Annotated in this window: 201 protein-coding genes and 4 pseudogenes (1 of these 205 cut by a window edge); 104 read left to right on the top strand and 101 right to left on the bottom strand. The window is 65.6% G+C overall.

What is annotated here, in order from left to right; translation table 11 throughout:
• From NDI79_RS13070 to NDI79_RS13055, 4 genes are all read right to left on the bottom strand, one after another.
• Positions 1–689, bottom strand: the 5' portion of a protein-coding gene (locus NDI79_RS13070; RefSeq protein WP_310928950.1) for a pyridoxal phosphate-dependent decarboxylase family protein. Its footprint begins 799 nt before the window's first position; the window shows 689 of its 1,488 coding nt (coding positions 1–689); its start codon is at positions 687–689; the stop codon falls past the left edge of the window.
• On the bottom strand, positions 686–2,056 hold the full coding sequence (locus NDI79_RS13065) for a diaminobutyrate--2-oxoglutarate transaminase (protein WP_310928949.1): 1,371 nt from the start codon (positions 2,054–2,056) through the stop codon (positions 686–688). The genes NDI79_RS13070 and NDI79_RS13065 overlap by 4 nt, the downstream gene beginning before the upstream one ends.
• 305 nt (positions 2,057–2,361) lie before the next feature.
• Entirely contained in the window at positions 2,362–3,081 is a 720-nt protein-coding gene (locus NDI79_RS13060; protein WP_310928948.1) for an SOUL family heme-binding protein, read from the bottom strand.
• 206 nt (positions 3,082–3,287) lie between these two features.
• A complete protein-coding gene (locus NDI79_RS13055; RefSeq protein ID WP_310928947.1) occupies positions 3,288–4,538 on the bottom strand; it encodes a Zn-dependent hydrolase in 1,251 nt (416 codons plus the stop codon).
• 247 nt (positions 4,539–4,785) lie between these two features.
• On the opposite strand from NDI79_RS13055, the gene NDI79_RS13050 reads away from it, so the two are divergent.
• Together NDI79_RS13050 and NDI79_RS13045 are read left to right on the top strand one after the other, a co-directional pair.
• On the top strand, positions 4,786–5,313 hold the full coding sequence (locus NDI79_RS13050) for a SprT-like domain-containing protein (RefSeq protein WP_310929297.1): 528 nt from the start codon (positions 4,786–4,788) through the stop codon (positions 5,311–5,313).
• A 112-nt stretch (positions 5,314–5,425) separates the two neighbouring features.
• Positions 5,426–6,403 carry a calcium/sodium antiporter gene (locus tag NDI79_RS13045; RefSeq protein WP_310928946.1) on the top strand — a complete coding sequence of 326 codons (978 nt, stop codon included), beginning with the start codon at positions 5,426–5,428 and terminating at the stop codon, positions 6,401–6,403.
• Between the two features lie 21 nt (positions 6,404–6,424).
• On the opposite strand, the gene NDI79_RS13040 is transcribed toward NDI79_RS13045, so the two are convergent.
• The 5 genes from NDI79_RS13040 to NDI79_RS13020 all read right to left on the bottom strand — a co-directional run bounded on the left by NDI79_RS13040 (position 6,425) and on the right by NDI79_RS13020 (position 15,682).
• A complete protein-coding gene (locus NDI79_RS13040) occupies positions 6,425–9,637 on the bottom strand; it encodes a S8 family serine peptidase (protein WP_310928945.1) in 3,213 nt (1,070 codons plus the stop codon).
• The gene (locus NDI79_RS13035) at positions 9,637–9,888 is read right to left on the bottom strand and encodes a hypothetical protein (protein ID WP_310928944.1); all 252 of its coding nucleotides are present in this window, start codon (positions 9,886–9,888) and stop codon (positions 9,637–9,639) included. Before NDI79_RS13035 ends, NDI79_RS13040 begins: the two co-directional genes overlap by 1 nt.
• Positions 9,889–10,277: 389 nt before the next feature.
• Positions 10,278–13,115 carry a PAS domain S-box protein gene (locus NDI79_RS13030; protein ID WP_310928943.1) on the bottom strand — a complete coding sequence of 946 codons (2,838 nt, stop codon included), beginning with the start codon at positions 13,113–13,115 and terminating at the stop codon, positions 10,278–10,280.
• A 174-nt stretch (positions 13,116–13,289) separates the two neighbouring features.
• A complete protein-coding gene (locus NDI79_RS13025; RefSeq protein ID WP_310928941.1) occupies positions 13,290–14,072 on the bottom strand; it encodes an SDR family NAD(P)-dependent oxidoreductase in 783 nt (260 codons plus the stop codon).
• Between the two features lie 68 nt (positions 14,073–14,140).
• Positions 14,141–15,682 (bottom strand): helix-turn-helix transcriptional regulator, encoded by a 1,542-nt coding sequence (locus tag NDI79_RS13020; protein ID WP_425499601.1) that lies wholly within the window; start codon positions 15,680–15,682, stop codon positions 14,141–14,143.
• An 878-nt stretch (positions 15,683–16,560) separates the two neighbouring features.
• Between NDI79_RS13020 and NDI79_RS13015 the strand changes: the two genes are divergently transcribed.
• Positions 16,561–16,962, top strand: a complete 402-nt coding sequence (locus tag NDI79_RS13015; protein WP_310928939.1) for a hypothetical protein — start codon at positions 16,561–16,563, stop codon at positions 16,960–16,962.
• A 136-nt stretch (positions 16,963–17,098) separates the two neighbouring features.
• On the opposite strand, the gene NDI79_RS13010 is transcribed toward NDI79_RS13015, so the two are convergent.
• From NDI79_RS13010 to NDI79_RS12995, 4 genes are all read right to left on the bottom strand, one after another.
• Positions 17,099–17,944 carry an aldo/keto reductase gene (locus NDI79_RS13010; RefSeq protein WP_310928938.1) on the bottom strand — a complete coding sequence of 282 codons (846 nt, stop codon included), beginning with the start codon at positions 17,942–17,944 and terminating at the stop codon, positions 17,099–17,101.
• 260 nt (positions 17,945–18,204) lie between these two features.
• Entirely contained in the window at positions 18,205–20,826 is a 2,622-nt protein-coding gene (locus NDI79_RS13005) for an extracellular solute-binding protein (protein ID WP_310928937.1), read from the bottom strand.
• Between the two features lie 110 nt (positions 20,827–20,936).
• Positions 20,937–21,725: an SDR family NAD(P)-dependent oxidoreductase gene (locus NDI79_RS13000; RefSeq protein ID WP_310928936.1), complete on the bottom strand. Its 789-nt coding sequence runs from the start codon at positions 21,723–21,725 to the stop codon at positions 20,937–20,939.
• Positions 21,726–21,841: 116 nt separating this feature from the next.
• Positions 21,842–23,056, bottom strand: a complete 1,215-nt coding sequence (locus NDI79_RS12995; protein ID WP_310928935.1) for an acyl-CoA dehydrogenase family protein — start codon at positions 23,054–23,056, stop codon at positions 21,842–21,844.
• 73 nt (positions 23,057–23,129) lie between these two features.
• Between NDI79_RS12995 and NDI79_RS12990 the strand changes: the two genes are divergently transcribed.
• Complete coding sequence (locus NDI79_RS12990) at positions 23,130–24,218, top strand: phosphotransferase family protein (protein ID WP_310928934.1); 1,089 nt, start codon at positions 23,130–23,132, stop codon at positions 24,216–24,218.
• 33 nt (positions 24,219–24,251) lie between these two features.
• On the opposite strand, the gene NDI79_RS12985 is transcribed toward NDI79_RS12990, so the two are convergent.
• Positions 24,252–25,025: an SDR family NAD(P)-dependent oxidoreductase gene (locus NDI79_RS12985; protein WP_310928933.1), complete on the bottom strand. Its 774-nt coding sequence runs from the start codon at positions 25,023–25,025 to the stop codon at positions 24,252–24,254.
• A 109-nt stretch (positions 25,026–25,134) separates the two neighbouring features.
• On the bottom strand, positions 25,135–25,872 hold the full coding sequence (locus NDI79_RS12980) for a hypothetical protein (RefSeq protein ID WP_310928932.1): 738 nt from the start codon (positions 25,870–25,872) through the stop codon (positions 25,135–25,137).
• Between the two features lie 142 nt (positions 25,873–26,014).
• On the opposite strand from NDI79_RS12980, the gene NDI79_RS12975 reads away from it, so the two are divergent.
• A complete protein-coding gene (locus tag NDI79_RS12975) occupies positions 26,015–26,818 on the top strand; it encodes an ABC transporter ATP-binding protein (RefSeq protein WP_310928931.1) in 804 nt (267 codons plus the stop codon).
• Positions 26,811–28,526: a TetR family transcriptional regulator gene (locus tag NDI79_RS12970; protein WP_310928930.1), complete on the top strand. Its 1,716-nt coding sequence runs from the start codon at positions 26,811–26,813 to the stop codon at positions 28,524–28,526. Before NDI79_RS12975 ends, NDI79_RS12970 begins: the two co-directional genes overlap by 8 nt.
• Positions 28,527–28,564: 38 nt before the next feature.
• On the opposite strand, the gene NDI79_RS12965 is transcribed toward NDI79_RS12970, so the two are convergent.
• The 3 genes from NDI79_RS12965 to NDI79_RS12955 form a co-directional block, all read right to left on the bottom strand.
• Positions 28,565–29,086: a winged helix-turn-helix domain-containing protein gene (locus NDI79_RS12965; protein WP_310929296.1), complete on the bottom strand. Its 522-nt coding sequence runs from the start codon at positions 29,084–29,086 to the stop codon at positions 28,565–28,567.
• Positions 29,087–29,158: 72 nt separating this feature from the next.
• A complete protein-coding gene (locus tag NDI79_RS12960) occupies positions 29,159–30,298 on the bottom strand; it encodes an acyl-CoA dehydrogenase family protein (protein ID WP_310928929.1) in 1,140 nt (379 codons plus the stop codon).
• Positions 30,295–31,899, bottom strand: coding sequence for a long-chain-fatty-acid--CoA ligase (locus tag NDI79_RS12955; protein WP_310928928.1), 1,605 nt, complete (start codon positions 31,897–31,899; stop codon positions 30,295–30,297). Before NDI79_RS12955 ends, NDI79_RS12960 begins: the two co-directional genes overlap by 4 nt.
• 139 nt (positions 31,900–32,038) lie before the next feature.
• On the opposite strand from NDI79_RS12955, the gene NDI79_RS12950 reads away from it, so the two are divergent.
• The 3 genes from NDI79_RS12950 (at position 32,039) to NDI79_RS12940 (ending at position 34,611) form a co-directional block, all read left to right on the top strand.
• Positions 32,039–33,070, top strand: coding sequence for an NAD(P)-dependent alcohol dehydrogenase (locus NDI79_RS12950; protein ID WP_310928927.1), 1,032 nt, complete (start codon positions 32,039–32,041; stop codon positions 33,068–33,070).
• A 152-nt stretch (positions 33,071–33,222) separates the two neighbouring features.
• Positions 33,223–33,405, top strand: coding sequence for a hypothetical protein (locus NDI79_RS12945; protein WP_310928926.1), 183 nt, complete (start codon positions 33,223–33,225; stop codon positions 33,403–33,405).
• An 81-nt stretch (positions 33,406–33,486) separates the two neighbouring features.
• On the top strand, positions 33,487–34,611 hold the full coding sequence (locus NDI79_RS12940; protein ID WP_310928925.1) for an aminotransferase class V-fold PLP-dependent enzyme: 1,125 nt from the start codon (positions 33,487–33,489) through the stop codon (positions 34,609–34,611).
• 4 nt (positions 34,612–34,615) lie between these two features.
• On the opposite strand, the gene NDI79_RS12935 is transcribed toward NDI79_RS12940, so the two are convergent.
• Positions 34,616–34,765 carry a DUF7563 family protein gene (locus NDI79_RS12935; RefSeq protein ID WP_310928924.1) on the bottom strand — a complete coding sequence of 50 codons (150 nt, stop codon included), beginning with the start codon at positions 34,763–34,765 and terminating at the stop codon, positions 34,616–34,618.
• A gap of 207 nt (positions 34,766–34,972) precedes the next feature.
• On the opposite strand from NDI79_RS12935, the gene msrA reads away from it, so the two are divergent.
• Entirely contained in the window at positions 34,973–35,518 is a 546-nt protein-coding gene (msrA, locus tag NDI79_RS12930; RefSeq protein WP_310928923.1) for a peptide-methionine (S)-S-oxide reductase MsrA, read from the top strand.
• A gap of 39 nt (positions 35,519–35,557) precedes the next feature.
• Here msrA and NDI79_RS12925 read toward each other — a convergent pair whose 3' ends face one another.
• The 4 genes from NDI79_RS12925 to NDI79_RS12910 form a co-directional block, all read right to left on the bottom strand.
• Positions 35,558–36,679 carry an MFS transporter gene (locus NDI79_RS12925; RefSeq protein ID WP_310929295.1) on the bottom strand — a complete coding sequence of 374 codons (1,122 nt, stop codon included), beginning with the start codon at positions 36,677–36,679 and terminating at the stop codon, positions 35,558–35,560.
• A gap of 169 nt (positions 36,680–36,848) precedes the next feature.
• Entirely contained in the window at positions 36,849–37,646 is a 798-nt protein-coding gene (locus tag NDI79_RS12920; RefSeq protein ID WP_310928922.1) for an SDR family oxidoreductase, read from the bottom strand.
• Between the two features lie 109 nt (positions 37,647–37,755).
• A complete protein-coding gene (locus NDI79_RS12915) occupies positions 37,756–38,037 on the bottom strand; it encodes a DUF8036 family membrane protein (RefSeq protein ID WP_310928921.1) in 282 nt (93 codons plus the stop codon).
• 63 nt (positions 38,038–38,100) lie between these two features.
• The gene (locus tag NDI79_RS12910) at positions 38,101–38,379 is read right to left on the bottom strand and encodes an ArsR/SmtB family transcription factor (RefSeq protein ID WP_310928920.1); all 279 of its coding nucleotides are present in this window, start codon (positions 38,377–38,379) and stop codon (positions 38,101–38,103) included.
• Between the two features lie 243 nt (positions 38,380–38,622).
• Here NDI79_RS12910 and NDI79_RS12905 point away from each other — a divergent pair.
• The 4 genes and pseudogenes from NDI79_RS12905 to NDI79_RS12890 all read left to right on the top strand — a co-directional run.
• Positions 38,623–39,459, top strand: a pseudogene (locus tag NDI79_RS12905) (DUF4397 domain-containing protein); the annotation flags it as partial.
• 162 nt (positions 39,460–39,621) lie between these two features.
• Positions 39,622–39,801, top strand: a complete 180-nt coding sequence (locus NDI79_RS12900) for a hypothetical protein (RefSeq protein WP_310928918.1) — start codon at positions 39,622–39,624, stop codon at positions 39,799–39,801.
• A 157-nt stretch (positions 39,802–39,958) separates the two neighbouring features.
• Positions 39,959–40,561, top strand: a complete 603-nt coding sequence (locus NDI79_RS12895) for a TetR/AcrR family transcriptional regulator (RefSeq protein ID WP_310928917.1) — start codon at positions 39,959–39,961, stop codon at positions 40,559–40,561.
• Positions 40,558–42,030, top strand: coding sequence for an MATE family efflux transporter (locus NDI79_RS12890; RefSeq protein ID WP_310928916.1), 1,473 nt, complete (start codon positions 40,558–40,560; stop codon positions 42,028–42,030). Before NDI79_RS12895 ends, NDI79_RS12890 begins: the two co-directional genes overlap by 4 nt.
• A gap of 11 nt (positions 42,031–42,041) precedes the next feature.
• Here NDI79_RS12890 and NDI79_RS12885 read toward each other — a convergent pair whose 3' ends face one another.
• Positions 42,042–42,293, bottom strand: coding sequence for a MoaD/ThiS family protein (locus NDI79_RS12885; protein ID WP_310928915.1), 252 nt, complete (start codon positions 42,291–42,293; stop codon positions 42,042–42,044).
• Positions 42,294–42,376: 83 nt separating this feature from the next.
• Positions 42,377–42,805 (bottom strand): luciferase domain-containing protein, encoded by a 429-nt coding sequence (locus NDI79_RS12880; protein WP_310928914.1) that lies wholly within the window; start codon positions 42,803–42,805, stop codon positions 42,377–42,379.
• A gap of 139 nt (positions 42,806–42,944) precedes the next feature.
• Here NDI79_RS12880 and NDI79_RS12875 point away from each other — a divergent pair, with 139 nt between their 5' ends.
• The 3 genes from NDI79_RS12875 (at position 42,945) to NDI79_RS12865 (ending at position 47,008) form a co-directional block, all read left to right on the top strand.
• Complete coding sequence (locus NDI79_RS12875; RefSeq protein ID WP_310928913.1) at positions 42,945–44,030, top strand: site-2 protease family protein; 1,086 nt, start codon at positions 42,945–42,947, stop codon at positions 44,028–44,030.
• A gap of 96 nt (positions 44,031–44,126) precedes the next feature.
• On the top strand, positions 44,127–44,801 hold the full coding sequence (locus tag NDI79_RS12870; RefSeq protein ID WP_310928912.1) for an MBL fold metallo-hydrolase: 675 nt from the start codon (positions 44,127–44,129) through the stop codon (positions 44,799–44,801).
• Positions 44,802–45,013: 212 nt separating this feature from the next.
• Positions 45,014–47,008, top strand: a complete 1,995-nt coding sequence (locus NDI79_RS12865) for a choice-of-anchor I family protein (RefSeq protein WP_310928911.1) — start codon at positions 45,014–45,016, stop codon at positions 47,006–47,008.
• A 154-nt stretch (positions 47,009–47,162) separates the two neighbouring features.
• On the opposite strand, the gene NDI79_RS12860 is transcribed toward NDI79_RS12865, so the two are convergent.
• On the bottom strand, positions 47,163–47,402 hold the full coding sequence (locus NDI79_RS12860) for a DUF7120 family protein (RefSeq protein WP_310925402.1): 240 nt from the start codon (positions 47,400–47,402) through the stop codon (positions 47,163–47,165).
• Positions 47,403–47,478: 76 nt separating this feature from the next.
• On the bottom strand, positions 47,479–48,009 hold the full coding sequence (locus NDI79_RS12855) for a hypothetical protein (protein ID WP_310928910.1): 531 nt from the start codon (positions 48,007–48,009) through the stop codon (positions 47,479–47,481).
• Positions 48,010–48,221: 212 nt separating this feature from the next.
• On the opposite strand from NDI79_RS12855, the gene NDI79_RS12850 reads away from it, so the two are divergent.
• The gene (locus tag NDI79_RS12850; protein ID WP_310928909.1) at positions 48,222–49,640 is read left to right on the top strand and encodes an amidohydrolase; all 1,419 of its coding nucleotides are present in this window, start codon (positions 48,222–48,224) and stop codon (positions 49,638–49,640) included.
• Here the strand turns inward: NDI79_RS12850 and NDI79_RS12845 are convergent.
• Positions 49,583–50,374, bottom strand: a complete 792-nt coding sequence (locus NDI79_RS12845; RefSeq protein ID WP_310928908.1) for a class I SAM-dependent methyltransferase — start codon at positions 50,372–50,374, stop codon at positions 49,583–49,585. The two genes, NDI79_RS12850 and NDI79_RS12845, sit on opposite strands and share 58 nt — an antisense overlap.
• A gap of 762 nt (positions 50,375–51,136) precedes the next feature.
• Positions 51,137–52,774, bottom strand: coding sequence for a BCCT family transporter (locus NDI79_RS12840; protein WP_310928907.1), 1,638 nt, complete (start codon positions 52,772–52,774; stop codon positions 51,137–51,139).
• A 343-nt stretch (positions 52,775–53,117) separates the two neighbouring features.
• Between NDI79_RS12840 and NDI79_RS12835 the strand changes: the two genes are divergently transcribed.
• The 3 genes from NDI79_RS12835 (at position 53,118) to NDI79_RS12825 (ending at position 55,659) form a co-directional block, all read left to right on the top strand.
• Positions 53,118–53,771, top strand: coding sequence for a DUF8102 family protein (locus NDI79_RS12835; RefSeq protein WP_310928906.1), 654 nt, complete (start codon positions 53,118–53,120; stop codon positions 53,769–53,771).
• Between the two features lie 111 nt (positions 53,772–53,882).
• The gene (locus NDI79_RS12830; RefSeq protein ID WP_310928904.1) at positions 53,883–54,269 is read left to right on the top strand and encodes a Rid family detoxifying hydrolase; all 387 of its coding nucleotides are present in this window, start codon (positions 53,883–53,885) and stop codon (positions 54,267–54,269) included.
• Between the two features lies 1 nt (position 54,270).
• The gene (locus tag NDI79_RS12825; protein ID WP_310928902.1) at positions 54,271–55,659 is read left to right on the top strand and encodes an NAD-dependent succinate-semialdehyde dehydrogenase; all 1,389 of its coding nucleotides are present in this window, start codon (positions 54,271–54,273) and stop codon (positions 55,657–55,659) included.
• A gap of 5 nt (positions 55,660–55,664) precedes the next feature.
• On the opposite strand, the gene NDI79_RS12820 is transcribed toward NDI79_RS12825, so the two are convergent.
• Positions 55,665–57,044 (bottom strand): aspartate aminotransferase family protein, encoded by a 1,380-nt coding sequence (locus NDI79_RS12820; RefSeq protein WP_310928900.1) that lies wholly within the window; start codon positions 57,042–57,044, stop codon positions 55,665–55,667.
• Positions 57,045–57,182: 138 nt separating this feature from the next.
• On the opposite strand from NDI79_RS12820, the gene NDI79_RS12815 reads away from it, so the two are divergent.
• Together NDI79_RS12815 and gdhB (NDI79_RS12810) are read left to right on the top strand one after the other, a co-directional pair.
• The gene (locus NDI79_RS12815) at positions 57,183–58,361 is read left to right on the top strand and encodes a M24 family metallopeptidase (protein ID WP_310928899.1); all 1,179 of its coding nucleotides are present in this window, start codon (positions 57,183–57,185) and stop codon (positions 58,359–58,361) included.
• Positions 58,362–58,529: 168 nt separating this feature from the next.
• Entirely contained in the window at positions 58,530–59,807 is a 1,278-nt protein-coding gene (gdhB, locus tag NDI79_RS12810) for a glutamate dehydrogenase GdhB (RefSeq protein WP_310928898.1), read from the top strand.
• A 45-nt stretch (positions 59,808–59,852) separates the two neighbouring features.
• Here gdhB (NDI79_RS12810) and NDI79_RS12805 read toward each other — a convergent pair whose 3' ends face one another.
• Positions 59,853–60,824 (bottom strand): D-2-hydroxyacid dehydrogenase, encoded by a 972-nt coding sequence (locus tag NDI79_RS12805; RefSeq protein ID WP_310928897.1) that lies wholly within the window; start codon positions 60,822–60,824, stop codon positions 59,853–59,855.
• A gap of 105 nt (positions 60,825–60,929) precedes the next feature.
• Here NDI79_RS12805 and NDI79_RS12800 point away from each other — a divergent pair, with 105 nt between their 5' ends.
• The 3 genes from NDI79_RS12800 to NDI79_RS12790 all read left to right on the top strand — a co-directional run bounded on the left by NDI79_RS12800 (position 60,930) and on the right by NDI79_RS12790 (position 65,615).
• Entirely contained in the window at positions 60,930–62,282 is a 1,353-nt protein-coding gene (locus NDI79_RS12800; RefSeq protein ID WP_310928895.1) for an amidohydrolase, read from the top strand.
• Entirely contained in the window at positions 62,272–63,543 is a 1,272-nt protein-coding gene (ilvA, locus tag NDI79_RS12795; protein WP_310928893.1) for a threonine ammonia-lyase, read from the top strand. The genes NDI79_RS12800 and ilvA overlap by 11 nt, the downstream gene beginning before the upstream one ends.
• 98 nt (positions 63,544–63,641) lie before the next feature.
• Complete coding sequence (locus NDI79_RS12790) at positions 63,642–65,615, top strand: CocE/NonD family hydrolase (protein WP_310928890.1); 1,974 nt, start codon at positions 63,642–63,644, stop codon at positions 65,613–65,615.
• A gap of 56 nt (positions 65,616–65,671) precedes the next feature.
• Here the strand turns inward: NDI79_RS12790 and NDI79_RS12785 are convergent, their stop codons facing one another.
• Positions 65,672–67,042, bottom strand: a complete 1,371-nt coding sequence (locus NDI79_RS12785; RefSeq protein WP_310928889.1) for an aminotransferase class III-fold pyridoxal phosphate-dependent enzyme — start codon at positions 67,040–67,042, stop codon at positions 65,672–65,674.
• A gap of 491 nt (positions 67,043–67,533) precedes the next feature.
• Between NDI79_RS12785 and NDI79_RS12780 the strand changes: the two genes are divergently transcribed.
• The 3 genes from NDI79_RS12780 (at position 67,534) to NDI79_RS12770 (ending at position 70,096) form a co-directional block, all read left to right on the top strand.
• Positions 67,534–68,337, top strand: coding sequence for an N-acyl homoserine lactonase family protein (locus tag NDI79_RS12780; RefSeq protein WP_310928888.1), 804 nt, complete (start codon positions 67,534–67,536; stop codon positions 68,335–68,337).
• On the top strand, positions 68,337–69,656 hold the full coding sequence (locus tag NDI79_RS12775; RefSeq protein ID WP_310928887.1) for a hydroxyacid-oxoacid transhydrogenase: 1,320 nt from the start codon (positions 68,337–68,339) through the stop codon (positions 69,654–69,656). Before NDI79_RS12780 ends, NDI79_RS12775 begins: the two co-directional genes overlap by 1 nt.
• Before the next feature lie 98 nt (positions 69,657–69,754).
• A complete protein-coding gene (locus NDI79_RS12770) occupies positions 69,755–70,096 on the top strand; it encodes a DUF8113 family protein (RefSeq protein WP_310928886.1) in 342 nt (113 codons plus the stop codon).
• Between the two features lie 6 nt (positions 70,097–70,102).
• Here the strand turns inward: NDI79_RS12770 and NDI79_RS12765 are convergent, their stop codons facing one another.
• The 6 genes from NDI79_RS12765 to NDI79_RS12740 all read right to left on the bottom strand — a co-directional run bounded on the left by NDI79_RS12765 (position 70,103) and on the right by NDI79_RS12740 (position 76,513).
• Entirely contained in the window at positions 70,103–71,002 is a 900-nt protein-coding gene (locus tag NDI79_RS12765) for a universal stress protein (protein WP_310928885.1), read from the bottom strand.
• A 104-nt stretch (positions 71,003–71,106) separates the two neighbouring features.
• The gene (locus NDI79_RS12760; protein WP_310928884.1) at positions 71,107–71,991 is read right to left on the bottom strand and encodes an aldo/keto reductase; all 885 of its coding nucleotides are present in this window, start codon (positions 71,989–71,991) and stop codon (positions 71,107–71,109) included.
• Positions 71,992–72,438: 447 nt separating this feature from the next.
• Entirely contained in the window at positions 72,439–73,209 is a 771-nt protein-coding gene (locus tag NDI79_RS12755; RefSeq protein ID WP_310928883.1) for an IclR family transcriptional regulator, read from the bottom strand.
• Between the two features lie 837 nt (positions 73,210–74,046).
• Positions 74,047–74,484 carry a polyprenyl synthetase family protein gene (locus NDI79_RS12750; RefSeq protein ID WP_310928882.1) on the bottom strand — a complete coding sequence of 146 codons (438 nt, stop codon included), beginning with the start codon at positions 74,482–74,484 and terminating at the stop codon, positions 74,047–74,049.
• Between the two features lie 2 nt (positions 74,485–74,486).
• The gene (locus tag NDI79_RS12745; RefSeq protein ID WP_310928880.1) at positions 74,487–75,923 is read right to left on the bottom strand and encodes an MATE family efflux transporter; all 1,437 of its coding nucleotides are present in this window, start codon (positions 75,921–75,923) and stop codon (positions 74,487–74,489) included.
• Positions 75,923–76,513, bottom strand: coding sequence for a TetR/AcrR family transcriptional regulator (locus tag NDI79_RS12740; RefSeq protein ID WP_310928879.1), 591 nt, complete (start codon positions 76,511–76,513; stop codon positions 75,923–75,925). The genes NDI79_RS12745 and NDI79_RS12740 overlap by 1 nt, the downstream gene beginning before the upstream one ends.
• Before the next feature lie 176 nt (positions 76,514–76,689).
• On the opposite strand from NDI79_RS12740, the gene NDI79_RS12735 reads away from it, so the two are divergent.
• The 5 genes from NDI79_RS12735 (at position 76,690) to NDI79_RS12715 (ending at position 81,999) form a co-directional block, all read left to right on the top strand.
• Complete coding sequence (locus NDI79_RS12735; protein WP_310928878.1) at positions 76,690–77,292, top strand: TetR/AcrR family transcriptional regulator; 603 nt, start codon at positions 76,690–76,692, stop codon at positions 77,290–77,292.
• Between the two features lie 105 nt (positions 77,293–77,397).
• A complete protein-coding gene (gene solA / locus NDI79_RS12730; RefSeq protein WP_310928877.1) occupies positions 77,398–78,540 on the top strand; it encodes an N-methyl-L-tryptophan oxidase in 1,143 nt (380 codons plus the stop codon).
• A 69-nt stretch (positions 78,541–78,609) separates the two neighbouring features.
• Positions 78,610–79,260: a hypothetical protein gene (locus NDI79_RS12725; RefSeq protein ID WP_310928876.1), complete on the top strand. Its 651-nt coding sequence runs from the start codon at positions 78,610–78,612 to the stop codon at positions 79,258–79,260.
• A gap of 516 nt (positions 79,261–79,776) precedes the next feature.
• Complete coding sequence (locus tag NDI79_RS12720) at positions 79,777–81,573, top strand: BCCT family transporter (RefSeq protein WP_310928875.1); 1,797 nt, start codon at positions 79,777–79,779, stop codon at positions 81,571–81,573.
• 264 nt (positions 81,574–81,837) lie between these two features.
• A complete protein-coding gene (locus NDI79_RS12715) occupies positions 81,838–81,999 on the top strand; it encodes a hypothetical protein (protein WP_310928874.1) in 162 nt (53 codons plus the stop codon).
• Between the two features lie 36 nt (positions 82,000–82,035).
• Here NDI79_RS12715 and NDI79_RS12710 read toward each other — a convergent pair whose 3' ends face one another.
• The 9 genes from NDI79_RS12710 to NDI79_RS12670 all read right to left on the bottom strand — a co-directional run bounded on the left by NDI79_RS12710 (position 82,036) and on the right by NDI79_RS12670 (position 93,451).
• Positions 82,036–82,479: a universal stress protein gene (locus tag NDI79_RS12710; protein ID WP_310928873.1), complete on the bottom strand. Its 444-nt coding sequence runs from the start codon at positions 82,477–82,479 to the stop codon at positions 82,036–82,038.
• Between the two features lie 266 nt (positions 82,480–82,745).
• On the bottom strand, positions 82,746–84,002 hold the full coding sequence (locus NDI79_RS12705) for an ABC transporter substrate-binding protein (RefSeq protein ID WP_310928871.1): 1,257 nt from the start codon (positions 84,000–84,002) through the stop codon (positions 82,746–82,748).
• A 131-nt stretch (positions 84,003–84,133) separates the two neighbouring features.
• Positions 84,134–85,687, bottom strand: coding sequence for a CARDB domain-containing protein (locus NDI79_RS12700; protein ID WP_310928870.1), 1,554 nt, complete (start codon positions 85,685–85,687; stop codon positions 84,134–84,136).
• The gene (locus NDI79_RS12695; protein WP_310928869.1) at positions 85,684–87,546 is read right to left on the bottom strand and encodes a DNRLRE domain-containing protein; all 1,863 of its coding nucleotides are present in this window, start codon (positions 87,544–87,546) and stop codon (positions 85,684–85,686) included. The genes NDI79_RS12700 and NDI79_RS12695 overlap by 4 nt, the downstream gene beginning before the upstream one ends.
• 483 nt (positions 87,547–88,029) lie before the next feature.
• Positions 88,030–89,154 carry an ABC transporter ATP-binding protein gene (locus tag NDI79_RS12690; protein WP_310928868.1) on the bottom strand — a complete coding sequence of 375 codons (1,125 nt, stop codon included), beginning with the start codon at positions 89,152–89,154 and terminating at the stop codon, positions 88,030–88,032.
• Between the two features lie 15 nt (positions 89,155–89,169).
• On the bottom strand, positions 89,170–90,024 hold the full coding sequence (locus tag NDI79_RS12685) for a carbohydrate ABC transporter permease (RefSeq protein ID WP_310928866.1): 855 nt from the start codon (positions 90,022–90,024) through the stop codon (positions 89,170–89,172).
• On the bottom strand, positions 90,021–90,983 hold the full coding sequence (locus NDI79_RS12680) for a carbohydrate ABC transporter permease (protein WP_310928865.1): 963 nt from the start codon (positions 90,981–90,983) through the stop codon (positions 90,021–90,023). Before NDI79_RS12680 ends, NDI79_RS12685 begins: the two co-directional genes overlap by 4 nt.
• 8 nt (positions 90,984–90,991) lie before the next feature.
• On the bottom strand, positions 90,992–92,407 hold the full coding sequence (locus NDI79_RS12675; protein WP_310928863.1) for an ABC transporter substrate-binding protein: 1,416 nt from the start codon (positions 92,405–92,407) through the stop codon (positions 90,992–90,994).
• A gap of 201 nt (positions 92,408–92,608) precedes the next feature.
• A complete protein-coding gene (locus NDI79_RS12670) occupies positions 92,609–93,451 on the bottom strand; it encodes a hypothetical protein (protein ID WP_310928862.1) in 843 nt (280 codons plus the stop codon).
• A gap of 462 nt (positions 93,452–93,913) precedes the next feature.
• Here NDI79_RS12670 and NDI79_RS12665 point away from each other — a divergent pair, with 462 nt between their 5' ends.
• On the top strand, positions 93,914–94,651 hold the full coding sequence (locus tag NDI79_RS12665; RefSeq protein WP_310928860.1) for a twin-arginine translocation signal domain-containing protein: 738 nt from the start codon (positions 93,914–93,916) through the stop codon (positions 94,649–94,651).
• A 139-nt stretch (positions 94,652–94,790) separates the two neighbouring features.
• Here NDI79_RS12665 and NDI79_RS12660 read toward each other — a convergent pair whose 3' ends face one another.
• The 4 genes from NDI79_RS12660 to NDI79_RS12645 are packed head-to-tail and all read right to left on the bottom strand — an operon-like array spanning position 94,791 to position 97,343.
• On the bottom strand, positions 94,791–95,588 hold the full coding sequence (locus NDI79_RS12660) for an energy-coupling factor ABC transporter ATP-binding protein (protein ID WP_310928859.1): 798 nt from the start codon (positions 95,586–95,588) through the stop codon (positions 94,791–94,793).
• Positions 95,576–96,400 (bottom strand): cobalt ECF transporter T component CbiQ, encoded by an 825-nt coding sequence (gene cbiQ, locus NDI79_RS12655; protein WP_310928857.1) that lies wholly within the window; start codon positions 96,398–96,400, stop codon positions 95,576–95,578. Before cbiQ ends, NDI79_RS12660 begins: the two co-directional genes overlap by 13 nt.
• Positions 96,397–96,657, bottom strand: a complete 261-nt coding sequence (locus tag NDI79_RS12650) for a PDGLE domain-containing protein (protein ID WP_425499612.1) — start codon at positions 96,655–96,657, stop codon at positions 96,397–96,399. Before NDI79_RS12650 ends, cbiQ begins: the two co-directional genes overlap by 4 nt.
• A gap of 35 nt (positions 96,658–96,692) precedes the next feature.
• Positions 96,693–97,343 (bottom strand): energy-coupling factor ABC transporter permease, encoded by a 651-nt coding sequence (locus tag NDI79_RS12645; RefSeq protein ID WP_310928855.1) that lies wholly within the window; start codon positions 97,341–97,343, stop codon positions 96,693–96,695.
• Positions 97,344–97,453: 110 nt separating this feature from the next.
• On the opposite strand from NDI79_RS12645, the gene NDI79_RS12640 reads away from it, so the two are divergent.
• Positions 97,454–97,870 carry a CopG family ribbon-helix-helix protein gene (locus tag NDI79_RS12640; RefSeq protein ID WP_310928854.1) on the top strand — a complete coding sequence of 139 codons (417 nt, stop codon included), beginning with the start codon at positions 97,454–97,456 and terminating at the stop codon, positions 97,868–97,870.
• 39 nt (positions 97,871–97,909) lie between these two features.
• Here NDI79_RS12640 and NDI79_RS12635 read toward each other — a convergent pair whose 3' ends face one another.
• Both NDI79_RS12635 and NDI79_RS12630 read right to left on the bottom strand, forming a co-directional pair.
• On the bottom strand, positions 97,910–98,320 hold the full coding sequence (locus NDI79_RS12635) for an EamA family transporter (RefSeq protein WP_310928853.1): 411 nt from the start codon (positions 98,318–98,320) through the stop codon (positions 97,910–97,912).
• A 155-nt stretch (positions 98,321–98,475) separates the two neighbouring features.
• On the bottom strand, positions 98,476–99,477 hold the full coding sequence (locus NDI79_RS12630) for an LLM class flavin-dependent oxidoreductase (RefSeq protein ID WP_310928852.1): 1,002 nt from the start codon (positions 99,475–99,477) through the stop codon (positions 98,476–98,478).
• Between the two features lie 220 nt (positions 99,478–99,697).
• Between NDI79_RS12630 and NDI79_RS12625 the strand changes: the two genes are divergently transcribed.
• Both NDI79_RS12625 and NDI79_RS12620 read left to right on the top strand, forming a co-directional pair.
• Positions 99,698–102,637 carry an ABC transporter permease gene (locus NDI79_RS12625; RefSeq protein WP_310928851.1) on the top strand — a complete coding sequence of 980 codons (2,940 nt, stop codon included), beginning with the start codon at positions 99,698–99,700 and terminating at the stop codon, positions 102,635–102,637.
• Positions 102,638–104,287, top strand: a complete 1,650-nt coding sequence (locus tag NDI79_RS12620) for a hypothetical protein (protein ID WP_310928850.1) — start codon at positions 102,638–102,640, stop codon at positions 104,285–104,287.
• 74 nt (positions 104,288–104,361) lie between these two features.
• On the opposite strand, the gene NDI79_RS12615 is transcribed toward NDI79_RS12620, so the two are convergent.
• Positions 104,362–104,628: a hypothetical protein gene (locus NDI79_RS12615; RefSeq protein WP_310928849.1), complete on the bottom strand. Its 267-nt coding sequence runs from the start codon at positions 104,626–104,628 to the stop codon at positions 104,362–104,364.
• A gap of 123 nt (positions 104,629–104,751) precedes the next feature.
• On the opposite strand from NDI79_RS12615, the gene NDI79_RS12610 reads away from it, so the two are divergent.
• The 5 genes from NDI79_RS12610 (at position 104,752) to NDI79_RS12590 (ending at position 111,374) form a co-directional block, all read left to right on the top strand.
• Positions 104,752–105,615, top strand: a complete 864-nt coding sequence (locus NDI79_RS12610) for a DUF5518 domain-containing protein (protein ID WP_310928848.1) — start codon at positions 104,752–104,754, stop codon at positions 105,613–105,615.
• A 222-nt stretch (positions 105,616–105,837) separates the two neighbouring features.
• Complete coding sequence (locus NDI79_RS12605; protein WP_310928847.1) at positions 105,838–106,842, top strand: phosphatase PAP2 family protein; 1,005 nt, start codon at positions 105,838–105,840, stop codon at positions 106,840–106,842.
• Positions 106,843–106,952: 110 nt separating this feature from the next.
• Positions 106,953–107,651 carry an ABC transporter ATP-binding protein gene (locus NDI79_RS12600; RefSeq protein WP_310928846.1) on the top strand — a complete coding sequence of 233 codons (699 nt, stop codon included), beginning with the start codon at positions 106,953–106,955 and terminating at the stop codon, positions 107,649–107,651.
• A 78-nt stretch (positions 107,652–107,729) separates the two neighbouring features.
• Positions 107,730–110,828, top strand: coding sequence for an FtsX-like permease family protein (locus NDI79_RS12595; protein ID WP_310928844.1), 3,099 nt, complete (start codon positions 107,730–107,732; stop codon positions 110,826–110,828).
• Between the two features lie 417 nt (positions 110,829–111,245).
• Positions 111,246–111,374: a hypothetical protein gene (locus tag NDI79_RS12590; RefSeq protein WP_310928843.1), complete on the top strand. Its 129-nt coding sequence runs from the start codon at positions 111,246–111,248 to the stop codon at positions 111,372–111,374.
• Between the two features lie 107 nt (positions 111,375–111,481).
• Here NDI79_RS12590 and NDI79_RS12585 read toward each other — a convergent pair whose 3' ends face one another.
• Both NDI79_RS12585 and NDI79_RS12580 read right to left on the bottom strand, forming a co-directional pair.
• A complete protein-coding gene (locus tag NDI79_RS12585; protein ID WP_310928842.1) occupies positions 111,482–112,879 on the bottom strand; it encodes a hypothetical protein in 1,398 nt (465 codons plus the stop codon).
• Positions 112,880–113,193: 314 nt separating this feature from the next.
• Complete coding sequence (locus tag NDI79_RS12580) at positions 113,194–113,385, bottom strand: hypothetical protein (RefSeq protein ID WP_310928841.1); 192 nt, start codon at positions 113,383–113,385, stop codon at positions 113,194–113,196.
• A gap of 159 nt (positions 113,386–113,544) precedes the next feature.
• On the opposite strand from NDI79_RS12580, the gene NDI79_RS12575 reads away from it, so the two are divergent.
• Positions 113,545–114,459 carry an NAD-dependent epimerase/dehydratase family protein gene (locus tag NDI79_RS12575; RefSeq protein ID WP_310928840.1) on the top strand — a complete coding sequence of 305 codons (915 nt, stop codon included), beginning with the start codon at positions 113,545–113,547 and terminating at the stop codon, positions 114,457–114,459.
• Positions 114,460–114,664: 205 nt separating this feature from the next.
• Positions 114,665–116,080 carry a PAS domain-containing protein gene (locus NDI79_RS12570; RefSeq protein ID WP_310928839.1) on the top strand — a complete coding sequence of 472 codons (1,416 nt, stop codon included), beginning with the start codon at positions 114,665–114,667 and terminating at the stop codon, positions 116,078–116,080.
• Between the two features lie 78 nt (positions 116,081–116,158).
• On the opposite strand, the gene NDI79_RS12565 is transcribed toward NDI79_RS12570, so the two are convergent.
• Complete coding sequence (locus NDI79_RS12565; protein WP_310928838.1) at positions 116,159–116,869, bottom strand: hypothetical protein; 711 nt, start codon at positions 116,867–116,869, stop codon at positions 116,159–116,161.
• 569 nt (positions 116,870–117,438) lie between these two features.
• Positions 117,439–119,421 carry a PGF-pre-PGF domain-containing protein gene (locus NDI79_RS12560; RefSeq protein WP_310928837.1) on the bottom strand — a complete coding sequence of 661 codons (1,983 nt, stop codon included), beginning with the start codon at positions 119,419–119,421 and terminating at the stop codon, positions 117,439–117,441.
• A 277-nt stretch (positions 119,422–119,698) separates the two neighbouring features.
• On the opposite strand from NDI79_RS12560, the gene NDI79_RS12555 reads away from it, so the two are divergent.
• Entirely contained in the window at positions 119,699–120,643 is a 945-nt protein-coding gene (locus NDI79_RS12555) for a D-2-hydroxyacid dehydrogenase (protein ID WP_310928836.1), read from the top strand.
• A gap of 165 nt (positions 120,644–120,808) precedes the next feature.
• On the opposite strand, the gene NDI79_RS12550 is transcribed toward NDI79_RS12555, so the two are convergent.
• Complete coding sequence (locus NDI79_RS12550) at positions 120,809–120,946, bottom strand: hypothetical protein (RefSeq protein WP_310928835.1); 138 nt, start codon at positions 120,944–120,946, stop codon at positions 120,809–120,811.
• A gap of 706 nt (positions 120,947–121,652) precedes the next feature.
• Here NDI79_RS12550 and NDI79_RS12545 point away from each other — a divergent pair.
• The 4 genes from NDI79_RS12545 to NDI79_RS12530 all read left to right on the top strand — a co-directional run bounded on the left by NDI79_RS12545 (position 121,653) and on the right by NDI79_RS12530 (position 125,105).
• Positions 121,653–122,258 (top strand): hypothetical protein, encoded by a 606-nt coding sequence (locus NDI79_RS12545; RefSeq protein ID WP_310928834.1) that lies wholly within the window; start codon positions 121,653–121,655, stop codon positions 122,256–122,258.
• Entirely contained in the window at positions 122,255–122,917 is a 663-nt protein-coding gene (locus NDI79_RS12540; protein ID WP_310928833.1) for a DUF2238 domain-containing protein, read from the top strand. The genes NDI79_RS12545 and NDI79_RS12540 overlap by 4 nt, the downstream gene beginning before the upstream one ends.
• A 728-nt stretch (positions 122,918–123,645) precedes the next feature.
• Positions 123,646–123,924, top strand: coding sequence for a DUF8108 domain-containing protein (locus NDI79_RS12535; protein ID WP_310928832.1), 279 nt, complete (start codon positions 123,646–123,648; stop codon positions 123,922–123,924).
• 56 nt (positions 123,925–123,980) lie between these two features.
• Entirely contained in the window at positions 123,981–125,105 is a 1,125-nt protein-coding gene (locus NDI79_RS12530; protein ID WP_310928831.1) for a PQQ-binding-like beta-propeller repeat protein, read from the top strand.
• A gap of 146 nt (positions 125,106–125,251) precedes the next feature.
• Here the strand turns inward: NDI79_RS12530 and NDI79_RS12525 are convergent, their stop codons facing one another.
• From NDI79_RS12525 to NDI79_RS12510, 4 genes are all read right to left on the bottom strand, one after another.
• Positions 125,252–125,629, bottom strand: a complete 378-nt coding sequence (locus NDI79_RS12525) for a hypothetical protein (RefSeq protein WP_310928830.1) — start codon at positions 125,627–125,629, stop codon at positions 125,252–125,254.
• A gap of 139 nt (positions 125,630–125,768) precedes the next feature.
• Positions 125,769–127,361, bottom strand: coding sequence for a COG1361 S-layer family protein (locus NDI79_RS12520; RefSeq protein ID WP_310928829.1), 1,593 nt, complete (start codon positions 127,359–127,361; stop codon positions 125,769–125,771).
• The gene (locus NDI79_RS12515) at positions 127,358–128,143 is read right to left on the bottom strand and encodes an ABC transporter permease subunit (RefSeq protein WP_310928827.1); all 786 of its coding nucleotides are present in this window, start codon (positions 128,141–128,143) and stop codon (positions 127,358–127,360) included. Before NDI79_RS12515 ends, NDI79_RS12520 begins: the two co-directional genes overlap by 4 nt.
• Positions 128,136–129,086, bottom strand: a complete 951-nt coding sequence (locus tag NDI79_RS12510) for an ABC transporter ATP-binding protein (RefSeq protein ID WP_310928826.1) — start codon at positions 129,084–129,086, stop codon at positions 128,136–128,138. The genes NDI79_RS12515 and NDI79_RS12510 overlap by 8 nt, the downstream gene beginning before the upstream one ends.
• A 152-nt stretch (positions 129,087–129,238) precedes the next feature.
• Here NDI79_RS12510 and NDI79_RS12505 point away from each other — a divergent pair.
• Positions 129,239–129,766: pseudogene (locus NDI79_RS12505) on the top strand (SDR family NAD(P)-dependent oxidoreductase); the annotation flags it as partial.
• Positions 129,767–130,233: 467 nt separating this feature from the next.
• Here NDI79_RS12505 and NDI79_RS12500 read toward each other — a convergent pair.
• The 4 genes from NDI79_RS12500 to NDI79_RS12485 form a co-directional block, all read right to left on the bottom strand.
• Positions 130,234–131,382 (bottom strand): ABC transporter ATP-binding protein, encoded by a 1,149-nt coding sequence (locus tag NDI79_RS12500; protein WP_310928825.1) that lies wholly within the window; start codon positions 131,380–131,382, stop codon positions 130,234–130,236.
• A 133-nt stretch (positions 131,383–131,515) separates the two neighbouring features.
• Positions 131,516–132,379: a carbohydrate ABC transporter permease gene (locus tag NDI79_RS12495; RefSeq protein WP_310928824.1), complete on the bottom strand. Its 864-nt coding sequence runs from the start codon at positions 132,377–132,379 to the stop codon at positions 131,516–131,518.
• Entirely contained in the window at positions 132,376–133,311 is a 936-nt protein-coding gene (locus tag NDI79_RS12490) for a carbohydrate ABC transporter permease (RefSeq protein WP_310928823.1), read from the bottom strand. Before NDI79_RS12490 ends, NDI79_RS12495 begins: the two co-directional genes overlap by 4 nt.
• Positions 133,312–133,371: 60 nt before the next feature.
• Positions 133,372–134,889 (bottom strand): ABC transporter substrate-binding protein, encoded by a 1,518-nt coding sequence (locus NDI79_RS12485; protein ID WP_310928822.1) that lies wholly within the window; start codon positions 134,887–134,889, stop codon positions 133,372–133,374.
• Positions 134,890–135,115: 226 nt separating this feature from the next.
• Between NDI79_RS12485 and NDI79_RS12480 the strand changes: the two genes are divergently transcribed.
• A complete protein-coding gene (locus NDI79_RS12480) occupies positions 135,116–136,180 on the top strand; it encodes an Ldh family oxidoreductase (RefSeq protein WP_310928821.1) in 1,065 nt (354 codons plus the stop codon).
• Here the strand turns inward: NDI79_RS12480 and NDI79_RS12475 are convergent, their stop codons facing one another.
• Both NDI79_RS12475 and NDI79_RS12470 read right to left on the bottom strand, forming a co-directional pair.
• The gene (locus NDI79_RS12475) at positions 136,181–136,945 is read right to left on the bottom strand and encodes an SDR family NAD(P)-dependent oxidoreductase (RefSeq protein WP_310928819.1); all 765 of its coding nucleotides are present in this window, start codon (positions 136,943–136,945) and stop codon (positions 136,181–136,183) included. It lies immediately after the preceding gene.
• Positions 136,946–137,008: 63 nt separating this feature from the next.
• Positions 137,009–137,443: a PPC domain-containing DNA-binding protein gene (locus NDI79_RS12470; RefSeq protein ID WP_310928818.1), complete on the bottom strand. Its 435-nt coding sequence runs from the start codon at positions 137,441–137,443 to the stop codon at positions 137,009–137,011.
• 218 nt (positions 137,444–137,661) lie between these two features.
• Here NDI79_RS12470 and NDI79_RS12465 point away from each other — a divergent pair, with 218 nt between their 5' ends.
• On the top strand, positions 137,662–138,534 hold the full coding sequence (locus NDI79_RS12465) for a fumarylacetoacetate hydrolase family protein (RefSeq protein ID WP_310928817.1): 873 nt from the start codon (positions 137,662–137,664) through the stop codon (positions 138,532–138,534).
• Positions 138,535–139,049: 515 nt separating this feature from the next.
• Positions 139,050–139,814, top strand: coding sequence for an IclR family transcriptional regulator (locus tag NDI79_RS12460; protein WP_310928816.1), 765 nt, complete (start codon positions 139,050–139,052; stop codon positions 139,812–139,814).
• Between the two features lie 74 nt (positions 139,815–139,888).
• Here the strand turns inward: NDI79_RS12460 and NDI79_RS12455 are convergent, their stop codons facing one another.
• Positions 139,889–140,929, bottom strand: coding sequence for a mannonate dehydratase (locus NDI79_RS12455; protein ID WP_310928815.1), 1,041 nt, complete (start codon positions 140,927–140,929; stop codon positions 139,889–139,891).
• A gap of 53 nt (positions 140,930–140,982) precedes the next feature.
• Complete coding sequence (locus tag NDI79_RS12450; protein WP_310928814.1) at positions 140,983–141,957, bottom strand: mannonate dehydratase; 975 nt, start codon at positions 141,955–141,957, stop codon at positions 140,983–140,985.
• A 331-nt stretch (positions 141,958–142,288) separates the two neighbouring features.
• Here NDI79_RS12450 and NDI79_RS12445 point away from each other — a divergent pair, with 331 nt between their 5' ends.
• From NDI79_RS12445 to NDI79_RS12435, 3 genes are all read left to right on the top strand, one after another.
• Positions 142,289–142,597 carry a hypothetical protein gene (locus NDI79_RS12445; RefSeq protein ID WP_310928813.1) on the top strand — a complete coding sequence of 103 codons (309 nt, stop codon included), beginning with the start codon at positions 142,289–142,291 and terminating at the stop codon, positions 142,595–142,597.
• 280 nt (positions 142,598–142,877) lie between these two features.
• Positions 142,878–143,942, top strand: a complete 1,065-nt coding sequence (locus NDI79_RS12440; protein WP_310928812.1) for a saccharopine dehydrogenase family protein — start codon at positions 142,878–142,880, stop codon at positions 143,940–143,942.
• Between the two features lie 226 nt (positions 143,943–144,168).
• The gene (locus NDI79_RS12435; protein WP_310928811.1) at positions 144,169–145,200 is read left to right on the top strand and encodes a sodium:calcium antiporter; all 1,032 of its coding nucleotides are present in this window, start codon (positions 144,169–144,171) and stop codon (positions 145,198–145,200) included.
• Between the two features lie 984 nt (positions 145,201–146,184).
• Here the strand turns inward: NDI79_RS12435 and NDI79_RS12430 are convergent.
• Entirely contained in the window at positions 146,185–146,319 is a 135-nt protein-coding gene (locus tag NDI79_RS12430; RefSeq protein ID WP_007543265.1) for a hypothetical protein, read from the bottom strand.
• Positions 146,320–146,377: 58 nt separating this feature from the next.
• Here NDI79_RS12430 and NDI79_RS12425 point away from each other — a divergent pair, with 58 nt between their 5' ends.
• The 6 genes and pseudogenes from NDI79_RS12425 (at position 146,378) to NDI79_RS12400 (ending at position 150,804) form a co-directional block, all read left to right on the top strand.
• On the top strand, positions 146,378–147,673 hold the full coding sequence (locus tag NDI79_RS12425) for an RNA-guided endonuclease TnpB family protein (RefSeq protein ID WP_310928810.1): 1,296 nt from the start codon (positions 146,378–146,380) through the stop codon (positions 147,671–147,673).
• A gap of 112 nt (positions 147,674–147,785) precedes the next feature.
• A complete protein-coding gene (locus NDI79_RS12420) occupies positions 147,786–148,826 on the top strand; it encodes a metal ABC transporter substrate-binding protein (protein ID WP_310929294.1) in 1,041 nt (346 codons plus the stop codon).
• A gap of 7 nt (positions 148,827–148,833) precedes the next feature.
• Positions 148,834–148,983 (top strand): annotated as a pseudogene (locus NDI79_RS12415) (ABC transporter ATP-binding protein); the annotation flags it as partial.
• 66 nt (positions 148,984–149,049) lie between these two features.
• Positions 149,050–149,205: a hypothetical protein gene (locus NDI79_RS12410; RefSeq protein WP_310928808.1), complete on the top strand. Its 156-nt coding sequence runs from the start codon at positions 149,050–149,052 to the stop codon at positions 149,203–149,205.
• 96 nt (positions 149,206–149,301) lie between these two features.
• Entirely contained in the window at positions 149,302–149,508 is a 207-nt protein-coding gene (locus NDI79_RS12405) for a cold-shock protein (RefSeq protein WP_188879173.1), read from the top strand.
• Positions 149,509–149,793: 285 nt separating this feature from the next.
• Positions 149,794–150,804, top strand: coding sequence for a DUF7972 family membrane protein (locus NDI79_RS12400; protein ID WP_310928807.1), 1,011 nt, complete (start codon positions 149,794–149,796; stop codon positions 150,802–150,804).
• A gap of 76 nt (positions 150,805–150,880) precedes the next feature.
• Here NDI79_RS12400 and NDI79_RS12395 read toward each other — a convergent pair whose 3' ends face one another.
• Both NDI79_RS12395 and NDI79_RS12390 read right to left on the bottom strand, forming a co-directional pair.
• Entirely contained in the window at positions 150,881–152,707 is a 1,827-nt protein-coding gene (locus NDI79_RS12395; RefSeq protein ID WP_310928806.1) for a glycoside hydrolase family 13 protein, read from the bottom strand.
• A 41-nt stretch (positions 152,708–152,748) separates the two neighbouring features.
• Positions 152,749–154,509: a glycoside hydrolase family 13 protein gene (locus tag NDI79_RS12390; protein ID WP_310928805.1), complete on the bottom strand. Its 1,761-nt coding sequence runs from the start codon at positions 154,507–154,509 to the stop codon at positions 152,749–152,751.
• 251 nt (positions 154,510–154,760) lie between these two features.
• Here NDI79_RS12390 and NDI79_RS12385 point away from each other — a divergent pair, with 251 nt between their 5' ends.
• The 10 genes from NDI79_RS12385 (at position 154,761) to NDI79_RS23585 (ending at position 164,339) form a co-directional block, all read left to right on the top strand.
• A complete protein-coding gene (locus NDI79_RS12385) occupies positions 154,761–156,638 on the top strand; it encodes an ABC transporter substrate-binding protein (RefSeq protein WP_310928804.1) in 1,878 nt (625 codons plus the stop codon).
• Positions 156,639–156,650: 12 nt separating this feature from the next.
• The gene (locus tag NDI79_RS12380) at positions 156,651–157,661 is read left to right on the top strand and encodes an ABC transporter permease (protein ID WP_310928803.1); all 1,011 of its coding nucleotides are present in this window, start codon (positions 156,651–156,653) and stop codon (positions 157,659–157,661) included.
• A 55-nt stretch (positions 157,662–157,716) separates the two neighbouring features.
• On the top strand, positions 157,717–158,823 hold the full coding sequence (locus NDI79_RS12375; protein WP_425499611.1) for an ABC transporter permease: 1,107 nt from the start codon (positions 157,717–157,719) through the stop codon (positions 158,821–158,823).
• A gap of 1 nt (position 158,824) precedes the next feature.
• Positions 158,825–159,877 carry an ABC transporter ATP-binding protein gene (locus NDI79_RS12370; RefSeq protein WP_310928801.1) on the top strand — a complete coding sequence of 351 codons (1,053 nt, stop codon included), beginning with the start codon at positions 158,825–158,827 and terminating at the stop codon, positions 159,875–159,877.
• Positions 159,874–161,016 (top strand): oligopeptide/dipeptide ABC transporter ATP-binding protein, encoded by a 1,143-nt coding sequence (locus NDI79_RS12365; RefSeq protein WP_310928800.1) that lies wholly within the window; start codon positions 159,874–159,876, stop codon positions 161,014–161,016. Before NDI79_RS12370 ends, NDI79_RS12365 begins: the two co-directional genes overlap by 4 nt.
• A 33-nt stretch (positions 161,017–161,049) precedes the next feature.
• Entirely contained in the window at positions 161,050–161,250 is a 201-nt protein-coding gene (locus NDI79_RS12360) for a hypothetical protein (protein WP_310928799.1), read from the top strand.
• Positions 161,251–161,286: 36 nt separating this feature from the next.
• Positions 161,287–161,742, top strand: a complete 456-nt coding sequence (locus tag NDI79_RS12355) for a universal stress protein (RefSeq protein WP_310928798.1) — start codon at positions 161,287–161,289, stop codon at positions 161,740–161,742.
• A 79-nt stretch (positions 161,743–161,821) separates the two neighbouring features.
• A complete protein-coding gene (locus NDI79_RS12350) occupies positions 161,822–162,880 on the top strand; it encodes a TrmB family transcriptional regulator (protein WP_310928797.1) in 1,059 nt (352 codons plus the stop codon).
• A 184-nt stretch (positions 162,881–163,064) separates the two neighbouring features.
• Positions 163,065–163,736: a glycerophosphodiester phosphodiesterase gene (locus NDI79_RS12345; protein ID WP_310928796.1), complete on the top strand. Its 672-nt coding sequence runs from the start codon at positions 163,065–163,067 to the stop codon at positions 163,734–163,736.
• A gap of 393 nt (positions 163,737–164,129) precedes the next feature.
• Positions 164,130–164,339 carry a helix-turn-helix domain-containing protein gene (locus NDI79_RS23585; RefSeq protein ID WP_425499600.1) on the top strand — a complete coding sequence of 70 codons (210 nt, stop codon included), beginning with the start codon at positions 164,130–164,132 and terminating at the stop codon, positions 164,337–164,339.
• A 12-nt stretch (positions 164,340–164,351) separates the two neighbouring features.
• On the opposite strand, the gene NDI79_RS12340 is transcribed toward NDI79_RS23585, so the two are convergent.
• Positions 164,352–164,537: a hypothetical protein gene (locus NDI79_RS12340; protein ID WP_310928795.1), complete on the bottom strand. Its 186-nt coding sequence runs from the start codon at positions 164,535–164,537 to the stop codon at positions 164,352–164,354.
• 386 nt (positions 164,538–164,923) lie between these two features.
• Here NDI79_RS12340 and NDI79_RS12335 point away from each other — a divergent pair, with 386 nt between their 5' ends.
• On the top strand, positions 164,924–165,592 hold the full coding sequence (locus tag NDI79_RS12335; protein WP_310928794.1) for a helix-turn-helix domain-containing protein: 669 nt from the start codon (positions 164,924–164,926) through the stop codon (positions 165,590–165,592).
• Between the two features lie 54 nt (positions 165,593–165,646).
• On the top strand, positions 165,647–166,222 hold the full coding sequence (locus tag NDI79_RS12330) for a helix-turn-helix domain-containing protein (RefSeq protein WP_310928793.1): 576 nt from the start codon (positions 165,647–165,649) through the stop codon (positions 166,220–166,222).
• A gap of 95 nt (positions 166,223–166,317) precedes the next feature.
• Here NDI79_RS12330 and NDI79_RS12325 read toward each other — a convergent pair whose 3' ends face one another.
• Entirely contained in the window at positions 166,318–167,619 is a 1,302-nt protein-coding gene (locus NDI79_RS12325) for an RNA-guided endonuclease InsQ/TnpB family protein (RefSeq protein ID WP_310928792.1), read from the bottom strand.
• Between the two features lie 462 nt (positions 167,620–168,081).
• Here NDI79_RS12325 and NDI79_RS12320 point away from each other — a divergent pair, with 462 nt between their 5' ends.
• From NDI79_RS12320 to gdhB (NDI79_RS12305), 4 genes are all read left to right on the top strand, one after another.
• Entirely contained in the window at positions 168,082–168,261 is a 180-nt protein-coding gene (locus NDI79_RS12320) for a hypothetical protein (protein WP_310928791.1), read from the top strand.
• A 481-nt stretch (positions 168,262–168,742) separates the two neighbouring features.
• Complete coding sequence (locus NDI79_RS12315; RefSeq protein ID WP_310928790.1) at positions 168,743–171,601, top strand: bacterio-opsin activator domain-containing protein; 2,859 nt, start codon at positions 168,743–168,745, stop codon at positions 171,599–171,601.
• A gap of 137 nt (positions 171,602–171,738) precedes the next feature.
• Positions 171,739–171,882: a rubrerythrin-like domain-containing protein gene (locus NDI79_RS12310; RefSeq protein WP_310928789.1), complete on the top strand. Its 144-nt coding sequence runs from the start codon at positions 171,739–171,741 to the stop codon at positions 171,880–171,882.
• Positions 171,883–171,884: 2 nt separating this feature from the next.
• Positions 171,885–173,186, top strand: a complete 1,302-nt coding sequence (gene gdhB / locus NDI79_RS12305; RefSeq protein WP_310928788.1) for a glutamate dehydrogenase GdhB — start codon at positions 171,885–171,887, stop codon at positions 173,184–173,186.
• A 1,054-nt stretch (positions 173,187–174,240) separates the two neighbouring features.
• On the opposite strand, the gene NDI79_RS12300 is transcribed toward gdhB (NDI79_RS12305), so the two are convergent.
• A complete protein-coding gene (locus NDI79_RS12300; protein ID WP_310928787.1) occupies positions 174,241–175,008 on the bottom strand; it encodes an IclR family transcriptional regulator in 768 nt (255 codons plus the stop codon).
• Positions 175,009–175,349: 341 nt separating this feature from the next.
• Complete coding sequence (locus NDI79_RS12295; RefSeq protein ID WP_310928786.1) at positions 175,350–176,204, bottom strand: beta-keto acid cleavage family enzyme; 855 nt, start codon at positions 176,202–176,204, stop codon at positions 175,350–175,352.
• 176 nt (positions 176,205–176,380) lie between these two features.
• Between NDI79_RS12295 and NDI79_RS12290 the strand changes: the two genes are divergently transcribed.
• From NDI79_RS12290 to NDI79_RS12275, 4 genes are all read left to right on the top strand, one after another.
• Positions 176,381–177,157, top strand: a complete 777-nt coding sequence (locus tag NDI79_RS12290; protein ID WP_310928785.1) for an SDR family NAD(P)-dependent oxidoreductase — start codon at positions 176,381–176,383, stop codon at positions 177,155–177,157.
• 124 nt (positions 177,158–177,281) lie between these two features.
• Positions 177,282–178,607, top strand: coding sequence for a substrate-binding domain-containing protein (locus NDI79_RS12285; RefSeq protein ID WP_310928784.1), 1,326 nt, complete (start codon positions 177,282–177,284; stop codon positions 178,605–178,607).
• A gap of 17 nt (positions 178,608–178,624) precedes the next feature.
• On the top strand, positions 178,625–180,199 hold the full coding sequence (locus tag NDI79_RS12280) for a sugar ABC transporter ATP-binding protein (RefSeq protein WP_310928783.1): 1,575 nt from the start codon (positions 178,625–178,627) through the stop codon (positions 180,197–180,199).
• Positions 180,200–180,290: 91 nt separating this feature from the next.
• Positions 180,291–181,193 carry an ABC transporter permease gene (locus NDI79_RS12275; RefSeq protein WP_425499610.1) on the top strand — a complete coding sequence of 301 codons (903 nt, stop codon included), beginning with the start codon at positions 180,291–180,293 and terminating at the stop codon, positions 181,191–181,193.
• A gap of 324 nt (positions 181,194–181,517) precedes the next feature.
• On the opposite strand, the gene NDI79_RS12270 is transcribed toward NDI79_RS12275, so the two are convergent.
• Positions 181,518–182,273: an SDR family NAD(P)-dependent oxidoreductase gene (locus NDI79_RS12270; RefSeq protein WP_310928781.1), complete on the bottom strand. Its 756-nt coding sequence runs from the start codon at positions 182,271–182,273 to the stop codon at positions 181,518–181,520.
• A gap of 233 nt (positions 182,274–182,506) precedes the next feature.
• On the opposite strand from NDI79_RS12270, the gene NDI79_RS12265 reads away from it, so the two are divergent.
• Together NDI79_RS12265 and NDI79_RS12260 are read left to right on the top strand one after the other, a co-directional pair.
• Positions 182,507–183,577 (top strand): amidohydrolase family protein, encoded by a 1,071-nt coding sequence (locus NDI79_RS12265; protein WP_310928780.1) that lies wholly within the window; start codon positions 182,507–182,509, stop codon positions 183,575–183,577.
• A 2-nt stretch (positions 183,578–183,579) separates the two neighbouring features.
• The gene (locus NDI79_RS12260; RefSeq protein WP_310928779.1) at positions 183,580–184,023 is read left to right on the top strand and encodes a metal-sulfur cluster assembly factor; all 444 of its coding nucleotides are present in this window, start codon (positions 183,580–183,582) and stop codon (positions 184,021–184,023) included.
• 138 nt (positions 184,024–184,161) lie between these two features.
• On the opposite strand, the gene NDI79_RS12255 is transcribed toward NDI79_RS12260, so the two are convergent.
• The 4 genes from NDI79_RS12255 to NDI79_RS12240 form a co-directional block, all read right to left on the bottom strand.
• On the bottom strand, positions 184,162–186,156 hold the full coding sequence (locus tag NDI79_RS12255; RefSeq protein ID WP_310928778.1) for an AMP-binding protein: 1,995 nt from the start codon (positions 186,154–186,156) through the stop codon (positions 184,162–184,164).
• Between the two features lie 112 nt (positions 186,157–186,268).
• Positions 186,269–186,769, bottom strand: coding sequence for a gamma carbonic anhydrase family protein (locus NDI79_RS12250; RefSeq protein ID WP_310928777.1), 501 nt, complete (start codon positions 186,767–186,769; stop codon positions 186,269–186,271).
• A gap of 101 nt (positions 186,770–186,870) precedes the next feature.
• Positions 186,871–187,254: a Zn-ribbon domain-containing OB-fold protein gene (locus NDI79_RS12245; RefSeq protein WP_310928776.1), complete on the bottom strand. Its 384-nt coding sequence runs from the start codon at positions 187,252–187,254 to the stop codon at positions 186,871–186,873.
• On the bottom strand, positions 187,254–188,420 hold the full coding sequence (locus NDI79_RS12240; protein WP_310928775.1) for a thiolase C-terminal domain-containing protein: 1,167 nt from the start codon (positions 188,418–188,420) through the stop codon (positions 187,254–187,256). Before NDI79_RS12240 ends, NDI79_RS12245 begins: the two co-directional genes overlap by 1 nt.
• A gap of 220 nt (positions 188,421–188,640) precedes the next feature.
• Between NDI79_RS12240 and NDI79_RS12235 the strand changes: the two genes are divergently transcribed.
• The 3 genes from NDI79_RS12235 to NDI79_RS12225 all read left to right on the top strand — a co-directional run bounded on the left by NDI79_RS12235 (position 188,641) and on the right by NDI79_RS12225 (position 192,237).
• Positions 188,641–189,036: a universal stress protein gene (locus NDI79_RS12235; RefSeq protein ID WP_310928774.1), complete on the top strand. Its 396-nt coding sequence runs from the start codon at positions 188,641–188,643 to the stop codon at positions 189,034–189,036.
• Positions 189,037–189,219: 183 nt separating this feature from the next.
• Positions 189,220–190,677: an aldehyde dehydrogenase family protein gene (locus tag NDI79_RS12230; RefSeq protein ID WP_310928773.1), complete on the top strand. Its 1,458-nt coding sequence runs from the start codon at positions 189,220–189,222 to the stop codon at positions 190,675–190,677.
• Between the two features lie 516 nt (positions 190,678–191,193).
• Positions 191,194–192,237 (top strand): YihY/virulence factor BrkB family protein, encoded by a 1,044-nt coding sequence (locus tag NDI79_RS12225; protein ID WP_310928772.1) that lies wholly within the window; start codon positions 191,194–191,196, stop codon positions 192,235–192,237.
• A gap of 439 nt (positions 192,238–192,676) precedes the next feature.
• Here NDI79_RS12225 and NDI79_RS12220 read toward each other — a convergent pair whose 3' ends face one another.
• Together NDI79_RS12220 and NDI79_RS12215 are read right to left on the bottom strand one after the other, a co-directional pair.
• Positions 192,677–195,130, bottom strand: coding sequence for a glycoside hydrolase family 3 N-terminal domain-containing protein (locus NDI79_RS12220; RefSeq protein ID WP_310928771.1), 2,454 nt, complete (start codon positions 195,128–195,130; stop codon positions 192,677–192,679).
• Positions 195,131–195,150: 20 nt separating this feature from the next.
• Complete coding sequence (locus NDI79_RS12215; RefSeq protein WP_310928770.1) at positions 195,151–195,612, bottom strand: DUF6141 family protein; 462 nt, start codon at positions 195,610–195,612, stop codon at positions 195,151–195,153.
• Positions 195,613–195,900: 288 nt separating this feature from the next.
• Between NDI79_RS12215 and trkA the strand changes: the two genes are divergently transcribed.
• From trkA to NDI79_RS12195, 4 genes are all read left to right on the top strand, one after another.
• Entirely contained in the window at positions 195,901–197,238 is a 1,338-nt protein-coding gene (gene trkA / locus NDI79_RS12210) for a Trk system potassium transporter TrkA (protein ID WP_310928769.1), read from the top strand.
• Positions 197,235–198,731: a TrkH family potassium uptake protein gene (locus NDI79_RS12205; protein WP_310928768.1), complete on the top strand. Its 1,497-nt coding sequence runs from the start codon at positions 197,235–197,237 to the stop codon at positions 198,729–198,731. The genes trkA and NDI79_RS12205 overlap by 4 nt, the downstream gene beginning before the upstream one ends.
• A gap of 306 nt (positions 198,732–199,037) precedes the next feature.
• A complete protein-coding gene (locus NDI79_RS12200; RefSeq protein ID WP_310928767.1) occupies positions 199,038–199,709 on the top strand; it encodes a sensor domain-containing protein in 672 nt (223 codons plus the stop codon).
• A gap of 20 nt (positions 199,710–199,729) precedes the next feature.
• Positions 199,730–199,963: a hypothetical protein gene (locus NDI79_RS12195; protein ID WP_310928766.1), complete on the top strand. Its 234-nt coding sequence runs from the start codon at positions 199,730–199,732 to the stop codon at positions 199,961–199,963.
• Between the two features lies 1 nt (position 199,964).
• Here the strand turns inward: NDI79_RS12195 and NDI79_RS12190 are convergent, their stop codons facing one another.
• The gene (locus NDI79_RS12190; RefSeq protein WP_310928765.1) at positions 199,965–201,494 is read right to left on the bottom strand and encodes a hypothetical protein; all 1,530 of its coding nucleotides are present in this window, start codon (positions 201,492–201,494) and stop codon (positions 199,965–199,967) included.
• A gap of 80 nt (positions 201,495–201,574) precedes the next feature.
• On the bottom strand, positions 201,575–202,405 hold the full coding sequence (locus NDI79_RS12185) for an ABC transporter ATP-binding protein (RefSeq protein ID WP_310928764.1): 831 nt from the start codon (positions 202,403–202,405) through the stop codon (positions 201,575–201,577).
• Positions 202,406–203,150: 745 nt separating this feature from the next.
• Here NDI79_RS12185 and NDI79_RS12180 point away from each other — a divergent pair.
• Positions 203,151–203,909 carry an IclR family transcriptional regulator gene (locus tag NDI79_RS12180; protein ID WP_310928763.1) on the top strand — a complete coding sequence of 253 codons (759 nt, stop codon included), beginning with the start codon at positions 203,151–203,153 and terminating at the stop codon, positions 203,907–203,909.
• 116 nt (positions 203,910–204,025) lie between these two features.
• On the top strand, positions 204,026–204,175 hold the full coding sequence (locus tag NDI79_RS12175; RefSeq protein ID WP_310928762.1) for a hypothetical protein: 150 nt from the start codon (positions 204,026–204,028) through the stop codon (positions 204,173–204,175).
• Here NDI79_RS12175 and NDI79_RS12170 read toward each other — a convergent pair.
• Positions 204,163–205,773, bottom strand: coding sequence for a class I adenylate-forming enzyme family protein (locus NDI79_RS12170; RefSeq protein ID WP_310928761.1), 1,611 nt, complete (start codon positions 205,771–205,773; stop codon positions 204,163–204,165). The genes NDI79_RS12175 and NDI79_RS12170 overlap by 13 nt on opposite strands.
• Before the next feature lie 106 nt (positions 205,774–205,879).
• Between NDI79_RS12170 and NDI79_RS12165 the strand changes: the two genes are divergently transcribed.
• Positions 205,880–206,266, top strand: coding sequence for a VOC family protein (locus NDI79_RS12165; RefSeq protein WP_310928760.1), 387 nt, complete (start codon positions 205,880–205,882; stop codon positions 206,264–206,266).
• Between the two features lie 7 nt (positions 206,267–206,273).
• Here the strand turns inward: NDI79_RS12165 and NDI79_RS12160 are convergent, their stop codons facing one another.
• Positions 206,274–206,885 carry a UbiX family flavin prenyltransferase gene (locus NDI79_RS12160; protein ID WP_310928759.1) on the bottom strand — a complete coding sequence of 204 codons (612 nt, stop codon included), beginning with the start codon at positions 206,883–206,885 and terminating at the stop codon, positions 206,274–206,276.
• 37 nt (positions 206,886–206,922) lie between these two features.
• A complete protein-coding gene (locus NDI79_RS12155) occupies positions 206,923–208,389 on the bottom strand; it encodes a UbiD family decarboxylase (RefSeq protein WP_310928758.1) in 1,467 nt (488 codons plus the stop codon).
• 87 nt (positions 208,390–208,476) lie between these two features.
• Here NDI79_RS12155 and NDI79_RS12150 point away from each other — a divergent pair, with 87 nt between their 5' ends.
• On the top strand, positions 208,477–209,487 hold the full coding sequence (locus NDI79_RS12150) for an amidohydrolase family protein (protein WP_310928757.1): 1,011 nt from the start codon (positions 208,477–208,479) through the stop codon (positions 209,485–209,487).
• Positions 209,488–209,495: 8 nt separating this feature from the next.
• On the opposite strand, the gene NDI79_RS12145 is transcribed toward NDI79_RS12150, so the two are convergent.
• The 4 genes from NDI79_RS12145 to NDI79_RS12130 all read right to left on the bottom strand — a co-directional run bounded on the left by NDI79_RS12145 (position 209,496) and on the right by NDI79_RS12130 (position 214,087).
• On the bottom strand, positions 209,496–211,019 hold the full coding sequence (locus NDI79_RS12145; protein WP_310928756.1) for an acetate--CoA ligase family protein: 1,524 nt from the start codon (positions 211,017–211,019) through the stop codon (positions 209,496–209,498).
• On the bottom strand, positions 211,016–212,056 hold the full coding sequence (locus tag NDI79_RS12140) for an alcohol dehydrogenase catalytic domain-containing protein (protein ID WP_310928755.1): 1,041 nt from the start codon (positions 212,054–212,056) through the stop codon (positions 211,016–211,018). The genes NDI79_RS12145 and NDI79_RS12140 overlap by 4 nt, the downstream gene beginning before the upstream one ends.
• A 151-nt stretch (positions 212,057–212,207) precedes the next feature.
• Positions 212,208–213,056 carry a creatininase family protein gene (locus NDI79_RS12135; RefSeq protein WP_310928754.1) on the bottom strand — a complete coding sequence of 283 codons (849 nt, stop codon included), beginning with the start codon at positions 213,054–213,056 and terminating at the stop codon, positions 212,208–212,210.
• Positions 213,057–213,121: 65 nt separating this feature from the next.
• On the bottom strand, positions 213,122–214,087 hold the full coding sequence (locus NDI79_RS12130; RefSeq protein WP_310928753.1) for a PLP-dependent cysteine synthase family protein: 966 nt from the start codon (positions 214,085–214,087) through the stop codon (positions 213,122–213,124).
• 339 nt (positions 214,088–214,426) lie between these two features.
• On the opposite strand from NDI79_RS12130, the gene NDI79_RS12125 reads away from it, so the two are divergent.
• The 5 genes from NDI79_RS12125 (at position 214,427) to NDI79_RS12105 (ending at position 220,649) form a co-directional block, all read left to right on the top strand.
• Positions 214,427–215,419 carry a tripartite tricarboxylate transporter substrate-binding protein gene (locus NDI79_RS12125; protein WP_310928752.1) on the top strand — a complete coding sequence of 331 codons (993 nt, stop codon included), beginning with the start codon at positions 214,427–214,429 and terminating at the stop codon, positions 215,417–215,419.
• 29 nt (positions 215,420–215,448) lie between these two features.
• A complete protein-coding gene (locus NDI79_RS12120) occupies positions 215,449–216,081 on the top strand; it encodes a tripartite tricarboxylate transporter TctB family protein (protein WP_310928751.1) in 633 nt (210 codons plus the stop codon).
• The gene (locus NDI79_RS12115; protein WP_310928750.1) at positions 216,081–217,568 is read left to right on the top strand and encodes a tripartite tricarboxylate transporter permease; all 1,488 of its coding nucleotides are present in this window, start codon (positions 216,081–216,083) and stop codon (positions 217,566–217,568) included. Before NDI79_RS12120 ends, NDI79_RS12115 begins: the two co-directional genes overlap by 1 nt.
• A 128-nt stretch (positions 217,569–217,696) precedes the next feature.
• Positions 217,697–218,281 (top strand): (2Fe-2S)-binding protein, encoded by a 585-nt coding sequence (locus NDI79_RS12110; protein WP_310928749.1) that lies wholly within the window; start codon positions 217,697–217,699, stop codon positions 218,279–218,281.
• Complete coding sequence (locus NDI79_RS12105; RefSeq protein WP_310928748.1) at positions 218,274–220,649, top strand: xanthine dehydrogenase family protein molybdopterin-binding subunit; 2,376 nt, start codon at positions 218,274–218,276, stop codon at positions 220,647–220,649. Before NDI79_RS12110 ends, NDI79_RS12105 begins: the two co-directional genes overlap by 8 nt.
• A gap of 851 nt (positions 220,650–221,500) precedes the next feature.
• Here NDI79_RS12105 and NDI79_RS12100 read toward each other — a convergent pair.
• On the bottom strand, positions 221,501–222,754 hold the full coding sequence (locus NDI79_RS12100) for an RNA-guided endonuclease InsQ/TnpB family protein (RefSeq protein ID WP_310928747.1): 1,254 nt from the start codon (positions 222,752–222,754) through the stop codon (positions 221,501–221,503).
• Between the two features lie 376 nt (positions 222,755–223,130).
• Positions 223,131–223,889 carry a potassium channel family protein gene (locus tag NDI79_RS12095; protein ID WP_310928746.1) on the bottom strand — a complete coding sequence of 253 codons (759 nt, stop codon included), beginning with the start codon at positions 223,887–223,889 and terminating at the stop codon, positions 223,131–223,133.
• A 464-nt stretch (positions 223,890–224,353) separates the two neighbouring features.
• Between NDI79_RS12095 and NDI79_RS12090 the strand changes: the two genes are divergently transcribed.
• Entirely contained in the window at positions 224,354–225,337 is a 984-nt protein-coding gene (locus NDI79_RS12090; RefSeq protein WP_310928745.1) for a formate/nitrite transporter family protein, read from the top strand.
• A 728-nt stretch (positions 225,338–226,065) separates the two neighbouring features.
• Here the strand turns inward: NDI79_RS12090 and NDI79_RS12085 are convergent.
• The 4 genes from NDI79_RS12085 to NDI79_RS12070 form a co-directional block, all read right to left on the bottom strand.
• Positions 226,066–226,326, bottom strand: coding sequence for a hypothetical protein (locus NDI79_RS12085; protein WP_310929307.1), 261 nt, complete (start codon positions 226,324–226,326; stop codon positions 226,066–226,068).
• Positions 226,248–226,724 (bottom strand): nucleotidyltransferase domain-containing protein, encoded by a 477-nt coding sequence (locus NDI79_RS12080; RefSeq protein WP_310928744.1) that lies wholly within the window; start codon positions 226,722–226,724, stop codon positions 226,248–226,250. Before NDI79_RS12080 ends, NDI79_RS12085 begins: the two co-directional genes overlap by 79 nt.
• A 294-nt stretch (positions 226,725–227,018) precedes the next feature.
• Positions 227,019–227,411, bottom strand: a complete 393-nt coding sequence (locus tag NDI79_RS12075) for a DUF5684 domain-containing protein (RefSeq protein WP_310928743.1) — start codon at positions 227,409–227,411, stop codon at positions 227,019–227,021.
• 114 nt (positions 227,412–227,525) lie between these two features.
• Complete coding sequence (locus NDI79_RS12070) at positions 227,526–228,233, bottom strand: hypothetical protein (RefSeq protein ID WP_310928742.1); 708 nt, start codon at positions 228,231–228,233, stop codon at positions 227,526–227,528.
• Positions 228,234–228,394: 161 nt separating this feature from the next.
• On the opposite strand from NDI79_RS12070, the gene NDI79_RS12065 reads away from it, so the two are divergent.
• Together NDI79_RS12065 and NDI79_RS12060 are read left to right on the top strand one after the other, a co-directional pair.
• Positions 228,395–228,556: a hypothetical protein gene (locus NDI79_RS12065; protein ID WP_310928741.1), complete on the top strand. Its 162-nt coding sequence runs from the start codon at positions 228,395–228,397 to the stop codon at positions 228,554–228,556.
• A gap of 497 nt (positions 228,557–229,053) precedes the next feature.
• Positions 229,054–229,344: a DUF7526 family protein gene (locus NDI79_RS12060; protein ID WP_310928740.1), complete on the top strand. Its 291-nt coding sequence runs from the start codon at positions 229,054–229,056 to the stop codon at positions 229,342–229,344.
• A 231-nt stretch (positions 229,345–229,575) separates the two neighbouring features.
• Here NDI79_RS12060 and NDI79_RS12055 read toward each other — a convergent pair.
• Positions 229,576–229,690, bottom strand: a pseudogene (locus tag NDI79_RS12055) (IS630 family transposase); the annotation flags it as partial.

The following is a 229,690-nucleotide window of genomic DNA, read 5'->3' as shown; positions in this document are numbered from 1 at the left end:
GCGTCGAGGGCGTCGACGTCCATCCGGTACGCCTCGTCGGTCGGCACCGAGACGACGGCGCCCTCGCCGAGTCCGAGGTGGTGGGCGGCCTGCGCGGCGGTGAAGTGCGCCTCCGCCGAGCAGAGGATTCGCAGCGAGTCGGCCCCGGCCGGGAGCCCCTCGGCCTGCGCGTCCCGGTCGAATCGCCGCCCGCAGCAGCGGTCCCGCGCGAGCAGCAGCGCTTGAAAGTTCGACTGCGTCCCCCCGGCGGTGAACACGCCGTCGGCCCCGTCGGGCAGGTCGAACAGGTCGCAGAGGGCGTCGACCAGTCGCTCTTCGAGCACCGTCGCGGCGGGCGCCTGGTCGAACGAGTCCAGCGACTGGTTCGCCGCGGTCAGCATCGCCTCGGCGGCGAGACCCGGAATCATCGGCGGACACTGGAGATGGGCCGCACAGCGCGGGTTCGACGTGGCCACCGAGTGAGAGAGCACTCGCTCGGCCGCCTCGTCCATCGCCGCGTTGAGGCCGGCGCCCTCCTCGGGAAGCACCGGCTCTTCGAACAGGTCGCGGAGCGCCGCGGGCGAGGCGCCGGTGTAGGGGTTCTCCCCGTCCGCCACGGTGTCGAGGACGGCCTTCGTCGCCCGCCGCATCGACTCGCGGTAGGCCGCGTCGCCCGACTCGGTGCCGAGAAAGAGGTCCTCTCCGCTCATGCCGTCACCCCCGTCCTCGCCTCCTCCCCGTCGACGGCGGCCGCGACGGCCTCGTCGAATATCGACGCCACGTCGTCTATCTGGCCGTCCGAGACGGTCAGCGGCGGGAGGAACCGGGCCGTCGCGCTCTCGCGCCCGCCGAGTTCGACGACGAGTCCGCGGTCGAAACACGCCGCGCGGACGGCCGACGCGAGGTCGCCGTCCGGGGGTCGGGGTCCGGGGCCGCGCCACTCGCCGTCGGGGTTCACGAACTCGACGCCGAGCATCAGACCGCGGCCGCGCACGTCGCCGACGGCGTCGAACCGCTCTGCCGTCGATTCGAGGTGTCCGCGCAGGCGTCGCCCTGCCTCCGCGGCCCTGTCGGCCAAGTCGTGCTCCAGCACGTAGTCGATGGTCGCCTCGCCGGCCGCCATCGCCAGTTGGTTGCCGCGGAACGTGCCCGCGTGGGCGCCCGGTTCCCACGCGTCCAGCGACTCGTCGTAGACGACGACGGCGAGGGGGAGGCCGCCGCCGACGGCCTTCGAGAGCGTCACCGCGTCGGGCGTGATTCCGGCGTGCTCGAAGGCGTACGTCTCGCCCGTCCGACCGAGCCCGGTCTGAATCTCGTCCAGAATCAAGGGCACGTCGTGCTCGCGCGTGATGCGACGCATCTCGCGGAGCCACTCGTTCGGCGCGGGCACCGCGCCGCCCTCGCCCTGCACGGGTTCGAGAATCATTCCCGCGGGCTCCCCGACGCCGCTGTCGGGGTCGCAGAGGAGGTTCTCGACGTACTCGCTGGCGAGTCGGTGTCCCTCCTCGCCGCCGCCGAACGGGGGACGGTAGTCGTACGGGTAGGGCAGGTGGTGGACGTGCCCCGGCAGGCCGCCGACCGGTTCCTTGACCTCCGCGGCGCCCATCAGCGAGAGCGCGCCGCTCGTCATCCCGTGGTAGGCGCCGCCGAAGCCGAGAATACTTCGATTGCCCGTCGCCGTCCGGACGAGTTTCAGCGCCGCCTCGACGGCGTCGGTGCCGGCGGGGCTACAGAACTGCACCTTTGCCCGCGAGGCGAACTCGCCGGGGAGGCTCTCGAACAGCGAGTCCACGAACCGCTCCTTCGCGGGCGTGGAGATATCGAGCGTGTGGAGCGGTCGGTCCGCCTCCAAGACGCGTTCCATCGCGTCCACCGCATGGGGGTGATTGTGCCCGAGTGCGAGCGTTCCGGCGCCCGCGAGGCAGTCGTAGTACTCGTCTCCGTCCATGTCGACGACGGTGAATCCGCGCGCCTCGCGGATTGCGAACGGGAGGTGGCGGGGGTACGTTCGGGCATTCGACTCGCGGTCCGTCTGCTGGGAGAGAACGGCGTCGTTGCCGGCGTTCTCGTAGGTCACGGCGCATCACTCTCGGAGGGGTCCGGACCGGCGGCGCGGCGCGTCCGAACGGGGGTGCTCTGTGACTGCATGCGGATTTAGGCTAGCCTAAAAGTACGTAAGTCCACCGGATTTTAGGCAGACCTAAAATCTAAGGGGATGCGGTTCGATTCGGGAGACGACGGTACGAGCGGCTCACGGCCTCGAATCCCGTTCCGAGCGTCGCCACTGTCTGAACGGATTCGACATCCGGGAGGGCCGGTTCGCGGGGCTCACCGAGGGCGCCACCCGATAGTTTAGGTCGACCTAAAATAACTGTTCGGGTTCTACGACGCGTCGGGAACGGCATCGCCGTCCACCTCGACGGCCACCTCGTTGCGCCGCATGAACGGCGGCGTGTACGGGTCGTTGTACTGCAGGAGCGTCGCTTCGCCGCGCGGTTCGACGCCCTCCCGTTCGAGCGTCGCGCGGAGCGACTCCTCGGCGTTCGCCGCTCGACGGTCCGTCGCCCGCCACGAGAACCGCTTTACGGCCACCGTCCGCGGCCCTTCGACGACGAGGCGGACGTCGGAGTCCGTCGGCATCGGGGCCGTCTCCAGCGTGTACCCCGCGGGAAGGAAGAACGCCATCGTGACGCCGTCGCCGTCCTCGTCGGTGCGGACCGGAGCGGTCATCGAGACGCTCGCCCCGTTCTCCGTCCGGACGGGCGTCGTCATCGACACCGACTCGCCGTCGCGCCTGCCGCGCGACCCGTCCGCGCTCTCGTCCGACCGAACCGGGGCGGTCATCGACACGTCCTCGGAACCCTCGTTCGCGCCGGAGATGTAGTCGAACAGCCGACGGAACGCCGTCTCGCCGTCGGGAGCCGTCGTCTCGACGAGAACCGTCCGCGGGTAGCGCCGCAGTTCGACGGTCCCGTCGCCGACGAACCGGAGCGTCTCGTACGGGACGCGTTCGGCCGACCGAGCGCTGTAGACGCCCCATCCGACCCACGCCGCGAGTGCCGTTCCGACGCCGCCGAGGAGGAGCTTCGTTCGTGTGCGCATACCACATAGAGGCGTTCCGAGGACAAAACTCCCTCTCTCCCCCTTCCCCCCGCACCCCCCATCCCCCGCTCACCCACTGTCGCCGCCGCCGCTCGCACCGCCGCTCGCACCGCCCTCGGTCCCTCGGCCGTCGCGCCCTCTCCGCCCTCGCCCGCCGGGTTTGTCGGCGGGCGGCGGTTCGAAGCGCGCGACGCCGGGGGTGGTCCTCACTCGTTCGCCAACCGACGAATCCCGCCGGCCAGCGCCCGCGTCGCGTCGGCGCAGTCGTCCCAGTCGGTCCACTCGCGGGGGTTGTGCGAGATGCCGTCTTCGGAGGGCGAGAACAGCATCGCGGCGTCGGTGGCGTCCGCGACGTGCATCGTGTCGTGCGCCGCGCCGGAGATGAGGTCGGTCGATTCGAGGTCGAAGTCGCCGGCGCCCGCGCGGATCGCGTCCTGACATCGCTCGGCGAGGGGCGTCGGCGCCACGTCGAGGTCCACCTCGAACGTCGTCTCGACGCCGCGTTCGTCTTCGAGTCGCTTCAACGTCGACTTCACGCGGTCGGTGATTCGGTCTATCGAGGCGGCCTCCACGTCGCGGATGTCGACGGTCAGGTCCACCTTCCCGGCGATGACGTTCGGGGCGTTCGGCGAGACGTTCAGTTTTCCGACCGTGCCGACCGCCGACTCGCTGTCCGTCTCGACGATTTCTCCGGCCTCCGACTCCACGTCGAGGACGAGTTCGCTCGCGGCCGCCATCGCGTCCGTCCGCTCCGGCATCGGCGTCGTGCCGGCGTGGTTCGCCTCGCCGACGATTTCCACCTCGCAGTGGAAGATGCCCGTCACGTCCGTGACGACGCCGACCGGAATCCCGGCGTCTTCGAGGCGGGTGCCCTGCTCGACGTGGAGTTCGAGCCACGAGTCCCACGCGCTCGCGTCCACGACGCCCTCGCCGTCGTAGCCTATCGAGGCGAGCGCCGACTCCAGCGTCGTCCCCTCGTCGTCGGTGAGGGCGAGGGCGTCCTCGACGGAGAGCGACCCTGCCGCGACGGACGACCCGAGCATCCCGCCGGCGAAGCGCTGTCCCTCCTCCTCGGTGAAACAGACCACCTCGACGGGGCGAGCGAGTTCGGTGCCCGCCTCCCGCATCGCGCGTACGGCTTCGAGGGCGGCGTACGTTCCCAGCGGACCGTCGAAGATGCCGCCCTCGGGCACCGAGTCGAGGTGGCTGCCCGCGGCGACCGGCGCCGCGTCCGGGTCGGCCGACCCGGGCGTCCACCGCCCGACGACGTTGCCCACGCGGTCCACGCGCACGTCCAGACCGGCGTCTTCGAGACGCGAGACGAACCGGTCGCGCGCCTCCCGGTTCGCCTCCGTCCCCGTCAGGACGGTCCGACCCCGTCCCTCCTCGCTCTCGACCCGTCCGAACTCGGCGTTCGCTTCGATGTCCTCGCGCAGTCGCTCCCGTGAGACGTTCATGGGTGCGATGCAGTGCCAACGGTTATCAATTGACTGCCTCCGGCGACGCGTGCGGGGACCGGCAGGAGGGGGGGCGGAGCAGGGGAGAAGAGGAGACGGCCGTGAGCGACGGAGCGTCGGCCCGACCCGAACGGATTTGCCCCCTCGGCCGAAGAGGCGGACAGTGGGTTCGAACTACGAGGGTTCCGCGGATGAGGACGCGGCGGGCGGGAACGGCGAGTCGGACCGGTCGGACTCCTTCGAGTCGGTGACGACGCACCGCGAACTCGTCGAGTGGTCGGCCGCCTACTGCGGACGGGCCGCCGAGGCGTTCGGCTTCGACGTCGACCTCTCGCGCGTCGAGTGGGAGGTGTCGACGCGGGCGAAGCGACGCGCCGCGGCGGTCAAGCGACCGTCGGTGGACGGCGCGGTCGTCGGCGAGCCGAAATCGTGGGACGGCGCGGTGCCGGACTGCACCGTCTCGCTCACGTGGGCCGCCTTCGAGTCGTTCTCCCGGACGGAGTGGACGGCGACGCTCAGACACGAGTTGGTCCACGTCGAGCAGTTTCAGCGGTTCGGGACGACCGACCACGGCGACCGGTTCGAACGTCGCGCGGCGGCCGTCGACGCGCCGGTTCGCGTCCGGCGGTTCGCGGACCCGGCGTACGTCCTCTCCTGTACCGAGTGCGGAGAGGCCGTCGCCCGCCGCTACCGCGACTGCAAACTGGTCCGAAGGTGCGAGGAGTACGTCTCCTCCTGCTGTTCGGCCCCGCTGGTGCTCGATGAACGGACGTGATTCGACCGTTCGATTGATTGGCGTCCAGACGGAACCGACGAGCGAATCAGTCAAGATGGCCGCGGCGCGGTCGAGCGTTCCGCGGGGCGAGATGCGGATTTACCTCAGATAGATGGTAGGAAGCGGACCGGCAGTACAGGTCGGAATCGTCGTCGCGACAGTCGTCGGTTTGTGGGTCGGCGCCCGCCTGCTGGTGGACTCGGTCGTCCGGTTGGCTCGACGGGTCGGGCTCTCGGAACTGACTATTGGACTAACGGTCGTCGCGGCGGGGACGTCCGCCCCGGAACTCGTCGTCACGTCCGACGCGGCGCTCAAGGGACTCGGCGACATCGCGGTCGGCAACATCGTCGGCTCGAACATCTACAACTTGGCGTTCGTGCTCGGCGTGGTCTCGATGCTCCGCGTCGTCCCCATCGAACGCTCGCTCGTGCGCCGCGACGGAGTCGCGCTCCTCGCCAGCAGCGTCGTCGGCGCGTACGCCGTCTTCGACCTGACGGTGACCCGACTCGAAGGTGTCGTCCTCCTCGGTCTCTTCGCGGCGTACACCGGGTTCCTACTCCGGAGCGGTATGGGGGCCGAATCCGAATCGAAATCCGATTCCGACGCCGTCGGCGCGCCCGCCGAGGGGGAAACGAGCTTTCGCGCGCGGGACGTCGCCGCCCTCGTCGGCGGGTTGGCGCTGGTGCTCGTGAGCGGCGACCTGATGGTGGGCGCCGCCTCGTCGCTCGCCCGCGGCGCCGGCATCTCCGAGTGGGTCATCGGCGGGACCATCGTCGCCGCCGGCACGTCGACGCCCGAGTTCGCCGTCTCGCTGGTGGCGATTCGGCGCGGTCGACTCGGCGTCAGCGTCGGTAACATCGTCGGCTCGAACATCTTCAACTTCCTCGGCATCATGGGGCTCGCCGCCGCGATTCGGCCGCTGGCGCTGAGCGGGGGCGTCCGGTCGAGCGTCGCGTGGTTGCTGGTCGTCTGCGCCGGTCTGGTCGCGGCGCTCTGGACGGGACGTCGACTCTCGCGCCCGGAGGGGGGAGTGTTCGTCGCCTCGGAAGTCGTCCGGTGGGTCGTCGGCCTCCTCGGCGGGGGCCGGTAGTTCGAGCGGTCCGGTCGCGCTTCAGCTCCGTCGCGCGAGCAGCGCCGCGGCCGCCGCCAACGCGACGGCGGCGGTCACCGGCGAGAACCCGGGCACGCCCGTTCCGGTGACCGCGGCCGGCGTCTCCGTCGCGTCGTCTTCCGCCGCCGGCGTCCGCTCGGGCGGTTCGGTCGCCGTCGCGGTCCGAGACGTCCGTTCGGTCGCTTTCTCGGTCGTCGGCTCGGCCGCCGGTTCGGTCGCGTGCGGCACCGCCTCGTTCGGCGTCTGCGTTCGCGGCGTCGGCGTCTCCGTCACGCTCGGCCCGGGCGTCGGCGTCGGAGTCGGTACCGGCGTCGGCGTCGGCGCGGGTGTCGGGGCCGGCGCTCCGCCGCCCGAACCACCGCCACCGCCGCCGCCGCCCGAGGAGCCGCCGGACTCCGAGGACTCGCCGGACCCGCTCTCGGGAGCGGGTTCTGGTTCCGGGACCGACGCGGTCCCGTCGAGACTGACGTTCAGCGTCCCGACTTCCGCCGTTCGCACGGTCAGCGTCGCCGCGTGGTCGCCCGATTCGTTCGGCGCGTAGCGCACACGAACGCCGAGTGTCGCGCGCGGCCGCACCGTCTCGTTGTTCGGCGCGTCCACCAGCGAGAACTGGGCCGCGTCGGGCCCCGAGAGGTTCGCGGCGACGACGGTGAGGTTCGCCCGACCGACGTTCCTCACGTCCGCGTCCGCCGTCGCGGCGTCGTCCACATCCGCGGTCACGGAGAGCGTCTCCGTCGCGTCGACGGCCGGATAGCCGACGGCGTAGACGCCGTAGGTGCCGCTCTCCGACGCCTCGAAAGTCACCGTGTTCGCGGCGGTGTCGACGGTGGCGTTCGTCTCGGTCCACGTCCCGTTCGCGTCCGTCCACACGGCGGCGGTGGACTCGTTCGCGTGCGACTCGTCGTACCGGAGCGTCACCGTCGCGTTCGACGACGCGAGCGTCAGGTTCGGCGCGGCCGACAGTCGACCGCGGTTCGGCGGCGCGCGCGTATCGTCCACGGAGAGACCGACGTTCTCGCCGGCGAGGTCGAACGACGGCGCGTCGCCCGTCGAGACGTTCGTCAGCGTCACCGCGGAGACGTTCGACACCGACAGCGCCGCGTCCGTCGTCGCCGCGACGTTCGTCAGTTCGAGCGTCCGGAGGTCCGCCACCGCGACGCCGACGGGTCCGCCGGTCACGGTCAGGTCGCGGACCGAGAGGTTCGACGCGTTCGCGGTGGTGGCGAACGCGACGCCTCCGCCGGCGGCGAACGGGCGGCCCTCGCCGTCGACGGTGACGTTCGCGGCGTCGACGACGAGCGACGAGGGAACCGCGCTGCCGCCGGTGTCGAGTCGGTAGTCGCCGTCGTGCGTCAGGCGGCCGTCCGGCGGCAGGTCGTACGTTCCGAGGCCGGCGACGGCCGCGGCGGCGTCCACTTTCCCGTAGCCCGTCTCGTTGTCCGGCCCGTCCCCGATGGGACGGGCGTGCGCCGTCAGATTCGCTTTCAGTTGCGCGGGCGTGAGCCGGCGGTTCGCGTCGAGGAGCGTGGCCAGGACGCCCGCGGCGTGCGGCGCCGACGCCGACGTGCCGCGGAAGTTCCCGTAGACGCTCGACCGGACGTTGTCGGCGGCGACGACGTCCGGTTTGATTCGACCGTCGACGGTCGGCCCGCGCGAGGAGTACGACTCCAGTCCGCCGGTCTCCTGGTCGTAGGCGCCGACGGTGACGACGTTCGGATTCGTCGCCGGATTGGTGAGACTCCCCGCGTCGACGCCGCCGTTTCGGAACGTCGCCCGGCCGCCGAGGAAGACGTCGAACCGGACGGGCCGGGTGGCGTTCGCCTCCCGTATCGCCAGGTAGTACGTGTCGTGCGCTGAGAAGTCGAGCGTCGAGCGCTCCGTGGGGTTCGCCGAGGCCCCCGTACAGTTCTCGTCGTACGGCGTCGCGTTCGCCACGTCCGGGTCGGTGTACAGGCAGACGTCGTAGTCCTCAGTCCCGTCCTCCCAGTCGTTCCACTGCGCCCACATCCGCTCGGTCCCCGACCCCTCGATTTCGAGGGACTCCGTCCCGTCCTCGAAGTTCATCAGGCCGTCGCCGTCGGTGTCGTTCCACGTTCCGCCCCAGTGGTGCCCGCCGGCGGAGTTGCCGGCCGAGACGACCCACGAGGTGCCGTTCGCCGCGCTGGCGTTTATGACGCGGTCCATCTCGGAAGTGCCGTCGAGGGGGCCGAGGTTGTACCACCCGAGCGACATCGACACCACGTCGGCGTCGGTTTCGGCTTCCAACCAGTCGACCGCCCGGTAGAGGTCCCAGTCGGTGCTGATGCGCACGAGGACGAGCGACGCGTTCGGCGCCGTCTCGGCGACGAGTTCGGCCGTCGCCGTGCCGTGCTCGCCGTACCCGCTGTCGCCGTCGAGTCCGTTCCCCGTGAAGTCCTTCGCGGCGACGACCCGGTCGGTCAGCGCCGGGTTGTCGAGGTCGAACCGGTCGACATCGACGACGGCGACGGTGACGTTCTCGCCGCCGTAGCCGCGGGCGTGCAGGGATTCCAGCCTCGCCGTCCGGACCGCCTCCGTCGTCCCGTCGGTACCGGCGAACGAAACGGGCCGCGCCGGTTCCCGCACGTACGAGACGGACGGTTCGGCGGCCAGAGCCAGTATCTCCTCGCGCGTCGCCGTCGCGCCGACGTACCGACCGTGCGCCGCGGCGTCGCGGCCGAGCACCCGCGCGACCGCCTCGCGTCCCGACGCGACCCGCTTCCCGTCGAGTTCCACGACGACGGCGTACTCCGTCGACTCCTCGCTCGACGCCGAGGCGTCGAACCCCCGCGCGGCGACGGCGCTCCCGCCGTCCGCGTCCCCGGTCCCGGCCCCGGAGAGCAGTTCGGGGGCGACCTTCGCTCGAACCGCCGCATCCGCCCCGGCGTCTCGCCCGGCGGTCTCGGTCCGCGTCGCCGTCGACGCTTCGGTGGCCGTCTCCGCTTCCGTCCTGGTCGGCGTCGCCTCCGCGAGCGTCGCCGATTCGGTTTCGGTCTCAGCTTCGGCCGGCGTCGCAGTTCGGGTCGGCGTCGCGGTTTCGGCCGCCGTCGCGGTTCCAGTCTCGGACGTCTCGGTCCCCACCGCCGTCGTCGCGTCCGCGTCGCTCTCGTCGAGCGCCGAGACGACCGGCGCGGCGACCCCTGAGAGGACGACGAACAGCGCTACGAGGACGGTACACGCCCCGCGAGCGGACACTAGCGCCTCCCGCAGTCGGCCCCACCGGGCGGACCCGCGGGTCGCCCGTCGCGGCGCGAGCGAACTCCGCTGCCCGCCGCGCGGCCGCCACCGCGGACCGTCGGCGGCGCCGTCTCTCCCCCTGTTCCCCCCGTCTTTCCCGACGTACCGACGCCGCCGTCCGCGTCTCCCCCGAGACGCGCGGACGGGCCCGCGGTGCGGGCCGCGGCGGCGTCGATGACGAATCGACGTCGGGTCGAGTCGTCTGACACGTCCGACCGTTCTACCCGGGAGAGAATATCTCTTTTGGAAGAATTTAGTGTGGAGATTACATTGCTTAAGAAGTGATTTAGAGCGCGACCGGACCGGTTCCTCGATGTCGATGACCGCGAGTCGGCGTCGACGGAGCGCGGCCCCGCAGCAGTCCGGCGCTTCGCTGCCGCCGACCCGACCGGGTTTCCGCGTCGCTCCGCATCGGCCGGCTAAGCCCGTCCTACCGTCGACTAACCGCCGAGTAACTATGCCCTGACGAGGCGTCGTTTCGGTCGCTCCTCGGAATCCAGTCCCGTTCTCGGTCTGCCAGGAGCGAACATGGGTTGGTGGACGGCGGTTCCCACCCCGCCGAACCACTTACTGTATCTCCGACCGTCGCCCTCGCAGTCTACTCTCGGAGCGACCGCTCTCGGTTCGCCGTCCCGTCCCCCCCGCCGCCGTCGGTCCGAACCTCGAAACGCGCGCCGCCGCTCTCGCTCTCGCCGACGGTCACGCTCCACCCGTGCGCGTGGGCGATGGTGCGAACGATACCGAGGCCGAGACCCGTGCCCTCGGGGTTCGTCGAGACGCCGGGGTCGAATACCTCCCCTCTGTCCGCCTCGGGAATGCCGGAGCCGTCGTCCTCGACGAAGAAGCCGCCGTCGTCCAGACGGCCGACGCGGACCGCGACGGCGCCGTCCCCGGAGTCGGTTCCGTGGCCCGTCGCCCCGTGTTCCACGGCGTCGTCGGGCGTCGCCCGACTGCTCGTGGAACCGTGTTCCACGCAGTTCCGAAACAGGTTCTCGAACAGTTGTCTCGCGCGCCCCTCGTGCGCCTCGATGGTCCCGAGTCCGTCGGGGGTTTCCAGCGTGGCGTCGCTCCCCGCCGTCGCCGTCTCCCAGGCGTCCCGCACGACGCTCCCGAGGAGGACCGTTTCGAGTTCCTCGACCGGCTGGCCGTTCCGCGCGAGGTCGAGCATGTCCTCGATGATGCGGCGCATCCGCCGGTGAGCGCCCTCGATGCGCTCCAGTCGCTCGGCCATCGCGCCGTCGTCGTCGGCGTGGTTCGCCCGCAGCAGCTCCGTCTGCCCCGACGCGAGATTCAGGGGGTTCCGCAGGTCGTGGCTCACGACGCTCGCGACCTGTTCGAGTTGCTCGTTCTGGTACTCCAACTCGCGCTCCCGGCGCCGGAGCAACTGCTCGCGCTGGACGCGTTCGAGCGCGGCGCCCGCGTTCGACGCGAGCAGACGGGTGAGCGAGACGCGCGAGTCGTTCAACTCGTCGGGCTCCCACGACCCGGCCATCAGGACGCCCTCGTCGCCGATGGGGAAGATGACCTCACTCTGTATCTCGGTGTCGGGGTTCAGCGCGTCGGGGTCCTCACTCACGTCGCCGAGCACCTCTCCCTCGCCGCTCTCCAGCACCCGCCACGCGATGCCCTCTCCGCGCGGTATCACCTGTTCTTCGACCGTCTCCGCGGCCGCGTCCGACAGCGCCCGGGTGACGAGGGCGTCGCGGTCCTCGTCGTAGAACGCGACGCCGGCCAGCGGGTAGCCGAGGATGTTCTCCGCAGCGTCGCTCACCACCCGGGCCACGTCGTCGTGCGTCGTCGCCGCCGTCAGCTCCCGGGTCGCGCTGTGGAGAGCGCTCAGACGCTCCTGGTACCGCGCCTGCTCCGTCACGTCGGTCACCACGACGACGACGCCCCGAGTCGCCTCCACCTCCGCCTTCGGTCCCGCCTCCGCGCCCCCGGACTCCGCAGGCGCCTCTTCGTGGAGCGGCGAGAGGTCGACTTCGATGCGCTCGATGCCGGACGGGAGGCTCGCGGGAAGCCGGTGTCGCTCGTGCTCTCGCTCCCCGTCGAGTATCCGGTCGACGCTCGCCGCGACCCGCTCGACCCCGTCGTCGTCGAGGACGCCGGCGTCGCGGAGGGCCGAGAGGCGACGACCGACGAGTTCCTCGGCGGGCACGTCCGTCCACGTCTCGACGACGCGGTTGACGAACGAGAGGCGGCGGTCCGTCCCGACGATGCACGCCCCCTGTCGGATGTTCTGCACGAGGCTCTCGTACCGGCGGAGTCGCCGTTCGTACTCCAACCGCTCGGTCACGTCGCGCGAGTTGACGACGATGCCGTCGATGCTCTCGACGGGGTCGGCGCGGGCGACCGCCTCCAACCACACCCACGACCCGTCCGCGTGCCGAGCGCGGAACCGCATCGTTTCGACGGTCGACCCCGCCGACTCCGACAGGTGTTCGAACGTCGCCCGCACCCGCGTCTCGTCCTCGGGGTGTACGAACGAACGGACCTCCCGCCCGGCGGCGTCCTCGGGGTCGATACCCAGAATCCGCTCGCTCGACGGGCTCTGATACCGGATCACTCCGTCGCGGTCGACGGTCGTCACGAGGTCGGTCGAGCGCTCGATGAGGGCTTGGAACCGTTCTTCGGCACGCTCCTCGTCGCTCATCTCGCGGACGGTGCCGAGCGTCGCCGGTTCGCCCTCGTACCGTATTCGCTGCGCGTCGAACGAGCAGCGCACTGCCTCGCCGTCTTTCCGGACGATTCGAGCCGTGTAGCGCGACGTGACGTTCCCCTCGCCGCTCTCGCGTCGCTCGGCGATGCGGCGGACCCGCGCTTCGTCGTCCGGGTGGAGGAGGTCCCAGACCTCCTTCTCGCGCAGTTCCGACTCCTCGTAGCCGGTCAGTTCCCGGACCCGGCGGTTGACGAACCGAAACCGGTCGCCCTGGTAGACGTAGATGGCGTCGTGGGTTCGTTCGACGACGGTGCGGTACAGCGTTTCGCTCTCGCGGAGTCGCCGCTCGGTCCGGTAGTGCTCGACGGCGTTGCGGATGCGGTTCGCCAGCAGTTCGTACTGCTCGCCGCGCGCCCGCTTCTGGATGTAGTCGGTGACGCCCGCCGAGATGGCTTCGCTCGCCACCTCCTCGCTCCCGCGACTGGTCAGGAGGACGAACGGGAGTCGCTCGCGACGCTCCCGGACGCGTCTGAGGAGTTCGATTCCCGTCGTCTCCCCCATCTCGTAGTCGCTGACGACGCAGTCGACGGCCGCCGCGCGCCCGCCGGACTCGTCGCCCTCGCCGTCGCCCTCCTCGGTCGCCAGACGGTCGAGGACCGCGGCCGGGTCCGTTTCGGTGACGACCTCGAACCCGCCCCGCCGCTCCAAGTGCGTCGCCACCAGTTCGACGAACGCGGAGTCGTCGTCGACGTGCAACACGCGAACCGTCTCGGTCATTGAAGCGAATTGACCAGTGAAGTATTTATGAGTTGTCACCACACCGCAAAGTTCGTCGGCGGCGAATCTTCGTCCCCGCCTCCCGAACGCGCTCGTTCGAGCCGCTCGCGTGGACGACTTCGGCCGGAACACCACCGTGTCCGCTGTTATTCGCCGCCGCGCGCCACCGAGGGCTCAGTCCACGTGTCCGCCGCCGTCGACCCAGACCGTCTCGCCGGTGACGTAGGAGGCGTTCTCGCTGGCGAGGTAGAGGTACGCGCTCGCCAACTCCTCGGGGTCGGCCGCGCGGTGCGGCAGACCGGGCGTCTCGCCCTCCGGTTCCATCTCTTCGGCCTCCTCGGCCCACCCCTCGCGTATCTCGGTGGCGACGGGACCGGGGGCCACGGCGTTCACTCGGACGTTCTCCGGGGCGAGTTCGAGGGCGGCGCTCCGCGTCACCATCCGAATCGCACCCTTCGACGCCGCGTAGTGCGAGTGGTCCCACGCCGCGCGCCCCTGCGTGTCCGAGGAGGTGTTGATGACGACGCCCTCGACGCCGCGGTCGATCATGTCGTTCGCCGCGTACTGCGTCCCGAAGAACGCCCCGCGCGCGTTGACGCCGTACACGTCGTCGAACTCTTCCGGCGTCACGTCTCTGAACCGGGTCTTCGTGTAGAGGCCCGCGTTGTTCACCATCACGTCCACGCCGCCGTACTCGCGGGCGTGGTCGACGAGGGCCTCCAGTTCGGTCGGGTCCGACACGTCGCACTCGACGTAGTCGGCCTCGCCGCCCCGTTCGCGTACCTCCTCGTGGGTCGGTAACTCGGCGTCGGGGTCTTTCGGTTCGCTTCGCAGGTCAGCGTTCACGACCGTCGCGCCCGCCTCGCCGAACGCGAGTGCGACCGCTCGACCGATGCCGGAACTACCGCCGGTGACGACCACCGTCTCCTCGGAGAAATCAGCCTCGATTCGTCCCATATCCGCCGTACGGGCGGGGCGTTGAAGATACGTGTGGCTGTGGCAGTTCGCGGCGACCCCGGCGTCGGCTACGAGGGTTTCTCGAACGGCGACCGGGCGCCGTCCGGTTCGTTGCCGGGGAGGGTGATGAGGTTCCGCCGACCGAGCGATATCTTCGTGATTCGACCTTCGTCGGCCATCGACGAGAGGACGCGGCTGACCGTCGCCTTCGACCACCCGGTCTCGGAGACGATGGCACTCTGCTCCAGTCGGCCGCCCGCGGTTTCGAGGATGGCGATCACCTCGTCCTCGCGGGTGAGCGGTTCGTCGTACTGCTCGGGTTCTCCGCGGTCGGCCGCGGGTTCCGCGCCGTTCGGAACCTCCGCTCCCGCCGGTTCGACCCCCGACTCGACGCCCGCCTCCGGCGTCTCGGAACCGGTCGACGAGTCGGCAGTGACCGCGGCGGCCCCCCCGCTTCCGTCGCCGTCGTCCGACTCCGTCGCGGACGCGCCGCCGCCGCGGCGACGCCACCAGAGGTAGCCGCCGCCCGCGGCGAGGACCGCGGTGCCGACCAACGCGATGCCCGCGCCCGACGAGACGGGCGCCTCCGGTTCGGGCGCCTCGCCCGGGTCGCTCCCGTTCTCTACCTCCACGCGGTCGCTCGTCCCGTCCTCGTCGGTGTCGGCGCTGTTGGGGTCGGTCCCGTGGACGTTCACCTCGGCGCCGTCGTTGAGACCGTCGCCGTCGGTGTCGGCCTTGTTCGGGTTCGTCTCGTACGTCTGCACCTCCGCCGCGTCGTCCAAGTTGTCCTCGTCGGTATCGGCCTTGTTCGGGTTCGTCTCGTAGGTGTTGATCTCCTCGCCGTCGCTGAGACCGTCGCCGTCGGTGTCGGCCTTGTTCGGGTTCGTCCCGTACGTGTTGACCTCCTCGCCGTCGTCGAGTCCGTCCCCGTCGCTGTCGGCTTCGGAGGGCGACGTGGAGTACTGGTTTATCTCGGGACCGTCGGCGAGTCCATCGCCGTCGGTGTCCGATTTCGTCGGATTCGTCTCGTACGTCCGTATCTCGGCGGTGTCGTCGAGTCCGTCGCCGTCGGTGTCGGCGCTGGTCGGGTCGGTCCCGTGCGTGTTCACCTCGGCGCCGTCGTCGAGTCCGTCGTCGTCGGTGTCGGCGTTCTTGAACTCGGTCTCGCCCGAGACCTCCTCCGCGTTGGAGAGGCCGTCGCCGTCCACGTCGCCGTCCTCCGTCATGACGAACACCGCGCTCTCGACGAGCGTTCGCTGCCCGTCCGTCCCGTTGACGAAGACCGTCTGCGCTCCGGTGACCCCCTCTGGCCAGTTCTGCACCGATATCGTCAGGTTCGTCGCGCCGTTCGCGGGCACGCACGTGACGGTACGGTTCCCGTCGGCGGACCCGACGCAGACCGACGAAGAGGAGGGAAGCGGTCGGTCGGTCTGAACGCGGATATCGGTCTGCGACGACTGCCAGACGTAGGCGGTACCGTCTATCGTCGTGACGGATTGAGACGTGACTGTCGCCCCGGGGGCGGCCGCGGCCGGCGCGCCGACTACCCCGAGGAGGACCACCGCGGCCGCGGCGAACGAGAGCACAGAACGAAGCGCGGGTGAAGACATCTTTCGGTTCCTGTCGTACGTACTGTCGTGGCGTTCGACTGAAAAACTTACTGGATACTGTTGGAATATCAGTATAATGTGATGCTAAATCGGTCGTACGAAGCTGAAGTTCGCTATCTTAGTCACGTGTGGCGAGCAGAAATTGCTCGCTATGCGGGCGCTCTGCGCTCGTTCGAGCGGTATTTCGCTACAGGTCGCCGGCGTAGTTGAAACAGTTATTATTTCTAATCGGTTAAGGGCGGCGTGTCCCGCGGAACAGTCCTGAAACAGTGGAAGTGACCGTAACGAGTGTCACCCACTTTATCCGTGGCCGTTGTCGTACCTATCGATGGCAGCGTAAGGACGCTCATCGCCGCGTCGCGGCCGCATCACCCGCCGCCGCTCAGACGCGCACCGAGGGTCCGAGCCATCGTCAGTCGACACAGCGCGCGGTTCCGGACGACCACTGCCGGTCTGGAGGACCCCACTCCGGGCACCGGCCCGAACTCCCGTCCCGCCGTCCCCACGACGGCATCCCCATCCCGCATCCCCGGGAGTTCACCCCCGTCGCATCCCCAGCGACTCACTGTGTTTGTCCGATTCCCGCATCAGCCCACGTCCGCGCGACGTCACATCCCCATCGACGTTCCACGCGCGGTCGCGCTCGGTGCCCGGACGACCGTCCGGCGCGGCGCGCCCCCGACTGCTAGCCGGGCTCCCCACCCCGGCGTTTTCCTTTCGGATCGCGAACTCGACAGCGATTGCTCCGCGTCTTGAGGGACTGTCTCACGGTTTGTAGCGACCTAAGCGCGCCTGTTTCGCCCTCTTGCACTCGAAACGGTGAAACCGCTCGCAACGGGCGCCGGGGCCTTTATTCCTCGCCGCCGTCGGCCGATTCGATGGTAGATAGAAAGATCGTGGCTGCCGGACTCGTCGCGGCGCTCATGCTACTCGCAGGGTGCTCGGGTTCCGGCGGCGCGGGCGAAGCGGGTACAGGTACGGAAGTTACGACCTCGGCGAGCGAGGAGACGACGGCCGAGATGGAAGCCACCGAGGAGGACTCCATGATGGAGGAGACCGAAGAGGAGTCCACGATGGAGGAGACCGAGGAAGAGTCCATGATGGAGGAAACCGAAGAAGACTCCATGATGAACGAGACCGAAGAGGACTCCATGATGAACGAATCCGAGGAGAACTCCTCCGTGGAGAACGAGACGATGGAAGAGACGGACATCCCCGAGGAGAACGAGACGATCAACGTCGAGAACGAGACCGACACCGAAACCGAAGCGTCGGCCTGAACGGCGCTCTCGACTCGGTCCTCCGCTGACACCATCGAACGCACGCGCGTGCCGTCCCCGCGTTCGATGTTCCGCGGTACGCCGCACGAACGACTTTTTCCGCCGACCGACGCCCGACAGCGACGGCGTCGACTCGTTACTCGTCCAGCCGAGACATCTCCTCGTCCGTCAGGTCGAGGTGCGTCGCGCCGACGTTCTGCTTCAGGTGCTCGACGTCGGCCGTCCCGGGGATGGGCAGCGTCACCGGCGAGTGTTCGAGCAACCACGCCAGCATCACCTGGTACTCCGTCGCGTCGCGTTCCGAGGCCACGTCCGCGAGGGCGTCGGACTTCTCGTCGACGTCGCCCGCCGCGAGCGGCGACCACGGGATGAACCCGATGTCGTAGTCCTCGCAGGCCGCCAGCACGTCGTCGTCGTCTCGGTGACCGAGGTTGAAGCGGTTCTGCACCGTCGCGATGTCGACGATGTCCCGCGCCGTCTCCAACTGCTCGACGCTGACGTTGCTGAGCCCGACGTGTTCGATGACGCCTTCGTCTTTCAGTTCGGCCAGCGCCGTCACCGACTCCTCGAAGTCGACGTCCGGGTCGGGTCGGTGGTACTGGTAGAGGTCTATCGTCTCGACGCCGAGACGGTCCAGACTGCAGAGGTGCGCGTTGCGGAGGTGGTCGGGGTCCCCGCGGGGGAGCCAATCGCCGTCGCGGTTGCGGAGGAGGCCGCCCTTCGTCGCCACCACGAGGTCCTCCGGGTACGGCGCGAGGGCTTCGCGGATGAGGCGTTCGCTCACGCCCGGCCCGTAGGAGTCCGCGGTGTCGACGAAGTCGATGCCGAGGTTCACGGCCGTCTGGAGGACGTGCTCGGCGTCGGCCTCGTCGTCGGGGCGGCCGATGATGTCCTCGCCGGTGAGTCGCATCGCGCCGAACCCGAGTCGGTGGACCGTCAGTTCGCCGCCGATATCGAACGTGTCGCTCTCGTTTTGGAGCATCCTCTCGGCCGACGGACGGGAGGGTGGTAAACGGTGTGGCCCTGCGACCGGTTCACACGAATTCGCCGTCGAGAGGGCTCCTCCGCGTCAGACACGCGGCGGACACCGACACAAGACTTTTATTCAATCTCACGTACGTGTTGGTACGGTGAACGAGCGGCGGTACGCGGGCGCGACGGGTAGGGGTACTTGACGCGCACGCCGCTGCCGCTCACTCCTACTTTCATGAAATCGACCCGGGAGCGACGGCGCCGTCCGCGCTACCGACTCTCGCCGTCGCTCCGAGCGCCGGGTCCGGACCGAGCCTCGGCCCCGGCGTACTCCGAGAGGCGGTACGTGACCTGCTCGTCCATCTCGCGGAGCGTCCGCTCCACCTCGCGCCCCGCGACCAGTTCGGAGACGCCCTCGGAGACGATGCTCCGAACCGTGCTGAACGGGCCGATGCGGGCGCCGCGCGTCGCCGGACTGTCGCGCGTCTCGTTCAGTTGCTCGAAGGCGACGGCGAAGGCGGGGTGCTCGTCGAACCACCCCTCGCGCCGGAGCATCCGTTCGGCGTCGGCGTGCACCGGGAAGTAGCCCGTCCGCTGGTGCCACCGCCGCTGCTGCTCGGGTTCGGTCAGCCACGCGAGGAAGCGGCCGGCGGCCTCCTGCTCTCGGGCGGGGGCGTCCTCGGCGACCCACAGCGAGGCGCCGCCGACGACCACGCCCTCGCGTTCGCCCGGCGCGGGGAACTTCCCGACGGCGGCCGTGAAGCCGCGTTCCTCGGCGCCCTCCACGACCGAGAGCGTGGTCGAACTCGAATCGACGAGCATCGCGGCGTCGCCGTCGAGGAACGCCTCCCGCGCCTTCCCGCGCGCCTCGATGCCGGCGTCGAACAGCAGTCCGCTCCGCGCGAGGTCGGCCCACCACCGCAGAACGCGCTCGCCGGTGTCGCTCGTCAGGTTCGACGTCGTCGCCCGCCCGGACCGCCCGTTCTCCGCGTCCACGAGCGTCCGGCCCGCCGCCGCGAACCACTGTTCGAGGAACCAGCCGTAGTTCGCCCACGTCGCCCCGTAGTCGGCGACGCCGCGTTCGACCACCCGTTCGGCGGCCGCCGTCAGTTCGTCGAACGTCTCCGGCGGGTTCTCGGGGTCCAGCCCCGCCCGCTCGAACGCCTCGGCGTTGTAGTACAACACCGGGTTGGAGCTGTTGAACGGCATCGACCACAGCGTTCCGTCGTCGCGGTAGTAGTTGGCGATGGCCGGGACGAGGTCGTCGGTCGACGCCTCCGAGGGAAGCACCGACTCGACGGGCGTGAAGACGCCGCTGTCGAGCGCACGCTGCGTTCCGACCTCGAACACCTGCGCCACCGTCGGCGGCGACCCCGACCGCGCGGCGGCCATCGTCGCCTCGAACGCTCCCCGATAGCTTCCCTTCGGCGACATCTCCACGCGCACGTCCGGGTTCGACTCGTTGAACTCCGCCGCGAACTCCTCTAAGAGGATGGCTTTCGACCCCGACATCCCGTGCCAGAAGTCGACGGCGGTCCGGCTCGTCGCCGCCGTCGTCGCCGTCGCTCCGTCGAGGTCGTAGCCGTCCAGCGTCGCCCGCAGCACGTCGGCCTGCTCGGCCAGCGCGTTGACGCTCGTCATCGCCTCCGACAGCGAGGTGGTCTGCCGCCGGGCCGAACTCGCCACCGTCGTCGCCCCCGCCGCCGTCTCCTCGCTGATGGCGCCCACCTCGTCGGTCTGCCCGACGACCTCTTGGGCCGTCGCCGCCTGCGAGTCGGTCGCGTCGCTTATCTCGCGGACGCTGGCGTTCGTCTCCGTCACGTCCTCGACGATGCGGTCCAGCGACCCCAGCGCCTCCTCGATGGTTCCGCTCTCGGCGGCGACGCGCTCTCTGGCCTCGCCGATGCCCTCGACCGTCTCGGCCGACTGCGCGCGTATCTCGTCGATGGCCGCCTCGATGTCCTCGGTCGCCTCGGCCGTCTCCTCGGCCAACGTCTTCACCTCCTCGGCGACGACGGCGAACCCGGCGCCCGCCTCGTCGGCGCGGGCGGCCTCGATGGAGGCGTTCAGCGCGAGGATGTTCGTCTGGTCGGCGATGTCGGATATCCGCGTCACGACGCCCGTTATCTCGTCGATGAGGCCGTTCAGCGACTCCACCTGCGAGACGGTCCGCCGGGTCTGCTCGTCGATGGCGTCGAGGCCGTCGATGGCCTCCTCGGCGGCGTCCCGCGTCCGCCGTCCGCGCGCCGCGGCGTCGTCCGTCGCGGCGGCTATCTCGTCGGCCGAGGAGGCCACCTCCTCCACCGTGGCCGAGAGGTCGCGCATCTCGTCGGCGACGGCGCCGATGCTCTCGCTCTGCTCGGTCGCCCCCCGCGCGATGTCGTCGACGGACTCCGCCACGGTCCGACTCGCCTCCCTGCCGTCCGCGACGGACCCGGCGACGCGCTCCGTCGACGCCGCGACCTGCTCCGTGAACACGTCGACGCCGGCCATCGCCTCGTGCCACTCGGCGAACAGGCGGTTCAGCGACTCGGCCAACGGCGCCATCTCGGGGTCCTCGGGGACGTCCACGCGGACGCTCAGGTCGCCGTCGGCGCAGCGGTCCACCGCCGCGACGAACCCCTCTACGAGGTCGGTCCGCGACCGCCGGTCGACGCCGTTCGATCCGCTCGTACCGTCGTCATCGGCCGCGGTGTCGGCTACGCCGCCGGGACCCGCGGCGTCGATGGACCCCTCCGAGAAGTCCTCGGCGTCGCGCCCGGCGACTGGGGAACCGAAATCGGAATCAGAATTGGAAGCGGAGGATTCGCCGCCCGTTCGCTCGAAGACCAGTTCGGCGAGTCTCGCTCGCAGCGACGGTGCGGGACCGTCCGCCGCCCTGTGTTCTCTCATCTGAGAGACATTCTCCGGAGGTACGACTTAACGGTTGAGGACCGATTCTCGATACTGAAAAAGGGAGCCGCGCCGGTCAGTCGCGCGTCGACCCGTGTCCGCCGCCTCCGCTACACCTCGGGCGTCTCCATCACCTGCGGGACGCCCTGCGCGACGACCGTCTCGCCGACGACGTACGACGAGGCGGGCGCGGCGAGGAACTGCGCGATGTCGGCTATCTCCTCCGCGGTGCCGATGCGACGCTGCACCTCCTCGCGGTCGATGTTCTCCGCGGAGACGCCCATCTGCGACTCGACGCCCGGCGTGGCGACGAACCCCGGCGCGATGCAGTTCACGCGCACGCCCTCGTCGGCCCACTCGTAGGAGAGACTGGTGGTGAGGTTGACGACGCCCGCTTTCGCCGCCCCGTAGTGACTCATCATCGGCGACCCCTGCGTCCCGGCGACGCTGGCGAAGTTGACGACCGTTCCGCCGCCCTCCTTCAGGTGCTCGCCGGCCGCCTGCGTGCAGTGGTACGTGCCGGTGAGGTTGATGTCGACGATGGTCTCCCAGCCGTTCTCGGAGACGTCGTCGAACGGCGCCATGAACGACGCGCCCGCGTTGTTCACGAGGCAGTCGAGGCCGCCGAACTCCTCGACGGTGGCCTCGACGAGGGCGTCGACAGCGTCGCGGTCGGTGACGTCGCACTCGACGGCCAGCGCTCGGCCGCCCTCACCCTCATCGGCGCTCCGCTCGTCGATTCCCTCCGCCACGGGGTCGACGTTCTCCTGTTCGCGCGAGCAGACGACCACGTCCGCGCCCTCGGCGGCGAATCGCTCGGCGATGGTCTTCCCGATACCGCTGGACGCGCCCGTGACGATGGCCGTCTGTCCCGCTACCGAGAAGCGGTCCGAACTCATCGCCGCGCCTCCGCTAATCTGTGTGTCATCGATTGACGACTCTCGTGCATTGGTAATCAATCCTCGGCTGCGCTTAGCAGTGTAAAACAGGAGTCGTCCCGGAGAGGGGTGTCGGCCTACCCCTCGTACCGCGTGATGCCCTCCACCTGCGAGGGGTCCACGTCCTCGAAGGCGTCGCGCGCGACGACGCGTTTGTGTACCTCGTCGGCGCCGTCGACGAGGCGGAACGCGCGCACGTCCTCGTAGAAGTCCGCGAGGGGGAGATCCTTGCCGATGCCGTTGCCGCCGCACAGTTGCAGGCAGTCGTCGACCACCTCCTGCACCACGTTCGCGGCGTACACCTTCGCCATCGAGACGGGCACGCGCGCCTCCTCGCCCCGTGCGATTCGCTCGGCGGCGTCCCGCACCATCGTCCGGACGGCGTGCAGGCGCGTCTCCGCCTCCGCGACGGTGAACCGGACGGACTGCTTCTCCGAGAGACTGCCGCCGAACGCCTCTCGCTCGTCGGTGTAGGCCTTCGCCACCTCCAGCGACCGGGCGGCCATCCCGGCGAAGCGCATGCAGTGGGTCAGGCGCGCCGGCCCGAGTCGCTGCTGGGCGTGCGCGAAGCCGCGGTTCTCCTCCCCGAGGAGGTTCCCCTCGGGAACCCGCACCTCGTCGTAGCGAATCTCGGCGTGACTCGACCCCAACAGGTCGCCGCCGACGTGCGGGATGTCGCGCACGACGTCGACGCCGTCGGCGTCCGCGTCGACGAGGAACAGCGAGGTGCCCTCGTAGGGGTGCGCCTCGGGGTCCGTGCGCGCCATCACGATGAAGAAGTCGGCGTCGCTCCCCTGCGTCGTCCACCACTTGTGGCCGTCGAGAACCCACTCGTCGCCCTCCTTCCGCGCTTCGGTCCGAATCATCTTCGGGTCCGACCCGCCGCCCGGCGCGGGTTCGGTCATCGAGAATCCCGAGCGCACCTCGCCGGCGACGAGGGGTTCGAGGTACTCCTCCTTCTGCGCCTCGGTGCCGACGAGTTCCAGCGTGTGCATGTTCCCCTCGTCCGGCGCGCCGACGCGCATCGCCGGCGGGCCGAGGAGACTGCGCCCCGCCTCCTCGAACGCCGGGAGTACGTCCCGGAAGTCCAGCCCCTGTCCGCCGTACTCCTCGGGCATCTGCGGCGCGTACAGGTCCCGGTCGCGCGCCTCCTCGCGCAGGGCCGCTATCTCCTCGTCGGGGACGGGGCCGTCGCCGAGGTACTCTCGCTCCACCGGGACGACGCAGTCGTCGACGAACGCCCGCACGCGTTCCGCGAGTTCGGCCGCCGTCTCCGTGTCGTCGTACTCCATACCGAACTCTCGAAACCGAACGGTGTAAATCTATTTCCGCTTCGGACTTATCGTCGGTAACGGGACTGATGACATGAGCGACGACGGAGACGGCGGCGAGGGCGACGACGACTACTTCCGACGACTCGTCGACGAGGACGCCCTCCGCGCGTACCTCGAAGACGAACTCGGCTCCGAACCGACGTTCGCGGTGGAGCGACACCCTGCGGGCCACTCGAACGAGACGCTGTTCGTGACGTGGGGGGACCGTGAGTTGGTGCTCCGGCGGCCGCCGCCGGGCGAGACGGCCGAGACGGCACACGACGTGCTTCGGGAGTACCGGGTGATGGACGCATTGCAGGGGACGCCCGTACCCCTCCCGGAGACGGTGCTGGCCTGCGAGAATCACGACGTCGTCGGCAGCGACTTCTACCTCATGTCGCGCGTCGCGGGCGACGTGCTCCGTGAGGCGGAACCCGAGCGCTTCGGCGATCCGGCGGCCCGCGAACGCGTCGGCTACGAACTCGTCGACACCCTCGCCGCGATTCACGAGGTGGACCCGGAGTCGGTCGGTCTCGGGGATTTCGGGCGCGCTGAGGGTTACACCCGGCGGCAGGTCGACCGCTGGGGCAAACAGCTCTCGTGGGCGTTCGAGCGGACGAGCGAAGTCCGCTCCGTTCCGGTCCTCCGCGAGGTGGGCGAGTGGTTGGACGAGCACGCCCCCGAGGACCACCCCGAGTCGCTCGTCCACGGCGACTACAAACTGGACAACGCGCTGTACGCGCCGGAGTCGACTCCCCGACTCGCCGCCGTCTTCGACTGGGAGATGAGCGCCTTAGGCGACCCGCGCGCGGACCTCGGGTGGATGCTGTCGTACTGGCGCGACGCAGACGACCCCGAACCCGCGATACCGGAACTGGAGACGCGGTTAATGGAGCGCGAGGGTTACCCGACGCGCCGCGAACTCGTCGACCGATACGAGGAGCGGACCGGAATCGAGTTCGAGCACCAGCGGTTCTACCGCGCGCTGGCCGTCTACAAACTCGCCGGTCTCGGGGAGATGTTCTTCCGGCGGCACTTGGAGGGCAACAGCGACGACCCGATGTACCCGAAGATGGAAGACCGGGTCCCGGCGCTCGGGGACCGGGCGAAGCGCATCGTCGAGGGCGACGAACCGCTGTAGCCCGTCTCGGGCGTCCGATAGGGAGAAGAACGCTCAGTCGGCCGCCTGCCCGCCGTCGACGGGGAGGGTGTGGCCGGTGATGTAGGAGGCGTCGTCCGAACAGAGGAACGCGATAGCGCCCGCCATCTCCTCGGGTTTCGCGGCGCGGCCCATCGGGACGTTCACCATCGCCGATGTGTCGAACGGCATCGAACTCGGGTCGGCGCTCCCGCCCCGCGAGTTCGCCTGGATGTTCGTCTCAGTCGGGCCGGGGGCGACGGCGTTGACGCGCACCCCGCGCCCGGCGTACTCCAGAGCGACGGACTTCGTCAGACCGACGACGCCGTGCTTGCTGGCGACGTAACTGGAGAGGCCGCCCATTCCGACCAGTCCGGCCTCCGAGGCCGTGTTGACGATGGCGCCGCCGCCTCCCTCCTCCATGACCGGCAGTTCGGCCTTCATGCACGCCCACACGCCCTTCAGATTCACGTCGAGCAGTCGGTCCCAGTTCTCCTCCTCGATGTCGGTCACCTCCGCGAACCCGGTGAGGATGCCCGCGTTGTTGTTCGCGAAATCGAGGCCGCCGTACGTCTCGACGGCGGTGTCGACCATCCGCTGGACCGATTCGGCGTCGGAGACGTCGACGTCGACGAACGTCGCGGCGCCGCCGTCGTCCTCGATGAGTTCGACCGTCTCCTTACCCTCGTCTTCGGCGATGTCGGCGACGACGACGCTCGCGCCCTCCGCGGCGAACCGGAGTGCCGTCGCTCGCCCGATACCCGACCCCGCGCCCGTTACGACCGCCACTTTCCCGTCTAATCCGTTCATTGACACTCGGCGCTGACTACGCAGTCAGTTTAGAAAATCGTGCGGGTCGTTCTCGTCTGACAGGAACGACCAGCGATCCGTCGGCGCCCCACCGCCGGGCGGGAACGGTTCAGACGAACACCAGAACTCCCCCGAGAACGAGGGCGAACGCGCCGATGGCGACGCCGACGAGCGACTGGCGACCCAACCGTATCGCCGTCCGAAGCGGCGTCGTGTCCGAGACGACGGCGGGGTCGATGCGCTCCTCCTCTCGCCGTCCGACGACGGTGACGCGGTCACCCGGGTCCAGACGGCGTTCGAGGTACCGCCGGTCGCCGAGGCCGACGCCGAGGCGTCGGAGGGGCGCCGGCGCCCGCGGCCCGCCCGCGCCCGTCGCCCCCTCCGCCGCCCGGTAGTCGCGAATCGCCGCCGGCGGCGTCTCGCCCTCGCCCACGCGGACGCTCGCCGTTCGGTCGAGGCTGACCACCGCGTCGCCGGAGACGAGGTACTCGCCGTCGCCCCCGTCCCCCTCCGCCCCATCGGCGTCGACGTCGAATCCGGTCAGGCGCCGGCCGCCGCCCACGCGGACCCACGTCGGGAGATAGTACGCGCCGAGTCGACGCTCCTCCGCGTCGAACTCGACGGCGACGCAGTCGCGTCCGGTGAACGGGGCGGTGACTGTGTCGTCGGTCTGTCGGACGGTTCCCTCGATGCGGATTCGCTCGCCGACTCGCGGCGCCTCCTCGCCCGGTTCGTCCGCGGCGAGGAGGCCGAGCGTTCGCCGGGCATGGCGGGCGCTGACGGCGACGACGATGACGCCGACAGCGAGCATCGCGACGCCGAACGCCGCCGTCGCGTCGAGGTTCACGCGCGGTCACCGACCGTTCGGGTCCGATTCGGTTTCGTCGTCGTGGAGGGCATCGCGACCCGATTCGACCTCCGGCACCGTGAACCCGGCGACGCAACACATTAGTGACACGTCCGTCTACTCCGAGCAACCGAGCCTTCCTATGCCCGCTATCGACGCCTCCGACCTCACGAAGCGCTACGGCGATACCCTCGCGGTCGACGCTCTCTCGCTCTCCGTCCCCGAGGGAACCGTCTACGGCTTCCTCGGCCCGAACGGCGCGGGGAAGACCACGACGATGCGGATGCTCACCGGCCTGTCGAAACCCACCGCCGGCACGGCCGCCGTCGGCGGCGCGCCCGTCACCGACCGCGCCGCCCTCCGCCCCCGAATCGGCTACATGCCCGAGGAACCGCCGCTGTACGACCAGGCGACGGCGTTCGAGCAGTTAGAGTACGTCGGCGGCCTCCGCGGCATCGACGCCGAGGCGGTCCGGGCACGCGGAGAGGAACTGTTCGAGGACCTCGGACTCGACGTCGGCCCCTCCGACCGCATCGACGACTTCTCGAAGGGGATGCGGCAGAAAGTCGCGTACGCCCAGACGGTGCTGCACGACCCGGCGGTGGTGTTTCTCGACGAACCGACGTCGGGGCTGGACCCGCGCGCCGCCCGGACGCTCCGCGACCGCATCCGCCGACTCGCCGACGGGGGGACCACGGTGTTCCTCTCGACGCACATCCTACCCGTCGTCGAGGAGGCGGCCGACGCCGTCGGCATCCTCTACGAGGGGTCGCTGGTCGCCGAGGGGTCGCCCGACGAACTCGTCGCCCGCGCCGAGGAGGGGGAGGGCGGCACGCTCGAAGACGCCTTCCTCGACGTGACGGACGCGGACCCGACAGAGAGCGACCGGAGCGACGACGCCGAGAACGGCGACGGTCCGCACGAGGAGTCGACGCTCGATGTCTGAGGGCCGGTCCGAACCCGGATGGGCGCGCAACGCCGTCCGCATCGGTCGTTTCGAGTTCCGGCGGTCGTTCCGGGGCCTCCGGGAAAGCACGGGACGGTTCGTCCTCACCGTCTTCGGTGCGCTGTTCATGACGGCGATGCTCGCGCTGTTCGGCGTGGTGGTCGTCGGGTTCGTCTCCGCCGACTCGGTGCCCGTCTCCGACGGCCTTCGAGGGACGGTGGGAATGTTCTGGCTGTTCGGCACGTACCTCGTCGCACAGCGCGTCGTCTCGACTCGCCCCCGCCCAGAGGCCGAGTCGCTGCTCTTCACCGCGGCCGCCACGCGGAGCATCGCGTTCGGCCTCGCACTCGCCGAGACGCTGCGCTTCCTCAGTTACGTCACGCTCCCGATACTCGTCACGTCGGCGCTGCTGGCGTACGCGTTCGGCGCCCTCTCGCCGCTCCTCGTCGTCCCCGCCGTCGCCCTCCTGACGGTGCTCACCGCCGTCATCGTCGGGTCGCTGGTCGGTTACGGAATCGCGCTGCTGCTCGACACCTCGCCGTTCGTCGCGCGGCACAAGACGGCGCTCGGAGTGCCCTTGGTTCTCGTCCTCATGGGCGGGTTCTTCCTCGTGCAGGCGCCGGAACTGGTCGGCCTCGACCGGGGGTCGCTGGCATGGCTCCCGTCCGGGTGGTTCGCGGACCTCGCGGCCGTCGGGACGCCCCTGGTCGGGTCGACGCTCCGCGCCGCCGTCGCCGGCGTCGGGTCGCTCTCCGTCCTCACTCTCGGCGGCGCCCTCCTCGAACGGGTGACGGAACGGTTGTGGTTCGGAGACGAGTCGGCGACGTCCCGGGGAGAGGCCGACGAGAACCGCGCCGTGACCGACCCCGAGACTGAAATCGAGAGCGGGACCGGAGCCGGAACCGGAACGGGCGAGTGGCGCGGGCTGACCGCCGCCGTCTCGCCGTTCGTCGCCCCCGGCGTCGCGGACCTGCCGACGCGCCGCGTCGCCGAGATGTCGCTCCTGCGCGCCCGCCGCGACCCGAAGCGACTCACCTTCCTCCTGACGCCGCTGTTCATCTTCTCCGGGTCGCTCGTCGGCGTCATCGGGTCGCTCTCCGAACTCCTGAGCGCGCTTCCGTTCCTCCTGACCGCCTTTCTCCCGTGGGTCTTCGGCGCGGCGACGACGCTGAACTTCCTCGGCGACGAGGGGTCGCTCCTGCCGGTGACGCTCGTCGCGGTGACGCCGACGCAGTTCGTCCGCGGCGTCCTCCTCCCGAGCGTCGTCTACGGGGCGCCCGTCGCCGCCGTCCTGACCGCGCTCGCGGCGTTCGCGGGCGGTCGCTCGCCGCTCGCCGCCCTCGGACTGGCGGCCGCGGCGGCGTTCGCGACGCTCGTCGCCGCACCGCTCGGCGCCGCCGTCGGCGCGTACATGCCCCGGTTCGAGGGCGTCAGCGTCGCCCGGAGCGACGAGGTGCTCCCGCCGCGGACGGGCGCGGTGCTGCTGCACGGCGCCGCCGTCCTCGTCCCGTCGGGTGCGCTCGCGTTACTCGTCGGCGCGCCGGAACTGGCCGACGCGCTCCTCGCGCCGTTCGCGTCGCTCGCGTCCGCGGCGCCGACGCTTCTCAGGTTCTCGCTCGCCGCCGCCGTCGTTCTCGTCGGCGTCCTCGTCGGACTCACCGGGTACGAGGCGGCGCTGCACCGCGTCCGGGGATTCGACCCGCACTGAGCGGCGAACGCGGCGGACCCCGCGGCCGACGCCCGTCCTCACTCCTCGGCGTTCAGGCGGCCGAACAGTTCCGGGTCGGTGCTGAACTTGAGGACGTTGTGGACGGCGGTGTTCCGGAGGTTCGAGACCACCTTGCCGTGGTGTTTGTAGAACTCGTGTATCCACTTCGACTGCGCCGTCGAGGACTCGAACATCATCACCGACTTCCACTGGTACTCGCCGTCCGAGAGGAAGTAAAAGAGCGTGTGCGGGTCGTCGCGGATGGTGACCATCGCGTCGTGCCACTCGTCGGCGAAGTGCTCGGGGTCGAACTTGAACTCGAACAGCGCAAAGGAGTAGTACTCCTCGTTCGGCACGATGGCCTCGCGGAAGACGCCCTCCTCGCGCATCCGCCGGATGGTCTCCGAGACGGTGACGTGCGACACCTCGATGTCGTGTTTCTCCGCGAGGATGCGCGTCAGTTCCCGCGAGGAGCGCTGCGGGTCGGCGGCCAACTCGCGCAGGATGACCGTGTCGCGGTCTTTGAACGTCCAGTCGGGGGCGTCGTCGGCGTGGTCCATGTCTGTCACCGTGATTCCCGCCTCCGGCCGTGTCGGTTTCGGTCGATTCCGGCGGCGCCGACTCGTAGCGCCCTACAGCACACGGTCGGAGATGATGTTCTTCTGAATCTCGCTGGTCCCCTCGTATATCTTCGTGATGCGGGCGTCGCGGTAGAAGCGCTCGGCCGGGTGGTCGGTGACGTACCCGGCGCCGCCGTGGACCTGCAGGCCCTCGTCGGCCACCTCGACGGCTCGCTCGCTGGCGAACAGTTTCGCCATGCTGGCGAACCGCGCCGCGGCGTCGTCGTCGCCCGCTTCCACCTCCGTCGCCGCGCGGTAGGTGAGCGACCGCGCCGCCTCGACGCTCGTCGCCATCTCGGCCACCTTGTGGCGAATCGCCTGGTACTCGGCTATCTTCTGTCCGCCCTGCTCGCGGTCGTTCGCGTAGTCGACGGCGGCGTCGACCGCCGCCTGCGCGACGCCGACGGCCTGCGCCGCCACACGGGTCCGCCCGTCGGCGAAGAAGTCCATCAGCTGATAGAATCCCTCGTCCACCTCTCCGATGACGTTCTCCGCCGGCACGCGCACGTCGTCGAGGACGATTTCGGCGAGGTCGGAGGCGCGGATGCCGAGTTTGTTGTCTATCTTCGTCGCCTCGAACCCCTCGGCATCGGTCGGGACCAGGAACGCCGTAATCCTCCGGTGACCGGCGTCGGGCGTCGTCTTGGCCATCACGACGGCCACGTCCGCGACGGTGCCGTTCGTTATCCACATCTTCGTGCCGTTCAGGACGTACTCGTCGCCATCGGACTCCGCTCTTGTCTCTATCCCGGCCACGTTCGACCCGTGCGCCGGTTCGGAGATGCAGGAACAGGTGGCGGCGTCGCCGGCGGCCACCTTCGGGAGCCACTCCTCTTTCATCCACTCGTCGCCGTACTTCCGGAGCATCGACGTGCCGAACCCGCGGGACCCGATGGCGCTGCCGATGCCGGCGTCGGCCCGCCACAGTTCTTCTGTGACGAGAATCTCCGTCAGCGCGTCCATCCCGGCGCCGCCGTACTCCTCGGGGATGCCGGGCGCCACGAGGTCGTATCTGGCCGCCTTCTGCACGAGGTCCGCGGGATATTTCTTCTCCTCGTCGTGTTCGCGCGCGACGGGGCGAATCTCCTCCTCGCCGAACTCGCGCACCGCCTCGCGGACGGCGCGTTGCTCGTCGTTCAGTTGAAAGTTCATCGCTCGCCCTCCGTCTCGCCGCCGTCTCCGTCCTCCGCCCCACCCGCGCTCCGCTCCCGGAGTTCGAACTTCTGCACCTTCCCGGTCGTCGTCCGCGGCAGTTCGTCGATGAACTCGACCTCGCGGGGGTGTTTGTACTCCGCGAGGTTGTCGAGGCAGTACTGTCTGATCTCTCCGGGCGTCACGTCCGCGTCCGGAACGGGGACGACGTACGCCTTCACCGTCTCGCCGCGGCGGTCGTCCGGGATTCCGACGACGGCGGCGTCGGCCACCTGCGGGTGCTCGAACAGCAGTTCCTCCACCTCCCGCGGGTAGACGTTGTAGCCGCCGGTGACGATCATGTGCTTCGCGCGGTCGACGACGAAGTAGTAGTCGTCCTCGTCGCGGTAGCCGATGTCGCCGGTGTGGAACCACCGTCTCCCGTCGACTTCGGTGAACGCCTCCTCGTCCGCTTCGGGCAGGCCGTAGTACCCCTGCATCACGTTCGGTCCGCTGACGACGAGTTCGCCCGTTATCTCGTTGAGGTCGACCGCCTCCTCGTCGACCGGCCCCTCCTCGACGGGCGGGACGTCCTCGAACTCGCCGTCGACGATGCGCGCGTCGAGGCCGTCCAAGGGCTTCCCGATGCTCCCCGGTCGCCGCTCGCCGGGCCGGTTCGCGTGCGTCACCGGACTCGTCTCCGTCAGCCCGTACCCCTCGTACAGGTCGACGTCGAACACCGTCTCGAAGCGGTCCATCACCTCGATGGGGAGGCTGCTCCCGCCGGAGTTGACGAAGCGGAGCGAGGAGACGTCGTAGTCGTCTGCGTCCTCGAAGTTCACGAGGTCGTTGAACATCGCGGGCACGCCGTGCATGACGGTCAGTTGTTCGGCCTCGATGCGCGATAGCGTCGCCTCGGCGTCCCACGTCGGCAGCGGGTAGTAGCTCCCCCCCTCGAACAGCGTCGAGAGCATCGTCACCGTCATCCCGTAGATGTGAAAGAGGGGGAGGACGCCGAGGAACTTGTCGTCCGCCCGCACCCCGTCGGGCAGCAGTTTCGCCGTCGCGCGCGCGTCCCACGCGAGGTTGCGATGCGAGAGCAGGACGCCCTTCGGCCGCCCCGTCGTCCCCGAGGTGTACGGCTGGACCGCCACGTCGTCGTCGTCGCGTTCGACCACGTCCGCTCCCTCGTCGGCGAGGAACTCTTCGAACGGTATCGCGCCCTCCGCCTCGCCGCCGACGCTGACGACGCGTTCGACGCTCGTCTCCTCGCGGACGGACTCCACGAACGGCACGAGGTCAGAGAGCGCGACGACGACGCGCGCCTCACTGTCGGCCAGGAGGTGCGATATCTCGCGCGCCTTGTACTGGGGGTTCATCGGGACGACGATGCCGCCCGCGTGGAGCGTTCCGTGGAACGCGGTGACGAACTGCGGGAGGTTCGGGAGGTACACCGCGACCCGGTCGCCCGGTTCGACGCCCTGTTCCGCCAGTCCCGCGGCGAACCGCGAGGTCAGCCCCCACAGTTCCTCGTAACTCCACTCCTGCCCGCGGAACCCCACGGCCGTTCGGTCCGGGTTCGCCTCCGCCGCCGCCGCCACGTCCTGTGCCAGGTTTGTCATTGTCGACCGTTCGAATCGTGGGCGAGCGGGGGCTAAAGTGTTCGGCACGGTGATTAGCGACGGTCAGCGAAACCGGACCACGAGTTTACATCGTTCGGCAGGGTTCGGTTTTTTGACGGCCCGCCGCGGAGGGAGCGACATGCAGACCGTGGAACTCACCGAACCGGGCGTCTTCGAGCACCGAGAGCGCGACCGCCCCGACCCGGCGCCCGGCGAAATCCTCGTCCGGGTGACTCACGTCGGCATCTGCGGGTCCGACATCCACTACTACGAGCACGGCCGCATCGGCGACTACGTCGTCGAGGAGCCCCTGATTCTCGGCCACGAGAGCGCGGGCGAGGTCGCCGCGGTGGGCGACGGCGTGACCGAGTTCGAACCGGGCGACGAGGTGACGCTGGAACCCGGCGTCCCGTGCGGCGAGTGCGCGCGGTGCCGCGCGGGCGAGTACAACCTCTGTCCCGACGTGGAGTTCATGGCGACCCCACCGGACCACGGCGCGTTCGCGGAGTACGTCGCGTGGGACGCCGACTTCGCCTACGGGCTTCCCGAGAGCGTCTCGACGCGCGCGGGCGCGCTCTGCGAACCACTGAGCGTAGCCATCCACGTGGCGCGGCGCGCCGACGTGGAACTCGGCGACTCCGTGCTCGTCTCCGGGGCAGGTCCGATAGGAATGCTCGTCGGCGAGGCGGCCCGCGCCGCCGGCGCGGGGTCCGTCCTCGTCTCCGACGTGGTGGAGACGAAACTCGAACGCGCCGCGGAGTACGGCGCGACGGCGACGGTGAACGTCGCCGAGGAGTCGCTGACCGACACCGTCGACGAGTTCACCGACGGCGAGGGCGTCGACGTGGTCATCGAGGCCTCGGGCGCGGCGCAGTCGGTCAAATCGACCGTCGACGCGGTGCGCCGCGGGGGCACCGTCGTCTGCGTCGGCCTCGCCGCCGAGGACGAGATTCCGATCCAGACCAACGAGATAGTCGACAAGGAACTCGACTTCAAGGGGTCGTTCCGCTTCCGGAACACGTACGACGACGCCGTCTCCCTCCTCGAACGCGGCGCGGTGGACGTCGAGCGAATTATCGACTTCGAGATGCCGATGTCGGACCTCACCGCGGCGTTCGAACGGGCGACGGAACCCGACGTGGTGAAGGGGATGGTGCGGGTCGGCGAGTAGCGGCCCTTCGTTCTCGACTCGGCCGACCGCTCGAGCGTGAGATTCATTACTGATAAGCGGAAACGAAGGTAGTAGCCACCGCCGTGCCGACGCAGACCCATCCGCTCGCGTTTCTACTCGCTTTCTTCGCAGATGTATCGCTGTCCGTCGCGATGCCGGTCTCGACGTTGATACTCTGGCGCGTCGTCATCGGACCGCTCGGCGTGGCCGAGTCCGTCGTCTGCGTCGTCGTCGGACTCGTCGGCTACGTCTTCGCTCGGGGCGTCGTCCTCCCGCGGCGCCTGTTCGTCTCGCGGGGAGACCCGGAGGAACCGAAACGCCCGCCGCCGCCGTAGCCCCGTCCCCGCGGCGTCCGCGCACCCGTAGCATCCGCCGCGATGCGACAGTATAGGTAGCCGGAACCGCAGGCCTGTAGCATGGACCCGAGCGAACTCAGGGCTTCTATCCCGGTCTTCGAGGACGTGCGCTACATGAACACGGGCGCGAGCGGACCCAGCCCCCGGCCCGTCGTGGAGAGCGCCCAAGAGATGCTGGCGCGCCACGAGTACGACGCCGCGAGCGAGGAGGGGCCGTACCCGTTCGCGTTCGACTTCTACGAGGAGGTTCGGGGAACCGTCGCGGACTTCCTCGGCGCCGCGGAGACCGAAATCGCGCTGACGCAGAGCACCGCCGACGGCATCACCCGCGTCGCGGGCGCGTTCGACTGGGAGGCGGGCGACGTCGTCGTCCGAACCGACCTCGAACACCCCGCGGGCGTCCTCCCGTGGTCGCGGCTCGAACGCCGGGGCTGCGAGGTACGCGTCGTCCCCACCGACGAGGGGCGCATCGACCGCGAGGCCTACCGGGAGGCCGTCGAGGACGCGAAACTCGTCTGTCTCAGCGCGCTGACGTGGAACTACGGGACGTACCTTCCCGTCTCGGAGTTGGTCGAGGAGGCCCACGACGCGGGCGCGTTCGTCCTCGTCGACGCCGTGCAGGTGCCCGGCCACTCCCCGTTGGACGTGACCGACTGGGGCGCCGACGCCGTCGCCGCCGCCGGACACAAGTGGCTGCTGGGGACGTGGGGCGGCGGTTTCCTCTACGTCGCGGAGTCGGCCGCGAACGACCTCGAACCGACGGACGTGAGCTATCGGAGCGTCGAGGACCCCTCCGCCGACGGCTACGAACTCAAGACCGGCGCGCCGCGCTTCGAGGTTGGGACGACCAACCTCGCGCCGTACGCGGCGCTCCAGACGGCGATGGAGACGATGAAGTCCGTCGGCCTCGACGCCGTGGAGTCGCACCTCCTCGGTCTCGCGGACAGGCTGACGGACGGCGTTCCGAACGACAAGCTACTGAGCCCCGAGGAACCGGAGTCGGGGCTCGTGACGGTACGGGTCGACGACCCCGAAGCGACGGTGCGGACGCTCAAAGACGACTACGGTATCGTGGTCAGGCCCATCCCCTCGCTCGACGGGTCGGTCCGCGCCTCGCTGCACGCGATAAACACCGAGACGGACGTCGACCGACTGGTCGAGGCGCTCGAAGAGACGGGGTGGTGAGGCCTCAGACCTTCCGCGCGCGTTCGCGCATCACGTCCGCGAGGCCGGCGTTCGCCGAGCAGTTCGGGCAGGCGCGGACCGTCCCCGACTCGTCCGCGAAGACGCGGACGAAGCGTTCGGAGACGTGGGTTCCGCAGTGGTCACACGCCGCCATCTCGTCGCTCCTGTGCTGCGGTCATCTGTCGTACCCTCGCTCGAAGAGGCGGGCGGAGGGGTAAAAGAGAATTTTCCGATTCTCACCCAAATCTCTGCAAAATCTCCGTCGGTAGGCGCGTCCGTACCGGTGAAACGTTCGATTCCCGAACCAATCGCCGGCTACCGCCTCCGAGGGGCTTTTGCTCGTGGGACGCCCAGTTCCCCCATGAGCGACACCGAACTCGCGACGCTCGGCGGCGGTTGCTTCTGGTGCATCGAGGCCCCGATGAAGGAACTCGTCGGCGTCGAGTCCGTCACCTCCGGCTACGCTGGCGGCCACGTCGAGGACCCCACCTACGAGGAGGTCTGCCGGGGGTCGACGGGGCACGCCGAAGTCGTGCAGGTCGAGTTCGACCCCGACGAGATATCCTACCGGGACCTGCTCGAAGTGTTCTTCGCGCTCCACGACCCGACCACGGAGGACAGACAGGGGCCCGACGTGGGGTCGCAGTACCGCTCGGCCGTCTTCTACCACGACGAGGAGCAGCGCGATATCGTAGAAGCGCTCGTCGTCGAGATGACCGAGGACGGCGTCTACGACGACGACATCGTCACCGAGATAGCGCCTCTAGAAGCGTTCTACGAGGCCGAGGAACACCACCAAGACTACTACGAGAAGAACCCGGACCAGCCCTACTGCGCGGTCCAGATTCCGCCGAAACTGGAGAAGGTCCGCGAGAAGTTCGCCGGGCAGGTCCGCGGCGTGAACTGAGTCGGTCGACTGAGCCACCCTCCTTCGCCCTCCCCCCCGTCACCCCCGCAGCAGCAGCACCGCCGCCACCAGCAGACAGACCACGAGTCCGCCGAACGCGACGGCGTAGTCCGCGTAGGTGGCGACGACGCCGACGTACGCCGGGCCGAGGGCGTTCGCGCCGAGAAAGAGCGCCCGCGCCGCCCCGAGGTCCGCGCCCATCCCGTCCGCCGGCGCCTCGTCCATGATGATGGCGTCCGCGAGTGGGAACCCTGTCTTGTAGCCCGCGGCCGTGGCGAAGACGGCGGCGTAGAGGACGAGACGCGACTGCGCGAGGACGACGCCCGTCAGCGAGACGGCGCCGAGGAGGAGGCCGGCGACGGCGATGTGCCGGCGCGAGTAGCGGTCGCCGAGGCCGCCCGCGAGCGGTTTGATGGTGAGGCCGACGACGAAGACGATGGCGAACGTGGCGCTGGCGAGGCCGTCGGAGAACCCCCGCGCCTGCGCGAGGTAGGTCGGAAAGAAGTTGATGAAGCCGCCGACCATGAAGTAGAAGAGCGCGAAGGCGAGGAGCGTCTCGCGCTGTCTGGAACTGGCGACGAGGCGGCGGACGGTGCCGGCGGCGTCGAGCGACGCCGAGCCGACTTTCACCGACTCCCGCGTCCAGAGGGCGTACAGCGCGGTCACCGCGGCGAGCGCGGCGGCGACGGGGAGGAACGGCGTCCGCCACGTCGCGTACGTCAGCGCGAGGACGGCGATGCCGGAGGCGAGCAGGCCGCCCACGTCCGTCCCGGCGGCGTAGACGCCCAGCGCGCGGCCGCGGCGGGCGGTGAAGAGGTCCGAGACGAGCGCCCGCGAGGGGATGGCGAACAGCCCCTTCCCGAGGCCGACGACGACGCTGCCGGCGAGAAAGCCGAGGAGGCCGCCGGCGAGGCCGAAGAGGAGGAAGCCGACGACGAGGACGGCGAGTCCCGGCAGGATGAGCGTCGTCCGGTTCCAGTTGTCGGAGTACTCGCCGCCGGGGTACTGCGTGACGGCGTAGACGCCCTGGAACGCCGCGAGCGCGAGGCCCGCCGTCGCCTCGGTGATGCTGAGCGAGGAGATGATGGCGGGCAGGAGCGGCGAGAGGAGGAACCGCCCCGTCTGGAGGACCGCCCACCCGAGCGAGACGACGAGGAGCATCCGCGTCGCGTAGCCGCCGCTCCCGCTTTCGCGGCCGCGCTCGCCGCCCGTCGCGTTCGCTCCCTTCGTCTCGCTCACGGTGGAGACTCCGCGACGGGGGCGTAGGTGGTTTCGGGTTGCGGAACCCGCGTGCCGGGAAAACCCCGCCGATTAATCGTCTCGACGCCGGTTACAGGTTCGAGGCGCTCGACCCGCCGTCGATGGGAATCGCGGCGCCGTTGACGAACTCCGACTGCGGCGAAGAGAGGAAGGCGACGGTCCGACCGAGGTCCATCGGGTCGCCGATGCCGCCCGTCGGGATGCCCTCGCCCCACTCCTCGAGTCCCTCCTCGTAGGAGTCGTACTCGCCGCGCTCGACGCCCTGTTCGACGAGTTCCTCGATGCGGGACGTCTCGTGGGACCCGGGGAGGACGGCGTTGGCGCGCACGTCCGGCGCGAACTCCTTCGAGAGCGTCTTCTCCAGTCCGATGACGCCCATCCGAACCGAGTTCGAGAGGACGAGTCCGTCGATGGCCTCCTTGACGCTCCCGGAGGCGATGGTGACGATGGTACCGCCGTCGCCCTCCCTGAGATGCTCCTCGGCGGCCCGCACCGTCCGCACGACGCTCATCACGAGCAGGTCGAACGCCTCGTCCCAGTCCTCGTCGGTCGTCTCGGAGAACGGACCCGAGGGCGGACCGCCCGCGGAGGTGACGAGGTGGTCGAGGCCGCCGAACTCCTCGACGGGTCGCTCGACGAGCGACTCGATGTCGTCGGGGTCGGTCAGGTCGCCCGCCTCGCCGACCACCGTCGCGCCGCTCGTCGCGTCCTTCTGTACCTCCTCGACGGCCGATTCGAGTCGGTCGGCGTCGCGTCCGTTCATCACGACGTCCACGCCCTCCTGCGCGAGCGCCCGCGCCGAGGCCCTGCCGAGACCGCTGCTCGACGCCGTCACCAGCGCCGCGTCGCCCGCGATATCGAGTTCCATACCCGAGGATGCGCGCGCCCCCTCAAAATCCTGACCGTGGCGGTGGCTTTCGCGGGTGTTCGTCGAGGCCCGAACTCGCCTCCCGACGCGGAGCGACGGACGCCCGGCGTCACTGCCAGATGACGTACGCGAGAACCGCTATCGCCACCGTCTCGAGCACTTGGAGAATCATCATGAAGCGGACGGCGAGCGCCGGCATGGCCGGGGGGCTCAGATAGAAGTACAGCGCGACGGCGTTCTCGGTCAGCAGCAGCGCGCCGAACACGATGGAGCCGAGCGTCAGCGGCGCCCGAATCTCACGGTAGTTCCGAATCCAGATGACCAGAAGCACCGCCAACAGCACCACGTTGACGGCGGCCGCGAGACGCGCCGCGTCGAGCATGAGACTCATCCGCGCACCCCTCTCGGATTCTTCGACTCGTCCGTTCGCGCCCGTTCGTTCGCGTCTCTCGGCCTAATCATCGATCTGTGAAATGATTCGTTCCACGGTGTTCCAGTGGTCGCGGACTCTGTCCGACGGGAGGTAGACCGTCCCGTAGTCCGAGCCACCGCTCGTGACGACGCCGTTCTCCTCTAAAACTTCGAGGTGGTGTCTGATAGTGTTGTAGGCCATATCGAGGTCCTCGGACAGCCGATTCGCGTTGCGAGGACGCTCGTCGATAGCCCGGAGAATCCGCGCGCGGTTGGGCCCTCCTCGTGTCCCGGCAAGAACCTGCCAGAGGACCGTCTCCATGGTGACGTTGGTGGTCGTCGCTCGACAAGAAACCACCGAACCCGGGCGCGTCCGTCGTCCGAACGCCCCCGAATCGGCGGCGGCACGGAACGCGGAGAGCGGCCACCGCGAGCGTCCGCTCTCCCGTCGCCGTCGACGCGGCGTCTTGGGGGAGATTCGACCGGGAGTCACCCGAGAGTTGAGTGCAATTTGAGTCGGAACTGCGAAAGCGGTTAATCCGGCATCGTCCTTGCCGTACGACGCATGAACTCAGACGACTCCGAGACGACTCGACGGCGCGCGCTGATCGGTATCGGAACGGGACTCGCGGTCGGTCTCGCGGGCTGCATGGGCGGTGGTGGCGGCACCGAGACCGAAGGGTCGACGGCGACCGAGACGGAGATGTCGACCGAGATGGCCAGCGAAACCGAGATGGAGACGGAAACCGAGTCCGGCGACGGCACCGGAACGGAGGGGGAGTCCGCCTCCGTCCGCGTGGCGCACGTGGCCCCGAACGCGCCGAACGTCGACGTGTACGTCGACGATTCGGCGGTCCTCGAGGACGTTCCCTTCGGCGCCGTGAGCGAGTACCTCGCCGTGCCCGCCGGGGAGCGACAGGTCCGGATCACGGCGGCGGGCGACCCCGACACGGTCGTCTTCGAGGGCGCCGTCCCCGTCGAGGCGGGGATGATGTACACCGTGGCCGCGACCGGCGAAATCGGCGACATGGCCGACCAGGCCTTCGAACCGCTGGTCCTGCAGGGCGACGGTTCGACCCCCGGCGGCGACATGGCCCGCGTCCGGTTGGTCCACGCCTCCCCCGACGCGCCCGCGGTGGACGTGACGCTCGCCTCGAACGGCGACGCGGTGTTCGACGGCGTCGCCTACGGCGAGAGCAGCACGACCACCGTCCCCGCCGGCGACTACACCCTGGAGGTGCGCGGCGACACGGAGGGCAACGACGGCGACGTCGCCGCCAGTTTCGACGTGAGCCTGTCGGGCGGACAGGCGTACACGGCGTTCGCGGCGGGCTATCTCACGCCCGACGACGAACCCGCGGACACCGCCTTCGACCTCATCGTCGCGCAGGACACACAGGGGATGTCCGGGTAACTTCGGCCGAAACGCCCGGCTCGATTCACTCGCCGCCGAGTGAGGCTTGCGCCCGATACTCGACGAAACGCGTGTTTTCGGGGGCTTAACGCGCGATTAACCCGAGTAACGATGCGCACACCAATATGCCCCCGCGTCCATGCGTGGCACATGGCAGCCGAGCTAACGGACGCGCAGAAGGAGGAAGTGTGGAATCTCTTCCGGTCCGGTATGTTCTCGGAGGAGGTCACCCGGGACTTGCTCGGGGAGCGGACGTTCGAGGCGCTGGTGGAGGAGACGCCGCCCCCCGTCGACCTGTTCTGGGGCGACGCGAACCAGTTCTTCGCCTGAACGGCCCGACGGCTCGACGGTTCGACGGCGAATCGAGGAGTTTCGACCGCTCACGGGGTTTAGCTCTGTCGTTGGCGGCACGGGACCCTGAAGCTACAACGCTTTTGACTGACCGGCCAGTCAATCAGTACAGTGACCGATTCTCGGTCGATTTCGAATGAGCTCTGACGCCGCCGACGCCATCATGGACGGAACGCACAGCGCACTCCGCTCGCGCGGGTACGCCGACCTGACGATGCGGGATATCGCCGACGAGGCCGGGGTGAGCAAGGCGGCGCTCCACTACCACTTCGACGGCAAACACGACCTCCTGCTCTCCTTTCTCGACCGCCTCTTAGAGCGGTTCGAGGCGCGTCTCGATGGGGTGACGGGCGCGAACCCCGAAGAGCGGTTGCTGTCGCTCGCGGAGACGGTGACGCTGCCGCCCGCCGGCGGCGACCCCCGCGAGTTCCGAACCGCACTGCTCGAAATCGAGGCGCAGGCGCCCTACGACGAGGCGTACCGCGCGCGACTCGAACGCTTCGACGAGGCGTTCGCCGACCGCGTCCGCTCCGTCCTCGCCGCGGGCGTCGCCGACGGGACGTTCGACGAGGGCGTCGACCCCGACGAGGCGTCGTCGTTCGTCGTCACCTACGTCAAGGGGGCACGGACGCGGAACGTCGCCGTCGGCGCGTCGCTCGACGACTCCCTCGCCGCGTTCCGCCGCTACGTCCGCAGTACGCTCTCGGCCGACCCGTCCGAAGGGGTGGCGGCCGAATGAGCCTCCGAGACCGGTTGGACCGCGTCTTCAAGAGCCGCGACGAGTTCGACCTCACTTCGGGCGACATCGCCCGGCCGCTGTTCTACCTCTCTCTGCCCATCGTCGTCACGAACCTCCTCCAGACGGCGTACAACCTCGCGGACACGTTCTGGCTCGGCCAGTTCAGCACGAACGCGCTGGCGGCCATCAGTTTCGCGTTCCCGATGGTGTTTCTCCTCATCTCCCTGGGGATGGGGCTCTCCGTCGCCGGCAGCGTCCTCGTCGCCCAGCACACCGGCGCCGAGGAGGAGGAACGAGCCGAGTACGCCGCCTCCCAGACGGTGACGTTCTCGCTGCTCGGGTCGCTGCTTCTCGGCGCCGTCGGCTATCTCCTCGTGGGGCCGTTCCTCTCGCTCTTGGGCGCCTCGCCCGACGTTCTCCCCCTCGCGACGAGTTACATGCAGGTCATCTCGCTGGGCCTGCCGTTCATGTTCGGCTTCTTCGTCTTCGTCGCCCTCATGCGCGGCTACGGCGACACCATCACGCCGATGCTCGTCATGTTCGGCTCCGTCGTCCTGAACATCGCCATCGACCCCATCCTCATCTTCGGGTTCGACGGGAACCCGCTGTTCGGGATGCTCGGACTCGGCGGCCTCCAGTCGCAACTGTTCGCCGCCACGGGCTACGTGGGGTCCGGGATTCAGGGGGCGGCCATCGCCACCGTCTTCTCGCGGTCGCTCGCCCTCGTCGTCGGTCTGTACATCATGTTCGGGAGCGCGCGCGGCGTCCAGATTCACCTCTCGCAGATGCGCCCCGACTTCGAGTTCCTCCGACGCTTACTCGCTATCGGCGTTCCCGCCTCCATCGAGGGGACGGGACGCGCCCTCTCGGTGAACCTGTTGCTCATCGTCGTCGGGATGTTCCCCACCACCGTCGTCGCCGCCTACGGTATCGGCGTGCGGGTGTTCTCCGTCATCTTCCTGCCCGCCATCGCCGTCGCGCGCGGCGTCGAGACGATGACGGGACAGAACATCGGCGCCGGGAAGGAGGCCCGCGCGGAGCGAGCGGCGAACGTCGCGGCGGTAGCGATGTTCGTCATCCTCTCGCTGGCGGGCGTCCTCGCCTACGTCGGCGCGAACCCCATCATCGCCGTGTTCACCGACGACCCCGAGGTGATTCGCGTCGGCGCGGACTTCCTCTACTGGGTCGCGCCGACGTTCGGATTCATCGGCATCATGCGCTCGTACACCGGGAGTTTCCGCGGCGCGGGCGAGACGCTGACGTCGGCGGCCATCTCCGTTCTGATGCTCGGCGTCATCCGCCTGCCGTTCGCCTACTTCGCCTCGCAGTCGTGGGGCTACGGCTCGACGGGTATCTGGATGGCCTTCACCGTCTCGAACGTCGCCGGCGCCGCCATCGCCTACCTCTGGTACCGCCGCGGCACGTGGCGGGACGGGTCGCTCACGCGGCGAGCGCCCGCGGACGACTGAAGACTGACGCGTCACTCCTCGGCGGACCGTTCGGAGAGGACGACGGCGTCGCCCTCCGAGAGCCGGGTCGTCCGGTCGGCGTCGCCGCCGTTCACCCGACAGACGAGTTCGCTCGACAGCGACTCGGGGTCGAAGGCTTCGAACTCCGCGGCGAGGCCGCGAATCACGTCCTCGACGGTCGAGCGCGGTTCGAGGACGCGCGACAGCGACCGCTCGCCCACCGCGTCGGCGACGCCGGCGTAGCACCGAATCGTGACTTCCACGACCTCCGAGTGGTGCGGCGGGCGCAAAGAACGTTGCGGGCTCTCACACCCGACGGATCAGCCGTCTCCGGCGCGAGCGACGCTCACGCCGCCCGTTCCGAGGGGCGAGCGTACTCGTCCACCGCGGTCCGGACCGCCGGCGGGAGGTCCATCGCCGCCAGTTCCGCGGCGGCGTCGACCTCGGAGGCCGACGGCTCGGCGCCGGGGCGTCGCTGACGCCCGACGAGGCGGAGGAGGTACGCGAGTCGGAGCAGTTCGACGGCGTCCGTCCGGCCGTCCGCCCCGTCGACGGGGAACGACACCCACCCGGTGTCGGGAAGGACGTGGTGTGGCCGCGCGCGTCCGGACGAGACGAGGGCGTCTCTGATAGTTGTCGGGAACGGGATGTCGACCAGCGAGTCGCCGTGGACGTGCCCGAACTCGTTTCTACCCAGCCTGAACTCGCGCCCGCCGAAGCGGTGCGGGAGGGTCTCGACGCCCGGCCACGACGCGACGACGTCTGCGATGGTCATACTCACTTGTACGCGCTCCGAGGAGATAACCCGGCGCTCGTCGGTCGTCGCCCGTTCATCCACACTCGTCGTCCGTCGGCCGACGTTCGCCGCCCGCCGGAGTCTGTGGACATATGTACGTCCGGCACGTACCGGTAATATGACCGAGACGGCTCTCGGCGGCGCCCCCGAACCCCGCCGGTTCGCCGGTGCGTTCGACGTCTACGAGGTGGAGGCCGAGGGGGAGGAGATACGCTACTACGGCCAGCCCCGCTCGGACCGCCAGTCCGTCGTCCGCGTCGTCGCGCCGGTGTTCCGCAAACGGGGGTACACCGTCTCCGTGGAGCGGGAATTCGGAGAGTACGTCCTCGTCGCCAGCGAGCGCACCACCGGCGTCGACGAGTTCCCGACGACGAACGTCGCGCTCTTCTGTCTCACCGTCGTCACGACGCTGTTCGCGGGCTCGCAGTGGTACGGCATCGACGCCCTCTCGAACCCCCTCGGAATCGTCGAGGCGTGGCCGTTCGCCGCCGCCGTCCTCGGCGTCCTCGGCGTCCACGAACTCGGCCACTACGTCGCCAGCCGCTACCACGACGTGCAGGCGTCGCTGCCGTACTTCATCCCCGTCCCGACGCTCCTGGGCACGATGGGCGCGGTCATCCGCATGCGCGACACGCTCCCCGACCGGGAGTCGCTGTTCGACATCGGCGTCGCCGGCCCCCTCGCCGGTCTGGTCGCCACCGTCGTCGTCACCGCCGTCGGCGTCTCCCTCCCGCCCGTCGAAGTGGGGGCGTTCCCCGTCCGACTGGGCTACCCGCCGCTCATCCAAATCGTCGCGGCCGCGCTGGGTCGACCGCTCACCTACGCGGACCCCTCGCTGATGGCCAACCCCGTCGTCGTCGGCGGGTGGGTGGGGGCGTTCGTGACGTTCCTGAACCTCCTGCCGGTCGGCCAACTCGACGGCGGCCACGTCGTCCGCGCCATGTTCGGCCGCGCGCACGCGACGGTCCAGCGACTCGTCCCCATCCCCCTGTTCGCCCTCGGCGCCTACACGTACGTCTTCGCCGACGGCCAGTCGCTGAGCCTCTGGGTGCTCTGGGGCTTCCTCGCGCTGCTGTTCGCCCGCGCGGGCGGCGCCGAACCCGTGGACGACTCCCCCCTCGGCGCGTTCCGACTCGCCGTCGGCGCGGTGACGCTCCTCCTCGGCGCGCTCTCTTTCACGCCCGTCCCGCTGGCGCTGGCGTGAGCGTCGGCGCGCGATGTCTAAGTAAACGGCGCGGGCGTCCCCGGAACGAGTCGCCGGCGCCGGTACCGCCTTGACGGTCCCGCCCGACTCTCGGGCATGAACGTCCCCGACGCTGTACACCCGCTCCCGGTCGAACTCGAATCGGACGGCGAGACCCGACGATTCTGGCCCTGCGCCGTCGAGACGGACCGCGGCCTCGTTCTCGTCGACGCCGGGTTCGCTCACACCGTCGACCAACTCGAAGCGGGCCTCGCGGAGGCGGGCTTGGCCCTCTCGGACGTGCGTCTCGCCTTCCTCACCCACCAGGACGGCGACCACGCCGGCGGCCTCGCGCGCGTCGTCGACCGGACGGACGCCGTCGTCGTCGCGAGCGAACGCGCGGCGCGGGTCGTCGACGGGACGGAACCCCCGCGCGGCTCCGACCCCGGCGACGACCGGTACGAACCCGTTGCCGTCGACGTGGCCATCGCGGGCGAAGCGACGCTCGACACCCGCGCCGGCCCGGCGCACGTCGTCCCGACGCCGGGACACACCCCCGGCCACGTCTCGCTGTACTTCCCCGAGGAGTCGTTCCTGCTCGCGGGCGACGCCGCCACCGCCGCGGACGGCCAACTGAACGGACCCGACCCGACGTTCACCGAGGAGATGGACACGGCGCTGATGTCGGTTCGAGCGCTCTCGGAGTTGGATATCTCGCGGACGCTGTGCTACCACGGCGGCTTCGCCGCCGCCGGGAGCGACCGGTTGGCCGACATCGCGCAACGGGAGTGAGTGACCCGAGCGCGTCGACGTCGGCTCGCGCCTCCCGAACGGTAGCTCTCCGTTCTACACTCTATGAAGAGTGTGCCTTTCAGGAGAATTTGGTTCCACCCGTACCATTCTAAAATGATTTACATATATACGAACCGGGCCGACCGTTCGGGACAATAGCCGACATGTACGGTATTACACAGGACTAAGACGACATCTCGGGACTACGACCTGTGACGGGTTCACGACAGACGCTGGACCTCGGACGCCGACGCGTCCTGGGTCTCACGGGAGGGGCCGTACTCGGATTGCTAACTGGCACAGCCACCGCGAGCGACGACTCGACGGTGAGGGGCGGGGCGACCGCCCCCCATCCGAGGGGGAGTCCCGCGAAGCACGACCACGTCAGACTGGAACAGATCGGTCGGTACGAGTCGGGCATCTTCGACGAGGGCGGGGCCGAGATTATCGCGTACCACGCCCCGACGCACCGACTGTTCGTGATCAACGCCGACCTCGGCGGCGTCGACGTCCTCGACGTCTCGGACCCGACCGCGCCCGAGAAGGTCGGCGAGATAGACGCCACGGGCGGGGTCGACGGCGTGAGTTCCGCGAACAGCGTCTCGACGTCCGAGCACGTCGTCGCCGTCGCCCTCGAAGCGGAGGTCGCCCAAGACCCCGGCCAGGTCGGTCTGTACGACCCGGAGACGCTCGAACTCCTGGGTACGGCGGCGGTCGGCCCCCTGCCCGACAAGGTCACGTTCACCCCCGACGGGACGCGAGCGCTCGTCGCGAACGAGGGCGAACCGACGGACAACTACGCGTACGACCCCCGCGGCTCCGTCAGCATCGTCGACGTTTCCGAGGGCGTCGAGGAGCCCTCGGTCAGCACCGCGGACTTCACCGCGTTCGACGGGGAAGAAGAGGAGCTTCGGGAGAAGGGCATCCGCATCTTCGGTCCGAACGCCAGCGCCTCGCAGGACTTCGAGCCGGAGTACGTGACGATAAGCGACGACTCACAGACCGCGTGGGTCTCGCTGCAGGAGAACAACGCTATCGCCGAAATCGACATCGAAGACGCGGAGGTCACCGACCTCCTGCCGCTCGGGTTCAAAGACTACAGCCTCGCGGGGAACGAACTCGACGCCAGCAACGAGGACGGCGGCGCCGACGTCCGCAACTGGCCGATCAACGGTATCCTCCAGCCCGACGCCATCGCCGCGTACAGCCCGGACGACGAGACCTATCTCGTCACGGCCAACGAGGGCGACAGCCGCGACTACGACGCCTACAGCGAGGAGGCCGAAGTCGCCGACCTCAGACTCGACCCCGACGCGTTCGACTTCGACGACATCGAGGGTATCGACGACATCGAGGGTATCGACAGCGTCGAGGAACTCCAAGCGCCCGAGAATCTCGGCCCGAAGGGCGTGACGAAGACGCTCGGCGATACCGACGGCGACGGCTACTACGAGGAGATATACGTGTTCGGCGGGCGGTCGTTCAGCATCTTCACCGAGGACGGCGAGATGGTGTTCGACAGCGGGAGCGACTTCGAGCGCATCACGGCCGAGCGGTACGGCGACCGGTTCAACAACGACAACACGGAGAACACCGGCGACAGTCGGAGCGACAACAAGGGGCCCGAACCGGAGGGCCTCACGCTCGGCCGGGTCGGCGACCGGCACTACGCGTTCATCGGCCTCGAACGCATGGGCGGCGTGATGGTCTACGAGATAACCGACCCGCACGAACCCACGTTCGTCGACTACGTGAACAACCGCGACCTCTCGTTCGACATCCAGGGCGAAATCGCCGAGGGCGACGCGCCCGCCGGCGCGGCCGGCGACCTCGGCCCCGAGGGTCTGGACTTCGCCTCCGTCGGGGAGAGCCCGACCGACGACCCCCTCGTCTTCGTCGGCCACGAGATAAGCGGGACGACGGCTATCTTCCGCGTGATGAGCAACGTCATCGACACGTCCGTTTCGTGCGGCGACGACGGCGCGACGCTGTGGGTCACGAACGTGAGCGAGGAGACGATAGAAGTCCGCGACATCGACAGCGCGGGCCCGAACGTCATCGACGGTCGCCCGACGCTCGAACCCGAAGAGTCGCTGAGTCTCACGGGTGTCGAGAACGGAACGGCCGTGCTCCGCGCGTTCGACCCCGACAGCGGCGACCCGGTCGGTCCCAACGTCGAGGTACCCGTCGACTGCGGAAGCGACTGACTGACGCGCCACTCCGCCGCGCTCGATTCACTTCTTATTTCGCTCGACGACGCCTCCGGCGTCCGCTACGGCCGCGGCTTCCGCCGACCGGTCGAGTTCGATAGCGGACGGGGTCGCTCGCGAGCGAGCTCCGCCGCCGAAAAGTGGAGTCCGTTCAGAGGCGGTCGTCGTCCGCCGCGCCCGGGTCGTTCGCGGTGTCGAACAGGTTGTTCTCCGCGCCGTCCATGAAGTCGTCGCCGGGCGTCGACTCGTCGACGACGTTGACGTTGTAGGCGTCGATACCCATGCTTATCAGTTCTTCCGCCGCCTGCTCCTCGCTCACGAACTCCTGGTCGACGAGCTGCTCGAACTCGGTCAGCAGTTCGTCGGGGAGCGTCACTTCGACGATTGGCATCGGTCGAGGTTCTACCTCCGGGTACTTGAGTGGACGGTTGGTGGCGCGCCCCGCCGACGGCCTCCCGCCGACCGCCTCACCACTCGGACTCGGCGCCGAGGCCGATGTCCACGTCGTCGCCGTCCTCGGTCACGTCCTCCGGTTCGTCGGCCTCGTCGGCTTCGTCCTCGTCCGTCCGCGGCGTCTCGGCGTGACAGGTCACGCGCACCGGTTCGCCGTCGCGTTCGCTCTCGACGGCCCACATCTGCCCGCACCCGAGCAGCGTCACCCAGTCGTCGCCGCGTCGCTGGTCGACGCTCACGAGGACGTCGTTCGTCTCGCTGTCGCGGCCGGCGTACTCGATGCGAATCGTCTCGCCGTACACCTTCAGCCCCGCCGGTTCGCCCAGTTCGACGAGCGTCGAGTCGGTCCGCCCGTCGGGGTGGTCGACGTACACTTCGACTATCGGCGCGTCGCCCGTCGGGAGCGAGTACTCCACCGCCAGCGTGCTCTCCTCGACGTCCACCCGCTCTATCTCGACGAGCGACGCGGAGGCGCCCACGGCGTCCGCGACCTGCCGTTTGAGGGCCTGAATGGGAACCCGCGCCGTGTCACGTTGTCTGTCCATACGGTCTCTACGCGTGATAGAGGGTGGAGGGGTTTGACTGCACCGGCGTCGCTCCGACGCGGCCGCCGTCGGCGCCGGCCGTCCGGTCGCGGCGGATTCCGCCTTCCGAGCGCACGCGCTCCGAACACTCTGAAATTTTTGCAATTTTCAGAAATCTCTAGCCGAACCGCCGCGAGACACAGGTTGATAGTCGGCCACTCCGACCCGAGACCGTGACCAAATCGGAACTTTTCGAGCGGATCGACGCCGACGAGTCGAAACTGACGGCCATCGCACGGGAGTTGTGGGAGACCCCCGAGTTGGGTCTCCACGAGGAGGAGTCCGCGGCGACGCTGGTCGAGGCGCTCGAAGACGGCGGATTCGACGTGGAGACGGGCGTCGCCGGGATGCCGACGGCGTTCGTCGCGGAGTACGGCGACGGCGACCCGCGAATCGGCATCTTGGGCGAGTACGACGCGCTGCCGGGTCTCTCGCAGTCCGTGTCGGCCGACCGCGACCCCGTCGAGGCCGACGGTCCGGGCCACGGCTGCGGGCACAACCTCTTCGGGACGGCCGGCGTGGGCGCGGCCCTCGCTCTCGCCGACGCCGTCGACGCCGGCGAGGTGTCGGGCACCGTCGTCTTCTTCGGCTGTCCGGCCGAGGAGACGCTGGTCGGCAAGACGTACATGGCCCGCGCGGGCGCCTTCGACGACTTGGACGCCGCGCTGACGTGGCACCCCGGCGACCTCAGCACGCCGCGGATGGGCTCTTCGAACGCCCTGAACTCCCTCACGTTCACGTTCGAGGGCGTCTCCGCGCACGCCGGCGGCGCGCCGGATTCCGGGCGGTCGGCGCTCGATGCGGTGGAACTGATGAACACCGGCGTCGAGTACATGCGCGAGCACGTCTCCGACGACGCGCGGATGCACTACTCGATACCCGACGGCGGGAGCGCGCCGAACGTGGTGCCCGCCGAGTCGACGGTGTGGTACTACGTCCGCGCGCCGACCCGCGAGGAGGTCGAGCGCAACACCGACTGGCTCCGCGATATCGCCGAGGCGGCCGCGATGATGACGCAGACCGAGGTGTCCGAGCGGTTTCTCACCGGCTGTTACGACTACCGCGCGAACGGCGTCGTCTCCGAGTTGATATGGGAGAACATCGACACGGCCGGTCCCGTCCCCTACGACGACGCCGACCGCGAGTTCGCCGCCGAGTTGCAGGCGACGGTGCCCGACGAGCGCATCGAGTCGCGCCTCGACGAACTCCCCGAGGACCTCCGAGACGAGGTCGAGGGTGAGGCGTTATACGCCGAACCGGTCGCGCCGTACGACCACGACCGGCAGACCCACGGGTCGACGGAAGTGGGTGACGTGAGTTGGATAACTCCCACCGGGCAGTTCAACGCGGCGACGTGGCCCGTCGGAACGCCCGGTCACTCCTGGCAGGTCGTCGCCGCCAACGGCGACTTCGGGCTGAAAGGCGTCGCCTTCGCGGCGAAGGTGCTCGCGGGGGCGACGTACGACCTGCTCGCCGACGCGGAACGACTCGCGGCCGCGCGCGAGGAGTTCGAGGAGGAAATCGGCTCGGACGCCTACGAGACGCCGCTCCCCGAGGACGCGGAACCGCCGTTCGACGTGACGATGGGCTGATCGGTCGGGTTCTCGTCGTCCGACAGCCGAAACGCCAGCCCGTACATCTCGCCGACCGACTCCGAGCCGATTGCCCCCGCCAGGCGGTCCGCCTCCGATGCAAACTGCTCGCCGAGTCCGGTCGGAAGGCGCTCGCAGGCCCGGCGGACGACGTTCGCGTGCGCCGCGACGTGGTTCTCGGTCCACGGAACGGGGTCCAACAGCGTCCGCTCCCGGTCGAACGCCCACCCGCGGGCCTCGAACTGCGCGCGGAGGGTCTCTCTCTCGTAGAACGTCAGCGCCGGCCGGCCGTCCGCGAGTTCGGTCGCCGCGTTCTCCAGCGCGAACAACTCCCGCACCGCGGCGTCTTCGGGGAGCGGTTCGTAGTCGTCGACGACGAGGTGGGCGCCCGGCGCCGCGACTCTCGTCAGTTCGAAGACGATGCCGGCCAGCGACGCGACCGGGACGACGTTGAACAGGGCGTGGGCGGTGACGACGTCGACGGCGTCGGCCGGGAGCGGAATCGCCCGGAGGTCCGCCTCCAGCACCGTCGCCCGCGCCAGTTCGTCGGGAGCGAGGCGCTCGCGGACCAGTCGCGCGTGGCCGCGGTCGTTCGTCACCGCGTAGACGTGCGCCGCGCCGGCGTCGAGGAGCCCCGCGGTCGCCTTCCCGACGCCCGCGCCGGCCTCCAGACAGGTCGCGCCCGCGACCGGGCGGTCCGCGAGTGCGACCCGAACCGTTCGAGGGACGTCCATGCGCCGAAGAGGCGAGACGTTCACAAGAAGTTACCGCGAGAGCGATATTCGGGTAGCGTCTCGAAGTTTAGACGTATCGTTTTCAGGAGTATAGATACACTGGGGATAGATAAATCTAAGATAGGATTTACAGAACTGCAAACTAGAATATGGTTATAAATAGGCCTAGAAACTCATCGAAACGGTAAGAATTTGTATATACGCGGAAAGATAAATTCTTCTGTCCGATTCGAGCCGCGAAGTAACTCTCGAACGGCTTCTTCGGAATCCATTCCTGAGAGCGGAACGAAACCCACGTGTGCGAGTTGTTTGCACGCTCTCGGCACTCAAATCGGACGCGGCCGATGCAGTGTCGGAGCGCACTGCATCTAAAAATCATATTCTTTCCGTTTATACCTAATCTTCACCATCTTTCGGACAAAAAACGCGCCGCTCGGGCGGTCCGCGCGACTCGGTTTTTTCTTCCGTCACTTCCCGTTCTGTATTCTCTGCGGGACAGTCCCTCGATGACCCCAAAGAAGTACAGTCATAGATTTGTAACGGAAAAGGAGTTTTCGAGGCTTCGGCGACACGCAGAAGCGCAGACGCGATAGACAGTGTTCCGCTCTCGGGAACGAACTGGACGCGCGAACTGCGGAGCGAGGGGTCTGGGGTCATAGTCGGACGAACGTACGACGGTAGAAGATATTTCTCCAGAAATGAGTCATCGAGTCGATTCGTCGCTGCCGAATCGTGGGGTGATTGGCGACCCCGGAAGTCCGCTCAGTCGTCGTCGGCCCCCGTCGGCCGTCCGTCCGCGTCGGCCGACTCCGATCCGCCGGTGTCGCCGTACAGCACCGTCTCCTCCTGGAGGAGGACGTTCTCCGACTGCCGGTTGAACGATTTGGCGAGGCCGGCGACGGCGATGAGACAGACGATGGCGAACGGCCCGCCGGTGATGATGGCGGCCGACTGGAGCGCTTCGACGCCGCCGATGACCATGAGGATGGACGCGACGACGCCCTGGAGGACGCCCCAGAAGACGCGACTGACGGCGGAGGGTTCGGCCTTCCCGCCGGTGGTCATCATCGAGACGGCGAGCGTCGAGGAGTCCGCCGAGGTGACGAAGAACGTCGTCACGAGGACGAGGAACGCGAACAGGAGGATGGTCCCCACCGGGAGGGGAATCCACGCCACGTCGAGCGCTTGGAACAGGAGGTAGCCCGAGACGGCCTCGCCGTACTGTCCGACGGGTCCGAGGATGTCGACGACGCCGTTGTGCTGGAAGAGGGTGGCGGTGCCGCCGACGATGGCGAACCACGGAATCGTCGCCAGCGACGTGGCGACGATGCCGGTGAACGCCACCTCGCGGACCGACCGGCCGCGCGAGATGCGGGCGATGAAGAGGCCGGCGAACGGCGACCACGCCAGCGGCCACGCCCAGTAGAACACCGTCCACGCGTTCGACCACGACCCCCCGCCCGTGAAGTCGGTGAACAGGCTCATCTGGAACCAGTCACCGATGAGGCCGCCCGTGGCCTGCGTACCCAGTTCGAGGATGCGGACCGTCGGGCCGAACAGCAACGTCGCAGTCATCAAGAGCGCGAACAGCCCCATGTTGAAGTTCGACAGGCGGCGGATACCCTTGTCGACCCCGAGGACCAAGGAGACGGTGAACAGGACGGTCATCCCGGTGATGATGGCCACCGTCCCGACGTCGCCGATCTGGTACCCCCAGTTGAACTCGATACCGGTCAGGAACTGGCTCCCGATGAGACCGAGCGACGTGGCGACCCCGCCGAGCGTCGCGAACACCGCGAGGATGTCGACGAGTTTCCCGAGGAGGTTGTCCACGTTGTCGGCGCCGACGAACGGCGTCAGCACGGCCGAGACGCGGAGCGGCGCCCCGTGTTCGTGCGCGAAGTAGCCGATGCCGAGACCCATGACGGTGAAGCAGGACCACTGGGTGATGCTCCAGTGGAACAGGCTGTACTGGACGGCGATGGGGATGGCGGCCTGGGACTCGGCGGCCACGCTGTACAGCGGCGGCACCGTCGAGTAGTGCAGCACCGCCTCGGCCGGCCCCCAGAAGACGATGCCCGCGGCCAACCCCGCCGAGTAGATCATCGTGAAGTACGAGACGTAGCTGAACTCGGGGCTTCCCTCTCCGAGCGTGAGTTTCCCCCACGGACCGAGGATGAGGAAGGCCAGAAAGCCGACGAGCACGAGCATGACGATGAGAAAGGCCCAGTTGAACCGCGCGAGCACGAACTGGTTGACGCCGGAGACGACGTCGCTCGCCACCTGCGGGCGGAACGCGAAGAGCACGACGAACAGGAGGGTGATTCCCGCGCCGAAGCCGAAGATGGTCGGCTCTATCTCGTCGAGGAACTCGGAGACGACGCCGTCGCTCTCGCTCATGCGTCCCCTCCGCCGGTCCCCCACGCGACCCGGTGGTTGACGGCGCTGTATCCCCGCGAACGACTGCCGAGTCCGTCGCTCTGATTCGAGTGCATATCTGTGTGCGAGTGCGTGTCAACGACATGCTGGAACGCCCGGTTAAACGTTGTGGGAGCGAACGCCGAGCGAGTACCGCCGCCGGCCGGACGTCTCGGCCGGCTACACGGTTTCTGTAGTCGGGTACGGAGCCGAGTCGGACCGTCCGAGCGAGTTCGGATATCCGCCGTCTGACGGACGCTCGCTCCCGTGTGATGTGTTCTCGTAGTTCGCAAATCTTATCCGAAGACGTACACGAGAAGTGTGTATGACAGATGCCCCCGACGCGGACGCCGCGGACGAGACGCTCGCGCACTCGGCGGACAGAGCGCGCGGCATCCTCACGCCCAGCGACCGGGAGTTCCTCCTCGGGCGGAAGACGGACTACACCGAACACTCGAAAAAGCAGAAGCGCAACCGCATCCGTCGCCGCCTGCGGAACGCCATCCTCGATTTCTCCATCCTCTTCGAGCACCTGGAGGACCGCGACCGGGAGACGGTGTTCAACCCCGAGGACGAGGCCCGCGACGCCTACACGCGGGGAATCGTCGACATGCTCGGTTTCCTCCACCTCGGCACCCTCGGCTACCACGTCCCGTTCAAGGACATGCTCGGGCAGGGCGTCAACCGGGCCGAGCAGAAACTCGCAGGGTCGGACTACCGCATGGTGACCGTCGACTTCAGCGTGGACCCGGTCGGCCGAATCGACGTCGACGACGTCGTCGACAAACTGGAGGCCGAACGGTTCGACGAGGTGACCGACGAGGAACTCCGCGCGTTCGTCCGCCTCATGACCGAGTCCGAGGAGTTCTCCTCCGCGGAGATGCGCTCCGGGATGAAGGCGGAGATGCCGGCGTTCCTCGACGCCGTCTCCGAGGCGACCGAACGGCGGAACGGACGGGCAGACGACCTGCGCGACTGACGCTCGACGCCGCGGTGCCGCCCGACGCTTCGGCGAATCGAGAACGGATTCTGTGTACGACGTCCCGAATAACGTTTATGAACCTCCGGCGAGTGGGTGCGACCGAGACCCATGCCAGACCAGACAGCGATATCGGCCGCGGGCGCACCGCAGAACGACAACCCCTACTCGCAGGGCGTCCTCGCGGACGGCCTCCTGTTCGTCTCCGGGTTCGGCCCGGTCGACCCCGAAACCGGCGCGGAGGTCGAGGGCGACGTCGGAGCGCACACCCACCGCGCGATGGAGAACGTCGCGGCCGTCGTCGAAGAGGCCGGCGGGTCGATGGACGACGTGGTGAAGACCACCGTCTACGTCGCCGACATGGACGACTACGACGCCGTCAACGAGGCGTACGCCGAACACGTCGGCGAGACGCCGCCCGCTCGGGTCTGCATCGAGGCCGCCCGCCTCCCCGAGGACGTGCGCGTCGAGATAGACGCCGTCGCGAAGGTGGCCTGAGATGCAACTCACGACCACCGACCCGACGACGGAGGACGATATCGAGACGTACGAATACCACGACGACGCCGACCTCGACCGCATGCTCGACGCGTCGGCCGACCGCTTCGCGTCGTGGCGCGACCGGCTCATCACCGAGCGACAGGCGCTCGTCGGGTCGATAGCCGACGTCCTCCGCGAGAACGAGGACGAGTACGCCGAACTGATGACCGAGGAGATGGGCAAGCCCGTCTCGCAGGCCCGCGGGGAGATTCAAAAGTGCGCGTGGGTCTGCGAGTTCTACGCCGAACGCGCCGCGGAGTTCCTGCAGGACGAACGCGTCGGCGTCCACCCCGAGGCGCGGACGAAGGTGTCCTACGAACCCCTCGGCCCCCTCGTCGCCGTGATGCCGTGGAACTACCCGTTCTGGCAGGTGCTGCGGGTCGCGGCGCCGACGCTGGCGGCCGGTAACACCATGCTTCTCAGCCACGCGCCCAACGTCACCGGCTGTGCGACGGCCGTCGAGCGGATTCTCGCCGACGCCGGCTTCCCCGAGGGCGTCTTCCAGACGCTCGTCGTCGACACCGACGCGATACACGACGCCGTGGCCGACGACCGGGTCGCCGCGGCGACGCTGACCGGCAGCGTCCGCGCGGGCCGCGCCGTCGCCGAGACGGCCGGGAACAACCTCAAACCCTCCGTGCTCGAACTCGGCGGGAGCGACCCGTTCGTCGTCCTCGACGACGCGCACCTCGACCGGGCGTGCGAGGTGGCCGCGCAGGCCCGCGTGAACAACAACGGGCAGGCCTGCATCGCCGCCAAGCGGTTCATCGTCCACGAGGACGTCTACGAGGAGTTCCGCGACGGACTCGTCCGCGAGATGGAGTCGCTGACGGTGGGCGACCCCCGCGAGGAGAACACCGACGTGGGACCCATCGCCCGCGCGGACCTCCTCGACACCCTGGAGACGCAAGTCAAAGAGACGGTGGACGCCGGCGCGACGGTGCTCACCGGCGGAGAGGCGCTGGACCGCGAGGGCTACTTCTTCGAGCCGACGGTATTGGAGGAGATTCCGGAGGAGAGCCCCGCCGCCTGCGACGAACTGTTCGGTCCCGTCGCCTCCCTGTTCCGCGTCGGGAGCGAGGAGGAGGCGATGGAACTGGCGAACGACACCGACTACGGACTCGGGGCGAGCGTCTGGACCGGAGACTTAGAACGGGGCGAGCGACTCGCCGGCGAGTTCGAGGCGGGCGCGGCGTTCGTCAACGAACTCGTGCAGTCGCACCCGAAACTCCCGTTCGGCGGCGTGAAGAACTCCGGCTACGGCCGCGAACTCGCCGCCGACGGCATCCGGGAGTTCACGAACAAGAAGACGGTGTGGGTGTCGCCGGCCGACGGCCTCGACGACTAACTCCCCTACCGCGTCGCCGTCGCCGTCGTCGCGTGTTCGACGGCGTCGACGATGACGTCCATCGCGGTTTCGGCGAGGTCCCGCGTCAGCACGAGGGGCGGGAGCAGTCTGAGGACGTTGCCGTGGCGGCCGGCCTTCCAGACGAGGACGCCGTGCTCGAAGCAGTAATCCTGAATCTCGTCGGCGATGTCGCCCTCGGGGTTCCCGTCGGCGTCGACGAACTCCGCGCCGACGAACAGGCCCCGTCCGCGCACCTCGGCCAGTTGCGGGTTCGACTCGCCGGCCTCCTCGAGTCGCGTCCGGAGGTACTCGCCGAGTTCACGCGCGTGCGCGAGTAGGTCGTGCTCTTGAATGTACTCGATGGCCCGCGTGCCGGCGCGCATGCCGACGACGTGGCCGCGGTAGGTGCCGGCGTGGTCGCCCGACCCCCACGTGTCGAGGTCCTCGTGGTACATCGTCGCCGAGAGGGGGAAGCCGACGCCGCCGAGGGCCTTCGCCGTGGTCATGATGTCCGGCGTGACGCCGTCCCACTCGTTGGCCCACCACTGCCCCGTCCGGCCGAGGCCGCACTGTATCTCGTCGAACACGAGGGGAACGTCGTTGTCGGTGGCGATGTCGCGCAGGCCCTGCAGGAAGCCCTCCGGCGGGGTGACGACGCCGCCCTCGCCCTGAATCGGTTCGACGATGATGCCCGCGGGGTTCGCGAGGCCGCCGTAGGGGTCTTCGAGTATCTCTTGGACCTCTTCGAGGGCGTGCTCGACGGACGCCTGCGGCGACTTGTCGTCCCGGAACGGGTTCGGATACGGGGCGTGAACCACGTCGGGGAGGAGCGGCGTGTACGCCTCCTTGAACTTCTTGTTCGAGGTGACGCTCATCGCGCCGCTGGTCGCGCCGTGGTAGGCGCCGCGGAAGGCGACGAGGCCGGTGCCGTCGGTGTTGTACTTCGAGAGTTTGATGGCCGCCTCGACGGCGTCGCTCCCCGTCGGGCCGCCGAAGACGGTGCGCATGTTCCCGCGCAGACCCTCCGGCGCTATCTCGTCGAGTTTCTCGATGAGTTCGAGGCGCGCCTCGGTGGGGAAGTCGACGGTGTGGACGAACTTGTCGGTCTGTTCGTGGACGGCCTCCAAGACGTAGGGGTTCGAGTGGCCGACGTTGAGGACGCCGATGCCGGCGAACATGTCGATGAAGGTGTTGCCGTCGACGTCGCGGACGGTGGCCCCCTTCCCGGAGTCGAACGCGATGGGGATGTCCTCGGGGTAGGCGACGGCGCTGCTGTCGATTTCCTCCTGTCGTCGGATGAGTTCTCGGGACTTCGGTCCGGGAACCGAGTCGACCGACGGTGCCTCGTCGTAGTGGAGTTCCGTTATCGGTGGTCCGCGTGCCATACGCGTGTTGAGGTGTAACTGTCGTAAATAAGTTGTCCACAATTTCCATAGGGACTGTACACAGAAACTGACCACCGACCTGTCGCACGAAAACAGTTATATCGGCGTTGGGCGAACTACCCGTAGAGTCTCGCTAGCATGCGACAGTCAATCTTCGACCCCGACGAGTACGAGCGACGTATCGAGGAGACGAAAGCGCGGATGCGCGAGGAGGAACTGGACGCCCTCCTGGTCACCGACCCGGCGAACATGAACTACCTCACGGGGTACGACGGCTGGTCGTTCTACGTGAATCAGGCCGTCGTCGTGACCCCGAACCGCGAGGAACCCGTCTGGGTGGGCCGCGGGATGGACGCCAACGGCGCGCGCGCGACGACGTGGCTCTCCGAGGAGAGCATCGACTCCTACAGCGACGACCACGTCCACTCGCCGCACGACCTGCACCCGATGGACTACATCGCGGACGTCCTCGAGGCCCTCGGCGTCTCTGACGGAAAAATCGGACTGGAGATGGACGCCTACTACTTCACCGCGAAGTCCTACACGCGCCTGCAGGAGAACCTCGGCGAGGCGTCGTTCTCGGACGCGACGCTCCTGGTCAACTGGGTTCGGATAAAGAAGTCCGAACGGGAACTCGACTACATGCGCGAGGCCGCTCGCATCTCCGAGAACGCGATGCGGGCGGGCATCGATACCGTCGCCGAGGGCGTCCCCGAGTCGGAGGCGGCCCGGGCCATCTACGACGCCCTCATCCGCGGCACCGACGACTACGGCGGCGACTACCCCTCCATCGTTCCGCTGATGCCCTCCGGCGACCACACGGGAACGCCGCACCTGACGTGGACCGACCGGGAGTTCGAGGCGGGCGACCCGGTCATCATCGAACTGTCGGGCTGTCGGCACCGCTATCACTCGCCGCTCGCGCGCACCGCCTACGTCGGCGACCCGCCCGAGGAGATGACCGAACGGATGGAGATAGTCGTCGAGGGTGTCGAAGCCGCCCTCGACGTCGCCGAACCCGGCGTCACCTGCGAACGCGTCGAGAAGGCGTGGCGCGACACCATCGCGAAGTACGACATCGAGAAGGAGGAGCGAATCGGCTACTCGATGGGCCTCGGCTATCCGCCGGACTGGGGGGAACACACCGCCAGCCTCCGCCCCGGCGACGAGACGGTGTTAGAGGAGGACATGACGTTCCACATGATTCCGGGGCTGTGGTTCGACGACTTCGGCGCCGAACTCTCCGAGACGTTCCGCGTCACCTCGAACGGCGCGGAGACGCTCGCGGAGTTCCCGCGAAAACTGTTCTCGGCGTGAGGGCGGCGGTCTGACGGGAGCCGACCCGCCGCGTCGCTTTTGGTTGACGCAATACTTTTTCGGACTCGAATTGTATCTCATCGAAGCTCGAAGAAGACGAATCCAGTTCGAGCAGCCGGGGGTACGTCACCGATTAATTTAACACGATGGTTCGTCACGTCCACCTATATGGCACCAGACGAAGACGACGCGGACGGATCGGACGCGGACTCGGCGCTCGTGACCGCCCGGCGACAGCTCGAACGAGCGGCGGCGCACGTCGACGTGGACGCGAACGTCGTCGAACGGCTCCGACACCCGACGCGGGTCGAACGCGTCTCGGTGCCCCTCAAGCGCGACGACGGGTCGCTCGACGTGTACACGGGGTACCGCGCGCAACACGACGACGTCCGCGGGCCGTACAAGGGCGGCCTCCGGTATCACCCTGAGGTGAGCGCAGAGGAGTGCATGGGGCTCTCGATGTGGATGACGTGGAAGTGCGCCGTGATGGACCTCCCGTTCGGCGGGGGGAAGGGCGGCGTCGCAGTCAATCCGAAGGAGCTCTCGGACGAGGAAACAGAGCGGCTGACGCGGCGGTTCGCGGAGGAACTCCGCGACGTCGTCGGGCCGAAGCAGGACGTCCCCGCGCCGGACATGGGGACGGACGCGCAGACGATGGCGTGGTTCATGGACGCCTACTCGATGCAGCAGGGCGAGACGACGCCGGGCGTCGTCACCGGGAAGCCGCCGGTCATCGGCGGCAGCTACGGGCGCGAGGAGGCGCCGGGTCGCTCCGTCGCCATCGTCACCCGAGAGGTCGTCGACTACTACGACTGGGACCTCTCGGAGACGACCGTCGCCGTCCAGGGATTCGGGAGCGTCGGCGCCAACGCCGCCCGGGCCCTCGACGAGTGGGGCGCGAACGTCGTCGCCGTCTCCGACGTCAACGGCGCCATCTACGACCCCGACGGCCTCGACACCGAAGCGGTCGCCACCCACGAGGAGGAACCCGGCGCGGTGATGGGCTACGACGCCTCGGAGACGCTCTCGAACGAGGAGATACTCGAACTCGACGTGGACGTGCTGATTCCGGCCGCCATCGGCAACGTCGTCACCGCCGAGAACGCCCACGACATCGAGGCCGACCTGATCGTCGAGGGGGCGAACGGGCCGACGACGTTCGCCGGCGACGAGATTCTCGCCGACCGCGAGGTGCCCGTCGTTCCGGACATCCTCGCGAACGCCGGCGGCGTCACCGTCTCCTACTTCGAGTGGTTGCAGGACATCAACCGCCGGCAGTGGACGCTCGACCGCGTCCACGAGGAACTGGAGTCGCAGATGCTCTCGGCGTGGGACGACGTGCGGACCCAGTACGAGCAGAAGGACGTGACGTGGCGCAACGCCGCCTACGTCGTGGCGCTCGAACGGGTCGCCGAGGCGAAGTCGACGCGGGGCCTGTGGCCCTGAACTGAGTCGCTCGTTTCTCTCCGCTCTCCACTCGTCCTCCCTCGATTACTCCCCGCCCGGCGCGAGCACCTCGTTCACCAGTTCCTCCCCCGACTCGAGGCGGTCGAGGTTCTCCGCGACGATGTCGGCCAGGCGGTCCCAGTGTTTCGGCGTGTGGCCGCCGGTGTGCGGCGTGAGCAGGCAGTTCTCCAGGTCCCAGAGTTCGTGGTCGTTCGGCAGCGGTTCGGGTTCGGTCACGTCGAGGGCCGCGCCGCGTATCTTGTTCGATTGGAGCGCCGAGACGAGGGCGTCGGTGTCGACGATGCCGCCGCGCGCCGTGTTGACGAGGACGGCCTCCGGCGGCATCGTGGCGAACTCGGCCTCGCCGACGAGGCCCCGCGTGAGGTCGTTCAGCGGGCAGGCGACGATGACGTACTCCGACCGCGAGAGGGCGTCGTGGACCGCGTCCTCGTCGAAGCCCACCACCTCGTCGGTCGGGCCGCCCTTCTCGGGGGTGTACCGCACGCCTATCGTCTCCACCTCGAACCCCTGCAACCGCTGGACGACGGCCTGGCCGATGGAGCCGAGACCGACGACGGTGACGGTGCTGTCGGTGAACTCGCCCGACTGGAAGTGCCGCCACTCGTTGTTCCGCTTCCGCCGCCACCCCTCGTGCAGGCGGCGGGCGAACGTCAGCATGTTCCCGATGGCCTGTTCGGCGATGCCCGGCGCGTGGATGCCGCCGGCGTTCGTCACGCCGACGCCGCGGGCGGCGAGTTCGTCCGTCGGCACGTGGTCCGTTCCGGCGAACGTACAGGCGAACAGTTCGAGGTTCTCGGCCGACTCGACCAGTTCGGGGTCGAGGTCGATGCCGGTGGCCACGCGCGCCCCGGCGACGAGTTCGCGTTCCTGTTTCGGCGTGCGCGCCAGCGCGACGGTTCGTTCGGGCAGACGCTCGCGGAGCGTCTCGGCGTACGACTCCATCGACAGTCCCTCGGTCCCCTCGCGGAGGACGACGACGTCCGGTGTCTCCGTCATGGTGAGTGGTCTTCGCGTCGTCGCTGCCGAACTTAGTCCTTTTGTGTATTCGGTGTCCACGGAATCCGTTCACAGTTAAGTGCGTGGCGCGTGTCATGACGTGGTATGGTAGCGACGACCGAGCTAGACCTCCGCCGGTTGCGTCGAGCGTTCCACCGCCACCCGGAACCCGCTTGGCGGGAGTTTCACACCACGGCGCGTCTCGTCGAGGAAGTCGAGGCCATCGGCGTCGACGAACTCGCGGTCGGTACCGAGGCGTACGACCCCGACGACAGGATGGCCGCCCCCGACGCCGACTCCGAGGAGGTGCGGCGGTGGATGGACCGCGCAATCGAGCAGGGGGCCGACGAGGAGTTGGTCGAGCAGATGGCGGGCGGCAACACCGGCCTCGTCGCCGTCCTCGACCGTCGGAGCAGAGAATCCGGCGCCGACGCCGCCGAGGCCGACGAACCCCACGTCGGCCTCCGCGTCGACATCGACGGCCTGTTCATCGAGGAGTCGGACGACGAGGACCACGCCCCGGTTCGCGAGGGGTTCCGCTCGGAGACGGGCGAGACGATGCACGCTTGCGGGCACGACGCGCACATGACGTGGGGGTTGGCCGTCCTCGACGCCGTGAAGCGCAGCGACTTCGCGGGACGCTTCACCGTCTTCTTCCAACCCGCCGAGGAGGTGTCCGGCGGCGGCCGCCCGATGGCCGAGAGCGAGTACGCCGCCGGTCTGGACGACCTCTTCGCGGTCCACGTCGGCCTCGACCACCCGACGGGCGAAGTCGTCGCGGGCGTCGAGGAGATTCTGGCGATGTGCCACGTCGACGCGACGTTTCACGGCACCTCCGCGCACGCGGGTAAGGCCCCGAACGAGGGCGACAACGCGATGCAGGCGCTCGGGACGGCCATCCAGAACGCCTACGGCATCCCGCGGCACGCCGACGGGATGACCCGCGTCAACGTCGGCGTCGCGGAGGCGGGCACCGCGAGCAACGTCATCGCCGAGGAGGCGACCATCCACGGCGAGGCGCGCGGGGAGACGACCGAACTGATGGAGTACATGAAGGAGAAGCTCTCGCGGACGCTCGAATCCGCGGCCGAGATGCACGGCTGTACGGCCGACGTGGAAGTCGTCAGCGAGTCCCCGCGCGTCGACAGCGACCCCGAACTGGCGGAACTCGTCGCCGACGTCGCCGCGGGCGTCGAGGGCGTCGAGACGGTGACCGAACGGGCCGCGTTCGGCGCCAGCGAGGACGCGACGTTCCTCATGGACCGCGCCCACCGGGAGGGCGGGCGCGCGACGTTCCTCATCGTCGGAACGGACCACCCGACGAGCCACCACACCACCACGTTCGACGTGGACGAGCGCAGTCTCCCGATGGGCGTCGAGGTGCTGACGAAGGCGGTGCTCTCGGCGGGCGAGGAGGGGAGCGAAGACGAGAGCGCGGGTGAGTCCGGTGCCCGGTAACGAGGAGAGCGACGGCTCGGTTCCGGAGAGCGCCGACGCCGTCGTCACCGCCGCGGACGTGGCGGCGGCCCGCGAACGCATCGACGGCGTGGCCCACGAGACGCCGCTGGACGTCTCGACGACGTTCGCCGAGATGTCGGGCGCGGCGTCCGTCGGCCTCAAACTGGAGAACGCGCAGCGGACGGGGTCGTTCAAGATTCGCGGCGCGTACAACACGATGGCGACGCTCCCCGAGGAGGCGAAAGCCCGCGGCGTCGTCGCCGCCAGCGCGGGCAACCACGCGCAGGGCGTCGCCCTCGCGGGACGTCTCCTCGATATCGACACCACCGTCGTCGTCCCCGAGGTGACGCCCGCGGCGAAGATAACGGCCACCCGCGGCTACGGCGCGGAGGTGCTCGTCGAGGGGGACATCTACGAGCGCTCCTACGAACGCGCCCTCGAACTCGCCGACGAGGAGGGGTACGAGTTCGTCCACCCGTTCGACGACGCGGGCGTCATCGCCGGGCAGGGCACCGTCGGCGCGGAGATACGCGACCAGTACCCCGAGGTGGACACCGTCCTCGTCTCCATTGGCGGCGGCGGTCTCATCTCGGGCGTCGCCACGACGCTGAAGGCGCACGACACGGATATCCGCGTCGTCGGCGTCCAACCCGAAGGGGCGGCACACGCCAAGCCGTCCTTGGAGCGCGACGAGATACACCGGCTCTCCGATATCGACACCGCCGCCGAGGGAATCGCCGACGCGCGTCTGCTCGGGAAGACGTTCGCGGTCATCCGCGAACGCGTCGACGACGTGGTGTCGGTCTCCGACCGCGAGATGGCCGTCGCCGTCACTCTGCTGGCCGAACGGGCGAAGACCGTCGCCGAGGCGGCGGGCGCGGCGCCCGTCGCCGCTCTCCTCTCGGGGAAAGTCGACGCGACGGACGAACACGTCGCCTGCATCGTCTCCGGCGGGAACGTCGACCTGACCGAGCACGCCGAACTGACGCGAACAGGCCTGTTCGAACTCGACCGCTACGCCGAGGCGCGACTGCACGTCAGGGAGTGGCCGGCGGCCCTCGGCCGGGTCGGCGATATCGTCTCCGACCGAGGGGCCGGACTCGACGCCGTCCAACGCGCCGACCGGACGGCGGACGACCCGCCGAACCGGACGCCCGTCACCGTCGGCGTCGAAGGCACCGGCCGGGAGCATCTCCGCGAGGTGTTCGCGTCGCTGGACGACGCCGACGGCGTCGCCGTCGCGTCGCACACGCTCGGGTGAGCGCCTGCCGTCGGTCGACACTGCACCTTTATCCCGCGGCGGTCTCTTTTCACGACATATGATAGCAGCACGCACGATTCGCGGCGGTGGACTCGGCGATGTCTGAGGACGAACTGAGCGGGGTCCGACGGCACGAGAACGTGCGCATTCCTCTGGAAGAGGACACCGTCGCCGCGACGCGGTACGAACCGGAGACGGATGGACCGTCGCCGGCGCTCCTGACGTACGTGCCCTACCCGCAGCAGGACAGCGTCACGTACGGGGCCTACGACCCGTTGAACCGGTATCTCGCCGCGAGCGGGTACGAAGTCGTCGTCGCCGACATGGTCGGGTCGGGGGCGTCGACCGGGTTCGTCGACGAACCGTTCACGCGCCGCGAGGGCGCCGAACCCGCCGAGATAGTCGAGTGGCTGGCCGACCGACCGTGGACCACCGGGAAGGTGGGGATGTTCGGGAAGTCCTACGGCGGCATCACGGCGCTCGACGCCGCCGCGCAGCGACCCGACGGACTGGAGGCCATCGTTCCCATCCACACCCCGTTCGAGGGGGTGCGCAACGCCTACACCTACGGCGGCCTGTTCGAGTTCCTGACCATCGGGATGGACTGGCTCACGCTGATGCAGGCGCTGGACGCCAAGCCGCCGTCGAACCCGAACCCGGCGGCGATGGCGGCGTGGCGCGACCGCCTCGACCGACTGCCCGACCGCGACCCGTGGCTGTTCCAGTTCCTCGACAACGGCCCGCACGAGGCGTACTGGGACGACAAGGTCATCCCGGTCGAGCGAATCGACGTCCCCGTCCTCGCCGTCGACGGCTGGCGCGACCCGTACATCGAGGACACGGTGCGGTACGTCGACCGCATCGACGCTCCCACGCGGGTGTTGTTCGGCCCGTGGCGCCACCGGATGCCCCACCGCGGGCGCGAGTCGGCGGTCGACTTCCGCCGGCAGGTGCGCGCGTGGTTCGACCGCTTCCTGGAGAAGGGAGAGACGGGGGCGCCGGACCTCCCCAAATTCCGCGTCTGGACGGAACGCGACGGCGGCGGAACGACGGCGGGTGAGTGGCGCGGCCTCGACCGTTGGCCGACGCTCGCGACGGCCGAAGACGACGCGCTCGCGTTCGCCCTCGCGCCGGAGGGACTCGTTCCACCCGTCGAGTACGATGCGGACCCGGGTGCGGGCGCGGTCGAGGAGACGTACGAGTTCGACCCGACGGTCGGCCCCGCGTCCGTCGACCCCTACGGCGCGACGGTCGCCCCGCCGGTCACGAACGACGACGATGCGCGCAGTCTCACGTTCGACACGCCCACACTGGAGACGGCGGTCGAACTCACCGGGACGGGCGCTGTCTCGCTCTCGCTCGAATCGACCGTCGCCGACCCGACGGTGGCAGTCCGCGTCGTCGACGTGGCACCCGACGGTCAGGGAAGACTCGTCACCTACGGCGTCCTCAGCGGGGCGTACCGCGACGGCATCGACGAGCGAACGCCGATGACGCCCGGCGAACCGACCGAGCTCTCGGTCCCCCTCGCGCCGAAGTCGCACGTCTTCGAGGCGGGCCATCGCATCCGGGTCGCCGTCGGGTCGTCGCTGTTCCCGGCGGTGCTGCCGACGCCCGAGCGGGGGTCGTTCACACTCCGGTCCTCGCCCGACGACCCGGCCCTGCTCCGGTTTCCGGGGCGGCGGCTGGACCGCGTCGCGTTCGACGACGCCGTGCCGATGGCGCCTCCAGACGACCGCCTGCCGACGACCCCCGAGCGCGCCTCGGGGTCGTCATCGTGGGTGACCGCTCGGGAACACGCCGCCGGGGAAGCCCGCGTCGAGAAGACGGACGAACTGCGCGTCGACCTCCCGCACGGGACGCTGACGCGCGAGGGGGCGTTCGAGGCGTCCGTGCGGCGGGACGACCCCGGGTCGGCGTCCGCGCGTAACGAACTGACGCTGACCGTCGAGAACGCGCTCGGAACCTTCGAGGTGTGCGCGACCAGTCGCATCGCCCGGTCGCTCTGCCGGGTGCGGACCGAGGTGACGCACGACGGCGAACCGGTCTTCGAGCAGACGTGGACGCGGTAGCCGTCGCTCGGGGCCGATGCGGGCGGCCGAGAGAAGAAAAGAAAACAGAGAGTTCGTTACGACGACGGGGCGGAGGCGACTTCGTTGCCCGCGGCGTCGACGGCGTCGGTGAAGATACCGATTCCCAGTTCGATTTCGCGCTCGGTCGAATCCAGCGGCGGGAGGAGCCGAATCGTCTTCTTTCCGCACCCGAGCGTGAGGAGGCCGCGCTTCAGCGACTCCTCGACGACCGCACTGCGGCGCTCGGCGGTGTCGAACTCGACGGCGAGCATGAGTCCCTTCCCGCGCACGTCCTCGACGTACTCCGACGCGTCGTCGCGGAGCAGTTCCTTCGCCTGTCGGCCGCGTTCGGTGGCGTTGTCCAAGAGGTCGTGCTCCTCGATGGCTTCGAGCGTGAACACGCCCTGCATCGACGAGAGGATGTCGCCGCCGCCGAACGTCGACCCCAGGCGGTTCGACTCGCTCGGGAAGAGGTCGGAGTTCGAGATGGTCGCGCCGACCCGGAGACCCTTCGCGCTGGCGATGACGTCGGGTTCGATGGGGTAGTGGTCCGCCGCCCACATCTCGCCGGTCCGCCCGACGCCCGACTGTATCTCGTCGACGACCAGCGGGATGTCGTACTCGTCGGTGACGGCTCCGACCTCGCGCATGAACGCCTCGCTCGGGAAGCGGTAGCCGCCGACGCCCTGAATCGGTTCCATCACGACGAACGCCACCTCCTCGGGGTTGACGTGGCCGCCTTCCGGGGACAGCGCCCGCCGCAACTGCGACCCCTCGCGGGGCGAGAACCCGCAGTCGCACTCGCCTTCGGTGCAGCGCCGGTCGGTGCAGAACGGGACGGTCTTGACCCCCGAAATCTCGGGGTAGTGTCGGGTGTACACCTCGTTGGACCGCGTGACCGACAGCGTCGCCATCGTCCGGCCGTGGAAGCTTCCCTCGAAGGCGAAGCCGTACTTCGCCGCCGGCGCGTCGTCGTACGTTATCTTCAGCGCGTTCTCCACCGCTTCGGCGCCGGAGTTCGAGAGGAAGACGGTGTCCATCCCGTACTGGTCGGAGACTTCACAGAGCTTCTCCATCAGGTGACTTGCCCCCGGGAACGGCGACTCCTCGGGGTCCGGCCCGGCGCCGTAGTACATGTCCTGCCCCGCTATCTTCATCGGCTCTACGAGGTCGAACTCGCGGAGTTTCCCGAGCACCTTCTCGTTGTTGTATCCGAGGGGGGCCGCGCCGATGTGGCAGGTGAAATCGAGGAGGACGTTCCCGTCCACGTCGGTGACGAACGGCCCGTCCGCCTCCGCGGTCACGTCCCAGACGAATTCGTGGGAGTACTCGCTCGGCGCGGCGTGTTCCGAGTGAAACTCGATCCACTCCGCGGCGTTCGGACCCGGTAGACCCTCGGCTGTCGGTTCCGCGGTGTGCCTGTCCATACACGGAGAGTGTGTATGCCGTCCATTAAAACTAATTATTTTCGGGTATATTTTATTGAAATCAGACGGTTCGAGCGGTCCGAGCGGCCGTTTCCGTCGCCGTCGGTCGTTCGAGCCGCCCGAATCGCCCGCGCACGGGCGTTCGTCGACGCGCCGGCTCCGACGCTGGCTGCGGTCTGTGCGGAACCGGAAGCTCACACCTCGATGTCAAAATCCGAATACACAATCGCGTAGTCAGACGTTCACATTTCAGATTTCGCAATTAGACGCGCGGTAATGCATCTGAATTCTCTAACGAAGGTTTTCTCGCCGAAATACGAATTCATATCGTGCCATTTGATTACATATGTATCTATACCGGCCGCAATCGTCCGCGGCACGAGGCGCCGACTCGGACCCTCCTTACCGTCTTCCGAACTATCGGTGCTGAGGGAACGAGCGTTGCCCGTTCCCCCGCCAGTCTTTTGACATTGTTAATCGCATTAGTTCGTATGGTAGACGCGACGATAGACGTCATCGACCGCGGGGGACTCGAGTGCGACCTCAACTACCTCGTGGAGGGTAACACGCTCGGGAGCCACGACGAACCGAACCCGCCGACGGACTACGTCGAGATTCCGGTGTGGAACCTCGTCATCGACCACCCCGAGGCGACCATCCTCTGGGACACCGGCAACCACGAGGACGCCCTCGACGGCCACTGGCCGGAGGGCTTGAAGCAGGCGTTCTACCCGCACGACGTGGGCGAGCACACTCTGGAGGGCGACCTCGACGACGCGGGCTACTCGCTGGACGACATCGACGCCGTGTTCCAGACCCATCTCCACCTCGACCACGCGGGCGGCCTCCACCACTTCGACGGCACGGACGTGCCCGTCTACGTCCACGAGGAGGAGTTGAAGTTCGCCTACTACTCCGCGAAGACGACGGAGGGAAGCGGCGCGTACATCCTCGGGGACTTCGACCACGACCTGAACTGGCAGGTGCTTCATCAGGACCGCGAGACGCACTTCGAGGACACGGAGTTCGTCCGCCTCCCCGGACACACGCCCGGACTCACGGGGACGATGATCCACCTCGACGACCACGGTACCGTCGTGTTCGCGGGCGACGAGATATACCAGAGCGACAACTACGAGGAGGAGATTCCGCTGGGGGCGCAACTGCTCTGGAGCGGTCGCCACTGGTTCGACAGCCTCCAGGTCTTAAAGGACCTCGAACGGCGTCACGACGCCGAGGTCGTCTACGGCCACGACCCCGAGCAGTTCGCGGAAATCGAGTCGGGGTGGTCCTGATGAGCTACGAGCGCTCCGTCTCGGCGCCGAACCACAGCCTCGACCCGGAGACGGTGTGGCACATCGACATGCCGGAGATACGCTTCGGGCGCGATTCGACCGAGGAACTCGCGTTTCAACTCCGCGACTTGGGCGTCGACGAGGACGCCCGCGGACTCGTCGTCACCGACGAGAACCTCGTCGATATCGGTCACGCGGACCGCGTCGCCGGCGAAATCGAGGACGACGGTCTCTCCGTCGATGTCTACGACGGTTCCGAGCGCGAACCGTCCGTCGAGGCCGTCACGGACTGCATCGAGTTCGTCCGCGAGGAGGCCGGCGAGTCCGGATACGACTTCTACGTCGGTCTCGGCGGCGGCAGTTGCATGGACACCGCGAAGGTGACGCGAGCGGTCATCGCCAACGGCGGCGAACCGCTGGACTACGTCGCCGAACCGACCGGCGAGGGCGAACCGCTGACGGAGTCCGGGGCGCCGCTGATTCTGATGCCGACGACGGCCGGCACGGGCGCGGAGATTTCGCCCGTCGCCATCCTCTCGGTCCCCGAGAAGGAGATAAAGGAGGGTATCTCCTCGAACCACGTCCGCGCGGACGCCGCCGTCCTCGACCCGACGCTCACGACGACGCTCCCGCCGGACCTGACGGCGAAGACGGCGATGGACGCCCTCGGTCACGCCATCGAGGGCTACACGACCCACGAGTACGACTCGCTGCTGCGGCCGACCGACCCGGCCGACCGACCGGTGTACGCCGGGCGGACGCCGCTGACGGAGATGTTCTCGGAGAAGGCCATCGACCTGCTGTCGAGCAACGTCCGCACCGCCGTCCACAACGGCGACGACCTGGAGGCCCGCGAGAACATGCTGCAGGGGGCGCTGTTCGGCGCCATCGCGGGACTGACCGCGGGGGCAACTCTCTGCCACGCGATGGCGTACCCCGTCGGCAACAAGTACCACACGACGCACGGCGAGACCATCGCCGTTCTCACGCCCGCCAGCACCATCGACTACAACTCCGCGAGCGACCCTTCCCGGTTCGCGGACGTCGCGGAGATGTTCGGCGTCGACACCGACGGGATGACCGACCGGGAGGCGACGGACGCGCTGAAGGCGCAGTACATCCAACTCCAACGCGATCTGAACGTCCTCCCGAGCGGCCTCGAAGAACTCGCCGGCATCACCGAGGAGGACGTCGATTGGCTCGCCGAACAGACCGTCGAGACGCAGAAGCGACTCCTGCGGACGAACCCCCGGCCCGTCACCGAGGACGACGTGCGCGACGTCTTCTTGGACGCGCTCAACAACTGGGAGGAGACGTAGCGGCGTCGCCACCCTCGACGGTAATTTATTTTCGGAGAACAGTCTGTAAATAGAGATAGAGCTATATCGAAGTATGTACTGTGGAACGATACCGAAGTATGCAAGAGACTACCAGCCACTCCGCGAGCGGTCCGCGACCCGGCGCCTCGCCCGAGGCGTTCCGACAGTCGCTCCGCGACGCGGCCGCCCTCCTCGACGACGAGGAGCGACCGGAGTCGCTCTTCGTCGCGGTGCGGTACCGCAACGGTACCGACTACGTCCACGCCCACGCCGACGGCGCGGACGGCCACCTCGACCGGAAGATGTACGACCTGCTCTCGCCGTTGGCCGTCCACGCCCGACAGGTCGCGGCGGCGGCGAACGCCGACCCCGAGGCGGTGCTGGAGTGCGTCGCGGAAATCCTCGAGAACGTCGAGGACCCGGACAGAATCGGGGAGTAGCGGTTTCTATTCCGACCCCGACGTTCGGTTCCGCGCGTTGACCGCCAGCACGGGCGCGTCGGACCGCCGGACGACTCCCTCGGTCGTGCTCCCGAGCAGGTATCGGTCCAGTCCGGTCCGGCCGGCCGTCCCCATCACCACGAGGTCGATATCCTTTCGGTCGACGTAGTCCAACAGCGTCCGCGCGGCCGACCCGCGCCGGACGTCGGTGACGGCTTCGAGGCCCCGGTCCCGCGCCCGCGAGGCCACCTCCTCGGTCGCCGCCTCGCCGTCGGCCTCGATGCGCGCGACGACGTCCTCGGGGAGTCCGTAGGTGGCGCTCGCCGTCATCCCGCCGAGGTCGACGACGTTCACCGCGTGGACGCGCGCGCCGGCCGCCTCGGCGACGGCGAGTCCGTGGTCGACGGCCGCCTCGGCGTACTCGCTCCCGTCGGTCGGAACGAGCACCTCCTCGTAGCCGCTCGCCTCCCGCCCCTCAGCCGCTCGGACCGTTAGCACGGGGACCTCGGACAGTCTGAGCACTCGCTCCGTCACGCTCCCGGCGACGTAGCGCGTCAGTCCCGTCCGCCCGTGCGTCCCCATCACCACGAGGTCGACGTCGTTCTCGTCGGCGTAGTCGAGAATCACCTTGTCGGGCCGTCCGCGGACTACCGCGGTCCGGACCGCGTCGGCCCCCGTTATCTCTGCCTCCGCCGCCTCGACGGCGCGTTGGCCCTCGGCCTCCAATCGGTCGGTGAACGCCTTGTCTACGCCCCCAGCGTTGAACGCGCCGGCGGCTGCCTGAACGTCGACGACGCTGACGAGGTGCACCGTCGCGCCGAACAGTCCCGCCACGTAGCCGGCGTGCTGGGCGGCGCGACCCGCGTGTTCGCTTCCGTCGGTCGGAACGAGGATGTCGTCGTACATGGACTTTCGTTCGAACGTGGGGCCGCATCGGTCATAAACTGTCGCGGTGGTTTCCAGCGCGCGGTAGCTCTCGTCGCGCTAAAATTTAGAACATTGTAGAATTTTCAGTGGTGGAGCTGCTCGGGAACGGGGCTATCCTCGCCGCGGAGTTGCTCTATCAGCGACCGCTGGGCGGCCTCGTCCATCCCGTCGTAGCGGGCGGCGGCGTCCAGCACCATCGCGACGAGTTTCGGGTCGCCGGGCGAGACGACGCTCGTCAGACCCTGCGCGGCGGCGAAGTCGAACCGCTCGCGAATCTCGTCGGGCGTGCCGACCGGTTCGTACCAGTTCGCGTACGGCCGGTCTTCCTCGGGTAAATCGTCCGTCGACGGCCACGACCCCTTCGCGAACGCCTTGATTCCAAGGGTGCCGATTCCCTCCCGGTCGGCGCGTTCCAAGACGGCTTCGTAGTCGTGCTCGTCTCCGTCCTTCCCGGCGACGACCGGGTTGAGCGGGAACATCAGGGATTCGAGGTCGTCGATGCGGTCGACGGCGTCCAGAATCAGTCCCGGCGACCCGTGGCTCGTCAGTCCGATGTGGTCTATCAGTCCTTCGTCTCTCGCGTCGCGGAACGCGTCGAGCGCGCCCCCGTCGCTCGTTATCTCGTCCAGTTCCTCCTCGTACTCGAGCCCGTGGACCTGATAGAGGTCTATCTTCTCGACGCCGAGGCGGTCCAGCGAGCGTTCGAGCTTCCGCCGCGCACCGTCGTAGTCCCGTTCTTGGGTCTTGCAGCCGAGGAATATCTCCTCGCGGTGCTGTCGGAGCTTCGGCCCGAGTTTCAGTTCCGCGTCGCCGTACGTCGGCGCCACGTCGAAGTGGTTCACTCCGCTGTCGAGGACGAGTTCGACCATCTGGTCGGCCCCCTCCTGTTCGAGCCAGTTGAGCGCTATCGCGCCGAACGTCGCGACGGTGCTGTCGTGGCCCGTCCGCCCCAGTGTGCGTGTCTCCATGCTCACCGCTAGGGCACGGGGCGCATAAACTGTGGGCCCGATTCGTTCGAGGCGTTCTCCGCCTCACCCGACCGCTCGACGCTCGGACGAGCACAAAACGGTTCGAGAGCCTGTTGGATGTTCTTCTTCGTTATACGGAGGGGCGAGGAGACGCTCGAAGAACAGTTGCTCTCCGACCCCGCGACACGCCTCGGTCGAACTCGTGGCGGCGCTCGACATCTCCTCGAGGGCCGTCGGCGGCCGCATCCGCCGTGGAACGGTCGAACTGGTCCGCGCTACGCTCCTCAACGAGAAGTGGCCCTCCCGGTTCCCTCGTCCACCCCGCTTCTCGTAGCACACAGTCCAAGAATTGCACAATTCCTAAAATTTCTGAGTGCGGCTCGACCGTATCGGTCGGCGTCCTCTCCGTCGTTCGAACAGCGGACACGATGGTGTCCGAAGGGGGTCTCACTCTCCCTGTTCGGCGAGTCGTCGCTCGAAGACTGCGGCCTTCTCCTCCAGTGCGTCCACCACGGCGCGTTCCCTCGATTCGTCGTGGGCGTAGGTCGGCGCGCAGACGTTGATCGAACCGCACACGGCGCCGTCCGGTCCCGCGACGGGGATACCTATCGTCCACATCCCCTCGATGGCTTCGCCGAAACTGGTGGCGTACCCCCGTTCCCGGACGGCTTCGAGTTCCTCCAGCAGTTCGTCGATGTCGGTGATGGTGTGTTCGGTCTGCGCGGGGAGTCCCCACCGGTCGAGTATCTCCCGGACTCGCCCCTCGGAGTACTCCGAGAGGATGGACTTCCCCGAGGCGGTGCTGTGGACGTGGAACAGTCGGCTGTCGACGAGCGAGGAGGCGGTGTTCGAGAACGTCGACACGTCGTACAGCGAAACGATGCGGCCGTTCTCCTCGACGGTGAAGTCCGCCTCCAGTTGCGTCTCGTCGGCCAGTTCCGGCACGACGGCCCTCGCGACTTCGTACGCCTCGTGGCGCTTTCGCGCGTAGTTCCCGAGGTGGTAGAGTTTCACGCCCACGTGGTAGGTGTCGCCCTCGCGGTTCAGATAGCCGTACCGCGAGAGCGTCTTCAGGTGGTTGTGAACGGTGCTCTTCGCCAGCCCCGTCTCCGCGGTCAGTTCCGCGAGGGTAGCGCCGTCGAGTTCGGTGACGTGTTCGACGACTCGAAGCGAAATGTCGGTCGTCTGGAGCGTATCCCCGGTTCTGCGCGGCTTCATGTCGTAGCTCTCTCCGTGGGACTACTTATCAGTGTATCTCTCGCGGTGTGGACGCTCCGGAGAGCGGAACGAACCGAACGAGTCGCATCGGCCCTCCCAGTCCGAGAGATACGGTATCGAATCTCGTGTATCGATAACGTCGCCGATGAACGAACAGCCGATACTGCAACGACGAAGTGCCGTACATCGTGTTTGAGACGAGACAGCGACGTGCGTACCGTACTCTCGGTCGTCTCGCACGACTCGTTACGTTTGCAGTCCCGTGGCGAATCGCTCCGCGACCGTTCACGGATATGCGGTTCTCTGGACGGCCGTCGAGATGAGCGCCCTTCTGTTCGTCTCTCCGAAATACCGCACCCGAGCGGTGCCGGTTCGCATATCGGTTCCGAATCTCTCTATCGAGTTTCGACCCTTTGCTGCCGGCCAACCGCCCGAAACGGGCGGCGAGAGCCGTCCCGTGACGCACGTGGGAACTGGATGTTCGGCGGGGGCGAACGCCGTCCGCCGGGAACGCGCGACTCGACACGTTCGCTCGATACCGCGTACACGTTTTTGGCGAACAACGAAACGATCGAACAGCTATCTGGTGCGTAGATATAGTCCTATTTATCACCGTTTCGTGACTACCGGTTCTCATTTACGGTTTTACGGCTGTAACACCGCCGCATCCGTCGCGCACCGACCGGCAAAGGCCCGGGCGGCCGCCCGATACGACTCGATGCGCTTCGCCGCCGCTCGACCCCAGATTCCGGGACCGAGTCGCACTGACCGTCATACCGGACCTTGCACCTCGTACAGACGATTTCTCGATACACCTTAGCCGCGAATCTCTGATATTCACTGCTCGATACCACGTACGTACTCGAATCCCGGTTCGACGCACTCGTCCCGACGGTCGGTCTCGGCCGACAGGACCGTCGAGCACGCCGCCGTCTGCAGGAAGTCTCCCGAGAGGACGGCCGCCGCCGGGTCCCAGTTCAGCGAGTGGGCGACTTCGTCGGCGAGTTGGACGAACAGCCCGCTCCGGAGCCGACAGTATCCCCGCAGCAGTTCGACCGCCGTCGCCCCCCGAAGCACCGCGTCGGTGGCCGACGCCGGTTCGCCGCCCGCCGCCTCGCACGAACGCGCGACCAACCGCCCGTACCACCGGTCGTCGGACTCTCCGACGACCCCCGCGGCGAGTCGCAGGCGGTCCTCGTCGGCCGCCGCGAGGACCGACGCGAGGCGGTCGTCGAGTGCAGTGCGGTACTCGGTCGAGGAGTGATCGTCCGACATCGTCAGTCGTCCGTGGGAGCGTCTCCCCTCGGACGCTCCCCGCTATCGACGCTCGCTCCGGTGATATCGGCGCCGCGCCACGTGCCGCGCCGGAACCAGAGGTAGGCGACCGTCGCGCCGACCACGTTGGAGACGGCGAACGCGAGCCAGATTCCGGACGACCCGAGGCTCCGGGACGCGAACCACGCGATGGGGATGCGGACGACGCCCTGCGTGAGAATGGCTATCGTCGCCGCGATTATCGTCTTGCCCGCGCCGCGGAACCCGCCGGCGTACGCGCGCATGATGCCGATGAAGCCGAACGTCGGCGCGACGTAGCGGAGGAACGTCGCCCCCACGTCGACGACCGCGGGGTCGTTCGTGAACACGGCCGTGATCGGTTCGGCGGCGAGGAAGACGACGATGCCCGCGAGCGTTAGAAGTCCGAACAGCACCTTCGCCGCGAAGTCGTTCGTCCGCGCGGCGCGGTCCTCCTTGCCGGCGCCGATGTTCTGTCCGGTCATCGTCTCGACGCCGCGCGCGAACGCGATGGCGGGCAGGAAGACGACGGAGAACATCCGCGTCCCGATGCCGTAGCCGGCGACCACCGTCGAGGAGAAGGTCCCGACGATGACGAGGAGGAGGTTGATGGAGAGCGCCCGTCCCATCCCGCCGACGGAGGCCGGCGCGCCGATTTCGACCAGTCGGCGTGCGTAGGTGAAGTCCGGGACCATGTCTTCGAGGTGGACGGTGACGCCCCGGGAGCCCCGGAGCATGATGGCGATGCCGACGGCGGCCGCCAGTGCGCGGGAGAAGATGGTCGCGACGGCGGCCCCCTCGATACCCATCTCGGGGAACCGCCACCACCCGTTGATGAGGAAGGGGTCGATGACGATGTTCACGACGACGGAGCCGAACATGACGAGCATCGGCGTGATGGTGTCGCCGTACCCCCGCATCAGCGAGACGAAGACGAAGAAGCCGAACATGAAGGGGATGCCGAGCGAGACGACCTCCATGTACGCCGTCGCGCCCGGGAGTACGTCGGGCGACGCGCCGAGCAGTCCGAGCACCCGTTCGACGGAGAGATACCCGACTATTCCGAGGACGACCGAGGCGATGAACGCGAACGAGAGCGTCTGGGAAGCGGCGTACTCGGCCTTCTCCGTCTCGTCGGACCCCGTGTGCTGGGCGACGAGGACGCTGCCGGCGACTGACAGTCCCATCCCCATGGAGATGAGCAGGAACACCATCGGAAACGCGAAGCTGATGGCCGCCAGCGCGTCCGTGCTGTACTGACCGAGCCAGAAGGTGTCCGCGAGGTTGTACGCCGTCTGAAACAGGTTGGTGACGACGATGGGCAGAGAGAGGTAGAACAGCGGCCGGGCGATTCCGCCCTCCGTGAGGTCGAACTCCTCGCGTCCCTTGAACAGCGCGCCGATGCGGTCGAGGAGCCCCATCAGTGCGCCGCCTCCCGGCCTCCGTCGGCGACGAGGTAGGTATCGACGTACTCGGTGAGCGTCTCGTCGGCGTGGTATCGCCGCCGACCGAGTGCGGTCCGTTGCGTCCGCGCGCCGTGAACCGCCGCGGTCAGACACTCGGCGGTGCGCGAGGGGTCGACGGCCGCGTCGAACTCGCCGGACTCGACGCCCGCCGCGACGAGTTCCCGGAGTCGCTCGAAGAGGGCGGCGTCGAACTCGACGAGGTGCTCTCGAATCGACTCGTCGTACGGCGCCTGCGCTTTCACCTCCAACAGCGCCGTTCGGAGTCGCTCGGAGTCGTCGCCGTCGAGGAGGCGTTCGAGTAGCGACGTGAGGTTCTCCCGAGTCGTCTCCCCTCTCTCCTCGCCGATGTAGTCGGTGTAGCGGTCGTACAGGTACGTGAGAAACGCGTCTATCAACTCGCCTTTGCTCTCGAAGTAGTAGTGGACGAGCGACTTGCTCCGGTCCGTCTCCGCGGCGATGTCCTGTATCGTGAGGTCCGCGTACCCGTGCGCACACAGCGCCCGGTACGTTCCGTCCAGTATCTCTTCGCGTACTGCGTCGTCCATGCTGGTGATAACGCGACTTACTAACTAGTCAGTCAAAAAAGTTCTGACTGGTGACTATTCGTGATACAGGCTCAGAAACGCGGCAATTCGGGTTCTGAGAACTATCGGGGCAGTAGCAAAATGGTGTCATCGCTCGGAACAAAACCGTTATTTAGTCGTCGGTAAAGGTACGAACAATGGGTGAGCCACCCGAGCGCACTCCCTCGGACGCGGACGAGGAGATAATGCGCGCCACCTATCGGGCGCTCGAGGAGCACGGCTACGCGGACCTGACGATGAAGCGAATCGCGGAGGAGTACGGCAAGTCGACCGCCGCGATTCACTACCACTACGAGACGAAGGACGACCTGCTCGCGGCGTTCCTCGACTACCTGCTGGACCGGTTCGTGAGCACGATACACGAGGTGGAGACGACGGACCCGGAGCAGCGCTTGGAGATGCTCTTGGACAGACTCCTGGCCGGTCCGAAGGACAACAGCGACCTGTCCGTGGCGATGCTGGAGATGCGGAGCCAAGCGCCGTACAAGGAGGCGTTCACCGAGCGGTTCGAGCAGAACGACGAGTACGTTCGTTACCTGCTTCGGACCGCCATCGACCACGGCATCAGCGAAGGCGTCTTCGCGGACGTCGACTCCGAGCACGTCTCGAAGACGCTCATGATCATCATCGACGGCGCGCGGACCCGGTCTGTCGTCTTCGAGGACGCGGACACGCTGGCGACGGCGCGGCGCGCGGCCGACGAGTACCTGGACGAGACGCTGCGACTCCGGGACGAGTGAAGCCCGCCTTCCGCGCCCCACACGGTCGCCGCCGCGGGACGGATAAACGGGACCCGTGATACGCGTCAACACTGATTGTCTTTCGGTGTGAACGCTCGGCAGAGAATGAGCACGAGCGACGAGCGGTACGATGTCGCCGTCGTCGGCGTCGGCGGGATGGGAAGCGCGGCCGCCGCCCACCTCGCCGAGCGCGGACTGGACGTCGTCGGAATCGAGCGCTTCGACATCCCGCACGCGAAGGGATCCTCGCACGGCGTCACGCGTATCATCCGGCGGGCCTACTACGAGCACCCCTCCTACATCCCGCTCATCGAACGCGCCTACGAACTGTGGGAGGAGCTAGACGAGTCGTCGGGACGCGACATCCTGCACCGCACGGGCTCCATCGACGCCGGCGCACCGGATAATCCGGTGTTCGAGGGCTCGAAACGCTCCTGCGAGGAGTACGACATCCCCTACGAGGAACTGACGGGCGCGGAGGTGAACGAGCGGTTTCCCGGCTACGAACTGCCCGAGGACCACCGCGCCGTCTATCAGGAGGACGGCGGCTTTCTCGTCCCCGAGCAGGCCATCGTCGCGCACGCGGAGGCGGCGCAGGCCGCCGGCGCGGAGGTGCGCGCCCGCGAGTCCGTCCGCGACTGGGCGGAGACGCCCGACGGCGGCGTCCGCGTCTGGACCGACCGCGACACCTACGAGGCGGACGCGATGGTCCTCGCGGCGGGCGCGTGGAACTACAAGTTGGCCGACGCCCTGGAGGGACTGGCCGTCCCCGAACGGCAGGCGCTGGCGTGGTTCCAGCCCGAGACGCCGTCGAACTTTCAGCCCGGAAATCACCCCGTCTGGAACATCAGCGTCCCCGAGGGGCGCTTCTACGGCTTCCCCGTCCACGACGTGCCGGGGTTCAAACTCGGCAAGTACCACCACCTCGACGAGCAGGTGAACCCCGACGACTACGACACCGACCCGACGCGCGCCGACGAGGAGGTGCTGCGCGACTTCACGGAGAAGTACTTCCCGGAGGCGTCGGGGCCGACGATGGGGCTGTCGACGTGCATGTTCACGAACTCCCCGGACGAGCACTTCATTCTCGACACCCTCCCGGACCACCCGCAGGTAGCCGTCGGCGCCGGTTTCTCCGGTCACGGCTTCAAGTTCGCCAGCGTTATCGGCGAGATTCTCGCGGATCTGGCGGCCGACGGCGAGACGGAGCATCCCATCGATATGTTCCGACTGGACCGCTTCGAGTAACCCCGCTTCGGCCCCGACTCGGCGGCGGGTTCGGCAGCGTTAACCGTCCGTCGAATGACATCTCGGGCGATGCCCTCCGCGAACCGCGTCGACCCGCCCCGGGAGGCCGTCGAAGTCGCAGAACAGTATCTCGGACGCGAACGCCCCGTCACCGCTCTCGTCGTGTTCGTCGCCGTCTCGATATTCCTCGGCGCGTACGCCGTGACGTCGCTCCTACCGGCGGCCGCCGTCGCGGCCGTCCTCCTCCTCGTCGCCCGCGTTCCCCTGCTCCGAACGTCCGGCACCGCCCGACTCCGGACCGACGACGACCCGGCGTCGGTCGCCGACGCGTTCGCCGGTCCGACGCCGCCGGTGCTCGCGCTTCAGTGGGGCATCGCGGACGACGTCACCGTCGAGGACGGGACGGCGCGGTACCGCGTCTCGTACCTGTTCGGACTGCGCTCGACCGAGATGACCGTCGACACGGAGACGATGACCGACCCGAGCGGCGACCGCCGCGTCGAGATGCGCGTCGAAGCCGGCGGTCGCCCGTGGGGAACCTACGGGGCGACGATACGCGACGCGGGCGACGACACCGTCGTCGACTACGACTACCGGTCGGACCGACGCTTCGGACTGCGACGCGCGCCGCAGCAGTTGCTCGCGGCGCGCTATCGCGGGGACGCCCTCGCGGCGCAGGGGTACGCCACCGTCGAACGCGACACCCACGTCGGATTCTGAGGGCGCCCGCTCGGCGTTCGGCGCGAGGTGCCGGGACCGACCGACGGGGCGTCCGCGACCCGTCTTCGCCTCTCGCACCCGCGAGCGGTGTTCTGTTCTTCCGCACCGATACTCGCTCGCCGCCTCGTCGGTCGCGACGGGCGGGACGCGGCGACTCCGGGCGCGGTGTTCGCCGGTGAATCGAACGCTCGAACGCCTCGGAGGTACACGTTCGGGTTAAAAATATCACAGCAAGTCAACGTGCATCTTTATCCGTAAGTGTGGTATCATGAGTCGTGGGTCGAACAACCGTGGCTGAGGATAGCACGAACTGGGACTGCCATCCGATCGGTCGGAGTGGCCCAATCTCATATAACGCTGGGTTACGATGCATGAATTCACAGGGTAGCAACGACGGATACGGTGGGTGGACCGGTCCACCGACGCCGACCATCGGGCGACAACCGCTTTGCAGCGCCGGAAACCAGAACATGAACGTACGCGAACACGGACGATACCGGACGGAGAGGGTACCGCATGGCGAGTAGCGACGACTCAACTGGCGAGATGTCCGACGGCCTTCAGGTCGAACTGTTCCACCCGGAATCGGATCGCGAACCGGGAGACACGAACATCCAAAAATTCGGGTTCGACGTTCATCCCGTCGTGTTCCCGGTCGCGTTGGTCATCATCGCGACGTTCGTCGTACTGACGGTGTTCTTCCAGAACTTCGCGTCGGTCGTCGGGTTGACGACCGCCGACGGAACGCTGATGACGGCGGCCGGGGCGTACGGCGCCATCCGAGGCTTCTTCGAGGGCACTTTCGGGTGGTTCTTCCTCCTCGCGGTGAACATCTTCATCGTGACGCTCGCGTACTTCGCGTTCAGCAAGTACGGGACGATTCGCCTCGGCGGCGTCGAGGCCGAAAAGGAGTTCAGCGACTTCTCCTGGATGGCGATGCTGTTCAGCGCCGGCATGGGTATCGGGCTCATGTTCTACAGCGTCTCCGAACCGCTCTACTACTTCTCCAACGTCCCGGGCTTCTTCGACGCCCAGTCGGGTAGCGGCGGCGCGGGGGCCGCTGCCCTCGCGCAGACGTTCTTCCACTGGGGCTTTCATCCCTGGGCCATCTACGGCCTCGTCGGCCTCGGATTGGCGTTCTTCTCGTTCAACCGCGGACTCCCGCTCACGTTCCGCTCTATCTTCTGGCCGCTGCTCGGCGACCGTATCTACGGTCCCATCGGTCACTTCATCGACCTCGTGACCGTCTTCGCTACGCTGTTCGGTCTCTCGACGTCGCTCGGTCTCGGCGTCAGTCAGGTCAACAGCGGCCTCTCGTACGTCTTCGGCGACATCTTGGGGCTCGTCAACGTTCCGGTGGGTACCGTTCCACAGATACTCCTCATCGCCGGCATCACCGCCATCGCGACGCTGTCCGTCGCGGCCGGCCTCGACGGGGGCGTGAAGAAACTCAGCACGGTGAACCTCTACGTGATGTTCGCCCTGCTCGGATTCATGATTCTCGTCGGGCCCAGCGTGTTCATCTTCAGCGCGTGGATGCAGGGGCTCGGCACCTACTTCAGCAACCTCCCCGCGCTGTCGTTCTTCACGGGAACGATGGGCCCGGGTAGCGAGACCGTCTCCGCGTGGACGGTGTTCTACTGGGCGTGGTGGATCGCGTGGTCGCCGTTCGTCGGCATGTTCATCGCGCGCATCTCGAAGGGACGGACGGTCAGGGAGTTCGTCGTCGGCGTGCTGGTGCTGCCGTCGCTGTTCTCGACCATCTGGCTCTCGGCGTTCGGCGGGAGCGCGCTGTTCAACTCCCTGCAGGGCAACGGCGCCGCGATGGCCATCTACAACGAGTCGGGGCAGACGTTCGCCATGTTCGGCATGCTCAACCAGTTCCCGCTCGGCGCCATCTCGGGACTGCTGGCGACGCTTCTCGTCATCACGTTCTTCGTCACCTCCTCGGATTCGGGGTCGCTGGTCGTCGACCACCTGACTTCCGGCGGCAAGCACGACGTGCCGAAGATCCAGCGCATCTTCTGGGCGGTCACCGAGGGCGGCGTCGCGGCGCTGCTGCTGTGGGGCGGCGGCCTCAACGCCCTGCAGACGGCCGCCATCGCCACGGGCTTCCCGTTCGCCGTCATCCTCGTGCTGATGTGCTACACGGTGTATCTCGGGTTGGACCACGAGTACGAACTGCTCCAGTCCGAGCAGTTCGCCGAGCGCATCGAGGACATGACCGACGGCGACGAGTTCGACGTGGAGACCTCCCGCCAGGACGTCGTCACCGACGTCCAAGGGAACAGAGACGCCGAAGGGTCGGACTGAGTTCGACCCGCCGGTTCCCGTCCGCGGTCTTCCCTCCCGGTCCCACGCGCTCGTCTCCTCCCCCCGGTCCTCGTGTTCGCTCCTGCTCCGCTCCTACCCGGCGAACTCCCGCCGACCGACGCTCCGGTATCACCGAGCGTATCGCTCGCGAGCTAGCTACTCGGTGAATCCCGCTCACGGTCCGAGTACGACCGACCCGACACGGTCGGTCACCTCTGCGAGGAGTACCCCGTCTACAAGTGGCGGGACGACGAGTTCGAGACGATGCCGGAACTCCTGCCGACCGCCGCGGCCGCGCTCGTCGTCCTCCTGTTCGCCGCCGCCTTGGCGCTGATGTCGAGCGGCGACCTGCGGGCGGCGGCGTTCTGCTTTCTCGGCGCGAGCCTGATTATCTACTTCCGCGAGACGTACCTCCTCGACGACTGAACCGAATCGCGTCCGAGCGTCCCGACGACGCTTCGGCTACAGTTCGTCGGCCTTCATCCGCTCGGTGATGACCGGAACCGTCGCGGTCCGCACCACCTTGTCCGTCGTTCCGCCGAGGAGGGTGCCGATCTTCCCGCGGTAGGCCGACCCCATCACGATGGCGTCCATCCCCTCCTCGTCGGCGAAGTCGACGATGCGCTCGCTGACCGACCCGCTCCGCATCGACGTCTCGCAGTCGACGCCGTGTTCGGAGGCGATGCCGCACAGGTCGTCAAGCACCTTCTCGCCGTACTCCTCGTACTCGGCTCGAAGCTGTTCCTCGTCGTCCCGGAGCGAGAGCGCTCGGGGGACGCCGGGGAGGTCGATGACGTAGAGACCGTGGACCGCCGCCCCCAGTTTCGCCGCGAGTTCGATTCCGTGTCTCGCCGCCATCTTCGCCTCTTCGCTCCCGTCGTATGGTATCAGTATGTCCTCGTACATGGTGGTCGCGGGCGTCGTCGCACCGGCGGCGCGGGGCGTCGACTCGCGCGACCGCCCGCCGGTTCTCGTGACTCGGCGTTCGACGCCCAACAACCTGTAGCTTTCGACCGTTAGCGGTACTCGGGCGTCTTTCGGCGTTTCCCCTCTTCTCTTCTTCTTCGCCCACCGGTCGTTCCGGCGGTATCCCCTCACCAGTCTCCTCCCGTCCGAGGTGACGGCGGCCGGAGGATGCGACCCGCGGTAGGCACCCGACCGAACGCGGCGTCTCAGACCTCGCCGTTGACGGCGTCGGCGACCCGCTGGCGGTCGAACAACCGCTCGTCCTCGGGGAGTTCGGGGTACGGCCCCTCGGTGTACGTCGGCCACTCGCCGAATCGGTCGGGGTACAGCTGTTTGGCCGTCATCTCCAACTGGAAGAGGTTGAGTATCGGCCCCTGGTAGCGCGCCGCTTGGGCGTACACGCGACCGTTCTGCACCGCCGAGAGCTGACCCGCGACGGGGTCGTCTTCGAGGTTCTGACGCACTTCCGCCATGTCGGTGCCGGGAGCCATCCCGCCGTTGCCGAGGATGACGTCCGGGTCGGCCTCCAACAGCCCCTCGATGTCGATGGCGTCGCCGGAGGAGACGCCGTCGCCGAGCGCCTCGACGGGTTTCAGCGGCCGGGTGTGCGCCGTGAGCAGTCCCGGGTTCGTCACCTTGTACACGTATATCTGCTCGAAGTCGTTCGGCATTGCCATCACGACCGACGGCCGTTCGCCCTCGGGGGGGAGGTCAGACTCGATAGTGTCGAGCAACCCCGCGTGCACCTCCGCCAGCGCGTCGTACTGCGGCCCCGCGTCGAAGACCTGCGCCACCCTCTCGAACATCTCCCAGAGCCCGTAGTACTCGTAGCGGTCGGCCCACTCCTCCGGCGGTTCTTGGTGCCGGGCGCTGTAGGCGTTCCCGAACCACGGAGCCACGTTCTCGGCTATCTCCTCGATGTCGTCCATCCCCCAGTTGTCCTCCGCGAAGACGCTCGCGGGGTCCGCCAGGTGGACGTCGGAGTCCAACTCGTACAGCTTCTCCTTGCTCGGCGTCCACGAGGAGTACAGCCCGCTCCAGTCGAGTTCGACGCCGTCGAGTCGCGGGGTGAACTGGTTCCACACGCCGTCGTAGTAGTTCGGCGCGTGCATCGCGTTCACGCTGTTCCCGCGGCCGAGCGCGAACGCCATCCCGGCCAGATGCGTCAGACGAGTGAAAACAGTCTCGGGGACCGCATCGAACGCGACTTCGCCCATCGGCGCCATCGACACCGAGTAGGACTCGCCCGCCGCGGTCGATTCGGTTTCGCTCTCGCCCTCGCTCGCCTCCGAATCGGCTTCCGTCTCCGCCGTCGTCGCGGTGTCCGTCGCCGACGCCGCCGTCGACCCCGCGTCGTTTCCGCCCGTACATCCCGCCAGCAGTGACCCGCCGACGACCGCACCGCCGAGGCGGAGGTAGCGCCGCCTCGTCGGACCGTCTCGACCGGTCGGTTCTTCGCGCATGGATTTAGGCTACCCTAAAGACACATAGTCGCTTCGATTCTTAGGCGTCCCCAAACAACGCTCGTCGGACGGTAACCGCGAGACGCGGCGGGGAGAATAGGGAGTAGCGAAGCGGGGCGTAGAACGCGCGTCTACCGCTCGTCGCGGCCGACCGCGCGCCACCCGACCAGCAGAGTCATGGCCACGAGCGTGACCACGAACCCGAATCCGGGGGTGCTCCCGCCGGTCGTGGTCGCGGGTTCCGTCGGCTCCGCGGACGGGGTCACCGTCGCCGTCTCGGTAGTCGACGCCGCGGACTGCGTGGTCGCCGCCTCGACCGTCGACGTCTCGGTCGCCGTCTCGCTCGACGCGTCCGCCGTGACGGTCACGGTGCCGGCCGCGACGCCGTTGACCGCGAGGGCGTACGTCCCCGGAGCGTCGAATCCGACCGAGAAGTCGACCGTTTGCGTCTCTCCGGCCTCGACTTCGACGGTCCGTTCGTCGCCCGTCTCGTTGCCGTCGACGCCGAGTCGGAGGTCCATCTCGCCGTCGGCGTCGCCGGTGTTCTCGACGACGGCCGAAACCGTCACCGACGTGCCGACGCTTCCGTTCGTCGCGTTGAGCCGCACCGACTCGATGGCGAGCGAGGGTTCGGCGGGCGCAGAGTAGCCACCGCCGCCACCGCTACTGCTGCTTCCGCTGTCGTCGTCATCGTCGTCGTCGCTCGCGTCGTTTGCGTCGTTTGCGTCGTTCTCGTCGTTACTGTCGGACGACGATTCGGTCTCGGTCTCGGTGGACTGTTCGGTGGTCGTGGTCTGCTCCTCAGTGGTCGTCTGTTCTTCGGTCGTGGTTTGTTCTTCGGTCGTTGTTTGCTCTTCAGTAGTCGTGGTCTGTTCTTCGGTCGTGGTCGTCGGTTGTTCGGTCGTCGGCTGTGCGGTCGTGGGCTGCTCGGTGGTCGTGGGCTCCTCCGTCGTGGGCGGTTGCTCGGTCTCCGTCGGCGGCGCAGGCGTTTCGGTAGCCGTTTCCGTTTCTGTCGGTGCAGGCGTTTCGGTGACCGTTTCCGTCTCTGTTGGCGCCGGCGTCTCGGTAGCCGTTTCCGTCTCCGTCGGCGTCGGTGTCTCGGTAATCGTTTCCGTTTCCGTCGGTGCAGGCGTCTCGGTGTCCGTTTCTGTCTCCGTCGGCGCGTCCTCGACGCTCACGGTCGCGTCGCGGTACGTCTGCGGGACGAACGTCTGCCCGCCGTCGGTGGCGAACTTCGTCTCCGCGTCCGACCGGTCGAACGAGAGCAAGGTGCTCCCGCCGGCCTCGCCGACCACCGTCAGCGTTACTTCGGCCAGAACGGGGTCGTCCCCGTCCGAGTCGCGGATCTGGTTGAACGTGACGCTGCCGCCATCGTTGTCGATGTTCGAGACGGGTGCGACGAAGTCGTCGCTTCCCGCTACCTCTTCGACCTGCACGACGTCGGGGTCGAACGCGAGCCTGGTCTGGTACCCGCTCACCGCCGACGCGTTCGCCCACACGCTCAGCGTGAGGGTTTCACCCGGTTCCGCGGTTATCGCTCCGTCCGGCGCCGCCGTCGCCTCGTCGCCGATACTTATCGTCGCCGCCGTCGTCGTCGACTGCGTTATCGTCGCCGCTCCAACCGGGATGATGGCGACCACCATCAGCAGGGCGCAGACGGCCAACACGTTGATTCGCTCGCTCATTGGTTTTCCTCGCTGATATTTCTCGCACCGATCGCATCGCCGATGTCCACGTCGCCGTCGCCGTCGACGTCCGCGGCCTCCGAATCGATATCGACGTCCTCGCCCGCCACCGACCGCTGGATGGCCTCGACGTCCTCCTCGTCCACGTCGCCGTCGCCGTCGGCGTCGCCGGTCACGGGGCCACCCCCGGTGCCGTCCGAGGCGGTGTAGCGGACGGTGAGGCGGGGCGGGTTTCCGCTCTCGGCCGTCTCGAAGTCGCAGCCGTCTCCCCCGGCGGGTTCGAACACCCACCCGAGGTTCCGGTCGCCGTCGACCCACGCCTGCACGCTCTGTGTGACGTCGACGGGGACTGTCCCGGCGTCGACGGCGCCGGTCTCGGCGTCGGGCGTGGACGCGGCGTCGGAGTCGTCCGTTCGGACGCCGCCGCCGACGGAGTCCCACGTATCGCCGTCGTCCCATCCGGTGCGCATCCGGTGAAGCGCCGCTCCGTCGCCGTCGTTCACGCATTCGAGTGTCAGTGTCGCGCTGTCGACGGTCGATCCCGGCGGTATCTGCCCGTCGGCGTCGCCGACGACGTCGTCGAACCGGAGGAGCGCCTGCGCGGCGTTCTCCGAGTCCTGCGGTTCCCGAGTGTCGACGACCATCGTTTCGCTGTCGCCGTACGCCGTCATCGGGTCGGACTCGTAGAGCGTGGTGTCGACCGTGCCGCCGTAGCCGTCGACTCCCTGCTGGAACGAGGCTTCTGGTACCGTCTCGGACTCGCCTCCGAAGCGGGCGTCGAAGTCGAGGTCGAAGCCGAAATCGCTGTCCTCGTCGGTTTCGACTTCCCCGGTGCTCGGGGAGAAGGTGTGCATCTGGATGCGGTCGGGGACGCCCTCGCTCTCACTCCCGCCGGGTTGGAACTTTATCTGACGGAGCAGTCCGTGACCAGCGTCCTCCCGCGCTTGGTAGTTCGCCAGCATCTCGTACACCTCCTCGCCGGCCTCGTTCGTCGAGACCTGGTCGGCCTCGGCGTAGTACTTGTACCAGTGGCCGCAGAGCACCATGAACACCTGCGAGTTCGGTGCGACGAGTTCTTCCCACACCGTCTGACCCGAGTTTCCGTCTCTGTTCCCGTCTGCGTCCTTCTTCTCTTGAACTCTATCGAGTCGAGCCGTGGGGTTGTCGCGGAGGTACGAGTGCGTGGTGAGGATGGTCGCTCGGTCGGGGTACTCGTCGAGCACCTGCTGAGCCCACCCGAGCGGCGTCGACGGGTCGTCGACGCTTCCCGGCGGTTCCCACTCTAAAGCGAGGTGGAGGAAGTCGTATCCGCCCGCGGAGAACAGCTGATAGGTGTTGAGGTCGTCGCGGTTCGGGTCGCCGTTCGTGGGGCCCGCGCCCCCGAAATACTCTTTCCGTTCGTATCTCGACGCGCCGAAGTACTCCTTGTAGTTCGCGATCGACGAACTCCGTTCCATGTTCACCTCCCAGTCGTGGTTGCCGGGGAGCGTCGAGTAAGGAACGACGCCGTCGAGCGTCGACATGGCTTCGTCCATGTGCTCCCACTCGGCGACGATGTCGGCGTTCTCGACGATGTCGCCGACGTGGCTCACGAAGGCGATGTTCTCCTTGTCTTCGGCGTGATTGTCGGCGATCCACTGCGTCATCTCACCGGGATACTTCGCCATATCCTCGGCGTAGAACTGCGTGTCGGGCAGGGCGACGACCGACCAGGGCTCCTCCGTCTCGGCGGCCACACCGGTCGAAGCGCCGAACCCCGCCAGTCCCGCCCCGACTCCGATGGCTTTCAGCACCGTACGCCGCGTGGCTGTCGGCCCCGACGGGTCTCCCCCGGAACCGTTCGCTCGTAGTCGTCTCATGGATTGGTTCTTACCCGGTATATTCACCAGTTTTGAAGGATAGTTATACGTCTGTTAGGTGGCTTCTCGGGGGATATAACGGCCGATAGAGCCAACAGAAGTTCTTTCTCGTCGCTGCGACAGTTCGATAGGACTCGGCTGACGGGACCGAAACCGGCCACTAAGGACCTCGTCACTCGCGGCTCCGCCCGCCGCAGGACGCCGATACGCGGTTATCGGTACGGTACCGCTCTCGACGGCGCTCGCCGCCGTGGAGTCCGCTATCGCCCCCGATACGCGGGCGATAACGGCGAAGACGATGGTGGGTATCTCCTCGGTAACGCTCGCTTCGCCGCGTTTCCGCCGTTCGTCTCTCGTTCGACGAACGCCCGCGCTGGCGCCGCCCTCGCCGAGTCGAACCGCTCGCGTCGGCGTCCCTTCCGTTTCCCTGCGAGGCGAACCGACCGTCGAGAAAAGAACCGCCGACGGGGCGCGGACCCGACGCTACGAGGTGACTCGCGTCTCGCTTCGCGATTGGAGGTCGGCGTCGTGCGTCACCAGCGTTCCGTCCTCCCGGTCGAAGAGGTACGTTCGCTCGACGTCGATTCCGACGGTCTCTCCCTCTCTGACCGGGTTATCCTCGATTTCGACCACGCTCCGGAGCTCTCCGACGTCGCTGTCGACGTAGACGATTCCCTCGTCGCCGACCGACTCAACGAGGGATATCTCGCCTTCGAGTTCCCCCGAACCGTCCCGGTGGACGGTCGTGTGCCGCGGGCGGAACCCGACCATCACCTCTTCGGGGACTTCTTCGTCGATTCCGGTTCCGATCCTCCATCCGCTCTCGTCTACTTTCACGGTCCGGGCGTCCCCGTTCGGACAGGTCGCCGACAGGAGGTTGATCTCGGGCGACCCGATGAACTGCGCGACGAACGCGTTGTTCGGTTCGTGATACACCGTGTGCGGGGAGCCGTACTGCTGTATCTCCCCGTCGTCCATGACGAGCATCCGGTCCGAGAGCGTCATCGCCTCCTCCTGGTCGTGGGTGACGTACGTCATCGTCCCCCCGACCTCCCGCTGGATCTGCTGGAGTTCGACCCGCATCTCCTTTTTCAGCTTCGCGTCGAGGTCGCTCATCGGTTCGTCGAGGAGGTACGCCCGCGGGGAGCGGATAATCGACCGGCCGATGGCGACTCGCTGCTGTTGGCCGCCCGAGAGGTCGCCCGGATACTTGTCCAGTAGCTCGCCGATCTGAATCGTCTCGGCCACCTCTCGCGCCTGCTCGTACCGCTCGTCCTTCGAGTGACCGCTCAGCTTGAGCGGGTACGAGATGTTCTGCCACACCTTCATGTGCGGATAGAGGGTGATATCCTGAAACACGAACGCGAGGTTCCGGTGCTGCGGCGGAACGTTGGCGACCTCTTCGCCGCCCAGTTGGATGCTCCCGCTCGTGGGCGTCTCCAACCCGGCGATACAGCGGAGTAGCGTCGTCTTCCCGCACCCGGACGGCCCGACGATGCAGACGAACTCGCCGTCCTCGACGGTGAACGACACGTCGTCGACCGCTGTGATTGTGCCCGATTCGCCGCTAAACTCCTTCCGGAGATTTTCTACTTGTATGTTTGTCATAGTAGGTCAGTCCTGTTAGGCGGTTGCTTTGTAGCCTTCGAGCAGGTACTTCTGCAGGAAGTACACCATCAGGAACGCCGGGATGACGATGGTGAACGCGATGGCCATCACCTGATTCCAGAACACGTAGTTCTGGACGGCGTACTGAGTGATGCCGGTCGTGAGGGGGCGGAGCGCGTCTTCGGAGATGAGCACCTTCGGATAGGTGTAGTTGTTCCAGGCGGACTGAAACGCGAAGATTCCGACCGCAATCATCCCCGGCGCCGCCTGCGGGAGCGCGACGTCCTTGAACGAGTGCCAGCGCGACCCGCCGGCCATCCAGACCGACTCCTCGTAGTCGAGCGGGACGGTCTGGAAGAACAGCCACATCGTCCAGATGCCGAAGGGAAGCGGGACGGACGCCTCGGCGATGACGAGTCCGAACAGGGAGTTGAGCAGCCCCAGTTCCCGCCAGATCTGGTACATCGGAAGCGACAGCAGCAGCGGCGGGAACATGTATCCGAAGAGGATCAGCCGCGCGAGCCACTTCTTCCCGCGGAACTGGACGCGCGTCAGTCCGTACCCGGCGAGCGTCGACGCGACGACGGTGAAGACGACGACGCCGGCGGCGACGACCAGGCTGTTTCGGTAGTAGGTGAAGAAGTTCGACGCGAAGAACACCTGTCGAATCGGATCTAAGGTGATACTGGAGAAGATGCGAGAGATGTTTCCGGACAGGAGCGCTTCCAGTCCGCTGAACGCGCCGATGACGAGCCAGATGATCGGCACCATCAGGGTGAGAAGCGTCGCCCAGACGACGATCTGGTAGGAGATCGATTTGATGCGAGCCGCCTGCCCGTAACTGAGGTAGGTGCCGACGATCTGCGTCACGCGACGCGCACCTCCTCTTCGGGCCGTGCGACCCGGAAGTACAGCACCGACCAGAGGGCGAGGAACACGAACATCAGCGCCGCGATGGCCGCCGCCTGACCGAGTTCGTACTGGTTGAACGCGATCTCGTAGGCGAGCAGCGGTATCGTCGTGGTGGTCTGTCCGGGACCGCCGCGGGTCATGATGTAGATGATGTCGAACTTATTGAACATCCAGAGCGTCCGGAGCAGCGCCGCGATGAGGATGACGTTCTGGATGCGGGGCAGCGTCACGTCCCGGAACTTCTGCCACGCGTTCGCCCCGCACATGGTCGCGCCCTCGTAGAAGTGGTCCGGAATCGACTGCAGGCGCGCGAGCGTCAGCAGCGTGACGAACACGGCGAACTTCCAGGAGGCGACGACCATGATGGTCGCCATCGCCGTCTCGGGAAGCCCGAGAAACGCGACCGGCTGGTCGAGAATCCCGACCCGGAGGAGCGCGAGGTTGACGATGCCGTACTGCGCGTTGAGCATGAACTGGCCGACCATCCCGATGACGACCGCGGGAACCATGTAGGGCAGGAGCGCGAGCGCTCGCGCCAGCACGTCCCCTCGGAAGTCCTTGTTGACGAGCAGCGCCAGTCCGACGCCGAGGACGAGTTGAATGGCGACGGAGCCGAACCCGAAGATGAGGCTCCTGACGAACGCGTTCTGGAACCCGCTGGAGGTCAGGATATCGACGAACCGGCCGGGACCGACCCAGGTCCAGACCGGATTCAGCGTCGACACCTCGTAGAGGCTGAGGTTGAACGCCCACGCCATCGGGAGGATGGCGACCAGGAAGAACAGCGCGAGCGCCGGTCCGAGACAGACGACCAGCAGGGCGTACTCGTTCTCGAAGAGGTCGCCGAGGTAGCTGTTCGTGGTGCGAGTCCACCTGCGCGGGACGAGCGAGCTGACGTAGTCAGTTGCCGAAGACATCCCTCGTCTCACTCCATCCCGGTGCTGCTGCGGAGTTCCTCTGCCGCGTTGTCTATGGCCTGCTCGACGGACGCGTTACCCTGCGTGACGTCGTAGAACATCTGCCCGAGTTGGAACGACGTGAACGCGGGGGCGGCGTAGGGGTTCGGCGGGTCCGTCTCAGCCGTGAACGGCTGCGAGTTGCCCCCGAAGAGCGCGTCGCGTTCGCCCTGAATCGTCTCCTCGGTGAAGTTGTCGTTGAGGTAGTCCCAGCCCTCCCGGTACCGCGAGCCCGGTTCGTACCAGCTCTCGTAGATGGGGATGTTGTGGAACCGGAGCGCCCGCGCGTACTCGACGAGTCGCTCGCCGGTCACCATGTACTGGACGAACTCCTTGGCGCCCTCGGGGTTGGCGGAGCCCTGAACCAAGGCGTAGCCGGTCGCCGCGGAGTTGCCCATCGGCGCGTCCCGGTTCGAGGCGTTGTACGGGTTCGAGACCCGTTTGGTCGACTCCGCCCACGGCCGGTCCTGCGCGATGGACTGCGTCTTCGGGCGGCCGCCCGAGTAGACGGCCGTCGCGGTCGTTCCACCGGTGTAGGACTCGTATATCTCCCCCCAGTCCCAGTTCGTGGCGGTGGGGGAGTACTCGGTCATCTCCTTCGTGTACTCCAAGACCTCCCGCACCCGCTCGCGGTTGCTCCCCGAATCGAGCGCGACCTGGACGGTTCCGTCGGACCGCCGCGCCACTTGGGCGTCGTTGCCCCAGAGCCGACACCACGCGTGATACGACCCGTACACCGTCGCGGACGTCGTGTACCCGAGTCCGAGGAGGTCGTTGTCGGCCTCCGTGATCGTTCGCGCGGCCTCGCGCTCCTTCTCCCACGTGGTCGGTTCGGGCGCGCCGAGTTCCTCGTAGATGTCCGAGCGGTACCAGTTGTTCGTCACCGACGCCACCGCCGGCACGAGTCGCGGTTCGCCCTCGTAGCTGAACTTGAAGTTGTCCGGTATCTCCTCTTCCTGCTCTTCGACCGCGCTGATCACGTCCCCGACCGAACGGAGGATACCCTGCACCGCGTACGCGCCGATGCGGAACTGCTCGGCGTTGATGATGTCCGGCGGGTTCCCGCCCTGTATCAACTGCGCGACCCGGCGGCCGTAGTCGCCGCCGATCTCGGTGAACTCGATGTCGACGGGAATTCCCCGCTCCTCTTCGAACTGGTCGGCGAACCCGTTCAGCATCTCTTTGAACTTCGGGGAGTTGTTGTTGGAGACGAACTTTACCGGTTCGGAGTTCGCCGTCCCGCCGCCTCCCGTCGTCGCGCCGCCGCCGCTTCCGCCCGAACAGCCCGCTATTCCCATCGCGACACCGGTCGCGCCCGCGGTGGTCAGAAACCGTCGCCGTGATACCCGTTCGGTCCCGCCGTCCGTGTTGCCTTTCCGGTCCATACCGAGCCAGGAGTTCACATGCCCCACGGTTAAAAGTGGATGATACTTGATGAAATTAAACTAATAATTAATCACAGACTCAACTGAGAAAACTCCGTATCGGGCGATTCGAAGTGACGTGGCCGTTCGACGTGCGGGCCGCCGTCGCGGCCGCGCGCGCACCGCAGTCGGCCCCATCGACGCTCCGGTCGGCGCCCGGAGTCACTCCTCGCTCGCCGCGACGAACGCCCGCGTCAGCGCGGCGATTTCCGACCGGAACGCCGCCGTATCCACGTCGCTCTCGCGGTGTTCGAGCCGTCGGTGTTCCTCGCGCAGTACGCCTTCGAGCACTCGGTCGTACAACACGTCCGCCGTCACGGTCCACCCCATCGCCTCGATTCCGTCCGCGACTCGCTCGAACCGCCGTCGCGTCGCGCATTCCCGCGCGAACGCCTCGGCCGAGACGTCGACGGGGTCCGGGTCTCGCTCGCGGAACTCCGGGTGCAGCACTCGGGCGCGCCCGCCGCGTTTGTTCCGGATCAGGACCCCCTTCGCCGGTCCGTCGTACCACGCCGACCGCGGGACGGCGTACGAGTCGGGGTCGAAATCGCGCGTGTGTCGCTCCCGTTCGAGCGCGTTCACGGGGTGCAGACCGAGGCGCTCGAATATCTTCTCGGCGGTGTCGGGCGGCCGGAACCCGTCGGCCGACGCCGACCAGACGTCGACGCCGAGGAACGAGGGGAGACGCTCCCAGTCGTACTCGGTGGACCGGCGCTGCGTCGACCACCCGAAGAACACCACCTCCCCGGCGTCGGCGACGGCGTTCCGAAGCGCCTCGCGGTCGAGGTTCTCCCGGACGTGTCGGACGGCGTGCTGGTACGGCGCGGGGACGTCGGCGGGGTCGTCGTAGACCCGCGTCTCGTCGCCGAAGCGGAGGGTCCCGGTGTCGTCGAGTTGAAACCGAAACCCGGGGGCATCGACGAGTTCGAGCAACCAGAGGTGGCCCCGCTCGAACGTCTCGGCGGGCGCGTCCGCGGCGGTCGGTGTCGTCGGAAAGTCCTTCATGGGAGATGTCTGCGGTCGTCGACCCGTCCGTTCGGCACCGCGGGCAAAAAGCCCCCTCGCTCGGAGCGCGGGCGGTCGGTTGCGCGGACGCTCGGATACGGCCACGCCCGCCCGCGACCCCGACGGTCCGTCCCCGACCGACCGCCGTTCGGTGTCTCTTCGGGCGTCGGTCGTGGACGATATTTTGATATCATATCTATTTGTTTCTATATTCGATTGGTAGAAAATCAACCACTGTCTTCTTTCATTCGATGGGCGATTATATTCTCGTTATTCGTGTGTCTGCCGGTGAAGTGCGATTGTTGATTTCGGATATGTATCCCGAGTCTCGCGTGTGGCACTAATGCGACCCGACTTCCGATATATTCTCCGCGAGTACTTCCGAATCGAGCGTTCTCCTCGCCGCGAAACGGCCCCCTTCGCGGAGAAAAGCTATACGGCTGACTGTCACTACTGCGACACGTGCCCTCCAGACGCAACTTCCTCCGACGGGTCGGCGCGACGGCCGCGGTCGGGTCGGTGGCGACGACGGCTGGTTGCCTGAACGGCGGCTTCGTCCGCACGAAACTCGGCGGGGGCTCGACCGACACGGTCGACCTCTCCTCGCCCGACGACGACGTCTTCGTCCCGCCGGATCGGTTCGACGCGTACCGGAATCGAATGCGAGCGGAGTACGGTGCGGCCGCGATTCCGTGGTCGGACCCGGATTCGCTCCCGGTTCGATTTCTCGGCGCCCGCGCGCGCCGGATGGAAATCACTCCGAGCCGACGGCTCGCAGTTCAGGACGCGGCGCTGCTCGTCCACCGCCTCGCGGACGAGCGGTACCGCCTCCGTCTGTGGAGCGCCGGTCGCCTCCTCGGGAAGCGCTACGAGGTCGACCCGTGGGGCTACTACACCGAGGAACCGGCGTTCACGTGGCTCGAACAGGAGATCGAAGCGGAGGCCGACGACCACCTCTCCGCGGGCCGTTCGCTCTCGACCGACGGTGGCCGAGTCCGCGCGGCGGGCGGCGCGGTGACGGTGCCCGACGGCTCGTACGAGTCGAACGTCGAACGCGAGACGTACCGGTCGCGCTGGGAGGGATTCCATCCCGGCGTCGTCCCGCTTGTCGGCGCCTGCGAACTGTCGTTCGTCGACCCGTCGGAGCGCCGGTTCACGTGGAGCCTCTCGAACGGGGTCGGCATCCGAACGCCGTACTAAATCCCCGACGGTCGACGACCGCGCGGAGAGCGCCTCGATTCCCCGTCGAACCAGTGGACGGACTCCATCGCGGAGCCGTATTCCCACGTGCACGATTTGTCATATGAGTGTACTGCCGCGTTCCGGTGAGTGACGGGGTTCACTCGCCGCGCCGCAGGCGCCGCCGCGCCGCCTCGACGGTCAGCGGAAGGGCGTCCTTCTCGACGACCCCTTCGAACAGCCGAACCGCGGCGGGCGGCCGCAGACCGTGGTCCTCCAGCAGCGACCGGTCCGTGAGTATCTCGCGGACGGGGCCGTCGGCGGCTATCGAGCCGTCGCGGCTCACGAGCACGACTCGCTCGGCCACCTCGGGGACGACGTCGAGCGACGGCGTGGACCACAGGAGGGTCCCGTCGCGGCCGGTCACCAGTTCGCGGATTCGCTCCCGGTACCGGGCGTCCACGGCCCCGAGCGGTTCGTCCAGGAGGAGCACGTCGGGGTCGAACGCGAGCACGCTCGCCACGGCGGCTCGCTGTTTCTCGCCGCCGGAGAGGCGGAACGGCGGTCGGTCGAGCAGGTTCTCCAATTCGAGTTCGGCGGCGAGTTCGTCCACGCGCCGGCGCGCCGCCTCCCGGGAGTGCCCGAGTTGGGCGGGGCCGTACTCGATGTCCTCGCGGACGGTGGTGTTGAACAGGTAGTCGTCGGGGTCTTGAAGCAGCACGCCGAGTCGGTCCCGGACCGCCTCCGCGTCGCCCGTCTCCCCGAAGTACGTCACCGTCCCCGCGGTCGGTTCGACGAGGCCGCCGAGGGCGAGTTGAAGCGTGCTCTTGCCCGACCCGTTCGCCCCGACGACGGCGACGCGCTCGCCCCGTTCGACGGCGAGGTCGACGTTCCGAATCGCGGTCGTCCCGTCGGCGTACTCGTAGGTCAGCCCGCGGGCCGCTATCACGGGAGCCATCGGACCACCCCGGCCCCGACGACGGCGGCGACGGCGCACGCGCTCAGGGCGTAGTCGTATCCGTCGACGGCGCGGGAGCGCCCGTAGGGCGACGGCGGCCGAGCGCCGCCCCGCGCCCGCATCCCGCGGCCCACGCGCTCCCCGCGGTCCAGCGTCCGCAGCAGGAACGTGCCCGCCAGTCGCTTCGCGTCGCGCCACTCGCTCCGCGCGCCCGCCGACCCCGTCGTTCGGCTGTTCCGCGCCAGCACCAGCCGCCGCAGTTCGTCGAAGAACAGGAACAGATACCGGTACGTCACCGCCAGCACCCACACGAGCGCGACCGGAACTCGCAGCTCTCGCATCGCGGCGACGAGCGCAGAGAACGGCGTCGTCATCGTGAGCAGCGAGAGGAGCGCCACTCCCACCCAGACGCGCGCGGTGAACCGAACGACGTAGGCGAGGCCCGCGTCGGTGAGTTCGACGGCGACGCCGAGCAGGCTCACGCCCGCCAGCGCGTCGCCGGGCAGCAGGACGGCCTGCGGGAGAACGACCGCGGCCGCCGCGAGCGGGACGACCGCCGACCGCCCGAGCAACTCCCTGAGCGGGACCGCCGACAGCAGCGCGAGTCCGACCGTCGCGGCGCCGAGACAGAGCGTCACCGCGGGCGTCCGCGCGAGCATCACGGCCAGCGCGAACCCGCCGAGCGACAGGAGCGTCACACGGGGGTCCCGATCTTGGAGGAATCCGTCCTCGGCGGCGACTCGCTCGGCCGCGAAGACGGCGCGGAGCGCGCCCGAGACGGATTCGGCCGTGCGGGCGAGGACGCCCGTCACCGTTCGAGGAGGCGGCCCGCGCCGACGCCGACGGCGAGCGTGAGCGCCGTCCCGATGGCGGCGGAGACGAGCGTCCCGAGCGAAGACCCGAGGCCGGGCACCGAGTAGTCCGGGAGGAGGGCCGGGACGGTCGAATCAGCGGCGTCGGCCGCGCCCGTCTCCTCGGCGGCGTTTTCGAGCGGTTCGGCGTAGCCGACCGCGCCCGAGGCCCACCCGAACACCGGCGCGAGGACGACGAGAACGAGAACTCCCACCATCGCCCGGCGGACCCACGGCTTCTCGACGACGGCGTTCACAGGCCGACCCCCGCGGCGCGGTCGTCGTCCCGTCCGAGCACGAGGTCCGGCCGGGCGTCCGCGACGTAGCCGTAGACGGCCGCCGTGATGGCCCCTTCGACGACCCCCAACAGCGCGTGGCCGACGACCATGATGGTGACCGTCGTTCCGAGTTCGTACGCGAACGCCGAGGACGCCCCGACGCCGACGCCGACGGCGAGCGCCGAGAGCGTAATGGCACCCCACCCGGCCGCGAAGGCGGCGCCGGTCTCGTGGACTCCCCGGAGCGCTCGGAACAGCGCGTAGCCGACGAGCACGTCGACGACGGCCATCGCGAACAGGTTCGCGCCGAGGGCGACGATGCCGCCGTCGCCGAACACGAGCGCCTGAATCGAGACCACGGCGGTCATCGCGAGGACGCCGAGCGACGGACCCAAGAGGATGCCGGCGAACGCGCCGCCGACGAAGTGCGCGCTCGTCCCGCCCGGTATCGGCCAGTTGAGCATCTGCGCGGCGAAGATGCCGGCGGCGACGACGCCGAGCAGCGGCGTCCGCTCGTCGCCGAGTTCGTCTCGCGCGCGGTCGACCGCGACGCCGACGGCGGCGCCCGAACCGAGCCAGAACAACCCCGCGACCCACGGGTCGAGAAATCCGTCCGGAATGTGCATTCGTCTCGTGGTCGCCCAGCGCCGGAATAATACTTTTGCTCGAAATCGTAATACTCGCCGCCGGCGCTCGCTATCAACGATTAAGCGTTCGCTGCCGAAACAGGGGGTCGATGGGCCAAGCCAACGATCGAATGAGCGTCACCCTCCCGCCGGAGTTGCTCGCGCAACTGGACGGCGTGGTCGAGGCGGGCGAGTACGGCAGTCGCTCCGAGGCGACGAGGGACGCCCTCCGCGCGTTCGTCACGGAGTTCAACCGACAGACCGGGCTCTCCGGGTCGCTCAGCGGGACGGTGGTCGTCCTCTACGAACACGACCACAGCGGGGTGACAGAGCGGATGACCGGCCTGCAACACGACTTCGCGGACACCGTCGTCGCCGTCCACCACGTCCACCTCGGCGACCGCCTCTGTCTGGAATCCATCGCCGTCGACGGGCCGGGCGAGCGAATCGAGGCGCTGCTCTCGGAGATTCGGCCGCTGAAGGGGGTTCGAAACGTCGAACTCACCGTCGTCGAAGCCGACCGATGACCCCCGGCCTCCGGAACGGGGGACGCGACGACCCGAGAATTACTGGTTGATGACGACGATGGCGGCCAGCGCCAGGCCGATGCCGACGACCTTGTTCGCAGAGAGCGGTTCTCCCAACGCGAGGACGCTGATGATCGCCGTGATGACGAAGTACATCCCGCCGAGCGTCGAGACGAGCGCCGTCGACCCGATGGAGACGCCGATGTACGTCGCGACGACGCCGGTCACGGCGCCGACGCCGGCGAGTGCGGACAGCGCCAGTCCGCGCCCCGTGACGGCGACCGAGACGTCGGTGACGAGGACGTAGACGCCCACCAGAATCGTCGCCACGAAGTACGTGACGAACGCGGCCATCTCGGGGGCTATCGAGTCCGATGCGGCGTCGCCCAGCACGATCCAGACCCCCCACGCGAGCATCGTTATCGTTCCGTACACGAGCGCCGAATTCATCGGCGCCCGTCCGTTCCCGTTCCTTCCTTCCCGCTCGGCGCGCGCCCCGTCGGGGCTGTCGTCCTACCCATCGTGTCGGTCTCACCCCGGCGGATACTAAGTGTCCGGGCCAACAGCGGACGGCGTTTATCACCCCTCTCCGGTGTTCGCCCGGCTCAGAACTTCGGCAGCACGTCCTCGCCCAGTCGTTCGAGACTCCGAACCATCTCCTCGGTCTCGATACCGGGGTAGTACGACCGGAAGACGAAGTGAACGTCGTCGCCCAGTTCGTCGCGGTACGTTTCGAGGTCCTCGACGACGTCCTCCGGCGTCCCGACGAGCGCCGCGTCTTCGAGTTCGCGCCGCCGCTCCTCGGGCAGTTCGTCCGTCGGTTCCTCGTCGGCCCACTCCTGATACTTGCGCTGCTGGTAGAAGTAGCTCTCTCGGACGGTCTCCCACGCCTCCTCGTAGCTGTCGCCGACGAACCCGTACTGGATCACGTAGGTCGTGAAGTCGCCGTCGATTCCCTCTTCCTCCCGAACGCGCTCGATGTCCTCCTTGCGCTTCCGGATGTCGTCGACCGACAGCGCCTCGTTGGCGCACCAGCCGTCGGCCATGCGGGCCGCGCGCCGGACGGCGGGTTTCGCCACCGCGCCGAGCACGAGTCGCGGCGGCGAGTCGGGCGTCGGCGTCACCGTCGTCTCCGGCGAGACGGGGTGGAACTCCGCGTCGTAGTCCAGCGGCCCCGGTTCCCACGCGTTGCGGAGCAGGCGGACTGCGTCCTCCGTCCGGTCGGTCCGCTCGTCCTTCGGGACGCCGAACTCCCGGAACTCCTCGTCGAGGTAGCCGATGGAGAGGCCGAGAGTGAGCCGCCCGTTCGAGAGCGCCTCGACCGTCGCCGAATCCTCGGCGAGGCGGACCGAATCGTACAGCGGCGCGAGCGCCACCCCGGACGCCAGTTCCACGTCGTCGGTCCGGGCCGCGAGCGCGCTGAGCGCCGGCATCGTCCCCGAGAGGTACTCGTCGTCTCGGAAGTGGTGCTCCGACGTCCAGACGCTGTCGAGACCCACCCGGTCGGCCGTCTCGCCGAGTTCGAGCAACTCGTCGTACAGGGCGGCCGCCGAGCGGTCGTCGTCGGGGCGCCGCTGGGCGCTCAGCAGTCCGAATCCGATGTCCATACACGGGCTTATCCGGCGCCGCACAACAACCCCCGTTTTGCAGCAGACGGGCGGGGTTTCTGCCCTCCGGCGGTCGAGAGCGACGAGAACGGCGGAAACGGTGGTGTCCGCTCCGGAGCGCTCCCGAGACGTACCGCCGACGACCGGTCGCCGGCGGCCGCTTTCCACCCGGAGACCACACACATATTTGGTCGCCGACGCGAAGGTGCCGACAGACCAGATGGGATACCGACGAGCACTCTCCTTCGGGTGGGCGCGGCGCGACACGCTGGCCGTCGTCGTCATCGCCCTCACCGTCTCCTTCCTCGTCGGCGCGGCCGTGTTGGGCGTCGCGCTCGGGTCCCAGACCACGGCCATCGCGGCGCAGTTCGAGACGCCGTACGGCATCGACGACACCGGAGGCAGCGACGGCGCGGCGGTCGTCGAACTCACCGTCGCCGAGGCGACGCTCGACGGCGAGCAGGTGACCGTCGTCGGCGTGCCCGACGGAACGCCGAGCATCACCGTCCGCGGGCGGACCGTCGAGTTCCCGCCGCCCGACCCCGGCGTCCTCGCCGGCGCCGACTATCGGGGCGCCGCGAGGCGGGTCTCGGTCGGCGACCGGACCGTCCGCGTCCAACCGCGGGAGTCGCGGCCGGTGCTCCCCGACTCGTGGTACGTGACCGACCCCGAGACGGCCGCCGCGTTCGAGGGCGCCTCCGCCGTGACCATCCGCGAGACGGAGGCACGCGCGGAGACGCCGCTCCTGTCCGCCTTGGAGTTCTTCGTCCGCGGGGCCGCCGAACTCGTCCGCCTCCTGCAACTGGCCACCGTCGCCGCGGGCGTCCTCGTCGCCGTCACCATCTACAGCGTCGTTCGGATCACGGTCCGGGAGCGCCGGCCGGACGTCGCCGTCCTCCGCTCGACCGGCGCGACGCCGTTTCAGATATACCGGCTGTTCGCGGTTCGGGCGCTCGCGCTCACCGCCGTCGGAACCGCGGCGGGGTACGGCTTCGGTCTCATCCTCGTCCGCGCCGTCGTCAACGCCGCCGTCTACCGCGGCCTCCCGACGACGCTGAGCGCGCGGGTGACAGAACCGGTGCTCGCCGTCCTCCTCCCGGCCGTCGCCCTCTTCCTCCTCGTCGGCGGCCTCGCGGGCCTCCTCGCCGCCTCCCGCGGGGCGACGGGGGACCCGGCGGCGCTCACCGGGCACGAACGCCCCGACGAGGGGGGCCTCCGCGACCGACTCGGAAGTCTCGTCGGGACGCGCCTCGTCGGCTGGGACGCCCTCGTGCCGACGGCGGCGACGCTGTCGGTGTTCATGGCCGCACTCCTCCTCCTCACCGCGGTGGCGGGGGCTGTCGGTCCGCTGGCGGACACGGGCGAGACCGTCACGCAACCCGACGCGCCCCATCCCATCGCCAGCAGCGTCCCGACCGCGTACGCGGACGCCCTCCGCGCGCAGGGCGCGACGGCGAGCCCCGAGATACTCCTGTTCGAGGTGTACGACGGGGACCCCATCGTCGCCAGGGGGGTGAACTTCACCGCCTACCGGGCGCTCTCGGGCGTCGAGTTGGCGCGCGGCGAGGCGCCCGACGCGGAGAACGAGGCCCTCGTCGGCGCCGACCTCGCGCGGTCGACGGGGCTGTCGCCCGGCGACACCGTCGTCATCGGCGGGAGCACCGACGCCAGCGTGATGCGCCTCGAACTCACCGGCACGTTCTCCGGCGAGGGCATCCAGGACGACCAACTGCTCGTCTCCCTCCCGGCCGCCCGCGAGATGTCCTCCACCGGTCGGGACGCCGTCCAGTTCGTCCGGACCGACGGCCTCGACGTCGACGCCGCCGGCACCTCCACCATCGTCGTTACGAGCGCCCGGGTCGCCACCGAGAACGGCACGCCCGGCGTCGCCGTCGGCGTGACGAACCTCGGGTTGAGCGAGGCGACCCGGGAGGTCGAGGTCCGCCTCGGCGACCGGACGCGCGCGACCGAGGTGACCGTCGACGGTCAGCGTTCGGCGCGCGCGTTCGTCGCCTTCGCGGACCTCCCGGACGGGACGTACCCCCTCGTCGTCGGCGACGTGCGCAAGAACGTCACCGTCGACGGCGACTCGCTGGTTGCGCTCGACGCGGACGGCGCCGGCCTCGTCGTCGAGGCGCCCGCCCGCGCGCCGACGGGTAGCACGCCGGCAGTGCGGGTGCTCCGGAACGACCGACCGGTCGCCGGCGCGACGGTGAGCGTCGACGGGCGGACGGCGACGACGAACGAGAACGGCGACGCGCGGATCTCGCTCGAAACGACCGGCAACATCACCGTCACCGCCGAGAACGGGGGGGAGCGCGCGCGAACGACTGTCGCCGTCGCGCCGGGTGCGGCGCGGGCGCCGATACTGGACGTGACCGTCTCGCCGGACGCGCCGAGCATCTTCACGCGACCGGAGGCGACCGTGACGGCGCGGAACCCGTGGATAGAGCCGATAGAGACGAACCTGAGCGTGACCGCACCGGGCGTCGAGCGGACGGAGGCGCTGGCGCTCGACCCGGGCGAGACGGCGCAGTTCGCCGTCGAGATTCCGCAGCGACCGGCCGGGTCGTACGACGTGACGGCGTCGGTCGAGACGGGGGCGAGTGCGACCTCGACCTACACCGTCAGCGGCGACGCCCGCCTCGGCGCGGCGCTGGCGCAGAGCGGGCAGTTCTCCGGCGGCGGCGGCATCACGCAGGCGATACAGGTGGCGTTCGGCAACATCGAGGTGCTCGTGCTCGCCGTCGTCTCGCTGCTCGGCGTGATGACCGTCGGCAGCACCACCGCGGCGTTCACCCGCGCGGTCCACACCGCCAAGCGCGAAATCGGCATCCGGCGGGCGACGGGCGCGGGCCCCCGTTCGGTGTTCTTCGACGTGTTCGTCGACGCGCTCAAAATCGGAACCACGGCGGCCGCGCTCGCGATGGCGCTCGCGTATCTCGCGGTTCGGGCGCTGCTCGCCGTCGGCGAACTCCGCGTGTTCGGTCTCGTCTTGGAACCCTCGCTCTCGCCGGCCATCGTCCTCGGAGCGCTGGCCTGCGGCGTCGCGCTCTCGCTCGTCAGCGCGACGCTGGCCGCCGCGGCCGTCGTCCGCAGCGACCCGGCGACGCTCTTAGTAGATAGACATATACCCACGCCGTCGGGAAGTGATGAGTAAATGAGTCGCCGCCGCCGGGTCGGCCTCCTCCTCGCCGCCGTCGTGTCCGTGGCGCTCGCCTTCCGCGCCGCCCCCCTCTACTGGAGTCCCTACCCCTCGACGCTCGACGGGTTCAACTACGCCGCCCTCGCTCGAACGGTCGTCGACACCGGGGCGTTCCCCTTCACCGACCGGGCCGACAGCCTCCTGTTCACGACGCTCTTCGCGACCGCCGGTCTCGTCTTCGACGCCGACCCCCTCCACGTCGCACAACCGCTCGCGACGGTCGTCGGAACGCTCGTCGTCCTCGTCGGCGCCGTCCTCGCCCGCCGCATCGTCCGCGACTCGGCGCGCCTGTCGGTCTCCCCGTCCTCCGTGGCCGTCGTCACGGCCGGCCTCCTCGCCGTCGAGGGACTGTTCCTCCGCCGGACGCTGGTGCCCGACGAGGAGATAGTCGGCATCCTGCTCACCTTCACCGTGGCGTTCGCGCTCCACTACGCCTACCGAACGGGCGAGGCCCGCTGGTACGGTCTGGTCGCCCTCGTCCTCGGCGTCTTCCCGCTCCTGCACACGTTCACGTCGTTCGTCGTCGGGTTGGTCGTCACCGCGTTGACCGCCCGGCACGTCTCGAAGACGCTCTCGGTGCGCTCGCTCGTCGGCGGCGTCGCCGTCGCGGGCGGCTTCTGGGCGTACGTCGCCCTCTACTACGGCGCCGTCGCGACTCGACTGTCGCTCACCGTCCCGTACGTCGACCGCGTCACCGCCTACCCCGGCCTGTTCGTCGCGTGGGTCATCGTCCTCGCCATCGGCGTCGTCTGGTTCCAGCGCACCGATCTCAGAATTCGACAGGGCGTCTACCTCGCCGTCGTCGGGACGTTCTTCGCCGTCGTGCTGCTGAACGCCTTCGCACCCATCTTCCCGGGAACGGTGAGCACGCCGCGTCTCGTCCTCGCCCTCGTCGGCCTCCTCGCATTCGTCGCCGTCGCCGCGGCGCCCTCGCTGGACGTGCTGGACGAGTACCGCGGCGCGACGCTGCTCGTCGCCCTGTTCGCCGCGCCCGCGGTCATCATCGGGTTCAGCCTCACCGCGTCGCTCACGCCGGAGTACTTCGCGACGGCGATGCGCGCGCAGACGTTCCTGCACTTCCCGGTGCTCGCCGTCGCGGCGGTGACGCTGGTGCGCGTGCTCGACTCCGGTCGCCCCTCCGCGGACGGGCTGAAACGGGCGCTCTCCGTCGCCCTCGCGGTGCTCGTCGTCCTCACCGTCGTCGCCTCCGCGCCGCTGGCGTACCTCAACATGGACACCGCCTCGGCGCCGAGCACGACGCTCGACTCGGAGTACCGGGGCGTCGCGTTCCTCGGCGCGCACACCGACCGCGCGTGGACCGGCGGCCACACGCTCACCCGCGTCGGAATCTACATCTTCGGCAGCGACGCCTCGGTCGGACCGGCGGCGAGTTGGCTCACCGGCGGCCCGAGTCCGACCTGTCCGGTCGTCTCCCAGCGGTCGTGGACGACGACGGGCGCGCACCTGTTCCCCTCCTCCCCGCAGACGGTCGCGCAGTCGACGTACGAGGGGTGGCTCGACTCGCGGAACGTCGTCTACACCGCGAACGGACTGGACCCGGTCGTCGTCTCGACGCCCGCCGACGCCGTCGGTGAGGGCTGTTAGCGCCGCCGTCCCGAGCCCCCGAAACCGAACGCTCCAATCGACGGGGGACCCCCGAAGAACGGTCCGAGACGGCACTACAGTCGGCTTCGCCTTCGATTCGACGACGCGTCCGAGAGGACCCGGTGGAGCACGCCGACGAACCCGCCGAAGAAGAGCGCCAGCCCCAGGAGGACGAACGGGAGTTCGAGGAGCCCCTGCCACGGTTGGGCGGTGACGAACCCGCCGAACGCTCCCCGAACGTTCGCCGTGACGAGGTACCCGAAAACGGTGACTCCGTAGAGTTTGAGCAGTTCGGGACGCAGCGCGTAGCGAAGCGAGTCGGCGGCGGGGTCGTCGGGCACGACGATACGTCGCGCAAAAGTGTTGATTAGTTTTACTATCTCCGACGAACGGCCGTCGACGAGACAAACGTCTACAAATTGAAAAGATTCTTGGTCGCTGCGGTCGACGGCGGACCTGATACGATGTCCCTCCACGCGCGCCTCCGCCGGGCGCTGGCCGACCCGCAACTCCGACTCGCGACGGCCTTCGGACTCGCGTCGGTCCCGATAACGGTCGCGCTCTCGTGGGGCGCGGTGACCGACGAGCGGATAGTCGCCGGCGGGACCGTCTCGGCGGCCGCCTACCTCGTCGTCGGACTTCTCGTCGGCTATCTGTACTACGACCGGCCGACGGAGCGACGTGCGGCCGGGACGCGCGCGGGTCTGGCCGCCTCGGTCGGCATGGTCGTCGTCTACCTCGCCAACATGGTCTCGACGCTCGACCCCTCCGACCCGAGAGCGACCGCGTTCGTTCTCGTCGGAACCCCCCTCGCAATCGCCGTCGGCGTCGCCATCACCGTGCTCGTCGTGCGCGCGGCCGCACTCGTCGGGGACCGGTTCGCGGCGGTGCGCTCGTGGCGGGCCGAGGCGCGGGACGGGCCGACCGGCGCTCGGGAGGAGGTTCCGAATTCGAGGTGGTGGCTGTCCGCCGTCGGCTACGCCGTCTTCCTCCCGGTGACCGTCGGCTTCCTCTTCGGCCTCGACCCCGACGGATTCGTCGGCGCTCTGCTCGCGGTCCTGATGTGGTTCGTCGCGATGTTCACCGCGGCGCTCGCGCTCTTCGGCGTGTACAAGGACGCGAAAGAGTTCCACGAGGCCGGTTCGCCGTGGATTCCGAACGTGGCCGCGTACGTCGGCGTCCCCGTCGCCGCGTTCGTCGCCGGCCACTATCTGGCGGCGTACAACGCGTGGGAGGCGCCGGTCTCGATGCTCGGCTTCCTCGGCGCGTGCTGGCTCGCGGCCGTCGTCTACCTCTTCGACCGGCGGCGGGCGGTCGCGGCGGCGTAGTCCGCGGACGCCGACGAGCGAGGGATTCCGACTTTCGTGGTCCGTCTCCCGCCGACTGCCATATCATTCTTACACGTCCGGGCCGTACGCCCAACACTACGTCCATGAACACGGAACCTGCGACCGCACGCGACGAACTGGGCTCTCCGAGACGGTCCGCGTCTGCGCCTCGCGGCGAGACGACCGAAACGACGAACGGCGCTCACGGGGGCTGACACGAGAATGCTCGAAGGAAGCCAACTCAGACAGTCCGACGGACGGTACCGGAAAGTAGGCGTGGGTATCGCCGTCGTGACCGCCGTCTGCTTCGTCGCGCTCGCGTTCGCCCTGAGCACCGTTCCCGAGCGGAGTTTCGGTCTCTTCGAGGTCGCCTCGGCGAACCTGGGTCTCGTGCTCACCGTCGCCGGCGGTATCACGCAGTTCGGCGACCCGTGGTTCCTGCTGCTCGTCGCCAGCCTCGTGTACATGCTCGGAACCGACCGCGAGTTCGTCGAGCAGCCGCGCGACGGGGTGTTCGTCCTCGCGGTGACGTTGGCGGCGTTCTCCTTCACCGACCTGCTCAAGAACCTCTTTCGCGCGCCGCGGCCCCCGGCCGCCGACGTTGCGACGGCCCCGGCGTGGCTCCCGACGGGTCTCGGAGGGGCGTTCCAGTCCATCACGACGGCGACCGGATTCGCGTTCCCGAGCGGACACGCCCTCGGGACGGCGGCCGTCTTCGCCGCGTTAGCCTCGCGACTCAGCATCGGGTCGGCGACGACTCGCTGGGCGGTGGCCGCCGCGGGCTTCGTTCTCGTGGCGTCCTCGCGGGTGATACTCGGCGTCCACTACGGCGTCGACGTCGTCGGTGGGCTTCTGGCGGGCGTCTTCCTGTTCGCGGTCGCCGCGACCGTCGAGGACGGCGAACCGCTCCGCGTCCTCCTGCTCGGCATCGTCATCGGCGTCGTCGCGGTTATCCTGAGCGCCCTCGCCCCGGCCGGCGAGGTGTGGAACGCCGGGCAGTGGCTCGGCGGGTCGGTCGGCGCCGCGGTCGCGTGGTACGCCGTGCGCCCCTCGCGCCGCCTCGGCCTCGGCGGGACGCTGGTCGCCGGCATCCCGGCCGCGGCCCTGTGGGTCGCTATCTACCTCACGAGTCCGCCCCTCGTCGTGACCGTCGTCGGCACCGCCGTCGCGGCGAGCGTCACGATTCTGGCGCCCACGATAACGGCCCGCGTGACGTCCGGCACCTGACGGGTGGCATCCGCTCGACCGGCCCGCGCCCACGCGTCCGGTCGGAGTGGTCGTCCTGACACCCGCCGGAACAAATGACCTACATAGGAGAAGTGTGAACGCTTCGCCACATGACTGGTCCCGTCCTTCGCGGCGACCGCCTCACCGTCGAGCGCGGGGGGAGCGCGATACTCGAAGACGTCTCCCTCTCCGTCGCTCCCGACGCCTCCCTCCTCGTCCGGGGACCCAGCGGCGCCGGGAAGTCGACCCTGTTCAACGTCCTCGGCCTCCTGAGCACGCCCACCAGCGGGACGCTCTACGTCAACGGCGAGGACGCGAGCTCCCTCCCCGAGCGCAAGCGCGCGGCCATCCGCCGCGACACCATCGGCTTCGTGTTTCAGGACTTCCAGCTCATCCCCGACCTCTCGGCGTGGGACAACGCCGCCCTCCCGCAGGACCACACCGGAAGCCGCGACGAGGAGTGGCTGGGCGAACTGTTCGACGCGCTCGACATCTCCGATCTGAAATCGCAGTACCCCGCGACGCTGAGCGGCGGGGAGAAACAGCGCGTCGCCATCGCCCGGTCGCTGGCGAACCGCCCCGACGTCGTCCTCGCCGACGAACCGACCGGACAACTCGACCCGCGGACGGCCGAGAAGGTGCTCGACCTGCTGTTCGGCGTCAAGGAGCGGACGGACACCGCCTTGGTGCTCATCAGCCACGACCGCGGGCTGGAACCCCGGTTCGCGGAGACCGTTCTCCTCCGGGACGGCCGACTGACCGTCGACGCCGACGTCGACGACGAGATAGACTACTCGCTCCCGCGATGAGCGACGACCGGTTCCGCCCCGGCGACCGACGCCGTCTCCGCGACCGACACCGATACCCGCACCGCGCCCGCGACGCCGATGCGGTTTGAGTCGACGCTCGTCTCGTCGTGGTCGCGCCGGGAGTGGCTGAGCGTCGCCGTCGTCGCCGTCACGACGGCCTTCCTCATCGGCTCCGTCGTCCTGCTGCTCACCGTCGGCTCCTACGTCTCGACGCTGGAGGGCGACTTGGGCAGTTCGGCGACGGTGAGCTACGACCATTCGTACGACGACGCCGTCGCGGCCGCCGACGCGAGCGACGCCGACGAAATCGTCTTCCCGGTCGCGACGGCCGAAACGGGGGAGAGCGACGGTGGGAGCAACGACGGCGAGGGCAGCGGCGGAACGCAGGTGGTGGTCGGCGTCCCGCCGGACGCGCCGCCGCGAATCGAGAGCGCGTCGGTCGCGTGGAACCCGGCGAGCGTGCCCGCGGCGCCCGAGAGCGGTTTCACCGGCCCCGTCGAGGGACCGACGGAGCAGCGTCTCGGTGGCACCTCCGTCCAGGTGACGCCGCATCCCGACGAGCGCACCATCTTCCCGGCCGAGTGGTACGTCGGGTCCGCCGAGGCGGTGACGTCGCTCGGCGACGCGGGGGCGCTCGTCGTCGACACCGGCGAGTCGACGTCGGGTTCGGCGTCGACGGCGGACGGACGGGCGGCCTGGCGGGACGAGGGCGCGCCGCTCATCGCGGCGCTGCCGTTCCTCGTCGGCGGCCTCGGGCAGGTGGTCCGGACGCTCTCCGTCGCGGCCGTCGGCGGCGGTCTGCTCGTCGTCGTCGTCGTCTACAGCGTCACGCGGATGTCGATTCGGGACCGTCATCCCGAACTCCGCGTGGCCCGCGCGACGGGCGCCTCCCCGACCCGCCTGTTCGCCGTGCTCCTCCTCCGCGTGCTCGGGCTGACGGGGACGGGCGTCCTCCTCGGATTCGCGCTCGGCCTCATCGCGGTGAAGGCGGTCATCAACGCCGCGACGTACGCCGGCTTCGTCGTCTCCATTCAGGCGGTGGTCACGGCGTCCATCCTCCGGGCGATTCTGCTCGTCGGCGGCTTCCTCGTCGCGATGGGCCTGCTCGCGGGCGTCCTCGCCACGCTCCCGGTCGTCCGCGGCGACCCGACGGCCGTCGGCCGCGACTCGCGCGGCGCTCGGTACAGCGGACACGGTGGTGTGGGAGACGAACCGAACGCGCTCGGCGGACGCCTCCGAGCGCTCGTCGCGGACGCGGGTCCGACGTTCGTCGACTGGCGCGCCGCGGTGCCGACGACGACGACGCTGACGGTGTTCATGCTCGTCCTCCTCTTGGTCACGGCCATCGGCGGCGCCATCGCGCCGCTGGCGACGACGGAGAGCGGAACCGTCACCGAGGCGGGGTCGGTCCATCCGCTGAACAGCCGAATCAGCGAGGACTACGCCACTGTCCTCCGCGACGAGGGCATCGCGGCCAGCCCGGAGGTGCTGTACGCCCAGACGACCGACGGCGACCCGTACCTCGTCCGCGGCGCGAACTTCACCGCCTTCGGGCAGGTGACCGACGCCCGACTCGTCGCCGGGCACGCTCCGCGGGCGTACGACCAGGCGGTCGTCGGCGCGAGTCTCGCTGAGACGCTGGACGTCGAGGTGGGCGAGACGCTCACCCTCGGCGGGAGCGTCACGCCGGGCGTCCGGCGGGTGACCGTCGTCGGCCGCTTCTCGGGGTCCGGCATCACCGACGACCAACTCGTGCTTCCGCTGGGCACCGCACAGACGCTGGCGACGGGTGACGGGGAGGTCCACCTCATCCGGACGAACGGCACCGCCGAGGAGTTCGAACGGCTCTCGCGGCGACCCGGCGGCCTCGCCGTGACCAGCCTCGCCGGGAACGACTCCGTGCAGGTCGGCGACCCGTACGTCGTCTCGGTCACGGTCCGCAACTACGGCGAGGAGGCGACGACGCGGAACGTGACGGTCAGCGCCGGCGACCGGAGTCGGAGGGAGTCGTTCTCGCTCGCTCCCGACGAGGCGGCGAGCGCCGACGTGAGGTTCACCTTCTCCGAACCGGGGGCGTACACGATTCGAGCCGACGGGACGACGAAGCGGGTGGAGGTGTACGACCCGCGGACGCTGCAACTCCCCGACGGCTACCCGACCCGCGCCCCCCCGGGGTCGACGCTGGTCGTGCCGGCGACGACGCCGAACGGGACGCTGGTGTCGGGGGCGACGGTGACGCTCGGCGACCGGTCGCGGCAGACCCGGGGGAGCGGCGGCGCCGTCGTCCCCGTCCCCGCCGAACCGGGCGAGTACACGCTGACCGTCGAGAAGGACGGCTACGCGAGCGAACGGCACGCGCTCGTCGTCGAGGAGGGGGCGCCGCAGCGACTGAGCGGCCGCGTCTCCGTCTCGCCGGAGTCGGGGACGCAACTCACGAGGCCCACCGTCACCGTGCAGGTGGGCAACCCGTGGGGACGGCTCCTCGTCCGGAACGTCTCGCTCGTGACGCCCGGCGGAACCGAGCGGCGGACGGTCAGACTGGCGGGCGGCGAGGTCCAGCAGATAACGCTCCCGGCGTCCGACGCGGGACTGAACGGGACGCTCGCCCCGGGAGCGTACGACCTGCGCGTCGTCTCCGACGGCGCCGTCCTCGCGACGACGACGTACGAGGTGACGGGCGACGAGCGGGTGAGTTCGACCGTCGACTTCGAGGGCGAGTACTCGCAGGGCAGCGGCGTCGGCCGCGCCGTCGAGGGCGTGTTCGGCAACGTCCGCGTGCTGTTTCTCGTCATGGTCGTCCTCGCGGGCGCGAGCACCGTCGGCGGGACGGCCGCCACGTTCGCCCACGCCGTCCACGCGAACCGCCGCCGCATCGGCATCTACCGCGCGACGGGTGCGAGCCGTCGGCAACTGCTCGCGGCGCTGGCGCGCGACGCGGTCACGCTGGCGCTCCCGGCGACGGTCGTCGCCTTCACCGCGGCGTTCGCCTGCCTCCAAGTGCTCTCGTGGGCCGACGTGCTCGTCGTCTTCGGGATTCGACTCGGCGTCCCGCTGTCGGCGGGGCTGTTCGTCGGGTCGGGGCTGGGAGCGCTGCTCCTCGCGGTGGGAAGCGCGCTCGGCGTCGGGTACGTCTTCCTCGTCGCCGACCCCGACCGACTGCTCCGTGCGGAGCGATAGACGAGTCGACGTGATGACATTTACCACACCACCGTGTCCGCAGTACTCGGGGCGTCGACGCAATCGATTCCCGGCCGCGCGACGCGTCGAATTCTCGGATTATCGTCCGTGTAGAACCGTTACAGTACTAGCCGCGTCAAAACTCGGTCCCATCGGTACGCGGGTAACGGACAAATGGAATATTTGCCGTCGGTAGTAAAAAACTACCCCCGCCGCCGGTGGGTCTCGTTCGCCCTCCGGAGGGCGACTCCGCATTCGACCCGCGTCGGCCGACTCGGTCGTCTCGACTCGGTCGTACCTCGGACGACGGGAAAGTACTACTAAACTAACATTATCGATTCGGCCGCACAGCCCCGTCCGAGACGAGTACGATAAACCGAAGTAAATCATATGTATGTTTATGCAGATACACCTCTCATGGGGAGAAAGGTTCGGAAGACGCTCAGCATCGACCTGAAACTCGTCGAGCGACTCGAATCCGAAAGCGACCAGTCCGAAGTCGTCGAGCGAGCGCTGGCGGAGTACTGGGGGGTCGAAGTCGAATAGCGCCTCCGAAACGGGCCGAGTCCCTCGCTGTCTCGAACTTCTCGAACCTCCAAAAAAGCGGTCCCGACGTCACCGGTCCGACGGTCGGACCGGGCGGTTCTCTCCCGTTACCGTTCGCTTTCGCTCTCGTTCTCGTTCTCGACGGTCGCGTTACCGAGTTCGACCGTGCCAGTCGTCGTCGAGAGGTTGTTCTGCCCCTTCGCCTGTCCGATGTAGACGTAGCGGTAGGTGCCTTCCTCCCAGTCCTCGCCCGTCTGAACGTCGACGGTGCCCGTCCCGTTCGTGGAGACGGCGAGGGTGCCGGAGGCGTCGAGGTACGTCTGCTCGCCCATCATCGGCGCGCCGCCCGAGTTACCGGGGTTGTCGGGGCGACCGGCGTCACCGGAGTTGCCGGGACTGTCCGGTCTGCCCGGCGCGGCGGCCTCGTCGCCGTTCGACCGGTCGCTCGCGTTCGCGCCCTCGATGATCCAGTCGGCGAGGCCGCGGAACGTCGTGTGACCGCGGACCGTTTCGTTGTCGAGGCCCACGCCGGCGACGGAGGCGTTACCGACGACTCTCGCCGTGCCGTTCACGCCGACGAGCGTGCTCCGGACCGAGACCCGATTCGCCGAGACGTTGCCGTTGAGCGGGCCGTCGACGGCGATGCGCGTCCGAGCGCTCGTGTACTGCGACTCGTTGTACAGGACGACGGCGTGGCTCGCGTTCGAGTGGGTGAACGTCGAGTTGACGTCGAACGTCACCTCGTCGCCGGGCGTCGCGTTCTCCGTCGTCACGGACGCGGACGCCTCCGCGGCCTGCACGAGAGCGACGTCCATTCCGAGGACCCGGGCCTCCCCGTCGACGGCGAGCGAACCGTTATCGACGGTGAAGCCCTCACCCTCCGTGTCCTGCACCACGAAGAACGTGTACTGACCCGGTCCGCGGGCCTCGCCCTCCTCAGAGAGGTCGTACGACGCCTCGATGGCCCCCTTCTCCAGTTCGCCGAGGTCGACGAGTTCGTAGGAGACGTTACCCGACGCGTTCGCGTTCATCAGCGAGTCCAGCGCGCCGTTCACCGACGTGCGCGGCGTGCTCTGTAGCGTCGTCGACGCGTTCGGTCCGGCCTTCGCGACGAGCAGTTGCACCTCCTCGTTCTGGAAGGCGCGCGTCGTGATGGGGTACCGCGACTCGAAGCTCATCTGAATCTCCTCGTCGGAGTTGAACGCGGCCAACTGCTGCTTGTTGAGGCGAACCTCCGCGCCCTGCCCCTTGACCGTGATCATATGATTCTCGACGACCGTTCCGTTGCTCGCCGAGGCGTTCACGCGCAGGGGGAACGGCGCGTTCTTCCACACCGACACGGAGTCCGTGGCCTTCACGAACTGCGTGTCCGGCACCCGTTCGACGGTGCCCGTCTGTTGTGCTGAAACGTCCGTTACGCCTGCGACCGGTGAGACACAGAGGACGACAACGAGGAGCAACGCTCCTACCGCTCTCGCCACGCCATCCGTGAACAGCCTAACCATACTTGCGACTCTCGGGCGACTGTGATAGTATTTTCGTCACGATTACACGTTTTGCCACAGAAAGTGCCCGAGTTATGTGAGAATATAAATCTAGGAAGTAAGTCTACTTTTGAAACCAGTAGATACGTGAATGTATAGTATCAAAACCTATCGAACGAGCCGACTCGCACATCCCGAAACGCTACGGTTCAGCGGCGAGGCCGTCGTTCCCGGTCGCTCACGCCGGTCGACGGCCGGGTTCGCTCCGCGTTCGAGTATCGACGTCCGGCGGAGTCGGTGACTGTCGCCGAGCGAACACGGTATCGAACGCCGCCTCAGGCCTTCGGACCGCGGCGCCGTTGGAACCCGACGGCGAAGTTCCGCCCGCACCGGCCGCAGTCGGCGTCGACGACGCCGTCCGGGTCGTAGTCGGCGCGTTCGACGCGCGAAGTCATCTCCACGGAGAACTCGCCGTCGCAGTCGGGACAGGTCACGGTGAGGGCCTCGTCCGGGTTCGTGGTCGTCATCGTGTGACAGACCAAGGACCTCGGGAGGGTAAGCGGAACACCTCAGTGGCTAGGTCGGCCCGACTCCTCGACGGGCGCGGTTCTCTCGCACGTCGATTCGTCGCCCTCGGGTCTCGCCACCGGTACTCCTTTGTCATCCAGCCGTAATCTCATAGCCGAATGCAGAACAAGCGAATTCTCGTGACGGGTGGGGCGGGGTTCATCGGCTCAAATCTCGCCAATCGTCTCGCCGAAGACAACGACGTCGTCGCCGTCGACGACCTCTACCTCGGAACGCCGGAGAACCTCTCCTCGGACGTGGAGTTCGTCGACGCGAGCGTCCTCGACGACGACCTGCCGACCGAGGGCGTGGACGTGCTGTATCACCTCGCCGCGCTCTCCTCCTACAAGATGCACGAGGAGGACCCGACGACGGGCGCCCGCGTGAACATCGAGGGCTTCGTCAACGCCGTCGAGCAGGCGCGAAACGACGGCTGCGACACCGTGGTCTACGCGACGACGTCCTCCATCTACGGCTCCCGCACCGAACCGTCTCCGGAGAGCATGGACGTCGTCGCGCGGACCGGGTACGAGGCGTCGAAACTCGCCCGCGAACGCTACGCCGAGTACTTCCACCACCACTACGATATGCACCTCGCCGGGATGCGTTTCTTCTCCGTGTACCAGGGCTTCGGCGGCGCCGAGGAGCACAAGGGGGAGTACGCCAACACCGTCGCGCAGTTCGCCCACAAAATCGCCAACGGCGAGCGACCCGAACTGTTCGGCGACGGGTCCCAGACCCGCGATTTCACCCACGTCGACGACATCGTCCGCGGCCTCGTACTGGCCGCCGAACACCGGTTACAGGGCATCTACAACCTGGGGACGAGCGAGAGCTACTCGTTCAACGAGATGGTTTCGATGATCAACGACGCCCTCGGCACCGACGTCGAACCCGCGTACGTCGAGAACCCCTTCGAGGTGTACGTCCACGACACGATGGCCGACTACACGAAGATGCACGAGGCGACCGGGTGGGAACCCGAGGTGTCGTTCGAGGACGGCGTCGAACGGGTGTGCGAACCGTATCTCTGACGACTCCAGATATATCGGAACACTGCCAACACCCCGCCCGCTGACCCGTCGGACCGATCCGAAACTCTGGTTCGAGCGGAGTCGACATCCGCAACCGCCGGCCCTCGCCGCTCGAACGGCCGAACTGGAATCACGCGAATCGGTGTTTTTCGCGATATTGTATCAGTAAGAAGATTAATATGTTCTGATGTCTAACCTCCGTTCAATGGATGCGGACGTCCTCCTCGACTACACCCGAGACAAGATTCTGGTCATCGACGAGGAGGCGACCGTCCTGTACGCGAACGACGCCGTCACCCGTCTCTTGGGGTGGGAGACGGACGAGCTAGTCGGCGAGAACGCACTCGCGTACGTCCACCCCGACGACTTCGACACCGTTCGGGAGGTTTTCGAGCGAACGATCGACAGCGAGACGTTCTCCGAAGGAACGGTCGAGTACCGCTATCGGGCCGCTGACGACTCGTGGGTCTGGTTCGAGAGCCGCATGTCGAACGCGACCAGCGAGCGACTCGACGGCTACGTCGTGAGTTCGCGCGACGTCAGCGACCGGGTGGAGGCCGAGCGTCAGCACCGGGAACTCACCGCTCGCTTGCAGGAGATCTCGTCGGTGACCGACGAGGTGCTGTGGATGTTCGACGGGGAGTTCGGAGAACTCCTGTTCGTCAACCCGGCCTACGAGACGGTGTACGGACGCCCGGTCGAGGAACTCGAAACCGATGCGAGCGCGTTCCTGAGGGCGATTCACCCTGACGACGTCCCGGCGGTCGAACGGGCGATAGCCCGCCTCGTCGACGGTGAGTCAGCCGATATGGAGTACCGCGTGAACCCCGGGAGGAACTACAGCGTGTGGGTGTGGGCGCAGGCGCAACCGATACTCGAGGACGGGGAGGTCGTCCGCATCAGCGGGTTCAGCCGGGAGATAACCGACCGACACCGACGGGAACGACAGCTCTCGGTGATGGACAACCTGCTCCGGCACAACCTCCGGAACGCGCTCAACGTCGTCTTGGGTAACGCCGACCTCATCGACGAGACGACGGGCGACACGTCGCACCTCACCGCCGGAATCCGGAACGCCGCCGAGCGACTGCTCGAGAGCGCGGAGAAAGAGCGCGAAATCGTCGATATCCTGAACCGCGAGGCGACGAGGGACGCGGTCGACCTGACGGCGGTCGCGGGCGGGGAAGTCGACCGGGCGAGACGGCGGTTTCCCGACGCCGAAATCGAGTCGTCGCTGCCCGACAGCGCGTTGGTCTACGCGCTGAGTAACGTCCGACTCGCGGTCGCGGAACTCCTCGAAAACGCGGTCGTACACAGCGACCGCGACCGACCGTCGGTGTCCGTCTCCGTCGGGCGGACCCGAGACGGCGTCGAACTCCGCGTCGAGGACGACGCGCCGCCCATCCCCGACATCGAGGCGCACGTGCTCAGAGACCCGCACGCGATGACGAACGTGTTCCACAGCACCGGACTCGGACTCTGGCTCGTCTACTGGGTCGTCGAACTCTCCGACGGCGACATCTCGCTCGACTCGACCGCCGACGGAAACCGGATTCGGATTCGCTTTCCCCGCGCTCGGGCGCCCGCCGACGGAGAACCGGCGGCGGCCCGTCAGCCGTAATCGCGTTTTCCCGCGCCGCCGCTCGGCGCCCCTGTCGGCCGCGGCGCGCCGACGAATCCGTGAGGCTGAATCCCCGACTCAGTCGAAGACGTCGAGCACTCGGAACGCGACGTACGGGACGATGTAGCCGAACGAGTAACCGAGAAAGTGAAGGAAGACGTTCGTGATCACGCGCCCGCCGTACCCGCCGGACGGGAAGCCGGCGACGATCACGAGCACGAACAGCGCGCCGCCGAACGGTACCAGCGGCGGAACCGTCTCGACGAGCGAACGCGTCCGCGACCACGGGCGCCGAACGACCGGTCGGACGCAGGTCCCGACCGCAAGGAAGCCAGCGGCGCCGACCGCGGCGAGCCATCCCCCGGCGCGGGGCGTCACTCCCAGCGGCGCCCACATCCGAAGGACGACGACCGCCGCGCCGACGAAGAACACGGCCGGCAGAACGGTTCTCGCGGTCCGTGTCGACGCCGGGCGATCCGCCTCCATCCGGTCGGCGAGCGCGTGCGGGAGGTAACCGACGAAGGCGAAGTTGATGCCGGAGAACCCGAGTCCGACGCGGGGTCGCGGAAACAGCATGTTCAACGACGACAGCGCGAACGGGAACACCGCGAGCGCGGTGAACGCGACGACGTAGAACCGCCGTCGTCGACCGCTTCGGACGCTCGCCAGCAGCGCCGGCGGGACGACGAACAGGAAGACGAGCAGATTCGACAGCAGGGCCGACGCCTGCAGGTGGACGAAATGCGACGCGTACATCGTGAGCGCCGTCGGGTGCGCGTACGAGAGCACGAGTCCCCGCCGAACCGCCGCTGGGAGTAGAAAGACCCCGACGAGGAGGCACGGCACGGCGAGAACGAACGCGACGTCTACCGGTCGAATTCGTTCTTTCGGATGAGAATCGGAATTCGCCGTCGCCTCGGCGGCGCGGCTCACCTCCCGCGAACCCCCGATCCGGCGACGTATCGCTGCTCTCACGACTTCACGTCGAACCGACTGCTCTTGTATTCTCGGTCTCAGATATCATACTTGATATCTAGGCGGCGAGTACAACTCCATTAGCTCAATAAACCCGCGAAAAGGCTGCGTACGACGACTACGCTACTACTCCGGAAATTCTCTCGAATACCTACTGTGATACTATCGATATCGAGATTCTCCAAGGACGGTGTGCTCCGGAAAAGGAAGAACAACGACTCGTCCGCGGGGCGCAGAGCGCGGTCACGTCGAGAGAAACATCCGAGAAGAATCGAATCTGCCGTTCTCGTCCGCGAGAAAATCGTTCCCGAGTCCGACGCCGTCGAGGAACCGAGAATCCCCGACGGCCGACTCTCCGTCCGTCCGAGCGAGTCTGTCGGGTTTTATTCGGCGCCTCGGTAGACGTAGAACCCCGCCAGAACCGCGAACAGCGCGATGGCACCGATCAGGACGGCGTCGAACCCGCCCTGCTCCTGCACGGGACCGTTGTCCGCCGGTCCGCCGTCGGGCGCCTCTGCGTCCGCGGGTTCGTTCTCTGTGTCGGGCGCCGACACTCCGTCGTCACCGGACGTCGCGTCGTTCGAGCCCGCTCCGGACTCGTCCGAATCGGCCGACGCGTCCGCCGTCCCGATCGCGAACAGCGAGAACCCGGGCGTCGTCGCTTCGAGGGTGACGACCGTCCCCTCCGTCGAGACGACGGTCGTCTCCAAGGCCGACCACTCGCCGTCGTGGTAGTGGTAGACGACGAGTCGGTCCGAGGGAACGCCGTCGAGCATCTCGGTGTCGACGTCGAACTGGAGCGTCGCCTCGCCGTCGGTTCGGTCCTCGGGGACCGTTATGTCGACGAACCCGAGTTCTCTCGCGTTCGGAATCGCCGGGACCGAGTCGGGTCGAACGTTCAGTTCCTGAGCCGTGACGGAGCCGCCGGCGCCGCCGGCGAGGAAGCCGACGCGAAGTTCAGTGATTCCCGTGCCGACCGCGAGGTCGGCCCGACCATCGCTGATGTCTCCCCTGTTGGGTTCCGCGGGCTCCGCGGGCTCCGGGTCGGCGGGGGCTGCGCTTCCGCCGCCGCCACCGCCGCCACCGCTGCGGCCATCGTCGTCGTTACCGCCGTCGTCACCGCTTCCTCCGCCCGATTCGTCCTCTCTGTTTTCGTCCGCCCCGAGTTCGACCGTTCCGGTCGTCGTCGAGAGGTTGTTCTGTCCGCTCGCCTGCGCGAGGTAGACGTACCGGTACGTTCCGTCGGCCCAACTCTCCTCCGACTGGACGCTGATCGTGGTCGCCCCGTCCGTAGAGGAGACCGCGGTCACCGAGGCATCGAGCCACGACCCGGTCGTCTGTCCGGGCGTGTCGGCGTCCCCGGAGGGACCGTTCGGCCGGTCGGCCAGCCAATCGACGACGCCGCCGACGCGCGTCTCGCCGCGCACCACGCCGTCACCGACCGTCACGCCGCCGATGTTCGCCGTTCCCGTCACGTTCCGCGTCCCGTTCACGCCGACAATCGTGCTCGTGGCGGTCACCTGGTCCGCCGAGAGCGTCTCGTCCATCGACCCGTTCACGGTGAACCGAGTCCAGCCGTCCGCGTACTGCGACTCGTTGTAGAGGACGACGGCGTGGCTCACGTCCGAGTGGGTGAACGTCGAATCGACGTCGAACGTCACCGCGTCGCCGGGCACGGCGTCCTCGGTCGTCACGGACGCGGAGGCCTCGGCGGCCTGCACGACGGCGATGTCCGCCCCGAGAACGCGAACGTTCCCGTCGACGGAGAGCGCTCCGCCGTCGACGCTGAATCCGTCGCCCTCGGTCGTCTGAACGACGAAGAATGCGTACTGGCCGGGTCCGCGGGCGGGCCCGGACGCGGAGACGTCGTACGAGGTCGAGGTCGCTCCATCCTGGAGGCGACCGAGGTCCCGAAGCTCGAAGGCGACGTTCCCGGACTGCTCGGCGTTCGTCAGCGTGTCGAGGAGGCCGTTCGTCGAGAGGTCCGACCCCGACAGCAGGGCCGACGAGTTCGTCCCGGCCTTGGCGACGAGCAGTTGCACCTCGGCGTCCTCGAACGCCTGCGTCGAGACCGGCGAGCGAGACTGGAAGCTCATCTCGATCTCGTCGTCGGGGTTGAACACGGCCAACTGCGGTTTGTTGAGCCGTATCTCCGCGCTCTGTTCTTCGGCGAGGACCGTCATCCGCTGGTTCTCGACGACCGTCCCGCTACTCGACGCCGCGTTCACGCGCAGCGGAAACGGGGCGTTTCGCCAGACCGACACCGAATCCGACGCCTCGACGAACTGCGAGTCCGAGACGTCGTCGACCGTTCCGGGAGACAGCCCCGTCGACGCTACCGCCGCGCCCGGCGATACGCACACCATCGCGACCAACGTGACTGTGACCGCCACTCGGAAAACCCCCCGAGATGAAAACTCATCCATACTGTGTCTTACAGAATAGCATCATGGTATTTGGACCTGTCGCACCGTTTTCATAATTTGCCACGGTTGTATATGTCTTAAGAAACTAAAATTCTCGTTATATCATAATTCCACGCCGCTTCCCGCGAGTTCCAAGGGGCCCCACGAGCACGAACCGTCGTCGAGCGATAGGGAGGGATACGTTCACCACGTACGCCACCGAAGGTCGGCTTATCAGATGTCGACAGCGGTCATCTACCACGACACGCCGATCGCCAGTACCGTCCGGGAAGCGACCGACGGTCTGACCGTCGTCGCGGCCGAGTCGGACGCGGACGTCCGTGACCACCTCGCAGACGCGGATATCTTCGTGACGAACCCGCAGAACTGGACGGACGACTTTCTGGAGTCGCTCTCGGCGGGCACGTGGATCCAGTCGACGAGCATCGGCTACGACGCCTTTCCGCTGGCGGAGTTCGCCGACCGCGGCGTGACGTTCACCAACGCGGAGACGCTTCACGACACGGCCGTGAGCGAACACGCGTTCGCCCTCGCGTTCGCGCTCTCGCGACGACTCGGTCCGCTCTTCGACAACCAGCGCCGGCGCGACTGGAGCCGGCGCGTCGGCGACGAGATGTGGCTCTGGGAGGGCAGGCGGATGACCGTTTTCGGACTCGGGAACATCGGGGAATCCGTCGCGCGGCGAGCGCGCGCGTTCGGATTCGAGGTGTACGGCGTCAAACGGACGCCGTCGATATACTCCGGCGTTCTCCCACCGGACCGCGTCGTCGCCACCGAACGATTCTACGACCTGTTGCCCGAGACGGAACTGCTCGTGCTGACGGTGCCGCTCACCGACGAGACTCGCCACGTCATCGACGCGAGCGTCTTCGAGGCGCTCCCCGACTCGGCCGCCGTCGTCAACGTGGCGCGGGGCCCGGTCGTCGACCAAGACGCCCTGCTCGCCGCCCTCGAGGCGGGGGAGATACGGGGCGCTGGACTGGACGTATTCGAGGACGAACCGCTCCCGGAGGGCTCGCCGCTCTGGGGGCGCGACGACACCGTCGTGACGCCGCACGTGGGCGGTCGCTCCGACGATTTCTCGGTGCGGTTCACGCGACTGTTCGTGGACAACTACCGGCGGTGGCGGGCAGGCGAGTCGCTGGCCAATCGGATCGTCTGAGACGGCCCATGGATGCATGGAGGATTCGGGGAGGCGACGACGGCCGTCGTCCTCGTCCGTCGCGTTCGCTCGCTGTTCGGCTATACGGGCGACGATTATCGGTTCATCGCTCTGACCACCCGATGCGCGAGGCTATGCTGAGGGACCGAGCGCAACCCGACGCCGTCACACCCCCTGCAGTCGCTCTCGCAGACCCTGCAGCGCCGACGTGACGAGCAGCCACATCGTATAGCCGACCGAGATGGCGACCCCGCGGGCCGAAATCGTTCCGCCGTACTGCTTCGTATCCGTCTTCGTCTTCATGTATAACCATTATACTCTTCGTACAACACTATTCGGACGCTGAATCCACTTAACGACCGGTTTAGATGACTCAGACGTTTTCTGAGGCGATCTTGAGAAATCCGAGTGCGGATGGACGCCTCGGTATCTTCACCCAAGGGAGCTATCTTCGAGCGGCCATCCGTTTTCGATTCGAGCGTCACGTATCGAGATATATTCTCCGATATGAGATATACGCGTACGAGTGTAGACATATCACCGCGGAACAATTGTACAAATCAGAATACATAAATAAATACTGATTGGTTCTCTCTTTATATGAGACGGTCGCTTACGGAACGCGTCTAAGAAACTGATATACGTATTGACGGCCGAAGTACGATTATCGATTCGAGCATTTTGGCCCTACCGAGCCGCCACGAGATACTGGCACCCGAATCGTAATTGCACGCGTGTGCGTCGCGGAGCCTCCGCGACGTCTTCGTTACGCGATTAGCTTTGTAAAGGGAAAAAGACTCTCTCGCGGGCGGACCAAGAGCGGAGGGAGTTCTGCTCATATCGTCCGAGTTCGAGGTGAACTCGCCGAATCGCGCCGCGTTCCCCTTCCGTGACGTGCGAGCGGTCGGGAATAGGTTGATTACGACTGGCGTGCTCTAGCAGGTGATAAGAGGCGGGCGGCGGCGTTCGACGGAGACGGTCGCCGGGTCGCCTCTCGGGAGAACCCATCATGAGCCAGGCACTTCCGGAGGAGTGGTTCGTCGTCGACGACCGGGCGAACGCGGCCGTCGCGTGGATACTGACCGCGGTTATCGCGGCGGTCGGAGTCGGTAACCTTCTCACGGGAGGGATCATCGTCGCGGCGTTCGCCGTCGTCACGACCTTCGTCGCCGCCACACCGGCACTGGTCCATCGCTCCTGGACGAAGACCGTCCCGTGGTTGATGCTGCTTCTGGCCTCGCTCCCGTTACTCGTCGGCACGTACGACCGGCAGATTCTGGGGGACGCCGTCTTCGCACTCAGCATCGGTATGCTGGCCCTGCTCGTCGTCGTCGCTCTTCAGATGACGACGACGGTGCGGATGACGCCCAACTTCGCCATCGGGTTCGTGATGATCACGACGATGGGGACGGCGGGGGTGTGGGCGCTCGGGTCCGCGGCGTCCGCTCGCTACCTCGGTACGGCGTTCGTCGAGACCAATCAGGAACTGATGGGCGTGTTCAGCGTCGTGCTGGTGGTGAGCGTCGTCTCGGCCGTCGCGTTCCGCTGGTACTTCAGACGGCAGTTGGAAGCGAACCTCGACGGTGACTCGTCTCCCGGGGTGAAGACGACGTGAGACTCGCGACGTACGTCTCCGAACGCCGGCAGAGCCAACTCGTCCGCCTCCTCCAGGCGGTGATGGTCGGGATTCTCGTCGTCGGCCTCCTCGCGCGCAACTCCGGGGTTATCGTCAACGCGGCCGTCGGCCTCCTCGTGACGTTCCTTCCGGCGTACCTCGAACGGAACTACGCGTTCACGATGAACGTCGGCCTCGTCCTCTGGATCACGGTCGCGATGTTCCTCCACGCCTTCGGGACGCTCCCGCTTCCGATGCTGGATTTCCTGAGTCCGTACTCGGCGACGTGGTGGTGGGACCACATGACGCACGCGCTCTCGTCGTCGCTCGTGGCCGGCGTCGCCTACGCGACCGTGGTCGCCCTCGACGAACACTCGGAGTTCGTCCACATGCCCCCGAAGTTCCTCTTCGTCTTCATGCTCCTGTTCGTCCTGGCGTTCGGCGTCGTCTGGGAACTGCTCGAGTTCTACATCAGCGTCGCCGCCGCTCTCGTCGGTTCCGATTCGGTCCTCACGCAGTACGGTCTCGAAGACACGGTGTTGGACCTCTTCTACAACTCCGTTGGCGGCCTCGTCGTCGCCGTCTTCGGGTCGGCTCACCTCTCCGGTATCTCGCGGGAACTCGCCGAACGCCTCGACGCGAGGTCCGCGAACCGGTGACCGGGGAGTGCGTTCTCTCCTTCCTAACGCATCCCGATACCTCCTCGGCGGCGAACGCTTCAGGGAGTCCGTCCTCGTCCCCGGACGAGCGGTTCTGAAGTGGAGTAGCCGGGCGGTGGTATGGTGACGTAGGTTGATAGCACTATCCAATTACTTCTATAGAAATGCTTCCACGCGTAGTTACGTCTCCACACCGTTTTTCTCGCTGCTTCACGTTGAGTTCCTCCGCGTTTTCGCGCTCGACGCCGTCGGTCTCCGGTCGCTTCCGACGGAGTTCGCCGAGTGAATCTTCCAGGGTCGCTGTGTTCGTCCACGGTCACTCTCGCCGACCGTCGGTCACCGATGCGGACGACGGAGTCGTCGATTACTCACTCATCGAACTGGTGGCATCGACCGACGAGAGACGGCTTCAGCGCTCGGTTATTCTCGGCACTGAAGTGAGAGCCCTGTCCCGTCACGGACTGTCGTCCCACCCACGAGCGAGCAGAGCGGACGTTTCGGCGGACTTCGATTCCAACCGCGGACGACGAACTTCCGACCAACTCACCGAACGACTGTCCTACGGAGTGATTGACCGCGATACGAACATAATACATTGTACAACCTCTGGCCTTTCTCGACGAGAGGGCCGAAGGAGATAGCGACGTATTGGCGGAGACTATTCGAACGCTACCCACGCCACGTTCGGACACGCAACCGCTTTTCCGTACGACCTCGTACGGGAGCGCATGGACTACTCCGATTCCTATCGGCGCGAGGTCACCGCGAAAGTCGAATCCGGATGGAAGATCGAAGAGGAGACTCCGGACCGGGTCACGCTCGTCCGGCGCGAGTTCGGCAGTCCGGGGATCCACCTCGTCATCGCCATCCTGACTATCTGGTGGGCGATGGGCGTGCCGAACCTCCTGTACGCCGGCTACCGGTACGTCACCGGCAGCCAGCGCACCGTCGTCTGGAAGGACCGACCCGACGCCGACGCGGACGACCCGGTGGCGCGCACCGAGTGAACCGCCGGTCCGAAGATTTCAGAAAACTTATCGTATTCGGTCGGTCACGTCCCGCTATGCCCTCCCGTCGCTCGTTCCTCGCTACCGGCGGTACCCTCGCCGCTGGGGCGTTCGCCGGCTGCATCGACTCGCTTCTCGCGCAGTCACCGGCCGGGACGCAGTGGAGCGCCTCGGTTCCCGCTCCGACGTCGTTGTCCCCGCCGGTGACGACGAACGGCCTGCTCGCGGTCGGCGGCTACCGCGACGGACGACTGGAGAACGGTCGGCTCACCGTGTTCGACGCCGCGAGCGGAACGCGTCGGTGGGAGGTCGACCTCGGACGGATGACCGGGCTCACCGCCGCGAACGGCCGCGTGTACGTCGGCGAGAAGGGCGGCCCCCGCGGCGCGCGGGCGCGGATACGCGCGTTCGACGCGGCGAGCGGCGAGCAGTTGTGGACGCGGGGCGTGAGCAACCTCGCGTCGGCGCTCACCGTCGCGAACGATACCCTGTACGCGGCTAACGGCTCGCTCGTCGCCCTCGAGACGAGCGACGGAACGCGCCGCTGGGAACGCACCTCGGTCGACGGCCTCGACTTCACGGTCGTCGTCGCCCCCGAGGACCAACTGGCCGCCGACGAGGCCGCCGTCTACTTCGGCGACCGGGGCGGCATCGTCGCCCTCGCTCACGGCGACGGCGCGCCTCGATGGGTCGCTCGGCCCGACGACTGGTCGACGGCGACCGTCGGTCCGCTCCCGGTCGGGGGTCGCGTCTACGTCGGGGCGGAAGGCACCGTCGCGTCGCTCGACCGGACGACCGGCGACCTCCAGTGGCGGACGTCGTTCGGAAGCGACGCCCGCGTTCAGGGTTTTCACCGCGCCGGGTCGTCGCTACTGGTCGCGGAGGCGACGACGAACCCGCCTTCGGGCACCTTCGGAACGCTGTACGAACTCTCGGTCGACGACGGCGCGGAACGCTACGAGACGCGCTTCGATGCGCCCGTGACGCAGACCGCATCGACCGAGGGGCTGTTCGTCGTCGGGGTGGACACCGGGTCGCTCACGTGGTTTCGGAACATCTCCTTCGTCGAGGAGTCCGAGACGACGCTTCCGACGGAGCGGTACGTTCTGGGCGCCGGCGAGGAGCGCGTCTTCGCGCAGTCGACGGACGGAACCCTGTACGCGCTCTCTCAGCCGCCGTAGACTTCTTTCTCTGCGGACGCGGAACTGCTCGCGCCGGGAGTCCCGACCGTCCCCTCTCCGGATTCGAGAAACGGCCGTAGATGCGCACTGTCGTATTTACAATGATAAACGAATGACACCATAGAACGACCCCGATTTCGTGCCTCTCAGATTCCTCGGCGCTCCGTTGAATCCGCCTGTGCGGCCGTCGTCGCCAAGAGGAGGAACGCCATCATACCGACCATCCACACGATGATGCCGATAACGGCCGGGTCCCGTAGCCCGACGTACTCGCCGAGTGCGAGGGGGCTCACGCTCAGACCGAACAGCCCGACCGCGTAGCCGGCCTTGTCCGGGCGGTCGGAGAACTCGATCTGCGCGCCGAGCAGAGAGATGTCGAAGGCGAGGTAGAAATACGCCGCACCGGCGTAGATGGCGGCGATTCCGACCGCCGGATACCAGTCCGGAAGGAAGAGCAGATACACGAGACCGCCGGCGAGGAGTCCGAACACGACGGCGACCGGGAGGGATCTCTCGGGGGACATGCGTCCGGTTGTCGCTCACCGCACTTTGAAATCTTTCCGTTCGCGTCGCGTGCCCCCGCTTCGGGGCGCGGAGTCGACCCGAATCCGTGACTCGTCCGGCGACCGTCCGATTCCCACGTCGAACTCGCGCCGAACCCACCTACCGTCCCCGGTACCACCAGTAGCCGACGGCCGCGAGGAGCACCGCGCCGAGGACGGCGACGACGACGAGCGAGACGATATCGTCGGACTGGCTCTCCTCGGCGACGTCGACGCGCACGCGGTGAGACTCGGTGACGTCGGTGGGCGCTCCCGGCGTCTCGGCGGTGACGTTCAGGCCGAGGGCGTGCGTGCTCGGCACCGCGTCCTCGTCGACGGACACCTCGAAGGCGACCGTCGCCGACTCCCCGGGCGCGAGCGCCGGCACGTACGCCTCGGGTGCGACGCTCGTGAACGGTTGAGCCGGCTCCAGTCCGACGACGACGTCCCGCCGAGTCGTCTCGCCGGTGTTGGTGACGACGACTTCGAGGCGGTTGCTGCTGTCCGGCGCGAACGTGGCGTTCCGCGCCTCCACGGCGAAGAGGTCGCGGTCCGGCCGGACCTGTCCGGTGACTCGTATCGGGTCGCTCGTCGTCACCGACCCCGCTCCCGTCTCGTACTCCACCGTCATCGAGAACGGACGTGCGCCGGGTGTCGCGTCGTCGCTCACCGCGGCGGTGAACGCGACGTCGGCCCGTTCGCCGGGTTCGAGCGTCCCGACGGCGACGGAACCGTCGACCGGTCGGACGTGTTCGGCGTCCGTTCGGAGCGTCACGACCGCGCCGCGGACCGGGTCGGGACCCTCGTTGACGACGGTTCCGGAGAGCGTCCCCGTCTCGCCGACGTACAGCGAGGCGTTCAGCGACCGGACCGAGAACGCCGTCTCCGGGCGCGGGTCGATTCCGACGCTCAGGGGCTGTGAGCGCCTCGCCTCGCCGTCCGTATCGAGGTAGGAGACGACGGCCTGCGCGGCGTAACTCCCCGGCGTTCGATTGCCGTCGACGGCGACGTCGTACGCGACGGTTCGCGTCTCGCCGGGGTCCCACGACCCGACGTACCGCGCCGCCTCCGGCGCCCCGCCGAACGTCACGGCCCCGTTCGGTGAGGACAGCGCCACCGTCGCGTCGTCGGCCGGCGCCGACCCGTCGTTCGCCAGCGTCACCGAGAGGGTTCCGTCCTCGCCCACCTGCGCGTCCGTCGCCGTCTCCACCACGCGGAACGAGGCGCCGTCCTCGACGACCACCGTGACGGTCGTCTCCCGTTCGACGGTGCGTTCGGTCGTCGCGCCCGTCACCTCGGCGATGGAACTCGTGTACGCGTACTCGACGGTCACCGGCAGCGTGTACGTCCCCGGTTCCGCGTCCTCGTCGACGGCGACGTCGAATCCGACCGCCGCGCTCTGCCCGCTGGCGAGTCCGCCGACGAGTGTCGGTCCCGACTCGACGGTGAGCGGTGCGTCGCCCGCGTCGAGCGACAGTTCGATGCCCCGCGCCGTCGTCACCCGTTCGTTGAGCGCCGGATTGGATACCGATGCGAGGTCTAAGTCGCCGCGGTTCGCGACGGTCAGTTCGAGCGTCCCGCTCTCGCCGACGGTCACGCGGTTGTCGCCGAGGGCGACCGCGAGGTCCGGCGACCCGCGGACCGCCCCCGCGGCGGACCCCGGAACGACGAGGAGCGAGACGAGGACGACGGCGAGGAGTTGTCGTCGGTTCATAGGTCCCTCCGCTGGAACCGAAACGCGCTGAGGACGACCAGCAGGGCCGCCGCTTCGAGGAGGATGACCGCACCGGCCCAGTCGTACGTCCCGTCGACGAGGACGGCCATCGGGTCGTAGTAGTGCGTCGGACTGAGCGTGCCGAGCCACTCGTAGTCCGTCCCGGCGACGAACGACTCGACCATGAACAGCCCGAAGACGACGCCGAGTGCACCGCGCTGGGCGAGGCTCGCGCTGCTGGCGAGCACCGAGAGCAGGAGGCCCAGACCCGCACAGACGAGCAGGTACGGAATCGAGAGGACGTGCGTCATCACGACGTCCGCGAACGGGAGGGGGTCGTCGATGAGGACGCCGCCGCCGTAGACGACGGCCGCGACGACGACGTTCACGAGGAGAAGCGGCGCGAGCAGCGACGCGAACTTCCCGAGCAGGACGGAGACGCGCGAGACGGGGGTCGACAACAGCAGGTCCAGTCGGCCGTTCTCGACGTCCTCGGCGACGAGCGCGCCGGCGCTGTACGCGAAGTACAGACCGAGCAGCAGTATCCAGCCGAACTGGTACAGTTCGGCGGCGAACAGCCCTTCGAGCGACCCCATGGCCTCGACGCCGAACGCCGACTGCAGCGCCGGCGGGAACGCCTCGGCGTACTGCTCGAAGTCGATCTCTTGGATCATCGACGGTCCGATGGCGAAGAACAGCCCCGCGTACAGCGAGAGGCCGACCGAGAGCGCGACCGCGCTCGGAAGCCGTCGCTCCGTCTCGTACCGGGCGATTTCACGCATCGCCACCGACACCTCCGTCGGCGGGAACGTCGCCGTAGAACCGCATGAACACGTCTTCGAGCGGCGCCTCATCGACCTCGACGTCCCGAACGTCGTACTCGCTCAGCCGCGCGATCAGGTCGTTGTACGCGCCCGTGTAGGTGAACGTGAGCGTCGTCCCCGGCCCGCTCCGACTCGACCCGACTCCCCCCGTCCCGTCGGCGCCGAGGGTCAGGTCGTGGACGCCGGGGAGCGCGAACGCCTCGGGTTCCACGCGCTCCGCGACGCGGACGCGGACGACCTTTCCCGACCGACCGAGCAGCGTCTCGATGTCCTCCAGTTCGACCAGGCGGCCGGCGCGGACGATACCGACCCGTTCACAGATTTTCTGGACCTCGCTCAGGATGTGCGAGGAGAAGAAGACGGTCTTCCCGCGCTCGTGCTCCCGCGCGATGAACTCGATGAAGCGGTCCTGCTTCAGGGGGTCGAGCCCGCTCGTGGGTTCGTCCATGATGATCAGTTTCGGGTCGTGCATGAGCGCCAACACGATGGCGAGCATCTGCTTGTTCCCGCGGGAGTAGCTGCCGACCTTCCGGTCGAGCGGCGGCGCGAACCGTTCGAGCAGTTCGTCGCTGCGCTCGTCGCCCCGGAGGTCGCCGTAGTAACGCAGCAGTCGCCGCCCGGTCGAACGCTCGTCGAACACCGGTTCGGCCGGGAGGTAGCCAATGTCGCGGCGGGCCTTCGTCAACGCTCGCTCGTCGGTGATGTCCCGACCGAGAACCCGCGCGCTCCCCCCGGTCGGCGACTGGAGGCCGAGAAGCGTCCGAATCGCGGTCGTCTTCCCGGCGCCGTTAGGGCCTAGAAAGCCGAAGACTTCGCCCTCCTCGACGGTGAAGGTGAGCGAGTCGATGCCGAGGACGTCTCCGTAGTCCTTCGTGAGTTCGTCGACTTCGATGGCACCCATAGCTGTCTTTGGCTTCGCGACCAAATCTGATTTCCGGTCGTCGTTCGGCGAAACAGAACTCTCGAACCGTAGTAACGGAGATAGCATACCAAATTTTGGCTCCAAAAAACGGAACTTAGTGTATATAAAATAAGACACTAGACGAGTTCGACGCCGCGTTGGCGGAAGCTAACGACGAACTTGGCGGCGTCGACGTGCTGTTCAACAACGCGGGCATCGGCGAGATGCAGGGGTTCGCGGAGACGGACCCCGACCACGTCGACCGACTGATCGACGTGAACGTCAAGGGCGTCTGGAACGGTTGTCACGCCGTGTTTCCCATCATGGACGAACAGGGGGGCGGTTCCATCGTCAACACCTCCTCGATGGCCGGATGGCTCCCCTCGAACATCACCACGTACGGGATGACGAAGGCGACGGTGCTTCACTTCACGGAGTCGGTCGCCCCGGAACTCGGCGAGTACGGCATCCGAGTCAATGCCATCTGTCCGGAACTCATCGACACGCAGATGATTCGGACGTGGTTCAGCGACGAGATGAGAGACCAAGCCCCGATGCGGACAGCGTTCAACCGATGGGGCGAACCCGAGGAGGTCGCCGCATGCGTCGCCTTTCTCGCCAGCGACGACGCGTCGTACGTGACCGGGCGTCCGATAAAAGTTGACGCCGGCTACGTCTGAGGTCGCTACTGAGCGCCGTGACGACGGTCAGCGGGTCGCAACCCGGTTTCCGTCCATCGCTCGGACATCATTGCAGAGGCGTGGAGACCCGAACGACCACTGCGTAACCCCTGTGTGAAGCGCCGATAAAGCCGGTACGAGTTCCCTCTCACTCGAACGGAATCGGACGCGGTATCGAAGCCACGAGGAGCGATGTCGCTGACTTCCGCCGGGCAGTTGGTCTCCTGACCGCCGATTTCTCCCGACGATACCTAACGATTGATTATGTTTCTATTTCTCTCTCTAAAATACTACTTTGACCTCATTCACCCGCACATACGCGTCTGACACGTCTACACGGCTTCATCGAGCGATACAGGGCACGAATACGAAATCATCCATGGGGCGGCGTTGCTATCTCCGGAAGACAGAAGAGAACGGCTCAGCGGCTCGTTCGAGAGCCGTCGCTTCGGCGTCTGAGATCGATCTCAGGAGAGTCGTCCCCCCGACTCGTCGAAGATCCAGAACTTATCCGGTTCGATAGTCAGGGAGAGCGCTTCCTCCTCCGGCGCGACGGTGTTCTGTGGCACGACCGCTCGAATCTCGCGCCCCTCCGCGTCGAGGTAGACGGTGTCCCGGTCACCCTGCGGCTCGACGAGTTTGACGGTTCCGGAGAACAGTTCCTCGCCCGGCTGTGCGACGTGGATGTACTGCGGACGAATAGCGAACGTCACCGGCTCGCCATCCGTAACAGCGGCGGGGAGTTCGGCGTCGAGCGGGAGCGAGAACAGGTCGTTTTCGAGGACGAATCCACCGGACGACCGCGAGAGGCGACTCTCGATGGTGTTGACCGAGGGAGAGCCGATGAACTCCGCGACGAACTGGTTTACCGGTTCGTTGAACACCTCGTACGGGGAGCCGATCTGTTGGATGACTCCCCCGTCCATGATGACGATTTTGTCGCCGATGGCCATCGCCTCCTCCTGGTCGTGCGTGACGAACACCATCGGCGTTTCGAGACGCCCTTGGAGCTCTTTTATCTCCGTCTGCATCCGTTTGCGGAGCTTCGCGTCGAGCGCCGAGAACGGTTCGTCGAGCAGGAACGCCGCGGGCTCCATGACCATCGCCCGGCCGAGGCTCACGCGCTGCTGTTGGCCGCCGGAGAGCGAACTCGGCTTCTGGTCGAGTTTGTCCTCGATGCCCAGCATCTTCGCGATGTCCTCGACGCGCTCTTTCTTCTCGGCTTTCGAGAGCTTCGTGGACATGTCGAGACCGAACTGCAGATTCCCCCGAACGCTCTTGTGGGGAAACAGCGCGACGCTCTGGAAGACGAACGCGAGGTTCCGGTCTTTCGGCTTGACGCCGGTCATGTCGACCCCGTCGATGACGACTTCGCCGCTGTCGGGGAGTTCGAGTCCGGAGATACACCGCAGCGTCGTCGTCTTCCCGCACCCCGAGGGGCCGAGGAGCACGACGAAGTCCTCGGTGTCGATCGAGAGGTTCACGCCTTCGCACGCGACGATCGAACCGCTGTCGAACGTCTTGCGGAGGTCGGCGATCCGGATGACCGGCTCGCCGGTCCGACCGGTGTCGTTCCGCGCCTTCCGCCCGGATTCGTCACTGACGACCTCGTTCATACGTATCTCACCATGGTATTTGGTCTCGAAGCACACGAATAAGCGTTTCGTCCGCGGCGTTCGCTCCGATCGGCCGCATGTTCGGAACCGCTCGCCTCGTGACGCCTCGGGAGGCGGTCGAACGGAGTGGGACTCACGGACCGAACGCCCCCCTGAGTCCCTTCTGCGCGACGAAGTAGAGAATTGCCGGCGGCGTCCCGATGATGAGCGCCTGCGCCATCAACATCGACCACGGGATGCTCTCGCCCTGCCCGGAGTGCAGAGTCGCATACAGTTGTACGATCGCGGGCTGGACCCCGCTGCTCGTGGTGAGCAGGTTGGCGAACAGGAACTCGTTCCAGCCGTTGAGGAACGCGAGGAACCCGACGGCGATGAGCGCGGGTTTCGCGATGGGGAGGATGACTCGGACGAACGCGCCGAACTCGGTACAGCCGTACACCTGCGCCGCCTCCTCTAAGTTCTCGGGGAGTTTGCTGAAGTAATCGCGGAGAATCCAGATCGCGAAGGGGGTGATGAAGATCTGGAACGCGATCCAGAGGCCGATATAGGAGTCGTAGAGACCCCACTGAAGCCACCGCGCCGTAATCGGAACGACGAGCACGATAGAGGGGAACAGCAAGGAGAGGATGATCGCGTAGAACACGAACTGTTTGCCGACGAACTCCTTGCGACCGAACACGTACGCGCCCGGAATCGTGATGACCAGCGCGATGAGCGCGGTGCCGACGGAGATGACCAGGCTGTGGAGGAGCCCCTCCTGCAGTTCGGCGAATCCGACCGACCACCACTGAAGGGTGGGGTTCTGCGGGAACCACGCGGACGGATTCGAGAACAGTTCGCTGGTCGGCGTGAACGCGACCGAGACGACGACCAACAGCGGTATCACGATCAGCAGCACCAGCGCGAGGATCACGCCGTACACCGCGGCCTTGAAGACGACGTCTTCGAGCTGTAGCCCCGACCGCGAGCCGCCGATGGTGTCGATGCTCAGTCTCACGTCATGCCTCCGGTGTCGGCGTTGCGCTCGAACGACCTGATGTAGGGGACGACGAAGAGCATCGTCAGGAGCACCAGAATCACGCCGACGCTCATCGCGAGTCCGAAGCGCTGTGAACCCTCGGTGAATCGGTAGACGAGAATCCCGAGCACGGACGTGTCGAAGCCGGGTCCGCCGCCCGTGATTTGCAGCGGTTGGCTGACCTTGGTGAGGTTGTAGATGGTTCGCAGGCTGACGGCGACGAGAATCGCACCCTTCAGTTGCGGAAGCGTGATGTGGAAGAACGCTTGGACCTTGCTCGCGCCGTACACGCGCGCGGTCTCGTACTGCTCTTCGGGGATTCCGTCGAGCGACGCGGTGAGGATGATGAACACGAGCGGCCAGTACGCCCAGGTCGCCGCGAACATGATCACCGCCATCGCGGTGTCACCCTGCGTCCCCCAGTAGATGGTCTGTTCGAGAAGCCCGATGTCGACGAGCAGCGGCAGGATCGGACCGAGGTCCGGGTGCAGGATGAACACCCAGAGCGTCCCGGACACCAATCCCGGAATCGTGTACGGAATCACGAACAGCGCGCTGATGTAGTCGCGGAAGCGAGCGTGTTTCACCGCGACGGCGGCGACCAGCGCGATCGCCAACTGGGAGAACGTGACCAACCCGAAGATGATCGTCGCTCTGACCGACGTCCAGAACGTGTCCCAGCCGACGATGTACTGGTAGTTCTCGAGGCCGACCCACTCCCGCCGACCGAGGAAGTCGAACGAGTGAAAGCTCATCCAGATGCCGTCGAGGAGCGAGCCCCAGACGAGCACTCCCATGATGAGGAGGACGGGCGCCAGCATACTGTACGTCAACCAATCGCGACTGAAGGCCGCCCTCGTGTGATCGAGGCGCTCTCTGGCGACGTCCAGTTTCACTCTTACAGTCGACATGAGGTGGAATGTGTCATGGGTTGTGTATCGCTGACTCCGCGCGGGTCGCGGCGACCGCGATCAGAAGAACTGATCGCGCGCCTCCTGTGCGGCCTGGTCGAGCGCCCCGCTCGCGGTGATCTGTCCTTGGAGCGCCTGCTGGATGTACCCCGGCATGATCTCGCCTTGGATCTGTCCGAAGAAGGGGGCCGCCTCCTGGATGTAGTACCCCTCCTGGTCGGTGATGCATGTGTTCGTCGCCTCGATGATCTGCGTCTGGTCGTAGCCCGCCGGGTCGTCGACGGCCGCCCTGATATCCTCCGGGGTCACGTCGTCGCGGATGTTCGCGCCGCCGATGGTGCTGAACATCGTCCGCTGGAACTCCATCGAGTGGTAGAGGTAGTTCTCGAGCAGGTCGGCGGCCGCTTCGTGCGCTCGGTCCCACTCGGCTTCGTCCGCGCCGTCCGGCGGGTTGATGAAGACGACGCCGTCGCCGCCCGTGATTCCCCGCGACCCGGATTCGCCCTTCCACGCCGGCCCGAAGATGAAGTCGCCGTTCATCACTTGGTCCTCGGCGTTGGCGAGCAGGTCCGCGTAGGTCGCGGCGGGAATCTGCGTCATGCTCGCTTCGCCCCTGATGAGCAGTTGGGTCCCGTCCTCGTCGGACATCGAGACCGTCCCCGGACTGGAGAGTTCGTGCTCGACGTGGAGCGAGACGAAGTTCTCGTAGGTCGTCTTGATCGGCTCGCCGTCGATCTGTGTGTCGGTCCAGTCCGCGTTCAGGATCTTCCCCTCCTGTCCCGCCTGTGCGACCGGCCAGTCTTCGGTGCAGGTGTCGGTGACGTCGCCCGACGAGCCGTAGATCTGCCAGCCGTAGTTCCCCGGTCCGTCCTCCTGAAGCGCCTCGGCGATGCGAACGCTGTCCTCGAAGTCGGTGGGGGGGAAGTCGCTCTCCGGGTCGAGCCCCGCCGCTTCCAGGTGGTCTCTCCGGGCGAGGAAGAGCCGTGGCGGTTCGCTGCTGAACTTGAACTCGTGAGCGATTCCGTCGTACCCCCCGTACGCCTGCTCGCCGAGGGGGTCCATCAGCCACGCGGTGCGGTCGAGGAGTTCGGTGCTGAAGAGGTCTCGATACTCCGGGAACGGCTTGGCGATACCCAGTTCGACGAACGGCCCGACGAACCCCGACACCTGGTCCATGATGTGGGGACGCTCTCCCTCCCGCGCGAGGGTGAGCCAGCGTTGTCCGGGGTCGCCCGCCGAGTAGTTCACGTCGACGGTCGCACCGGTTTCCTCCTCGAAGCGGTCGATTGCGCCCCTAATCGCCTCGGACGCTCTGCCCGAGTTGTTGTGGAACCGGTTCCAGTACCGAATCGTGAGACCCTCGTACTTCGGTCCGGTCGACCCGGTGGTCGTCCCGCCGTTTCCACCCCCGTCAGTCCCGGTGTCTCCGCCGTCGGTCCCTCCGTTGCCGGTATCTCCGCCGTCGCCGCTGCCCGCACAACCGGCGAGCAGGGCGACACTCGACGCGCCCGCTCCCTGTAAGAACCGCCGGCGACGCACGTTTCCGCCGCTGCTGTCCGAGGTGTTATCTTGTGCCATGACTCACGTTTATAACGATTATCTCTGTTGTATATATACTTATCTATTGATAATTGGAATACCGCTGTCATCTCCCTTCAGCGGCTCCGAGCGTTGCACTCTGGACATAGACGAAGAAGGGCCTCGATGAGCACCCTCGAGTGTCGGTACGGTTCGGGAGACGCCCAGCGGGTCGGCACGATACCAACACTTAATATGAAGATACCGCTTAGGAGAGCTGAATGTAATGACACGAGCAGACACGCTTCGATTCGAACCGGAAGCACTCGAACAGTTCGCCGAGGACCTCCTCGGGGCGGCGGGTCTCACCGCCCCGCACTGCGAAACCGTCGCGAAGGCGCTCGTCCGAGCGGACCTCCGCGGCGTCGACTCGCACGGCGTCGCACGACTCGAACCGTACGTCGAGCACCTCGAGGCGGGCGGATACAACCCGGATCCGGAGATCACCCTCACGGAGCGAGGGCCGAGCGCGTTGGTCGTCGACGCGGACCACGGCCCGGGACAGAGCGCGGGAACGGAGGCGATGCGCCGACTCATCGAGATGGCGGCGGAGACGGGCGTTGCGGTCGGCGTCGTCAGACACAGCAACCACTTCGGGACCGCGGCCTACTACACCGAGATGGCGGCCGAACACGGCTGCATCGGCTTCGCGATGACGAACGTCCCCGCTCAAGTGATTCCGTTCGGCGGCAAACAGCCGTATCTCGGAACGAATCCGATATCGGTCTCCGTTCCGTCTCCGCTCGAGTACCCCATCACCCTCGACATGGCGACGAGCGTCGTCGCGATGGGGAAGATCGACCACGTCGCGGCCGAGAAAGGGGAATCGGTGCCGGAGGAGTGGGGCGTCGACTCGGAGGGGAACCCGACCACCGACCCGAACCAGATTACGGCGCTCAGACCGCTGGGCGGACCGAAGGGGTACTGCCTCGGCGTCATCGTCGACCTCCTGAGCGGCGTGTTGTCCGGTGCGAACATCAGCGCCGACGTGGGGTCGCTGTACGGCGAGTACGACCAGTCGATGGATTTGGGTCACTTCTACCTCGCGATCGACGTCGCCACCTTCAGAGAACTCGACGCGTTCCTCGAGCACGTCGGCCGGTTCGTCGAGGGGCTGAAAGCCGTCGAAACGGAGGACGGCGTCGACGAGGTGCTGTTGCCCGGCGAAATCGAATCGAAAGCGCTCATCGCCAACCGCGAGCGCGGCGTACCGGTCAACGGGAGCGTCTTCGAGAAACTGACGGCGGTCGGGGCGGAGTACGGAATCGAGGCGCCGTCGACGCTCGGGTGATCAGAGCGCGTTTCTGGTGAACCCGCCGTCGACGAACAACACTTCTCCCGTGGTGTAACTCGCCGCGTCGCTGGCGAGATACACCGCCGACCCGACTATCTCTTCGCGGCGGGCGACGCGGCCGGTCAACGCGCGTTCGTCGATTCCGGCGCGGAGTGCCGTTCCCTCGCCGTACTCTTCTTCGGTGAGAGGCGTCATCACGAACCCCGGTGCGATGGCGTTCACCCGCACGTCCGGTGCCAGCTCTCGGGCCGCACATCGCGTCAGCGCGTTGATTCCGGACTTGGCCGTACAGTACGGCATCAGCCGAGCGCGTGCGAGGTCCGCGGACATAGACGAGATGTTGACGATGCTACCCTCGGTCATCTCCCTCGCGAATACCTGACACGAGCGGAAGACGCCGGTGAGCAACACGTCGAGGACGTGGTCCCACTCCTCCTCTTCGAGGTCGAGAAACGGCTTGCGCGCGGCGGCCGCACCGGAGTTGACCAGCACGTCGACGTCCCCGAACTCGGCGACGACCGCCTCGCAGAGCGCCTCGATGGAGTCTCGGTCGGTGAGGTCACACGACTGTTCGAGCGTTCGAGCCCCGTAGGATTCGATTTTCCTCGCCGTCTCCGCGACGGCCGAGTCGGTTCGGCTCGTCGCGACGACGTTCGCGCCGTCCTCGGCGAACGCGAGTGCGATGGCCTCTCCGATACCGCTGGTGCCGCCGATGACGACGGCGGTCTTTTCGCGTACGGTGACAGGTGGATAATCAGGCATGGTTTGGATCGGGTTCGAGTATCTCGGTATAGACTTGTCGAGACGGGCGTTCGTCTCCGACAGCTATCGCCGCTGGAGCGTGCTCACGTTCTTCTCGTTCGGTTTTCGGGTCAGTTCGAGCCCGTCGATCTTTCGGATGACGAGTTCGCTCAGGATGTGCACCTCGCACCCGTCTTCGATGTGACCGGCCACGGTCTCCTCGCCGTTGTAGGCGACGAGGTGAAGATGCGGCTTCCCGTCCGCGATGGCGCCGTCGATGGTTCCGATCTCCCACGCGCCGTCCAAGTTCAAGAACGTGTTCCGTTTGGCTTTCTCCGCCGGGAAGTCGGTCGTGGGGACGTAGTGGAAGTTGAGGTTCCGGAACGTCCCGATGCCCGAGACCACGACGCCGGAGTCGACGTCGTGTTTCTCACACGCCTCGGTGATCGATTCGAGGGCTAAGTCACCCGGTTGGAGCAGTACGAACACGTGCCCGTCGTCTGATTCGAAAGTTTCCATTGGTAGTCTCCTACGGCCTCACTGTTGCCGGGAGAGTATATAACGATTGTGGGGTTTGTTACCATCTCTACGAACAGGTGGACAGCAGAACGTCTCTCCCGGTCGTCATCGGCCATCGAGATCCCTCGTATCACGAACGCCGCGGGACAGATAAGATGTCAGACACGAGCAAGTAAAATCACCAGTAACGTTTTATCGAAATCCGGTGATGAAGTGGTATGCGGTACTATCAGCTAGCGGGGCAGGGGCACGTCCGGCGATTCGTGGTCGAAACCGACGAGGGAGTGTTCGATTTGACGTCCGCACATCCCGGTCTCACGGGGTTCGGCGAACTCGCTCACGCCGCATCCGTGGCCGGTGCGTCGATGGTCGAACTCACTCGTCGGCAGATCGATTCGGCCGATACCGTCCCGCGAGGAGCGCTCGTGGAGGACCGGCTGCTCCCCCTCGTCCCGGAGGAAGTCTGGGCTGCGGGGGTGACGTACGAGATCAGCGAGGAGGCGCGGAAGTCGGAGAGTTCGATGGCCGAGGTCTACATCGACGTCTACGATGCGGACCGCCCCGAGATCTTCTTCAAGGCGACCCCCAGTCGGACCGTCGGTCCCGAGGAGGCCGTCGGAGTCAGGCGCGATTCGGACTGGAACGTCCCCGAACCGGAACTCGCCGTGGTTCTGTATCGAGGAGAGATCGTCGGCTACACCGTCGGCAACGACGTTTCGAGCAGAGCTATCGAGGGACGCAACCCGCTGTATCTCCCACAGGCGAAAATCTACGACCGCTGTTGCTCCATCGGCCCGTGCGTGGTGCCCGCCGAATCGATCGCGGATCCGCACGACCTCCGGATGTCGATGGAGATCGCGCGGGACGGCGAGACGCTCTTCTCGGAGTCGACCTCGACGGCCGAGATGGTCCGGACGGACGAGGAACTCGTCCACTACTTTACCTCTCACAACGCGGTTCCGGAACTCGCGGTGTTGATGACCGGTACGTCGCTGGTTCCCCCGCAGGATTTCACGCTGACTGAAGGCGACGTCGTCTCTATCGACATCGAGGGTATCGGGACGCTCGTGAACCCGGTCGTGGAGGTTTAGTCGGATTCTTCTCCTCCCCCGAACGGTTTCGTCGACCGGCCAGCACATCCCGCCGAGAACCCGACTGTACGGCGGCAGCCGGGAGCTAATTTTCAGCGGATTACGCGTCTATCGACGCGAAATCGAATCACTGCGGCCGCCTTCCCCTCGTACTGGATGCCTACGGTAATAGCCGCTTCGAGGCGATTGTCTCGTTCTCGCAGGAAGCTCGTCCCACAATGCTGAACGGAAGCGCGGCAATGTGAAACCGGCTCTCTGTCAGTCGTTTCGATACACGGTGCGGCCGCCACGGGATGACCATTACAAGAATAGATTTGTAATTTTTCTTGGCTCGAATTCTGAACCGCGTGCTACGATGCCGAACATCGCGGAGAACGACGAACCCGACGCCGATACCGAACCGATATCCGGCAATGCAGGACGGACGACGTAATGAGCGTACCGTGCTCCCGATTAGCGTAGACCGTTCGACAGTATAGCACAGAGCTATATCTATCGCAATCATTAGTGACAGTATGACGCAGAAAGCCAAGAACGGGGTGAAGTCGGTGGAGATAGCCTTCAGAATCCTCGATGCACTGATGGAACTGGACGGGGCCGGCAGTACCGAACTCGCGGCGCACTTCGGCATGCCGAAGAGCACGATTCACAACTACCTCAGCACGCTGCTGCAGGAGGAACTCGTCGTGAAGGAGGAGTCGAAGTACCACGTCGGGATTCGGTTCTTAGAGTACGGCGCCTACGCTCGCCAGCGGTCGAACATCTTCGAGATCGCGACCCCCGAGGTGGACAAGTTGGCCGAGTCGACCGGCGAACTCGCGAACCTCATGATCGAAGAGTACGGCCGCGGGTCGTACCTCCACCGGGCCCGGGGGGCGAACGCGGTCCGCGTCGAGTCGCACGTCGGAACGCGCGTGCCGCTTCACAGCACCGCCCTCGGAAAGGCCATCTTGGCGAACCTAGACGAGTCGAGAGTCGAGGAGATTCTCGACACTCACGGGCTCGAACCCGTCACCGAGAACACCATCACCGACCGGGAAGTGCTGTACGAAGAACTCGAAACGATCAGAGAACGGGGATTGGCGTTCGACGACGGCGAGCGCATTCGCGGGCTCCGCTGCGTCGCGGCCCCGATTCTCAGCAACAACGACCGCATCCTGGGTGCGGTGAGCGTCTCCGGTCCGTCGAATCGCGTCCAGGGCGAGTACTTGGAGGAGGAACTCGCACAGAAGCTCCTGGAGACGGTCAACGTCATCGAACTGAACGTCACCTACGCGTAGGGCACCCACGACAGAATTCACGCGAGAACGCCGGTCGGCGGACGTACGTTTCGAGGAACGCACTCTCCCCATAGTCACGTCTCAGCGCAGGCGCGGTGCATGGCGAGCAATCCCTGCAGATAGCCGACGGCGTGCGCGCGACCCCGGTGGTCCCAGGTGGAATCGCCCTCCACGTGCGGGACGTGGTCGGGGATGATCATCCCGCGGAAGCCGACCTCGTCGAGCAGTCCGAAGATTCGAGCGGAGTCGTAGTTTCCCTGGTCCAAGAACGTCTCGTTGAATCGGGGGACGGTCCCCTCGACGTCTCGGAAGTGGACGTAGTACAACTTTCCGCGGGACCCGAAGTAGCGAATCGCGGCTTCGAGGTCCTCGCCCATCTCCGACCAGCAACCGAGACAGAACTCCAACCCGTGATTGTCGCTCGGCACGAGGTCCATCGCGCGCTGGAAGTTCTCGAAGTTTCTGAAGAGTTGCGGGACGCCGCCGAGGGAGTCCACGGGCGGGTCGTTCGGGTGGAGACACAGTTTCACTCCGACCTCCTCGGCGACCGGCAGGACCGCACGCAGAAAGCGCTCGTAGTTCTCCCAGAGTTCCGCTTCGGTGTACTCTCGTTCGTGGGTGAGGCTGTCGTCGGCCGCGTCGAGGTCGAACCCCGACGCCCGGGCGTCGCCTCTGACCGCCACCTCAGTGTTTCGCCACACCCCGCTCGGCATCCAGTGGTAGCCGAACATCGGAATCCCCGCCTCGCCGAGGTTCCGCACGATCCGTCGGAGGTCGTCGAGTTGTTCGTCTCGCCGGTCACCGCCGAGCATGACGTGGTCGTAGAACGCGATGGGGACGTTCTCGATGGCGTTCAATCGGAGTCCCGCCCGTTCGATTCGCTCGCGGAGTTCGACCAAGGCGTCTACGGTCCACTCCTCGGGGGTGGCGAGCAGTGGCCGGTCTTCGTTGGGGAGATGCGGGTAGTCGGGCGAGTACCGATACATGTTGAGCAACACGTCGTCGACGCCGAGCTGTTTGATGAATCGGAGGCGGTCGTCGGTCGGCTCTCTGAACTGCCCGAGCCCGATTCGGAGGGGTAGTTCGTCGAACGGCGAGTCGTCTGTCTGACTCATGGCGGTCCCCTCGCGGAGCGACGGAATAAGCGTATCTTCGACCACCGAGTGGGTCAGCGCTCGCCGGCGCGCGCGGCTTCGAGCAGTCCCCGCATGTAGCCGACGGCGAAGAGCCGCCCCTTCGTGTGATATCCCGGGTTCGAGTTGTCCTCGCCGGCCATCGTCGGGACGTGATCCGGCCGCATCGGGACGTCATCGCCGACGTGCTTGACGTAGGCGCGCATCGCGGCGAGCATGTCTGTCGGTCCGGCGTCGTGCCACGTCTCGACGAACCGGTCCGCGTCTCCCTCAACGTCGCGGAAGTGCACGAACTGGATGCGGTCCGCGAAGCGTTCGACTGCGGCCGGAATGTCCGCACCCATCGCCGCGAAGTTGCCCTGACAGAACGTGATTCCGTTCGACGGGCTGTCGTGGATGTCGAGGACCCGGTCGTAGGCGTCGACGGAGGTGACGATGCGCGGAATCCCTCTGAGTTCCGAGCGCGGCGGGTCGTCCGGATGGAGGCCGAGTTTGACGCCCGCCTCCTCGGCGACCGGAACGACTTCCCCGAGGAAGTATTCGAGCGCCTCCCAGAGTTGCGCTCGGTCGACCCCCTCGTAGCCCGATGCCGGGGGATGCTCCGCCGTGTCGTCGGCGTCGTACGCCGTCACGTACGACCCGCCTCTCGCCGGCACGTGCGCGCGCGTTCGCGCCCACCGGACGCCGACCATCCAGTCGTAACACACCACGGGAATACCGACGGACCCGCACGCCCGCAGGAACCGCTTGAACGTCTCGATGTCCTCGTCGCGCCCCGACCGACCGAGGCGCACGCGGTCCGAGATGGGGACAGATCCTTCGAGGACCGCGAACTCCAATCCGACCTCCGCGAGCCAGTTGTCCAAGCCTAAGAGGTCGTCGTACGTCCACTGGGTCCGCCCGTCGCCGATTTCGAGCGGGTGAATGACGGCTTTCTCGACGCCCATCTGGGTCGCGAGGTGCCATCGGTCGTCCGGGGTCGGCGGGAGGATGAGTGCTGGTTCGACCATAGAGTGCCTCCGGGGGCAGATGTCTAATAACCCACCGTCGGATGGAATCGGGTACGTCCGGTGACGGAGAGAGATCACTACTTCACCGAGAATACAGCTGTCGTACCGATTCAGGTCTTATTTACGCCGATTCTAGCCTCACATTGCCGACAACATTTTTGTATTCTCCAGATTGGTCTGCAAGATGCCCACGTACTACGGTCGATAATACTATCATATATTTCTACACACGAATACAGAGATGAATTTGGAGTACGCTCGGCCAGTACAGAACACGGATGGCAATGCGGTAGTCACAGCGATTTTGTCGATACGGACTGAGACTGGGTGCATGGGCGTGACGAAACACGATATCCGCAACGGGATCCGGGGTGGCGTCGGACGGTTCAAGCGAGACGTCACCGCGCCGTTCACGAAGGAGGAACTCGGAGCGCTGTGTGCGCATCTGGACATCACCGCGACGGAGGCGCCCGTCGAGTCGACGCAGACGATGCGTCGGCAGATTCGCGCCGCCGTGGGCATCGCGGCGGCCGTCGGGGAGGCGGACGAGGGAAACTTCTCGAAAGGAGAACTCGAAACCATCGCCGAGGCGCTCGGCGTCGAACCCGTGGCCGGTGACGAACCCGACCCGCTGTACTGAGGGTCGCGAATATCGGCGGACGACGCTCGCACCGATCGACGTGCGTTCTCGGACGGAGCGAACTCTCCGCCGGGGTCGTCGTTCCGGCGAAAGTAGGAACAGCTATGACGGATACCCCCCGATACCAGTTTGCACTGACTCTCGTCACTCAGAGGCACCCCAGATACCGGGACAGTGACCGGGAGTTAGTACTTCTCTCTCGGGTGGCCATCGCGTTCGCCGACCCCGCGGCGGCGCTCTGCCACGAGACCTATCCGGACACCGACTCCAAGTCACGTCCGTGACCGAGAACCTCCTACTCTACGGCGCGTACGGTTACGCCGGGTCGCTGATCGCGAAGCGAGCCGTCGACCAAGGCTTCGAACCGATCCTGGCCGGTCGCCGGGCGGAACCGCTCGAAACGCAGGCGACCGAGTTCGGACTCGACCACCGGACGTTCAGTCTCGGACACCCCGACGTCGTCGAGAATCAGGTCGCCGACGCCGACGCGGTCCTGAACTGCGCCGGCCCGTTCTCGGCGACCGCCCGACCGCTCCTCGACGCCTGCGTCGAGACGGGGACGGACTACCTCGACATCGCCGGCCGGTACGACGTCCTCGAGGAGACCGCCCGGCGCGACGGGGAGGCGACCGACGCCGGAATCACCGTCCTGCCCGCCGTCGGCTTCGACGTCGTGCCGACGAACTGCCTGACGAGTTACCTCGCCGAGCAGGTCGACGACCCGACGCACCTCAGAATCGCGATCGACGGACTCGGCACCTTCTCGCCCGGAACGGTGAAGGCCATCCTCGAACAGGCCGGTAGTCCGGGGGCGGTCCGCGAGGACGGTCGGCTCCGAAGCGTTCCGCTCGCCTGGAAGCGCCGCGAGTTCGACTTCGAAGGGGAAGCCAAACCGGCCGTCACCGTCCCTTGGGGGGAAGTCTCGGCGGCCTACCACGCGACGGGCGTCCCGAACGTCGAGACCTACGCGACGGTCCCCGAGTACGCGCAGACGGCGATGAAGCGCGCTCGCGGGTTCTCGACGGTTCTCGGCTGGGATCCCGTCCAGTCGGCCCTCCAAGCGGTGGTCGACGCCGTCGTCGAGGGTCCGACCGCGGCAGAGCGCGCACAGAGCATCAACCGCATCGCCGCCGAAGTCGAAGGGGCGGACGGCGATACCGCGTCGGCCGGCCTCCGGACGCCCGACACGTACGGCCTCACCGCGGAGACCGCCGTCGACGCCGCGGAACGCGTGCTCGACGGTGACGCCGACGCCGGCGTCTCCACGCCCAGCGAGGCGTTCGGCGCGGACTACGTGCTCGAGTTCTCGGGCGTCGAACGGGACGACACCGAGGACCTCGCGTGAACGCCCAACTAGTGTCCGTCGTCGATGTCGGCAGCGCCTCGGTCGAGTGATCGGCCGACTTCCGGCACCCGATACGCGCGACCGCTCCGCAGTCGACGCGCCCCGGGACGCGTTCGACGGCGCCGTCGCCGCCGGTTGTTCTCCGCCACGTGCGGCGTTCGATACCCGGTAAGCGTCGGCGGTCCGAATGTCTCACACATAAGGCCCCGGATTCAGAGTTGTTCCCGTGGCCTTAGGAATCATCCCGGAAACGCCGAGTGTCGCCGTCCTCGTCGTTCTCGTCACGACCGGTATCATCTGGGTTGGGAGCGGCTGGTTAGAAACCGCCGCAGAGGATCTCGCCGCCTACTACGGGCTCCCGGCAGTCGTTCAGGGGTCGATTATCATCGCGGTCGGGTCGAGTTTTCCCGAACTCGCCAGCGTCGTTATCACCGCGATTTCCGGTTCGTTCTCGATGGGCGTCGGCGCGATCGTCGGCTCCGCCGTCTTCAACGTCCTCGTGATTCCCGCACTCTCCGGCATCGCGTCGAAGACCTCGGTCGGAGCGGACCGGACGATCGTGTACAAGGAGGCGCAGTTCTACATGATCGCCGTCTCCGCGCTCATCATCACGTTCGCCCTCGCGGTCATCTACTTCCCGGCCGAGGGGCCGGGACTGAACGGTCGGATCACGAGACCGCTCGCGGCCATCCCGCTCGCCATGTACGGGCTCTACCTGTTCATTCAGTGGCAGGACGTGAGCGATTACGAGAGCGAGACGCCGGCGGGCGATATCGACGTCGTCCGCAGTTGGGGGACGCTGGCGCTCGGACTCGGAACGATTCTCGTGGGCGTGGAACTGCTCGTCGGGGCGGTCGAGACGCTCAACGCCGCGTTCGGTATCCCCGAGTTCCTCGCCGGCGTGACCATTATCGCCGCCGCGACCAGTCTTCCCGACGCCCTCGTGAGCGTTCGGGCGGCCAAGGACGGCAAGGGGATAACGAGTCTCGGCAACGTGCTCGGTTCGAACACGTTCGACCTCCTCGTCGCAATCCCTGTCGGGGTGCTCATCGTCGGGAGCGCGACCGTTTCGTTCGCCGTTGCCGCCCCCATGTTCGGCGTCCTGACGGTCGCGACCGTCCTCCTGTTCACGCTTCTCCGGACCGACTTGGCGCTCACCGGCGCGGAAGCGTACCTGCTGTTGTTCGTGTACGGCGCGTTCGTCGTCTGGGTGGTCGGCGAGACGGCCGGCGTGTTCGACCTCCTCGTCGGCATCTGACCCGGGGTCGTCCTTTCACTTCGTCACCCACCGTCGAGTGGAAACGGCGTACGTCGAATCTGACATATCAGCTATCGAGTAATGGATATCGGGGGCGGAAAGCGGCCTACACCCCTCTCGTCGCCGGAGTGTAGCCCGTGCTGTGGCGTGTAGCGGTTCTCGCTGACGTCGTCTACCGGTGTCGACTCTCGACTCGAAGCGAAGGGTCCGGAAATTCGAATACGGCCGTCTCACGGGTTCTCGCGCGGGACGAACTCAGTTGAGCAACCGAATCCGTCGCGAGCGCTCCGTCGACGCCGATGTCCGAAATCCGGATTCCGAGGATACACTCCCGTTTCGTCCGGGTGTACCGGGATTTCGGGATTGGGCGCACCGCCGTCGCGCTCGAATTTGTCGAGCGCCCGCGGTCGACGCCGAACCGAAGACGACCGCTTCAGTCGGTCTGTGGACGATTCCGTCGACCGGTGGATATCGCAGCGTCGACGACGAGAGTGATTCAGGGACTCGATGGTCGACCGATTCTACACGCTCTCTGCACCGTCACTCTCCGGGGGCGAGTGCGAGTGTACTTTCCGACAGACCGGATTCTCCGGTTTCATCCGGACAAAACGCGTCTTCAGCGGGGTGTACGCCGTTCGACCCAGCGAAAACACCCAGTTTCCGTACCTGACACTGCGTGTGGGCGACGGGGTCGACAATCGGCCGTCGACGAGACGTCGTTCGTCGGCGAGCGTGAACGACTCGTCGCTGCCGTCTCGCTTTCTGTGAGGTCCGCTCCTCTGCGAGGGCCACTTCTCCGCGCGCATCCGTCCCCGCAATCTCGTCGCGAGACACGACTGTAACTTAGACTAGTCTAAACTTTGATTTCGATAGGAACTACTATACCTTTCGCCCTGTCACGACTAGCCAATCATCTTGCGGTAGCGAGGAACCCCCGTCCTAAAGGACGGGGAGGAATCGCGTTCGTACACAGTACCCCTTGACTTACAGTGGCCCCTCGGTGTCCAGTGCTTTCGCACCCTGAATGACGAGTCCTCGCCACGTCAGGCCGTGTGCTTCCTTTACTTCGCTCAGTTTCTCGTATTCTTCGTCGCTCACTTCGATGTTCAGGTTCGGCATCTATGCTACAACTTAGTTATTCGTTAGCTTTAACTTTCATGGTTTCGTGTGTTCTACCGTGACCGCGACTGCCACTAAGACGTTGCAGGCCACGCTCGCGCCCCCAACAGCGCACAAAGAGCGTCGTCTTCAACGGACTGTGGCTGCCTACCGTCGCGCCCTCTCCGAATCGTTCGAGAGTGGTGCTGACACGCAGACAGCGGTCAACGACGTTGTGACGCCGTACACGCTTACGTCCTACGCGAAAGACGCGCTCAAGAACTATGTCCCGAAACTGCGGGACACGTACAACGCTTCGGAGTTGAAAGACGACCACCCCGTTCGATTCACGAATCGTGGCTGGCGTCTCGACCACTCCGAGGAGCGACGACACGAGTTCTGCTGGCGCGTCCCACAGGCAGGACGTGGTAACGCCTTCTGGATTCCGCTCCGTATCAATCCTGCACAGCGAGAGTTGTGGGACAACCTCCTCGACGGCGACGTTTCTGTCGGAGAGTTTCGACTGCAAGAGCATCGAACGAATTGGGTGCTTCACGTCACTGTCGAGTATGAAGTTGCGGAGCCAACTGAACCAGACGAGCCGACGTACATCGGCTTCGATATTGGCGAATCCAAACTCCTGACGGGCTGTGCCCTTCGGGACGGTACGCCAACCCAACCGCACATCTACGACGGCGGTCGTGCCCGACACCTCCGCAAAGAGATGTTCACGACGCTCCGTCGCCTCCAAGAGCGAGACGCCGAGTGGCGTATTCAAGAACGATTCGACCACTACCAAAACGCCCTCACAGATATTGTCGAGAAGGCGTCTCGTGAAGCCGTCGAGTACTCCCAACAGTTCGAGAACCCCGTTATCGTTCTCGAAGACCTGTCGTACATCCGCGAACATTTGGACTACGGCAAGTGGATGAACCGCCGTCTCCACAACTGGGCGTTCGCACGACTCACTGGCCGAATCGAGGACAAAGCCCGTGACGCGGGTATCTGTGTCCGATTCGTGAATCCTGCGTACACGAGTCAGGCGTGCCATGAGTGTGGACACATCGGTTCTCGTAGTTCTCAAGCCATGTTCCGCTGTACGAACGACGAGTGTTGGGTGACGGAGTACCAAGCAGACATTAACGCGAGTGTGAACATCGCACGTCGCGTCAACCCGTGGGGAGAGAGGTGTGCGTTGAAACTGCACACCGATGACTCGCCACAGGATGGGAGTGCTTGTGACAGCACCACAGGACACCGCGAGCAGAGTCGGCAATCCCGACAGACGACGCTCGGGGACTTCAGTTCTGAAACCTCCGACGACGAGGCTTCCCTTGTAGGAAGCCCCGTCCTCAGAACGGTGGAGCCGTTCTGATGGGCTGCACAAGACGCGCCGCGTCTTGTGAACGCCCTTTAGGGCGGGTGAGGATGTCACGGACGACACGACGCGGTCGCAAGCGGAGTACAGAGTCTCACGCAGAAACGCCATCACTGCCGGTGCGGGGATCCTTGCCACCGGCCTCGCCGGATGTACGGCCAGCGGCGGTAGCAACGACGCCGAACCCACGAACGGCTCAGGTAACGAGGGCGCGAACGGAGACGGCCCCGCCGTCGCCGTGGCGTCGTTCTTCAGTTTCTACGACTTCGCACGAAACATCGTCGACGGGACGTCCGTTCAGGTGAGCAACCTCGTTCCGACCGGACTGCACGGTCACGGCTGGGAGCCGAACGCGAGCGTCACGCGAGACATCATCGAGGCGGACGCGTTCCTCCACGTCGGGCCGGGATTCCAGCCGTGGGCCGACCGCGCGATTCAGACGCTCGAAGACGACGACGTCGACACGCGGCTGATCAACGTCCGCGAGGGTGTCGAACTGGTCGATCTCGCGGCCACGCTCGATCCCGAAGAAGAGGGCGTCGGCGAGCAGCAAGGTAAGGACCCGCACTTCTGGCTCGACCCGCAGCGGGCGATGATATCGGTCGATACCATCGCCGAAGGACTCGCCGAACTCGTCCCCGAACAGGAAGGCGCGCTCCGGGACAACGCCGAGACGTACAAATCCGACGTTCTCGAACGGATCGACCAGGATTTCCGGGCGATCTTCGACGAGTCCGAGCGGGATGCCGTGCAACTGGCCGCGCACAACGCCTTCCAGTACTGGGGCGTCAGGTACGGCGCACAGATGGAGCCCCTCGTCACGAACCTCGCGGCCAGCGGCGACGTCAAGCCCTCGGACATCGCCGAGGCGAAGGAGTTCATCGAGGAGAACGACATCAAATACATCGCCAACGGCGTCTTCGAATCGCGGAAACCCGCGGAGCAACTGCTCACCGAAACCCAGGTCGAGGGGTACTTCCCGGTGACGCCGTACGCGGGGGTTCGGGACGACTGGGTCGAGAACGACTGGGGGTACGAAGAAGTCGCGTACAACATCAACGGTCCCACGCTCGAAGTCGTCCTCGGTACCAAGACTCCCGAGGAAGCCGGACCCGACGGCTGGGCCGACGAGTGGATGAACTTCGAGTGAGCGCCCGATGAGTACACACAATCCTGCGGGTGCTAGGGGCTCGGAGGCGGCGAGCAGTACCGAGTCGGTCATCGAACTATCCGAGGTCGACTTCGGATACACGTCTTCGCCGGTCGTCGAGGACATCTCCGAGATGGGGAGCATCGACGTAGGCGAGGCGACACCGACTGACGACTGACGACCGCGTCCAGAACGGTACGTACGTCCACCCGAACGCGTGGCTGTGTCTCCTGACGAACGTCGCCGAAAAGGACACGAGGCGGGCATGACGGTGAACGCGTGGACCGTAGACTCCCGACTCGGGGCGTTGGCGCTCGAACGACGGGGCGTCGACGGCGTCATCGCCAGTTCGCCGCGCGTGACCGAGCGGGTCGAGTGAATTCGCTCTCCCGTATCCCGGCTTCACCCGCCCTGTGGTCGTGGTACCTCGACCCTCGGAAGGATTATCCCTCCCACCACTCAATGTTTGTCTGTAATGGCACACGGCAAGGTTGATTTTTTCAACGATACGGGCGGTTACGGCTTCATTTCGACTGACGACGGCGACCTCGACGACGACGAAGACGTCTTCTTCCACATGGAGGATGTCGGCGGCGAAGACCTCACGGAAGGTACCGAGGTCGAGTTCGACATCGAGTCCTCGCCCAAGGGGCCTCGCGCGTCGAACGTCGTCCGACAGTAACGAAACGGATTCGCCGCTCACAGCGGCGAGCGACCTGTATTTTTTGGAGGCTATCACTCCGAGCTAGCGGCTTCTGTACAGACTCTACAGGGGGACCCGGCGAGAGTCCCGAAATTCGGTTCTCGAACCCGAACGACTGCGGCGCGCGGTTCGAGGGGGCGGCGATTTCGGCCGCAGACACGTCCCGAGGAGCCCGACGTCTTATGAATCTCTGATTCGTGGTTGCGGGTGAGCGATGAGTCTCGAACCGTCCGTTCCACTACCGGCATCTCCGCGCGGAGCATAATGGATCGTGATCGATCACTCAGAGGCTGGTTCCTGTTCGGTGCGAACCGTTTGACCGTCACGGCTATCCTGACGCTCGGCTGTTTCTGTTCGCTGACGCTCTTCAGCACGCTCGACGTTCCGTATCTGTCGATACTGGCCGAGGGGGATACGATCGAGACGCTGTTTCAGACGCTCATCGGCGTCCTGATTACCGGCATGACGCTCGTCGTCTCGATCAACCAACTCGTGCTCTCCGAGGAGTTCGGGTCGCTGGGCCGACAGCGCGAGCGAATGGACAAGTCGATGGCGTTCAGGAAGGACGCAGAGCGGGAGTTCCAGTGGACCGGCCCCCCGGAGCCGGACCGGTTCCTCAGCACGCTCATCAACACGAGCGTCGATCGGGCCGAGGCGGTTCGAGAGGCCGTGGACGGGAACTCCGACCGACTCCTTCGAGACCGGGTCGACCAACTGGTCGATCGGATTGCTACGAGCGCCGACGAGATCACCGACGACTTGGCGGACGCCCCGTTCGGCGAGTTCACGATCATGCGAGCCGCCCTGTCGTACAACTACTCGTGGAAGATTTACCTGGTTCGCCGGTTGTACTGGGAACACCAAGAGAGCCTGAGCGACGACGCGAAAGAGGCGATCGGCGATCTCGTCGATATCTTGGAGCTGTTCGGTCCGGCGGAGGAGTTCTTCAAGGCGCACTATCTCCAGTGGGAGCTAGTCAACCTGTCGCGCCGGATTCTCTTCACCGGCATTCCGGCGCTCATCGTCTCCGTCTTCGCGTCGCTCTATCTGAAACCGGCGACCGTGTCGGGAGCGGTGCTCGACGTGCCCGTCCTCGCCTGGGTGATCAACGCCGGCGTGACGCTCGCGCTGATCCCGTTCTTTATCTTCACCGCCTACGTGCTCCGGACTGCTTCGATCGCGAAGGAGTCGGGCGCCATCGGTCCGTTCGTGCTCCACAGTTCGGAGCGAGCGCCGCTCTTCGACTGGGAGGAGGAGTCGGCTCCCGACGACTGAACTCGCGGCTACCTGACCGCCTGACAGCGGGTCTCGGCGAATCGGTCTCCGGCCTCGACGATTCCCCCCGCTATCTCTATCTCTCGGACGCCAGTCGATAGACCGTCGCCTCGTAGGGTCTGAACGCCTCTCCGTCCGGGTTCGTCGGGGTGTCGTCGTAGTTGCTTACGACCACGTCCGCGCCTGCCACGTCGAGGTCTCCCGCGTCGACCGTCGCAGGTTCGTCAGACCAGTTGAGAACGACCAGTATCGTCTCGTCGCCGAGCGTTCGGGTGTAGACGTACAGTTGCTCGTCGTTCGGGAGGAGCAGTTCGTAGTCGCCGTAGACGAGGACGTCGCGGTCGTGGCGGAGGTCGATGAGGTCACGGTAGTAGCTCAAAATGGAGTTTTCGTCGGTGCGAGCGGCCTCGACGTTGACCGTCTCGTAGTTCGCGTTGCACTTGAGCCACGGGTCGGCGTCCTCGTCGGTGAACCCCGCGTTGGGGTCGTCCGACCACTGCATCGGCGTCCGAGCGTGGTCCCGACTCCGCCGATTCACCGTCTCGCGCACCTCGTCGTAGGACTCGACTCTCCCCTCGGCGATGAGTTCCTCGACGATACCGCGGGTTGCGGGGTCGTCTATCTCCTCGAGGCTCTCGAAGTCGACGTTCGTCATGCCGATCTCCTCGCCTTGGTACACGTACGGCGTCCCGCGCATCGTCAGGAGGAACGTCGCGAGGAGCTTCGCCGATTTGCGTCGGTTCGCATCGGCGTCACCAGACCGCGTCCGGTGGGCCGACGAGCTCCGCTCGTCGACGTCGCCGAACCGCGAGACGATTCTGGGGACGTCGTGGTTTCCGAGGAACAGCGCGTTCCACCCGTCGTCGGCCAGCCCGCGCTGTTTGCGGTCGATTATCTCCTTGAACTCCGAGAGGTCCCAGTCGCTCCGGTCGTCGGGGTCCCACTGGCCGTTCGGACCGACGTCGACGCCGAGGTGTTCGAACTCGAAGATCATGTCCAGACCGGCGCCGTCCTCGCCGAGATACGTCGCCGCTCGCTCGGCGCTCATCTCTCCCATCTCGGCGACGGTCATCACGTCGTAGTTCGAGAGGGTCTCGTCGTACATCTCCCGGATGTACTCGTGAAGGTTCGGACCGTACGTGTAGTACTCCGAGCCCGGAAGCGACTCCTCGGGGTCGCCGTCGGGGAGGCCCTCGGCCTTCGAGAGGTGATGCAGGGCGTCCATGCGGAAGCCGTCGATGCCGCGCTCCAACCACGCGGTGATTATCCCTCTGACCGCCTCGCGGACGTCGGAGTTGCGCCAGTTCAGGTCGGGTTGGTTCTCGTCGAACAGGTGGAGGTACCACTGACCGCGCTCGTCGTCGTACGTCCACGCCGGCCCGCCGAAGAACGACTTCCAGTTGTTCGGCGGCGTCGGGTCGCCGTCTTCGTCCGTATCGCCGTCGCGCCAGATGTAGTAGTCCTCGTACGTCCCCTCCCGGCGCCGCGACCGCTGGAACCACTCGTGCTGCGAGGAAGTGTGGTTGACGACGAGGTCCATGATGAGTCGCATGTCGCGGTCGTGGAGGGCGTCGAGGAGTTCCTCCCAGTCGGCCATCGTCCCGAACTCGTCCATGATCGAGCGGTAGTCGCTGATATCGTAGCCGTTGTCCGCGTTCGGAGAGCCGTACACCGGACAGAGCCAGACGACGTCGACCCCCAACTCGTCGAGGTAAGCCACCTTCTCCGTGATGCCGGGAATGTCACCGACGCCGTCGCCGTTCGAGTCGTTGAAGCTCCGGGGATATATCTGATAGACGACCGCCTCTTTCCACCACGCACGGTCGATTTCGGCGCTCGCATCGTCGTTCGTTCTCGCGGTTCCGCTCCGTTCTCGCGCCCCCTTCGGGTTGTTCTGAGACATGTGTCGGTTCGTTGTATCGAATTGCGTTCGTTCGGAGAGCGTTACGACGTGAGGTAGACGCGGGCCTCGTACGGTCCCAGTTCGAACGTCTCCGGGGGCGCCCCCGAGGCCTCGGCGTTCGACACCGCGAGTTCGAGACCGTCGACGGAGAGACGCTCGGGCGTCGCGAACTCGACGGGGTTCGCCGCGAAGTTGAGCACGACCAGTCCGCGTTCGTCGCCGAGCGTCCGCGTGTACGCGAAGATGTCGGGGTCCTCGGGACGGAGGAGGTCGAACTCGCCGTAGACGAGGACGTCGCGGTCGTGGCGGAGGTCGATGAGGTCGCGGTAGTAGTTGAAGACGGAGTCCTCGTCGGCGCGGGCGGCTTCGACGTTGACCGTCTCGTAGTTCGCGTTGCACTTGAGCCACGGGTCGGCGTCCTCGTCGGTGAATCCCGCGTTGGGGTCGTCCGACCACTGCATCGGCGTTCGGGCGTTGTCGCGCGCGACGTACTCCACTGCGTCGCGGACGTCGTCGTAGGAGTCGGCGCGTCCCTCCTCGAGGGCCTCCTCAACGAAGTTCATCGCCTCGACGTCGCGGAGTTCGTCGGGCGAGGCGAACGAGGCGTTCGTCATGCCGATCTCCTCGCCCTGATAGACGAAGGGCGTCCCGTGGAGCGTGTGCGTGAGCGTTCCGAGGAGTTTCGCCGATTTCCGGCGGTACCCCTCGTCGTCACCGGACGGCGTCCGGTCGGCCGACGAGCCTCGGTCGCCCGTGTCGCCGAACCGCGAGACCATCCGGGGTTGGTCGTGGTTGTTCAGGTAGACGCTGTTCCACCCGTCGTCTGCGAGGCCGGTCTGCCACTTCTCTAAGGTCCGCTTGAACTCGACGAGCGACCAGTCGCCGGCGTCCCACTTGTGCTCGTCGTGGTCGAAGGTGACGTGCTCGAACTGGAACACCATCGAGAGACCGTCGCCGTCCGGGCCGACGTACTGCCGGGCGTCCTCAACGTCCGCGCCGGGCGTCTCCCCGATGGTGAGCAGGTCGTCGTCCGAGAGCACCGCATCGCGCATCTCGCCGAGGTACTCGTGGACGTTCGGGCCGTTGAAGAAGTGCTCCGCTCCCGTCAGGCCCGAGTCGGGGTCGCCGTCGGGGAGTCCCTCCGTCTTCGAGATGAGGTTGATGACGTCCATCCGGAAGCCGTCGATACCCTTCTCCAGCCACCACTCCATCATGTCGTACACCGCCTCGCGGACGTCGGGGTTGCGCCAGTCGAGGTCCGGTTGCTTCTCGTCGAACAGGTGGAGGTACCACTGTTCGCGCGCGTCGTCGTACGACCACGCCGGCCCGCCGAACACCGACTCCCAGTTGTTCGGCGGCGTCGGCTCGCCGTCTTCGTCCGTGTCGCCGTCGCGCCAGATGTAGTAGTCCTCGTACGCCCCTTCGCGGCGCCGCGACCGCTGGAACCACTCGTGCTCGTCGGAGGTGTGGTTGACGACGAGGTCCATCACGAGGCGGATGTCGCGGTCGTGGAGGGCGTCGAGCAGTTCCTCCCAGTCGTCCAAGTCGCCGTAGGTGTCGGCTATCGACCGGTAGTCGCTGATGTCGTAGCCGTTGTCCGCTTGCGGCGACTCGTACACCGGACAGAGCCAGACGGCGTCGACGCCCAACTCGTCGAGGTAGTCGACTCGGTCGATGATGCCGGGAATGTCGCCGACGCCGTCACCGTCGGAGTCGCGAAAGCTCTTGGGGTAGATCTGGTAGACGACCGCCTCCTTCCACCACGCGCGGTCGAGCGCCGGACTCGTTTCGGAGACGCTCATCGGTCCTCGCGGCTGCGTTCGTTCCGGTGGCGTCGCGTTCGGTGGACGGCACGGGCGGTCTGTGCGCGACGTGCGGTCGCGCGGGTCTCTGTCGTCGGTCGGGCGAGTGTGAGTGTTGTCTCCATGTATGGGGAAACGTCCTTCCGCTCTCTACTGGGTCGGAGAGCGGCTGCTTAAAAAAGCCTAATATTGCGAAGAATAGTTTCTACCCGAAATTTTATTGAGGCGTATGTAACAAACGTAGGTGAAGCATGTGGAAAAATAACACAACAGATTCGGATCGGTCGCCGCTCTCGCGGCGGCGATTCGTACGGGCGGTCGGCGCAACGGGCATCACGGCGGGAATCGCGGGCTGTGGCGGGCAACAGGCGACGCAGGCGGCGACGCAGACCCAGGGCGGGGGCGACGCGTCGGCGACCGGGACCGAATCGACGGCGACGGCGGTCGAGGTCGACAGCGAGTCGCTCTCGCTGATTCAGGAGCTCGCGTACGTGACGAACCAGACGCTCCCGGTGCTGCCGCTCCAGGAGAAGCTCGCGCAGTCGTTCCAGACCACGGACAGTTGGGACGTCCCGCCGAAGGACAGCCCCAAGATCCAGACGTACTGGCCGACCGACTGGCTGCCGCGCTACGGCGAGTGGACCGCGACGGACGGGAGCTCCGACGAGCGGCTGACGCTCGCACAGTGGGCCGTTCCGAAAGACTCCCAGTACAACACGTGGAACGCGAAGAACTTCGCCGAGCCCCGTCGGACGCTGTTCGACCGCTTCATGAACTACAACCTGAAGACCCAGGAGTACTCCGGGTACCTCGTCTCCGACTGGGAACTGAACGGGGACACCCTCTCGATGACCGTCCGCGAGGGGCAGACGTGGCACGACGGCACTCCGGTCACCGCGACGGACGTGGTGAACCAGATCAAACTCGACATCTACAACGGCGGCAGCCTCGGTCGGTTCGTCGCGCCCGACGACGAGGGGGCGGTCGCGGACCGCGTCACCGCGGTGGACGAGCGAACCGCCGAACTGACGCTCGCGACGCGGGTGAACGAGGACATCCTGCTGGCGTACCTCCAGCCGAAGTACCTCGTCGCACACGAGGAGACGTACGGCGAGTTCGTGACGCGACTCGACGAGGCGGGGTCGGCCGACGAGCGCTCGGCGGTCCTGGGCGAACTCACGGGCTTGGCGGTTCCCGAACCGGTCGGAAGCGGCCCGTTCGAGTTCGAGAACGCGGACACCCAGCGAACGCTCGTCTCGAAGTTCGAAGAGCACCCGGACGCCGGGAACATCAACTTCCCCGAGGTCGAGTACCTCTACAAACCGTCGAACCAGAGCCGGTGGAACTCGCTCATCAACGAGGAGACGGACGGATCGGCGACGCTGTTCGTCCCGAGCAACAAGCTGAACCAGCTCCCCGACTCCGTGCAGACGAGCCTCATCCCCCGACACTGGGGGATGGGACTGGTGTTCAACCACGAGGAAGAACCCGTGAGCGACCCGCGCGTTCGCAAGGCGCTCGCGCACGTCATCAACCGCGAAGCCGTCGCGACGAACTCCGGCGCCGGCACCAACTCGAAGATCGCCGTCACCTATCCGACGGGACTGACGAGCGAGTTCAGCGGGCAGGTCGAGGGAACGTGGCTGGACGGCGTCACCGACCAGTTCCAGACGTACGGTCGCGGCGCATCGCAGACCGAGAAGGCGGCGTCCCTCCTCGAAGAGGCAGGCTATCAGAAGCAGGGTGGCACGTGGGGCAAAGACGGCCAGCCGCTCAGAATCCCGATCAAGGGACCCTCCGGGTTCTCCGATTGGGTCGCCGGCGCTCAGACGGCCGTCTCCCAACTGGACCAGTTCGGCATCGAAGCCGAACCCGTGATGAAGGACAACTCGGCCTACTGGGGACAGGACTACGTGAACGGTAACTTCGTCGTCGGCCTGCAGGGGTGGGCCTCCTACGACAACTCGCATCCGTACTTCCACTACAAGTTCATGTACGACAGCTCCGATTCGGGCTACTGGAACGTGCCGAGCGAGTTGGACGCGCCCGTCCTGCACGACCAGGTTCGCGACGGCGAGACGGTCGCGCCCGGGTCGCTCGTCTCGAAGCTATCCACGGCCAGTGAGTGACGCGCTCGAACAATGAGCTACGTACTCAAACGACTCGGGCGGTCGGTACTCACCATCTTCGTGGTGGTCTCGGCCAGTTTCGGTCTCATCAGACTGCTCCCCGGGGGACCGCTGGATTACCTGCGGGCGCAGATGATCCAGCGCGGGGGAAGCGACCTCTCCTCGGCCGAGTTGAACCGCCGAATCGCCGCGCAGACGAACATCGCGGTGGACGAACCGCTGTACGTCCAGTACTTCGATTACGTGATCTCCATCTTCCAGGGGGACTTCGGCCAGTCGATCTGGTACGACCAGTCGGTGGCGAGCGTCATCGGACCGGCCATCCCCTGGACGGTGTTCCTGACGGCGACCGCGCTGTTTCTGGCGTTCATCGTCGGGGTGTCGCTCGGCGCGTTCATGGCCTACGGGGAGGGCTCGCGGTTCGACGTCGTCTCGACCGCCGTCGGACTCGTCCTCAACTCCACGCCGGGGTACGTGGTTGCACTGCTGTTCGTCGCGTTCCTCGGCTACCGGTTTCAACTGTTCCCGACCGGCGGTCGGTACGCCTCGGAGTTGACGCCGGGACTCAACGTCCCCTTCTTGATGAGCGTGCTGTACCACGGCACCCTGCCCATCCTCTCGATGGCCATCGTCGGGTTCGGCGGGTGGGCGCTCAGCATGCGCGGGAACAGCATCCGCGTCCTCGGCGAGGACTACCTTCGAGTCGCCAGACTCCGGGGGCTTCCGACCCGGCGCATCGCCATGCGATACGTCGCTCGGAACGCGATTCTCCCGATGTACACGGGGCTGATGATCGCCATCGGGACGGTGTTCGGCGGCGCGGTCATCATCGAGAACATCTTCGCGTACCCCGGAATCGGATTCTACCTGATTCAGGCCATCAACGCGCGCGACTCGCCGCTGATGATGGGCGCGTTCATCCTCATCACCGTCGCGATGGTCATCGGCATCACCATCGCGGACCTGACGTACGGCTGGATCGACCCGCGGGCCAAGGGAGGTGCCTCGCGTGAGTCCTACTGACCGGCCGGACGACGGCGCCGACGCGTCACTCGACGAGAGCGCATCCGACCCGATTGTGGACGCCGTCGGCGGCGAGTACGCCGATTCGGCCAGAACAGAACGCGACGCTCGCTCGGCGATCACCGGACACGACGGCAAGGGACGACGAATCGCCGACGGCGGGCGGACCGTCTCGGAGTTCGAACAGATGGCCGAGGTGTCGATGACAGACGCGGAGCGTCGTCGCCAGTGGTTCGACGAGCGAATCCTCGCACCCGCGCGAATCGTCTGGAACGATTGGCGCGCCAGATTCGGCCTCCTCGTGGTCGCGGCGTACCTCTTCATGGGTCTCGTCGCGCCCTACATCGTCACCGAACCGCGACCGAACCAGGGGCCGCTTCTCGTCGGCGCGTTCCGAACGCTGGAGTACCCGCTGGGGACGACGGCGTCGGGGACGAGCATCCTCTCGCAGGTGGTCCACGCCACGCCGTCGATGCTCGTGATGATAACCGCGGGCGCGGTGTTCACCGTCGTCCTCGGGACGGCCGTCGGCACCGTCGCCGGCTACAAAGGCGGGCGGACGGACAGCGTGCTGATGACGTTCTCGGACATCATGCTGAGTATCCCGGGTCTTCCGCTGACCATCGTGCTCGCGACGGCGCTGCAGATTCAGGGGAACCCTGTCGTCATCGGCGTGCTGCTCACCATCAACGCGTGGGCGGGGTTAGCTCGCGCGATTCGTTCGCAGGTGCTGACCATCCGCGACGACGAGTACGTCGAGGCGTCGCGCATCATGGGCATGGGCACGCCGACCATCGTCACCGGCGACATCATCCCGAACCTGATGCCGTACATCACGATGAACTTCGTCCAGCAGGCGCGGGCGGTCATCTTCGGCTCCGTCGGACTGTACTTCCTCGGCGTCCTCCCCTACAACAGCACCAACTGGGGGGTGATGATGAACGCCGCGGTCAACCGCGCCGGCGCGACGTCGTCGCCCACGGCCTTCCACTGGTTGCTCGTGCCGATGGTGACGGTGATCATCCTCGCACTCGGCTTGACGCTCCTCGCGCAGGGTGCCGACCGCGTGTTCAACCCGCGGGTTCGCGCGCGCCACGCCGAGTCCGTCGCGGGAGACGGAGACGGTGACGGAAACGAGACGACGAAGGCGGGAGGGATTTGAGATGCCACGAAGCAGAACAGAGGCCGGACGCCGCGCCGACGACCCGATCGTCGAGGTCCGAGACGCGAGCGTCACCTACGACCTGGAGCACCGAGCGGCGATGGTACTGGACGACGTGAGTCTCGACCTCAGACGGGGAGAGATACTCGGCGTCGTCGGCGAGTCGGGATCGGGCAAATCGATGCTCGCCAACGCGATGATGGACGCCGTCGAGGAGCCGGGAATCACGACCGGCACGGTTCAGTACTTCCCCGAATCGACCGCCGAACCGGTCGACGTCCTCGATTTATCCGACGAGGAACTCCGCAAGTTCCGCTGGGAGGAGATCGCCATGGTGTTCCAGGGGGCGCTGTCGTCGTTCAACCCCACGATGACCATCGAGGGACACTTCGAGGAGACGCTCGAAGCCCACGGATACGACGTGGACGAGGGGATGGAGCGCGCGCGCGAACTCCTCTCCGACCTGTATCTGAACCCCGAGCGGGTGCTGGACTCGTACTCGCACGAACTCTCCGGCGGGATGAGTCAGCGAGCGCTCATCGCCCTGTCGCTGGTCTTGGAGCCGAACGTGCTGTTGATGGACGAACCCACGGCGGCGCTCGACCTCCTGATGCAGCGGTCCATCCTGAGCCTGCTCGACGACATCAAGGAGAAGTACGACCTCTCCATCCTGTTCATCACGCACGACCTGCCGCTGGTCGCCGGTTTGGCCGACCGCTTGGCCATCCTCTACGCGTTCGAACTCGTTGAGGTCGGTCCGAGTACGCGCGTCGTCCGCGGCTCACAACACCCCTACACGCGAGCGTTGCTCCGGGCGGTTCCGAGCATCGACGCACCGCTGGAGACGATGCAGCCGATTCCCGGGAGCGCGCCGAACCCCGCTCACACGCCGGACGGCTGCCATTACACCCCGCGGTGTCCGCTGGCGACCGACGAGTGTCGGCGGGAGACCCCGCCGTGGTTCGACGTGGGAGACGACCAGCGAACGGCGTGTTTCCACCACGAGGAGGCCGAGGCGGCCGTTCCCCTCGAACCGGAGGTGGTTCAGTCGTGAGCGACCGGACCGACGCGAGCCGAGCGACCGGTGGCGACGACGTGGTCGTCTCGCTCGACGACGTCTCCGTCCACTTCGAGAAAGAGCAGGGGTTCGTCGACTCGATACGCAACGAACCGAAGCGGGTGAGAGCCGTCGACGGCGTCTCTCTCGACATCGAAGAGAACGACGTGCTCGCCCTCGTCGGCGAGTCCGGGTGCGGGAAGACCACGCTCGGAAAGACCATCATCGGCGTGCAGCGCCCCACCGACGGAACCGTGACGTACCGCGGACAGGACGTGTGGGACGCCAAGGACGGAACCGGCGAGGTGACCGTTCCGCACGGCGACATCCGACGGGCGCTCCAGATCATCCACCAGGACCCGGGCGCCGCGCTCAATCCCAACCGAAAGGTGCTGACGTCGCTGGAAGCGCCGTTGAAGCGGTGGAACTCCGATATGTCCACCGAGGACCGCCGCGCGCGTATCTTCGCGCTGTTGGACCGCGTCGGGATGGACCCGCCGCAGGATTACGCGCACAGATACCCGCACCAACTGAGCGGCGGCGAACAGCAACGCGTCGCGCTCGTCCGCGCGCTGCTCATGAACCCGGACGTGATTCTCGCGGACGAAGCCGTGAGCGCCCTGGACGTCTCGCTCCGCGTGGAGACGATGGACCTGCTCCTCGAACTACAGCGGCAGTTCGACACGTCGTTCGTCTTCATCTCGCACACGCTCTCGAACGCCCGCTACCTCGCGGAGAAGGCCGGCGGTCGCGTCGGCATCATGTACCTCGGCGAGATCGTCGAAATCGGCCCGCCCCAGGAGGTGCTTCGCGACCCGAAGCACCCGTACTCGAAGGTGCTCCGGTGGGCGACCGCCGACCTCGACCCGAGCGAACGGCAGATGACGGACCCACCGGTCCGGTCGATCGACATTCCGGACCCGGTCGATCCCCCGTCCGGCTGTCGATTCCACACCCGCTGTCCCGAGGCGCGCGAAGTGTGCCGGAGCGAGGCGCCCGAACTCGGCGAGGACGCCGCGCAACCGGGGGCTCGCTGTGCGGCCTGCCACCGGACCGATCCCAACCACGAGTACTGGCGCAGCGAACCGCTCGACGGCGTCGAAGCCGACTCCGCACCGCAGGAGAGCGATGACTGACGCGCCAGCGCCACTCCGAGGAGGGGGACGTCGATGACGGCCGTCTGGCGGGCGTTCTTCGTCACCAGCACGTTCCTCCTCGCGTTCCTGGGACTCTCCGTGCCGTTCATCGACGCCGGGACCGGGACGTTCGCCGTCGCCGTCGCGAGCTTCGCGATGCTCGGCGTGATGTTCGTCGGGTCCTCCGTGTTCATCTATCTCGACTGGGACCCCTTCGAGGAGTTGTACGCATGAAACCGAATCGACGCGACGAAAACACGACTGTATGATATGACACGCGTACTCGTCACCGTCGAACGGGCGGACCGGGACAGAGAGCTACTGGAGCGGGCGAGAGCGCTCGCCGTCGGAGCGGAGACCGACCTCCTCGTCGTCGCACTGGCGACGCCCGACGCGTACGAGACGATCGAGAAGACGCTGGGGGCGATCGGCCGAGCGGAGCACACGAACTACACGGCAGACGACGTCCTCGACGGCGTCTCCGCGGACGTCGAGGACGCGGCGAACGACGTCCTCGAACCGGACGTGGAGTACGAACTCCGGACGATCATTGCGGAGGAGGACGAGCAGGCCGAGGCGCTTCTCGGCGTCGCGAACCGAACCGACTGTGATCACATCTTCCTCTCGGGGTACCGACGATCGCCGACGAAGAAGGCCATCTTCGGCGACCGCGCCCAACGCGTCATCCTCGATTTCGACGGCTACGTGACCGTCGGGATGGACTGAGCGGCGCCGCCGGCATCTCTCGAGCTACGAGTGCGAGCAGCTATATGTTATGACCCAGCAAGGACGACACACCGATAGCATGAGTCGATCGAACGGACGAGACGACGCGTCGCTCAGAGCGGATTTGAGCGTGTTCGGACTGTCCGATACGGAGATCGATACGTACCTCACCCTCCTCTCGCGAGGGGAGGCGACGACGCGAACCGTCGCGGAGAACGCCGACGTGACGCAACGGGCGGTGTACGGCATCGCCGAGCGACTCGAAGAGCGCGGACTCGTCCGGGTGAAAGACCACGCGTCGCCGACGACCATCAGTGCGCTCCCCCCGGAGGAGGCGATGGATTCGCTGAAGGAACGCCTCGAGTCGATCACCCCCTCGCTCGAAGAGCGGTTCAACCACTCGACCTCGCAGACGCCCGAGATTCGGATGGTGAAGTCCCGGACCACCGCGCTCAACCGGTTGCGCTCCGGCCTCTCGGAGGCCGAACACGAGGCGCTGGTCGCTATCCCCGACCACGTCTACCCCGAAATCGAAGCCGAACTCAGAGCGGCCGTCGACCGAGGGGTGTTCACCTTTCTGCTCCTCGGCGAACGGGACGGGACCGACGACGTCGAACGCGAGTTCACCGACGTCGCGGACGTCGTTCGGTACTGGCACGAGAGCCTCCCGTTCCTCTACGCCGTCGACGACGAGTCCGCGATGATCGGCGACCCCGACGTGCTCTCGCTCACGCACAACGACAAGGATGCCGTCACCGTCTCGCAGGGACACCTCTCGGGGTCGGTGCTCGGGATGTTCCTCAGCGCCTACTGGCCCGCCTCGACGACACAGTACGTGTCCGAGGCCGAACCGCTTCCCGCGACGTTCGACTGGTTCCGGCAGGCGGTCTTCCACGCGTTCCTCCACTATCAACAGGGCACCGAACTCCGGGCCGACGTCGTGACCGAAGACGGCACCCAACTCTCCGGGCGAGTCGTAGACGTGCGACAGGCGTTCGTCGAACCGTCCACGAACGACTACACGTTGGAGACGAGCCTCTACCTCGAAACCGACGCCGGGACGGTGAGTTGCGGCGGTCCCGGCGCGTTCATCGAAGATTACCGCGCCGAAATAGTCGCGCTCCGGTCGGATTCCTGAGTATCTGCCCCTCGGACTCGACTCTCCGTAAATCAGCCTCCATATACACGATGACCACAGTACGCCTCTCCCTTGTTCAGGGGTGACAATCGACGGGATACGGTCAAAGAGCCGTCTCCTTCCGCACATTCTCGGTCGAAGCCCGAACCCATTTCGGCGCCCCCCGCGAATCCACGAGCGACCGATGCGTCTCATCGCCCACCGCGGGTTCGACGGCCAGTACTCGGCGAACACCGTCGCGGCCGTCGAACAGGCGGCCCCACACGCCGACATGATCGAAATCGACGTGCGAGGCTGTGCGTCGGGCGAACTGGTGGTCGTCCACGACGCCCTCGTCGACATCGCCATCGACGGCGTGACGAGCGTCGACGACCTGACCGCGACGGAACTCGCCGGCCTCGACGCCCACGACGGCGAGGGCGTCCAGACGCTCCGGACGGTTCTCGACGCCATTCCGTCCGACACCGGAGTGAACCTCGAACTCAAGGACCCCGAAATCGTCGAACAGGCTCTCGACGTCGCTCGCTCGGTCGAGCACGAGGTCATCGTCTCCTCGTTCGACGCCGACGCGATTCGGCGGGTTCGCGCGAACGGCAGCGCCGGCGTCGAGTTGGCGTACGTGCTCGGTCTACAACCCGGCGACGACCTCGGCGTCGCGAAAGACCTCGACTGCACGTACGTTCATCCGAACGCGTGGCTGTGTCTCCTGACGAACGTCACCCAAGAGGCACACGAGGCGGGGATGATAGTGAACGCGTGGACCGTCGACTCGCGACTCGGAGCGTGGGCGCTCGACCGGCGGGGCGTGGACGGCGTCATCGCCAGTTCGCCGCGTGCGACCGAGTGGGTGCGCTAGCATCCTGCTAATCAGGGGAGCGTCTCTGACGGGGAGCATCACTCAGCTTTCCGAAGCAGAACGACGAACACGGTTCCTTCGAGGTTGTTCTCCTCGACCGCGATGGATCCGTCGTACTGCTTCAGCAGATGGAAAACAGGCGCGTTCGAAGCCGGGCGAAAAACGAGGCCGCTCGCCGTGCCAGTCGTTGCCGTCGATTACTTCTGCGGCCGCTCTGTCGGCGGCGAATTCGCGCTGTCGTGTGGAAAGCGACACGAGCGGCCTGCTCAGCATGTCAGATGACCCGTGGAGCGCTCGCTGCTTCCTTTAGGACCGCCACGTTTTTTCCTTCTGCATAGATGTAAATTCATACTACCATTCGGTAGTATTTTCCTTAGTGAGCGATTATCTGCCATGGGATGCATTCAGATGGACTCTCACGAAACACTTTCCGAGCAAGAACGTGAACTACTCCAACTCGCCATCGAGGAGGGTTATTTCGAGGTTCCCCGTCGAATCTCCCTGGTCGAACTCAGTACCCTCGCCGGACTCACGGACACCGAAACCTCGCGTCGGCTACGGCGGGCGCTCGATACGCATCTCCGGGCGACACTCGACGAGTGAGACCGTTCCTCCTCAGGCGTCGTCCTCGTCGGGTTTGACTACCTCGAGCAGTTCGAGACCCCAGTCTGCACCGTCGCCGTCGGTTCTGAAGGAGTAGCCGCCGGCGATATCGATATCGTTCGCCTCGGCGGTTCGGATGAGTTCTTCGAGTTGTTCACGGAACTCCGCTTTCGTGGTCGGCTGTTTCGACTGTGTCATATTCGCTCTCAGCGTAGTTGCCAAATATGGATAGAATCTCGATAGTGGGCCCACACCCATTCCCGGCTGATCCTCACGACTCCGCTCAGAGCGAGAATGATCGACCGAATCCAGAGTAGTGGTCTTGCGCTCTCTTCTTATGATGGACTGAAAGGTAAAAAGAAATCTGATAACAATTATGTATATGACACTATCAGAGACGGGACCGCGGAGCGACACCTCGTCGACGACGCTCCCCAACAGACCACGTCAATGGGCTCGATATCGATAATCCGAGTTCTTGTGCCTCGATACCGTATTCACCGTTCGAGACTACGGCGACGACAAAGTCGGATGTGAGCTGAGTTGGAGCGCACTCCGTCTTCCCAAATGAAACGTCTCAACCCATGGTCACGACCATCACCGATATCCGTGTAGCCGCAAACCAGTTTCCACTCGGACGCATCCTACAGGAGTTCCCGGACGTCGAGATAGAACTCGAACGTATCGTCCCCACGCGTGAGCAAATCATCCCGCTGTTCTGGGTCGAATCCGAGAGAGAACGGGAGGTCGAACAGACTCTCCAAAAAGATTCCCTCGTCGAAGAGATCAGCCAACTGACCCGGACGCCCGACCGAATCCTCTACTCGGTCAACTGGAGTTCCGAGGTCGACTCGCTCGTTCGGGCGATAGTCGACCTCAACGTCGACGTGCTGACCGCGGAGGGCACGGCCAACTTCTGGGAGTTCCGCCTCCAGTTCACGGACCGCGAGCAGTTGAGTCAGTTCCGCCGAACCTGCAAAGACGAAGGCATCGATATCGAACTGCTGAGAGTATACAATCCACAGATGCCGCAGGAGACGGGACCGCTTTCGCCCGAGCAACAGGACGCGCTCACGACGGCATACGAGGAAGGCTATTGGGACGTCCCGCGCGGCATCTCCCAGAGAGAACTAGCCGCTCTCGTCGGAATCAGCGACAACTCGATGTCGCAGCGCCTTCGTCGGGGAACGAAAATCGCCGTGGCGGAGCTCCTGTACGGAACCGGACGACAGCAACGATCTAAGGGGTCATGATGCCGGGTTCGGACCCCTCCCGACTGGAAATTGTCCATTCGGAGACGGCGTGAGATGGTTACTATCATCACCGACGTTCGCGTCCCTGCACGCGAGTTTCCCCTCGGACGAATTCTCGAAGACTACCCGGACGTCGAGATAGAACTCGAACAACTCGTGCCGACGCAGACGGGAGTTATGCCGCTGTTCTGGGTGGACAGCGGGAGCGAAGGCGCCGTCGCGGAGACGCTGACGAACGATCCGTTGGTCGAGGACATCACCCTGCTGACCCGAACGCCCACTCGGGTCCTCTACTCCGTCGATTGGAGCCCCGATGTCGACGCGCTCGTTCGAACTCTCGTCGATTTGGGTGTCGACGTGTTGACGGCCACGGGCACGGCCGAGTCGTGGGACTTCAGGCTCCAGTTTCGAAAGCAGACGGATCTCGAGCGGTTCCGTCGGGCGTGTCAGCGGCAGGATATCGACGTGGAACTGCTCGAGTTGTACAATCCGCTGATGCCGCCGGAAAAGGGACCGCTCACGTCGGAACAACACGACATCTTGGCTACGGCCTACGAGAGCGGGTACTGGGACGTCCCTCGTAAGACCACCCAAGAAGAGCTGGCGGAACTCATCGGCGTTAACGATTGACTGCTGTCCCGACGGCTTCGAGAAGGCGCGAAGAGCGCTATCGGCGAGTTGCTCTTCGGTCCGGGTGGGAAACCCTACGAGTAAGTAACCCACGACTAAAATCGTGGGCTTTCGCGTGGACTCCCGTTCAAGCCATCGCTGGCGGGCGAATACTCGCCACTCACGTTCAGCGTCCCGCGATTTAGCGCAACACCTACGGGTGCGCCTCCATCGTCTGCGTTTTGCCGACGACGGAGATACCGAAAGCCGATGTTCTTGCTCGCGTTGTAGTCCGCGTGGTTCTCGTACCCACACTTCTGGCACTCAAACGACTCCCCATTACGGTTGTCGTCGTGGGTACATCCGCACGTCGAACACCGCTTAGACGTGTTCTCCGGCGGAACTTGTTCGACGCTAAGGCCGTATTCCTTGGCCTTGTATTCGACGTACTCGTAGAGGCGTCGGAACGCCCACACATGTTGCCACGTCGCGTCGGGGATGTTCTCGCGGATATGCGTCAAGTCCTCGAACACGATATGCGAACAGCCGTACTCGATGGCTTCCTCAAGAAGTTCGTTCGCTATCGTGTGGAGGTCTTGTTCAAACCGACCGTCCTCTTTACGCCCGATGGACTGGACGTTCTCGTGGGCGTGTCGAGAACCGCACTGTTGGAGCGACCCACGACGCTTCTCGTACTCCCGACGCCAGTGGTTAAACTCGTCCGCCGACCAGAAGCGTCCGGTCGAAGCCACGGCGATGTTGTTGACGCCCAAATCGACACCAAGGACTGTTCTGTGCTTGGTGTCCGGGTCGGGCGTCTCGTCGGCTTCGACTTTCCGCATGGAGGCGTGGAGATACCAGTCACCGTCTCGGTGCTGGAGGTGCCCCATGCGAAACTCGAAGTCGTCATCGGAGACGTACTTGGTCGGCGGTTTCTCTGTGTCGTCGGGAAGGATGTACTCGCACTCAACGCGTCCGTCTACGGTAGAGAGGGATACGTGGTCGCGGTGGAACGTCGCACTCCGCTTGTCGTACACCACGCTGTCCGCCGAGAAGTGGGGCTTGGACGTGTTCTCTCCGCGCTTGAGCCGTTCGACTCCGCTCTTGACGGCTTCGACCGCTCGGCGAATCCCTTTCTGGACGAGATTCGCGGTTAGGTCGGTTTCGTCGCGGAGTGGGTCGTAGAGGGCGCGTTCGGCTGTGGCTTTCGAGGTAACGTGGTATCCGTCGTCGTCACCAGAAACGCTCCGCGTTTCTGGCTGGCAGCCAGATTCCGGAGGAATCTGGCGACGCCCGTGCCAACACCATTCGCTCGCGCGGTTAGCGCAGTGTTTGAATTGCTCGACTGTCTCTCGGAGTGCTGGTTTGGCGTCCGAGGGCGTGTCGAGTTTGATGACGGCAGTTCGACGGTATTCCACGACGTTTCACATTACAGGACAAGGTTATTTAAAATGGGGAAGTCGGCAGGCAATCGCTCCGAGGATAGATTTGCACCATGTCGGCTTCCTCCCACCCCTAAAGGGGTGGGCTTCCGCCTCGAAATTCAGGTGAGGACGAGAGCTGTCTCCCTTCTCCACTATCTCGATTCTGAGAGAGGGTAATTTAAAACGTCTCGATATCGAGAGCAGCGGATAGATATTCGCCTGACCATTCTACAGGTGCGACTATGTACCAACCGACGCGTGAGCGGGACAGCACTGAGTCGCTCTCCCACGCGACCGTTCAGGTCCCCGCAGTGCTCCGAGAGGCCGACTCGACCGAGCAGGTGTTGCTTCGGCGGACGCGACCGGGTAGCTCTCCGCTCGGTCGAACCAGCGAGGCGGGAACAGTAGAAGTCGAAATTCCAGCAGATCATCGGTGACTGCGCCCCGAGAACACATATGAAGCAAACACGACCGCCGGAGACGAGAGACGAACTCACCGACCAACTCGAGGCACTCATCCGGAGTGCCGAAGCGAACGGCGTCGACGTCGCGGGCGGCTACAGTTTCCGGACAGAAAGTGAGAAACCGGACTGGAGTCTCGAGTTACTCCGCCTCGCCAAGCCGGCGAGGAGTTGACGCCGTTCTCCGGCGAGACGAGCGAGCGCTTCCGAGTCCGGACGTAGATCGAAAAAGCGGGCGGTCAGCCGTTGCACGTTGTCGACTGCTGGGATATCGTCGCTGAACGCGTGTGTCACGAACGCAACGATTCGCAATAATATTTCTCAGAATCGTACTCTGAAGTATGATAGTCTCAAGTATCATTGACGTCCGTTCGTTTCGTTCGAAGACGAGGGATATGCTGACCGGTTCGATTCGGAACGCCGGCGCCACCGTTGGCCGTCTTCCCACGAGCAAACTCGTGGGTTCGAGCGTGAGACGTCCGGTCTGCCGCCCCATCCGGGTCGTCGGAAGTGCGAAGGTCACGTGGCAAACAGCTTTGAGATTCGGGGGTCGTACTGCTACCAGTGATACGCGTGGTTCTCGATTCGGCGCCGAACCGACGTGAGATTCGAACGAGCGCGGCAGCGACTCCCCATCGAGTCCCGAGTCTCGGATGATGCCGTCTTCGGATTCCATCCTCGATACGTCGTCCGTGCTGCTCGTCGGAACGAGCGACTGGCTCGCCCAGTTTGCGACGGCGCTCGAAACGCGAACGGCTGCGACCGTCCGGCGAGTCGAAACCAAGGCCGACGCGCTGGCCGCCTTTCGGAATCGAACCCTGGACTGTCTCGTCACCGAGTACGCGTTCGGCGAAGCGACCGGGCTCGAACTGCTCAGAGAGATTCGCACCGAGACCACCGTCTTCCCGGTGATCGTCGCCACCGCTTCCGGGAGTGAAGCCATCGCCAGCGAGGCGATCGGTGCCGGGGTGACCGACTACGTCGCGCTGACGGACTCATCCGAGCGGACGACGACGGAGCTACTCGAACGGACGGAGCGCGCGATCCGATCCGCGCAGCGATCGACCACGCGAAGCGACCGCGCCAGACAGTTCGACGCGATTTTCAACGACTCGCGGACGGCGACGTGGGTCCTCGACCCCGACGGCTCGCTCGCCCGCGTGAACCAGACGGCGCGAGAGATGATCGACGAGGACGTCGGCGCCATCGTCGGCGAACCGTTCTGGACGCTTCCGTGGTGGTCGCAGACCGACACGACGGAGGCGGAGATTCACCGAATCATCGACGAGGCGCTCGGCGGTACGTTCGGTAACGTCGTCGTCTCCCAGTCGTCACGTCTCGACGACCCGCGCGTCGTCGACCTCTCCGTACGACCGGTCGAGAACGAGCGCGGCGACCTCGTTTCCATCGTCGTCGAGGGCGTGGACATCACCGAACGCGTCGACCTCGAACGTAACCTTCGTCGATCCGAGGAACTCCACCGTGTGACGCTCAACAACATGACGGATACCGTCCTCATCACGGACGAATCCGGGGAGTACACGTACGTCTGCCCTAACGTCCACTTCATCTTCGGCTACACGGCCGCGGAGATCCGCGAACTAGGAACGGTCGACGAACTCCTCGGTGACGACCTCTTCGCCCGGGAGGAGCTCGCAGCGGAGGGCGTCCTCAAGAACATCGAGACGACCGCGATCGACAAAGCCGGTCGCGAGCACACGCTGTTGGTCAACGTTCGCGAAGTCTCGATTCAGGACGGCACGCTTCTCTTCAGCTGTCGCGAAATCACGAAACGCAAGCAACGCGAGGAAGCGCTGGCGACGCTCCAAGAGACCGCCCGGGATTTCCTGTACGCCGAAACGCACCGCGAAATCGCCCAACACGTCGTCGACGACACGCTCGGGGTGCTCAACCTCGACGCCAGCGCGGTCTATCTCTTCGATGCTGACGCCAACGACCTCGAACCCGTCGCGTACTCCGAGACGATGCGGGAACTGAACGGTCCGCTCCCGACTGTCCACGCCGATGGAGCAACCCTTCCGAGCTACAGCTTCGTCGAGGACGAAGCCCTCTTCTTCGACGACGTCCACGACGCGAATCTCCTCGAGAACCGGGCGACGGACCTCCGGAGCGTGAGTTACATTCCACTCGGCGATCACGGCGTGTTCGTCGCGGGATCGAACGAGGTCGGTATCTTCGACGACGTGACCAGAGAGCTAGCCGACCTGCTCGCGGCGACCGCCGAGGCGGCGCTCGACCGCGTCTCTCGCGAATCGCGACTCCGAGCGCAAGACCGCACGCTCCACGCGCAAAACGAACAACTGACCGCCCTGAACCGAACGAACGAGACGATTCGAGAGATCGACCAAGCTATCGTCCAAGCGGAGACGCGCGAAGAGATCGATCACACGGTCTGTGAACTGCTGACGGCCGACGACCGATTCCGATTCGCGTGGATCGGAACGATCGACTCGACGACGGGGACCGTCGAGCCGCGAGCCTGGGCGGGTACCGATCAGGGGTATCTGGACAGCCGTTCGTTCGCGATCGCCGCCTCGGGGACCGACCCGGCCGGACAGACCGCGGCGACGGGCGAGGTGACAACGGTCTCGAACGTCGCTGCCGGCCTTCGGGAGGACGCGTGGCGAAAGGATGCGCTCGCTCGCGACTATCTCTCCGTATTGAGTATCCCTCTCGCGTACAACGACCTCACGCACGGGGTGCTCACAGTCTACGCGCCGACTCGAGACGCGTTCGACGACACGGCGAAGGCCGTGCTGGCCGAACTCGGCGAAACCATCGCGTCGGCGCTCAGTGCGATCGAACGGAAGAACGCACTGCTCACCACGTCGATGACTCGCGTCGAGTTCGCGGTCGACGACTCGGCGTTCGTTCTCTCACGGCTCGCGAAGAACGCGTCGTGCACGCTCTCGTATCAAGGCGGCGTCCAGCAGTCCACCGAGGGGAGCTACGTGTTCGTCACGGTCGAAGACGCACCGTTAGAAGACGTCGCCGACGCCGCATCGCAACTGGTCGCGATCGACGACGTCCAGCAGATCAGCGCCGACCGTGACGGCGGCGTCCTCCGGTTGCGTCTCACGCAGCCGTTTCTCGCCTTGGAATTAGCCGATCACGGCGCCGTGTTCCGCGAGGCGACCGCCGACCCCACCACCACGACGCTCGTCATCGATATTCCGAGCAGCAGCGATCTGAGAACGATCACGCAACTCGTTCGCAAGACGTTTTCCAGCGTCGAACTCCGGTCGAAGCAGACGCTCGATCAATCGATCGAACACGACCTTTACTCGACGTTCCTCGATAGGCTGACCGACCGGCAACTCGAAGTCGTCCAGACGGCCTACTACAGCGGCTTCTTCGAGTCACCGCGCGAGAACACCGGCGAAGATATCGCGACGACGCTCGGTATCTCCCCGCCCGCGTTCTACAAGCACGTTCGGACCGTCCAGCGAAAACTGTTCGAGACGCTCTTCGAGGAGACGACGCTCTCCACCTGAGATGCGACCGGAGTGGTTCAATAATTAACCCCCGATTTCAACTGTAGTTCGATAATCAACCACCGAATACTCCCTAATACACCTATTACGTTCTCCCCGAGTGCCCGGGTCTCCCCGCTGGCGCTCGTGAACTCACTATGAGAGATGTCGAATCCGAACCCGGCGCGGAAACCCCGTACGAGTGTTTCGAGTGCGGCAACATCGTCGTCGAACGGAACAGCCCCGGTCAGTGTCCCGACTGCGGGGGGCAGATGCGAAACCGCCGAATACCGCTCGAATAGCCATGGCCTCCCAACCAGAGACGACCCGCGGTGAGACAGACGATGCGGCGGCAGTCTCGACCGAATCGGAGTCGACGCTCGAGACGGCCCGCCGACAGTTGTCCCACGCCGCCGACTACCTCGATATCGACCCGAGTATCGTCGAACGGCTCAAGCATCCGAAGAAGGTCCACGAGGTGACGGTCCCCATCAAACGAGACGACGGAACCGTCGAAGTCTTCAGCGGCTATCGGGCCCAGCACGATAGCGTTCGAGGTCCGTTCAAAGGCGGGCTTCGGTACCATCCCGACGTAACCAGAGACGAGTGCGTCGGACTCGGCATGTGGATGACGTGGAAATGTGCCGTCATGAACATCCCGTTCGGGGGTGCCAAGGGCGGTATCGCCATCGACCCGAAAGAGCTGAGCACGGCCGAAAAAGAGCGTCTCACTCGGCGATTCGCCCAAGAGATTCGCGACGTCATCGGTCCCAATCAAGATATTCCGGCGCCCGACATGGGGACGGATCCCCAGACGATGGCGTGGTTGATGGACGCCTACTCGATGCAGGAGGGCGAGACGATACCGGGCGTCGTCACCGGCAAGCCCCCGGTGATCGGCGGCAGCGAGGGACGTGAAGAAGCACCCGGTCGGAGCGTCGCGATTATCACGCAGCTCGTGTGCGAACACTACGACCGCCCGCTCGGGGACGCGACGGTCGCAATCCAAGGCTACGGGAGCGTCGGGGCGAACGCCGCTCGACTCCTCGACGAGTGGGGAGCGACCGTCGTCGCCATCAGCGACGTGAACGGCGCCATGTACGACCCCTCGGGTATCGATACGGCCGCGGTCCCCTCACACGACGAAGAACCCGAGGCCGTCACGACGTACGCGGACGAGGTCATCTCGAACGAGGAACTACTCACACTCGACGTCGACGTCCTCATTCCCGCGGCACTCGGGAACGTGATCACCGCCGAGAACGCAGCGGCGATCGCCGCGGATTTCGTCGTCGAAGGCGCGAACGGTCCGACGACGTCCGCGGCCGATTCGACCCTGGCGGAGCGAGATATCGCCGTGATCCCCGATATTCTCGCGAACGCCGGCGGCGTCACGGTGAGCTACTTCGAGTGGCTACAGGACATCAACCGACGAGCGTGGTCGCTCGACCGAGTGAACGACGAACTCGAAGCGGAGATGCAGACCGCCTGGAACGCCGTCCAGACGGAGTTCGAGCGTCGCGACGTCACCTGGCGGGACGCGGCCTACATCGTCGCACTGTCTCGAATCGCCGAGGCGCACGAGGCACGCGGGCTCTGGCCGTAAGCCGATACCCGATATCGACCGCCGGACGCCGTCGTCCGCCGACTGACCTTGTTTCGCGGCTGCGCCTCCGGATTCGCTCGTTTTGCCGCCGTCTGCGTTCGTCTCCGCCGTCCTATTCGGATATCTTTCCCTTGGAACCGAAACGCGCTGAGAACGACCAGCAAGGCCGCGCTTCGAGTGGGATGACTGCGTCAGCCCGGTCGTACGTCCCGTCAACGGAGGATTTCCATTCGATCGTAGCCGTGAGCGGGGCCGAGCGCGCCGAGCCGCTCGTCGTTCGCCCCGATGACGAGGCGTTTGAATGGGCTGCGATCGACTGTTACGCTCACAGACGACTAAACACTCGAATGCCAAATTGAACAAAGTAAATTAGAGAGCTCTCGTCTGAATGGGACTAACGGTTAATGTGATGGATTCGGTGGAGGCCGATTTCTCGATTGATCTCTCGGAGACTCCCACGACCTCCGTTAGTTCCTCTGAGCGGTCACCGTTCGATGAGGGAACAGGATATCGAGCCGGCATTGACGATGTGATATCGCGCTCGCTTTATCACATCGTTAGGAATAACGTCAGATAACCGTACAGTAAGCAAAATCCTGTATCGAATACGCGACACACTTAGTTTTCTCGCTTACCGAACCGTTGAGAGAAACTGAGCGTTGGGCTGGAGAGTGCGCCGCAATTTCAACCGTTGACCGGAACTCGTGGTCTAGGGCGACCTTGTGTCCGTCCGAGTTTTCGTCGATACTTCGGAGGTGCGTTATTCGTATAGCAACGGTTATATGATACGAAGCTATCCAATCTATTATGTATAGAAGAAGCCTGAACTGGAGGAAGAACCGGTAAACTGACCGCTGTAAGGTGGCCGTCGACCGGCAAAAGACATCGATTGCAGAATAGTGCCCTCGTGGGAGTTGCTCGGAAGTCTTGACGACAGCAGGCGGATTATCCTCACAATAGTAGGTATGTAATAACAACTATCGCGGACGTACAGTTCGGACGCGGAGCCATTACAGATATAAAACTGTCAAGAATTGGGCGCGCAGAGTCGACGTCAGGACATCGAGTTCTCGAGTTCGAACTCGTTGGCGACACCGAGGAGAATTTTCGGGATTTCCTCTTCGAACCGATCTTCGGTCATCCGATTCGCGGGACTGGCGACGCTGAAGGCACCGGCGACACGACCGTCAGAGCCGTCCACGGGGACGCCGACTGCCTTTACCCCCTCCAGTTGTTCCTCGTTATTGAACGAGACGCCCCGATCCCGAATGACCTTCAGTTCCTCGAGCAGGTCGGACCGGTCGGTGATGGTGTTCGCTGTGCCCGTCGGGAGTCCCCACTCTTCGATGATAGCGATGACTCGTTCTTCGGGGAGACGAGAGAGGATGGCCTTTCCGACGGCGGTCTGGTGAAGGTAAAACCGCTTGCCAACGGTGGAGTACTTCCAGACGGCGTGTTCCCCGGAGTAAGTGTACATGTAGACGCCTCGTCCGTTCTCTTCGACGGCGAAGACAGCCCGACACTCCGTCTCCCGTGCGAGTCGGTCGGTGTACGATTCGGCGGTCCTGTAGGCGTTTCTCCTGTTGCGAACGTAGTCCGCCAGTTCGAGGAACTGGAGGCCGAGGTGGTAGATGTCGCCCGACTTGACGACGTAATTCGCGCCGGCGAGGGTCGAGAGGTGTGCGTGAACGGTGCTCGGTGAGAGATCGAGTACCTCCGCGAGCTCCGTTACTCGAGCGCCGTCCAACTCGCGTAACTTCTCTATGACCTCGAGCGAGGTCATCGTGGTCCGCAGCTGCCGACCGCCATTGTTGATGTTCATACGTTACATATACCGTAGCCACTATATAAAATTCGCGTGTCCCAAATCATCAGATAATCTTCAAACGTAGCCCCTGAAATGAAGACCGTATTTGTATGTTACTCGGTGCCACGATATATAAAATTCGCTCTTGCGCAAACGGCTCCGACGACGAATTGGTGCAAAAACCCCGGCGGCTGCCGGGAAACCACAGTACTGGGCTTAATTTAAGCAGCAAACTGAACGGATCGGGTGCAGAAGATAGGGTCTCGGCACACGTCGTCGATCAAGGTGCGATTCGCGCCTCCCGAATCAGGGCGAACCCCGGTCGCTTCTCCGAGGTTTCGCGGAGCGTCCGGAATTCAGAGCCCCAGCATCTCTCGGGTCTCTGTGGGAGACGCGATAGGTCGTTCAAGTTCGTCCGCGATACGAGCGGTACGGCGGACGAGCTGTGCGTTGCTCTCGGCGAGCTCACCTTTCCGGTAGTAGACGTTGTCTTCCATCCCGACGCGGACGTGGCCCCCCATCGTGATGGCCGCGGTTGTCATCGGGAGTTGGTGCTTGCCGACTGCGAGACACTGCCACTCGACGGGGTCGGGCAGGTTGTCGACGAAGGCCTCCAGGTTCCGGGGGCCGGGCGGCATCCCGTTTTGCATCCCGAAGATGACCGTCGCCCAGTAGGGTTCCTCTAGTAGACCCTGGTCGATGAGGTGTTCGGCCTCCGGGATGTGACCCGGGTTGAACAGTTCGAGTTCGGGCTTGACACCGGCCTCGCGCATTCGCTCGGCGTATTCCTCGTTCTGCTCGCGCGTGTTCTCGGCTGTCCGCGTCTGGCCGAAGTTGATGGGGCCCAAGTCGACGGTCGCGACCTCCGGGCGCGGCTCCGTCTCGAGCACCGGAGCGATGCGCTCTTCCCGCGGGTAGATGCCACCACCGCCTGTAGTGAAGTTGACGATGATGTCGTCGCAGTACTCGTCAATCGCGTCCACGAGCTCCTGGTACCTGGCAACCGATTTCGTCTTCTCGCCGTCTTCGTCACGGGCGTGGAGGTGGACGATGGACGCCCCTGCCTCCTCGCAGGCGGCGACGTCCTGTGCCACTTCGACGGGCTGGGTCGGGAGGTTCGGGTTCGCCTCCTTTCCGTGGTGTCCACCGGTCGTCGCGACAGAGATGATGAGCTTTCGGTCGAAGTAATCTTCGTAGCCACTGTACGGCATACTCTAACCCACCTATTTCATCGTGTTAATTCTTCCGGGAGCGCGTCTGGGACGGTTGTTTCGGAGCGCGGCTCGGTTTCACTCCGCTTCTGATTAGTAATGCCCGGGTGCGCGTGCGAGGGGCTGACCCCGGTAGAACCCTAATGCTTATCAATCATCGTTCGGGATGTGAGTGTATGCAGGAAGACAGCACAGCCCTAGTTACCGGTGGCGGCCGTGGTATCGGCCAAGCCATCTGCGTCGAGCTGGCACGACGCGGGGCCGACATCGTCGTCGCCGATCTCAACCCCAACGAGATGCAGGAGACCGTCGACCTCGTCGACACCGAAAACCAGCGTGCTTGCGCGGTCGAGACCAACGTTACCGACCTCGAATCCGTCGAATCGACGGTCGAGACCGCACTCGAAGAGTTCGGCAGCGTGGAGTACCTCGTCAACAACGCCGGTATTGCGGGACCGACCGCGCTGTGTGAGTCCATCGACTCGAAAGAGTGGGACGATACCCTCGATGTGAACCTTCGGGGGGCGTTCTACACCTGTCGAACGCTGCTTCCATCGATGAAAGCACGGTCGTACGGCCGCATTGTCAACGTCGCCTCGGTGACGGGAAAACGACCGCTCACACAGCGGACACCGTACGCGGCCTCGAAGATGGGGCTCATCGGATTCACGAGGACGCTCGCGGCCGAGGTCGGCGACCACGACATCAACGTCAACGCGATCTGTCCGGGGTCGGTCGACGGCCCTCGTATCCAGCGAGTCTTTGAGGAGAAGGCAGAGGCGACGGGCCGATCCTACGGGGCGGTCCGATCGGATGCCGAGAGTCAGAGCCCTCGAAACGAACTGGTCAACAGAGAGGACGTCGCGAACACGGTCGCGTTCCTCTGCTCCTCCGACGCCGACCGGATGACTGGACAGGACCTCAACGTCTCAGCGGGCAAAGTGATGTACTGACAAACCCCGACGCGCGAGCCGCCCGAAGGAATACGCTCGGTGAGAGTAACGGCTGAGGGGATGTATCGCATGAACAATAATAAACTATATATTGGGGCACTCACGAAATCACAGTGACGGAAACATGGTACGAGATAGCAGTAATCAGTCGAGGCGCCAGTTTATCAGGAAAAGCGCCGTTGGCGGGTCCGCGATCGCACTGGGCGGCCTGGCCGGATGTGTAGGTGGCTCGGGCGGTGGCGGGTCGTCGACGTCCTCGGGCGGTTCAGGTGGCTCGGGCGGTGGCGGGTCGTCGACTTCGATGGGGTCCATCGCCAACCGACAGAACTCCTACTGGCTCAGCTGGGAGAAGGGTTATCTCGAGGCTTGCGAGGCCTTCGGCTACGAGACGAACGTCCAAACGAACAACGGCGAGGTTCAGACGCAGCAACAGCAGTTCGACACAGCGGTGTCGAACAACGCGGACTTCATCGTCGGGCAGACCTACACCAACGCCGCCGCAATCACGCTCGCGGAGACGCTGGTGGAGTCGGGCACTCCGGGTGTACTTGCGGTCACAATCGCCGATTGGTACGTCCCGCAGGATGCCGGCAACGAGTACGTGACGTTCTTCACGCCCCACTTCGTCAACCACGCCTACAGCGCCGCAAAGATGCTGTTCGAGGCGATGGGCGGCAGCGGGACGTTCGTCCACATCGAGGGCAACCGGGGCACGGCCCCGAACATCGGCCGGAACAAGGGTGTCGACTTGGCGATGGAGGAGTATCCCGACATCGAGATGGCGGGACCACGCCAGCCGGGCAACTTCATCCGCTCGGACGCTCGCTCGGTCATGAACGACAAGGTCTCCCAGTTCGGGGACGATATCGACGGCTACTTCGGCCAGAACGACGCCGTCGCGCTGGGCGGGCTCACTATCCTCGAGGAGAACGACATCGATGTGCCCGTCGTCGGCATCGACGCCAGCGAGCCCGGGCTTGCGGCCGTCGCCGAGGAGCGGATGACCGGCACCGTCTCGGGCATGGGTCCGTGGCAGGCCGGCTGGTCGGTCGCGAAGTGTCACGACTACATCAACGGACACGCGCTCAGCCCCGCGGAGAAGATGATGTCGTTCAACGCGCCGGTCTGTGTAAAGAACCCGGACGAGTGGACCGACACGGTCGACCGGCTTCCGGTCGTCGACGCCGCCGACTACAACGAGGCCATCTTCTCGGGCGAGACGCCCTACGACTGGAAGAAGATGTCCGTCGTAGAATCCGGCGAGGACGCCTGGGACCCCCAGATCGACATGCAGCCCATGGGTCTCGAGGACATGAAGCAGGTCCTCGACTGGAAGGAGGCAGACAAGCCGAACGACTACAGCCTGCCGGGCGTTTACACCGACGACGCCGCCCAGAAGGAAACGACCCAGCTATACACGGATCGATTCCAATCGAACCCCCTCGAATAACTTTCACCACACACCCCATGGCATCACAGACACACACTAACGTCGCGGACGCAGACCGAGACAGTCCGACTGGCGGGAACGATCACAGCTTCCGCGTCGAGGGCATCTCGAAGTCGTTTCGCCACGTGCAGGCTCTCAAAGACGTGTCGCTGGCGGTCGACCACGGCGAGGTCATCGGTCTGGTCGGAGAGAACGGCGCAGGCAAGAGCACGCTACTGAACATCCTGACCGGCGTGTTGGAGGCCGACGAGGGCCGGTTGTACGTCGACGGGGAAGCGGTCACGTTCACGAGTCCGCGCGAGGCAGCGAACTACGGCGTCTCGCTCGTCCACCAAGAACAGGACGTTATCACGACCATGCGGGGGTACGAGAACCTCTACCTCGGGCGCGAGATGGAGCAGTTCGGGGTCCTCAAGAAAGAACAGATGCGCGAGGAGGCCCAGGCCTTCGTCGACGACTTGGGCATCAACATCGACGTGGACGAGCGCGTGCGCAACTATACGTTCAACGAGCGCCAGATGCTCGAGATCGCGAAGGCGTTCCACGTCTCTCAGAAGTCCGAGAACCCCGTCATCCTCCTCGACGAGCCGACGGCCGGGCTCGAGGAGAGCGGCCGGGAGATTCTCTTCGATCTCGTGGACGACCTCCGAGACCGGGCGACGTTCGTTTTCGTCTCCCACGAACTCGACGAGGTGTTGCAGATCTCCGACCGGATCTACGTCCTCAAGGACGGGGAGCGCGTCGACGACACCACTGCGGCCGAAGCGACCACGGATTCGCTGCAGCAGGCGATGGTCGGCCGGGAGACCGCCGACGAGTACTATCGAGTCCCCGACCAACAGCGTGAGACCGACCTCGGCGAGACGACGCTGACCGTCAACGAGGTCGTTCACGAAGACGCGGTCGGTCCGATATCCTTCTCAGTCCGTGCGGGGGAGATATTCGGTATCGTCGGCGTCGAGGGCTCGGGCAAGCAGCGGTTAGGCCGCCTCCTTGCGGGAGATCTCAGCACGGCTGATGGCTCGATATCCGTCGACGGCACCACACTGCAGAGCCCGACGGTCTCCGACATGGTCGACGCGGGCGTCGGCTACATTCCGAAAGACCGGAAATCGGAGGGCTTGCTACTCTACCAGTCGGTGTTAGTCAACACCTCTCTGGCGATGGTTCGAGACATGCACGGCAACATGCCGCTGCTCGATCTGGACGCCGAGGAGAAAGCGACCCTCGACGCCATCGAGGAGCTGTCGATCAAGACGCCGGGACCCGACGCGCTGGTGCACGGCCTGAGCGGCGGGAACCAGCAGAAGGTCGTTATCGCTCGCTGGCTAGCGCAAGAGACCCCGGTGCTCGTGATGGACAACGTGACTCGGGGCATCGACGTCGGTGCCAAAGAGGAGGTGTACCGTCTCTGCCGTGAACTGACCGACCAGGGCGTCTCGATCGTCTTCATCGGCGACGAACTGCCCGAAGTCATCGGTATGTCCAACCGTATCGCCGTGATGGCGAAAGGCGAGTTCGTCGGCGAGCCCTTCGACGCCTCGCCGGGCAACAAACCGACCGAAGAAGACCTGATACAGGAGATGATTTGAAATGAGTACAAGTAATTTGAGCGATTGGATAACCGCCCAACGAGAGCAGCGCACCCTTCACGATTGGATACAGGACCTCGGCCCGTTCGTCATGTTGTTCGGGCTGATACTCATATTCACGTTCACGACGGAGCGCTTCTTCACCGAGGGGAACCTGCTCGACAACGTGGCGAAGAACGCGGTTACGTTGCTGTTAGTGGCTCTGGCGGGGACCTTTCCCATCCTCCAGCAGAGTATCGACCTCTCGGTCGAGTCGGTCGTGCTGCTGACGGGAGTCGTAACCGTCGTCCTGATCTCGCAGTTCGGTCTGGGTCTGGCGGCCATCCCGCTCGCCATCGGCGTCGGGATGCTCGCCGGCCTGTTCAACGGCATCGTCTTCACGAAGCTCAAAGTGCCCTCGTTCCTGGTCACGCTCGGGACGCTCTCGGTGATGGCCGGAGTGGGGAAGATCATCACCGGTGGCTCAACCATCACCTTCCGGAATTCCGCCATTCGCACCATCTCGACCGGGGACGTCCTCGGTATCCCCAACCTCGTGCTCTGGGGGCTCCTCATCTACGTGGGCACCATCGTCTTGGCCTTCCGGACGAAGTTCGGCCGGTACTGCTTCGCGCTGGGTGAGAACGAACGCGTCGTTGAGTTGGCCGGTGCGAAGGTCGACCGCTACAAGATATACCCCTTCGTGCTGTCGGGACTGCTCTGCGGCACTGCCGGCGTCCTGCTGACGCTGCGCATTTCGTCGGCCTCTCCGAACATCGGGAGTGGGCTCTTACTACCCAGCATCGCCGCCATCGTCATGGGCGGGACGGCGCTGACCGGCGGCGTCGGCGGACCCCATCGGACCATTCTGGGCGTACTCGTTATCGCGGTCCTGAACAACGGGATGAACCTGCTCGGCATCGACTCGTTCGTCCAAGAGATAATCCTGGGGCTCGTGGTTGTCGCGGCGGTCGCCCTGTCGATCGACCGTGAGAAGATTGATGTGGTGAAGTAGAGCGACTCTTCTCCGTTTTTCCTTTCTGTCTCTGCCCCCCCCTCCGTGCGACCCGCAGATCCACGTCCACAGAACTGTACGGCACGGCAGGCGCTCGAGCACATCCTTCCGACCCACACCGACGACGAGTTCGTGCTCGTCGACGTTGTCGATTACATCGAATCCACCACCGGCCCCAATCGTGGCGGTCGAGGGCGGCCGGATGGCTGATTTCGGAAGTCGACGGAGAACGCTAAGGAACTACTTTCAGGGGCAACGGGATTGCTGACGAACGCGGCGTCTTCGCGCGCACGAAACGATGAGCATCGCCTACCCCCGTTCGGTTTAGGAAGTGAAGCCGCCGTCCACGACGAGGTTGTGCCCCGTGACGAAGGACGACTCGTCGCTCGCGAGAAACAGTGCCGCATCCGCAACCTCCTCGGGTTGGCCTGCGCGCCCCAGCGGCGTCTGACCGAGGATACCACCGGCTGTGTCGCCGTCTTCCATCGTCATCGCCGTCTCGATGAATCCCGGATTGAGGGCGTTGACGCGAACGCCGTTCTCGCCGTGTTCGACTGCCAGCTCTCGGGTTAGGTTCGTCACCCCACCCTTTGAAGTACAGTACAGGGAGGAATTCTCCAAGCCGCGGATGCCACCAATCGAAGACATGTTGATGATGCTGCCGCCGTCGTCTTGGTCGCGCATCGCTTCGACGGCCGCCTGACTTCCGAAGAACACGCCCTTGAGGTTGATGTCCATGAGCCACTCGTAGTCCTCCTCCGTGACGTCTTCCAGAGGCTTTTGACGCTCGACCCCGGCGTTGTTGACCATTACGTCTAGCGAACCGAAGGCCTCGACGGTGACATCGACCGCCGCGCGGAGGTCGTTGACCGAGCTGACGTCGCACTGAACGAACTGTGCGTCTCCACCCTCGCTCGCGATGAGTTCGTGTGTCGGTTCTCCGCCCATCCGTGGGTCTTCGCGGACGTCGGCGACGGTGATGCGCGCACCTTCCTCGGCGAACCGTCGGGCGATGGCCCGTCCGTTGCCGGAGGAACCGCCGGTGACCAGTGCTGTCTTCCCTTGCAGTCGCTCGGACATAACACGCTAAGATGCTCCTGCCGCTCAATTAAGTGTTTCTCGCGCTCGGGCCCAGATTTCCACTCTCTGGTCCAATCTCGCCCGCCGGCTCAGGTGTCGCGTGGTGACCGATTTCGAGTTGGCGACCAGTCAGGCGATTGCTACCGACACGTGCACTGCCGCCGCGTACCCAAATGTTTAATAATGGTTCTATTGACCTACACCACGAGATGTTAGACAGTGGCTCACTCGTAGTGGACTCCGTGTCACACTGCTTCAACCACACGCCAGAGAATCACAAACACCCCCACGCACAGATCTGGGACGACGAGACGTACGAACTCGGTGCGAAGCTCCTCCCTGACGGCTACGTGCCGTCCGAAGAGGTCTTCTACCGCGACCATCAGCCCGAAGAGCTCGCTCGTCTCCTCTTCCTGGAAAGTCAGATCGACTACTCGGTTTATCACTCCCTGCCGCTCGACGATTACTTCCACGACGGGTACGTCTCCCGCGAGAAGGGTTTCGAGTTCATGGAGCAGAACCCCGAGCGCGTGTCGATGTACGTCGACGTCAACCCCCTCGAAGACGACGCGGGCGACCAGATAGAAGAGTTCGCCGCGAAAGACGGGGTCGAGGGCATCAAATTCTACCCCGCGCGCTACCAGAACGGCAACGACCTCTCGCTCCAGTTGACCGAAGAGGCCGTCTGGCCTCTCCTTCAGCGGGTCGCCGACTCCGAGGTCGACACGCTGGCCATCCACAAATTCATCCCGTTCGCGACGGCGCCCGTTCGCTACTTCAAGCCCGACGACGTCGAGGATGCGGCCAACTCGTTCCCCGATGTCAACTTCGAGATCATCCACGCGGGCTTCTCGTTCGTCGAGGAGACGGTGCTCGCGATGGCGAGCCACGACAACGTCTACGCCAACCTCGAGAACACTGCCTGTCTCGTCAACACCCGTCCACGGAAGTTCGCGAAAGCGCTCGGCGAGATGCTCTACTGGGCCGGCCCGGACCGCATCGTCTACGCCGGAGGTGCGACCGCGCTGCATCCCCAGCCCCCCATCGACGGCATCCGGAACTTCGAGATGCCCGAAAACCTCATCGAAGACTACGACTACCCCGAAGTCACACAGGAGATGAAAGAGAAGATCCTCGGCAAGAACGCGCTCCGGCTCCTCGGAAAGGACCCCGAGCAGATCAAGAAAGACATCGAGGGCGACAAGTGGGACCAGCTCCGCGCGGAGCGCGAGGAGACCGGCGACTTCCCCGTCGAGCCGTGGTCGACGTACGAGGCCGACTTGGCTCTCGCATCTGACGACTGACCATGTCTGCGCACACCGACCCCTACGCGCGGACCGAAGAGGCAACGCACGTCACGCCGAGTACGGAGTTCGACGATGAGCGCAAAACGAAGGTCAAAGCGCAACTGGACGAGGTGCTCGACCCCTGTAGCTGTATGAGCGACCACCCGATCAGCATCCTCGACCTCGGCCTCGTCGAGTCTATCGCGGTCGACGGCCGCGACGTGGAGGTGACGCTCCTCCTGACCTCGCAGCGATGTACGTACTTCCTCGACATCAACGACGAGGTGCGCGAACGCGTCGAGTCGCTCGACGAGGTCGACAGCTGCGAGGTCCACCAAGACACCAGCGGCCAGATATGGACCAACGACCGGATGTCGACCGAGGAACGGGAGGCCCGACGGCAGCGGTTCCACGACCAGATGGACGCCGCTGGCGTCACCCCCTACGCCGAGCGCTCGGACTGACCGCCGGAGCGGAGTCGACTGGTTCGATTCGTCAGACTCGCCCACTCTACGTTCTTTGCAACTTCACACCCGATTGGATAGGAGCGACCCGCCCCGCCGAAACACGAAAGCACCAACACACGCGGCGCACACCGCCCGTTACGACGCCGCTTCGATCTCGTCGAGCGACTCGGGGTTTTCGATGCTCGACATATCTCCCAGCTCCTTGCCCTGATAGATCGACGAGATGGCCCGCCGAATCACCTTGCCGGACTGGGTCTTCGGGAACTCGGGGACAAAAAGGATCTCGCGCGGGCGGAACGGTTTGCCGTGCTCCTCGCCGACGAGCGTCGACAGTTCGGCTCGGAGATCGTCGCTTCCCTCGTAGCCGCCTTCGAGCACGACGTACGCCACGACCGCCGTGCCGGTCGTCTCGTCGGGGACGCCGACGGCCGCGGCCTGATTCACCGTCTCGTGTTCGGCGAGAACGCTCTCTATCTCCGCGGGGCCGACCTTCCGGCCCGCGACGTTGAGCGCGTCGTCAGCTCTCCCGTGGAGGAACCAGAAGCCGTCCTCGTCCTTCTGTGCCCAGTCGCCGTGGTCCCAGAGGTCGTCCCACGTCGACCAGTACTCCTCCAGATACCGGTCGTCGCCGGACCACAGCGACTTGGTCGTCGAGGGACAGGAGTCGCGGGCGACGAGGAAGCCGCGCTCGTGACTGTCGGCGATAGAGTTCCCGGAGTCGTCGACGATGTCGACGTTCATCCCTAGCCCCGGTCCGCCGAGCGAACACGGCTTCAGTGGCTGGTTCGGCATCGGCATGAGGAAACAGCCGCATATCTCGGTTCCGCCGGAGATGTTCATGATGGGCGTCTCGCCGCCGCCGACGTGCTCGTAGAACCATTGCCACGATTCGGGGTCCCACGGTTCGCCCGTCGACCCGAGCAGGCGTAGCGAGGAGAGGTCGTGTCCCTCGACCCACTCGTCGCCGTGTTTGCGCAGGGCTCTGATGGCCGTGGGGGAGATACCGAACGTCGAGAGCGAGTGTCGATCGATCATCTCCCAGAACCGATCCGGCTGGGGATAGTCGGGCGCCCCTTCGTACATGAACACGGTCCCGCCGAAGGTGTGGTTCCCTATCAGCGTCCACGGGCCCATCATCCAGCCGATGTCCGACACCCAGAAGAAGCGGTCCGAGGGTTTGTGGTCGAAGCCGAAGTAGATCTCCTTCGCACACTGTAGCTGTACGCCGGCGTGAGTGTGAACGATGCCTTTGGGTTTACCGGTGGTCCCCGAGGAGTACAGCAGCATCGACTCCTGTGAGGAGGGCAGCGATTTGGTGTCGTACTCGTCGTCGTGGCCCTCGACCGCGTCGTCCCACCACTCGTCACGCTCTCCCATCGGAACCTCGGCGTCGTCGCCGAGGCGGTCGTAGACGACCGTATGCTCGACGTAACCCGCTTCGTCGATGGCGTCGTCGGCCGCTTCCTTGAGCGTGAGCGACTTGCCGCGCCGGTAGAAGCCGTCACCCGTGAACAGCACCGAACACTCCGAGTCTTCGATCCGCGTGGCCGTCGCCTCGACGCCGAACCCGGAGAATATCGGAACCGCGATTGCGCCGACTTTGAAACAGCCGTACAGAATAGCGATGACTTCGGGGACCATCGGCATGTACATTCCAACGGTGTCACCGGTCTCGACGCCGACCGATTCGAGGTAGTTCGCAACCTTGTTCGACTGTCGAGACAGTTCGTGGTAGGTCACCTCTCTGGTGTCGCCGGGTTCGCCCTCGAAGAGACACGCGACGGAGTTTCTCGTCTCGACGTCGGCGGCGGCGTGGCGGTCCACCAGGTTGTGTGCGAGGTTGAGTTCACCGCCCGGGTACCACTCGGTGAACTGGGGGCCGTCGGCGTCGTCGCGGATCGTCTCGTACGGTTCGTAGAAGTCGATACCGAGGTACTCCGGCATGGTGTCCCAGAACCACTCGATGCCCGACGCTTCGACACCGTCGACCTCCTCGGTGGTTCGACGGATGAGTTCGTCGTAGTCGTCGATGTCGTACGTCTGCATGAACTCGTAGACGTTCGTCGACTCGACGAACTCTCGGGTCGGTTCGTGGACGATGGATGGTTCTTCAGGGGTGTCCTCTGTCATGGTTGCGCGTCTCTAGGTTGCTGCAGCAATAGGTATAAAATATCGGGGTCAGCGTGGCGGATTCGCCGAGACTCCGGGTGGAAGGCCGCAGTCGATCAGGCGGACTCTCCGGTCACTCGAACCGACCGGTCGTTTTGTACCGACGTCCGAGGTCGACGTAGTGCCGGTGGACGCGGTCAATCTCGTCACGCTGGTCGTCCGTGAGCGGTTTCGTCTCGGCCGGCGCGCCGTAGGCGAGGTGCCCTTCGGGGATCGTCTGCTCCTGTAGAACCACTGCACCGGCGGCGACGATGCAGTCGGATTCGACCGTCGCGTCCCGGAGGACACGGCTCCCCATACCGACGAGAGAGTGGTCCGCTACGGTCGCGTAGTCGACGACGGCGTTGTGACCGATAGTCACCTCGTCGCCGAGAATCGCGCCGTGGAGCATGGTGAACTCCTGGACGTTCGTCTCCCTGCCGACGACCGTGGAACCACCGTCTCCCCGAAGACACGTGAACGGCCAGAGGCTCGCACGGTCTCCCACCACGACGTCACCGATCAGGTACGACTGCTCCGAGACGAAGGCCGACTCCGCGACGGTCGGTGTCGCCTCATCGAAAGTCCGTTGCATACTCGTAATACGAGGGTAGGACGGCATATTGCTATCGGGACCGCTCGAGACTCGAGACGGTATCGAGCGGTCCGGAGCGTGACGCGACAGTGAAGTCGAGGTCAGCGTTCGGACGCGAGCCGAAAGCCGACGTGACGGTCACCGCTCGGAGACGACGCGACGGTCGGTACTACTTCGCTCTCTACATCGAGCGTGTCCGAGCCATCCAAGAGCCTCCCGGTGAGTCGGACGGGTCCGAAGTCGGCGATGAGTACGACGGGTGTCTGGCCGGCGAACGCCGGGGCCGGGACAGCCACCTCGGTGAACGTGACGACCGTTCCCGTGGCGGGCAGCGTTTCTTCCGATAGCTCGTCGTCGCCACAGCGCGGGCACACCTGCCGAGGGGGGAGCGACGCGTGGCCCGCCGGACAGGAGAGGTAGTAGCCGGTGTCGGATTCGAGCGCGTCGAGCAGGTCGTCGTAGCCTTCTTCTCTCGGTTCCCGCATCAGGGACACACCTCGAGGACGTGAACCGTCGCACTCGCGACCGTTCCACCGGCGTTGTGGGCGACGGCGACGGAGGCGTCGGGGGCCGCGCCGCTGTTGACGTGGTCGCCGCGAAGAAGCTTCGTCAGCTCGACGACTTGGCTCACGCCGGTCGCCCCGACCGGGTGACCTTTCGCCTTCAGCCCACCCGAGAGATTCACCGGGAGCTCGCCGTCTCGTGTCGTCTCACCGCGCGTCGCGGCGTCGATAGCGTCACCCTGGTCGTACAGCCCCAACCCTTCGAGCGCCAATACCTCGGCGATAGTGAAGCAGTCGTGGACTTCGAGCAGGTCGACGTCCGCCGGGGCAATCCCGGCGTCGTCGTAGGCGACCGCGGCCGCTCGCTCCGTCGCGGGGGTCCGAGTGAGCGACTCTCGGGTTTGCAAGGCGAGCGAGTCGGTCCCCTGTCCGGACCCCGTGATCGAGACTGCGGCGTTCAGGTCGTGGTTCTCCGCGTATTCCTCGCTGACCAAGACACACGCACTTGCCCCGTCGGTGATCGGACAGGCGTCGTACAGTCCGAGTGGGTCGGCGACGGTGGGCGCTTCGAGGACGTCGGTCGTGGATATCTCCCGCTGGAACTGGGCTTTCTCGTTCCCGAGAGCGTTGCGGTGGTTCTTCACCGCGACCGCGGCGAGGTCCGCTCGCGTCCCGCCGAACTCCTCGAAGTACGCGCGTGCCATGAGCGCGTACGCACCGGGGAACGTCGCGCCGGCACGGCTCTCGTAGAGGTCGTCCGCCGCCATCGCCAGTCCCTCGGTCGCTCGCTCCGTCGTAACGTTGTGCATCCGCTCCATTCCGCCGACGAGGACCGCGTCAACCGCTCCCGACCGGACCGCCTCAACGCCACTCTTGAGTGCGACGCCGCCCGACGCACACGCACTCTCGTACCGTGTCGCTGGTGCGGTCACGCCCGCGGCCTCTGCCATCAGTGGTCCTTGATGTCCCTGCCGTTCGGTGAGCGTTCCGACGAAGTTCGCGTAACAGAGGCGGTCGATGTCCGCCCTCGGGACGCCTGAATCTTCGATGGCGATACGGGCCGCCTCCCCGAAGAGGTCGCGCCCGGTCCGTCCGGGGGACGCACCGAACGCTGTTGAGCCAGCACCGGCTATGCGAACTGCATGCATACGTTACGATTATTCCCGTCCCGGTTGTATGTGTTGCGGTCCCCTACCACCGAACTATCGTACTCTCGTCCGGTGTCGTCCGCGCCCCTTCAGCATCTCGTCGCCCGCGACCGGCTATCCCACACGCCGTGGAAAACGTCCCGCTGGCTGTGATAACCGACGTTTCCGACCGCAGTCCGGGGGAACCTATTTATCGACACGAGGTATCGTGTTCCATGCGATGTATCAGATACTCCTCCCTGTAGACGACGAACCCGACCGGGCGGCCGCTCAGGCCCGGTACGTCCTAGGGCTCCCCGGTGAGACGGACGAGGTCACCGTGACGGTCGCTCACGCCTATCGCGATGATGCAGGTGACAACAGCTTCGACGAGGAGAGTCCGGGCGTCATCAAAGCAGTGGACATCCTCTCCGATGCCGGCGTCACGGTCGAACAGACCGAGCTGTACGTTCCAGTCGCGGAGTCGATCGTGAATCTGGCGAACGAGATGGACGCAGACGAGATCGTGGTGTGCGGACGGAAACGCTCACCCACCGGTAAAGCGCTCTTCGGGAGTGTCACCCAGTCGGTGGCCCTCGATTCACCGGTCCCAGTAACTATCGTTGGAGTCAACTGAACCGCCCGACGAATCGGTCCGGTGCTCGCCACAAGACGATTCAGTTCATCGTCGGCCGTGTGGTGCGCTCGACGAACTGGACGCTGCTTTCAACGAGTTCACCTTCTCAGTCGTGGCTCTCGCCCCCCTATTCCGACATTGACAAGAACTATTATGAGCGTCTGCGTGCATCGTCGATATACGATGCAAACAGACCCACCAGCAATTGCTGATGAGTACGGGGTATTGATCGACGGTACCGAGCGTTCGGCATCGTCCGGCGAGACACTCACCGTCCACGACCCGGCGACAGGTGAACCGTTGACGACGGTCGCCTCGGGGACCGAAGCCGACGTAAACGAGGCCGTCGATGTCGCCCGGGACGGCTTCGAGACCTGGTATGGGTACACCCCCGCCCGACGATGTGAGATACTGAACGACGTCGCCCGAGCCATTCGAGACGAGAAGGAGCGACTCGCCCGCATCGAAACCCTCGAGAACGGAAAGCCGATCTCTGAGGCTATCGGACAGGTGGAGCGTTGCGCGCGCCACTTCGAGTACTACGGCGGTCTAGCCGACAAAATCGAAGGGGAGAGCATTCCGCTCGACGACGGTCATGTCGACTACACGGTTCGGGAACCACTCGGTATCACCGCCCACATCGTCCCGTGGAACGTCCCGGCCTATCTCTTCGCAAGGAGCGTCGCTCCAGCGCTCGCAGCCGGGAACGCGGCGGTGGTCAAGCCGGCCGAGGAGACGCCGATCGGAGCACTCGAACTCGCGAAACTGCTCCACGAGAACGGCGTCCCACCGGCCGCGGTTAACGTTGTTCCCGGTGAGGGCGTTTCCGCGGGGTCGGCGCTCTCGGGGCACCCCGACATTGGGAGTGTGACGTTCACCGGGTCGAGCGCGACCGGTCGCGAGGTCGGGAAGGCCGCAATCGAGAATCTCACCGAGCCACACCTCGAACTCGGAGGCAAGAGCCCGCTGGTCGTCTACGACGACGCCGACCTCGACGTCGCCGTTGACGAGACGATCAAAGGAATCTTCGCGACGAACTCCGGTCAAGTCTGCTCGGCGTCCTCCCGCGTCATCGTGCAGACCGAGATACGCGACGCCTATCTCGACAAACTCGTCAGCGCCGTCGAGGCTCTCTCCATCGGGCCGGGTATCGACGACTGCGACGTCGGTCCGCTCGTCTCGGCGACCCACCTGGATACGGTTGCGGAGTACTTGAAGATTGGTCGTGAGGAGCTGGGCGACCCGCTCACCGGAGGGGCGGTGCTTGACCGCGAAGGGTATTACGTCGAACCGACGATATTCGCGGACGTTCCTCAGGACGCACGGATTCTCCAAGAAGAAGTCTTCGGGCCGGTACTGACCGTGAGCACCTTCGACGACGAACCCGAGGCCATCCGGCGGTCCAACGACGTGGACTACGGGCTCGTCGCCGGCGTCATCACCACCGACATGGGCAGAGCCCACCGCTTCGCGCGCGACGTCGACGCCGGCCAGATCTACGTCAACGAGTGGTTCGCTGGCGGCAACGAGACTCCCTTTGGCGGCTTCAAAGATAGCGGCATCGGTCGGGAAAACGGAACGCAAGCTATCCACAACTACACCCAAATAAAGAACGTCTGTCTCAACATCTCGGAGCGGTGATTAGGAACAAACTCCTGGCGAGACGGAGCCATTCACTGACGAAGGGTTCGCCGATGTGCGGCCCGTCGAGGACCAGGCGCTCATCGAAGGCGTGAAGACCCGCCAAACGTCCGAATAGTGCGGCCCGAGTGGCGCTGCTCGGTTCTCGACTCTCGACGGGGAGAAGATGCTGACACGCAGATATCTACCGCACATATACCCTCTCAACGGGGGTATATCCCTCTCCCCGGACCTATTTTATCGCGTATATATTTTAATTCTCGAATTTAGTTCTATATTCGACCAATATAGTAGTAGAAATTGAGTAGACGTTATTACTGTTCCTGCGGCCTCGAGAGAACACGACCGGGCCCGATTGTCCTTCGGCGCTACGGCCTACCGCAGTCCGAGTTTCGATATCACGCGTAGAGCTACGCGACGCCGGCGAGAATCGTCACGGAGACGATGTCATCGGCTCCTGCTGGGTCGAAGACCGTCGACCCCCTGAGTTACGTTCCTCAGTGGAGTACTGTGAACATGCAGCTTCAATCGCTGACTTCCGGTGCGAAAGCGACGAAGGAAATCTTCAGCGAGAAGAACGTCACCTTCCTCGCCGGGAGTATCGCCTACAGCGCGTTCGTCTCGCTGGTTCCGCTGGTGATGTTCTTTCTGTTGGCGGTCTCTCTGTTCGGCGTTCCCGAACTGCAGCAGCAGATCATCACGCTCGCCACGGACAACGTCTCACCGTCGGTCGGCGGCGTCATCGAGGTGATGATCACACAGCAGAGCAGCGCCGGAACCGGGTCGGCGGTCGGGGCATCGATCATCGGCGTGCTCACACTCGTCTGGGGGGCGATCAAGGTGTTCCGCGGACTCGACACCGCCTTCTCGGAGATCTACGAGACGACCACCCGGGAGTCGTTCGTGGGTCAACTCAAAAAGAGCGTCCTCGTGCTCCTCACCCTGACGCTGGGGGTCATCGCGATGGTCGGCGCCACCAGCGTCGTCGCGTTCTTCTCGTTCGTCCCGTTCATCGGACTCGTAGTGCCTCTGTTGCTCGTCGTCGGCCTCATCGTGGCGTTCTTTCCGATGTACTACTTGTTCCCCGATATCGACGTCGAACCGCGAGCGGTCCTCCCCGGGGTGCTCGTCGGTGCGGTGGGGTGGGCTCTCCTGCAGGTGCTGTTTCAACTCTATGTCTCTGTGAGTGGCGGTGGTGGGAACCTCATCGCGAGTATTCTGCTGTTGGTCACGTGGCTGTACTTCAGCGGCGTCGTTCTGCTGTTAGGTGCGGTCGTCAACGCCGTCGCTATCGGCCGTACTGATGAGATACTCGAGGGCGAGAGCGGACCCTCGATCGTAGACACGACGATGGACCGAGACGAGGCCGCAGCGTATTTTCGCCAGCTTCGCGAGGATCTCACCGGCCGGTTCGAGGGGTCGCGTTCCACGCGGACTGACTCGCCCCCGAAGCGCGATCCCCCCCGTGAGACAGTCTCCGTCGTCGAGGCCGTTCGAGCAGACGGGGAAGCGAAGACTCACGAAGTACGATTACGCTGGCAGTCTCACGACAAGAGCTGAGACTGAGCTGCCACTTCCGGATCCGTCGAGAGAGGAACACGAGCGACTGTTCGGAGAGGCCGCCGTCGACGAACTGTCCCTCCAACGAAATCACCGCGTATTGTGGTTAGTTCATATGTAATACTCTGCAGCCAGTTCAGCGTAGTTGAGTTGGAAATACACGAACCCTCTGTGATGAACACACGCTCTGTACCCGGTACGTCGCTCTTGACCGCGCTCGGTGAGGTCTCTGTGGTCGTGCTGAATAGAAGGCGCAAGCCAGTCACGGGTTCGGCACCCAGTATGAGAGAATCGCTCAGAAGAGAGCGTAACTCGGTCACTGTGCTTATCCGAGTTCGACATCCAACGAGGTGCCAGGAGAACCCCCCTGCTCTAGACGCTCGAGCAGCAACGCAGGGAGCGGAACGACCAGTAGCGTAGTAGAGAGACGAGACAGCGTTCACTCGACCAGCTCGAACGTCGCCACCGCAGCGATATCGTCGGCCGCGTGACCGACCTGTACCTCGAACTCACCGGGTTCTGCGGCGTACTCTTCGTCGGCGGTCCAGAACGCGAGATCAGCCGTGGTCAACTCGAACGAGACGGTCTCGGATTCGCCGGCCTCAAGCTCGACGTTCCCGAACCGGACCAACTCTCGGATCGGCCGTGCCCGACTCCCGACTAAGTCTCTGACGTACACCTGTACCACCTCGGTTCCGGCCCGACCACCGGTATTCTCGACAGTCACGTCGACCGAGAGGGAGTCCTCAGGTGTAATCGCCGGTACGTCGAGGGACACGTCGGTGTACGCGAATTCGGTGTAGCTCTCACCGTGGCCGAAGGCGTACAGTGGCTCGTTTGGGATGTCGAGATACCGGGACAAGTACTTCTCGGCGGGGTTCTCCGGCGGCTCCGTCAGGTCCACGTCGACGTCCTCGGCCGGTCGGCCGGTCTTCAGGCGGTCGTAGTAGATCGGAATCTGTCCTTCCGTGATGGGGAACGACATCGGCAGTCGGCCCGATGGGTTGTACTCCCCGAGGAGTACGTCTGCGATGGCGGGTCCGGCCTCGACACCCGGGAACCAGGCTTCGAGAATCGCAGGAACGTGTTCGGCCTCCCAGTCGATTGCTAACGGCCGGCCGTTAAACAGCACGGCGGCGACTGGCGTCCCCGTCTCGACGAGCGCTTCGAGCAGCGCCCGCTGGTCACCGGGCAGGTCGATGTGAGCGCGGCTCGCGGCCTCGCCACTTTGGTCGTAGCGCTCGCCAACGGCGACGACAGCGACATCCGCAGATGCGACGGTCTCCACCGCCGTCTCCAACTGTTCGTCGCTGGCGGTCCCGTCCGTCGCACAGCCCTCGGCGTACGTCAGGTTCTCGACGCGGTCTGTGAGTGACGCTTCGAGTGTGGTCACGTCGTCCGGCGTCCCTTCGGCCCGCCAGGCACCGAGCATATCGGTGGCGCTACCCGCGAGTCCGCCGACAAGTGCGACATCTCTGCCATCCTCCAGTGGCAACAGGTCGGCTTCGTTTTTCAACAGGACCAGCGACTCGCGGGCGACGTCGCGGGCGGCTTGCCGGTGTTCGTCGGTGAGGAGCCGCTGGGTCTGGCGTTCCTCGTCGAAGTGCCGGTAGGGGTCCTCGAACAGCCCCAAGACGGCTTTAACGGTTAGCAGCCGTTTCACCGCTCGGTCGACGAGTGACTCGTCGACGACGCCACTTTCGACTAGGGCGACGAGTTCTGTCACGTAGGCACCGCTGACCATGTCGACATCGGAGCCCGCTTCGATACACGCTCGTGCGATCTCACGCAGGTCCTCGGCGACTCCGTGCGTGGAGAGTTCACCGAAGGAGTTCCAGTCGGACACGACGAGGTCCTCGAAGTCGAGTCGGTCGCGCAGTAGCCCGTCGACGAGTTCCTCGTTACTGCTTGCTGGGATGCGCTCATAGAGGTTGAAGGCGTTCATCACGCTGCCGACGCCCGCCTGCAAACAGGCCTCGAACGGCGGCAGGTGAATCTCGTGGAGGTTCGTCTCGGAGATATCGACGGTATTGTACTCGCGACCGGCCTCAGTAGCACCGTAGCCGATGAAGTGCTTTGCACACGCAAGCACGGTGTCGGCGGCCGAAAGGTCGTCACCTTGGAACCCCCGAACTCGCGCGCTCGAGATCGTAGCGGAGAGATACGGGTCCTCCCCCGCCGCCTCCATGACGCGGCCCCAGCGCGGGTCGCGACTGACGTCGACCGACGGCGCGAACGTCCAGTGAACCCCGCTGGCGGCCGCCTCGGTCGCAGCCACGCGGGCCGAGAGCTCTGCGACCTCCGGATTCCACGATGCCGCCTCGCCGAGCGGAATCGGGAAAATCGTCCGGTAACCGTGGATAACATCCAGCGCCAGCACGAGCGGAATTCCGTGGTCGGACTCCTCGACCGCGAGCCGTTGGAATCGCCGGGCCTCTTCGAGGTCTCTGAAGTTGAGAACCGAACCGATGTCGCCATCCAGAATGCCCTGCTCGATATCCATCTCGCCAGCGGCGGTCCCCGTCGCGAAGTCCGCGTTCAGCTGATTGAGCTGCCCCACTTTCTGCTCGAGCGTGAGTTCCGAGAGCACCGTTTCGACGCGCTCTTCGACCTCGGCTCGCTCTTCCTCGGAGACTTGGTCGAGTAACGATTGTGTCTGCACTTCCATGTGGATGTATTCTACTCGTGTATAAATCTCCAACACTGTCGAAATACTCCTTGTGTGGTCCGTCTCGGCGCTAGATATCAGTGAGACGGACTCGAACACGAGGGCTTCTCTCGACCGTCTACGGATAGAACTCGTCATGGACAATTCGAGGCTAAACCCGCCTTCAGGGCGGGAATACAGCCGACAACCGCTCCACGAACCACGTTCGATAGCCTCCGCGAACATTCCACGTTCGGTCTGTCCCGCTACTCGGGGGTAGATGACGGTACTGCTTCCTCGATGGCTTCGAGCAACGCTTCGGGACGCTGTGACCCGACGAGTACGTCACGCTCGTTCGTCCGCTCGATCCACACGCCCCGATTGCCACGCACGTTGTACGCCACCTTTCCGGGCGCCCAGCGGATGCCCCAGCCACCGAACTCACGGAGCGGGCTATACTCCGTCGTCTCGCAACGTTCGACGTCCGCCCACGCGATTCGACGGGCCGACCGGTGCAGCGGCCACATTTTGACGTAGATTCCGTCGGGTCTCACCTCGGTTTCGAGTCGCAGGCCGTAGAGCAGTCCCGCGACCGCACCGACGACGATGAGTCCGCTCCACGCGAGGGGTCCTAGTGCGAGCATGAGCAGTGCGACACCGCCGAGAAGCGCCCAAACCCACGGCTGACGGAACTGCTGTACTTCTCGGAAGAGCGGTTTGTCCTGCATGTGTACGTCGCACGACGTTGTCGTTGCTCGGTAATGGATTCTCCGGGTGCCGAGATGCGGTCGCCCGGACGCGTGTTCCGTATCCGTACCGTCGCAAGAGCGTGCTAACGTTTGCCGAATAACTGAATTACCGGTGCTGTCGACAGCCAAGCCCGGTCTTGACGGACGAAAAACGGGTGAGCGGTGTAAGTCCCTCAGACGAACTATTCGTACGTTGTTCCCCTAGAACGACTTTTTTGTATAGCTCCCTCTTTTACCGCACGTGATGGATAGCTTGAGGGAGAGCTAGTGCGAGTCATCATCGTCGGAGCCGGCGAGGTCGGTTCCAATATCGCAGCCAGCCTCGCCGAGAGTCACGACGTCATCGTCATCGATGTGGATCCCGAGACGGTCGAGGAACTCACCTACTCGAGCGACATCCTGGCGATCGAAGGCGACGGAACGTCGCTAGAGACGCTCGAAGACGCTGGTCTCGGTGAGGCGGATATGCTCATCGCCAGTACCGACGACGACGAGACCAACATACTTTCCTGCGGAACGGCAAAGACCGTCGGAGACATCTTCACTATCGCTCGCGTCCGGAACGCGAACTTCCTCGCCACGTGGACCCGGTCGGAAGGCGCGTTCGGCGTCGACTTCATGGTGTCGACGAACCTCCTCACGGCGAACGATATCGTGCGCGTGGTCGGGCTTCCGGCGGCGGTCGACGTCGACCCGTTCGCCGGTGGAATCGTCCAGATGGCCGAGTTCGAGGTGGCTGCGGACAGCGAAATCGCGGGCCGTACCGTCGAAGAAGTCGACACGTTCGAGGCACTGACGTTCGCTGCATTGGTTCAGAACGGCGACGTCGCAATCGCCCGAGGGCAGACTCCGATCGAAGCCGGGAACAAAGCCATCGTCATCGGCAGTCCGGAGAGCGTCCAAGCGTTTTCGAGAACCGTCGCCCCGGCGAAAACGCCCGACGAAGCCCGCGATATCGTCATCGTCGGCGGAAGCGATATCGGGTATCATACGGCCAAACTGCTCGAAGAGCGAGGTCTCCAATCGCGTCTGATCGAACAGGATGCGGAACGCGGTCGGCAGCTCGCCGAGGCCCTCCCGGGGACGATCGTGATGAAACACGACGCGACGGACGTGGAATTTCTCGTCGGTGAACATATCGACCGAGCAGACGCGGTTATCGCGGTGGCGGACAGCGACGAGAAGAACCTCCTCGTCTCCCTGCTCGCGAAGAGTCTCGGCGTTCGGCGAACGGTGGCCGTCATCGAAGAGGGGCAGTACGCAAACCTCTTCGAGACGGTGGGAATCGACGTCGCGATCAACCCGCGTGAGGCGACGGCCGAAGAGATTGTCCGTTTCACCCAGGAGGGACAGATCGAGAATCTTTCGCTTATCGAGGGACGGCAGGCGGAAGTACTGGAGATCGAGGTCGACGAAGCGAGTGTCCTCACTGGCCGTCCAATCCGCGAGTGCGTCGGTGAACTCCCGTCTGAGGTCGTGATCGGGGCGATCACGCGAAACCAGGAGTTCGTCGTCCCCCGCGGCGATACCGTCATCGAACCCGGAGATCACGTCGTTCTCTTCGTGTCTGCAGATGCACTGTCCGCCGTTATGAGCGTCGTATGAGAGTGCGAGTCGACTGGCGGGTCAGCTGCCGACTGGTCGGGACGATACTCAAGTGGCTCTGGATCCCGCTCGTCCTTCCGCTCGGACTCGCACTCTACGATGGAACGCCGCTGCTCCCCTTCGTCCTGCCGATGATCGGCACAGTCGTGGGTGGTCTCGGACTCGAACAACTGACCGAGGATCGGGACCTGCGGACGCGCGAGGCGTTTCTGATGGTGTCGCTGACGTGGCTGTTTCTCTCGCTCGTCGGCGCAGCCCCGTTCGTACTCGCCGGCGAAGGGGTGCTTGCGGAGCCCGTAAACGCGGTCTTCGAGAGTATGAGCGGGATCACGACGACGGGGGCGACGATCATCGTCGACTTCGACCGACACTCACGAGCGGTTCTCATGTGGCGGGCGATGCTACAGTGGATCGGCGGGCTCGGAATCCTCGTTCTCGCGACGGCGGTGCTCTCTCAGCTCTCGGTCGGTGGTGCCCAACTCATGGAGACCGAGACGCAGACGCAAGACGTGAACAAACTCACGCCCCGCATCTCTGAAACCGCCGCTCTCCTCTGGAAGATCTACATCAGTCTGACCGGCCTGCAAGTAGCAGTGCTCTACGGGCTGCACCTCGTCGGATACGCACCCGAGATGACGCTGTACGACGCCGTGGCTCACGCATTCACGACGATTTCGACGAGCGGGTTTTCGCCGCGCGGCGACAGTATCGCTGCGTTTTCCCCCGCCGTTCAGTGGGCGATCGTCCCCTTCATGGCCATCGGGGCGACGAGTTTCATTCTGATTTACTTCGTCGTCCACGGAAACTTCGAGCGACTCCGACAGAGCGACGAATTTCGATTCTACGTCGGAATTCTGGCGTTCTTCACCCTCGGTGTCGGGGGGATGCTGTTCGCCGACGGTGCGCCGTACACCAGCCTCGAAGCGATTGCCCGTCACTCGCTCTTTCAAGTCGTCTCCATCGTGACGACGACCGGCTACGCGAGTACGGACTTCAATCTCTGGTCGTCGGGGGCGAAGCATCTCCTGTTCGTCTGTATGTTCATCGGCGGGATGGCCGGAAGTACGACGTGTTCGATCAAGGCGCTCCGCTGGTTGGTCGTCATAAAGGCGTTTCGACGGGATCTGTTCACCGCGTCCAATCCGAGTGCGATTCGACCGATCCGCCTGAGCGGAAACGTCGTCGACGAGGAGACGATTCGAGACATCTACGCCTACACGCTTGTCAGCCTCGTTTTCTTCATCCTCGCCACGATTTTCGTCGTCGTCGACGCATCTCGAGTACGCTTGACGGTTTCCGAATTCGAGGCGATGAGCGCAGCAGCAGCGACGTTCTTCAACGTCGGACCGGCGTTCGGGATCGCGGGCCCGCTCGAAAGTTACGACCCGTTTCCGACGTCGACGAAACTCGTGATGACGTTCCTCATGTGGATCGGTCGGATCGAGATCATCCCGGTGTTGGTGTTGTTGACGCCGTCCTACTGGCGGTCGTAGGTGACACGCCGGAAGTAGGAGAACCGCTGGTCGAGTCCCATTCCGTGTCGGGGATGAGTCAGCCAGCACCCGAACGGTCCGGAAATGGGGCCTCCGACTATCGGTCACCGGAGTGACGCGACTCCGCTCGGCGGCGTTGAATATCATCGGATAGAACGCCTGCATCGACAGTTTCAGCAGGTCTGCGTGGTTGTCGGATTTACGTCCCCCGTGAACGGCGGGACTCTCTTTGATTCAGGTAACACACGGGTCGAAACGGGCCATCCGGAATCTTGATTGGCCTGTCTAGTAGACAGATACCTGACAATGCCCTCCCTCTCCAGCTCTCACACCCCTCTCGTGGGGGCCGTTCGAGCGGCGGTCAGCCCGGTGTTTGCCAAGCGGACGTACAAACGGCTGGCGTATCTCATCGTCGCGTTGCCGCTCGCGATGTTCTACTGGACGCTGTTCAGTTTCGGGATGGTCTTCGGAGCGGTGCTTTCGATACTGCTCGTGGGGGTCGCTATCCTGCTGCTCATGGTTCTCCTCGTCCGTCTGCTGACCGCGCTGGAGCGCCGACTGGCCGGTGCGCTGCTCGACGTTTCCCTCGCTCAGACGAACGACGTCGACTTCGGTGACGGAATCGGCGGGCAACTCCGAGGGTATCTCGACGCACCGAGCACTTGGCGAGGGTTCGGGTTCCTCTCCCTGAAATCCTTTCTCGGTATCGTCGGCGGCGTTCTCGTGTACGGAGTAGCGCAGGGTCTGTCGTTGGTCTCGGCCGTGGTCAGTCGACCGACTGAAATCGGGTTCGGGGAGGTCAACGGTGAGCCCGTGACCTGGACGGTCGAGACGGTCCCGGAGACCGTACTCGCGACGGGAGCAGGCCTCTGCCTCATCGTTCTGACCCTACACCTGGCCAACGGATTCGGCTACGTTGCTGAACGGATGGCGACGGCCCTTCTGGGAACTCCGACAGCAGGATCAGAACACTCTTGATACAGAATCGAGCACGCACCGTGATTTTTCTCTACATGTGCGTGTTTGTGCTGGTCGTCGGGCCGGATCTCGAATCAGTTACCGGTCTGGAAACGCTCTCCATGGAAACTACAAGAGGCGCGGAACGCACCTGGGACTTAGTCTCGGAGCCGCAGGGGTGGTTTCTCTGTCTCGGCTACATTCTCGTTCATTACACGTATCTGTTCGCCCGCGCACGACTCGCTGGTGAACCGGTTGATTCATACTGGGAGTGAGTCATCCGAACTGATACCCGCCGATTCCCTTCCGGGCGTTGGATACGGAGATGGCACCGACGATACACGCGAGAGTGGCGGAGCCGAGCGTCCCACCGATTCCGATCACGAATCGGTCGACACCGAACAGCGAGGCGAGCGCGTGTCCGAGGACGTCTAAGTGAGCGGCCACCGTCGGGAGCGCAACGCCGAGCACAGCGAGCGAGTAGAACCCGAACGCGAAGGCACTCGGTACGATCGCTTTCGTGCTTCGGGAGACGCTGACAGCCTCGAAGCGCGGAAACGCGACGCCGATACCCGTAGCGATCGCTCCCGACCCGACCGACAGAACGAGCGCTGAGACGCCGAGCGTCGCGACGGTCTGCGGCGAGTGCGGACTGAGGACGCCCGTGAGGACGGTTGCCGCGACGGTCATCGGCACCATCGGAACGGCGCCGGAGACGACGTGACCGACGAGCAGCGCTCGTTCGGGAACCTCGGACAGCAGCGTGACGGGCAGCGCCGCGCCCTCTTGGCCGAGGACGTTGAGCGCGAACAACGAGCCCGTGACCCACGTTCCACAGACGAGCACCCACAGCGGCAGTCCGGGTCCGACCACACCGGTCCGTACGGCCGTGACGAGTGGGTTCACGAGGAAGATGAGCGGGTACAGCGCGAACGAGAGCGAGAGCGGTGAGCGCCGCGCACGCTTCCAGTCGGCCTGTACAACCCCGAATACGGGCTGAGAGAAGACGCTCGAGAGTCCCGCGAATCGCGATGCGACAGCCGACGACCGATCCTCTTCGTGAGTGACGTGGACGCCGTCGGCGTACCACAGCGACTCGGAGAGCCGAAACAGCGCCGCGACCGTCGTGGTGATGAACACGGCCGAGAATACCACGCTCCCGACCGCGCGGAGCGGCGACGCACCGGCAGCGAGGCCGACCGCCGCGAGGTCCCCGAACCAGGCCACCGGCGTCAGCGCGAGCACCCGGTACACGGGTTCTAAGACCGACGCAAACGAGTTCGTGAAGATCACGGCGAAGTATCCGACGCTGAGCAGGACGACGAACAGTGTCCGGAGCCGACTGAGTAGCACCGATCGGACACCCGCGTTCCGAACGCCGAGGGCCAGCAGGAAGCCGGCGGGCAGTCCGGTACCGAGTACGAGACAGAGCGTAAGCAACACGACGGGCACCGTGAGAACCGAGCCCGCCCCGATTGCGAAGGTGACCGCCGCCGCGCTTCCGGCCGTGAGTCCGAACGCAGACCACAGCGCAAGCTCCGCCCCCACGAGCCCGCTGATGACGACTCGGTGTGAGACCGTCGTCAAGAGCCCGTCGAGGTTGTCCGGTCGCAGTGCGACGGAGTACGCTCGATAGCCGCCGAGCGCTGTGACGCCGATCCACGCGTAGACGAATCCCATTCGGCTCCACTCGACGATCCGGTCGGTCTCACTCCCGGCGACGAACTCGCCGGCGGCGTACGCGCCGACCAACCCGCCGAGGGAGAACGGCAAGAACAGCAGCAATCCGAACGCGAGTACCACCATCTGCGTGTCGTTGTCCCGTATCGTCCGCCATCGACGCCGAAGTTCGGTCCGAGCAACCAGCCGGGATCGGTTCAGCCACGTCATCGGTCGTCCGCGTCCGGCTTCGTCGAATCAGTTGCTCCGTCCGAGCGGGCCACGCTCGATTCCGGTTTCGCTCCCCTCCCGGTCGGCGTCCGTTCCCGTTCGGCCGTGACCGAGAGGAACACGTCTTCGAGCGTCGTTCCGTCCTCGGATTCCATCCGCGCCGTGAGTTCCGCCGGCGACCCCTCGGTCACGAGGTCACCCTCGTAGAGGACGCCCACCACGTCGGCGAGTTCTTCGACGACGGAGAGGATGTGCGTCGAGAGAAACACCGTCTGACCCTCGTCGGTGAGTTCGGCGATGACGTCCAGTACGGTCCGGGCGGCGCGCGGATCCAGCCCGCTGGTCGGTTCGTCGAGGAAGACGACGTCGGGTTCGTGCAGCAGCGTCTGTATCAGTCCGACTTTCTGCCGCATTCCCTTCGAGTAGTCCTCGATTCGTTTGTTCGCATCGTCCGTCAGATCGAATCGGTCCAACCAGTTCGTGATTCGCCGATCTATGATCTCGGGAGGGAGGTCTCGGAGCCGACCGAAGTACTCCAGTTGTTCGCGACCCGTCAGTTCGTCGAAAACCGGCGGTTCCTCGGGTAGATAGCCGATCGACGCACGGACGGCGTCGCGGTCGGAGACGGACTGTCCGTCGATCCACGCCTCACCATTCGTCGGGCGAGTCAGTGAGGTCAACATCCGCATCGTGGTCGTCTTCCCGGCGCCGTTCGGCCCGAGGAAGCCGTACACCGTCCCGGGTGCTACTGTGAGGTCGAGACCTTCGACGGCGACTTCGCTTCCGAACCGTTTCGTCAGTCCTTGCGCTTCGATGGCGTGGGTCATGATCCCTCTCGAATCGAGGCTACTTCGCTCGTTGGTGGCCGAGCGTCGTTCAGGAGGGGATTGCTCATACGAGGACCACTCGACATACTGTTGCAGAACTCAGTCGCGCACATAGTTGTTTCCTCTTCGACAGATGTGCGATACCCCTTGGTAGAGCCGTTCGAGAGCGACAGGAGTAGTTCGCCGACCTGTATCGATGGCGCGGCGACGACCCGTTTCGTAGAGCCGAGTGACTCTCGGCGCTCACATGACTCGACTACGGAGCCTCGGAGCTATTTCCCGGACGGTCAGCCGTGTACCTCGTCCTAAAATATAGATGCAAACAAGCCATCTTGATACTCTTTATCCGAATTTGTAGTTCACAAATGCTGGTGTAACAACCATCTGCGGATTATCATATTCACATCGACCCAAGCGAGCTCCCCTTATCGAAGATAGATACATCCACCGTCTTCGAGATACATCTCTCGTACCATCGGATTGGATTCGGACACACGAGTAGTTCTGACCCCTGGGGATACAACGCAGGCCATGAGTGTTCCCAGAATCCATTTCAAAACTAATACTGTAATGGAACTGACTTCACGACCGAAGCAACGACTTAGAGGGTTCGGACGAGAGACGAACAGTATCAGCGTATTAGAGGTGAATCCGTGGCGTTCTGGCACTGAGGGGTTCGCTTTCTGGCGGCGAGGGTGTTCCCACCATACGAAATATTATATATCGTGGCGGTCTTGTACTATCCATGTGCTCGAAGGCGAGCGTGAAGACGGCCGATACGATGTTTCGTATCGTCGACGCTCTGCAAGAGTTCGACGGGGCACGGGTGAGCGAACTGTCCGATAACCTCGATATCGGAAAGAGTACCGTTTATCGCCATCTCTCCGCACTCCAGGAGAACAGGTACGTAGTCAAACAGGGAGATATCTACTACCTGAGCCTGAAATTTCTCGAACACGGATACTACGCTCAGCACCGTGAACCGGTCTACCGGATGGCTAAACCGATCGTCGAGAAACTGGCAGTCGAGACCGAAGAGCGGTGTCAGTTCGTCGTCAAAGAACATTACCGCGGGGTCTACGTGCACGTCGCGAGCGGGGACCGCGGAGTAGAAACGGACACGCAAGGCGGCCAACGCTTCGACCTCCACGTTACCGCGTGCGGCAAGGCGATTCTCGCGAACTTGCCCGAGAGAGAACTCGTAGAAGTGATCGAAAAACACGGGTTGCCGAGGCTCACCGAGAGCTCGATCACCGACGAGGAGGAGTTACGCGAGGAGCTCGCGACGATTCGTGAACAGGGGTACGCGTTCAACCGCGAAGGCCGCGTTGAGGGACTCTGCTCGGTCGGTGTGCCGGTCCTCGGCGTCGCGGGTCAGGTTCTCGGCGCACTCAGCGTCTCCGCTCCCGCCGGGCGAATGCGCGGCGAGTGGTACAGAGAGACGCTTCCCGACATCTTGCTCGGCGCGGCGGACGAGCTAGAACTGAACGTGCGGTATCGGTGACCGAAGGCACCCGAGAGTCAGCGCGGACTTGCAGAAGTTCCTGCATGTACGCGCATATAACGTTCCGTACGGCGGGGGCGAGAAAGGCATATATCCGTCTCTACCGAACGTGACCCATGCCGATCGACAACCGACCCTACTACGTCGGCCGCGCCTGCGGTCCGGACGACCACGAGTTCGCCGAGACTGCGGACGGCGAGCGGTACTGCACGCAGTGTGAGTTCACGTACGACTCGTTGGTCCGAGTCCTCGGTCAGTCGCTGTGACGCTCGTCGTCTCGGATGCGGTCACGCTGGAGTTTCCCCGAACTGTTCCGCGGGAGTTCGTCGACGAACCGAATCGAACGCGGTCGCTTGAAGTCAGCGGCGTTTCGCGTCTCACGCCAGTAGCGCGTTAGGTCGTCAACGGTCAACTGTCCGCCGCTGTCGCGTTCGGCGACGACGTACGCTGCGACGCGTTCGCCGAAGGTTTCGTCGGGTTCACCGACGACGGCGACGTCCAACACGTCCGGATGGTCGGACAGAACCCGCTCTACTTCGGCCGGATACACGTTCTCCCCGCCCGTGACGATGACGTTGTCGAGGCGGTCGACGAGCGCGTACGTCCCGTCCGACCGTCGAACGGCGACGTCACCGGTGAATAGCCACCCGTCGCGGAGCGTGGCGGCCGTAGCTTCGGGGCGGCCGCGATAGCCGGTCATGAGCTTCGGCGCGCGGGCGACGAGGTGGCCCCGTTCGCCGGGCGAGACCGTCTCGTGGGGACCGACCTCCCGCCCGTCTTCCTCGGGTCGGACGAGCCGTATCTCCACGTCGAGGAAGGGTTCGCCGATGGCGTAACCCGCGTCGTCGTCCCCGTCGGGCGACCACCGGTGAACGGTGAGCAATCCAGTCGTCTCGGTGAGGCCGTAGACGTTGACGAGCGACGGACAGAGCGTGTCGGCGACCCACGCCGCGGTATCCTCCGCCAGCGGTGCCCCGGACGTGAACACGGTCCGAAGCGACGAGAGGTCGTACGCTGCGGGATCCACGTCACCGTCGATGACGGCGCGGCGGAGCAGTTGGAAGTGCGTCGGAACGCCGAGCGTGAGCGTCGCGCGCTCGGAATCGACGAGACGGAGCATCGTCTCGGGGTCGAACGACCCGCGGAGGAGGACGTTCGTCGCACCGACGTGTATCGCGGGAAGGAGGAGATTGAGATAGCCCGCAGAGTGTGACAGCGGCGCGACGTTGAGCGCGACGTCGAGAGACCGATACCCGAACTCGCCGACGCAGGCGAGGCTGTTAGCCCACTGGGCGCGACCGGTCGTCTCGACGAGTTTCGGCGTTCCGGTCGTCCCCGAGGTGTGCATCGAGAGAGCGAGCGCTTCCGGGTCAGCACCCGGCTTCTCGGAGGGGGGCTCGGCGTCCGTGACCGCGGAGAACGGCGTCGCCCAATCGGGGACGTCGTTCGCGCCCTCGGGGCCGTCGACGCACACCAGTTGGTCGACGGAGAGACGGTCGCGGACGGCAGCCACGACGTCGATACGCTCCGTATCGAAGAGGAGGGCGGCGGCATCCGCGCCGTCGAGGATGGCTGCGAGTTCCGCGCCCGCGAGGCGGTGATTGACCGGGACGGCGACACCGCCGAGTCGTTGCACGGCTACGTACGCCGCGACTTGCTCGACGCAGTTATCGGTGAACAGTCCGACGGCGTCGCCGGGTCCGATCCCTCGCTCGGCGAGTCCACCGTCGAGGCGGTCCACGAGGCTATCGAGTTCTCGGTACGTCAGTTCGCGACGCGAATGGTCGCCGAAAGCCGGGGCGACGAGCGCCGTCGCGCCGGGATGGCGCTGGGCGGTCCGAGCGAGAGTACGACCAATGTGCACACGTCTCGATATCGCTGAGGTGGTTTAGCGCTTGCGCTCCCAGCCGTTTCCCGCCGTTTTCCCGACTCAGCGGAGGATTTTTGCGTTAAGCGCCCACCGAAGCGGTATGGACATCGCGCAACTGTTTCTGATGACGCGGGACTTAGAGCGCGCCCGAGCGTTCTACGAAGCGCTCGGTTTCACAGTCGCTGACGAGGGGAGCCGGTCTGTCGAATTCGACACCGGAGCGACTCTGCTCAAACTACAGGCCGACTTCGACTCCGAGACGCTCTCGCAGTTCGGTCTCTCGCCGCCCGGCGACGCCCGCGGCGAGGGAGTCGTCGTCGTCGTCGAGGTTCCAGACGTCGACGCCGTCGCCGAACGCGTGAGAGCGGCGACGGACGGTCACGGGGGAAGGCTACTCGCCGGACCGCGCGACGTGGACTGGGGCCGGCGCCTCGTCCTCGTCACCGACCCGGACGGGTATACGCTCGAACTCTCAGAGCCGCTGTAACGACCGTTCAATCGCCGTCCCCTCCGCCGTTCGATTCTGAATCGGCCACCGAAGAGATGCCGTCCCACTCGTCGAATGCCACATCGACGTCGAAGTAGGTGAGCGTCCGGGCTATCGTTCTGGCGACCATCTCCTCGATGGAGGCCGGGCGGTTGTAGAAGGAGGGTAGCGGCGGCATCACGATGGCACCGGCGTCAGTGGCGTCCAGCATGTTCTTGAGGTGAATACGGTTGAAGGGCTTTTCTCGGGGCATCAACACGAGCGGACGGCGCTCTTTGAGCGCGACGTCCGCCGACCGTGCGATGAGGTTCGTCGAGTTGCCGTGTGCGATGTTCGAGAGCGTCTTCATCGAACACGGCGTGACGAGCATCCCGCGCGTTCGGAACGAGCCGCTGGCGGTCGGTGCGCCGATGTTACGGTTGTCGTGGACGTAGTCCGCGAGCGAGCGGACGTCTTCGACGGTGTACTCCGACTCCTGTCGAATATTCAGTCCGGCAGCGTCTGAGAGCACGAGATGAGTCTCGACATCGGCGTTCGCGAGAAATTCGAGCGCCTTGATGGCGTACAGTTGCCCAGTCGCGCCGGTGACGCCGACGACGACCCTGTTAGAGGACTGCATACCGTGGTAATAGAGCGTTAGCTCTTCGCTCTTCCGGTCAGATTCCGACCGCGTCGAGCCCCCACTTCTCCCGAACTTCCTCACGGTAGTCGTCAGGGAACGCGATGGCTTCGGGGAACTCCTCGTCGTACGGACGAGTTGCGTCGACGATGACGCGACCGCTGGTGGGGCGTTCGCGGTCCTGCACCAACGGGTCGAGCGGACTGGTGTATACTCCTTCTACTATCTCTACGTCTTCCGCGCGGCACCGCGTGCACATCGCCCACAGCACCTCGTCGAGGTTGGTCACGTCCACGTCGTCGTCGACCACGACGACGTACCGCCCGCCATAGGACCCGTTGGGCGTGCTGACGGCACCGAGGCCCGCCTGCTTCGCGTGACCGGCATACTCTTGCTCTATCGACACCACGAGGAACATCGGACGTTCGATGACGTGGCTCCAGACGCCGGTGACGCTCGGGACGCCGCCGTCTTCGAGTTGATTCCAGACGCCGCCCGCTGTCCGGACGGGAACGCCGAGGGTGTACAGCGCAGGCGGCCGAAGCGGTGGCTGACCCAGTAGGATGGGGTCGTCGCGGTGCATCACGTTCGTGACGTGCATCACCGGGAGGTCCGGGTGCGGCGGGGTGGAGTACCCCGGCCACTCCCCGAACGGGCCGTCGGTACAGCGTTCCTCCGAGAGCGGTGGCAGGTAGCCTTCGAGGGCTATCTCCGCGTTCGCCGGGATGGGGAGACCGGTGTCGGGGGCTTCGATGACCGGAATCGGTTCGCCTTGGAGCCATCCCGCCACCTCGTACTCCGACTCCTGTCTGTGTAGCGTGATGGTCGACGCGAGCCACGTCCACGGGTCCAACCCGACCACCATCGCGATAGGGCAGTCCTCGCCGCGTTCGTGGTACTTCCGCATCGTCACGAGACCGTCTTTGCCGGGCCAGATACCCATCGTCACGGTCTGTTCGTCAATGATCGACGAGCGGTAGACCCCGAGGTTGACCCACCCGGTGTCGGGGTCTTTCGTGAGGATGGTGCATCCCGTTCCAATGTAGCGGTTGTCCTCGTCCTGCGCGTGCCACACCGGGACGGGGAACTTCGTCACATCCACGTCGTCTCCGGCGTCCACGTTCTCCAGTATCGGTGCCACCTCGGGCGTCGGGTCCTCGACGAGCGTCGTCCCGTCGCCGCTTCCACCCTCGTCGCTCCACGGTTCCGCCTTCATGTCCTTTCGCCACTGATCGACCATCTCCATCGCCGTCGTCCCCTCCGGCTTTCCGAGCGTGATCCGTGAGCGCTCTATCGACCCGAACGTGTTCGAGAGGACGCGGAATCCGGACGGATATCCCTCGATGTCGTCGAACAGACACGCCGGACCCCCTCGGCCGCTTCCCTTCTCCGCGACGAGTTCGGTTACGGCGCCGATTTCGTGATTCCAGTGTGCACCCTTGAACGTCTCCAGTTCGCCGATTGCATCCACTTCGGCGAGAAAGTCCCGTAGGTCCTTGACCATGTCTCGGTATTCACAGGGTCGCTCTTATCAGTTGTGGTCCATGAGACCATCCACCACATTTATCGCCTGCGGCCGCCCGTTCGACGTATGCAAACCGTCGACGTGCAAACGCATTTCCTGCCGGAAGCGTACCTCGAAGCCCTCGGCGCGAAAGCGCGGTCGGTCCGCGTCACCGAACGCGACGGGATGCCCTACATTAGCCACGAACACGACTCGTTTCCGCTCTATCCGGGATTCACCGACCTCGACACCCGCATCGAGTGGATGGACGAACACGACGTAGACGTCGGACTCCTTTCGGTCTCGAAGCCGTCGCCGAACGAGGGTCCGTTCACCGTCCAAGAGTCGGTCGAACTCGCGCGCGCCCTCAACGACGGCTACGCCGCCGCCCGCGACGCCCACCCCGGTCGGATAAACGGATTGGCCTGCCTGCCGATGCGCGACCCCGAAGCGGCCGTCGCCGAGGTCGACCGCGTTGCCGACGAACTGGACCTCGCGGGTATCGCCCTCAAGACGACCGTTCGCGGGACGCCGCTGTCCGACCCGTCGTTCGTCCCCGTCTTCGAACGCATCCGACACCGCGGCCTCTCGGTGTTCGTCCATCCGCGGTACAACGCTCTCACCGAGTCGATGGGCGAAGACGAGTGGATGCTGAAGCCGATGGTCATCTTCCCTACTGAGACGACAGTCCAAATTTCGAGACTGGTCTTCGACGGCTTCTTCGACCGCTTCCCCGAGATTCCGTTCGTCGTGGCACACCTCGGCGGCGCGCTTCCGTACCTCGCGGGGCGACTCGAAACCGCCTACGACATCGCGAAAGAACGGGTCGCGGGCGACGCCGACGCGGACGACCTGCCCGAGCACCGCCCGACTCACTACCTCGAAACGCTGTACTACGACGCCATCGCCCACCACGTCCCGGCACTTCGATGCGCGGTCGACACGGTGGGCGCGGACCGCTTACTCTTCGCCAGCGACTATCCGTTCGAGGCCGAGGACGCCGCGGGGACGTTCGAGGACCTCGAAGCACTCGGCCTGACCGATTCGGAGCGCGAGGCCGTCCTCGGCGGAACCGCAGCGAAGTTGTTCGACCTCTGAGCGGGGTCTCAGAGAACTCGGTCGTTGCGGGTCGGGAGCGAGGAATCGTACGCCGCCTCGCCGTCGGTGTACCGGCGCCACCAGTACATCTGCTCGAGCGTTTTGATGGCCTCGACGGCCGATTCGTACACCGGAACGCCGGTCCCCTCCATCGATTCGATCCAGCCGTCTTTGACTTCCGCCCCCATGACGTACGAGAGAACCGGCTTTTCGGGATGGTCCGCCATCGCGTCGCGGTACACGTCGCCGATGCCGTCGAAGTCGGGTTCGTCCGTCGCGAGGTGGATGGTGACCACGGCGTCGACGTTGTCGTCGGCGAGGACGGCGTTCAGCGGCACTTCCTGCGCTTCGCGCGCACCGCTCGGAAGCGCGAGCCACTGGTCGATTGGGTTGCGGACCGGTTGCCAGTCGGGCACGAGCGCTTTCACCGTTTCGAGCGTCTCCTCGGAGAGCGACGCGAGGTCCAGCATCGAGTCGCTCACGTAGTCGGCGGCCATCACGGCGTTCGCCCCCGACAGCGACAACACCGCGACGTTTCGGCCGCGCGGTGCGGGTTGGTAGGAGAACCCCTTCGCGTAGTTCATGAATTCCGGGACGGTATCGGCGCGCACGACACCGTTCGCGCGACAGGCGTTCGTCACCTCGTCGTCCGGCCCGGGCGTCGACGCGGTGTGCCACCGCGACGCCGCGCGGCCCTCGGGAGTGCGTCCGGTCTTGAGCAGGACGACGGGTTTCGAGGAAGCGACGTGACCGGCCGCGGGGAAGAACTCGGCGGGTTTCCGGATGCATTCGAGGTGGAGTTGGACCACGTCCACGTCGTCGTCCTGTCCGGCGTACTTGACGAACTCCGTCTCGTCTAAGTCCATCTTGTTCCCGAGGGCGAGACTGTAGTTGTAACCGAGTTTCTGCACCTCTCGGGCCATCAACTCCTCCATGTAGACGCCGGCGAAAATACCGGTTTGGGCGGCGAGCGCGACGTTCCCGTCGTGCCACCGCGGGAACGGGACGAAACTCGCGACGAAGTCACGTTTCATCGACACCATGCCGGTCGTGTTCGGCCCGATGGCGCGGATACCGTGCTGTCTGCACGCCTCGGCTATCTCGGCCTGCATCTCCTGGCGGTCCGCGTCCACCGCCTCACCGAACCCGGCCGAGACGACGACGATGCTGGTGACGCCCTTCTCGGCGCAGGAGGGAACGATATCGGGGATGATGTGGCCCGGCACGACGAACAGCGCCGTGTCCACGTCGGTCGGCACGTCTTCGATGGACGGGTACGCCTTCAGCCCCTGAATCTCGGTCTCCTTCGGATTGATCGGGTAGACGGCTCCGTCGTAGCCGTTGATACGAATGTTCTCGACCAGCGCGTACCCCGGTTTCCCCTCGGTGTTCGACGCACCGACGACCGCGACAGCCTCCGGGTCCAGCAGCGACCCAACCTCTCTGGTCGCCGTTTCCCACGCTTCGGTCTCGCCCGGCGGCGGCGTCACGGACGGTCGATTCGCGAAGGCCGCCGTCTCGTCGCTCGTCATTCCCCCACCGTCAAGACGACCTTCCCGTACAGTTCCCGGTCGGCCATCTTGCGGAACGCTTCCTCGAACTCTTCGAGCGGATACGTCTCCTGCACCACGGGGTCGATGGTGCCGTCGAAAACGTACTCCATCATCGTCGCGAACGAGTCGCGAGTGTGCGTAGTGCTCCCGAGGACGTTCAACTGCCGGACGAACAGCAGTCGGATCTCGGTTTCGGGGTTCGGACCGGCGGTCGCTCCGGACGTGACGAGGGTCCCCCCGTTTCGGAGCGTCCGAAGCGACGGCACCCACGTCTCGCCCCCGACGTTGTTCACGACGACATCGACGCCGCGTTTGTCGGTGGCCTCCCAGACGACCCGGCTGAAATCCTCCTCGGTGTAGTCGATGACCTCGTCGACGCCCAACTCACGGAGGAAGTCGGCTTTCGCCGCACTCGACGTCGTCCCGTACAGCGTCCCCACGTTCAACACGTTCTTCGCTATCTGGACGGCGTACGAACCGACACCGCCGGACGCGCCCACGATGAGCACGTCGTCCCACGGGTCGACGTCCGCACGGGTGACCAACATGCGCCACGCCGTCCCGGCGGCCATCGGTGCAGCGGCGGCCTTCGTCATCTCGTAGCCGTCCGGGACGCGGACGAGGTTCTCCGCGGGGACGGCCACGTACTCGGCGAACCCGCCGAGTCGGTGCTCGCCGAACACCGCGTAGTTCGCACACTGGGAGTGCTCGCCGCGGACACAGAACTCGCACTCGCCGCAGGAGATGGCGGGATTGACGGCGACTCGGTCGCCCTCCTCCCATCCGGTGACCTCGTCGCCGAGTTCGTCAACGACGCCCGCGATGTCGCCCCCGCCCCAGAAAGGATACTGAGGGACGTAGTGGTCGAGTTCTCGCACCGCGAACAGGTCTTGGTGATTGAGCGCCGCCGCCTCGACGGCGACGATCACCTCGTCGGATTCGGGTGTCGGACGGGGGACGTCCATCAGTTCTAAGTTGTCGATCTCTCCGTGTTCGTGGAATGCTACTGCGTGCATGGTACTCTCTGCCGGTGGCCGGCTAACGGCTGAGAGTCACTCACGGCGGTAATAAACGTTCGTGATGAGTGCGTCCGCACTCAGTCGCGTCGAGCCGAGTTCTCGAAAATGCGGTCGAAGCAACGCTGTCGCCTCCGGCGAGGACTGTCTCTCAGTAGGTGAGGCCGAGCGACTCCCCGTCGTCGCTCCGCTGCGCCGCCCGCAGGTCTTCGAGGTCCCCGAGAAACTCCACGACGTTCGCGACGATGCCGGCGATGAGTTTCTCGCCCTTCTCCGGCGATGCGAACGTCGGGTCGCCCTGATGTCCCATCGCGTCTTCGGCCCAGTCTTGGTGCGCGCTCGCCGTCTGGATGCTGTCGTCGATGTTGACGTAGTCGTTCGACGCGAATCGCGTCCAAGACGACGTCTCCTCGGATTTCTGTATCTTCTCTTCCTTGACGAGTTCGGGGTGTCGAGCCATGATGAACGACGTCTCGAACTCCCCGCCGTGAAAGCCCGCTTCCTCGTCGCCCTCGCGGAGTTCACGGTGGAGGCGGACCGCCGCGCGCACGAGGTCGACCGTGGCGAAGAACGTGTCCGGGTGTTCCTCTTTGGTCTGTTTCGAGGCGATTTCGATCGCCGGGAGATTCGCCAGACGATGCCCGTTGACGGTGACGATGTTCGTAAAGCCGTGGTGGATGAGGCTCGCGTACACGTCTTTCAACACGGCGATGACCGTCTGCGTCGACAGCGACAGCGTCCCCGGAAACGCGAGGTGGTGATTCGCGTCGCCGTACCATATCGGCGGCGTGGTGAGCACGTCCGCGGCTTCGGCGGACTCCTCGGCGATACCGATCGCCTGGTAGGCGTCCACGCCGAGTGGGAGGTGCGGGCCGTGTTGTTCGGTGGACCCGATGGGGACGATTGCCGTCGGGTCGTCGCGCGCTTCGACGTACGACTCGATGTCCTGCCAGGTCAGGTCCTGCATCCACACCGACTGAAACGTGGTGTCCGCTGACATACGTCAAGAGCACGGACGGCGGTGGGCAAAACGTTACCGCTTAGTCCGGACGGACGAGGGGCGGGTCAGGAAAAACAGAACTTCGACTCGGCTATTCCCTCGTACAGCCCGTCCGAGAGGTACTTGAGACCGGTGTCGCACGCGACCGTGACGACCGATTGCTCGGGGTCGCGGTCCGCCGCGACGCGTCTCGCCGCGGCCACGTTCATGCCGGTGCTGGTCCCTACTAACAGCCCCTCGTCGCGGGCGAGTTGCCGGACGCACTCGACTCCTTCGGCGTTGGAGAGCGTACAGACTCGGTCGTACAGTTCTCGCTCTACGAGCGGCGGCGAGCCGAGGATGGCCGTCCCCTGAACGCTGTGAGACCCGGTCGTCCCGGCGGAGATGACGGGGGACTCCTCGGGTTCGACCAGCGTGACGGCAACGTCGGCACCCCGTTCCCGAAACGACCGCGAGGTGCCCATCGCACAGCCACCGGTTCCGACGACCATCACGAAGTCGTCGAGGTCGGGTCTGTCGTCGAGTATCTCTCGTCCGAGTGCCCCGTAGCCGTCGAGCTGGTCGGGGTTGTTGAACTGGTCGGTGAAGTACGCGCCGGTCTCCTCTTCGATACGCTCGGCTTCCGCTCTGAGGTCGTCCGAGAGACCGTCGTACATCTCCCCGTCGGGCGTCTCGACGACGACGGTGTGCGCGCCGAGCGCTCGCATCGACGCGATCTTCTCGTCGGCGACGCAGTCGGCGGTCACGACGGAGAACGGGTGGTCGAGGACGGCACAGACGAACGCGAGACTCGACCCCGTGCTCCCGCCGGTGAACTCGACAACCGAATCTCCCGGCCCGAGTTCCTCGCGCTCCTTCGCCCGTTCGATCATCGCGAGCGCCATTCGGTCCTTGAGACTCCCCGTCGGGTTCGCCCCCTCCCACTTCACGTAGATGGACGCGCCCCCCTCGGGACGCATTGACGGGAGTTCGATCATCGGCGTGTCGCCGACGACGCTGAGCGTGTTGTTGTAGCTGTGTTCGCTTGTCATCGTGCTGAGTTCGGTGGTTTCGCCGCGCTGTGTTCGACTGTCACCTTGTCACACGTTCCTCCACTGTGATAACCGTTGTGTCGTCCGACGACAGCGAGCGTGCACAGGTGCCGACAGCCCGAGCGTGTCGACCGACCGGACCACGAACTGGATGTTCATAGGGTTGACCCACCGTTTCGCGTGAATATCGGCGGTGAGTCCCGCACGAAGGGAAATGATTATATTTACTGCTGTGGTCTCATACGTGTGCGGATGAATGACAATCACAGCAGTATCATGAATAGACGATCGGTTATCAAAGCAACCGGGCTCGCCGGCATCGCGAGTCTCGCCGGGTGTATGGGGGGCGGCGAGGGTAACGGCAACGGAGGCGACAGCGGCGGCGAGGGGACGACCGAGTCGTCGACCTCCGAAGAATCGAGTACCGACACGTCCTCGGAGTCGGGGTCGTACCCGTCGGAGACGATCACGATGGTCGTCGGTTTCGGGGCCGGGGGAAGCAACGACACGCGCTACCGCGGGTTCAAGCCCTACTTCGAGGAGGAACTCGGCGGGAACACCATCGTCGAGAACCGGAGCGGCGCGTCCGGTCGTACGGGGATGAACTACCTCTACGGACAGGACCCGGACGGCTACTCGCTCATCGCGCAGTACCTCCCGACGACGATTCTGGGGGCGGCGCTGTTCAACACCCAGTACGACCCCTCGGAGCTGACGCCGATGGGGACCGTCGACGCGGGTTATTCGTTGCTCGTCGCGCCCGCGGGGAGGTACGAAGACCTCAGTGACATGATGAGTCAGCTCGGCGATTCGGAGTTCACGATGGCCTCCACGGGGACGGGGTCGACCACGCATTTCAGCGCGGTCAGCGTTCTCGACTCGCTCGGTATCAACTACCGCGAACAGGTGAGCGCCGTCCCATACGACAGCGGTTCAGAGGCGGGGGCCGCGGCCGCGTCCGGTGACGTGGACATCGCGTACTCCTCTTCGGATCTCACCGGTCTCGTTCAGGACGGCCGCATCGACGTGTTGCTCGTCGACCGACCGAGTCCGTCGCCACGCTACCCGGACGCGCCGACGGTGAACGACATCTCCGAGTGGGATATCCCGGTCGTCGCCGGTGAGATGGCCATCCACGGCCCGCCCGGCGTCGACGAGGCGAACGTGTCCGTGGTCTCCGACGCCATCACGGCGGCGTGCCAGAACGAAGAGTACCAGGGGTTCGTCGAGAACAACGGGCTCTCCGTGGTCGGCGTCGGCGCCGAGGAGACGCGACAGAAGATGGACGACCTCCAAGCCGCGGCGGACCGCTATCGAGAACTCACCCAGTAAGCCGACCGGAATCCATCACACACATCTCCATGACCGACGCATACGACGAAGAGAGGCGAGAGAGCAGGGACGCGCGCGGCGTCCTCGCTGCGACGTGGGACCAGTTGGTGCTCTTGGCGGTGTTCGGCTACCTTATCTCCGTCACGGTGCAGTACCCGGACAGCGCCCGTCGATTCCCGCTGGTGTTCCTCGTCGCGGGTTTCTGTTTTCTGGTGGTGCAGTTCTCCTCGGAGGTGCTTCCGCCGGCGTACGGCGAGCGCATCAAGGTGCTGACGCAGGGGATGGCCAACGAGATGGAGACGGATCGCGAGGAACTGGTCGATGAGGAGGGGCGAACCGAGAGCGGGAGCGTTACCGACGACGCATCCCGCGCGGAGGGGCCGACGGTCGAGCCGATTCTCACCTCCCGGACTACCCGAAGCGTGGGTATCATCGGATTGCTCGTCGTTTTCGTCGGTGTCGCGTACCTCGTCGGCTTCTTCTACGCTATTCCCCTGCTCATCCTCGGTACCGTCGGTCTCTTGGGTCGTCGCGACTGGCGGTCGGGCATCGTGGCCAGCCTCCTCGTCATGGCCGCCATCTACGTCCTGTTCGGTCAAGTTCTGCACGTGCCGGTCACCGAGGGCGTGTACGAGCTTCCGATTCTCGGAGGGGTGCTCTGATGACTGCTCTCGGGTACATCCAGGAGGCGCTGGCGACGGTACTAACACCGGAACTGCTCGGACTCATCCTCGCCGTCTCTCTCATCGGCATCCTCCTCGGGGCGACGCCGGGGATCGGTCCGACGCTCGCGCTGGTGTTGTTCTTCCCGTTCACGTTCGTCCTCGAACCCGAGGTGGGCCTCTCGTTGATGGCGGTTCTCTACGGGTCGACGACGTTCGGCGGGTCGGTGTCGGCGATTCTCGTCAACATCCCCGGGACGCCCGGGTCGGCGGCGACGCTGTTGGACGGCTATCCGCTCACGAAACAGGGGAAAGCCGCGGTCGCACTCGGAACGGCCACGCTCTCGTCGTTCGTCGGCGCGGTCATCGGCCTCTTCTTCCTCGCCCTGTTCGCGCCGGTCCTCGCGGACTTCTCGCTGGAGTTCGGTCCGGCGGACTTCTTCATGCTCGCGGTGTTCGGGCTGTCGATCATCTCCGCGGTCACCCGAGGGTCGCTCCTGAAGTCGCTCGTCGCAGTCTCCATCGGCGTCGTGTTCGCCTCCGTCGGCACCGACCCCATCCGCGCGAGTCCGCGGTACGTGTTCGACACGTTCTATCTGCAGGGCGGTATCGACCTCGTGGTGTTACTCGTCGGCCTGTTCGCCGTCTCGCAGGCCATCGAGATGACGCTGTCCACTGACTCGGTGGTCCGAGTGTCGGCCGCCGGCAGCAACGTCTGGGAGGGCGTCCGCGAGGCGATGAGAGACTGGACCGGGATGCTCCGCGGCGGCCTCATCGGAACGTTCGTCGGATCGATACCCGGTGTCGGTATCTCGGCGGCGAACTTCCTCTCCTACCTCGTCGCAGTCCGACTGTCCGACAAACCCGAGTCGTTCGGCACCGGCAATCCCGAGGGCGTCGTGGCCGCCGAGTCCGCCAACAACGGCTCGACGATGGGTGCGCTCGTCCCCGCGATGGCGCTCGCCATCCCCGGCGGCGCGTCGGCCGCGGTGTTCATCGGCGTGATGGTGACGTACGGAATCTCACCCGGCCCCCAAGCGTTCGAGGGGACCGCGCTCCCCTACGTCATCTACATCAGCATCCTCCTCGGAAACGTCGTCTTTCTCCTCGGGGGGTTGCTCGGCGGGAAGTACTTCGCCCGCGTCAACGACCTCCCGGACGACATCCTGCTCGCGTCCATCATCAGCTTCGCCTTGATGGGCGCATACGCCGTCCGCACGAACATCACGGACGTCATGGTCGCGGTGTTGATCGGCTTGTTCGCGTTCGTCCTCGACAGACGGGGGTACTCGCTCGTCGCGTTCATCATGGGGTTCATCCTCGCACCCATCGCCGAACGCGGCTTCCAGCGCGCACTGCTCATCTCCGGGGGCGACTACTCCGTGTTCGTCACGCGCCCCATCAGCGGATTCCTGCTCGTGCTCTCTCTCGTGATGTTCTTCTCGCCGATCGTTCTGCGTCTCCGCACGGAGCGCGGTGACGCCTGAGCTTCGACTGTCGGCCCTCTTTGCTCCCGGCCGCCCGGGACCGCGCCTCTTGCCGAACCGGACGGTCAGGGCCGTTACATCTTCGAGACGGCAGTACGCTTATGTGCGAGTGACCGAATCCTATGTCAATGGGAGACGAGGTGACCGGCCAGTCGTCCGTAGAGTTGACCGTAGACGGCGAGCACCGGACGATCACGTACCGAGAGGGAAGCAGCCTGATGCAAGCGCTCCGAGACAACAGAATCGATTCGGTCCTCAACGGCTGTAGCGAGGGAGTCTGTGGCGCGTGCAACGTCCTGAACGAGGACACCGGCGGGGTCGTCCGGAGTTGTCTGTTTCCGGCCGACCGCTTCGACGGGGCAGAACTGACGACCGCGGCTGGACTCGTCGACGACGAGACCGGCGAACTCCATCCGGTACAGGCCGCGTTCCTCGACCACGGCGCGGCGCAGTGCGGTTTCTGTATTCCGGGAATGATGGTCTCCGCCGCCAAACTCCTCCGCGAGAACGACGACCCGACGCGGGAGGAGATCGCGAGCGCGTTGAACGGGAACATCTGTCGGTGCACCGGATACGTCCAACAGTTCGACGCCGTCGAAGACGCCGCAGCGCGGATACGAGGCGAGACGGAGACGTCCGAGCAGTCGTCAGCCGTTACCGACGGCGGGTGTCCGGGCTGTGACTGCGGATTCGGTGGTGAGAGCGATGAGTGAGCAGACCCGGACGCCGCCCGCGGAGAGTAGCGTGAGCGACCGCGACGAGAGACGAGCGTCGGCCCCGGGCGACGTCGGCGACAGCGTCGAGAAGGTCGACGGTCGCGGACTCGTCACCGGAAAGGCGGCCTACACGGACGATGTGGTGGCCGACGACGCACTCGCGGGGAAGGTCCTGTACAGCCCACACGCTCACGCGACCGTCCGCGACATCGATACGTCCGAGGCAGCGTCGATGGAGGGCGTCCGCGCCGTCGTCACCCGAACAGCGGACTTTCCCCACCGCTACTGCAGGCAGGGCGTCCCGCACCCGCAGCCGGCACCGTACGACGAGGGAGGAAACGACCCGACGGTTCGATTCGTCGGCGACCCCGTGGCGGCAGTGGCCGCCGACACCGACGACATCGCGGCCGCGGCACTCGACGCCATCGAGGTCGAGTACGAGGTGCACGACCACGTCCTCGCGCCCGAGGAGGCGATGGCACCGGAGGCACCGACGCTTCACGACGAAGACGAGTACGAGAACCCACAACCCGGCTGTGACCGCGACCGGAACGTGGTCGCCGAGGTCGAATCGAGCGAGGGAAACGTGGACGCCGCCTTCGCCGAGGCCGATATCGTCGTCGAGGGCGAGTACTCGACGCAGACCGTTCAGCACGCCCAGTTGGAGCCGAACGCCACTATCGCGTGGATAGACGACCGCGACCGCCTCGTCCTCCGCACCAGCACGCAGACGCCTCATCTCGTCCGCGACAACGTCGCACGCGCGTTCGGCCTGCCGCGAGCGAAGGTGAAAGTGGTAAAGCCACGCGTCGGCGGGGGATTCGGCGGGAAGCAGGACACGCTCCCGACGCAGTACTACTGTGCGGCACTCGCGCGGAAGGCCGACGCGAAGGTTCGGCTCGTCACGTCGAGGGAAGAAGACCTGTACGCGACTCACTGCCGGCACGCGATGGATATCACCGTCAAAACGGCCGTCACCGAGGACGGGGAACTCACGGCGATGGACGTGGACATTACGTCGAACACGGGCGCGTACGGAAACCACGCATTGACCGTACTGTCGAACGGCGGGCACGAACCGCTGTCCGTGTACGACCTCGAAAACCGGCGATTCACCGGGCGCGCCGTCTACACCAATATCACGCCCGCCGCCGCGATGCGCGGGTACGGGTCGCCGCAGGGCGCGTTCGCCGTCGAGAGTCACATCGACGAAGTGGCCGAAGCGGTCGGAATACCGCCGCTCGAACTCAGACGGCGGAACATCGTCCACGACGGTCTGAAGGCGTTCGACCCCGGATTCTCCGAGAGCAAGCGTCCCTTCGCCGCCATCGGACTCGAAGAGTGTATCGACGAGGCGACCGCGGACGCCGACTGGCGCGACGAACCGCGAACGGTCGAGACGGAGGACGGGCGGTACGCTCGCGGATTCGGTATCGGACTCGCGATGCACAAATCCGGTGTCGCAGGCGACGAGTTCGCCGGTGCGGAGATAACCATCGAGGACGACGGCACCGCGACGCTTCGGGTCGGCGTCGGCGACATCGGACAAGGTGCCGACACGACGATGGCGCAGATCGCTTCGGGCGTCCTCGGTATCCCGACGAGCGACATCCACGTCCAGAGCGACGACACGGACGCGACGCCCTGGGACAACGGCGCCTACGGCTCCTCGACGACGTACGTCTCCGGAACGGCGGTCCGACGCGCCGCGGAAGAAGCCGCCGAGAAACTGTGCGACGCCGCGACCGACTACCTCGAGGATAGCCGCGAGTCGCTCGCGCTCTCGGAAGGGGCCATCACCGGTCCGTCCGGCGACCAGATTCGAGTCGCCGACCTCGCGGAACGCATCTTCACCGGTATCGATGGGCGGAAGAAACGAATCATCGGCCACGGCGACGCCGCGCCGGAACTCTCGCCGAAACCGTTCGCCGCACAGGTCGCGGAGGTCGAAGTCGACCTGGAGACGGGCGATTTCGAGGTGATGCAACTGGTCAGCGCCGCCGACGTCGGCTACGCCATCCACCCCGAGAACTGCCGCGGACAAGTCATCGGTGCCGCCGTCATGGGATACGGACAGGCGGTATCCGAAGCGGTCACGTGGGACGAGGACGGCCGCCCCGAAGTGACGACGCTTCGGGAGTACGAGTCTCCCCGAGCCACGGACATCCCCGCGCGAACGACGGGCATCCTCGTCGAACCGTACGAACCGTCCGGCCCGTTCGGCGCGAAGAGCGTCGGGGAGACGTGTAACATCGCCCCGCCGGCCGCCGTCGCGAACGCCGTTCGCAACGCCTGCGGCGTGCGCGTGGTCGACCTCCCCGTGACCGCCGAGAAAATCGCGTCGGGGCTACGCCGAACCGAGTAACGGTCGAAACCGCTCGGCTGTCTCGGGGTCGAATTCTCGTGGGTTTTCCGCTAAACTGTGCTGTTCGAGGTACGGGGTCCCACCCCGTATGCTATTTTCGTCTGTCCGGCGCCTCAGCCTCGATGTCAGCACTGATGAGCTCTGGTAGTTCGACTTATAATGTTCTGTATCTCGGGAAGGACGAGTTACCACACAACACAGTTCAACCAAGCGATAGTTATCTCTGAATCGGAACCCAGGTGAAGTGTCTCTGCTCTCATCGACCGTAGGTGAGGTCAATCTCGCCTATATAAGGTTCCGCGCTTCGGTAAACAGTCTCGTGCACTTGGTCGGAGGGAGCGCGAGTGAGTGCCGTCGTTGTACTCCCTGAAGCTGATGAGCGATAAGCGGTCACAATCTCAGTCCTCTGGATGTCGCTATCGGGATATTACATATATAGATGTGTAATGGATGGCAATTTGGTTCGTTGAAGTACGAGTCGGACGGTTACGGACTTGGGCCTCGGCGTCGCGAAATCGATCGGTCTTTTTCTCCGATTTATGCACCGAATGTACCAGTATGCTCCGACAAACAGATACTGTGGAATCTGCCCAAACCTCTGCCTATGTATTGCCCGATTTTGAGACCACATCTGTAAATAAATCTTCAGGATATCGATTTCACAAGTGTATGTCTAGGAAATAAAACTCTATTCCGAATATCGACACGTCGACCCACTCGCGTCCGCAGGACGGCGTGAACCCCATCTCTCTCATCAGATATCGTCGTCGGGATAGAAGGCGGGGATGACGATACGATTCGAGCCTCATGGTGGGCGGACACCACTCAACGCGATCTCGGTTACCGAAGTGTCATCGACCCACGACTGAAGTCGTGGGCTTGTCCGTGGACTCCCGGTCTGACGACGAAACGTCGTAGGCGGCGTAATCGCCATTCCCGTTCAGCATCCCGGATTTGAGGGCGAGATGACCGTCGCCCAACCCAGAGGGACGTTTGCCCTCTGGTAAAGTTAGCAGTTTCTGACCGATGTTCTTGGAAGCGTTGTAGTCGCCATCAACTGAGTACCCACACTCGTTACACTCGAACCACCCGTCCGAATTACGATTCGTACTGGATTGATGCCCGCACTTCGAGCAGGTCTGACTCGTAAACGCGGGCGGTATCTGTTCAACGTGGATACCGTACTCGCTAGCCTTGTACGCGAGCATGTCTTGGAGTTCGCGGAACGCCCAGTTGTGCATCTGACGCTTCACTTGGTCGTTCCGACTGTCCATCCGCTCGCGGATGTGGGTCAGGCGTTCGACGGCGATGTACGAACAGTCGTGGATGTCTGCCTCTTCCACGATGCGTCGAGAAATCGTGTGCAGGCGATTCAGCACGAAGCGGTTTTCTCGCCCCGACAGTCGCCGGAGTACCTGCTTGGCGGAGCGAGTGCCTTTGTGCTGAAGGCTTCGACGCACGCGGAAGTAGTGGTTCTGACCCCACAATAGTTCACCACCATCGTAGAACGACCCCGTACTCGTTACGGCGACGTTCTTCAGGTTCAAGTCCACACCCAACACTTTGTCACCGTCGCGTTCTTCGGTCTCTTTCTTGATGACGATGTGGAGGTAGAACGTTTCGTCGTCCTCGCGGTAGTGGAGCGTTCCCATCCGCTTCTCGTAGTCGTCATCATCGAGGTAGGACTTCTGGTAGTCACCGAGAACGTACTCTACGGCGACCCGACCGTTGATGGTGGAGAGGGTGGCCGACCTGTCCTTGATAGTCAACGTCCGTTTATCGTAGACTGCTGACGATTCGTTGAACCGTGGGAGTGGTCGGCTGTTCCCCTTTTTCCAGTCAGCGATGGTGGATTTCATCGCTTCGACGGCTTTCGAGTAGGCTCGAACGCAGAGGTTCGCGGGTAGGTCTGTCTCGTCTCGCAAGTCGTGATACACCTCGTCGTGTATGGTGGACTTGTTGAGGATGAGGTAGCCGTCGTCGTTGCGACCGTGTTGGACGGTGTAGTTGCAAGCGTGGTTGAACTGCTCGATGGTCTGATGGAGGTCGTCCTCTCGGTCATCTGGAACCGAGAGTTCGACCGGAATGGTTCGTTTGACCTCCATCTGTAACTTCACGTATAGAGTGGTGTTTTATAAACCCCCCTGGCTGGCGTGGGGGAGTCGGACTCCTATCGTTCGTGGTTGGTAGAATGGACTGTCGGATTCCTCCCACGGCTGAAGCTGTGGGCTTCCTCCTTGCATCTATGTGAGTCTCTGCGGACGATTGCTCGGTACGAACGGGGAAGAGACGGGCTCCGCAAGAGTCAGCACTCGTTTCTGACAGCGTTCGGTGAGGTCCGTGTGGTCGTGCTGAACAGAGGGCGCGAATCGGTCATTCGAACTTCCCGGTCACGATGCTACGGACAGAGGATGTATTCAGCAGACCGTCATCCTTTAGTTCACACTGGATGGGCCGAACGAATCGATTAGAAGAGGGTGCTTATTGCTCGATGAGTTGTTTTTGCTCTTCAAGTGTTTCTTCATGGTCTTCAACAGCATCCCCTCGGGCTTTTGTATCTCCACTAAGACGTCCTGACAATTCTTTTAGACGGTCTTGTTTCCCATAGAGGACAAGTGTGTCTCCCGGTTTTACCTTCACATCTGGTTGTGGCGCACCTATGTATGAGTCGTCCCGGCGGATGCCGAGTATCGACACACCTTCACCTGGTAAATCCAACTCAGTAATAGTCTTCTCTGCCAGCCAATCACCCGCGCTGATTTCTACCTCTGCCACACGATACTCGCGTCGTAACCCAAGTAATTGGGCATAATCCGTGACCTCCAACTCTGTCGTCTTGCTAAGTGTCCACTCGATGAATGGCGTAACGAGTCGGTTGAACCACCGACTCCGTGCGAACAGAATAATCACACCGGCACCACCGAGAATGTACAACAAGTTCAGCAGGTTTCCGCCACCAGTACGGGTGAACGAAAGGACAAGCGACGAAATTGCACCGAGGAGTCCGATACTGCCAAGCCGAATAAGCGCCTTCACGGTTTTGCGGCGGCCTGCCGTGGTGACGGCCTGTTCAGCCTCTTCGGTCGTATATCCAGCCCCAGAAAATGCCGACGTAGCTTGGAAGGAGGCCACATCTGGTGAGAGGCCCGTCATCTCCAGCGCAATTGAACCAATACGCACAATCAACAATGAGAGTGCGAAGATGACCAGTAGTGACAGTATTGGATACGTGGCAACCATACTTCGATGTGAGTTCCCGTATTTGTAAACGTCAGCACTGACGCGAACTACACGCTCTGTTCTGAGCAATCCGACTCGCACATACTGGATGCTGTGCCAGTGACCGATTCGCGCCCTCTATTCAACATGATTGCAGAGACCTCACCGAACACTGTCAAGAGTCGCGTGCTGAGTATAGAGGATGTAGTCAACAGAATGGCAGCTTCAGAGGAATAGTCACCAGTTAGTTGGCCCTGACTCACATGCACGGGATAACGGAACGCTATACGTCCGAACGCCGGAAGCCGTCTCCCGCTTACCGCTGATAAAACTCATAATGCTACAGATTGTCACCCATATTCAGGGAGAGACATTATGGTACCACCATTTCATCTTGGCTCGGGATCCCGGATTATCCACGTCCAACGAGCGGACCCGACTCCGAATATAGTCGAACCACAGCAGTTGCTGTCTGGAGGGTATTCATGAGCGACGAATCCGAGGACTCGCCACCAGTCGTCCGGTCCCAGGACCGGGCTGCTTCCGGCGTCCCGGCAGCGGGCTGGGCACTCGGCGATCGCTTCTCATGGGATGAAATCCATCAACGGCTACTTGCGTCCGCCGATGAGGAAATCGACAGCACGCTCTCGGAACTGTTTTTCAGCGGTTTCACCGCCGGCTTCGCGATCGTCTTGACGTTCATCGGCTACACGGTCGGGACCGCGACGTTCCCAAACAATAGATTCCTCGCCGCAGTGCTGTATCCGATCGGGTTCATGTACATCATTCTCGGACGGTACGAACTGTACACCGAGACCACTCTCCCACCTGTCAAGCTAGTCCTAACCCGGTTGGCCAGTCTCCCCTTGCTATTACGCATGTGGAGCGTCGTCCTGCTGGCGAATGTCATCGGTGCCGCGTTCGGCGCGTTCATCCTCGCAAACACGCACGTACTTACGCCGGCAGAGATGGAGGTCGGAGCCGAATTCCTCCAGCACGGCCTCGAACTGGGCTGGTGGGACCTGTTCTTCAAGGCCCTGTTCGCGGGGTGGCTTGTTGCTGGCGTGGTGTGGCTCCATACGGCTGTGCAAGATACAATTTCGCGTGTCGTAATCACTTATCTCGTCTTCTTCACGATTCCCGTCCTCGGCCTGTACCACGTCGTGAGTTCAGGCGCTGAAGCACTCTTCGTCATGTTCCTCAAGACGCCGAGTCCGGGGGTACTCACCCTGATTTACGAGTTCTGGCTTCCGATTTTGCTTGGCAACACGACTGGTGGCGTCGTATTGGTCGCGCTCGCGAGCTACGCGCAAGCCGAGAGACGCCGGTATCCGGAGATTCGGGTTCTGTCGACCCGGGAGATGCTGTTTAGTTTGAAAGGCGGTCGCCCGTTCGAAACGCCGAGACCGGGCATCCAGTTACCGGAAAACGGTGGTGGACCCGAGGAGGAATCCGACACAAGTAGGTGACGTTGTACTATAGACAACCTGCAACTCTCCATTTTGTGGGGTGGTGCTGAATATGCAGGCGCTACTCAGCGGTTAGTTCAGTCTGGGCAGAGTGGAATAAACGAGCCCTCCGTGCTGAATCCATCCTCTGTAGTCAGCACGTGGTTCTTGGCAGGGTTTGGTGAGGTTGCTGCGGACGTGCCGAATAGAGGGCGCGTAGTTTCCTAGGTGAAGGCAATCCGTTCCGGTGCTCTGACTGGTGGTCTTTCTCGATGCCTGTTTGGGGATCGGTTTCGTCATCGGAGGCTGTAGTCGACTAGGGCGGACTCATCGTCGAAACGGCGCGTCGTATTGAGAGCCAGGTCAACCCGCGTTGCGTCGGGGAGGAGTCGGGTTCCCCCACCGACAATCGTCGGGACTAAGCGCAGTACGCACCGGTCGACCGGGTCTGCCCGGATGGCCTCGGCAGCGGGGTCGGCGCCACCGATTGACAGGTCGCGATCAGCTTGGTCTCTCATGGCCTGTCTCCTGTCGGGGTCGAACGTCTGCTCTGGGCGAGTCCGCTTCCGGCACGGTGTTCCAGGGTGGCTGAGCAGATGATTTCGTCGGTATCCCGCCACGCCTCGGAGAACTCGCGTTGTACTTCGGGTAGGCCGTCGAGGTCAAAGGTGTCCCATACTTGCATCGTCTCGTGCATACGACGGCCGAGGAGGGAGCTGTCACCGATACAGCCCGGTGAGTGGCCATACTCATCCTGATCTCTGTCCGTACCTCGTCCCGAACCAGAAAGCCACTATGGGAACGAGAACGAACGCGAACAGGGATACAGCCCAACTGTAGATCAGCACGGTCCGCCCAACCGTACCGAACAGTGGGACCCACGAGACCGAGTCAGTAACCAGGCCATCAACAATCCTCCTGATGCCTGCTCTCAGGAAGAGCGAGACGATGATGAGTCCGACAACTCCGAGCGGATATCGAAGATCGGAGTACTGATTTCCCATTGACATATGCTCCTTGCGTGGCCGAACCGATATAAGCTTTCCAACAGAACGCCGAACTCCGTCCTCGTACCCGTCGTATCCGAAATCACAGCACGTTGCTGTCGGCGAAGGTCATCACGTTGGTCATCGAACGTCGCTTCGATAGTTTCCTTGAACCGTCCAAACGCGTGCTCGTCACCGCAGACGAGTGTTCCGTTGACGGGGTCGTGTGCGACGTCGAGAGGAAGCGTTTCAATGTCAGAGATGTCGATAAATGGCCATCTCTCTTGTTGGAGGTCTCCCGACAGGAAACACCGCTCTTCGAATCGTTCGCTGCTCGAGAGATCGTCAGAGAATTTGACGGCGATATCGAGATCGGATGCGTCAGTCGCTTCTCCCGTGATCTGAGACCCAAACGTGACCACGAATTTGATATCCTGGTCGGAGCACACGACCTCTTTGAGGGAGACGAATAATGCCGAACTCTCGTCGGCTCTTATACCCGAATCGACGGCGTATCATCACAAAAGAATTCCGCTGCAGTGGGCGACATAGCTCGGACCTGCGTTGATACCCGCTGCTCGACTTCACTTCATTGATCGTACACCGAGTCTGAAACGAGCAGAGTTCTTTCAACTAGTTATATAATTGAAGACACATGCGGTGGTCCTCGCTTGCCTTAGTTAGTGATGGACCTCAGACCCTCGATAGGAGAGTAGTCACGCCAGCCCACCGGACTGGCGGGGCTGATAGTCACCGAAGCCCAAGAGTGGGTAGAAGATGATGCCGAGGAACGTGAGTCCAAGCCCAAAGCCGATGCCTCGCCCGAAGAATCGGGCCACTCCGGCGTGGATTTTGTACAGCGCGTAAATGTTCACTATCGGCACGAATACGAGCACCAACCACCACCACGCGTTCTTCCCGATCTGAAGCATGACGTAGAAGTTGTATATCGGGATGATCGCCTTCCATCCCGCGCGGCCGGCTTTCTCGAATACCGCCCACATCCCGGCAATTTGAATCACGGCGAGTACCAACTGGAACAGGAGAAGTCCGATACCACCGGTATCACTGCCCTGAAGCGGGACTGTCGACACTTCGAGTGGGACCATATGCGCAGTGGTAGGAATAGTAACAAAAAAGACTGACGACTTCTGTCGACTTTTTCCCGCGCCTGAAGATGCGCGAATCCACCGTGGGATTCGGACGGTCGACGCCCTGTGGCTTCAGCTCCGACTCGTGCGCAGGAGGAGGATGCCCAGGCCGACGAACCAGACGATCTGGGTGAGCCCAAAGATTCCCCCGCCGATTTCTCCGAGCGCCGGGATGGCCGAGAGGATGCCGGCCGTGCCGACCACGAGACCGACGTAGTTCAGCACGCGGTGCAGTGCTTGCGTCTGCAACGCGACGATGCTGACGAGTAGCGTCCAGAGACCACCGACGATTTCGTTTCCACCTCCGAGCCCGTCGATAACCGGACTGACCGCCAGCCAGACCGTCGTCGCTTGGGCGGGGTCGGTACTATACAAGTCGACAACGACTCCGGTTGCGAGGGTGGCAACCATCCCACTGGCGATGACGAGTCCGGCCCAGATGAGGCCGAACGCGGTCGTCGCACGCATCAGCATCGGTGCGTCGGTCGCGAGTCGCTCGTGGAGTGCGAGGACGAGCGCCACGAGGATGATTCCAAAGACGACGTAGATGAGCAGGTACATCGCGTACAGGCTGGTCTCGTTCGCGACGAACAGTTCGATCTGTTCGAGCGGCCCAGCGGCGCCCGCGAAATCGAGGATTACGAGGAAGTACGCGATCCCGGCGACGTAGATGGCCGCTTCAGCCAGTGCCGCGAGCCCGCCGACCCTCAAGTAGTTCCATCGTCGCACCGTCGGCGATTGCTCGGTTCCCGTGACTGGGTGGCTTGGTGTCGATGCCATGTCTTTTCAGTTCAAGAACATGGTCGGCTGAAGAGATAGCCCTGTCGTACACGCGTCAGTCTGCGTGAATCACCGCGGCTCTCCCTGGATACACTGCAAACGAGTGAGAGGATTTGAGAACGAACAAATGACATAATACTAAGAGAATGTTCTATCTCTGCGTGCATCTTGTCGGAGAGGAATACTGGAATATTGATGCTGGCGGTCGCACGATCAGTATCAACGCCAGCAAGCTAGCCTACGAACAGATGGACATAGAGAAGGCCAAAGAAGTCCGTGATACACTTTCGGATTTGATTGAGGAGTTGGAGGCTCGTCATTGAGATTCTCCCACGGCTGATGTTGTCGGATTTTCTCTGTGGAATCGGCGGCTGTTCCCGTACCTCCGGAAGCGATACGCTCACCGTGTGCGGATGCTTTCGCACGTACCGTCGCATTATACCGTAAACTCTAATTCGGTGCTGTTGGGTCGTCGAGAGAAACGGTCGGTTGGCTGGGTGGGTCACGGAGACACCGTTTGACTCGGAGTCGTATACAGCCGCCTCCCGTGTCTCGTGTTCTTCTGCTTTTCTCCACAGAGGGTCTGATGAGTGCTGCTGTTCTAGTACGGACACCACCTCGTCCGCAGTTTACGCCCGCGTTGGTGAGGTTTCTAGCACACAGACGCCATCCCCACAGTATTATACATCCGCGATTCTACGCGATGAACCAGACGGTTCATTTCAGTAGTTCCGAGACCGCACGCTTGAGAACTCCTGTTGCACCCGGATGTCTCGGTCCATAGCAGGTTATTCATCCTGTTCGCTCTCCTCGTAAGACTGTGACCGAGGAAATTCAGGGCGAAGTCCTGCACGTCGTCCCTCCAAACGAGTTGGGCGAGCACGATTTGACGTCCAGTCTGCAGGAGTTGGCCGAGTCGCGCTACGTCATCGTCGTCCGGAAAGGGGGCCATCCCTCGCTCCTGCAACTTCTCTGGGCGTTCGTTCGTCGCCAGCCTCTCGAGGCAGTGACTGTCGTCACTGCGCACCCTTACGAAGAAGGTGACGAGGTGACGTTGCGGGTCGAGGACACGGAGCTAGCTGGCGTCTACGTCGCGGAACACTCGAAGTGAAAGCATCGCTGTTCAAAGTGCACATAGAATCGCATCGGGACTAACACGAGTCGAGAAGGCGTGCACGAGCCGAAAGCAGTCGCTCGCTGGGATCGGACCTCAACGGGCACACAGCCGAAACTCGTGTCTTTTGGACTTCCCTTCCTCTGTGCGATACGGGACGCTGCGAGTGCTGCTAGCGAGGGCCGGACAGCACTGTGTCCGCTGTTCTTCACTGCGCTATAGTAGACACTAGAAGTAATTGCTCACTTTAGGGACGGAGAGTTTGTCGAGAGCGGTGTCGATCGCTGTTGTTAGCTCGTCGAGTGAGTCAAAGAATCGGTTGCTCAGTGCCTTTTGCAGCTGT

It is taken from the genome of Halogeometricum sp. S3BR5-2 (assembly GCF_031624635.1).
GTDB lineage: Archaea > Halobacteriota > Halobacteria > Halobacteriales > Haloferacaceae > Halogeometricum > Halogeometricum luteum.
Note: the sequence above shows the minus strand (reverse complement) of the source record. Positions and strands in the feature narration are given on the sequence as shown.

Bases quoted from the DNA above. Each gene is read 5' to 3' on its own strand.
- NDI79_RS13060 (WP_310928948.1), bottom strand. From the start codon at position 3,081: ATGCGCACACGAACGAAGCTCCTCCTCGGCGGCGTCGGAACGGCACTC.
- NDI79_RS13055 (WP_310928947.1), bottom strand. From the start codon at position 4,538: ATGAACGTCTCACGGGAGCGACTGCGCGAGGACATCGAAGCGAACGCC.
- NDI79_RS13045 (WP_310928946.1), top strand. From the start codon at position 5,426: ATGGTAGGAAGCGGACCGGCAGTACAGGTCGGAATCGTCGTCGCGACA.
- NDI79_RS13030 (WP_310928943.1), bottom strand. From the start codon at position 13,115: ATGACCGAGACGGTTCGCGTGTTGCACGTCGACGACGACTCCGCGTTC.
- NDI79_RS13025 (WP_310928941.1), bottom strand. From the start codon at position 14,072: ATGGGACGAATCGAGGCTGATTTCTCCGAGGAGACGGTGGTCGTCACC.
- NDI79_RS13020 (WP_425499601.1), bottom strand. From the start codon at position 15,682: ATGTCTTCACCCGCGCTTCGTTCTGTGCTCTCGTTCGCCGCGGCCGCG.
- NDI79_RS13015 (WP_310928939.1), top strand. From the start codon at position 16,561: ATGGTAGATAGAAAGATCGTGGCTGCCGGACTCGTCGCGGCGCTCATG.
- NDI79_RS13010 (WP_310928938.1), bottom strand. From the start codon at position 17,944: ATGCTCCAAAACGAGAGCGACACGTTCGATATCGGCGGCGAACTGACG.
- NDI79_RS13005 (WP_310928937.1), bottom strand. From the start codon at position 20,826: ATGAGAGAACACAGGGCGGCGGACGGTCCCGCACCGTCGCTGCGAGCG.
- NDI79_RS13000 (WP_310928936.1), bottom strand. From the start codon at position 21,725: ATGAGTTCGGACCGCTTCTCGGTAGCGGGACAGACGGCCATCGTCACG.
- NDI79_RS12995 (WP_310928935.1), bottom strand. From the start codon at position 23,056: ATGGAGTACGACGACACGGAGACGGCGGCCGAACTCGCGGAACGCGTG.
- NDI79_RS12990 (WP_310928934.1), top strand. From the start codon at position 23,130: ATGAGCGACGACGGAGACGGCGGCGAGGGCGACGACGACTACTTCCGA.
- NDI79_RS12985 (WP_310928933.1), bottom strand. From the start codon at position 25,025: ATGAACGGATTAGACGGGAAAGTGGCGGTCGTAACGGGCGCGGGGTCG.
- NDI79_RS12975 (WP_310928931.1), top strand. From the start codon at position 26,015: ATGCCCGCTATCGACGCCTCCGACCTCACGAAGCGCTACGGCGATACC.
- NDI79_RS12970 (WP_310928930.1), top strand. From the start codon at position 26,811: ATGTCTGAGGGCCGGTCCGAACCCGGATGGGCGCGCAACGCCGTCCGC.
- NDI79_RS12965 (WP_310929296.1), bottom strand. From the start codon at position 29,086: ATGGACCACGCCGACGACGCCCCCGACTGGACGTTCAAAGACCGCGAC.
- NDI79_RS12960 (WP_310928929.1), bottom strand. From the start codon at position 30,298: ATGAACTTTCAACTGAACGACGAGCAACGCGCCGTCCGCGAGGCGGTG.
- NDI79_RS12955 (WP_310928928.1), bottom strand. From the start codon at position 31,899: ATGACAAACCTGGCACAGGACGTGGCGGCGGCGGCGGAGGCGAACCCG.
- NDI79_RS12950 (WP_310928927.1), top strand. From the start codon at position 32,039: ATGCAGACCGTGGAACTCACCGAACCGGGCGTCTTCGAGCACCGAGAG.
- NDI79_RS12945 (WP_310928926.1), top strand. From the start codon at position 33,223: ATGCCGGTCTCGACGTTGATACTCTGGCGCGTCGTCATCGGACCGCTC.
- NDI79_RS12940 (WP_310928925.1), top strand. From the start codon at position 33,487: ATGGACCCGAGCGAACTCAGGGCTTCTATCCCGGTCTTCGAGGACGTG.
- NDI79_RS12935 (WP_310928924.1), bottom strand. From the start codon at position 34,765: ATGGCGGCGTGTGACCACTGCGGAACCCACGTCTCCGAACGCTTCGTC.
- msrA (WP_310928923.1), top strand. From the start codon at position 34,973: ATGAGCGACACCGAACTCGCGACGCTCGGCGGCGGTTGCTTCTGGTGC.
- NDI79_RS12925 (WP_310929295.1), bottom strand. From the start codon at position 36,679: ATGCTCCTCGTCGTCTCGCTCGGGTGGGCGGTCCTCCAGACGGGGCGG.
- NDI79_RS12920 (WP_310928922.1), bottom strand. From the start codon at position 37,646: ATGGAACTCGATATCGCGGGCGACGCGGCGCTGGTGACGGCGTCGAGC.
- NDI79_RS12915 (WP_310928921.1), bottom strand. From the start codon at position 38,037: ATGAGTCTCATGCTCGACGCGGCGCGTCTCGCGGCCGCCGTCAACGTG.
- NDI79_RS12910 (WP_310928920.1), bottom strand. From the start codon at position 38,379: ATGGAGACGGTCCTCTGGCAGGTTCTTGCCGGGACACGAGGAGGGCCC.
- NDI79_RS12900 (WP_310928918.1), top strand. From the start codon at position 39,622: ATGGCAGCCGAGCTAACGGACGCGCAGAAGGAGGAAGTGTGGAATCTC.
- NDI79_RS12895 (WP_310928917.1), top strand. From the start codon at position 39,959: ATGAGCTCTGACGCCGCCGACGCCATCATGGACGGAACGCACAGCGCA.
- NDI79_RS12890 (WP_310928916.1), top strand. From the start codon at position 40,558: ATGAGCCTCCGAGACCGGTTGGACCGCGTCTTCAAGAGCCGCGACGAG.
- NDI79_RS12880 (WP_310928914.1), bottom strand. From the start codon at position 42,805: ATGACCATCGCAGACGTCGTCGCGTCGTGGCCGGGCGTCGAGACCCTC.
- NDI79_RS12875 (WP_310928913.1), top strand. From the start codon at position 42,945: ATGACCGAGACGGCTCTCGGCGGCGCCCCCGAACCCCGCCGGTTCGCC.
- NDI79_RS12870 (WP_310928912.1), top strand. From the start codon at position 44,127: ATGAACGTCCCCGACGCTGTACACCCGCTCCCGGTCGAACTCGAATCG.
- NDI79_RS12860 (WP_310925402.1), bottom strand. From the start codon at position 47,402: ATGCCAATCGTCGAAGTGACGCTCCCCGACGAACTGCTGACCGAGTTC.
- NDI79_RS12855 (WP_310928910.1), bottom strand. From the start codon at position 48,009: ATGGACAGACAACGTGACACGGCGCGGGTTCCCATTCAGGCCCTCAAA.
- NDI79_RS12845 (WP_310928908.1), bottom strand. From the start codon at position 50,374: ATGGACGTCCCTCGAACGGTTCGGGTCGCACTCGCGGACCGCCCGGTC.
- NDI79_RS12840 (WP_310928907.1), bottom strand. From the start codon at position 52,774: ATGAGCGAGAGCGACGGCGTCGTCTCCGAGTTCCTCGACGAGATAGAG.
- NDI79_RS12835 (WP_310928906.1), top strand. From the start codon at position 53,118: ATGACAGATGCCCCCGACGCGGACGCCGCGGACGAGACGCTCGCGCAC.
- NDI79_RS12830 (WP_310928904.1), top strand. From the start codon at position 53,883: ATGCCAGACCAGACAGCGATATCGGCCGCGGGCGCACCGCAGAACGAC.
- NDI79_RS12825 (WP_310928902.1), top strand. From the start codon at position 54,271: ATGCAACTCACGACCACCGACCCGACGACGGAGGACGATATCGAGACG.
- NDI79_RS12820 (WP_310928900.1), bottom strand. From the start codon at position 57,044: ATGGCACGCGGACCACCGATAACGGAACTCCACTACGACGAGGCACCG.
- NDI79_RS12815 (WP_310928899.1), top strand. From the start codon at position 57,183: ATGCGACAGTCAATCTTCGACCCCGACGAGTACGAGCGACGTATCGAG.
- gdhB (WP_310928898.1), top strand. From the start codon at position 58,530: ATGGCACCAGACGAAGACGACGCGGACGGATCGGACGCGGACTCGGCG.
- NDI79_RS12805 (WP_310928897.1), bottom strand. From the start codon at position 60,824: ATGACGGAGACACCGGACGTCGTCGTCCTCCGCGAGGGGACCGAGGGA.
- NDI79_RS12800 (WP_310928895.1), top strand. From the start codon at position 60,930: ATGGTAGCGACGACCGAGCTAGACCTCCGCCGGTTGCGTCGAGCGTTC.
- NDI79_RS12790 (WP_310928890.1), top strand. From the start codon at position 63,642: ATGTCTGAGGACGAACTGAGCGGGGTCCGACGGCACGAGAACGTGCGC.
- NDI79_RS12785 (WP_310928889.1), bottom strand. From the start codon at position 67,042: ATGGACAGGCACACCGCGGAACCGACAGCCGAGGGTCTACCGGGTCCG.
- NDI79_RS12780 (WP_310928888.1), top strand. From the start codon at position 67,534: ATGGTAGACGCGACGATAGACGTCATCGACCGCGGGGGACTCGAGTGC.
- NDI79_RS12775 (WP_310928887.1), top strand. From the start codon at position 68,337: ATGAGCTACGAGCGCTCCGTCTCGGCGCCGAACCACAGCCTCGACCCG.
- NDI79_RS12770 (WP_310928886.1), top strand. From the start codon at position 69,755: ATGCAAGAGACTACCAGCCACTCCGCGAGCGGTCCGCGACCCGGCGCC.
- NDI79_RS12765 (WP_310928885.1), bottom strand. From the start codon at position 71,002: ATGTACGACGACATCCTCGTTCCGACCGACGGAAGCGAACACGCGGGT.
- NDI79_RS12760 (WP_310928884.1), bottom strand. From the start codon at position 71,991: ATGGAGACACGCACACTGGGGCGGACGGGCCACGACAGCACCGTCGCG.
- NDI79_RS12755 (WP_310928883.1), bottom strand. From the start codon at position 73,209: ATGAAGCCGCGCAGAACCGGGGATACGCTCCAGACGACCGACATTTCG.
- NDI79_RS12750 (WP_310928882.1), bottom strand. From the start codon at position 74,484: ATGTCGGACGATCACTCCTCGACCGAGTACCGCACTGCACTCGACGAC.
- NDI79_RS12745 (WP_310928880.1), bottom strand. From the start codon at position 75,923: ATGGGGCTCCTCGACCGCATCGGCGCGCTGTTCAAGGGACGCGAGGAG.
- NDI79_RS12740 (WP_310928879.1), bottom strand. From the start codon at position 76,513: ATGGACGACGCAGTACGCGAAGAGATACTGGACGGAACGTACCGGGCG.
- NDI79_RS12735 (WP_310928878.1), top strand. From the start codon at position 76,690: ATGGGTGAGCCACCCGAGCGCACTCCCTCGGACGCGGACGAGGAGATA.
- solA (WP_310928877.1), top strand. From the start codon at position 77,398: ATGAGCACGAGCGACGAGCGGTACGATGTCGCCGTCGTCGGCGTCGGC.
- NDI79_RS12725 (WP_310928876.1), top strand. From the start codon at position 78,610: ATGCCCTCCGCGAACCGCGTCGACCCGCCCCGGGAGGCCGTCGAAGTC.
- NDI79_RS12720 (WP_310928875.1), top strand. From the start codon at position 79,777: ATGGCGAGTAGCGACGACTCAACTGGCGAGATGTCCGACGGCCTTCAG.
- NDI79_RS12715 (WP_310928874.1), top strand. From the start codon at position 81,838: ATGCCGGAACTCCTGCCGACCGCCGCGGCCGCGCTCGTCGTCCTCCTG.
- NDI79_RS12710 (WP_310928873.1), bottom strand. From the start codon at position 82,479: ATGTACGAGGACATACTGATACCATACGACGGGAGCGAAGAGGCGAAG.
- NDI79_RS12705 (WP_310928871.1), bottom strand. From the start codon at position 84,002: ATGCGCGAAGAACCGACCGGTCGAGACGGTCCGACGAGGCGGCGCTAC.
- NDI79_RS12700 (WP_310928870.1), bottom strand. From the start codon at position 85,687: ATGAGCGAGCGAATCAACGTGTTGGCCGTCTGCGCCCTGCTGATGGTG.
- NDI79_RS12695 (WP_310928869.1), bottom strand. From the start codon at position 87,546: ATGAGACGACTACGAGCGAACGGTTCCGGGGGAGACCCGTCGGGGCCG.
- NDI79_RS12690 (WP_310928868.1), bottom strand. From the start codon at position 89,154: ATGACAAACATACAAGTAGAAAATCTCCGGAAGGAGTTTAGCGGCGAA.
- NDI79_RS12680 (WP_310928865.1), bottom strand. From the start codon at position 90,983: ATGTCTTCGGCAACTGACTACGTCAGCTCGCTCGTCCCGCGCAGGTGG.
- NDI79_RS12675 (WP_310928863.1), bottom strand. From the start codon at position 92,407: ATGGACCGGAAAGGCAACACGGACGGCGGGACCGAACGGGTATCACGG.
- NDI79_RS12670 (WP_310928862.1), bottom strand. From the start codon at position 93,451: ATGAAGGACTTTCCGACGACACCGACCGCCGCGGACGCGCCCGCCGAG.
- NDI79_RS12660 (WP_310928859.1), bottom strand. From the start codon at position 95,588: ATGGCTCCCGTGATAGCGGCCCGCGGGCTGACCTACGAGTACGCCGAC.
- NDI79_RS12650 (WP_425499612.1), bottom strand. From the start codon at position 96,657: ATGGTGGGAGTTCTCGTTCTCGTCGTCCTCGCGCCGGTGTTCGGGTGG.
- NDI79_RS12645 (WP_310928855.1), bottom strand. From the start codon at position 97,343: ATGCACATTCCGGACGGATTTCTCGACCCGTGGGTCGCGGGGTTGTTC.
- NDI79_RS12640 (WP_310928854.1), top strand. From the start codon at position 97,454: ATGGGCCAAGCCAACGATCGAATGAGCGTCACCCTCCCGCCGGAGTTG.
- NDI79_RS12635 (WP_310928853.1), bottom strand. From the start codon at position 98,320: ATGAATTCGGCGCTCGTGTACGGAACGATAACGATGCTCGCGTGGGGG.
- NDI79_RS12630 (WP_310928852.1), bottom strand. From the start codon at position 99,477: ATGGACATCGGATTCGGACTGCTGAGCGCCCAGCGGCGCCCCGACGAC.
- NDI79_RS12625 (WP_310928851.1), top strand. From the start codon at position 99,698: ATGGGATACCGACGAGCACTCTCCTTCGGGTGGGCGCGGCGCGACACG.
- NDI79_RS12620 (WP_310928850.1), top strand. From the start codon at position 102,638: ATGAGTCGCCGCCGCCGGGTCGGCCTCCTCCTCGCCGCCGTCGTGTCC.
- NDI79_RS12610 (WP_310928848.1), top strand. From the start codon at position 104,752: ATGTCCCTCCACGCGCGCCTCCGCCGGGCGCTGGCCGACCCGCAACTC.
- NDI79_RS12605 (WP_310928847.1), top strand. From the start codon at position 105,838: ATGCTCGAAGGAAGCCAACTCAGACAGTCCGACGGACGGTACCGGAAA.
- NDI79_RS12600 (WP_310928846.1), top strand. From the start codon at position 106,953: ATGACTGGTCCCGTCCTTCGCGGCGACCGCCTCACCGTCGAGCGCGGG.
- NDI79_RS12595 (WP_310928844.1), top strand. From the start codon at position 107,730: ATGCGGTTTGAGTCGACGCTCGTCTCGTCGTGGTCGCGCCGGGAGTGG.
- NDI79_RS12590 (WP_310928843.1), top strand. From the start codon at position 111,246: ATGGGGAGAAAGGTTCGGAAGACGCTCAGCATCGACCTGAAACTCGTC.
- NDI79_RS12585 (WP_310928842.1), bottom strand. From the start codon at position 112,879: ATGGTTAGGCTGTTCACGGATGGCGTGGCGAGAGCGGTAGGAGCGTTG.
- NDI79_RS12580 (WP_310928841.1), bottom strand. From the start codon at position 113,385: ATGACGACCACGAACCCGGACGAGGCCCTCACCGTGACCTGTCCCGAC.
- NDI79_RS12575 (WP_310928840.1), top strand. From the start codon at position 113,545: ATGCAGAACAAGCGAATTCTCGTGACGGGTGGGGCGGGGTTCATCGGC.
- NDI79_RS12570 (WP_310928839.1), top strand. From the start codon at position 114,665: ATGGATGCGGACGTCCTCCTCGACTACACCCGAGACAAGATTCTGGTC.
- NDI79_RS12560 (WP_310928837.1), bottom strand. From the start codon at position 119,421: ATGGTGTGCGTATCGCCGGGCGCGGCGGTAGCGTCGACGGGGCTGTCT.
- NDI79_RS12555 (WP_310928836.1), top strand. From the start codon at position 119,699: ATGTCGACAGCGGTCATCTACCACGACACGCCGATCGCCAGTACCGTC.
- NDI79_RS12550 (WP_310928835.1), bottom strand. From the start codon at position 120,946: ATGAAGACGAAGACGGATACGAAGCAGTACGGCGGAACGATTTCGGCC.
- NDI79_RS12545 (WP_310928834.1), top strand. From the start codon at position 121,653: ATGAGCCAGGCACTTCCGGAGGAGTGGTTCGTCGTCGACGACCGGGCG.
- NDI79_RS12535 (WP_310928832.1), top strand. From the start codon at position 123,646: ATGGACTACTCCGATTCCTATCGGCGCGAGGTCACCGCGAAAGTCGAA.
- NDI79_RS12530 (WP_310928831.1), top strand. From the start codon at position 123,981: ATGCCCTCCCGTCGCTCGTTCCTCGCTACCGGCGGTACCCTCGCCGCT.
- NDI79_RS12525 (WP_310928830.1), bottom strand. From the start codon at position 125,629: ATGTCCCCCGAGAGATCCCTCCCGGTCGCCGTCGTGTTCGGACTCCTC.
- NDI79_RS12520 (WP_310928829.1), bottom strand. From the start codon at position 127,361: ATGAACCGACGACAACTCCTCGCCGTCGTCCTCGTCTCGCTCCTCGTC.
- NDI79_RS12515 (WP_310928827.1), bottom strand. From the start codon at position 128,143: ATGCGTGAAATCGCCCGGTACGAGACGGAGCGACGGCTTCCGAGCGCG.
- NDI79_RS12510 (WP_310928826.1), bottom strand. From the start codon at position 129,086: ATGGGTGCCATCGAAGTCGACGAACTCACGAAGGACTACGGAGACGTC.
- NDI79_RS12500 (WP_310928825.1), bottom strand. From the start codon at position 131,382: ATGAACGAGGTCGTCAGTGACGAATCCGGGCGGAAGGCGCGGAACGAC.
- NDI79_RS12490 (WP_310928823.1), bottom strand. From the start codon at position 133,311: ATGTCGACTGTAAGAGTGAAACTGGACGTCGCCAGAGAGCGCCTCGAT.
- NDI79_RS12485 (WP_310928822.1), bottom strand. From the start codon at position 134,889: ATGGCACAAGATAACACCTCGGACAGCAGCGGCGGAAACGTGCGTCGC.
- NDI79_RS12480 (WP_310928821.1), top strand. From the start codon at position 135,116: ATGACACGAGCAGACACGCTTCGATTCGAACCGGAAGCACTCGAACAG.
- NDI79_RS12475 (WP_310928819.1), bottom strand. From the start codon at position 136,945: ATGCCTGATTATCCACCTGTCACCGTACGCGAAAAGACCGCCGTCGTC.
- NDI79_RS12470 (WP_310928818.1), bottom strand. From the start codon at position 137,443: ATGGAAACTTTCGAATCAGACGACGGGCACGTGTTCGTACTGCTCCAA.
- NDI79_RS12465 (WP_310928817.1), top strand. From the start codon at position 137,662: ATGCGGTACTATCAGCTAGCGGGGCAGGGGCACGTCCGGCGATTCGTG.
- NDI79_RS12460 (WP_310928816.1), top strand. From the start codon at position 139,050: ATGACGCAGAAAGCCAAGAACGGGGTGAAGTCGGTGGAGATAGCCTTC.
- NDI79_RS12455 (WP_310928815.1), bottom strand. From the start codon at position 140,929: ATGAGTCAGACAGACGACTCGCCGTTCGACGAACTACCCCTCCGAATC.
- NDI79_RS12450 (WP_310928814.1), bottom strand. From the start codon at position 141,957: ATGGTCGAACCAGCACTCATCCTCCCGCCGACCCCGGACGACCGATGG.
- NDI79_RS12445 (WP_310928813.1), top strand. From the start codon at position 142,289: ATGGGCGTGACGAAACACGATATCCGCAACGGGATCCGGGGTGGCGTC.
- NDI79_RS12430 (WP_007543265.1), bottom strand. From the start codon at position 146,319: ATGCCGAACCTGAACATCGAAGTGAGCGACGAAGAATACGAGAAACTG.
- NDI79_RS12405 (WP_188879173.1), top strand. From the start codon at position 149,302: ATGGCACACGGCAAGGTTGATTTTTTCAACGATACGGGCGGTTACGGC.
- NDI79_RS12400 (WP_310928807.1), top strand. From the start codon at position 149,794: ATGGATCGTGATCGATCACTCAGAGGCTGGTTCCTGTTCGGTGCGAAC.
- NDI79_RS12395 (WP_310928806.1), bottom strand. From the start codon at position 152,707: ATGTCTCAGAACAACCCGAAGGGGGCGCGAGAACGGAGCGGAACCGCG.
- NDI79_RS12390 (WP_310928805.1), bottom strand. From the start codon at position 154,509: ATGAGCGTCTCCGAAACGAGTCCGGCGCTCGACCGCGCGTGGTGGAAG.
- NDI79_RS12385 (WP_310928804.1), top strand. From the start codon at position 154,761: ATGTGGAAAAATAACACAACAGATTCGGATCGGTCGCCGCTCTCGCGG.
- NDI79_RS12380 (WP_310928803.1), top strand. From the start codon at position 156,651: ATGAGCTACGTACTCAAACGACTCGGGCGGTCGGTACTCACCATCTTC.
- NDI79_RS12370 (WP_310928801.1), top strand. From the start codon at position 158,825: ATGCCACGAAGCAGAACAGAGGCCGGACGCCGCGCCGACGACCCGATC.
- NDI79_RS12360 (WP_310928799.1), top strand. From the start codon at position 161,050: ATGACGGCCGTCTGGCGGGCGTTCTTCGTCACCAGCACGTTCCTCCTC.
- NDI79_RS12355 (WP_310928798.1), top strand. From the start codon at position 161,287: ATGACACGCGTACTCGTCACCGTCGAACGGGCGGACCGGGACAGAGAG.
- NDI79_RS12350 (WP_310928797.1), top strand. From the start codon at position 161,822: ATGAGTCGATCGAACGGACGAGACGACGCGTCGCTCAGAGCGGATTTG.
- NDI79_RS12345 (WP_310928796.1), top strand. From the start codon at position 163,065: ATGCGTCTCATCGCCCACCGCGGGTTCGACGGCCAGTACTCGGCGAAC.
- NDI79_RS23585 (WP_425499600.1), top strand. From the start codon at position 164,130: ATGGGATGCATTCAGATGGACTCTCACGAAACACTTTCCGAGCAAGAA.
- NDI79_RS12340 (WP_310928795.1), bottom strand. From the start codon at position 164,537: ATGACACAGTCGAAACAGCCGACCACGAAAGCGGAGTTCCGTGAACAA.
- NDI79_RS12335 (WP_310928794.1), top strand. From the start codon at position 164,924: ATGGTCACGACCATCACCGATATCCGTGTAGCCGCAAACCAGTTTCCA.
- NDI79_RS12330 (WP_310928793.1), top strand. From the start codon at position 165,647: ATGGTTACTATCATCACCGACGTTCGCGTCCCTGCACGCGAGTTTCCC.
- NDI79_RS12320 (WP_310928791.1), top strand. From the start codon at position 168,082: ATGAAGCAAACACGACCGCCGGAGACGAGAGACGAACTCACCGACCAA.
- NDI79_RS12315 (WP_310928790.1), top strand. From the start codon at position 168,743: ATGCCGTCTTCGGATTCCATCCTCGATACGTCGTCCGTGCTGCTCGTC.
- NDI79_RS12310 (WP_310928789.1), top strand. From the start codon at position 171,739: ATGAGAGATGTCGAATCCGAACCCGGCGCGGAAACCCCGTACGAGTGT.
- gdhB (WP_310928788.1), top strand. From the start codon at position 171,885: ATGGCCTCCCAACCAGAGACGACCCGCGGTGAGACAGACGATGCGGCG.
- NDI79_RS12300 (WP_310928787.1), bottom strand. From the start codon at position 175,008: ATGAACATCAACAATGGCGGTCGGCAGCTGCGGACCACGATGACCTCG.
- NDI79_RS12295 (WP_310928786.1), bottom strand. From the start codon at position 176,204: ATGCCGTACAGTGGCTACGAAGATTACTTCGACCGAAAGCTCATCATC.
- NDI79_RS12290 (WP_310928785.1), top strand. From the start codon at position 176,381: ATGCAGGAAGACAGCACAGCCCTAGTTACCGGTGGCGGCCGTGGTATC.
- NDI79_RS12285 (WP_310928784.1), top strand. From the start codon at position 177,282: ATGGTACGAGATAGCAGTAATCAGTCGAGGCGCCAGTTTATCAGGAAA.
- NDI79_RS12280 (WP_310928783.1), top strand. From the start codon at position 178,625: ATGGCATCACAGACACACACTAACGTCGCGGACGCAGACCGAGACAGT.
- NDI79_RS12275 (WP_425499610.1), top strand. From the start codon at position 180,291: ATGTTGTTCGGGCTGATACTCATATTCACGTTCACGACGGAGCGCTTC.
- NDI79_RS12270 (WP_310928781.1), bottom strand. From the start codon at position 182,273: ATGTCCGAGCGACTGCAAGGGAAGACAGCACTGGTCACCGGCGGTTCC.
- NDI79_RS12260 (WP_310928779.1), top strand. From the start codon at position 183,580: ATGTCTGCGCACACCGACCCCTACGCGCGGACCGAAGAGGCAACGCAC.
- NDI79_RS12255 (WP_310928778.1), bottom strand. From the start codon at position 186,156: ATGACAGAGGACACCCCTGAAGAACCATCCATCGTCCACGAACCGACC.
- NDI79_RS12250 (WP_310928777.1), bottom strand. From the start codon at position 186,769: ATGCAACGGACTTTCGATGAGGCGACACCGACCGTCGCGGAGTCGGCC.
- NDI79_RS12245 (WP_310928776.1), bottom strand. From the start codon at position 187,254: ATGCGGGAACCGAGAGAAGAAGGCTACGACGACCTGCTCGACGCGCTC.
- NDI79_RS12240 (WP_310928775.1), bottom strand. From the start codon at position 188,420: ATGCATGCAGTTCGCATAGCCGGTGCTGGCTCAACAGCGTTCGGTGCG.
- NDI79_RS12235 (WP_310928774.1), top strand. From the start codon at position 188,641: ATGTATCAGATACTCCTCCCTGTAGACGACGAACCCGACCGGGCGGCC.
- NDI79_RS12230 (WP_310928773.1), top strand. From the start codon at position 189,220: ATGCAAACAGACCCACCAGCAATTGCTGATGAGTACGGGGTATTGATC.
- NDI79_RS12225 (WP_310928772.1), top strand. From the start codon at position 191,194: ATGCAGCTTCAATCGCTGACTTCCGGTGCGAAAGCGACGAAGGAAATC.
- NDI79_RS12220 (WP_310928771.1), bottom strand. From the start codon at position 195,130: ATGTTCGCGGAGGCTATCGAACGTGGTTCGTGGAGCGGTTGTCGGCTG.
- NDI79_RS12215 (WP_310928770.1), bottom strand. From the start codon at position 195,612: ATGCAGGACAAACCGCTCTTCCGAGAAGTACAGCAGTTCCGTCAGCCG.
- NDI79_RS12205 (WP_310928768.1), top strand. From the start codon at position 197,235: ATGAGAGTGCGAGTCGACTGGCGGGTCAGCTGCCGACTGGTCGGGACG.
- NDI79_RS12200 (WP_310928767.1), top strand. From the start codon at position 199,038: ATGCCCTCCCTCTCCAGCTCTCACACCCCTCTCGTGGGGGCCGTTCGA.
- NDI79_RS12190 (WP_310928765.1), bottom strand. From the start codon at position 201,494: ATGGTGGTACTCGCGTTCGGATTGCTGCTGTTCTTGCCGTTCTCCCTC.
- NDI79_RS12185 (WP_310928764.1), bottom strand. From the start codon at position 202,405: ATGACCCACGCCATCGAAGCGCAAGGACTGACGAAACGGTTCGGAAGC.
- NDI79_RS12180 (WP_310928763.1), top strand. From the start codon at position 203,151: ATGTGCTCGAAGGCGAGCGTGAAGACGGCCGATACGATGTTTCGTATC.
- NDI79_RS12175 (WP_310928762.1), top strand. From the start codon at position 204,026: ATGCCGATCGACAACCGACCCTACTACGTCGGCCGCGCCTGCGGTCCG.
- NDI79_RS12165 (WP_310928760.1), top strand. From the start codon at position 205,880: ATGGACATCGCGCAACTGTTTCTGATGACGCGGGACTTAGAGCGCGCC.
- NDI79_RS12160 (WP_310928759.1), bottom strand. From the start codon at position 206,885: ATGCAGTCCTCTAACAGGGTCGTCGTCGGCGTCACCGGCGCGACTGGG.
- NDI79_RS12155 (WP_310928758.1), bottom strand. From the start codon at position 208,389: ATGGTCAAGGACCTACGGGACTTTCTCGCCGAAGTGGATGCAATCGGC.
- NDI79_RS12150 (WP_310928757.1), top strand. From the start codon at position 208,477: ATGCAAACCGTCGACGTGCAAACGCATTTCCTGCCGGAAGCGTACCTC.
- NDI79_RS12145 (WP_310928756.1), bottom strand. From the start codon at position 211,019: ATGACGAGCGACGAGACGGCGGCCTTCGCGAATCGACCGTCCGTGACG.
- NDI79_RS12140 (WP_310928755.1), bottom strand. From the start codon at position 212,056: ATGCACGCAGTAGCATTCCACGAACACGGAGAGATCGACAACTTAGAA.
- NDI79_RS12135 (WP_310928754.1), bottom strand. From the start codon at position 213,056: ATGTCAGCGGACACCACGTTTCAGTCGGTGTGGATGCAGGACCTGACC.
- NDI79_RS12130 (WP_310928753.1), bottom strand. From the start codon at position 214,087: ATGACAAGCGAACACAGCTACAACAACACGCTCAGCGTCGTCGGCGAC.
- NDI79_RS12125 (WP_310928752.1), top strand. From the start codon at position 214,427: ATGGGGGGCGGCGAGGGTAACGGCAACGGAGGCGACAGCGGCGGCGAG.
- NDI79_RS12120 (WP_310928751.1), top strand. From the start codon at position 215,449: ATGACCGACGCATACGACGAAGAGAGGCGAGAGAGCAGGGACGCGCGC.
- NDI79_RS12115 (WP_310928750.1), top strand. From the start codon at position 216,081: ATGACTGCTCTCGGGTACATCCAGGAGGCGCTGGCGACGGTACTAACA.
- NDI79_RS12110 (WP_310928749.1), top strand. From the start codon at position 217,697: ATGGGAGACGAGGTGACCGGCCAGTCGTCCGTAGAGTTGACCGTAGAC.
- NDI79_RS12105 (WP_310928748.1), top strand. From the start codon at position 218,274: ATGAGTGAGCAGACCCGGACGCCGCCCGCGGAGAGTAGCGTGAGCGAC.
- NDI79_RS12100 (WP_310928747.1), bottom strand. From the start codon at position 222,754: ATGGAGGTCAAACGAACCATTCCGGTCGAACTCTCGGTTCCAGATGAC.
- NDI79_RS12095 (WP_310928746.1), bottom strand. From the start codon at position 223,889: ATGGTTGCCACGTATCCAATACTGTCACTACTGGTCATCTTCGCACTC.
- NDI79_RS12090 (WP_310928745.1), top strand. From the start codon at position 224,354: ATGAGCGACGAATCCGAGGACTCGCCACCAGTCGTCCGGTCCCAGGAC.
- NDI79_RS12085 (WP_310929307.1), bottom strand. From the start codon at position 226,326: ATGTCAATGGGAAATCAGTACTCCGATCTTCGATATCCGCTCGGAGTT.
- NDI79_RS12075 (WP_310928743.1), bottom strand. From the start codon at position 227,411: ATGGTCCCACTCGAAGTGTCGACAGTCCCGCTTCAGGGCAGTGATACC.
- NDI79_RS12070 (WP_310928742.1), bottom strand. From the start codon at position 228,233: ATGGCATCGACACCAAGCCACCCAGTCACGGGAACCGAGCAATCGCCG.